Below are 199,031 nucleotides of genomic sequence, written 5' to 3'. Positions count from 1 at the left end.
GGTGTCCTTACGGCGCCCTCCCCGACCGCGCCCCCCCCCCCCCCCGCGCGGGGGGGGGGGGGGGGGGCCCTTCTCGATGAGCCGTACAACCGATCCCGCCGTCCACAGGTCTCACGGAGGTACCGCCTGTTGTCGACGGAAGGACGAGAATGCCGGCTCTTCGCACGGTCCGGAGCGTGGTGGTCGTGACCGCGCTGCTGCTGGGCGGCGCGGGGCCCGCGAGTGCTTCGCCGGCCACCGACCAGCCCGCCTACGACGTGGTGCTGGCGCAGGAGGAGTACGTCACCGCCGATGTGGGCGCCACCCTGACGATACGGCCCGAGGTCTACCCGGAACGGCCGGACGGTTCCCGTGGCCACCTGGCGGAGGGAGACCCGGTCGGCCGACGGATGACACTCGACTATGCCCTGCCGCGGAGTGCCACGCCGGTGACGGTCGGCAAGGGCTGCCGGAAGAAGGTCACCGCGTGGGGGCGGTTCGTCAGCTGCCCGACGGTGCGCCCGGTGACCGTCCGGATCGGCGGTGCCCTCGTCGCCGAAGACGTACAAGTGACCGTCAACCGGGCGGGGAGGGAGGCGCCGGTCGGCAGGGCCGGTTTCCTGCTGACCGCTCCCGTCCCGCGGGAGGAGGGCGAGACCCCGGGCAGCCTGGAGGGCCGGCAGAAGGCCGGGGCGGACCTGCTCGGCGCGGCCGGCGGCCTCGTGCTGCTCGCGTTCTTCCTGGGGCGTACCCGGTCACGCCGGATCGTGTGGGTGTCGTGCGCCGTGCTGGGTCTGCTGTGCGCCGGGCCGGGTGTGTGGAGCCTGGTGCGGGGGCCGCTGATCGGGGCGCGGAGCTACGTGCGGTACGCGTCCGGCCCGCCCGTCCTCACGATCCCCGACACGCTCTGGGACGACGGCTGGATCCGCAGGGAGAGCCACCCGGACGGCGTTCCCCGCGTCGCCACGGCACCGGATCCCGGCCATGAACGCGTGACCGAGGTCTCCGGCTTCTTCGCGCCGTACGACGACGGGCCGACGGGAACCCCCGGCCAGTGGCTCACCGTCGACGGCGCCCACGGCCGGATCGAGGACCCCCGGCGGGCCCGCGACCACATGCTGCGCACGGCCGCCGAGGCACCCGGTGTGACGGTGGCCGAGAAGCCCCGGCTGTTCCTCCTGAAGCCGGAGGAGGGCGTGCGGCGGGACCCGGTGCTGTTCAAGTGCCAGGTGCTCGTCGTCCGGGACCAGCACGTCCAGCAGTGCGCCTGGGCCGACAAGGGGGTCCGCGCTCTGCTGTCCACGTCCGGTGGTCCCGCGTTCCGCAACTCCGCCGACCCGCTGCTGGGAACGGCCTACGACGCCCTGAGCCTGCGGCAGTACGTACAGCTGGGCGGCGGCTTCTGACCGCCGCCCGGCTCGCGGCCTAGAACGGGTCGAAGTCGTCGAACTCCCGGTCGGCCTCGTCCCGTTCGGCCTGGCGGTCGCGGCGGCGCTGGGCCGCGGGGCGCGGGGCGTCGAAGCGGTGGTCCTCGCCACGCCGGCCGAGCATCTCGGCGCCCGCCATGGCGGTCGGCTCCCAGTCGAAGACGACCGCGTTGTCCTCGGGGCCGATGGCGACGCCGTCGCCGGTGCGGGCGCCCGCCTTCATCAACTCCTCTTCGACACCGAGGCGGTTGAGGCGGTCCGCGAGGTAGCCGACGGCCTCGTCGTTGTTGAAGTCGGTCTGCCGCACCCAGCGTTCGGGCTTCTCGCCGCGCACCCGGAACAGCGGCTCGCCGCCGGCGTCCTCACGGGTCACGGTGAACCCGGCGTCGTCGACGGCCTTGGGCCGGATGACGATACGGGTCGCCTCCTCCTTGGGCTTGGCGGCCCGCGCCTTCGCCACCAGGTCGGCCAGCGCGAACGACAGCTCCTTCAGCCCCATGTGGGCGACCGCGGACACCTCGAAGACGCGGTAGCCGCGCGCCTCGAGGTCCGGGCGGACCATCTCGGCGAGGTCCTTGCCGTCGGGCACGTCGATCTTGTTCAGGACGACGATGCGCGGACGGTTGCCGAGACCGCCGTACTGGCGCAGTTCCTCCTCGATGATGTCGAGGTCGGAGACGGGGTCGCGGTCGGACTCCAGGGTCGCGGTGTCCAGCACGTGCACGAGCACGCTGCACCGCTCCACGTGGCGCAGGAACTCCAGGCCCAGGCCCTTGCCCTGGCTCGCGCCGGGGATGAGGCCCGGCACGTCGGCGATGGTGTAGACGGTCGAGCCGGCGGTGACGACACCGAGGTTCGGCACGAGCGTGGTGAACGGGTAGTCCGCGATCTTCGGCTTGGCCGCGGACAGCACCGAGATCAGCGACGACTTGCCCGCGCTCGGGTAGCCGACCAGCGCCACGTCGGCGACGGTCTTCAGCTCCAGCACGATGTCGCTCAGGTCGCCGGGCTCGCCCAGCAGCGCGAAGCCGGGCGCCTTGCGGCGGGCGGAGGCCAGCGCCGCGTTGCCGAGGCCGCCGCGGCCGCCCTGGGCGGCGACGAAGGAGGTGCCGTGGCCGACGAGGTCGGCGAGGACGTTGCCGGCCTTGTCCAGCACGACGGTGCCGTCCGGGACCGGCAGGATCAGGTCCTGGCCGTCCTTGCCGGAGCGGTTGCCGCCCTCACCGGGCTTGCCGTTGGTGGCCTTGCGGTGCGGGGAGTGGTGGTATTCCAGCAGCGTGGTCACGGACTGGTCGACGGTGAGGATGACGTCGCCGCCGCGCCCGCCGTTGCCGCCGTCCGGGCCGCCGAGCGGCTTGAACTTCTCACGGTGGACGGAGGCACAGCCGTGACCTCCGCTACCCGCGGCGACATGCAGTTCGACGCGGTCCACGAAGGTGGTCATGGTGGGGTGCCTCCAGAAACGTACGAGAGATTCTCTTGGTACGAGATGTCTTCGGTGTAACACGCGAAAGGCGGACCCGCCTTCCCGACCGGGAAGTGAGGTCCGCCTCGCGAAAGCTTCCGATCAGCGCGACTCAGGCGACCGGAACGATGTTCACGACCTTGCGGCCACGGAAGGTGCCGAACTGCACCGAGCCGGCCTGCAGCGCGAACAGCGTGTCGTCGCCGCCACGGCCGACGCCCGCACCCGGGTGGAAGTGGGTGCCGCGCTGGCGGACCAGGATCTCACCCGCGCTGACGACCTGACCGCCGAAGCGCTTCACGCCGAGCCGCTGGGCATTGGAGTCGCGACCGTTCCGAGTGGACGATGCGCCCTTCTTGTGTGCCATTTCTCCTCAGTCCCTTACTTCGCGGCCGTGGGGATCGACGTGACCTTGATCGCCGTGTACTGCTGGCGGTGGCCCTGACGACGGCGGTAGCCGGTCTTGTTCTTGTAGCGCAGAATGTCGATCTTCTGGCCCTTGTGGTGGTCCACGACCTCGGCCTGGACCTTGATGCCGGCCAGCACCCACGGGTCGCTGGTCACGGCGTCGCCGTCGACAACGAGCAGGGTCGAGAGCTCGACCGTGTCGCCAACCTTGGCAGTGGAAATCTTGTCAACCTCAACGATGTCGCCGACAGCAACCTTGTGCTGGCGACCACCGCTGCGCACGATGGCGTACACGCGGATCTCACTCTCTCGCTCGGGGAACGGCACCCCCGCAGGCCAGCCACCCGGCAGACGCGGACGACCTCTCCCGGCCAGCCGTGTGCCCGGGAGGAAGAGGTTTACGGGGATGTGGCATGCACATTGGACACGCCGACGGTCTAGGTTACGGGGCCCGGCCCGGAAGGGTCAAACCGGGCCCCGTGTGACCTGATCGGTCAGGACTCGTCCGCGGAGGCCGAGACGGACGGGGCCGTCTGCTGCGCCGCCGAGGTCTTCTTGGCGGCCGTCTTCTTGGCCGCCGCCTTCTTGGTCGTCGTCTTCTTGGCCGCCGTCTTCTTCGCGGCCGTCTTCTTGGCCGTCGTCTTCGTGGTGGCGGCCTTCTTCGCCGTGGCCTTCTTGGCCGCCTTGCGGGCGGTCTTCTTGGCCGGTGCGGCCTCGGACTCCTCCGCGGCCTCGGTCGCCTCCGTCGCCTCGGCCGGGGCCTGAGCCGCGCTCTCCGCGGCCGGCACGACCACGACGGCCGCCTCCATCGGTGCGGTCGGCGCGGTGGCCTTGCGCACGGCCCGGCGCCGCGGACGGGCCGGAGCGGCCGGCTCGGCGGGAGCCTCGGCGGCCTCGGCAGCCGGGGCCGGGGCCTCGACGCGAGCCTCGGCCTGCGGGGCCGCGGCGGGCGCGGTCTCCGGGACCGTCACCACGGCCGCCTCCGCCCCGGCGGGCGAACCGGCCGGCGCGGACACCCGGCGGGTGGCCCGGCGGCGGGTACGGCCCTGGGGCGCGGCCGGCTCGGCGGCGGGGGCCTCGGTCGCCGCGACGACGGCGTCCTCGACGGCCGCGGGCTCGGCCAGCGCCTCGGCGGCCGGCTCCGGCTGCACGGGACGCTCGGCCTCCTCCTCGGCGGTCACCGTCTGCGCGGTGGGCGCCAGGGCCTCGGCGGCCTCGGCCTGCGCGGGCTTGCGCCGCCTGCCCTTGGGCTGCTCCGGCTTCGTGGCCTCCGCCTCGGTGGCCTCGGCCTCGGGGGCCTCCGCCTTCGCCGGCTCGGCCTTGGGGGCGCCCGCCGGGGCGGATGCCCGCCGGCTCGCCCGGCGCCGGCCGCGGCCACCGCGGGACGCGGCCGCCTCGGCCTCGGCGATGCTGCTGTACAGCTCCTCGTCGGGGGCGAAGACCGGCTCGGGCAGCGCGAGCGGCTCGGCGGCCTCGGCGGCCACCTCGGCCTCGCTCTCGGCCTCCTCCTCGGCGGTCTGCGCGGTCCGCACCACCGCCTCGGCGACGGCCTCGTGCTCGTGCTCGTGCTCGTGCGGCTGCTCGGCCGCACCGGCCCGCGCCCGCTTCTTGCGCTTGCCGCCACCGCCGGTGGAGCCCGGCTGGTCGATGTGGACGATGACACCGCGCCCGTTGCAGTGCACGCAGGTCTCGGAGAAGGACTCCAGCAGACCCTGGCCGACCCGCTTGCGGGTCATCTGCACCAGGCCCAGCGAGGTCACCTCGGCCACCTGGTGCTTGGTGCGGTCGCGGCCCAGGCACTCCAGCAGGCGGCGCAGCACCAGGTCCCGGTTCTGCTCCAGCACCATGTCGATGAAGTCGATGACGATGATGCCGCCGAGGTCGCGCAGCCGCAGCTGGCGCACGATCTCCTCGGCCGCCTCCAGGTTGTTCCTGGTGACCGTCTCCTCGAGGTTGCCGCCCTGACCGGTGAACTTGCCGGTGTTGACGTCGACGACGACCATCGCCTCGGTCCGGTCGATGACCAGCGAACCGCCACTGGGCAGCCAGACCTTGCGGTCCAGGGCCTTGGCGAGCTGCTCGTCGATCCGGTAGGTGGCGAAGACGTCGACCTCGCTGGTCCACCGCTGCAGCCGGTCCGCGAGGTCCGGGGCGACGTGCGCGACGTACCCGTGGATGGTCTGCCACGCCTCGTCGCCGCTGACGATGACCTTGGAGAAGTCCTCGTTGAAGATGTCGCGCACGACCCGGACGGTCATGTCCGGCTCGCCGTACAGCAGCGTCGGAGCGTTGCCGCCGTTCTTGGACTTCTTCTGGATCTCCTCCCACTGCGCCTGCAGCCGCTCGACGTCCCGGCGCAGCTCGTCCTCGCTCGCGCCCTCGGCGGCCGTGCGCACGATGACGCCCGCGTCCTCGGGGACGATCTTCTTGAGGATGGTCTTCAGCCGGGCCCGCTCGGTGTCGGGCAGCTTGCGGCTGATGCCGGTCATCGAGCCCTCGGGCACATACACGAGGTAGCGGCCGGGCAGGGAGACCTGGCTGGTCAGGCGGGCGCCCTTGTGGCCGATCGGGTCCTTGGTGACCTGGACCAGGACCGACTGGCCGGACTTGAGCGCGGACTCGATACGGCGCGGCCCGTTGGCCATGCCGAGCGCCTCGAAGTTGACCTCGCCGGCGTACAGCACGGCGTTGCGGCCCTTGCCGATGTCGATGAAGGCGGCCTCCATCGACGGCAGGACGTTCTGCACCTTGCCGAGGTAGACGTTGCCGACGTACGAGACCGCCTGCTCCTTGTTGACGTAGTGCTCGACGAGCACGCCGTCCTCCAGGACGCCGATCTGCGTACGGTCGCCGTTCTGACGGACGACCATGACGCGCTCGACGGCCTCGCGGCGGGCCAGGAACTCCGCCTCGGTGATGATCGGCACGCGGCGGCGGCCCTGCTCGCGGCCCTCGCGGCGGCGCTGCTTCTTGGCCTCCAGACGCGTGGAGCCCTTGATGGACTGCACCTCGTCGGACGGCTCGCTCTTCTCGCGCGCCGGGCGCGGCTCGCGCACCTTGACGACGGTGCGCTCCGGGTCGTCGGTGGACGGCTCGTTCTCCCCCGAGGCGTCACCGGCGCGACGGCGGCGGCGACGGCGGCGACGGCTGCCCGCGGTGGACCCGCCGGCCTGGTCGTCGGCGTCGTCCTCGGCCGACGTGGCGTCCCTGTCGTCCGCGGCTTCCTCGTCGTCCTCCTCGACCTGCTCGGCAGTGTCCTCGGCGTCCTGCGCGGCCTGCTCGGCGGCGAGCTCCTCGCTGTCGCCCTCGGCGCCCTCGGCGTCACCGGACTCACCGCGGCGACGGCGGCGGCCGCCACGACGGCGGCGGCGACGGGAACCCGTCTCCTCGTTCTCCTCGCCCTCGGCGGCGTCCTCGGCCTGGTCGTCGTCCTCCGCCTCCTCGGCGGTGGCGGCGGGGCTCTCGGCCTCGACGGCGCTGTCGGCGAACCGCTCCGGCTCCTCGGCCGCGCCACGGCGTCGGCGGCGGCGCCGCGAACCGGCCTGCTCCTCCACCGGCTCCTCGGCCTCCACGGCCTGGGCGGGGCGGTCCTCGGCGGGGTGGTCCTCGGCGGCAGCCTCGGCGGCGGCGCGCTCCGGGGTCTGGAACTTCGGCTCGGTGAACACGGGCGCCTGGAAGACGGCGACCGCGGGGCGCGCGGGCCGGCGCGGCGACTCGGACTCGTCGTCGGCGGCGGACTGTGCGGGCGCGGCGAAGCCGGTCGCCGCACGCCGCTCCGCGCGGCGGCGGCCACGGCGCGGGGCGCCGTCCTCGGCCTGCTCGGAGGTCTTCCCGGCGGGGGCCTGCTCAACGGCCGCCGCCTGCGCCGCGGCGGTGGGCTCGCCCACACCGGCCACGGCGGCGGTCTCGGTGTCGACACCGGCGGCCACGGGGGTCTCGGCGGTCACGGGCGTCTCCGCGGCGGCCGGCGCCCCGGCGGGCGCGGAGGCACGGCGGGCGACCCGGCGGCGGCCACGGCCCTTGGGGGCGGCGTCCTCGGCGGGGGCCTCGGCAGCGGGCGTCTCGACGGCCGTTTCGGTGACCTCGGCCTCGGCAGCCTCAGCGGCGCCGGCGGCCACGACGGTCTCAGGGGCCTCGGGGGACGCGGCAGCACCTGCGGTGACGCGGCGGGTCACTCGGCGCCGCGTGCGGCGGGCGGGCGCGGCCTCTTCCTCGACGGCCTGGGCGGCGGGCGCTCCGGCGGTCTCGGCGGACTCGCTCTCGCCACTGTCGGCGGCGGCAGCGGGCGTCCCGGCGGGCACGACGGTCTCCGCGGCCTCGGCGGAGGCCGGGGATCCGGCGGGCGCGGAGGCGCGGCGCGTGGCGCGACGGCGGCCACGGCCCTTGGGCGCGGGCTCCTCGTCGGAGGCCTCTACGGCAGGGGTCTGGGCGGCCACGGTCTCGGCGGCCTTGGCCCCGGCAGCCTCACCGGCACCGGAAGCCAGGACCGTCTCAGCATCCTCGGCGGACGCGGGAGCACCGGCGGGCGCGGAAGCCCGGCGGGTCGCACGGCGCCGCGTGCGGCGGGCCGGCGCGGCCTCCTCCTCGTCGGCCTGGGCGGCCGGCGCGTCGGCGACGGCGGCCTCCTCCTCGGTCTCGGTGTTCACCGCGGCGGCGATGGCCTCGGCGGCCTCATCGTCCGCTTCGGCGGTCGCGGCGGCCGGTATGGCCGGCTCGACCGTCTCGGCAGGAGCGTCGGAGGTGGTGTGGGCCGGCGGACCGGCCGGGCGGGAAGCGGCACGGCGCCGACGACGCGGCGGCAGTGTGTCGCTGGGAGTGTTCTGATCTTCGGAACCCTGAGTGGGTTCGGTCGGCTCGAGCATGCGGGCGTATCTCCCGTCAGGCTCCCGGGCGCCGCGCCTGGTCCGGGGGCCGATCACGAAGATCGGCCACCGTTGACGTCCGCGGCTCGCGCTGTGCGCGGTGCCGCCGTCCGGGGCGCGGGCGCCACACGGGAGCTTTCTGTGTCCTGTCTCGCCGGTTCCGTACACCTTGTCGCGTACGGCCTGGCGAAAGTCTTCTGGTCGGGTGCGCTGCCCGACCCAGGTGGCTCCCGAGTACGAGGGCGGCGCTTACGACGTCCGTCCCTACGCGGAACCTTCCGGCACCGGCGCCGTCGCGGCGGCAGCCGGAGCGGCCGTTTCGAGGGCCACCGCTGCCTCGCGGTCGGGCGCGAGCGGGTCGGTCACCGTGCCGGTCTCTTCATCGAACAGCCCCTGCGCCAGCCTGGTCACCGCTGCGGGGACCGGCGGCGCCAGGTCGGCCACGGCGCGGAGACCGGACAGGACGTCGTCGGGTCGTACGGCAGGCGTCACGTGCCGAACAACCAGCCGCAGTATCGCACAGGGCTGGTCGCTCGGCCTATCAGCCGGCGAACTGTGCGTTTGAGTTGTCTCCAGGCTCACGACGGCCGGACGGGCGTCGAAGGTGCGCATGCCGTTCTTGGTCAGGCGCTGAACCTCCACCGCCTCGGCCGTGTTGAAGGCCTGCACCGCGCGCCGCGCGTCGGCCGGGTCGACGCCGTCCAGTCGCAGTTCCCAGACGGAAGCCGTGAGCCGGTCGGCGAGCCCGGACGTGTGCGCCTCGACCGCCTCGATCACGTCGAGCCCGGTGGGCAGCGACTCGTCGAGGAGGACGCGCAGCTGCTCCGGGTCCCGTCGCGCGGTGAGCGCGATCTCCAGGTACTCCGCCTCGCTGCCCGTGCCGGTGGGTGCGGCATTGGCGTACGACACCTTCGGGTGCGGCGTGAACCCCGCCGAGTACGCCATGGGTACGTCGGCGCGGCGCAGCGCGCGCTCGAAGGCGCGCTGGAAGTCGCGGTGGCTGGTGAACCTCAGGCGGCCGCGCTTGGTGTAGCGCAGTCGGATGCGCTGCACCGCGGGTGCGGGCGGCGGGCCTTCGGGCTGTCGCTTGCCCAGTGTCCTAGTCCTTTGTGAGAGCGGTCGTACTCCTCTCAAGAGTACGTGTGTCGTGGCCGTCAGGTTCCCGCCGGGCCACCGCCTCACTCTTCCCGGGGTCGCCGAACAGCATCCGCCGGAAGTCCGCCCGCGCCTGCCGCGCCGACTCCCGCGCCGAGGCGAGCGCCTCCCGTACGGCCCGCCCGGCCCCGCGTGCGGCCTTGGCGGCGGGCCTGAGGACGGCGTCGCGCACGAGGTGCCCGACCGGGGTGAGCACACCGCGGTATACCCACCGCAGCGGCTCGACGACGATCCACCGCAGGACGGTGGCGAGGAACCGCCCCACCGCGAGGGAGATCCGCCCGGCGATCCGCCAGGCGTGCCCGAGCGCGGCCCCCACCTCCCGGGCGACGACGGCGAGGAAGCGTCCGACGGGCACCAGCACCCATCGCCACAGGGCGAGCGCGGGCAGCACGAACAGCACCCGGGCGATCCAGTACAGGACGAGACCGATGCCGGTGACGGCCATCCCGAGCACCCGCACCACACCCCGGACGCACCAGGCGACGGCCCGGCCCACCGGTGCGAGCACCCAGGTCCACAGCCATACGGCCGGTACCACGACCAGGTGGCGCACGAGCCAGGCGACCACCGCGTACACCCCGGCGCCCAGCGCCCCGAGGACCATGGCGACGCCGCGCAGCACCCACACCAGGCCGTGTCCGATCGGCGTCAGCACGCGCGTGTACAGCAACGCGAGGCCCGCGCCGATACCCAGCACCAGCCAGGCGATCCCGGCGCCGATCCCCCGCGCCGCCCACGCCAGCGCGTGCCCGACGGGGGTCAGCACCCACCGGTACAGCCACACCGCCGGCACGACGAGCAGGACCCGGCCGAGCAGGCCGAGCGCCGTGCCGAGGGGGACGAGGAGGTACCGCCACAGCGCCACGAGCGGCCACACGAACAGGGCCCGCCCCAGCCACAGCAGTGCCCGCCCGACGGGCCGCAGCACCGTGTCCCGCAGCACCCGCCCGGCGACCACCCCGGCGTCCCACAGCATCCGAACCGGCACGACGAGGACCAGCACGACGATCCGCACGGGCAGGCGAACGGCGACGACGAGGCAGCCTTCCGGCTGCCGGGGCCGGGGCGGAGGCTTCTGCGGTTCCATGTCTGACAGGACGCGGCAGCCGTCGCCGCGGATTCACCGTACGGATTGCGATGCCGTCACGGCTGCCGGCGGTCCCCTCCGGCCGGCCGTTCCTCCCCGCTGCGGGGGCGGGTCCCGCGGCCGCGGGCGACCAGGCACGCCGCCACCGCCACGGCGGCGCCGATGTACAGCAGCCCCTGGTAGTCCAGGGCGTGCACGCCGGGCCCGCCGACCGCAACCGCCGTGTCCATCACCGGCTCGCCGTGGGGCGGGTGCATGATCCGACGCTGGATGCCTGTGCCGGGGTGCGGGAGACGGGGACAGCGACGAGCCCCCTGCCACGGGGGATGCCCGTGGCAGGGGGCTCGACACAGCTCGGCAGGCCGTCGGTCAGTGCGTGTGTCCGCTCGCCGCGGGCGCCGGAGCGGCGTTCTTGACCGTCAGCGGCAGCAGCTTCTTGCCCGTCGGACCGATCTGGATCTGGGTGTCCATGGCGGGGCACACGCCGCAGTCGAAGCACGGGGTCCAGCGGCAGTCCTCGACCTCCGTCTCGTCGAGGGCGTCCTGCCAGTCCTCCCACAGCCAGTCCTTGTCGAGGCCCGAGTCGAGGTGGTCCCAGGGCAGGACCTCCTCGTACGTCCGCTCACGGGTGGTGTACCAGTCGACGTCGACGCCGAAGGGGGCCAGCGCCTTGTCCGCGCAGGCCATCCAGCGGTCGTAGGAGAAGTGCTCGCGCCAGCCGTCGAAGCGGCCGCCGTCCTCGTAGACCGCGCGGATGACTGCGCCGATACGGCGGTCGCCGCGGGAGAGCAGGCCCTCGACGATGCCGGGCTTGCCGTCGTGGTAGCGGAAACCGATCGAGCGGCCGTACTTCTTGTCACCGCGGATCTTGTCGCGCAGCTTCTCCAGGCGGGCGTCGGTCTCCTCGGCGGAGAGCTGCGGCGCCCACTGGAAGGGGGTGTGGGGCTTGGGGACGAAGCCGCCGATGGACACGGTGCAACGGATGTCGTTGGAGCGCGACACCTCGCGGCCCTTGGCGATGACACGCGTCGCCATGTCGGCGATCTGCAGGACGTCCTCGTCGGTCTCCGTGGGCAGGCCGCACATGAAGTACAGCTTCACCTGACGCCAGCCGTTGCCGTAGGCGGTGGCGACCGTGCGGATCAGGTCCTCCTCCGAGACCATCTTGTTGATGACCTTGCGCATGCGCTCGGAGCCGCCCTCGGGGGCGAAGGTCAGACCGGAGCGGCGGCCGTTGCGGGTGAGCTCGTTGGCCAGGTCGACGTTGAAGGCGTCGACCCGGGTGGACGGCAGCGACAGACCGATCTTGTCGTCCTCGTAGCGGTCCGCGAGGCCCTTGGCGATGTCGCCGATCTCGCTGTGGTCGGCGGAGGACAGGGACAGCAGACCGACCTCTTCGAAGCCGGTCGCCTTCAGGCCCTTCTCGACCATGTCGCCGATGCCGGTGATGGAACGCTCGCGCACCGGGCGGGTGATCATGCCGGCCTGGCAGAAGCGGCAGCCGCGGGTGCAGCCGCGGAAGATCTCCACCGACATCCGCTCGTGGACCGTCTCGGCCAGCGGCACCAGCGGCTGCTTCGGATACGGCCACTCGTCCAGGTCCATGACGGTGTGCTTGGAGACCCGCCACGGCACGCCGGAGCGGTTCGGCACGACACGGGCGATCCGGCCGTCCGGCAGGTACTCGACGTCGTAGAACTGCGGGATGTACACCCCGCCCGTCTTCGCCAGGCGCAGCAGCAGTTCCTCGCGGCCGCCGGGGCGGCCCTGCGCCTTCCACTCCTTGACGATCCTCGTGATGTCGAGGACGGCCTGCTCGCCGTCGCCGATGACGGCCGCGTCGATGAAGTCGGCGATCGGCTCCGGGTTGAAGGCGGCGTGTCCGCCGGCCACGACGACCGGGTCGTCCAGGCCGCGGTCCTTCGCCTCCAGCGGGATGCCGGCGAGGTCCAGCGCGGTGAGCATGTTGGTGTAGCCCAGCTCCGTGGAGAAGCTGAGGCCGAACACGTCGAACGCCTTCACCGGGCGGTGGCTGTCCACCGTGAACTGCGGGACGCCGCGCTCACGCATCAGCGCCTCCAGGTCCGGCCACACGCTGTAGGTGCGCTCGGCGAGGACGCCTTCCTGCTCGTTGAGGACCTCGTAGAGAATCATGACGCCCTGGTTGGGCAGACCGACCTCGTACGCGTCCGGGTACATCAAGGCCCAGCGGACGTCGCAGCTGTCCCAGGGCTTGACGGTGGAGTTCAGTTCGCCGCCCACGTACTGGATCGGCTTCTGCACATGCGGGAGCAGGGCTTCGAGCTGCGGGAACACCGACTCGACGGACATCGGGGGAACCTTTGTGAGCTGACAGGGGTGACCATTCAGCGTAACCCGGTCGGCGGCCCTCCCCGAACGCTCACAGGCGCGCCCCCTCTTCGGTCTCCTTCCACAGGCGGGGAAGCTCCCTCTCCAGGGCCGCGGCGCGTGCCTCCTCCCGGCCGTGGAGCAGCCCGTAGGTGAAGGCGCTCTCCCCCGCCGCGTGGGCCACCGCGGACAGTTCGCGCAGGGTGTGGCGGGCCATCACGCTGTCCTGGTGGTCGCCGAGCAGGCTGGTGAGGGACTTCATCGACTTGGCCAGCGAGCCGGCGGGGCGGCCCAGGGCGGGCGTTGCGGCCTCGGCGGCGTACCGGGTGCGCTTGGCCTTCTTGCGGGCCTCGTGCAGGGCGACGTCGCGGTCGTGGCCCGGGGGCGTCTCGAGCGCCCGCGCGACCAGGCGGGAGACCTTGGCGAGGTCCTTGTGCACGGCGGCGGCGAGCACCGCGTCCGGTTTCTTCGCGGCCTTCTTGCGCAGCGGCGGGTCGGCGAGCACGGCGTCGAGGCTGTCGAGCAGGGCGAGCGCGCGGGCGGAGTCCAGTACGGCGACCAGGTGGCCGCGGGTGTGGCCGTGCCGGGCGCTCGCCCACGCGGTGAGCCGCTCGCCGACGGGGCCGTGGACCAGGGCCGGAGGAACGTCGTCGAGGGCGGCCGTCAGGCGGGCGGCCAGGACCTCCTGGTCGCGGTCGGCGCCCAGCTCGCCGGCCAGCCACTTCAGCTCGGCGGCGACCGGGTCGGTGACGGCGCGGTCCAGGACGCTGCCGAAGACGCGGAAGGTGCTGCGCATACGGCGGGTCGCCACCCGCATCTGGTGGACGGAGTCCGGGAGGTCCAGACGCACGGCCGGGTCGCCCGCCACGATGGCGTCGCGCTGCGCGCGCAGGTAGGCGAGGAGGTGATCGCCCGCGGTCACGGGCTTGGCGGAGGCGGCCGTCCGGGTCCGGGTGCCGCCGGTCTCCTCCAGTGCGCGGGCCAGCTTCGAGGGGGACGCCGACGGCCGGACGCCCGCCTTGCGCAGGTGCTTGTCGACCTTGGCGAGGAAGGCGGGGTCGGCGCCGTCGGCCAGTTCCACCTCGATCTCGGTCCACCGGGCGGTTCCGCCCGCCCGGTTGAGCCGTTCGGCGCGCACCTCGTCCACGCTCGCCTCGGCCAGCAGCGTGCCGTCGGCGTCGAGAAGGTGACACACGTCCCGGGAGCTGCGCAGCCGCACCACGGGCACCAGCTCGGCGTGCCGGATGCGGGAGCGGACCAGTGCGGCGATCTCGTCGGGCACGGTGTCGGACAGCGGCGCACGGATCTCGTCGCGCACCCCCGCCTCGACGGGGAGCTTGAGGTGCCAGCCGGCGTCCGAGCCGCCGGTGCGGCGGCGCAGGGTGACGGCGGACGCGGCGAGACGTTCGTCGGCGGTGTCGTAGTAGGTGGCGTCCAGCTCGGCCACGCCCTGGTCGAGGACCGTCGCGACCTCGGCGACGCCGGTCAGGTCCGGCAACCCGCTGTCGTCGGATTCGTACTTGCGCTCGATCTCGCGTTTCGTCTCCGCCATGATCTGAATCTAGTCGCAGTCGGGGCGGGAGGGCAGTGCGCTTTTGCCCGCGTCCCGCGTCGACGGCCGGCTCGCGCCCGGTGCGGGCGGCCGTCTCACGCCCGGCCGCCGAAGAAGACCTGCACCTCCCGGATGAGCCCGTCCCGCACGGTGATCGCCTCCGTGTTGCGGTATCGCTCGCCGGTGGTCAGCTCGTACTCGTAGAGCACGAGGACGAGTTCCTCGTCGGCGGGGGTCACCCACAGAAGCCGGTGCTGAGTGAAGCGATCGGCGGTCGGGAAGCACCGCTCGAAGAAGGCCGCCTTGTCGATGTGGTCGTCGTGCGGGCTGGTGAAGGTGAAGTCGTCGGCGTAGAGCGCCACGGCCGCGTCCCGGTCCTGGGCCCGGTAGAGCCGGAACGCCGCCTCGACGACCTCGGTCGCTGTGCCGCTCATCGCATCTCCGCCCTCATGCCGACAGCGGTCGTTGGACCTTGATCGACTGCAGTAGCCCGACGGCCAGCCAGACCGCGAACATCGACGAGCCGCCGTAGGAGACGAACGGCAGGGGCAGGCCGGTGACCGGCATGATGCCGAGGGTCATGCCGATGTTCTCGAACGCCTGGAAGGCGAACCAGGCGACGATCCCGGCGGCGACGATCGTGCTGTACAGCTCCGTGGTCTCGCGGGCGATGCGGCAGGCCCGCCACAGCACCACGCCGAGCAGGACGATGATGAGCCCGGCGCCGACGAAGCCCAGTTCCTCACCGGCGACGGTGAAGACGAAGTCGGTCTGCTGCTCGGGCACGAACTGCCCGGTGGTCTGCGAGCCGTGGAAGAGGCCGGCGCCCATCAGACCGCCGGAACCGATCGCGATGCGGGCCTGGTTGGTGTTGTAGCCGACGCCCGCGGGGTCCAGGTCGGGGTTCGCGAACGCCGCGAAGCGGTTGATCTGGTACTCGTCCAGGATGTGCAGCTGCCAGATGGCGATGCAGCCGATCGCCCCGGCGATGAGCAGGCCGAAGACCCAGCGGTTGGAGGCGCCGGAGGCGAGCAGTACCCCGAGGATGATGGCCACCATCGCCAGCATCGAGCCGAGGTCGGGCATCAGCAGCAGGATCAGGCACGGTACCGCCGCCAGCCCCAGGGCCTGGGCCACGGTCCGGTGGTCGGGGTGGAGCTTGTCGCCCGCGTCCACCCGCGCGGCCAGCAGCATCGCCATGCCCAGGATGATCGTGACCTTGAGGAATTCGGCGGGCTGGATCGAGAAGCCGCCGATGACGAGCCAGTTGCGCTGGCCGTTGATCGTCGCGCCGAGCGGGGTGAGGACCACCAGGGCCAGCAGCACGGACAGGCCGTACAGGACCGGCACGACGTTGCGCAGGGCGCGGTGGCCGAGCCAGAGCGTGCCGATCATCAGGGCGAGCCCGATGCCGAGGTTCATCAGGTGCCGCAGGAGGAAGAAGTACGGGTCGCCCTGGTTCAGCTCGGTGCGGTTGCGGGTCGCCGAGTACACCAGCAGCGAGCCCATCAGGGACAGCGCCAGGGCGGCGAGCAGGATCGGCCAGTCGAGCCTTCGGGTGAGCGAGTCGCGGGCGAAGACCCTGGTCCAGCCGGCCCGCTCGGGGCCGTACCCGGAGACGGAGAAGCTGTTCACGCCGGTCATCGGGGCATCCTCCGGCTTCCCCGCCTGCGCGGCCGTCTGCGGGTGTTGCGGTTGCCGCTGGTGGCCGGTGAGGCCGTGGCGGCGGGCTGCTGGTCGTCGCCGTTGGTCGGGTTGTTCTTCTGGGCGTTCTCGGCGTCCTTGGCCGGGTCGCCGCTGACCTTCGGGGCGGTGATCGTGCCGTCCGTGCGGACCTTGGGCAGGCCCTTCTGCGGCTCGGGCAGCAGCGCCTTCTTCTGGTCCACGGAGCCGTCGCCCTGGACGCCGTAGAGCGCGCTGTAGATGTTGCGCACGGCCTCACCGGAGGCGCCCGAACCCGTACCGGCCTGGGCGATCGTCATGATCACCGTGTAGTCCTTGGAGTAGGTGGCCAGCCAGGACGTGGTCTGCTTGCCGTAGACCTCCGCGGTACCGGTCTTGCCGTGCAGCGCGATCTTGTCCTGCGGCCAGCCGCCGAACTTCCAGGCGGCCGTACCGCGGGTGATGACGCCCGCGAAGGCGTCGTTCATGCCCTTGATGGTGGCCTGGCTGACCGGCAGGCGGCCGCGCACCGTCGGCTTGATCTCCCGCACGCTCTTGCCGTCCGGGCTGATGATCGCCTTGCCGATGGTGGGCTGGTACATGGTGCCGCCGTTGGCGACGGCGCCGTAGATCACGGCCTCCTGGATCGGCGTGACGAGTGTGTCGCCCTGGCCGATGGAGTAGTTGATCTCGTCGCCCTCGCGCATCTTGTTGCCTTCGAGGCAGTTCTCGTACGAGATCCTCTGGACGTAGTCGCCGTCCTTCTTGCCGGTCCGGCACCAGGCGTCCTTGTTGGCCTTCCAGTAGTCCAGCTTCCACTGGCGGTCCGGGACGCGGCCGGTGACCTCGTTGGGAAGGTCGACGCCGGTCTCCTTGCCGAGGCCGAACTGGTGGGCGGTCTTGAAGAACCAGTCCTTCGGCTGCCCCTTCTTGGGGTTGATGCCGCCGTCCTTCTTCCACTCCCGGTCCGCCAGGCCGTAGAAGACGGTGTCGCAGGAGACCTCCAGTGCGCGGCCGAGGGAGATGGGGCCGAAGCTCTCACCCTCGAAGTTCTTGAAGACCTGGCCGCCCACCGAGTACGCGCTGGTGCAGGGATAGCCGCCGTCCCACTCGTAACCGGCCTGCACGGCGGCCGCGGTGGAGACCACCTTGAACGTGGAGCCGGGCGCCGCCTGACCCTGTATGGCGCGGTTCAGCAGCGGATAGTCGGAGTTCTTGCCGGTGAGGGCCTTGTAGTCCTTGCCGGAGATGCCGCCCACCCACACATTGGGGTCGTAGGTCGGCGCGGAGGCCATGGCGACGATCCGGCCGGTCTTGGCCTCCATCACCACCACGGCACCGGAGTCGGCCTTGTAGTTCTCACCGGTGATCTTGTCGAACTGCTGGCGGGCGGTCTTCATCGCCTTGTCCAGCTCGTACTCGGCGACGCGCTGGACCCGGGAGTCGATGCTGGTGACGAGGTTGGCGCCGGGCTCGGCGTTGTCGGACTCGGCCTTGCCGATGACCCGGCCGAGGTTGTCCACCTCGTAGCGGGTGACGCCGGCCTTGCCGCGCAGCGCCTTGTCGTACTGCCGCTCCAGGCCGGAGCGGCCGACCTGGTCGGAGCGCAGGAAGGGCGAGTCGGTGTCCTTGGCCTTCTGGATCTCCTCGTCGGTGACCGGGGAGAGGTAGCCGAGGACCTGGGCGGTGTTGGCCTTGCCGGGGGCCGGGTAGCGGCGCATGGCCTCGGGCTCGGCGCTGATGCCGGGGAAGTCCTCGGCGCGCTCGCGGATCTGCAGCGCCTGCTTGGGGGTGGCCTCGTCGGTGATGGGGATCGGCTGGTACGGCGAGCCGTTCCAGCACGGCTGGGGCGTCTTGGCGTCGCACAGCCGGACCTTCAGCATGACCTCCTTGGGGTCCATGCCGAGGACACCGGCGAGCTTGGTGAGCACCGCCTTGCCGTCGTCCTTCTGCTTCAGCAGGTCCGTACGGGACGCGGAGACGACCAGCCGGGTCTCGTTGTCGGCGAGGGGCACCCCGCGCGCGTCCAGGATCGAGCCGCGCACGGCGGGCTCGACGACCTGCTGGACGTGGTTGCCGGACGCCTCCTTCTGGTACTCCGCGCCCTCGCGGATCTGCAGGTACCACAGGCGGCCGCCGAGCGTGCCGAGGAGGGAGAGGACGAGGATCTGGATGACGACGAGACGGATCTGGACGCGGGGCGTCCGGCCGGTCTCCGGGATGTTGGTCACTGCGGCTGTCTCCCCCTCTCAGGACGCCTGCGGCGGGGCGTGTACGGGCGGTGGCTGGGTGCGTACGTCTGGTGAACGATCGGCCCTCGAACGCCGGTTCCGCTGACGTTCACCCGTACCGGTGAACTTGAACTCCGCGCCGTTCACAGCCGCTTGACCCCCTTGATGCGTCCCGCGCGGGCCACCCGGGCCCTCGCCGCCTTCGCCCGCAGCCCGCCCCGCTGTCCGCCGATCTTCAGTCCGGTGCCGCCCGCGACCCAGCCGGAGGAGATGTCGGTGGCCTTCGCGGCGGAGCCGGTCTCGGCGAGCGGGTCGTTGTCCGCGCGGCGGGCCAGCGCCATCACACCGGGGACGACGAACGGCGCCAGCAGCAGGTCGTACAGGGCCGCCGTGAACAGCAGGCTCGGCAGGCCGACATGGCGGGCGGCGGTGTCGCCGACGAGGGCGCCCACGCCTGCGTACAGCAGGGTCGAGCCGATCGCGGCCGCGACCACCGTGACCATCGGGCCGGTCGCCGACTTCAGGCGGCCGCTCTCGGGTTTCATCAGCCCGGCGGCGTAGCCGGTCACGCACAGCACCAACGCGTAGCGGCCGGCCGCGTGGTCGGCGGGCGGGGCGAGGTCGGCTAGGAGGCCGGCGCCGAAGCCGATGAGGGCGCCGCCGACATGGCCGTAGACCAGGGCGAGGCCGAGGACGGTCAGCAGCAGCAGGTCGGGGACGGCGCCCGGCAGGTGCAGCCGGGCGAGGACGCTCACCTGGACGACCAGGGCGACGACGATCAGCGCCGTGGAGAGCAGGATCCGGTTGACGCGCATGGAATGTCAGCTCCTACTGCAGCTCTTGCTGGCCGTCTTGGGTCTGTCCGCCGTCCGACGGTGGTCCGGTCTGGACGTCGGTGGCCGGCTGCTCACTCAGCTGCGGCTGCGGCTGCTGCCCGTTCTGCTGCTGCCCGTCGCCCGGCGCGGTCGCGCCCGGGGTGACCGTGACGGTGACCGTCGGCGTGGGGACCGGCTTCGGCTTGGCCGGCAGCACGGTGTCGCGCGGGTCCTTCTTCGGCGCCTCGACGACCACGCCCACGATGTCGAGCTTGGTGAAGCCGACGAACGGCGTCACGTACAGCGTCCGGGTCAGGCCGCCGCCGGAGGGGTCGACGCGGGAGACGACGCCGACCGGCACGCCGGGCACGAACGGCTTGTCGGCCTGCGAGCCGAAGGTGACCAGCCGGTCGCCCTTCTTCACCTCGGCCTTGCCGTTCAGCAGCTCCACGCGCAGCGGCCGGTCGCCCTGGCCGGAGGCGAAGCCCAGTTCGTCGCTGCCCTCCATCCGGGTGCCGACGGTGAAGTCGGGGTCGTTGGCCAGCAGCACGGTGGAGGTGTTCGGGCCGACCGTGGTGACCCGGCCGACCAGGCCCTCGCCGTTGAGCACGGTCATGTCGCGCCGGATGCCGTCGTTGGCGCCGACGTCGATGGTGATGGTCCAGGAGAAGCCCTGCGCCGCCCCTATGGCGATGACCTCGGCGCCCTTGATGCCGTACTGCCCGGCGCCGGCGACCTTCAGCATCTTGTCCAGCTGTCCCAGCCGGCTGCGGTTGCGGTCATCGCTGCCCAGCTTGGCCTTGAGGGCGGCGTTCTCCTTCTCCAGCGCGGCGAGCCGGTCGTGCCGCTCCCCGGAGTCGCGGACCGCCTCGACGGCGTTGCCGACCGGGTTCACCGCCGACGCCACGCCGTTCTCGATCGGACCGAAGGCCGCGGCCGCGGCCTGCCGGGCACCGTCGACCGGGGAGTCCTCCCCGCCGCGGATGTCCACCGTGATCAGTGCGAACGCGATGGCGATCAGCAGCACCAGGAGAAGCCGGCTCTCTCGTGTGTCCCTCACGTGCGGCGGCCGTGCCCTTCCTCATCGGAATGTGTGCAGGGGTCGGAAGCGGGTGTTCAGCTGTGTGGAGGCGTAGGGCGGAGCCTATGCCTCCATATCAACGATCCGCCGTACGAGAGGAGATCATCTCGTACGGCGGGATCGAAGCGTTACGTCATCGGCGCGGCGCGGCGTCCAGGACCTGCTGGAGCGCCTCGAACTCCTCGACGCACTTGCCGGAGCCCAGCGCGACGCTGTCCAGCGGGTCCTCGGCGATGTGGATCGGCATGCCGGTCTCCCGGCGCAGCCGCTCGTCCAGGCCGCGCAGCAGGGCGCCGCCACCGGTCAGCACGATGCCGCGGTCCATGATGTCGCCGCTCAGCTCCGGCGGGCACTTGTCCAGGGTCGTCTTGACCGCGTCGACGATCGCGTTGACGGGCTCCTCGATCGCCTTGCGCACTTCGGCGGCGGAGATGACGACGGTCTTGGGCAGCCCGGAGACGAGGTCCCGGCCGCGGATTTCGGTGTGCTCGTCGGTGTCGAGGTCGTACGCCGAACCGATCGTGATCTTGATCTGCTCGGCCGTCCGCTCACCCAGCAGAAGGCTGTACTCCTTCTTCACGTGCTGGATGATCGCGTTGTCCAGCTCGTCGCCCGCGACGCGGATGGACTGTGCGGTGACGATGCCGCCGAGCGAGATGACCGCGACCTCCGTGGTGCCGCCGCCGATGTCCACCACCATGTTGCCCGTGGCCTCGTGGACCGGCAGGCCGGAGCCGATGGCCGCGGCCATGGGCTCCTCGATGATGTGCACCTGGCGGGCGCCCGCCTGGGTCGACGCCTCGATGACCGCGCGGCGCTCGACGCCGGTGATGCCCGAGGGCACACAGACGACGACCCGCGGCCGAGCCAGATACCGCCGCTTGTGGATCTTCAGAATGAAGTAGCGGAGCATCCGCTCGGTGATCTCGAAGTCGGCGATCACGCCGTCCTTGAGCGGACGGACGGCAACGATGTTGCCGGGCGTGCGTCCGATCATCTTCTTCGCTTCGGCGCCGACCGCGAGGATGCCACCGGTGTTGGTGTTGATCGCGACGACGGACGGCTCGTTGAGTACGATCCCACGACCCCTGACGTACACCAGCGTGTTGGCGGTCCCGAGGTCGACAGCCATGTCACGGCCGATGAACGACATTGAGTTCCCCATGAGGATTCGTCTGGCCTTCCCACGAGCTTGTGAGGGCTTTTCAGGTAGGCGAGGTGGGTGCTGTGACGTGAAGGCTTCCATCGTAAACGCGCCTGCACGAACACGGCGTGAGGGTCTTCGCCATTGTCATCAGAAGCGACGGCGCCCCGCTTGGTGAGACGTGCCATCGGGGGCATCCGTTCCCCCGATCGGCGCGGCATATGCCAAAGGACGGCCGAAATCGTCCGGCCGCCCCAGGTCGGCTACGAGGAGTGAACTGACGGCGTGTCAGAAAAATCCCCGGAACATTCTCGCGGGCGTCTCAGGCACGGCCCGGGAAGAAGATCTTCACCTCGCGCTCGGCGGACTCCTCGGAGTCGGACGCGTGGATCAGGTTCTCACGCACGATCACGCCGAAGTCACCCCGGATGGAGCCCGGCGCGGCCGCGATCGGGTCGGTCGGACCCGCCAGCTGCCGCACGCCCTCGATCACCCGCTCACCCTCGACGATCATCGCCACGACCGGACCGGACGACATGAACTGAACCAGCGGCTCGTAGAACGGCTTGCCCTTGTGCTCGCCGTAGTGCTGCTCCAGCGTCTCGCTGTCCAGCGTGCGCAGCTCCAGCGCGGTGATCTGCCAGCCGGCCTTGCGCTCGATACGGCTGATGATCTCGCCGGTCAGGCCGCGACGGACGGCGTCGGGCTTGAGGAGGACGAGGGTGCGCTGGGTCACGGGGGGACTCCTTCTTCCTGCCAGGTGTGCGGTGGGACGAGATTACAGGGCGTGTCGTGGCGCCCGTCACGCAGCGTCAGCTGTGGAGGAACCGCCCTGCGCACCCTGCGCCGCGAATCTCGCCTTCGCCTCGTCCACCTTGCGACCGAAGTGCACCGACGCCCACCACAGCGCCGCGAACACCGCGCCCATGAAGAACATCAGCGGCACCACGAAACCGGCCGCGACCAGCGCGATCTGCAGCGCCCACCCGAGGGCGACGCCCCCGGGCCGGGTCACCATGCCGCACAGCAGCACGCAGAGCAGCATCGCGATGCCGCACACCGTCCACACCGTGCCCGTGGTGAGGTCCGGGTCCTTCATCGCGACCAGACCGGCGAACCCGATGATGAAGAACTCACCGATCAGCGTCGAGGAACACAGCGTCCGCATGACTCACGCACTCTTCCCGAGAAGCAGCCGGGCCTCGCCGACCGTGATGACGGAACCCGTCACGAGCACGCCGCCGCCCGCGAACTCGCCCTCCTCCTCGGCGAGCGTGATCGCGGCCTCCAGCGCGTCCGGCAGCCGCGGCTCGACCTGCACCCGCTCCTCGCCGAACACCTCCACCGCGATTCCCGCCAGCTCGTCGGCGTCCATCGCCCGGTGGCTGGAGTTCTGCGTGACCACGACCTCCGCGAAGACCGGCTCGAACGCCTCCAGCAGCCCGCGCACGTTCTTGTCGCCGCTCGCGCCGACGACCCCGATCAGCCGGCTGAACTGGAACGCCTCCCCGATCGCCTCGGCCGTCACCCGCGCGCCCGCCGGGTTGTGCGCGGCGTCCAGCACCACGGTCGGCGAGCGGCGCACGACCTCCATGCGGCCCGGCGAGGCCACGGCCGCGAACGCCTTGCGCACGGTGTCGGCGTCCAGCTGCTCCTGGCGCTGCGCGCCCACGCCGAAGAACGCCTCCACGGCGGCCAGCGCCACCGCGGCATTGTGCGCCTGGTGCGCGCCGTGCAGCGGGAGGTAGATCTCCGTGTACTCGCCGCCCAGGCCGCGCAGCGTCATCAGCTGCCCGCCGACGGCCACCTGCCGGGCGACGACGCCGAACTCCAGGCCCTCGCGGGCCACGGTCGCGTCGGCCTCCACGGACTTCTTCAGCAGCACCTGCGCCGCGTCCACCGGCTGCTGCGCCAGGATCACGGTCGCGCCCTGCTTGATGATCCCGGACTTCTCACCCGCGATCGCGCCCGGTGTCTCGCCCAGCCGGTCGGTGTGGTCCAGGTCGATCGGGGTGACGACGGCGACGTCACCGTCGATCACGTTCGTCGCGTCCCAGGAGCCGCCCATGCCGACCTCGACGACCGCCACGTCCACGGGCGCGTCGGCGAAGGCGGCGTACGCCATGCCGGTGAGCACCTCGAAGAAGGACAGCCGGTACTCCTGCTGCCCGTCCACCATCTCGATGTACGGCTTGATGTCCTCGTACGTCTCGACGAAGCGCTCGGCGGAGATCGGTGCGCCGTCCAGGCTGATGCGCTCGGTGATCGACTGCACGTGCGGGCTGGTGTAGCGGCCGGTGCGCAGCTCGAAGGCGCCGAGCAGGGCCTCGATCATGCGGGCGGTGGAGGTCTTGCCGTTGGTCCCCGTGATGTGGATCGAGGGGTACGAGCGCTGGGGCTCGCCCAGGACGTCCATCAGGGCGGAGATGCGGGCGACCGACGGCTCCAGCTTGGTCTCGCCCCAGCGCGTGGCCAGCTCGGCCTCGACCTCGCGCAGCGCCTTGTCGACCTCGGGGTCCTCGGGGCGGGCCGGGACGTCGGCCTCCGGCGTGCCTCCCTGGGTGCGCAGGGTGCGGCTGCCGGCCTCGATGACGGCGAGATCCGGGTCGCGGGTCGTTTCGGCTTCGATGATCTCGTCGAAGCCGTCGAGGGGGTCGGGCTGGTCGTTGCCGGGGATTTCGCTCACGGGGTCAGTTTACGGAGCGGTGGTGACAAAGCGTGCGGTGGCTTGGTGCACCTGTCGAGGGGGCGGCTGGTCTTTGCGTGCGGGTGCGGGTGCGTCGTGGTTGATCGCGCAGTTCCCCGCGCCCCCTGGGGTCGGCGAAGGCCCCGGTGCTGTTCAGCACCGGGGCCTTCGCCGCCGTAGAAGCCGCTACGCCTGCGGCAGGCGGTCCAGCTGGGCCGCGATGCGGGTGATGTCCTCCTCCGCCTTGGCCAGGCGGGTGCGGATCTTGTCCACCACGTTGTCCGGGGCCTTCGCCAGGAACGCCTCGTTGCCGAGCTTGGCCGTGGCCTGGGCCTTCTCCTTCTCCGCGGCGGCGAGGTCCTTCGCCAGGCGCTTGCGCTCGGCCGCCACGTCGATCGTGCCGGAGAGGTCGAGGGCGACCTCGGCGCCCGCGACCGGCAGCGTGGCCGTGGCCGCGAAGGACTCACCCTCCAGCTGCAGACGCAGCAGCTGGCGGATGGCGGGCTCGTGCGGCGCGAGGGCCGTACCGTCCAGGGTCAGGCGGGCCGGGACGCGCTGGCCGGGCTGCAGGCCCTGGTCGGCGCGGAAGCGGCGGACCTCGGTGATGACCTGCTGGAGGGTCTCGATCTCCCGCTCGGCGGCGGCGTCGTGGAAGCCACCCGGCGCGTCAGCACCAGGAACGGACACAGCCTTGGGCCACTCGGCGATCACGACCGACTCACCGCCGGTCAGCGTGGTCCACAGGGTCTCCGTGACGAACGGGACCACCGGGTGCAGCAGCTTCAGGGTGACGTCGAGGACCTCGCCCAGGACGCGCTTGCTGACCTCGGCCGCCTCGCCGCCGGCCTGGAACGTCGTCTTGGACAGCTCGACGTACCAGTCGAAGACCTCGTCCCACGCGAAGTGGAACAGGGCGTCGGACAGCTTCGCGAACTGGTAGTCGTCGTAGTAGGCGTCCACCTCGGCGACGACCGAGTTCAGGCGGGAGAGGATCCAGCGGTCGGTCGGCGACATCTTCGACGCGTCGGGCAGCGGCCCGTCCACCGTCGCGCCGTTCATCAGCGCGAAGCGGGTCGCGTTCCAGATCTTGTTGGCGAAGTTGCGCGAGCCCTGGACCCAGTCCTCGCCGATCGGCACGTCGACGCCGGGGTTGGCGCCGCGCGCGAGGGTGAAGCGCAGGGCGTCGGAGCCGTACTTGTCCATCCAGTCCAGCGGGTTGACCGCGTTGCCGAAGGACTTCGACATCTTCTTGCCGAACTGGTCGCGGACCATGCCGTGCAGGGCGATGGTGTGGAACGGCGGGGTGCCGTCCATCGCGTACAGGCCGAACATCATCATCCGGGCGACCCAGAAGAAGAGGATGTCGTAGCCGGTGACCAGGACGGAGTTCGGGTAGAACTTCGCGAGCGACTCGGTCTGCTCGGGCCAGCCGAGCGTGGAGAACGGCCACAGGCCGGAGGAGAACCAGGTGTCGAGGACATCGGTCTCCTGGTGCCAGCCCTCACCGGACGGCGGCTGCTCGTCGGGGCCGACGCAGACGACCTCGCCGTCGGGGCCGTACCAGACCGGGATGCGGTGGCCCCACCACAGCTGGCGGGAGATGCACCAGTCGTGGAGGTTGTCGACCCAGTCGAAGTACCGCTTCTCCATCTCCTGCGGGTGGATCGTGACCTTGCCCTCGCGGACCACGTCACCGGCGGCCTTGGCGAGCGGGCCGACCTTGACCCACCACTGCATGGACAGGCGCGGCTCGATGGTGGTCTTGCAGCGCGAGCAGTGGCCGACGGAGTGGACGTAGGGGCGCTTCTCGGCGACGATCCGGCCCTCGGCGCGCAGCGCGGCGACGATCGCGGAACGGGCCTCGAGGCGGTCCAGGCCCTGGAAGGGGCCATGGGCGGTGATCACGGCGTGCTCGTCCATGATCGCGATCGCCGGGAGGTCGTGGCGCTGGCCGATCTCGAAGTCGTTCGGGTCGTGCGCCGGGGTGACCTTGACGGCGCCGGTGCCGAACTCCGGGTCGACGTGCTCGTCGGCGACGACCGGGATGGAGCGGCCGGTGAGCGGCAGCTTGACGAGCGTGCCGACCAGGTGCTTGTAGCGCTCGTCGTCGGGGTGGACGGCGACGGCGGTGTCGCCGAGCATCGTCTCGGCGCGGGTGGTGGCGACCACGAGGGAGTTCTCACCCTCGCCGTAGCGGATGGAGACCAGCTCGCCGTCGTCGTCCTGGTACTCGACCTCGATGTCGGAGATCGCGGTCAGGCAGCGCGGGCACCAGTTGATGATGCGCTCGGCGCGGTAGATCAGCTCGTCGTCGTAGAGCTTCTTGAAGATCGTCTGGACGGCCTGGGAAAGACCCTCGTCCATGGTGAAGCGCTCGCGGGACCAGGCGACGCCGTCGCCGAGGCGGCGCATCTGGCCGCTGATCTGGCCGCCGGACTCGCCCTTCCACTGCCAGACGCGCTCGACGAAGGCCTCACGGCCCAGGTCGTGGCGCGACTTGCCCTCCTTGGCGAGCTCGCGCTCGACGACGTTCTGGGTGGCGATGCCCGCGTGGTCCATGCCGGGCTGCCACAGCGTCTCGTAGCCCTGCATCCGCTTGCGGCGGGTGAGGGCGTCGATGAGCGTGTGCTCGAAGGCGTGGCCCAGGTGCAGGCTGCCGGTGACGTTGGGCGGCGGGATGACGATCGTGTACGGCGGCTTGTCGCTCGCCGCGTCCGCCTCGAAGTAACCGCGCTCTACCCAGCGCTCGTACAGCGGCCCCTCTACATCGGCCGGCGCATACTGGGTCGGCAGTTCGGTGGTGGGCGCTGGTGGCTGCTGCTGAGCGTTGTCGGTCACGGCGCTCAGTTTAGAGGCGTCACGGCCCTGTCCCGAAACGCGATTCTTCTGTAACGGTCCGTACCCCGGTGGGCTGCCGTGCGGGGGGCTCGGCCAGGATGTCGGAGACGCATAAGCATCTGGAGGGGAACCCCGTCATGAGCTACAACCAGCCGGGCCCGTACGGCGGGCAGCCGCAGCAGCCCGGGCCGTACGGTCAGCCGGGGCCCTACGGCCAGAGCGGCCCCTACGGCCAGCAGCCGCAGGCACCCCAGCCCGGCTACGGCTACCCCCAGCAGCCGCCCGCCCCGCAGCCGGGCTACGGCTACCCGCAGCAGGGGGTGCCGCCCCAGCCGGCCCAGTACGGCCAGCCCAACCCCTACGGCCAGCAGGCGCCTTACGGCCAGCAGCCGTACGGCAGCATGCCGCAGCCCCCGGCGGCCGGCGGCGGCAAGAAGAAGACGGGCCTGATCATCGGCGCGGTGGCGGTCGTCGCGGCACTCGCGGTCGGCGGCTACTTCGTCCTCGCGGGCGGCGGAGGCGGCGGCCTGAGCGACGACGGCCCGCACAAGCTGACCACGCCGGCGACCACGCTCACCGAGTACAAGCGGGTCGGCAAGGGCGGCGAGAGCACCGACTCCAAGACCGTGGAATACCTCCAGTCCAGCGGTGTCACCAACGGCAAGGCCGTCATCGGGCAGTGGTCGACGGCCGACTTCGGCGACTACGACCCCCAGCACCCCGACGCGAGCGAGCTGCCCAGCACGGCCGAGCTGCTGACCGCCCGCGGCTTCACGATGGTGGGCGGCTACGGCGAGATCAAGGACCCCGAGGCGACGCTGGACAAGTACTTCGCCGCCATCCAGCAGCAGTTCACGAAGAACGCGGCGTCCAGCTCCGGCACCGCGTCGGACGCGAAGCTGATCGGCCAGCCGGAGAAGGCCGACATCGACGGCGCGGTCATGAAGTGCCAGTCGACCACGAGCACCAACTCGCTCACCAAGAAGCAGTCCACGGACTGGTTCTGCGTGTGGGCCGACTACAGCACGGTCGCCATGGTCTCCCCCGGTGACAACACCAAGGGCATCACCAAGGACGCCGCGGTCGACATCACCACGAAGCTGCGCGACGAGGTGCGTATCGCGGCCTGACGCCCGCGAGGCGTCGCATACGGCGAAGGGGCCCCGGTCGGTCGACCGGGGCCCCTTCGCCTGTGCTCACGCCGACTTCTGCTCGCCCGGGCCGCGGCCGCGGGCGTCCCTCGGGATGAGGGTCGGGTTGACGTTGGAGCGGACGACGTCGGCGGTGATGACGACGCGGGCCACGTCCTTGCGGGACGGGACCTCGTACATCACCGACATCAGGACCTCTTCCATGATGGCGCGCAGGCCGCGGGCGCCGGTCTGGCGGAGGATGGCCTGGTCGGCGATGGCCTCCAGGGCCTCGCGCTCGAAGTCCAGCTCCACGCCGTCGAGTTCGAAGAGGCGCTCGTACTGCTTCACCAGCGCGTTGCGCGGCTCGACCAGGATCTTCAGCAGCGCTTCGCGGTCGAGGTTGTGGACCGAGGTGATCACCGGCAGCCGGCCGATGAACTCCGGGATCATGCCGAACTTGACCAGGTCCTCCGGCATGACGTCCTCGAACTGGTCCTTGGACTCCAGCTCCCGCTTGGAGCGGATCGTCGCGCCGAAGCCGATGCCCTTGGCGCCGGCCCGGGACTCGATGATCTTCTCCAGGCCCGAGAAGGCGCCGCCCACGATGAACAGGACGTTCGTCGTGTCGATCTGGATGAACTCCTGGTGGGGGTGCTTGCGGCCGCCCTGCGGCGGGACCGAGGCCGTGGTGCCTTCGAGGATCTTGAGCAGGGCCTGCTGCACGCCCTCACCGGAGACGTCCCGCGTGATCGACGGGTTTTCGCTCTTCCGGGCGACCTTGTCGATCTCGTCGATGTAGATGATCCCGGTCTCGGCCTTCTTGACGTCGTAGTCGGCCGCCTGGATCAGCTTGAGCAGGATGTTCTCGACGTCCTCGCCGACATAGCCCGCCTCCGTCAGCGCGGTCGCGTCTGCGATCGCGAACGGGACGTTCAGCATGCGGGCCAGGGTCTGCGCCAGCAGCGTCTTGCCCGAGCCCGTGGGGCCCAGCAGCAGGATGTTGGACTTGGCCAGCTCGATCGCGTCCTCACGGCTGCTGCCGCCGCCGTTCTCGCCGGCCTGGACCCGCTTGTAGTGGTTGTAGACCGCGACGGAGAGGGCCTTCTTCGCCGCCTCCTGGCCGACCACGTACCCCTCGAGGAACTCGTAGATCTCGCGGGGCTTCGGGAGCTCCTCCCAGCGCACCTCGCTGGTCTCGGCGAGCTCCTCCTCGATGATCTCGTTGCAGAGATCGATGCACTCGTCGCAGATGTACACACCGGGGCCTGCGATGAGCTTCTTGACCTGCTTCTGGCTCTTGCCGCAGAACGAGCACTTGAGCAGATCGCCGCCGTCACCGATGCGTGCCACGGTGTGCTTCCCCTTCGCCTGGGAGTCGCCTGGACGTCACCGTCCAGTGGCTCCTGGTGCTGCCTTATGTCCGACGGTACCTTGCCCGGACCCCCGTTCGGGCCCCCCTTGGCACGGTTCACTTCCACGGGAACCGTGTGCGTGCCATGCCAAGGGGCGGCAGACGATACAGGTCCGGTGACCCGTGCGGGTCAGCGGACCGCCGCGTTGTTCATCTTCCGGGTGGAGATGATCTGGTCGATCAGGCCGTACGACAGCGCGTCCTCGGCCGTGAGGATCTTGTCGCGCTCGATGTCCTCGCGGATCTTCTCGATCGGCGTGGTGGAGTGCTTGGCCAGCATCTCCTCCAGTTGCGAACGCATCCGCAGGATCTCGTTCGCGGCGATCTCCAGGTCGGAGACCTGGCCGCGGCCGGTCTCGCTGTAGGGCTGGTGGATCAGCACGCGCGCGTTCGGCAGCGCCATGCGCTTGCCCGGCGTACCGGCGGCCAGCAGGATGGCCGCGGCGGAGGCCGCCTGGCCCATGCAGACCGTCTGGATGTCGGGCTTCACGAACTGCATCGTGTCGTAGATCGCGGTGAGCGCCGTGAAGGAGCCGCCGGGGCTGTTGATGTAGACCGAGATGTCCCGGTCGGGGTCCATCGACTCCAGGCACAGCAACTGCGCCATGACGTCGTTGGCGGAGGCGTCGTCGATCTGGACGCCCAGGAAGATCACGCGCTCCTCGAAGAGCTTCGCGTAAGGGTCGTACTCGCGGATGCCCTGGGAGGTGCGCTCGACGAAGCGCGGGATGACATAACGGGACTCGGCCGTGGGGCCGGTGTACTCGGCGCGCGCACGGTCGTGGATGCCGCTGCCGGGGAAGTCGTTCACGGTGTCTCCTGAAAAGGGCTGGGGCGGTGGCTGAGGCGAACGTGGGGGCCGGTGGGCCCTGGGGGGCCACCCGGCGCCGTACGGGCGTTGTGCGGGCCCGTGGGGCCCGTTACGCCGCCCCGGTACCGCCGCCGCCCGGCATGCCGGCGGCCGTGGGGATCACGTCGTCGATGAGGCCGTACTCCTTGGCCTCGTAGGCGTCGAACCAGCGGTCACGGTCCGAGTCACGGGTGATCTGCTCGACCGACTGACCGGTGTGCAGCGAGGTGAGCTCGGCCATCCGCTTCTTGGTGTGCAGCAGCCGCTCGGCGTGGATCTTGATGTCCGAGGCGGAGCCGGCCAGGCCCGCCGAGGGCTGGTGGATCAGGATCTCGGCGTTCGGCAGCGCGAAGCGCTTGCCGGGCGTACCGGCGCTGAGCAGGAACTGGCCCATCGAGGCCGCGAGGCCCATGGCGATGGTCACCACGTCGTTCTTGATGAACTGCATGGTGTCGTAGATCGCCATGCCGGCCGTGATCGAACCGCCGGGGCTGTTGATGTACAGGTAGATGTCCTTGTCCGGGTCGGCGGCAAGGAGCAGCAGCTGTGCGGTGATCTTGTTCGCGATGTCGTCGTCGACCGGCTGGCCGAGGAAGATGATCCGCTCGTTGAGCAGCCGGTTGTAGACCTGGTCGCCGAGGCCACCACCGATGGAAGGCTCGCCGGCGGCTGAGGGCATCAGATTCGTCACGTATCCACCTGCTCGTCTTACGACGGCGCCGGGCCGTCTCACGTTTCCCTGCGGGGCTTGGAGCCGTTCGGGGACTCCACTGCCCTCGTATTCATGGACCCTAACGCGCGGGTCCCTTCGGGGAATCCCGGGAATGGGGGTGTTCGCCGGGGGCGTAGCGCTCCGCCGATCACCGGGTCCGGATTCGTGGTGGGTGGCTGGGGTCGTCGCCGGGCCGCGGGTGGTGTGCGGCCGGTCGCGCGGTTCCCCGCGCCCCGTGGCGTGGCCACCGCGCCCGGGATGCGGAACGGGCCCCTGGGAAAGTCCCCAGGGGCCCGTTCTACGTGCGTCAGAGGTGCCGCGGGGCTACTCAGCCCTCGGTCTTCTCCTCGGCGGCGGACTCGGCGGTCTCGGCCTCCGTGGCCTCGTCCTCCTCGTCGTCCAGGTCGATGACCTCGCCGTTGGTGTCCTTCACCGTGGCCGCCTCGACGACCAGGGCCAGGGCCTTGCCGCGGGCGACCTCGCCGACCAGCAGCGGAACCTGGCCGCCCTCGACGACGGCCTGGGCGAACTGGTCGGGCGACATGCCGGAGGAGGCGGCGCGGCGCATGAGGTGCTCGGTGAGCTCCTCCTGGTTGACGTTGAGCTTCTCCCGCTTGACGAGCTCGTCCAGCACGAACTGGGTCTTGATGCCCTTGACCGCGGCCTCGCGGGTCTCGGTCTCGAACTCCTCGGCGGTCTTGCCCTGGATCTCCAGGTACTTGTCGAGGTTCAGGCCCATCTGGCCGAGCTGGTGGTGCTCGAGGTTGTGCTTACGGGTGTTGACCTCGTCCTCGAGGAGCTTCTCGGGGACCGGCACCTCGACGAGCTCCAGCAGCTTGTCCAGGACGCGCTCCTGGGCCTGCGTGGCCTGGTCGAACTGCTTCATGTCGGCGAGGCGCTTGCGGCTGTCCGCCTTCAGCTCCTCCAGGGTGTCGAACTCGGAGGCGAGCTGCGCGAAGTCGTCGTCCAGCTCGGGCAGTTCGCGCTTGGCGACCTGAGTGACCTTGACGGTGACCTCGGCCTCCTTGCCGGCCGCGGAGCCGCCCTTCAGCTCGGAGGTGAAGGTGGCCTCCTCGCCCGCGGACAGGCCCTTGACGGCGTCGTCGATGCCGTCGAGCAGCTCGCCGGAGCCGATCGTGTAGGACACGCCGTTCGCGACGCCGTCCTCGAGGACCTCGCCCTCGACCTTGGCCTCCAGGTCGACGGTCACGACGTCGCCGTCCTCGGCGGCGCGCTCCACCGGGGTGGTGGAGGCGAAGCGCTCACGCAGCTGCTCCACGGACTTCTCGACGTCCTCGTCGGTCACCTCGACGGCGTCGACCTCGACCTCGATGGACGAGAAGTCCTCGGGGAGCTCCAGGGCGGGACGGATGTCGACCTCGGCGGTGAAGTTCAGCGTCTCGCCGTCCTTCAGCTCCGTGATGTCGACCTCCGGCTGGCCCAGCACGGAGAGCTCGGCCTCGTTGACCGCCTCCGTGTAGAACTTGGGAAGCGCGTCGTTGACGGCTTCCTCCAGCACGGCGCCGCGACCGAACCGCTGGTCGATGACCCGGGCCGGGATCTTGCCCTTACGGAAGCCCTTCACCGTGACCTGCTGGTTGATCTTCTTGTACGCCGCGTCGAGGCTGTCCTTGAGCTCCTCGAAGGGCACCTCGACAGTGAGCCGAACCCGAGTCGGGTTCAGGGTCTCCACGGCGCTCTTCACGGTTCGGTCTCCTTGTGGCTGACTTCTCGGTTTCTGCCGGGGCCAGAACGGCTCCGGCGGATTTCGCCGCCCGGAGGACTGCAGTGTGAGACACACGGGCGACCAGCTTGCATAGTAACCGCAGCCGCTGAACGGCCCAAAAGGCGATCACCCGCTCGTCCCCCGGGTGATCGGCAGATTCCCGGGCGGCCGATCGGAACGGATGATCGTCCCGGGGTCCTGCTGGTGGTCGGGGTGGCGGGATTTGAACCCACGGCCTTCCGCTCCCAAAGCGGACGCGCTACCAAGCTGCGCCACACCCCGTCTGGTGCGACACGTAGGGTACATGCCCGCAGGCGGTACGGCCGCCGCAATGACGGGGGCGGGCGGGGGCGCCGGGAGCGCTTCGGCGCGCCGGGAGGCCCACGCGCCGCAGGGAGTGTGCGACGAGGGGGGCCGACCCGCTACGATGCCTTGCAGTGCCGCGGCCCGACCGGTCTGCGGCGCGCGTGTGCGGGCGTAGCTCAATGGTAGAGCCCCAGTCTTCCAAACTGGCTACGCGGGTTCGATTCCCGTCGCCCGCTCTTGTACGGCTCAGGCCCAGGTGAGGCGGGGTTTCCCGCTCCCTGGGCCTGCGTCGTCCGCGCAGATCAGTCCTCGTAGCCGTGCTCGGCGAGGATCTTGTCGATGCGGGTGCGGTGGGCCTCCTGCCAGGCGTCGAGGGACTGGGCGGCCTCCTCGGCCAGCCGGGTCCGGGCGGCCCGCAGCACCTCCTCCCGGCGTGCGCCGGGGACGACCACGACGCCCTCCTCGTCGGCGACCACGATGTCACCGGGGTGCACCTCGACACCGCCGCAGCGCACCGGCACGTTCAGCGGCTCGACGGCCTTCTTGGTGCCGGGGATGGGGATGACCCCGCGGGCGAAGACGGGGAAGCCCAGCTGCCGCGCCTCGGCGACGTCGCGGATGACGCCGTCGAGGACGAAGCCGGCGATGCCCCGGCGCCGGGCGACGGCGCAGACGTTGCCGCCGGCCAGGGCGTGGTCGACGTCGCCGGACTCGACGACGACGACCGATCCGGGCGCGGCGCGGTGGATCGCGGCGTGCAGCATGAGGTTGTCGCCGGGGCGGCACCGCACGGTGAACGCCGGGCCGGCCAGGCGCGGCATCGGGTCCCACAGGGGCCGTACGCCGATGTCCATGACCTGTTCCCGTCCGACGAGGTCGGCGAGGGTGGTCGCGGGGATGTCCGGGAAGCCGGTGGCGGTGTCGGTCATCCGGTCAGGCTGCCCAGAAGTATCTCGATGTCAAGACAGTTTCCCGGGCTCCGGCACACCGGCCCCTCAGAAGCTGATCGAGTTGATCGTTTCCGCTATCGAGTTCAGGAAGCGGTTGATCGAGGGGGCCATCCCGGTGGAGGCCAGGAAGAACCCGAAGAGGATGGCGACGATGGCGGGCCCGGCCTTGATCGAGCCTCCACGGATCAGCACCACCAGGATCACCGCCAACAGCAGCACCACAGACAGTGAAATGGCCACAACAGATCACACCCTCGGTCGGTCCGCTCTCCCGGCCCGGGGGTGCTACCCCGTAGACCCCCGTCGGGAACCATCGTGCCACCAACCGCACGGTCCGGTGCGGTGCGTGACACACCGTCGGCCGGACCGGCGAGTGGGCGAACAGCCGTGCGCAGCCTGCCCATATGGGGCAGTTTGAGAGTAATTATCCAGGACATTTCTGGCTGTTGGTGTGGCGCTGCAACCCGGTTAGGGTGCCTCGAATGGTCAAGCAGCGCGACTCCTTCTTCGACAACGCCAAATACCTGGCCATCGTGCTCGTCGCGATCGGGCACACCTGGGCGCAGATGATGGACGACAGCCGCGCGGTGGAGAGCGCGTACCGGGTCGTGTACACGTTCCACATGCCGGCGTTCGTCGTCATCTCCGGCTACTTCTCGCGGAGTTTCGACCTGCGCCCGGACCGGCTGCGGCGGCTGGTCACCGGTGTCCTCGTGCCGTATGTCGTCTTCGAGACCGGGTACGAACTGTTCAAGGACGTCGCCGACCGCCCGGACCCCGAGATCAGCCTGCTGGACCCCAGCTATCTGATGTGGTTCCTCGCCGCCCTGTTCATCTGGCGGCTCACCACCCCCCTGTGGAAGGTGCTGCGCAGTCCGCTGCCGGCGGCCGTCGCCGTCGCCATGCTGGCGAGCGTCAGCCCCAGCATCGGCACGGACTTCGACCTCCAGCGCGTTCTGCAGTTCCTGCCGTACTTCGTGCTCGGCCTGTGTCTGAGGCCCGAGCACTTCCTCGCGGTGCGCCGCCGCTCGGTGCGGATCGCGGCGGTGCCGGTCGGCGCGGCGGCGTTCGCCGTCGCCTGGTGGTCGGTGCCGCGGATGAACGGCGGCTGGTTCTACCGCCAGTCGGCCGCGCAGGACCTCGGGGCCCCCTGGTGGTGCGGGCCGGTGATGACGCTGGCGTCGATCGGCTGCGCCCTGGCGCTGACGGCCTGCTTCTTCGCCTGGGTGCCGGGCCGCCGGCTGTGGTGCACGGCCCTCGGCGCGGGCACCATCACCGGCTATCTGCTGCACGGCTTCCTGGTGAAGTTCGCCGAGTACCGCGGCTGGTTCGGCGCGCCCTGGGTGCACAGCCCGCTCGGCGCGGTCGCGGTGACCGTCCTCGCGGCCGCCGCCGTCACCCTGCTGTGCACCCCGCCGGTGCGGCGGGCCCTGCGGTGCGTGACCGAGCCGAGGATGGCGTGGGCGTTCCGGCCGGACCCCGCCGCCGAGGCCCGGGCGCGCGAGCAGGCGCCCGCAGCGCGCGAGCCGGTGCCCGCCCGAGTGAACGCCTAGGCCGGCTCCGGCAGTCCGAGCAGGGCGCGCATGCGGGCGTACTTCTCCCTCAGGCGGCCCCGGGTCGCCGGGTCCAGGGCGGCGAGGCGCGCCGGGGCGGCGTTGTGCGCCAGGTCCGCCTCCTTCACCAGCAGCGCGCCGTCGGTGGCGAGGATGCGCCCGGCGTACTCCTGCGGGGACTCCCCCGGCCGTTTGGTCAGGGCGCGCACGATGTCCTTCGTACGGTCGCTCAGCGCGGCCCCGGCCAGCCACCGCGCGGAGAGCGCGTCGTCCTCGACGGCGTCGTGCAGCCAGGCCGCCGCGATCTGCTCCGGGTCACCGCCACGCGCCCGCACGCCCTCGGCGACGGCGTGCAGGTGCTCGGCGTAGGGCCGGCCCGCCTTGTCTCGCTGACCGGCGTGGGCGGCGCGGGCGAGGGCTTCGACTTCCGAGAGGGTCAGCAACGAATCCTCCGGTGCGGTGGGTGACGTCAGGGCGCAGCGGGCATCGACGACGCCGTCGGCCCCTCGCGGCAGATCAGCAGCAGGGCCCGGTCGTCGTTGACGTCCTTGGCGACCGCCTCGATCAGATGCCAGGCGGCGCCCTGGAAGCCGGCGGCGACATAGCGGTCGGCCTCGCCGGTGAGCCGGTCGATGCCCTCGACGATGTCCCGGTCGGAGGTCTCCACCAGGCCGTCGGTGAACAGCATCAGCACGTCACCGGGGCGCAGCGAACCCTTCACCGGGTCGAACTGGGCGCCGTCGTACACGCCCAGCAGCGGGCCCTCGGCGGCCTTCTCCTCCCAGCGGCCGCTGCCCGCGCTCAGCTGGAGGCCCGGCGGGTGGCCCGCGGAGTACAGCTCGTAGTCGCCGGAGTCCAGGTCGAGGACGAGGTGGATGGAGGTGGCGAAGCCCTCGTCCCAGTCCTGGCGCAGCAGATAGCCGTTGGCGGCCGGGAGGAAGGCGTGCGGGGGCAGGGAGCCCAGCAGCCCGCCGAACGCGCCCGACAGCAGCAGGGCGCGCGAGCCGGCGTCCATGCCCTTGCCGGAGACGTCGGTGAGCACGACTTCCAGGGTGCGGCCGCCGTTGGTGCGGGCCGCGACCACGAAGTCGCCGGAGAAGGACTGGCCGCCGGCCGGACGCAGCGCCATCTCCTGGTGCCAGCCGCGGGGCAGGGAGGGCAACTTGCTCTGCACCCGGATGCGTTCGCGCAGGTCGAACAGCATGGTGCCGCCGCGCCGCCAGGGCACGCCGACCCGACTGCGGAACTGGGCGATCAGCAGCCCGACGAACCCGCACGCGGCGACCACCAGCACCACACCGGGGGTGACCCGGCTCGGGCCCTCGGTGTACGGGCCGAGCCACACGGATTCCACGATCAGGGCGGTGGCCGCGGCCGCGTACAGGCCGAGCAGGCTCGCCGGGCGCAGCAGCAGGCCACCCACGACGATCGGCAGGACCAGCGCGGCCGGCGAGAACCAGACGGAGTTGGCGAGGGTGAGTGCGGCGATGAGCGGGATGGTGAGGAAGAGGCCGGCCAGCGCGACCCAGTCCGAGCCGTCCCCGCGGAAGTAGTCGACGGCGGCCCGGCGCACGCCGACACGGACCCGGTGCCACTGCATCTTCCACCGGGCCGTGAACGTCTCGGCCGCCGTGCGCCGCTGTCGTCGTACTGCCATTGGTTGGGGACCCTATCCATCGGGCCGGACGCTTGGCACGGGAGGTCCCACTTGTCCCCCGTCCGAGGCCCCTTTTCTCAAGGGGTTCTCAGTGAACGGCACACGGGCGGCGCGTGTGACGCAGAGGGAGAAATTCCCTCGCTGGTCCTGCTGTGGCCCTGATAGGCATGGTTCATGGTGACTGTGGCGAGCGAGACGACGGGCTCCGCGAGCGAGCTGCGGGTGCTGCGCCCTGGCGAGTGGGAGCAGTGGTACGACACCCTGCTGCGCGCCTTCGGCGGGATGCCGGAGCCGGACGAGGAGCGGGCGCTGTGGCAGGAGCTCACCGAGTACGACCGCTTCCTCGGCGCCTGGGAGGGGGACGCGGTGGTGGGGACGGCGGGGGCGTTCTCCTTCCGGCTGACCGTGCCGGGCGGTACGGCGGTGCCCGCGGCCGGCGTCACGGCGGTCGGCGTGGCCGCCACGCACCGGCGGCGCGGGGTGCTGACGTCGATGATGCGGCGGCAGCTGGACGACGTACGGCGGTGGGGGGAGCCGCTGGCGGTGCTCACCGCGTCCGAGCCCGGGATCTACGGCCGGTTCGGGTACGGCGCCGCGAGCTACCAGCTGGCCGCCGATATCGACACCGCGCGGGTGTCGCTGTCCGTGCCGGACGGCACGGACGACGTGCGGCTGCGGTATGCCGAGCCGGGTGACGTGGTGCGCGAGTGCGAGGCGGTGTACGCCCGGCTGGTGCCCGAGCGGCCCGGGATGCTGGCGCGGCACCGGCCGGCCTGGGAGCGGGTCGGACTGCTGGACCCGGAGAGCGGGCGGGACGGGGCGTCACCGCTGCAGTGCGTGCTCGCCGAACGCGGCGGTGAGGTCGTGGGGTTCGCGCGCTACCGGGTCAAGCTGGGCTGGGGGCCGAGCGGGCACGACGGCACGGTGATCCTGAAGGAGCTGTACGGACTGGATCCGGCGGCGCAGGCCGCGCTGTGGCGGTTCCTGTACGGCATCGACCTGACGTCGACGCTGGTGGTGCGGGGGCGGCCGGTGGACGAGGCGTGGCTGTACCAGGTGTCGGACATCCGGCGCTGTCTGCTGAGCAAGCGGGACCAGTACTACGTGCGGCTGGTGGACGTCGGGGCGGCGCTGGCCGCGCGGACGTATCAGGCGCCGGTCGACGTCGTGCTGGAGGTGTCGGACGGCTTCTGCCCCTGGAACGCCGGGCGTTGGCGGCTGAGCGGGGACGCCAAGGGCGCGTCCTGCGAGCGGACCACGGACCCGGCCGACCTCGCCCTGTCGGTGCGGGAGCTGGGAGCGGCGTACCTCGGGGGCGTGCCGCTCACGGCGCTGGCGGCGGCCGGCCGGGTGCGGGAGCTGCGGGGCGGGGCGCTGACGGAGGCGTCGGTGGCGTTCGGGTCGGCGGTGGCGCCGTGGCTGCCGCACGGGTTCTAGGACAGAACACCTGGGGCGCCTCAGGGCTTTTGGCAGGTGGGGCACCAGAAGAGGTTGCGGGCGGCGAGGTCGGCGGTGCGGATCTGCGTGCCGCAGAGGTGGCAGGGCTGCGGCGCGCGGCGGTAGACGTAGACCTCGCCGCCGTGGTCGTCCACGCGGGGCGGGCGGCCCATCGCCTCCGGGGTGTGCTCGGGGCGGACCGTGTCGATGCGGTTGTGGCGGACGCCCTCGCGCATCAGCGCGACGAGGTCGGTCCAGATCGCCTGCCACTGGGCGGGGGTGATGTCCCGGCCCGGCCGGTACGGGTCGATGCCGTGCCGGAAGAGGACCTCGGCGCGGTAGACGTTGCCGACGCCCGCGATGACCTTCTGGTCCATGAGCAGCGCGGCGACGGTGGTGCGGCTGCGGGAGATCTTCCGGTACGCCGCGTCCGGGTCGGCGTCGTCGCGCAGCGGGTCGGGGCCGAGGCGGGCGTGTACGGCCTGCTTCTCGGTGTCCGTGATCAGGGCGCAGGTGGTGGGGCCGCGCAGGTCGACGTACGCGGTGTCGTTCGTCAGGCGCAGGCGGACGGTGTCGGTCGGCGGGGGCGCGAGGGCGTCACCGAAGGTCACCTTGCCGAAGAGGCCGAGGTGGATGTGCACGTGGTCGCTGTCGCGGAAGCGCAGGAAGAGGTGCTTGCCGTGGGCCTCGGTGGCGGTGAGGACGGAGCCGGTCAGGAGGTCGGCGGCGTCGGAGAACTTGCCCTGGGGGCTGGTGACGCGCGGCGCCGTGCCCAGGAAGCGGGCGGCGTAGTCCTGCGCCAGCCGGTGGATCGTGTGCCCCTCTGGCACGACTGCCGTCTCCTCTCGTGACCGTCCCGGGGCTCCGCCCAGGACCCCGTGGGTCCGGGGCGGGGCCCCCTCGGCCCGGCTACTGCTGCGGGTGGTGGGCCGGAATCGGCGGCAGGTCGCCCGTCGTCTCGTAGGACGACAGCATGTCGATGCGGCGGATGTGGCGCTCGTCGCCGGAGAACGGGGTGTTCAGGAAGATCTCGACGAACTTCGTCGCCTCCTCCTGCGTGTGCATGCGGGCGCCGACCGCGACGACGTTGGCGTCGTTGTGCTGACGGCCGAGCGCCGCCGTCTCCTCGCTCCAGGCGAGGGCCGCACGCACGCCCTCGACCTTGTTCGCGGCGATCTGCTCGCCGTTGCCGGAGCCGCCGATCACGATGCCGAGGGAGCCGGTGTCCGCCGCGGTGCGCTCGGCGGCGCGCAGGCAGAAGGGCGGGTAGTCGTCCTGGGCGTCGTAGATGTGCGGGCCGCAGTCGACGGGGTCGTGACCCGCCGCCTTCAGCCATTCGACGAGGTGGTTCTTGAGTTCGAAGCCGGCATGGTCCGAGCCGAGATACACGCGCATGGGACGAGTGTGACATGCGCGGGCGCGGGCGGCAGGGCGGGGTGGAGGCCCGGAAGGGGTGCACCGAGCGTAGGGACGAGACTACGGAACCTCAGGAAAACCTCAAGTAACAATCCGGATTCAAAGGTTCCCGAATTCCGTCACCTCGGATTCACTGGTCCGGCTCGTACACCGCTCCGTACGGGAGATGGATCACAACAAGATCACGCGGCGCAAAGGAATTCCGTCCCAATGACCTCGCAGCCGTCCATGACGCAGGCCGGACACGGCCAGAAAAGCCCCGGTGCCCCCGGCGATCCCGGATCGGGGCTCCAGGCAGGACTCAAGAACCGTCATCTTTCGATGATCGCCATCGGCGGTGTCATCGGCGCCGGGCTCTTCGTGGGCTCCAGCACCGGTATCGCCACCGCCGGACCCGGCATCCTCCTCTCCTACGCGCTCGTCGGCACGCTCGTGGTGCTGGTGATGCGCATGCTGGGTGAGATGTCGGCCGCCAACCCGACCTCCGGGTCGTTCTCGGCCCACGCCGACCGCGCGCTCGGCCCCTGGGCCGGGTTCTCCATCGGCTGGCTCTACTGGTTCTTCTGGGTCGTGGTGCTCGCGGTCGAGGCGACCGCCGGTGCCAAGATCCTCGAAGGCTGGATCCCGGCCGTGCCCCAGTGGGGCTGGGCCCTGATCGTGATGGTGGTGCTCACCGCCACCAACCTCGTCTCCGTCGGCTCCTACGGCGAGTTCGAGTTCTGGTTCGCCGGCATCAAGGTCGTCGCGATCGGCGCGTTCATCGTGATCGGCGGACTCGCCGTCTTCGGTGTGCTGCCCGGCGCGCACAGCGACCAGGCGGGCCTGTCCAATCTGACCGCGCACGGCGGCTTCCTGCCCAACGGGCCCGGCGCGATCCTCACCGGTGTGCTGCTCGTCGTCTTCTCCTTCATGGGCAGCGAGATCGCCACCCTCGCGGCCGGTGAGTCGGAGGACCCGCAGCGGGCCGTCACCAAGTCGACGAACAGCATCATCTGGCGCATCGGCGTCTTCTACCTCGGGTCGATCCTCGTCGTCGTCTGTCTGCTGCCCTGGGACAGCAAGGCGATCGCCGAGAAGGGCTCGTACGTCGCCGCGCTGGACTCGCTCGGCATCGCGCACGCCGGTCAGATCATGAACTTCATCGTGCTGACCTCGGTGCTGTCCTGTCTCAACTCCGGCCTGTACACCGCCTCCCGCATGGCCTTCTCGCTCGGTCAGCGCGGCGACGCCCCGAAGGCCTTCGCCCGGACCACCCCGCGGGGCGTGCCGCAGACGGCGATCCTGGTGTCGGTGGCGTTCGGCTTCGTCGCGGTGTTCTTCAACTACAAGTTCCCGGACACCGTCTTCCTCTTCCTGCTGAACTCCTCCGGTGCGGTCGCGCTGTTCGTGTGGCTCGCCATCTGCTTCTCGCAGCTGCGCATGCGGAAGATCATTCAGGCGGAGGCGCCGGAGAAGCTCGTCGTGAAGATGTGGCTGTACCCGTATCTGACCTGGGCGTCGGCCGCGCTGATCGTCTTCGTGCTGGGCTACATGCTCACCGACACCGAGCACGACGGTCGCGAGACCGTGCTGCTGTCGCTGGGCGTCGCGGCGGTCGTACTCGTCCTCGCCTTCGTCAAGCAGAAGGTGGCGGGCGACCGGCGGGCCGCCGTGGCCGCGCAGGCCACGTCCGGGGCCGCCGAGCCGGTCTCCTCCGACACGCGCGGATAATCTGACGGCAGCTGTCAGGTTATGCGGCCAGCATCGGCCGTATGGACTTCACGGACCTCGGCGCCGATCCGGCGCAGCTGCCCTTCCTCAGGCCCGGCGACCCCGCCTATGACGCGGAGGTCGCCGGGTTCCAGACCGGATTCACCCAACGGCCGGACCTGATCGTCGCCGCCTCGAGCGCCGACGACGTGGTCGCGGCCGTTCGGCTTGCCGCCGCCCGGGATCTTCCGGTGCGGGTGCAGGCCACCGGGCACGGGCTGCCCGGAGCCGTGGAGGGCGGGGTGCTCGTCACCACCTCGCGCATGGACCGGGTCGAGGTCGACACGGCGGCCCGCAGCGTGCGGGTGCAGGCCGGGGCGCGGTGGGGGCAGGTCGTGGCGGCCGCCGCCCCGTACGGGCTGGCGCCGCTCAACGGCTCGGCACCGTCCGTCGGTGTCGTCGGGTACATCCTGGGCGGCGGACTGGGCATCCTGGCCCGGCAGTTCGGATACGCCGCCGACCACGTGCGCTCCCTCGACGTCGTCACCGGCGACGGCGCCCTGCGCCATGTCACGCCCGGGGACGAGCTGTACTGGGGTCTGCTCGGCGGGGGGCACGGCCTGGGCGTCGTCACCGGGCTGGAGATCGGCCTCGTGCCCGTGCGCACCCTGTACGGCGGCGCACTCGCCTTCGACGGGCGCCAGGTGGACCCGGCGGCGGCACTGCGCGCGTACGAGGCGTGGACGCGGACCGTGCCGCCCACGCTGACCTCGTCCTTCGCCGCCGTACCGTATCCGGATCTGCCGGCGCTGCCGCCGCGGTTGCGGGGGCGGTACGTGGTGTCGGTGCGGGTGGCGTACACCGGGGAGGAGGGCGAACGGCTCGTCGCGCCGCTGCGGGAGATCGGGCCGGCGCTGTCCGACTCGCTGCGCGTGATGCCGTACGCCGACAGTCACACCATCCACAGCGACCCGGATTTTCCGCACGCCTACTACGGGGACAGCGCGGTGCTGCGCGAGCTGGACGTGGCCGCGGCCGCGGAGGTGCTGGCGCGTACCGGTCCGGACACCGGCGGGCCCATGTGTGTCGTGCAGATCAACCAGCTCGGCGGCGCGCTCGCCGCGCCCGCGCCGAACGCCGTCCCGTGGCGCGAAGGGCGCTTCCTGGTACGGCTGTTGTCCGTCGGCGAGCGTCAGGCCGCCCGCGCGGTGCTCGACCCGGCCTTCGCTCTGCTCGCACCGCACACCCTCGGCCGCTCGGCGAGCTTCGCCTTCGGCGCCGGCGACCGCACACAGGGCCTGCACGACGCCGGGACGACGAAGAGGCTCGCCGTGCTGCGGTCGGCCTACGACCCGGCGAGCCTCTTGCGGAACTGATCGGCGGAGCGGTCAGTCCCGGTTGGCGAACTTCCAGGCCGTGGGCAGGACGCCCATCGCCAGGGCCGCCTTCAGGGCGTCGCCGAGCAGGAACGGAGTGAGACCCGCCGCGATCGCCTGGGACAGGGACAGGTGGGCGGCCAGGGCCAGGTAGGGCACGCCGACGGCGTAGATGACCGCCTCGCCCAGCAGCATCGCGCCGGCCGTGCGCCACACGCCCCGGTCGGCACCGCGGCGGGCCAGCGCGCCGACCACGGTGGAGGCGAGCAGCATGCCGAGGACGTACCCGAAGGACGGCATGCTCGCGCCCGACGCGCCCTGGGCGAACCACGGCACGCCCGCCATGCCGGCCAGCGCGTACAGCGCGAGCGCGAGGAAGCCGCGGCCGGCGCCGAGGGAGGTGCCGACGAGCAGGGCGGCGAAGGTCTGGCCGGTGACCGGGACCGGGGAGCCGGGCACCGGGACGGAGATCTGGGCCGCGAGGCCGGTGAGCGCGGCGCCGCCGAGCACGAGGGCCGCGTCGCGGACGCGGGAGGCCGGCAGCAGGTCGGCGAGGACCTGCCCGGTACGGGCGGGAGTGGCGGCAGCGGTGCTCATGTGGACTCCGCGGAGGTCGGGGCGGCTTGGGACACCGTGACGCTATCCCAGCGTGCTCGAGCCGATCACCATCAGCGCTCGACAAAGGCCGGGACGGCCTCTTGGTGGGCTTCGGACAACACGCGGTGACGACACGCCTGCTGACGTGACACCGGTCACGCAGGCCGTGGCGTCTTCCTCACCCAGACCCGGCCGGGCGGTCCTGTGGGATCCCGCCAAACGCCTTCGGGTGCCCTGGCCCGATCGCGCGGTCAGGGCCTGCCCTTCCAGCCATGGTTGCCCAGACCCGGTACTTCTCGTCGCGCCGCCATGCCGACCTGCGGCGCGTGGGCGCGGCCATGTGTCACCGCGCGGTGTGAGGCGGCGGGAGCGGCGGCTCCGGGCGCGCCTCCTGACGAGGACACCCGACGGCACCGACGGCCCCCTCCCCCGAGGAAGCGCATCGCCATGCCCCGTACCGCGGCACCTCGGCATTCCTCCGCCACTTCGGCGACCTGAGCACCGCCCACCCGACGGTCGGCGCCGTCGAGGACGCCCCGAACGTGCTGCCCGTGGACAGCGAGCGGGGCCGCGCCGACCACTGGCACACGGACGTCACCTTCGTGCTGAACCCGCCGCAGATCACCGGCCTGCGCTCGCTCGCCGTCCGCCGTACGGCGGGGAGACGCTGATCGCCGACGCGGCCGCCGCCTACCGCGACCTGCCCGAGCCGCCGCGCCGCCTCGCCGACGGCCTGTGGGCCGAGCACACCAACGACTACGACTACGCCGTACCGCGGGCAAGGAGAGCTCGTCGATCGAGGGCGGCGCCGCGCACTGCACACCCCCGTGGCGGCGTAACCGGGGTATCACCCTCCGCACTGACGGTGTCCGGATACTGGGCGGTCCCTTCGCGTGAGCGGACGGGCCGCCCAGACTGGCGGGGTTTTTGCCCGCCCCTTGCCTCGTGGAGAGCCGCGCCCCATGCCCAGCCGCACGACCACGGACACCCCGCCGCAGCAACAGGACGGACCCTCCCTCTCCCACGGCCTCAAGCAGCGCCATCTGTCGATGATCGCCCTCGGTGGCGTGATCGGCGCCGGGCTGTTCGTCGGCTCCGGCGCGGGCATCGCCGCCGCCGGTCCGTCGATCGTGATCGCCTACACGGTCTCCGGCCTGCTGGTGATGCTGGTGATGCGGATGCTCGGTGAGATGTCCGCCGCCTACCCCTCGTCCGGCTCCTTCTCGGCGCACGCCGAGCGGGCGATCGGCCCCTGGGCCGGCTTCACGGCCGGCTGGTCGTTCTGGGTGCTGCTGTGCACGGCGGTCGGGCTGGAGGGCATGGGTGCCGCGAACATCGCCCAGGGCTGGTTCCCCGGCACCCCGCAGTGGATGTGGGTCGCCCTGTTCATGGTGGTGTTCTGCGGGGCGAACCTGCTCGCCGTGAAGAACTTCGGCGAGTTCGAGTTCTGGTTCGCCACACTGAAGGTCGTCGCCATCGGCCTCTTCCTGATCCTCGGCGTGCTGGCCATCGCGGGCGTCCTGCCGAACACGGACGCGCCCGGCACCTCCAACCTGACCGACTTCATGCCCCACGGCAGCGAGGGCCTGCTGGTCGGCCTGCTCGCCTCGGTGTTCGCCTACGGCGGCCTGGAGACGGTCACCATCGCGGCGGCCGAGTCCCAGGACCCGGTCCGGGGTGTCGCGTCCGCCGTCCGCACGGCGATGTGGCGCATCGCCCTGTTCTACATCGGCTCGATGGCCATCGCCGTCACCCTGGTCCCGTGGGACTCCAAGGAGGTCGTCGACAAGGGCCCGTACGTCGCCACGCTCGACCACCTTGGCATCCCCGGCGCGGGCCAGGTGATGAACGTCGTGGTCTTCGTGGCCCTGCTGTCCGCGATGAACGCCAACATCTACGGCTCCTCGCGCATCGCCTACTCGCTGGTCCAGCGCGGTCAGGGCCCCAAGGCGCTGGCCCGGCTGTCCGGCGGGGTCCCCCGGGTCGCGGTCCTCACCTCGTGCGTCATCGGCTTCGTCTGCGTGCTGCTCAACTACTGGCGCCCGGACGACATCTTCAAGTGGCTGCTGAACATGATCGGCGCGGTCATCCTGGTCGTCTGGATCTTCATCGCGGTCTCCCAGCTGATGCTGCGCCGCCGGATCGAGCGCGAGGCTCCGGAGAAGCTGGTCGTGCGCATGTGGGCCTTCCCCTGGCTGACCTGGATCGCGCTGGCCGGCATGGCCACGATCTTCGTACTGATGGCCCGTGACCCGGCCAACCGCGTGCAGTTGTACTCGACCGGCGCGATGACCCTGGTCCTGGCCGCCCTCGGATACGCCTGGCAGAGGGCGCGGGCCGCCCGCGGCTGACGGCACGCCCGGGCCCGACCGCTCCCCGCCCGCAGACAGCCCCCGCGTGATCCACACGGGGGCTTTTTGCTGTTAACTTGTTATTGCGACTTACTTGCAATAAGAGCTCGGAGGGGACCTGAGCATGCCCGTCTACACGCTGCCTGACCTGCCGTACGACTACTCCGCACTCGCCCCCGTGATCAGCCCGGAGATCATCGAGCTGCACCACGACAAGCACCACGCTGCCTATGTGAAGGGCGCCAACGACACGCTGGAGCAGCTGGCCGAGGCGCGCGACAAGGCGATCTGGGGCTCGGTCAACGGCCTGGAGAAGAACCTGGCCTTCCATCTGTCCGGGCACATCCTGCACTCGATCTACTGGCAGAACATGACCGGCCCGAAGGAGGGCGGCGGCGAGCCGCTGGCCGCCGACGGAGTGGGCGAGCCGGCGGAGGCGATCAAGGAGTCCTTCGGATCCTTCGCCGGCTTCAAGACGCAGCTGTCCAAGGCCGCCGCGACCACCCAGGGCTCCGGCTGGGGCGTACTGGCCTACGAGCCGCTCAGCGGCCGGCTGATCGTCGAGCAGGTCTACGACCACCAGGGCAACGTCGGCCAGGGCGCGACGCCGATCCTGGTCTTCGACGCCTGGGAGCACGCCTTCTACCTGCAGTACCGCAACCAGAAGGTGGACTTCATCGAGGCGATGTGGCAGGTGGTCAACTGGCAGGACGTGGCCCGCCGGTACGCCGCCGCCAAGGCCCGCACGGACGTGCTGCTGCTCGCGCCGTGACGTGAGCCCGCAAGCTCCTGCCTCGTGATCGTCTTCTCACCCTTCACGTGGCAGGCGGAAGAAGGGAGGCCCTTGCGAGGACAGGACTCGCAAGGGCCTCCTTCATGCCCGCCGCAGGGCCGTGCGCCGCGCCCGCCCCGGTGGGTCGTATGCGCATGGTGCTGCGGATGTGGCGGGGACAGGGCACATTGGGAGACTGCGGCGGACGCGTCCGCCTGTCTTGAGGAGACGCTCATGGCGAACGTGCGATGCCCCAGCCCCACCTGCAAGGACCGGATCCAGCACTTCCGCGACCTGCGCGGGGAGGAGGTCGCGGCGGCCGGGCCGGCACTGGCCGCGAAGCTGGACGGGGAGATGTTCGTCGCCCGGGCCTTCCACCGCTGCACGGCCGCGGGCTGCCGACGGGTGCAGGCCAAGACGCGGTGGTGGGTGGGCGGCTATCTGCCGGAGGAGTTCCAGCACCCGTCCGGCAGCAGCCCGGCCGGGACTACAGGTTGCTGAAGTCCGGGCCCTTGGTACGGGTGCGCTTGATCTCGTAGAAGCCGGGCACCGAGGCCACGGCGAGGGTGCCGTCCCACAGCTTGGCGGCATCCTCGCCCTTCGGGGCGGGGGTGACGACCGGGCCGAAGAAGGCGATCTGCTCGCCGTCGGCGCCCGGCACGGCGATCACGGGGGTGCCGACCTCCTGGCCGACCTTGCCGATGCCCTCCTTGTGGGAGGCGCGCAGCTCGGCGTCGAACTCGAAGTCATCCTGCTCGGCGTACTCGATCAGGTCGGCCGGCAGCCCGGCGTCGGCCAGGGCGCCGGCGATCGCCTCGAGGGTCGCGCCCTCGCCCTTGTTGTGAAAGCGGGTGCCGAGCGCGGTGTAGAGCGGGCCGAGGACCTGCTGCCCGTGCTTCTGCCAAGCGGCGGTCACCACGCGCACCGGCTGCCACGCCTTGGTGGCGAGCATGTCGCGGTAGCCCTCGGGCAGCTCGTCCAGCTTGTCCTCGTTGAGGACGGCGAGGCTCATCACATGCCAGCGGACCTCGATGTCCCGGAGCTTCTCCACCTCCAGCACCCAGCGCGAGGTCATCCACGCCCAGGGGCACAGCGGGTCGAACCAGAAGTCGACGGGGGTCTTCTGCGACATGTCTCTCCTCAAGCGGACGTCTTTCCCGGGACAACGCCGTCGCGCGCCCCGGCCATTCCCGGCGGCGGCGCGTCAGGGGCGCATGGCAGGATCGGTCCTGTCCTGCCGTAGTCACGACACACGAGGGAGTGCCGCCCGTGCCCGGTGAGAATCTGTCCCGCGACGAGGCCCGGGAGCGGGCCGCGCTGCTGTCCGTCGACGGGTACGAGGTGTCCCTCGACGTCCGCTCGGCGGTCGGTGAGCAGACGGGCGAGGGTGCGCGCACCTTCCGCTCGGTCACCACGATCCGCTTCCGCTGCAACGAGCCCGGCGCCTCCAGCTTCGCCGACCTGATCGCGCCGAGCGTGACGGCTCTCTCCCTCAACGGCCGCGACCTCGACCCGAGCGAGGTCTTCGACGGCTCCCGCATCCTGCTGGAGGACCTGGCGGAGGAGAACGAGCTGGTCGTGGACGCGCAGTGCGCCTACTCCCGCACGGGTGAGGGCCTGCACCGCTTCGTCGACCCCGAGGACGGCGAGGTCTACCTCTACACGCAGTACGAACCGGCCGATTCCCGCCGCGTCTTCGCCAACTTCGAGCAGCCCGACCTCAAGGCGCCGTTCCGCTTCGAGGTGCGGGCGCCCGAGGGGTGGACGGTGTGGAGCAACGGCGCCGGTGAGCGGGCCGAAGGCGTGTGGCGGTTCGCGGAGACCAGGCCGATCTCGACGTACATCACCTGCGTCGTGGCCGGCCCGTACCACTACGTCACCGACTCCTACGAGCGCACCCTCGCCGACGGCAGCACTCTGCGCATCCCGCTGGGCGCGCTGTGCCGCAAGGGGCTGGCGAAGCACTTCGACGCCGACGACGTGTTCCTGGTGACCAAGCAGGGCCTGGACTTCTTCCACGAGCACTTCGACTACCCGTACCCGTTCGGCAAGTACGACCAGGCGTTCGTGCCGGAGTACAACCTCGGCGCGATGGAGAACCCGGGGCTGGTGACCTTCCGCGAGGAGTACATCTTCCGCGGCAAGGTGACGCAGGCGTCGTACGAGGCGCGGGCCAACGTCATCCTGCACGAGATGGCGCACATGTGGTTCGGCGACCTGGTCACCATGGTGTGGTGGGACGACCTGTGGCTGAAGGAGTCCTTCGCGGACTTCATGGGCACCTTCGCGAACGTGGGCGCGACCCGCTTCCAGAACGCCTGGATCACCTTCGCCAACCGCCGCAAGGCATGGGCCTACCGCGCGGACCAGCTGCCCTCCACGCACCCGATCACCGCGGACATCCGCGACCTGCAGGACGCCAAGCTCAACTTCGACGGCATCACCTACGCCAAGGGCGCCTCGGTGCTCAAGCAGCTGGTGGCTTACGTCGGCCAGGACGCGTTCCTGGAGGGCGCGCGGCGCTACTTCAAGCGCCACGCGTACGGCAACACGCGCCTCGGCGACCTGCTGTCGGTACTGGAGGAGACCTCCGGCCGGGACATGACCGCGTGGGCACGCTCCTGGCTGCAGACCGCCGGCGTGAACGCGCTGACCCCGCAGGTCCTGCTGGACGCCGAGGGGCGCGTCCAGGAGCTCGCGGTACTCCAGGAGGCCGCCGAGTCGCACCCCGAGCTGCGGCCGCACCGGGTCGCGGTGGGCCTGTACCGACGCCAGGGCGACGCTCTCGTCCGCTACGCCCGCGCCGAGACGGACGTCGAGGGCGCGCGCACGATCGTCGCGGAGCTGGCCGGCGCCGAGGCGCCGGAGCTGGTATTGGTCAACGACGACGACCTGACGTACTGCAAGATCCGCTTCGACACCACCTCGCTGGAGACCCTCAAGGGCCACCTCGGCGCGATCACCGACCCCCTCGCACGCGCCCTGTGCTGGTCGGCTCTGTGGAACATGACCCGGGACGCACTGCTGCCGGCACGGGAGTTCACGGACCTGGTGCTGCGGTTCGCGGGCAGCGAGTCGGAGATCGGCGTGGTGCAGATGCTGCACGCCTGGACCGGCTCGGCGCTGGTGCACTACGCGGCGCCCGCCTGGCGCGAGACCGGGGCCGCGCTGCTCGCCGACGGCGCCCTGCGCGAGCTGCGCGCGGCCGGGCCGGGCAGCGAGCACCAGCTGGCGTGGGCGCGGTTCTTCGCGACGGTCGCCTCCCGGGACGCCGACCTCCAACTGCTGAAGGCGCTGCTGGACGGCACCGAGAAGATCGACGGGCTGGAGGTGGACCAGGAGCTGCGCTGGGCGTTCCTCGAGCCGCTGGCCGCGCACGGGGTGGCCGGCGAGGACATGCTGGCCGCCGAACTGGCCCGGGACGACACCGCCTCCGGCAAGCGGCACCAGGTGCGCTGCCTCGCCTCCCGGCCGTCGGCCGCGGTCAAGGCGCAGGCATGGGCGCAGGTCGTGGAGTCGGACGCGCTGTCCAACGCGCTGACCGAGGCGACCATCGCGGGCTTCGGCCGGCCGTCGCACCGGGAGCTGCTCGCGCCGTACGCGGACAAGTACTTCGCGGCGATCGAGCGGGTGTGGGCCGAGCGGTCGATCCAGATCGGGATGCACGTGGTGTCGGGCCTGTTCCCGATGCTCCAGGACTCCGAGCAGACCCTGCACGCGGCCGACGCGTGGCTGACCGCCCACGAGCAGGCCGCACCGGCGCTGCGCCGCCTGGTCCAGGAGGCCCGCGACGACCTGGCCCGGTCCCTGCGCGCCCAGACCTGCGACGCGGCCGCCGCAAGCTGAGAGGGCCCCCGCTCCGCCGTCGAAGGCGCGCCACGGCGTTGGTGCAGTCGCCGACGGCGGAATGAGGGCGGGTGGGGGGATGTCCGCCCGCAGCGTCCGGCCCCGAGAGACTGAGCGCTCGTCGGAAACGGCGGGCCGGACCGAGGACGGACACCCCCACCCCCGCAGACAAACGGAGACCCCACCCAACCTTTGGCCAGCGCCCAGCGCCCCGTAGCCGTTACGGAATTCAGGCAATCGGAACCGTAACCTCTTACCCCGACCTGGCCGGACCAGGGGTTTTCCGCCCCTACTCGGCATCCGAACACCCGTCCTTTAGTGCAGAGTTGTCCGGCTTTGTCGACAGGTGTGTAACAGCGGTTAAGGGATGGATCAGGCGCGGCAATCTCCGGGACATGAACCACAACACCCCGCTCCCGCCGGCCGCCCCCCGCCCCCTGCGTCACCTGCGCCACCTGCCCGACACCCACCGCCGGGTGCTGACGGTCGCCCAGCTGCGCGCCCACGGCGTGACCACCGCCGACCTGAACGAGCAGTGCCGCTCCGGCGGTTCCTGGCAGCAACTGCTGCCCGGCGTGATCCTGCTGCACCCCGGCCCGCCGACCTCCGACGAGCGGCTGCACGCGGTGCTGATGTACGCGGCCCGGGAGTCGGGGCCGGCCACCTCCGGCGTGCCGGTGCAGCCCGGCGCCGGGGACGCGCACCGTCCGCCGGCCTACCGGGAGGCGATGATCACCGGTCTCGCGGCCCTCACCCTGCACGGCTTCGCCACCACTTCCCCGCTGCCGTCCCTGGACAAGATCGACGTGCTGGTCCCGCGGCTGCGCCGGCTGCGCTCCACCGGCTGCGCCCGGATCGTGCGCACCGCCGTCCTGCCCGACCCGGAGCAGGTCACCGGGGTTCCGGTCGCCCCGGTGCCGCGCGCCCTGGCCGACGCGGTGGCCGGGCTGTCGGACGCGGGGGTGGTGCGCCGGCTGCTCACCGACGCGGTGCGCGCAGGACACTGCGATCCGGCCCCCCTGGTGCGCGAGCTGCACGACGCCCGGCTGCTGACCCGCCCGCACGTGGTGGACGCCCTCGACCTGCTGCTGGCCGAGGGCCGCGCCATCGCTGAGGACCGCCTCTACACGATGGTCCGCGACCACGCCCTGCCCGACCCGGTCTGGAACGTCGACCTCCGGCTGCCGGGCGGCCCGCACCTCGGCGGTGTGGACGCCTACTGGCCCGAGCAGGCGGTGGCGGTGGAGCTTGACACCCGGGCGCCCCGGCAGAACGACGACGCGCTGTGGTCGGAATACGCCCGAAAGCGCGAGACGCTGGAGCGGCTCGGCATCACGGTCGTCCATGTGACGCCGAAGAAGCTGCGGGATTCCGCGGAACAGCAGGCCACGGTGATCCGTACGGCGCTGATGGCCTCCGCGGACCGTGATCCGGCCGCCTATGTGGTGGTGCTGCCGCGGTAGTTGGGAACCCGGACAGTGCGTCAGGAGGGGACGGGAGGGGCCGCCGGCGGGGAATCGGCCGCCCCTCCCGCTGGGTTGCGTCAGCCGCAGAACTCGGCCTCGACCACCGCGTCGGTGTCGCCGGTCCAGTCTCCGTTGAGGTTGAGCGCCAGCGAGTGGCGGCCGTCGGCGGTGGTGACGGCCACCGAGGAGGAACCGTGGATGCCGCCGTCGTGACCCCAGACATGGACGCCGCAGCTCAGCTTGCGGTCGATCAGGCCGAGGCCGTAGCCCGCGTCGGGGATGTCCCCCGCCTTCACCGTCGTCTTCATCTCCTTCAGCTGCTGCGGCGGGAGCAGGGCGCCGCCGAGCAGGGCCCGGTAGAAGCGGTTCAGGTCGGCGGAGTCGGAGACCATCTCGCCCGAGCCGTAGGCCAGTGCCGGGTTCAGCTCGGTGACGTCGTACGTCGGACCGGTGGTCTCCCGGGCGAGCTTGCCGTAGGCGCGGCTGCTGGGCTGCGGCAGGGCGGGGCGGGTGCCGGGCACCGAGGTGCCGGTCAGGTGCAGCGGGGCGATGACACGGCGCCGGATCTCCTCGCCGTAGGGGCGGCCGGTGACCTTCTCGACGATCTGCGCGGCCAGCAGGTAGTTGGTGTTGGAGTAGTTCCAGGACGTGCCCGGCGCGAAGTCCGGCCGGTGGGCCAGGGCGATCGCGAGGAGCCGGCCGGGGGTCATGCGGTCGAAGCGGTGCGCGTAGAAGCCGTCCTTGGTGAAGTACGTCCGGATGACGGCGTCGTCCGTGGTGTAGTTGAAGACGCCGCTGGTGTGGTTGAGCAGCATCCGCACGGTGATCTTCGAACCGTCGTAGCCGTTCGTGTCGAGCACGCCCGGCAGCCACTTCTCCACGCTGTCGTCGAGTGACAGCCGGCCCTCCGCCTCCAGTTGCAGCAGCACGGTGGCGACGAACGTCTTGGTGATGCTGCCGACGCGGTAGCGGTCGGCCGTCGAGCGCGGCGCGCCGGTGCGCAGATCACCGACGCCCGCCGTGTCCTTCCAGGTGTGCCGTCCGTCCTGGGCCGTGACGGTGACGCCCGGGACGCCTGCCGCCACCTGGGCCCGGACGGCCGCGCGAGTGGCGTCGTGCCGGTGGTCGCCGCCGGTGGGCGCCGCCATCGCGGGCGCGGCGAGCGCCAGGGACAGCAGGGTTGCGGCGGTACCCGCCAGCGCGGAACGTGCTCTCATGTCTTCCCCTTCGTGGTGGCCGGGTCACCCCCGTGATGACCCGGTCGGGGGGAGAGACCGGCCGCCGCGCCGCCGGGTTGAGCGGCCCTGGGACGGTGGACGCTTTTCAGCCGTTGTCGTCGGCGGGCACGAACACCCTCCCCGTGGCGGGCCGTTCACGCCACAGCCGCAGACCGACCTCGACCATCCGGGCCCGGGGCAGGCCGGGTACCGCCTCGAGGTCGTGCCAGGCGGCCATGTCGGTGGAACCGTTCACCTCGAACCGCAGCTCGCCACCGGTCACCCGGGCCTCGTAGACCAGGCGCAGCCCGTGGTGGTCGACGGGGCCGCGCAGGCCGCGGCGGGGAAAGAGGCGGTGGGAGGAGTGCACGCCGAGCAGGGCACTCACCTCGACGTCGTAACCGGTCTCCTCGGCGAGTTCGCGCACCACGGCGTCCGCCGGGTCCTCGCCGTGCTCCACCCCGCCGCCGGGCAGCACCCACTCGGGGCTGCCGTCCAGGCCGGGTGAACGGGCCAGCAGCAGCTGTCCGTCTCGCACGCACACGGCGTACGCCGCCACCCTCGATTTCCGTCGCACGTCTGCCCCTCCATAGCGGGTTTTCCCCATACATCCATTTCGATTGGGTCAACTCTCCCCAAACAAACGGACCTTGCGTAAAGCTGTCCGCTCATCCGGGATCGCTCTCCGGACACTCCCCGACCTGGACCGATCGGTCCCGGTCGGTCCTCGCACGCTCCTTTACCGACAAGGGATGCCGATGACCCTCATCCCCCAGCGCGACCCCATACCGGGCGCCAGACGCGTGGCGCGCATCGCCGTGGCCGCCGGTGTGGTGGCCGCCCTCTGCGCCGCCGGGCCGATACCCCTGGCGCTCGCCGCGGACGGCGCCGCCACCAGCGTCCCCACCGCCGACCCGGGCGTGAAGCCCGCGCACGACAAGCTCGGCGCCGACGACGCCGACCGGCTCGCCGAGGCCAAGGCCGACGGCGACAAGACGGTCACGATGATGATCGCGACCGCGCCGGGCCAGACCGAGCAGGTCGCCGAGAAGCTGGACGACCAGGGCGGTCTCGTCGGCCGTACCTACGACAAGCTGGGCTACGTCCGCGCCACCGTCCCGACCGGCAAGGCGGACGCGGCCATCGCCGCCGCCGCGAAGCTGTCGTCGGTGCACGCGATCGACCTGAAGCAGGAGATCCCGCTCGACGACCCGGCGCCGAACGCACAGGCCGCCAAGTCCTCCGCGGGCACGGCGAAGTACCCGGGACCCGGCAAGGACACTCCCGCCGAGAACCCGTACAACCCGTCCTTCGAGACCGGTGCCGTCGACTTCGTCGAGGACCACCCGAAGGCGGACGGCCGCGGCGTCACCATCGGCATCCTCGACTCCGGCGTGGACCTCGGTCACCCGGCGCTGCAGAAGACCACCACCGGTGAGCGCAAGATCGTCGACTGGGTCACCGCGACCGACCCGGTCGCGGACGGCGACGCCACCTGGCGGCGGATGAGCACCCAGGTCGGCGGCCCCACCTTCACGGCGGCCGGCCAGACCTGGACCGCGCCCGCCGGCACCTACGGCTTCAACCTGTTCAGCGAGGCCGCCACCACCGGCGGCGACGCCAAGGGCGACGCCAACCGCGACGGCGACACCACCGACACGTGGGGTCTGCTGTACGACGCGGCGGCCGGCACGGTCCGCGTCGACCTGAACAACAACCACGACTTCACCGACGACACCCCGATGAAGCCGTACAAGGACGGCTTCCAGATCGGGTACTTCGGCACCGACGACCCGGCGACGGACGTCGTCGAGCGGCAGCCGTTCGTCGTCGAGGTCCGCAAGGACGTCGTCTACAACTCCTCCGGCGCCAAGGCCGACTACGTCAACATCGGCGTCATCGAGTCCGAGCACGGCACCCACGTGGCCGGCATCACCGCCGCCAACGGGCTGTTCGGCGGGAAGATGAACGGCGCCGCCCCCGGCGCCAAGATCGTCTCCTCGCGCGCCTGCACCTGGAGCGGCGGCTGCACCAACGTCGCGCTCACCGAGGGCATGATCGACCTCGTCACCAACCGCGGCGTCGACATCGTCAACATGTCGATCGGCGGTCTGCCCGCGCTCAACGACGGCAACAACGCGCGCGCCGAGCTGTACACCCGCCTCATCGACACCTACGGCGTGCAGCTGGTGATCTCCGCCGGCAACTCCGGCCCCGGCGCGAACACCATCGGTGACCCGGGTCTGGCCGACAAGGTCATCTCGGTCGGCGCGGCCATCTCCAAGGAGACCTGGGCCGCCAACTACGGCTCGGTCGTGGAGAAGAAGTACGCGATGATGCCGTTCTCCTCGCGCGGCCCGCGTGAGGACGGCGGGTTCACGCCGACGCTGACCGCGCCCGGCGCGGCCATCAACACCACCCAGACCTGGCTGCCGGGCTCCCCGGTCGCCGAGTCGGGCTACTCGCTGCCGGCCGGCTACTCCATGCTGCAGGGCACCTCGATGGCCTCCCCGCAGGCCACGGGCGCGAGCGCGCTGCTGCTGAGCGCCGCCAAGCAGAAGGGCATCGACCTCACCCCGGCGAACCTGCGTACGGCGCTCGCCTCGACCGCCGACCACATCAAGGGCACGCAGGCGTACGAGGAGGGCGCGGGCCTGATCAACATCGTGGACGCCTGGGACGCCATCAAGGACGGCGCCACCGCCCACGACTACACGGTGAAGGCCCCGGTCGACACCGCGCTCGACTCCGCCCTGAAGACCCCGGGCTTCGGCACCGGCCTGTACGACCGCGAGGGCGGTCTGAAGGCCGGCCAGAAGAAGACGTACGACATCACCATCACCCGTACGTCCGGCCCGGACAAGGCGCTCCGGCACGAGCTGCACTTCGAGAACAACGCCGGCGGGACCTTCCGCATCGTCGGCGACGACGAGGTCAAGCTGCCGCTGAACCAGCCGGTGACCGTGCGGGTGCAGGCCGCCCCGAAGTCGGCCGGCATCAAGAGCGCGATCCTGGAGGTCGACGACCCGAGGACGGAGGGCGTCGACAAGCAGATCCTGTCGACGGTCGTCGTCTCCACGCCGGTCGCCTACACCGTCACCAAGTCCTCCTCGGTGCAGCGCAACAGCACCCGGTCGTACTTCGTGACCGTGCCCGAGGGCGCCAAGTCGCTGGAGGTGGCGATCGGCGGCCTGAAGGACAAGAGCCAGACCCGCTTCATCGCCATCCACCCCTACGGCACGCCGGTGGACAACACCTCCACGCCGTACTGCTACAACAACTACCTCGACGGCAACGGCTGCAAGCCGGACGTGCGTTCCTACGCCGACCCGCAGCCGGGCGTGTGGGAGATCGAGGTCGAGGCGCGCCGCACCTCGCCGCTGCTCGACAACCCCTACACCCTGGACGTCGCCGTCCTCGGTGCCGCCTTCGACCCGGAGACGGTGACGGTTCCCGAGGCCAAGGTCGGCACGCCGGTCGCCGCGTCCTGGACGGTGACCAACAAGTTCGCCGCGCTGGAGGGCAAGCTCGCCGGCGGTCCGCTCGGCTCCGCCAAGAACGCCCGCCCGTCGATCAAGCAGGGCGAGACGCAGACCTCCACGGTCGTGGTCCCCGAGGGCGCCAAGTCCCTGGACGTCGCCATCGGCTCGGTCTCCGACGCGTCGGCCGACCTGGACCTGACGGTCAAGGACGCCTCCGGCAAGGTCGTCGGCCAGTCCGCCGACGGCGACTCGGAGGAGGCGGTCTCCCTCGCCTCGCCGGCCGCCGGTACCTACACGATCGAGGTCGCGGGCTACTCGGTGCCGTCCGGCACCACCGCCTACGACTACCGTGACGTGTTCTTCGCCGCCTCCCTCGGCACCGTCTCGGTGGACGGGGCGGCGCCGGTCAAGCTCGGCACGGGCCAGAGCGCGGCGGTGACCGCCACGGTCACCGCCGCGGCGGCCGCGCCGGAGGGCCGCGAGTTCTTCGGCCAGGTCCAGCTGGTCGACGCGCGCGGCACGGCCGCGGGCACCGGCAGCGTGAAGATCGAGAAGGTCACGTCGTAGTCGTTCGTACGACGGTGGGGCGGGCGTCCGGCAACGGGCGCCCGCCCTTCGTCGTACCGTCCGCAGTGGCGTCACGGGCAGGCCGTGGCGGTGGCCGCGGGCCGTCCTCCGCCGAGCCAGTCCCGCTCCTGGACCAGTTCCTGCGTGTCGACGACCCAGGTGTCGGGCACGTCGGCGTTGCGCGGGATGCCGACGAGCGCGTGCCGGCCCTTGACGGGCCGTGGGTCGAGGAACTCCTCCCAGGTGAAGGTGACGTCGGCGGGCGCCTTGGCGGGCTTGTAGGAGCGGGTGACGTGCAGCGTGACCCGCTGCTGCCCGGCCCGGGGGCCCGGCCGTACGGCGGTGACCGTGCCCTCGACGACCAGCCGGGCGCAGGCCAGGTAGGCGGCGGCACTCTGCCCGGCCGCCCCCGCATCGGCGTCCGCCTTGGACGAGGCCCCGTCCGCGGTGGCGTTCCCGCCCGGCGAGTGGGTGACCAGCCAGCCCGTGCCGAGAGCTCCCGTGACGACGATGGCCGTGACCAGCGTGCCGAGGGAGAGGGCACGCACACGGGACCGCCGGCGCGAACGCCCGGGACCGCCGGGGCCCGAGTGAGCGGCGGGGCGGGTGGGGCCTGCGGCGCGTGGCGCGGGTTCGGGGGCCGGGGGCGGGGGCGGGAACGGCGCGGCGTCGGCCAGTGTGTCGCCGAGCAGGGTCAGCTGGTCGCGCAGCAGGGTCACGTCGGCCTCGGCGGCGCGGTACGCGGCCAGGCGGGCGGGATCGGCTCGGGCCTCCTCGGGCAGCGGTTCGCCGGTGAGCACCGCCATCAGGGGGTCCGGGCCGTCGTGTCCGGCCGGCATGTGTTCGGCGGGCATCTCACACCACCTCGTCCTCGTGCAGACGCTCTCGCAGCGCCCGTACCGCCGTGTGCAGGCGGCTCTTGACGGTGCCCTCCGGGATGCCGAGCTGTTCGGCGATGGTGCGCACCGGCAGGTCGCCGTAGAAGCGCAGGACGAGGATCTGCCGTTGGGCGTCGGGCAGCTCGTCCAGGCCCCGGGCGACGGCGAGGGAGAGCACACGGGACTCCTCGCCGCTCGCGGCGGGCTCCCGCAGCGCGGCCAGGCGCTCGCCGAGGCGTTCCTGGCGGCGGCGGGCGCGGTGCCAGTCCATGGCCAGGTTCGAGGCGACGACCGCCGCCCACGCGGAGACGTCCCGCGGGCTCTCCTCGCCCTTGGCGGCGCGTTCCAGCAGCCGCAGGCGTACCTGCTGTACCCCGTCCGGCAGGTCCGCCTGCGGCACTCCCCCGAGCGCGAGCACCGCCCGCACCCGGCGTTCCTGAGCCGCGTCCAGCGGGTCGTCCTCGGCGTACGTCCCCCGGCCGCGCCGGGCCCTTCTGCGCAGCACCAGCCACCCCCTCACCCTGTCGCTCCTACGACGCCGCGGCGGCCCGGAACGTTCGGCCCGCCCGCCGGGACGTCGGCGAGGCGTACGTCACACTCCGTGTGGGCGAGAGCGCGATGGGCAGGGGAGCTTGCGGTGCGGGAAGCCCGCGGAATGAATTTCTCCAGCTCAGCCGGGGTGGACGCCGAATGTCCAGAACCGCTTGCGGGCCCGGGGCGTCCCATTCCGCGGGCACACCGCGCAATAAATTGGACAGGCGGACCGGGGTCGGCCGCATGATGGAAAGGCCTCGGCCACATGAGCCTCGGCCAAGTGTGAGAGACAGGGAGTCGCCGTGAGGGTCGGAATCGTCGGAGCCACCGGACAGGTCGGCACGGTCATGCGCAGGATCCTCAAGGAGCGGAACTTCCCCACGGACGAGCTGCGCCTGTTCGCCTCGGCCCGCTCGGCCGGGTCGGTCGTCGACGGCATCACGGTCGAGGACGCCTCCACCGCCGACTACTCCGGCCTGGACATCGTGCTGTTCTCGGCGGGCGGCGCGACCTCCAAGGCGCTGGCCGAGAAGGTCGCCTCCCAGGGCGCCGTCGTGATCGACAACTCCTCCGCCTGGCGCAAGGACCCCGAGGTCCCGCTGGTCGTGTCCGAGGTGAACCCGCACGCGATCGCGAACCGCCCCAAGGGCATCATCGCCAACCCGAACTGCACCACCATGGCCGCCATGCCGGTGCTGCGTCCGCTGCACGCGGAGGCCGGTCTCGAGGCGCTGGTCGTCGCCACCTACCAGGCGGTGTCCGGCTCCGGCCTCGCGGGCGTGGCCGAGCTGCACGGCCAGGCACAGAAGGTGATCGCCGACGCCGACCAGCTCACCCACGACGGCGAGGCCGTCGACTTCCCCGAGCCGGGTGTCTACAAGCGCCCCATCGCCTTCAACGTGCTGCCCTTCGCCGGCAACCTCGTCGACGACGGTCTGAACGAGACCGACGAGGAGCAGAAGCTGCGCAACGAGTCCCGCAAGATCCTGGAGATCCCCGGGCTGAAGGTCTCCGGCACCTGCGTGCGCGTCCCCGTCTTCTCCGGCCACTCCCTGCAGGTCAACGCCCGCTTCTCCCGGCCGATCAGCCCGCAGCGCGCGGTCGAGCTGCTCAAGGACGCTCCCGGCGTGGAGCTGTCCGACATCCCCACCCCGCTCCAGGCGGCCGGCAAGGACCCCTCCTACGTGGGCCGCATCCGCCAGGACGAGACCGTCGACAACGGCCTCGCCCTGTTCATCTCCAACGACAACCTGCGCAAGGGCGCCGCGCTGAACGCGGTCCAGATCGCGGAGCTGGTGGCCGAGGAGCTGCGCGGCTAGGCCCTGCGGACCTCGTAGTAGAAGCAGCCGTACTCGACGGCCCGGACGTGGACGAGCGCCACGGACGGGTCGTCGAACGCTTTCCGGAGGTCCTCGTCGCCGAAGCCCTCCTCGACCAGCCGCCCACCGAGGATGTGGCCCTCGGCGGAGTAGCGGCGCAGGACACGGTGGGCGTTCGTGAACGCCAGGCCGTCGCCCTGCGGGCCCGCGCACTCCTCGGCGTGGATGAACACCGGGCCCTGCTCGTCGTACGGTCCCGGCTCCGCGCCGGTCTCGGACGCCCAGCGGCGCAGGGGCGCGTACGAGACCAGGGCGATCCGCTCCCCCGGCTCGCTGTGACGCAGGCAGCAGCGCAGCGGGGCCCCGCCCTCGTCGTCGGTGATCGCGGACGGGGCGCGGCCCGCGTCGTCGGTGGTGCGCAGGTCCTTCAGGACCTCGGCTGCGATGGGTCGTGCGGTGTACATGGTCATGTCCTCAGCCTCGCGCGCGCGGGCACGCGGCACCGGCGGAATTCGGACCTCGTGCCGCCCGCGCCGGATCAGCGCCGAAGCCGGAGCTGACGTGGAAGGATGGCGCAACCGACACATCACGAGGAGATGACCGCGTGCCTGGCACAAACCTGACTCGCGAAGAGGCGCAGCAGCGGGCAGAGCTGCTCACCGTTGACTCGTACGAGATCGATCTCGACCTCTCCGGCGCGCAGGAGGGCGGCACCTACCGGTCCGTGACCACGGTGCGCTTCGACGTCGCAGCGAGCGGCGCCACGTCCTTCATCGACCTGGTGGCGCCCACCGTCCACGAGGTGACCCTCAACGGGGACGCGCTGGACCCGGCGGAGGTCTTCGAGGACTCCCGGATCGCGCTGCCCGGGCTGCTCGAGGGCCGCAACATCCTGCGCATCGTCGCCGACTGCGCCTACACCAACACCGGCGAGGGCCTGCACCGGTTCGTCGACCCGGTCGACCAGCAGGCCTACCTGTACACGCAGTTCGAGGTGCCGGACGCGCGGCGCGTGTTCGCGTCCTTCGAGCAGCCGGACCTGAAGGCGACCTTCCAGTTCACCGTGAAGGCGCCCGAGGGCTGGACCGTCGTGTCGAACTCACCGACGCCGGAGCCCAAGGACAACGTCTGGGCCTTCGAGCCGACCCCGCGTATCTCCAGCTACATCACCGCGCTGATCGTCGGCCCGTACCACGCGGTGCACAGCGTGTACGAGAAGGACGGGCAGTCCGTGCCGCTCGGCATCTACTGCCGGCCCTCGCTCGCCGAGTACCTCGACGCTGACGCGATCTTCGAGGTCACCCGGCAGGGCTTCGACTGGTTCCAGGAGAAGTTCGACTACGCCTACCCGTTCGCCAAGTACGACCAGCTCTTCGTGCCCGAGTTCAACGCGGGCGCGATGGAGAACGCCGGTGCGGTCACCATCCGCGACCAGTACGTCTTCCGATCCAAGGTGACCGACGCGGCGTACGAGGTGCGTGCGGAGACGATCCTGCACGAGCTGGCCCACATGTGGTTCGGCGACCTGGTCACCATGGAGTGGTGGAACGACCTGTGGCTGAACGAGTCGTTCGCCACGTACACGTCGATCGCCTGCCAGGCGGCCGCGCCGGGCTCGCGGTGGCCGCACTCGTGGACCACGTTCGCCAACTCCATGAAGACCTGGGCCTACCGGCAGGACCAGCTGCCGTCCACCCACCCGATCATGGCGGACATCCGCGACCTGGACGACGTGCTCGTCAACTTCGACGGCATCACCTACGCCAAGGGCGCGTCGGTGCTGAAGCAGCTCGTCGCGTACGTCGGTGAGGACGAGTTCTTCCGGGGCGTGCAGGCGTACTTCAAGCAGCACGCGTTCGCCAACACGCGGCTGTCGGACCTGCTGGGCGCGCTGGAGGAGACCTCCGGGCGGGACCTGAAGACCTGGTCGCAGAAGTGGCTGCAGACGGCCGGCATCAATGTGCTGCGGCCCGAGATCGAGACGGACGGCGAGGGTGTCGTCACGTCGTTCGCCATCCGGCAGGAGGCGCCCGCGCTGCCCGCCGGCGCCAAGGGCGAGCCCGTGCTGCGGCCGCACCGGATCGCCGTCGGGTTCTACGACCTCGACGAGGCGGGCAAGCTGGTGCGGGTGGAGCGCGTCGAGCTGGACGTCGACGGGGAACTGACCGCCGTACCGCAGCTGGTCGGCAAGCGGCGTCCGGCGGTCGTGCTGCTGAACGACGACGACCTGTCGTACGCGAAGGTCCGGCTGGACGAGCAGTCGCTGGCGTTCGTCACCGAGCACCTCGGGGACTTCACGGAGTCCCTGCCGCGTGCGCTGTGCTGGGCGTCCGCGTGGGACATGACGCGGGACGCGGAGCTGGCGACCCGGGACTATCTGGAGCTGGTGCTGTCCGGCATCGGCAAGGAGTCCGACATCGGTGTGGTGCAGTCGCTGCACCGTCAGGTGAAGCTCGCGATCGACCTGTACGCCGACCCGGCCGCGCGGGACGCGCTGCTGAGCCGCTGGACCGACGCCACGCTGGCCCACCTGCGGTCCGCCGCGCCGGGCAGCGACCACCAGCTGGCCTGGGCGCGGGCGTTCGCGGCGACGGCCCGTACGCCGGAGCAGCTGGACCTGCTGGAGGCACTGCTGGACGGCTCGCAGTCGGTCGAGGGGCTCGTGGTGGACACCGAGCTGCGGTGGGCGTTCGTGGAGCGGCTCGCCGCGGTGGGGCGCTTCGACGAGGCGGAGATCGCGGGCGAGTACGAGCGGGACAGGACCGCGGCCGGTGAGCGGCACGCGGCGACCGCGCGGGCGGCGCGGCCCACGCCGGAGGCGAAGGCGGAGGCCTGGGCGTCGGTCGTGGAGTCCGACAAGCTGCCGAACGCCGTGCAGGAGGCGGTGATCGCGGGGTTCGTGCAGACGGATCAGCGGGAGCTTCTCGCGCCGTACACCGAGAAGTACTTCGCGGCGGTCAAGGGCGTGTGGGAGTCTCGGTCGCACGAGATGGCGCAGCAGATCGCGGTGGGGCTGTATCCGTCGGTCCAGGTGTCGCAGGAGACGCTGCGGGCCACGGACGAGTGGCTGTCTTCCGCGTCGCCGAACGCGGCTCTGCGGCGGTTGGTGTCGGAGTCGCGGTCGGGGGTTGAGCGGGCGCTGCGGGCTCGGGCGGCGGACGCGGGGCGCTGACGCGGTCTGAGCGGTCGGGGCCGTCGTTCGGCTGCGGGTGTGTGGGGGCTGGTCGCACAGTTCCCCGCACCCCTTTTGTGCCTGCGGCGGCCCCTTGCTGTCCGGTGGGGGGCTGGTGTCTCGCCTGCCGTGCGTGGTGGGCCGGGGCCGGAGCGGGTCACCGGTATCCCGCAGCCTGCCCCGCTCGGGCTCCCGAAGTGACCGGTACAGGGGGCCACTTGGGCGGGGAAAACGCAACTTCGACATGGCCCGCGGAGACCGCTACCTTCACCTGGTCTTCGGCGATCGCCCACGGTCGCACGGGAGTTCCTTCCGGCTGAGCCACCCAGTTGGTCACGCCCCACGAATCCTCGCCCCCAGGCGTAGGCCACCGAACCGGGTCCGCACCAGTCCACCCTCGACCAGGGAGAGACGCATGCCCCATCTTGCGCTTTACACATTCGGCGTCCTGAAGTCACCTCTCGCCGATCCCGCACCTCTCACGCGCGAGTTCTACGACATCGGTGAGGTCGTCTACCGGGAGATCAGTCAGCACCCCGGGTATCTCGCGCGTGCTGAAGCGGCAGGCGGTGACCAGGGCGTGCTCTTCGAGGCGGACTGGGGTGCATGGGGAGAGTTCGCCGTACCGGCTTGGTACGGCAAGGGCCGTACGGCGGAAACCACCGCCCTGGCCGCGACCCTCTCGCTCTGGACCGGCCTGCGCCCCGCCTTCGACGCCGTCTACACCGGTCTGCACCGTGAGGCGCTGAACAGGCGTTACGACTGGTTCGAGAGGGCAGGGCACCCGAATTACGTGATCTGGTGGGTCCCCGACGGCGTGATACCCACCTGGCAGGACGGGGTTTCCAGGCTGGAACACCTCCACGGCCACGGCTCCGCGCCGCACGCCTTCACCTTCCACCACTCGTTCACCCCGGACGGAACTCCGACCAGGAACAAAGGCATCGGGCCGAAGAGCGAGCAGGTTCGCTGACAGCCGACGCCGGGGACGCTACCCGTTGGACGCCTCGCGTAGGGCCTGCAGCACTCGGGCCACCGCCGGCGCTTCCGTTGTTCCTCGGCGGGTCGCCGCCAGGACGTGGCGGACCGGGCTGTCCTCGGAGAGGTGGCGCATGGCCACGCCCGTTCGCGGGACCGCCGCCATGCGGGGGACCAGCGCCACCCCCATGCCCGCCTCCACCATCGCCAGGATCGCCGTCCAGCCGGACGCCGCGTGGCCCTGGGCGGGGCTGAAGCCGGCCGCCTCGCAGGCGGCGCGGGTGATGTCCGACCAGGGACCGCTGCCGCCGAAGATCCACGGCTCGGCCGCCAGGTCGGCCAGGCGGAGCGCCGGAGAGGAAGCCAGCGGGTGGTCCCGGGGCAGGGCCACGTCCAGGGGGTCGGCCAGCAGCGGCACCAGGTGGAAGCGGGTGTCGCGCGCGGTGGGCGCGTGGGCCGCCAGGGAGAGGGCCAGGTCGACGTCGCCGGCCGCGAGGAGGTCGTACGCCTCCGCCGCCTCCGCCTCGCGCACGCGGACGGTCACCCCCGGCGCCGACGTCCTCAGGCTGCGGACGGCCGGTACGACCAGCGCCGGTACGGCCGTGGAGAACGCGCCCACTCTCACCTCACCGGCCTCACCCTGGACGTAGGCCGTCAGTTCGCTCTCGGCGCGCCGGAGTTGTTCGAAGACGGCTTCCGTGTGCCGCAGTACCAGCCGGGCCGCCGCCGTCAGCCGCACCCGGCGCCCGTGGGCCTCCAGCAGGGGCACGCCGAGCTGCCGGGCGAGGTTGGTGAGCTGCTGGGAGACGGCCGACGGGGTCATCCGCAGGGCCTCGGCGGTCGCGGTGACCGTGCCCTCCTCCCTCAGGGTGCGCAGGATCTGCAGTTTCCGGATGTCCCAGTCGGCCATGGACGGCAACCTATCCGGCCGGGTGAGGGGGGCCGCGGTCAGCGGCGGGACGCGGCGCCCAGCATGACGCCGCCGAGGATCAGTGCCATGCACAGCACCTGGCAGGGGCCGATCGCCTCGCCGAGCAGCGCCCAGGACAGCAGGGCCACGCACACCGGCTGAAGGTAGTAGACGACTCCGGCGCGGCTCGCGCCGACCAGCGAAACCGCCTTGTTCCAGGCGAAGAAGGCGACGGCGGAGGACGCCACGCCGACGTAGAGGAGCGGCAGGACGGTGCCGGGGGTCAGGGGGAAGCCGCCCTGCACAGCCACGCTGGCCGCCTGTGCGGGGAGCAGCATCACCGTGCCGAGGAGGAAGGTGGTGAACAGGAAGGCCGTACCGTCGATGCCGGCGGGGCGGCGGCGCAGCAGGGCGCTGTAGGAGCCGAAGCAGCAGGCGGCGGCGATCATCCACAGGTCGCCGGTGGAGAAGGAGGCCGTGCCGCCGCGGCCGACGAGCAGCAGGACGCCCGCGCAGGCCAGGAGCAGTCCGGCGATGCGGCGCCCTCCGAGCCGTACGCCGCCCGCCCGTTCGTAGACCGCCATCAGGACCGGTGATGCGGCCATGATCATGCCCATGTTGGCGGCCGGGGTGGTCACGCCGGCCTGGTTGACGAGGGTGTTGTAGACGGTGATGCCGAGCAGCGAGGCGAGCAGGATGAAACCGAGGTGACGGCGGATCAGGTGCCGTTGCCGCCAGGCGCCGCGGGCGCCGAAGGGGGCGACCGCCCCAAGAGCGATCACCCAGCGCCAGAACGCGTGCTGCACGGGCGGCACGGTCTCGCCCAGGGCGCGTGAGGCGACGAAGCTGCCGGACCAGATGAGGGTGGCGACGACGGCGAAGGCGATCCCCAGGGTGGCGGCCCTGGGGATCGTGGTGGTGCGGGGTGAGGCGGTGCGGGTGACAGCGACGGTCACGAAGCTCCCTTCCTGGGATGGTGCCTCTACCGTCGCAGGGTGGCGCTTGTCAGGTCCATCGAAAGTTTCTGAGCGTTTTGTTCAGGTGAGCTGAACGGTCGGGGAGCGCGGTGTCCCAGCTGGCCCGCGAGGGTCGCGGTGAACGCCAGGGCCATGCCCGCCAGTTGCAGGGGCGTGAGGCTCTGGCCGAGCGCGGCCCATCCGACGATCGCCGCGGTCAGTGGGGAGAGCGGGCCGAGGAAGGTGACCTGGGTGGCGCTGAGGCGGCCGATGCCGCGGAACCACAGCCAGTAGCCGACGGCCGTGTTGGCGAGCGCCAGGTAGAGGTAGCCGCCGACCGCCGGGGCGTCCAGGGCGGGCGGGGCGCCCTCGACGAGGAAGGCGAGCGGGGCGATCAGCAGTCCGCCGGCCGTCAGCTGCCAGCCGGTCAGCGCCAGCGGTCCTACGCCTTCGGGGCGGCCCCACTTCTTCGTCAGGACGGTGCCGGCCGACATCGACGCGGTGGAGGCGAGCGCGGCGAGCACGCCGACCGTGTCGAGCGCGCCGGCCGCCTTCAGGACGACCAGGCTCACCCCGAACGCGGCGGCGGCCCCCGTGACCACGGACCGGACCGTGGGCCGCTGCCCGAGCAGCAGCGCGGACAGGCCGACCACGAACAGCGGGCCGATCGAGCCGACGACCGCGGCCATGCCGCCGGGCAGCCGGTAGGCGGACAGGAACAGCAGCGGGAAGAAGGCGCCGATGTTCAGCGCGCCGAGCACGGCCGCCTTGCCCCACCAGGTGCCGCGCGGCAGCACCCGGGTGAGGGCGAGCAGCAGCAGACCGGCGGGCAGGGCCCGCATCAGGCCGGTGAACAGCGGACGGTCGGGCGGCAGGAACTCGCTGGTGACGGCGTAGGTGGTGCCCCAGGACACCGGGGCGAGAGCGGTGAGCAGGACGGTGGTGGCGCGGGACATGGCTGTGTCTCCCGGGGGTTACGCCGCGGCCGGCGCGGTGGCGGTGGCGGTGCCGTGGACGACGGTTGCCGGGCGGGGCCGTACGGCCTCGGCGGGCAGGTGGCGCTCCACGCGGATCAGCAGGGCGGCGGCGACGGCCGAGGTGGCGATCAGGACCGCCCAGGGCAGCCGGCCGTCCGCCGCGAACAGGGTGGTGAACACGGAGGGCGCGACGGCCTTCGCCAGCGACCAGGAGATCTGGTAGGCGGCCATGTAGCGGCCGCGCGCCTCCTCGGGCGCCGCCGACACCGCGAGCACCTCGGCGGCGGGACTGTGGATCAGCTCGCCGAGCGTGTAGAGGACGATCACGGCGGTGAGGGCGGTGCCGAGCACCGGGCCGGAGGCGGGCCGCAGGGTGCCGAGCACGATCTGCGCGGCGAAGGCCGCCGAGAACAGGGTGCCGCCGAGGGCCGCGGCCCGGGTGCGCCGGGCACCGGCCCGCCGTACACGGCTGCCGACGTACACGCCGGCCAGCGCGCACAGCACGGTGTTGACCGTGAACGCGGAGCCGGTGAGCGCGGCGGGCGCGTGCAGCCACTCCAGCAGGAACAGCGGGAAGAGGATGGACAGGGCCGAGTAGCTGAGCGCATTGAGGAAGTTGGCGCCGGTCACGACGAGGAACGGCCGGTCGGCGAAGACCATCCGGTACCCGGCGCGACGCCGGGTGGTGGCGGACCGTAGCGGCTTCAGCGGGCGCAGCAGCAGCGCGGCCAGCGCGAAGGACAGAGCGTTGCCCCAGGCGGTGTAGGTGTAGCCGGTGGGACCCGCGAAGGCGATGACCAGCGAGGCGAGGAGCGCGCCGGCGCCGTTGCCGCCGTTCTGCAGGGCGCGGGTGGCCGCCTGCAGCCGGTCTCGGTCCGCGCCGCGGGCCACCTCGCCGACCAGGGCCTGCTGTGCTGCGGGGAAGGCGCGGTCGGCCGCCGCCGTGACCAGGGCGACGGCGGCGAACGCGGGCAGGGCGTGGGCGAAGGGGTACAGCGCGAACCCGGCGACCCGCACGCCGTACAGCACGTACTGCACGCGCTTGGCGCCGTACCGGTCGACGGCCGCCCCGGCGAGCGGGAGCGCTCCGAGGCCGATGAGCCCGGTGGCGGTGAGGACGGCGCCGACGACGGTGAAGGACAGTCCGGTCACGCTGTGGAAGAACACCAGCGTGAAGGGCACGTACAGACCGGTACCGACACCGTTGACGGCGGCGGCGACGGGCAGGGCCCACTGGCCCGGTTGACGATCCGGCTTCTTCACGGCGGTACCCCCTCGTGGCTTGCTTGGCAGGAAATAGCTTAGTCATAAGCTACTTATAGTCAAGCTACTTAGAGCAGAGCTACTTTCTTGCAACCCATCGGTGTGATGCGGATACTTCGGCCCATGACTGCGAAGCCTCAGCCGGGCTCTCTGCCACCGGCCCCCCGGGACCCGGTCGACACGATCATCGAGCAGTGGGCCGCCGTGCGGCCCGACCTCGACACCCGCGCGATGGAGGTCTTCGGCCGCATCTACCGGCTCGCGCGGACCATGGGCGACCGCATGGAGAAGGCGTACACCCCGTTCGGGATCTCCCGTGGCGAGTTCGACGTGCTGGCCACGCTGCGCCGCGCGGGCGAGCCGTACACCCTCTCACCGCGCCAGCTCTCGGCGACGCTGATGCTCACCACCGGCGGCATGACCGGCCGCCTCGACAAGCTGGAGCGCGCCGGCCTGCTGCGCCGCTCCCCCGACCCGCACGACCGCCGCGGGCTGCAGGTGACACTGACCGACGAGGGCCTGCGCCTGATCGACGAAGCCGTCGGCGCGGGCCTCGCCGTCCAGACGGAGGCCGTGTCGGCGGCCCTCGACGAGGAACAGGCCGGCCACCTGGCCGACCTGTTGCGGGAGTTGCTGGCGGGGACGCAGCGATCGGGGAGCTGACCGGCGCGCTCAGCCCACGTGGGCCGCGAGCGCGGCTTCGATCCCCGTCGGGGACGGCTCGTCCGAGGCCCAGGCCGCATAGCCGTCGGGGCGGACCAGGAGGGCGGTGCGGCGGGCGCTCGCCCAGTGGGTGACCGTCAGGCGGTCCTTGCGGGTGGCGCCGGGGTCGTGGGCGTCCGGGGTGATCAGGACGAAGCGGCCGTCGCGCAGGGCCTCGTTCAGGCGGCCGCCGCCGGCGAGGGCGACATCGGGTACGCGCGTGCCGGTCAGGGGGTGGGCGCCGCGCGGCGCGGGGTAGCGGTAACCGATGCCGGTGATCTGGCCGACGGCGCGGCGACGGGCGGGCGCGGTGTGGTCGAGCAGGACGGTCAGCGCGGCGCGCAGGGCGAGGGTCCAGGGGCGCTTGGCCATCGCCAGGCGGACGATGCCGCCGCTGCTGCGCAGCACGGACCTGCCGACGGGGTGGCGTTCGCTCTGGTAGGTGTCCAGCAGGGCGTCCGGGGCGTGGCCGTGCAGCACCTGGGCGAGCTTCCAGCCGAGGTTGGCCGCGTCCTGCAGTCCGGTGTTCATGCCCTGGCCGCCGGCCGGGGTGTGCACGTGCGCGGCGTCCCCGGCGAGGAAGACCCGGCCCACGCGGTAGGCGGGCGCCTGGCGTTCGTCGCTGTGGAAGCGCGACATCCAGCGTGCGTCGTGCATCCCGTAGTCCCGGCCGAGGGCGAGCCGGGTGATCTCCTTGACCTCCGCCAGGTCGAGGGGCGTGTCGTCGGGGACGTTGCGGCCCCGGTGCCAGCCGATGACCCGGTGGTAGCCGTCGCCGAACGGCGCGAGGAAGGCGAACGCGTCGCCGACGGCGTTGACCGTCAGCACGTTCGCCGGCTCCTCGGCCAGCCGTACGTCGGCCAGCACGACCGAGCGGATCGCACTGCGGCCGGGGAAGGACAGGCCGAGGGCCGCGCGTACGGCACTGCGCATACCGTCGGTGCCGACGACGTACGCCGCCCGGAGTTCCTCGCCGGCGCCGGTCGCGGTGCGGACCTCGGCCGTCACACCGTCCGCGTCCTGGGTGAGGCCGGTCAGCTCCGTCTCGTACCGGAAGTCCACGCCCGCCGCGACGGCCCGCTCCTGAAGGGCCTTCTCCACCTCGTACTGCGGGATGACCAGCAGGTGGTTGAAGCGGGAGGGGAGACCGGCGAGGTCGACGGTGAGGCGGCCGAAGAGGCGGAGACGGTCCAGGGGGCGGCCGACGGCTTCCAGGCCGTCGGCGAGTCCACGGGCGTCGAGCTGCTCCAGGGTGCGGGCATGCAGGACGAAGGCGCGGGAGAGGTTGCTGATCTTGCGCGGGCGCTTCTCGACGAGGGTGACGGGGACTTTGGCGGCGGCCAGGTCACCGGCCAGGAGCAGGCCGGTGGGGCCGGAGCCGACGACGACGATCTTTCCCGTGGTGCCGTTCATGGGGGCCTCCTGGGCGCCTGCGCTCACTCACCAACGCTTGTTGGCCAACGCTTGTTGACCAACGCTCGTTGACCAACGTAGAGCCGAGCCTCTGGGCTGTCAACGCTTGTTGGCCAACGGGTGTTGGCCTACGCTCGTTGACATGCAAGCAAGCACCTCCGGCACGCCCCGCCCCGGCACCCCGCGCTCCGACGCCACCCGGGCCGCCATCCTCGCCGCCGCCCGCGAGCGGTTCGCCGCCGACGGATACGAGCGGGCCACCATCCGGGCCATCGCCAAGGACGCCCGCATCGATCCGTCGATGGTGATGCGCTACTTCGGCAGCAAGGACGGCCTGTTCGCGGCGGCCGTGGCGATCGATCTGCGGCTGCCGGACGTGTCCCGGCTGCCGCGCGGTGAGGTCGGGCAGGCGCTGGTGCGCCACTTCCTCGGCCTGTGGGAGGAGAACGAGGAGCTGACCGCCATGCTGCGGGTGGGCGTCACCAACCCCGCCGGCGCCGAGCGGATGCAGGGCATCTTCCGCGACCAGTTCCTCCCGGTCGCCCGCCAAATCTGCCCCGATCCCGAGCAGACCCCGGCCCGTGCGGCGCTGGTCGCCAGCCAGATGCTCGGCCTCGCGCTCACCCGCTTCGTCCTGCGGCTGGAGCCGGCCGTCGCACTGGCCCGCGAGGAGGTCGTGGCCTGGCTGGCGCCGACCGTGCAGCGGTACCTGACCGCGCCGCACCCGTGACCCGCCGCGGACCCGCCGCGACCCGTGCGATGCCGGCAAGGGGCGCATTGACTCGTATGCCCGGGTCTGTGGCGTATACATAGGCGTAGGCATGGGCGGGGAAACCGTCGATCTCGGCGTCCTTCGTACCGGGGACGTCTGCCGTCGCGCCCGCTGGGTAGGGCTGCGGTAACCCGTTCCGACGCCGCACCCGGCGCACGCGACAAGGAGACCCCTGTGGCCGCATCGGCACACCTTCTGCTCTCGGCCCTGTCCAAACCCGGGCCGGAGGCCGCACTGCCCCGCCAGGCTCCGCCCCCGGACATCGAGTACGACACCGCTCTGGCCTGCGTCTTCAGTGCCGAGAGCGCCTGCGTCGAGGCCCCGCTGACCAGCGAACCTCCCCTGCCCGACGCCGAACCCCTGACCAGTGAGCCGCCCCTGTCCGACGCGGCGCCGCTCACCAGCGAGTCCGACGCGTCCCTGGACCCCGGCACCACGAGGCCGTAGATGACCGCACCCGCGCCGCACGCCGCCGCCCCGGACCCCGACCTGGCGCGCCTCGCCGAACTGCACGGCGTGGCGCCCTCCTACCAGCCCTCCCCGGACCGCACGGTGGCCGCGTCGCCGGCCGCGCTCGTCCGCGTGCTCGGCGCCCTCGGGGTGGACGCGAGCAGCCCCGCGGCCGTGGCCGCCGCGCTCGCCGCGCGGGAGCGGGAGCTGGCCGAACAGCTGCTGCCGCCGACGCTGGTGAGCTGGGACGGCGCCGTCCCCGAGACCCTGGCCGCACTGCCGCCGGGCACTCAGGTCGAGCTGTTCACCGAGCAGGGCGAGACGCGTCCCGACCTGCACGTGCTGCCGCACGGTGTGCACCGGCTGACCGCCACCGCGCCCGACGGCCGCCGGGCGAGCGCGCACCTCGTCGTGGCCCCGCCCCGGCTGCCCACGCCCACCGCCCGCTCGTACGGACTGCTGGTGCAGCTGTACTCGCTGCTGTCCCGGCGCTCGTGGGGCATGGGCGACCTCGGTGACCTCGGCGAACTGGCGGCCTGGGCGGGGCGGGCGCTGGGCGCCGGGTTCGTGCAGGTCAACCCGTTGCATGCGGCCGTACCGGGCGCGCCGACCGACCCCTCGCCGTACCGGCCGTCGTCCCGCCGCTTCCCCGACCCGGTGCATCTGCGGGTGGAGGACGTCCCGGAGTACGCCTACGCCGACGACCACGGCGCTCTGCACGGTCTGCTCCAGCGGGCGGCGGGGCTGCGCGAGGCGGTGCTGGACAAGGGCGCGCTGATCGACCGGGACGCGGTGTGGGAGCTGAAGCGCGCCGCTCTGGAGACGGTGCGGCAGGTGCCGCTCGGTCCGGGCCGGCGGGCCGCCTACGCCGACTTCCTCGCCGAGCAGGGGCAGGCCCTGGAGGACCACGCGACGTGGTGCGCGCTGGCGGAGGTGCACGGCTCGGACTGGAGCCACTGGCCTGAGGAGCTGCGCGATCCCCGGTCGGCCGAGACGGCACACGCGCGTGCGGAGCTGAGGGACCGGGTGGACTTCCACAGCAATCTCGCCTGGCTGACCGACGCCCAGCTGCGGGCCGCGCAGCGGGCGGCGCGGGACGCCGGGATGGACGTGGGCGTGGTGCACGACCTGGCGGTCGGGGTGCATCCGCAGGGCGCGGACGCGTGGGCGCAGCAGGAGTTCTTCGCCGCGGGGATGTCGGTGGGGGCGCCGCCGGACGCGTTCAACGCGCGCGGGCAGGACTGGGGGCTGCCGCCGTGGCGGCCGGACCGGCTGGCCGCGTCGGGGTACGCGCCTTACCGGGATCTGCTGCGGTCGCTGTTCCGGTACGCGGGGGCGCTGCGCATCGACCATGTGATGGGGCTGTTCCGGCTGTGGTGGGTGCCGCAGGGCGAGGCGCCGACGGAAGGCGCGTACGTCCGCTACGACGCCGAGGCGATGCTGGCGGTGCTGGTGCTGGAGGCGTCCCGGGCCGGCGCGGTGGTGGTCGGCGAGGACCTCGGCACGGTGGAGCCCGGGGTGCGCGAGGCGCTGCGTCAGCGCGGGGTGCTGGGCACGTCGGTGCTGTGGTTCGAGCGGGACTGGACGGGCGACGGGCGTCCGCTGCCGCCGGAGCGCTGGCGCGCGGACTGTCTGGCGACGGCGACGACGCACGATCTGCCGCCGACTGCGGCCCGGCTCACAGGTGAGCACGTGGACCTGCGGGAGCGGCTGGGCCTGCTGACGCGTCCGCTGGAGGTGGAGCGGGAGGAGGCGGCGGCGGACACCGGCGAGTGGCTGGCGGTGCTGGCCCGGCTGGGGATGCTGCGCGGGGCAGGCGGTACCGACGTGTCGTCGGAGGAGGCGGAGATCCAGGCGGTGCACCGGTTCCTGCGGCGCACACCGGCCCGGCTGGTCGGGGTGTGGCTGCCGGACGGCGTCGGGGACCGGCGCCCGCAGAACCTGCCGGGAACCTGGGACCAGTACCCCAACTGGCGGCTGCCGGTCGCGGACGCGACGGGCCGGCCGGTGACACTGGAGGAACTGGCCGCCTCGCCGCGGCTGCGCGCGCTGATCGAGGCGGTGCGGGCCGAGCCGTGAGCCCCGTACGGCACCCCGGCCGCGCGGCCCTCGGAGGCGTTCGCTACTTTGGCACCGTGGACAAGAAGAACGCCCTGCGCGCCGGCGCCCTGGCCGCCGGTACGACGCTGATGATGCTGCTCATGTCGTCTCCCGCGCTCGCGCTGACGCGCGACGACGGTGACGACCCCGGCAAGGGCCTCAGTGTCGGTGAGACGCTGGGCCTGTACGTGTTCACCCCGCTGGTGATCTTCGCGGTGATCACGGGCCTGGTGATGGTCCTGGACCGCTCCAAGATCCGCGTGTCGAAGCCGAAGGCGCGCGTCTGACGAACGCCCCGTGAAAAACCCGGCCGCACTCCGCGGCCGGGTTTTCGCATGGCCTTTTTTCGGGCCACTATTCACTCAGTACATGTAGCGAGTACATACTGATCTGCATGAGCACCCGCCACGTCCTGCTGGGGCTGCTCGCTTCCGGGCCGGGCCATGGCTACGACCTCAAGCGACGCCACGACGAGCGCTTCCCGCAGGGCCGCCCCCTCGCCTACGGGCAGGTCTACACGACCCTGCAACGCCTGGTCCGCGACGGTCTCGCGGCCGTGGAGGGCACCGACTCCGACGGCGGTCCCGAGCGCACGACGTACCGGGCGACCCCGGACGGCGAGGCCGAGCTGGCCCGCTGGGCGGCCGAGGTCGCGCCGCCGGCGCCGTTCGTCGCGAACGAGATCTTCGCCAAGGTGGTCGTGGCGATCCTGTCCGGCGGCGACCCGGCGGCCTATCTGCGGGCGCAGCGCGCCGCGCACATGGCCCGGATGCGGGAGCTGACGGCCGTGAAGACCGCGCCGGGCGCCGACCTGGCGAGCGTGCTATCGGCGGACTACGCCCTCAACCACCTCGACGCCGACCTCCGCTGGATGACCACCACCGCGGACCGGCTCACCCATCTGACCGCGGAGGTCGACACGGCATGAACGCCAAGGGGGAAGACACGGCGGCGCTGCTGGCGGCCCGTGACCTGGTCAAGACGTACGGCAGGACACCGGCCCTGCGTGGCGCCGGTCTCGAGCTGCACGCCGGGGAGATCCTCGCGGTGACCGGGGCGAGTGGCAGCGGCAAGTCCACGCTGCTGCACTGTCTGGCCGGGATCGTCCGGCCCGACGCGGGGTCGGTGGTCTACGACGGCCGGCGTCTGGAGCAACAGCCGGAGCGACGGCTCGGTGAGCTGCGGCGGACGGAGTTCGGGGTGGTGTTCCAGTTCGCGCAGCTGATCCCGGAGCTGACCGTGCTGGACAACGTGGCGCTGCCCCTGCTGCTGGGGGGCCTCGCGCGGACGGCGGCCCGGGAGCGAGCGGGCGCGTGGCTGGAGCGGTTCGGGGTGTGCGGGCAGGGCGAGCTGCGCCCCGGTGAGCTGAGTGGCGGTCAGGCGCAGCGGGCGGCGCTGGCGCGGGCGCTGGTGACGGGGCCGCGGATCGTGTTCGCGGACGAGCCGACGGGGGCGCTGGACTCGCTGGCGAGTGAGCAGGTGATGACGGCGCTGGTGCACACCGCGCGGGAGACGGGCGCGGCGGTGCTGCTGATCACGCACGACGCGCAGACGGCAGCCTACGCGGACCGTGAGGTGCGGCTGAGCGACGGCGCCGTCTCGGGCCTGGGGGTGAGCGCGTGAGCGACCACGGGGCCATGGCGGGGCTGGGCACGGATCCGCGGCGGGATCGCGGGGGCGCGCCCGGGTTCGGGACCGATCTGCGGTTGGCCTGGGCGCTGACGCGGGGGTCGGACCGGCGGGAGTGGTGGCGGTGGGGCCTGACCGCGTTGGGGGCGGTGCCGGCGACGGCGTTCGCGCTGGCGGCGGCCGTCCTCGGCGGACTGCGCGGCGGGCATGACGTGCCCATGGGCGGGGGTCTGCTGAACCAGCCGGGCACCCGCTCGGGGGTGATCGTCGCTCTGCTCCTGCTGCTGGTGCCGGTGCTGGGATTCCTCGGACAGTGCGCCCGGATCGGCGCCGTGCACCGCGACCGGCGGCTGGCGGGGCTGCGGCTGGCCGGGGCGACTGCGGGGCAGGTGCGCCGGATCGCGGCGCTGGAGACGGGTCTGGCCTGTCTGCTGGGCTCGGTGCTCGTGACGGCCGTCGCCGTGCCGGTGCTGGCGGCGGGCTGGACGGACGCGCCCGCCCGGGTCTGGGCCGCGGTCGTCGTGGTGGCGGTCGGGGTGCCGGTGCTGGGAGCGGGGGCGGGAGCCCTGGCGCTGCGCCGGGTGGTGGCCTCGCCGCTGGGCTGGGTGCGGCGGGTGCGGCAGCGCACCGGGCGCGGTCCGGCCCTGGCGTTCCTGGCCGGGCCGGCGCTGGTGGCGCTGATGGCCGTCGCGGCCGTGACGGGCACGGGCGGCACATCGCCGTGGCGGGCGTACGCCGAGGGGCCGCTGCTGGTGTCCGGGCTGCTTCTCGCGGTGGGTGCGGGAGCGGTGTGGCTGAGCGGTGCCACGGCCCGGCTGACGGGACGGCTGCTCGCCCCGCGTGCGCGGTCGGCGGCGGCGCTGATCGCGGCGGAGCGGCTGCGGGACGACCCGTGGGCGGCGGCGCGGACCCATGCCGCGGTGCTGCTGGTGACGGTGGCCGGCACCGGCTTCGTCGGCGTGCGGCAGGCGCTGCTGGCCGAGCTGCGCCGGATGAGCCGGGAGGGCAGCCTCGGATCGGGCGTCGGGTACTACACCGGCGGCCTGAACCTCACCGCCGCCGCACTCGCCGTCGCCCTGGTGATCACCCTGTCCGGCCTGGCCGTCGGCACCGCCGAGTCGGTGGCCACCCGGCGCCGGGGCCTGGCCGCGCAGACGGCGGCCGGTGTGCCGCGCGCGGTGCTCGGACGCGCGTTGTTGCTGGAGACGGCGCTGCCGCTCGCTCCGGCGGTGCTCCTGGCGGGCGCGGGCGGCATGACGGTCGGCACCTGGTACGCCGCGCTCACCACCGGCCCGGGTGCCCCCACGGTGCCGTACGCGGCGCTGCTGGTGCCGGTGGCCGTCTACGCCGTGTGCCTGCTGGCGGCGGCCACGGCTCTACCGCTGCTGCGACGCACGGCCGACCCGGCCCAGCTGCGCTACGTGTGACGGCCGGGCAGCGCGCGGTCGGCCGGTACGCGTGATCGCGAGGGCAGGGCACGGCCCGGCGGCACGCCGGGCCGCCGCCGTGCGGATGGGCCGCCCGAGCGGCCGTCCCGGGGGCGCAGGGGACTCCCGGGGCGGCGGCCCGGCCCGGATGCCGGCCGCCCCGGCGGCGTCCGACCCCGCCGGGGCGGCCGGCACCGCCAGGACGGCCGGTACCGCCAGGACGGTCGGTGCCGTCGGGTGGCGGCTTGCGGCCGGTGGACGGGCGAGGCCCGGATCGGGGTCAGGCGGAGATGCCGTCGATCCGGGCCAGGGCGTCGTCCGCGCCGAACGGCTGCAGGTAGGGCAGCCAGCGTGGATCCCTGTGGCCCGTGCCGATGATGCGCCAGGCCAGCCCGGTCGGCGGCGCCGGTTTGTGGCGCAGCCGCCAGCCCAGTTCGATCAGGTGGCGGTCGGCCTTGACGTGGTTGCAGCGGCGGCAGGAGGCCACCACGTTGTCCCAGACGTGCTTGCCACCGCGCGAGCGCGGGATGACGTGGTCGACGCTGGTTGCGACGCCACCGCAGTACATGCACCGGCCCCCGTCCCGGGCGAACAGCGCCCGACGGGTCAGAGGAACGGGCCCCCGGTAGGGAACCCGCACGAATCGCTTGAGCCGGACCACGCTGGGTGCGGGGACGGTGACGGTTGCGCTGTGCAGAAAGGCGCCGGACTCCTCGAGGCAGACTGCCTTGTTCTCGAGGACGAGGACGAGCGCGCGGCGGAGCGGTACGACGCCGAGCGGCTCGTACGACGCGTTGAGGACCAGGACATGCGGCACGGATGCCTCCTTGTACGCCGGCGGCGCGTGGCTCGCGCCGGGACGATCCGTAGTCAGTCTCCCCTCATGCCTGGTGGCGGCGCCACCATGTCCCGGTAACGGGCTGGGAGTGTTTTCGACCACATCTGGTTCATCCCCCGGGCCGCGACCGGTTCAAGCCCAGGTGAGCACGGTCTCTCCTTGCGGCATCCGGCGGATGCACACACCATGCCCCGTTAGTGTGGTGCTCCTGCCCTCCGGTGACCTTTCCGTGACCTTGACGACCGGGACCACCGTCCCGTGCCCGGGGGCAGACCGCTGCACCTGGAGGTATCCGCCGTGTCCTTGCCCGCCGTCCTACTGGCCGCCGGTCCCTCGCCGTCGCCGTCCGGTTCCCAGACGCCGTCGGTGACCGTTCCCACGCTCCAGGACGCGCAGGAGAGCGCGACGAACGCGGCGAGCTGGATCGAGCAGAACTGGTCGACGTGGCTCGCGATCGGCCTGCGCGTGCTGCTGATCCTGGTGATCGCGACGGTGCTGCGGGTGGCGGTGCGGCGGGCGATCACCAAGCTCATCGACCGGATGACCCGTACGGTCCAGGCGGTGGACGGCACCGCGCTCGGCGGCCTGCTGGTGAACGCCGAGCGCCGCCGCCAGCGCTCGCAGGCGATCGGCTCGGTGCTGAGGTCGGTGGCGTCGTTCCTGATCCTCGGCACCGCCGCGCTGATGGTGCTGGCCACCTTCGACATCAATCTCGCCCCGCTGCTGGCCTCCGCCGGTGTCGCGGGCGTGGCGATCGGTTTCGGCGCGCGCAACCTGGTCACGGACTTCCTGTCCGGCGTGTTCATGATCCTGGAGGACCAGTACGGGGTCGGCGACACGATCGACGCGGGTGTCGCGTCGGGCGAGGTGATCGAGGTCGGCCTGCGCGTGACGAAGCTGCGCGGCGACAACGGCGAGATCTGGTACGTCCGCAACGGCGAGGTCAAGCGCATCGGCAACCTCTCGCAGGGCTGGGCGACGGCCGGGGTGGACGTCACCGTCAAGACGTCGGAGGACCTGGACCGGGTGAAGGCCACCCTCGACGCGGTCGCCGAGACGATGGGCAAGGAAGAACCCTGGAACGAGCTGCTGTGGAGCCCGATCCAGGTGCTCGGCCTGGACAGCCTGCTGATCGACTCCATGGTCGTCCGGGTCTCCGCCCGGACCATGCCGGGCAAGTCCCTCACGGTGGAGCGGGAGCTGCGCTGGCGCATCAAGCGCGCCTTCGACGCCGCCGACATCCGCATCGTCGGCGGTGCGACGGCTCCCGCGGAGGATGAGGTTCCGGACCCGTCGGCCTCGGTCGCCGCCCCGTCCGCGTTCGCCAACTCCACCTCCGCGCAGGCCCAGGCGGCCACGCCGCTCGTCCCGCCGCCGAGCAGTTCGAAGTAACCGCCCACGGCTCGTCGCCGACGCCGCGCAACGCGTCGCCGACGCCCCACTCGGCTCTTCCCCGGCGCGCCCGCGCCTCTTCCCCGACGCCCCCGCAGGTAACGACTCCGTTGCCGCGGGGGTGCCGTGTCTTGACGGCCCCTTGACGGCGGGCTTACGTTCCTGACGGACGATAGGAAACTTTCCTAACAGTGCCGTAGCCGGGTGGACAGCCCTCCCCGCGCACTGGAAGGCTGTCCCGCTGGAAAGGCAGGTGCGCACCCCATGGCAGGAACCGCCGGTACGCCGGGCACCCCGCGCGTGCTGCGCGCCATGAACGACCGTGCCGCCCTGGACCTGCTGCTGGAGCACGGCCCGCTCTCCCGTACCCGCATCGGCAAGCTCACCGGCCTGTCGAAGCCGACCGCCTCCCAGCTTCTGGCCCGTCTGGAGGCAGCCGGGCTGGTGCTGGCCACCGGCAGGGCCGAGGGCCGCCCGGGCCCCAACGCCCAGCTGTACGAGGTCAACCCCCGCGCCGCCCACGCCGCCGGCCTCGACGTCACCCCGGGCCGCATCCGGGCCGCCGTCGCCGACATCACCGGGCGCGCTGTCGGGCGCTACGAGCTCGCCACGCCCGGCCGGCGCCCCGCGCAGCCCGTCGCCCAGCAGGTCACCGACGCCCTCGACGGCGCCGTCAAGGCCGCCGGGCTGGCCCGCTCCGACGTCCACCGGCTCGTCATCGGCACCCCCGGCGCCTTCGACCCGGGCACCGGCCGGCTGCGCTACGCCTCCCACCTGCCGGGCTGGCACTCCCCCACCCTGCTCGACGAACTCGCGGCCGCGCTGCCGATGCCGGTGGAGTACGAGAACGACGTCAACCTCGTCGCGCTCGCCGAGCAGCGTCTGGGCGCCGCCCGCGGGCACGAGGACTTCGTGCTGCTGTGGAACCAGGAGGGCCTGGGCGCCGCACTGGTCCTCGGCGGCCGGCTGCACCGCGGCTTCACCGGCGGCGCGGGAGAGGTGGGTTTCCTTCCGGTGCCCGGCACCCCGCTGGTGCGTGGGGTGAGGAAAGCCAACAGCGGTGGCTACCAGGAGCTGGCCGGCTCCCAGGCCGTCCCCCAGCTCGCCCGCGAACTCGGCATGAGCGACGTCCCGTCCGGGCCGAACGAGGAGGCCGCGGCGGCGCTGGTGGCCCGGGCCGCCGCCGAGGAGACCGTGCTGGGCCGGCTGCTGCTGCAGACGTACGCCACCCGGCTGGCCACCGGTCTCGCCTCGCTGGTCTCCGTGCTCGACCCCGAGCTGGTCGTGCTCTCCGGCGCCTCGCTCACCAGCGGCGGCGAGGTGCTGCGTGCCCTGATCGAGGACGAGCTGCAGGAGCTGGCCGCCTCCCGGCCCCGGCTCGTGGTCGGTGAGGTCACCGACCAGCCCGTCCTGCGCGGCGCGCTGGAGCGCGCGCTGACCGTCACCCGCGACGAGGTCTTCGACACCTCGCGCTAGCCCCTCAGAGCACCTCTCCCCTTCCCGACCCCGCCCCCTCAGAGCACCTCCTCCTTTCCCGACCCCGCCCCCTGGGAGGCCTCGCCATGCCCGAAGTCATACCGTCACTCACCCGAAAGACGGCTTTTGCCCTGACCGCGTCGCTGGCCCTGCTCGCCACCGCCTGCACCGGCCAGTCCGGCGCCGGCGCGAGCGACGACCCGTCGAAGGACACGACGATCACCTTCTGGCACGCCTGGAGCGCGCCGAACGAGGTCAGGGCCGTCAAGGAGCTGGTCGCCGGCTTCGAGAAGGCGCACCCGAACATCCACGTCGACGTCGTCGGCAACATGACCGACGACAAGATCAACCAGGCGCTGCGCGCGGGCGGCACCAAGGCGCCCGACGTGATCTCCTCCTTCACCACGAACAACGTGGGCAAGTTCTGCTCCTCCGGCGCGCTGGTCGATCTGAACCCCTTCTTCAGGAAGGCGAAGATCGACCCGCAGCAGACCTTCCCGAAGGCGATGAACGAGTACACACGGTTCGAGGGCAACCGCTGCGCGGTCCCGCTGCTCGGCGACGCCTACGGCCTGTACTACAACAAGACGGCGTTCGCGAAGGCAGGCATCACCTCCCCGCCGAAGACCTGGTCGCAGTTCGAGGCCGACGCCAAGAAGCTGACCGTCCCTCAGGGCGACTCCTTCCAGCAGCTCGGATTCATGCCCGACTACCACGGCTGGGAGTCGACCACCGAGCACTACCTCGGCCAGTTCTCCCCGACGTACTTCGACCGGGACGGCAGGTCCAACATCGCCGGGGACCCGGCGTTCGAGAAGGGCTTCACGCTGCAGAAGCGGCTCGTCGACGCACTCGGCGGCTTCTCGAAGCTGGAGCGCTACCGGGCGAAGCTGGGCGACGAGTGGGGCCCCAAGCACCCCTTCCACACCGGCCAGGTCGCCATGCAGCTCGACGGCGAGTGGCGGCTCGGCATGGCCCTGGACGCCAGGCCCGCCTTCGACATCGGCGTGGCCCCGCTGCCGGTCCCCGACGACCAGGCCGACCAGTACGGCAAGGGCTACATCACCGGCACCATCGCCGGAATCGCCGCCACCAGCACGAAGCAGAACGCCGCGTGGGAACTGGTGAAGTACATGACCACCGACACCGACGCGGTGGTGGGCTTCTCCAACGCGATCCACAACGTTCCCTCCACCCTGGCCGCCCTGAAGTCGCCGAAGCTCCACTACGACCCGCGCTTCAAAACGTTCCTGGACATCGCCGCGAACCCGCACTCCACGAGCACGCCCGCATCCGTCAACGGCGGCCAGTACCTGGTGACGATCCAGCAGCTCGGCTACGACTACGAGAGCGGCAAGGTCACCGATATCAAGGCCGGCCTGAAGAAGGCGGCCGCGCAGATCGACACGGACATCGCGCAGGCGAAGTAGCGATGAGCGCGATCACCCTGGAGTCCAAGCGCCGCCGCGCGGCGCTGCGCAACCTCGCCTTCCTGTCGCCCTGGCTGATCGGGTTCGCGGTCTTCTTCGCCTACCCGCTCCTGTCCACGGTCTACTTCTCGTTCATGCACTACGACGGCTTCCGGCCGCCGGCGTGGAGCGGGACGAAGAACTGGTCCTACGTCTTCGCGCACTACCCGCTGTTCTGGCCCGCCCTGCGCAACACGCTGTGGCTGGTGCTCGTCATGGTGACCCTGCGGGTGGCCTTCGGACTGGGCGTCGGCCTGCTCATCACGAAGATCAAGACCGGTACGGGCGTCTTCCGCACGCTCTTCTACCTGCCCTACCTGGCCCCGCCCGTGGCCGCCACCATGGCCTTCGCGTTCCTGCTCAACCCCGGCACCGGGCCGGTGAACTCGATCCTGGAGAAGGTGGGCGTGCCGACGCCCGGCTGGTTCAACGACCCCTCCTGGTCCAAGCCGGCGCTCACCCTGCTCGCGCTGTGGGGCATCGGCGACCTGATGGTGATCTTCATGGCGGCGCTGCTCGACGTGCCCGCCGAGCAGTACGAGGCGGCGGAGCTGGACGGGGCGTCGGCCTGGCAGCGGTTCCGGTACGTCACGCTTCCGAACATCTCCCCCATCGTGATGTTCGCCGTGGTCACCGGCGTGATCCAGACGATGCAGTACTACACACAGCCGCTGATCGCCGGGAAGGTCGCCTCCGGTGTGATCCAGGGCGCGGGCACCCAGTTCGAGCCCGGCTACCCGGACAAGTCCACGCTCACCCTCCCGCAACTCGTCTACAACCTCGGCTTCCAGCGCTTCGACTACGGCTCCGCCTGTGTCGTCGCCCTGGTGCTGTTCGCCCTGTCGATGGTGTTCACCGCGTTCCTGATGCGGCGCCGCGGCGGTCTGATCCAGGCAGGTGACTGACCCATGACCCAGGTTCTGGACCAGCCGGTGCAGGTCCCCGTGCGACCCGCGGCCGAGCGCACCGCCCGCCGCCGGGCCCTGCTGGAGTGGATCGCGGTGCACTGCCTCGGTGTCGCCGCCGCGCTGTTCTTCGTCCTGCCGTTCGTGTTCGTGTTCCTCACCTCCCTGATGAGCGACAGCCAGGCCCTCAGCCGGGACCTCGTCCCGCACACCTGGGAATGGGGCAACTACCGGAAGGTCTTCGACACCCCCGGTTTCCTCACTTGGTGGAAGAACACCCTGCTCTACGCGGGACTGGGAACCGTCCTTACGGTCGTCTCCTCGATCCCCGTGGCCTACGCGCTCGCCAAGTTCCGCTTCCGCGGCCGCAATCTGGCGCTGATGCTGGTGATCTCGATGATGATGCTGCCGCCGCAGGTCGTCGTCATCCCGATGTACCTGTTCTGGGCCAGGCAGCTGGACCTGTCCGGCTCGCTGTGGCCGCTGATCGTCCCCATGGCGTTCGGCGACGCGTTCTCCATCTTCCTGCTGCGGCAGTTCCTGACGACCATCCCGAACGAGTACCTGGACGCGGCGAGGGTCGACGGCTGCGGCGACCTGAGAACCCTGCTGCGGATCGTCCTGCCGATGGCGAAGCCCGGCATCGCCGCCGTCGCCCTGTTCCAGTTCTTCTACGCCTGGAACGACTACTTCGGCCCGCAGATCTACGCCTCCGAGAACCCCGGCGCCTGGACGCTGAGTTACGGCCTGGAGTCCTTCAAGGGCGCGCACCACACCGACTGGAACCTCACCATGGCCGCCACCGTGCTGGTCATGGCCCCCGTGATCCTCGTGTTCTTCTTCGCGCAGAAGGCGTTCGTCGAGGGCGTCACGCTCACCGGAGTGAAGGGTTAACCGCATATGAAACTCACCGTGGTAGGGGGCGGCTCGACCTACACCCCCGAACTCGTCGACGGCTTCGCACGCCTGCGGGACACCCTCCCCGTCGAGGAACTGGTCCTCGTCGACCCGGCCGCCGAGCGGCTGGAACTGGTGGGCGGCCTGGCCCGCCGCATCCTCGCCAAGCAGGGCCACCCGGGCCGCGTCGTCACCACCGCCGACCTCGACGCCGCAGTGGACGGCGCGGACGCGGTGCTGCTGCAGCTGCGCGTGGGCGGGCAGGCGGCCCGCGAGCAGGACGAGACATGGCCGCTGGAATGCGGCTGCGTCGGCCAGGAGACCACCGGCGCGGGCGGCCTCGCCAAGGCGCTGCGCACCGTGCCCGTCGTCCTCGACATCGCCGAGCGGGTCCGCCGCGCCAACCCGCACGCCTGGATCATCGACTTCACCAACCCGGTCGGCATCGTCACCCGCGCCCTGCTCCAGGCCGGCCACAAGGCGGTCGGGCTGTGCAACGTGGCGATCGGGCTGCAGCGCAAGTTCGCCGCCCACCTCGGCGTCTCCCCCGCCGAGGTGCATCTGGACCACGTCGGCCTGAACCACCTCACCTGGGAGACCGGGGTGCGCCTGGGCGGCCCCGAGGGCGAGGACGTGCTGCCCCGCCTGCTGTCCGAGCACGGCGACGCCATCGCCGCCGACCTGCGCCTGCCCCGCCCGCTGCTGGACCGCCTCGGCGTCGTCCCGTCGTACTACCTGCGCTACTACTACGCCCACGACGAGGTCGTCGGCGAACTGCGCACCAAGCCGTCGCGGGCGGCCGAGGTCGCCGCGATGGAGAAACAACTGCTCGAGATGTACGGCGATCCGGCGCTGGACGAGAAGCCGGAGCTGCTGGCCAAGCGGGGCGGGGCCTACTACTCGGAGGCCGCCGTCGACCTCGCGGCGGCGCTGCTGGGCGGCGCGGGCAGCCCGTACCAGGTGGTGAACACCCTCAACAACGGCACGCTGCCCTTCCTGCCCGACGACGCGGTGGTCGAGGTGCAGGCCGCGGTCGGCGCCAAGGGCGCCGCCCCGCTGCCCGTGCCGCGCCTGGACCCCCTGTACGCGGGCCTGATCGCGAACGTCACCGCGTACGAGGACCTGGCCCTGCAGGCGGTGAAGGGCGGCCGCGACCGCGTCTTCCGCGCGCTGCTCGCCCACCCGCTGATCGGCCGGTACGCCTACGCCGACACCCTCACCGACCGGCTGATCGCGCACAACCGGGAGCACCTTCCGTGGGCCTGACGGGGAGCGTCCTCGCCATCGACGCCGGCAACAGCAAGACCGACGTGGCGGTCGTGGCCGCGGACGGCACCGTCCTCGCCACGGCCCGCGGCGGCGAGTTCCGGCCACCCACGGTCGGCGTTCGGGCGGCGGTGGACACGCTCGCGCAGGCGGTCGCGGAGGCGTACGCGCGTGCCGGGGTGACCGCCGTCGGGCATGTCTGCGCCTGTCTGGCCAACGCCGACCTGCCGGTGGAGGAGGAGCAGTTGGCGGCGGCCCTGCACGCGCGCGCGTGGGGCTCGTCCGTCGAGGTGCGCAACGACACCTTCGCGATCCTGCGGGCCGGTGTCGCCGAACCGCGCGGGGTGGCCGTGGTGTGCGGCGCCGGGATCAACTGCGTCGGCATGCGCCCCGACGGCCGTACCGCCCGTTTCCCGGCGATCGGCCGCATCTCCGGGGACTGGGGCGGCGGCTGGTTCCTGGCCGAGGAGGCGATGTGGCACGCGGCGCGCGCGGAGGACGGGCGCGGCGGCCCCACCGAGCTGGCCCGCACCCTGCCCGCGCACTTCGGCCTGGACTCCGTGTACGCGCTGATCGAGGCCCTGCACCTGGGACACGTGGAGCACGCCCGCCGGCACGAGCTGACGCCGGTGCTGTTCGCCACCGCGGCCGCCGGCGACCCGGTGGCCCGCCGGATCGTCGACCGGCTCGGCGAGGAGATCACCACCATGGCGGTGGTCGCGCTGACCCGCCTGGACCTGCTGGCGGAGGAGACCCCGGTGCTGCTCGGCGGCGGGGTGCTCGCCGCCGGCCACGCCCAGCTCGACGACGCGGTACGGCGACTGCTGGCCGAACGCGCGCCCAAGGCCGTACCGCGGGTGGTGCGGGAGCGGCCCGTGCTGGGGGCGGCGCTGCTGGGCCTGGACCGGCTGGGAGCGGCTGCCGCCGCGCAGGAACGGCTGCGGGCGCACTTCGCCCACGACGCGAGCTGAGCGGTACCGGAACACACGCGGTGGGGTGACCGTCCGTCACCCGTGAGTGACGTCGGGGGAACCGATCCGGTTCCCCCGACGTATTCATGGGCAGGGCGGTTTCAGGACGGGCAGGCACGGGACATCCGGCGCCGGGCCGCGCATCACGCTGCGATCGGATCAAGATCGGGTGACGGCCGGTGCGGATACGGGCCCCGGCAGCGATACTTGCGGCGACGGATGACCATGGGGGAGGTCAGCAGTGACACACCCGCAGCGAAGCAGCGCGGCGCCACCGCCGGGCCCCGGCACGCCCACGATGCCGGCGATCCCCCCGCAGCCCGCCGTCCGTCCCCCCGCGCCCGCGGCGACCACGGGCCCCGGCTCCCCCGCACCGGGCCGCCCCGCGCGCCGTACGGCGTTCGCCGAGGGCGTGGAGCGGCTGCGCACCGCCGCCGTCACGGAACCGGGCCGGCTGCGCACCATCGGAGCCGTCCTCGCGCTGCTCGTCGTCGCGTTCGGCGCGGTCACCGCCTGGCAGGTCACCGAGCGGGCGGCCGCCGCCGACGACGTCCTGCACAAGAGCCGGCCGCTGAGCGCCGCCGCGGCCGACATCTACCGCTCGCTCGCCGACGCCAACACCGCTGCCTCCAGCGGCTTCCTGGCCGGCGGCCAGGAGACCAAGGCCTCCCGCGACCGCTACGAGCGGGACATCCGCACGGCCGCCACCGGCCTGGTCACCGCCGCCGGCAGTTCCGACCCCGGCTCCCCGGCCGCCGCCACCATCACGAAGCTCAACCGGCTGCTGCCCGAGTACAAGGGCCTGGTGGAGCGCGCCCGCACCTACAACCGGCAGGGGTTCCCGGTCGGCGGCGCCTACCTGCGGTACGCCAACGAGAAGATGCAGCAGCAGATGCTCCCGGCGGCCGAGGACCTGTACACCAAGGAGAACGAGCGCCTTAACGCCGATTACGCGGACGCCACGCCCTACCCTTGGGCGGCGATCGCGCTCGGCGTGCTGGCGCTGGCCGCGTTGGGCTGGGCCCAGCACCGGCACTACCGACGCACCCACCGCGTCCTCAACCAGGGCCTGGTCACCGCCACCACGGCGGCCGCGGTGGTGCTGTTGTGGCTGGTCGTCGGCCACAGCGTCGCCCGCGCGGACCTGAACGACTCCCGCGAGAGGGGCGTGCGCTCCCTCAACGTCCTGCAGGACGCGCGTATCGCCTCCCTGAAGGCCCGCAGCAACGAGAACCTCACCCTGGTGGCGCGCGGCGCGGAGACGACCAAGGACGGCAAGGACCGGTACGACACCTCCTTCCGGACGGACATGGCCGCCCTGGACAAGGCCCTGGCCGCGGCCCGCCGGCTCGCCGACGACACCGCCGGCGCCAAGCCGGTCACCGCGGCCGTCGGCAACATGGCGGAGTGGAACCGGCGCCATGACGCGGCCCGCGGCCAGGACGAGTCCGGCGAGTACGAGAAGGCGCTGAACGGCGTGATCGGCGCCAAGGGCGCCACCGGCGAGTGCTTCGACAGCGTCGACGCCAACCTGGCCGCGGCGCTGGCGCACGAGGAGACGGAGTTCCGGCAGGCGGCCGGCGACGGCCTGGACGCGATGGCCGGCCTGGCGTGGGGCGCCGCCGCCCTCGCCGTGCTGGGCGCGGCCGGCGCGGTCCTCGGCATCGGCCGCAGGCTGTCGGAGTACCGATGAGGGACGCACGGGTGGAAGGGGGCGTGACGATGAGGCTGCGACACCTGCGGGCCGGACTCAGGGGCTGGGGCGGGGTCGGCGCGATGGCGGTCGTGTGCGCCCTGGCGCTGGCGTGCGCCCTGCTGCTGCCCCTGACCCAGCGCGGCGGCGGGAGCGCTCCGGCGAGGGACGACGCCTCCCGGGTCGCCGTCGGCACCCAAGCGCGCGCCGAGACGTGCACGGCCCCCGAGAAGCAGACGCCGGCGCCCTCGGCGGCCGACGGGCCCACCATCGCCCGGATCAAGGCCAAGGGGAAGCTGGTCGTCGGCGTCGACCAGAACAGCTACCGCTGGGGCTACCGCGACCCGAACAAGAAGGGCGCGCAGCTGGAGGGCTTCGACATCGACCTGGTGCACGCCATCGCCCGGGACCTGCTCGGCGACCCCGACGCGGTGCAGTTCAAGGCCATCCCGACCAACCAGCGCATCCAGGCGGTCCAGAGCGGCGTCGTCGACATGGTCGTCCGCACGATGACGATCACCTGCAAGCGCCTGCAGGACGTCGCCTTCTCCGCCCCGTACTTCCGCACCGGCCAGCAGGTCCTCGCGCCCAAGGACTCGCCGGTCACGGGCTACGACGACACGCTCGCCGGCAAGAAGATCTGCACGGCGGCCGGTTCGACGGCGTACACGAAGCTCGCGGACGACCGGAAGGCGGGCCGGCTGCCCGCCTCCGCGGACATCTCCACCACCGTCCCCAACCAGCTGGACTGCCTGGTCCGCCTCCAGCTCGGCGAGGTCGACGCGGTGGTCACCGACGGCGCGCTCGCCGCGAGCCAGGCCGCCCAGGACCCGACGGTCGAACTGAAGGGAAGTGCCTTCACCACCGAGTACTACGGCGTGGCGATGAAGAAGGACGCGGACGATCTGGTACGCCGGGTCAATCGCATCCTGGTCGCCTACAGCGCGAGCGGCTGGCAGACGTCATACGGCACCTGGCTGTCGGCGACACTGGGGAGCAACGCGGCCACGTCCAGACCGCCCGCGCCGCAGTACCTGCGCACGAGCTGAGCGAAGCGCGGACACGAGCACCGCAACGACCCACACAGCAGCGAGAGGTGATCGATGGGCGTCACGGACCCCGCCGGGCCGGTGATGGACCGGGACGAGGTGGACCGTGCGCTGGCGCGGCTCGGCCAGGAGCACGAGGCGATCGAGACGTCGCTGCTGGCCCTGCAGGACCACGCGGGCCGCAGGCTGCTGGAGGGCGCCGAACTGACCGGCGTCACCCGTGAGCGCTGGATCGCCACGGAGGCGTCGATCACGCTGCTGTGGACGTACTTCGACGCCTACACGGCCGCGCTGCGCACCGCCCGCGAGATCCGCTCGCGGCGCCGCTGGTCCAGCCGCGAGGACCTGGTGGAGCTGACCGAGCTGCTGCGCGGCGACTGTGTGACCGTCGCCGACGCCCCCGCCGGGCAGGGCGGTTCGGGCAAGCTGAGCGAGCGGTACTCGCTGGCGGAGCTGGTCGACCGGATGAACGAGCTGTACGCCGCCGGCCTGGACATGGTCGTCGCCGCCGACGCCGTGTGGTCGGCGCTGCCCGCCCGTATCGATTTACTCGCCGCCGAACTCCAGCGCACCCGGCAGCTCGCCCACTCCGTCGGAGTGCGACCCGGCGAGCATCCGGCCGGTGACGACCTGGAGCGCATCACGCGCACGCTGACGAAGCTGCGCGAGGAGGTGGTCAGTGACCCGCTGGCGTACTGGCTGCCCGCGCAGGGCAGTTCCGCGCCCGGCGGCGGCCGCCCGGACACCGCGGTCTACGACCGTGAGGCGCGGGCCCTTGACGAGGTGCGCCGGGAGATCGAGGCCGTGCTCACCGTCCGGCGGGACGCCGAGAAGCGGTTGGTGCGGCTGCGGGACGTGCTCTCCCGCGCCGACCGCACCCTCGCCGAGGCCCGCACCGCGCGCGGCGAGGTGCTGGCGAAGATCGCGGCGACCGAGGTGCCGGTGGTCAGCGGCCCGCCGACCGCGCTGCACGAGCAGCTTGCCACGGCCGCCGAGTACCGCCGGCAGGCCCAGTGGCACCGGCTGTCGCCGCTGCTGGAGTCGCTGGAGCAGCGGGCGGAGGACGAACTGCTGCGCGCCCGCGAGTCGTTGACCGCGGTCACCGCGCCGCTCGCGGTCCGCGCCGAGCTGCGCGGCCGCCTGGACGCCTACAAGGCGAAGGTGGCACGGCACGGGCTGGCGGAGGACCCGCTGCTGATCGAGCGGTACGAGAAGGCGCGCCGCATGCTGTGGAGCGCGCCGTGCGATCTGCGCGTCGCCGGACAGGCCGTGCTGCGCTACCAGCAGGCGGCCGCCGAGGCGCTCGCCGCGCCGCGGGTGCCGGAGCAGCAGAGCCGGTCGGAGGACGTCAGGGGGGAGTCGTCATGAGCCGTGCGGGGCAGAGTTGTCAGCGGCCGGGCTGCGACGGGGCGTACGAGGACGTCGGCGGCGGCGAACTGTACTGCGACACCTGCGGGCTCGCGCCGGTCGTCTCCCCGACCGGCATGGTCGGCTCGGTGCCGACCGGCCTCACCGCGGGCGGCCGGGGCTCCAAGGGCTCCTCCGGCACGAGCGCGCGCAGCTCCCGTACGTCCTCGCAGTCGTCGAAGTCGCGGCGCTCGGTGTCCGGGCGGCTGTCGCGCTCGCTGTCGGGGAAGTCGACGGGCCGCTCGGTGTCGGTGCGCAGCTCGGGCTCGGGCGCGGCGTCCTCGGGCCGTTCCCGGCTCGGCGCGGGCCTGGTGCAGGTGCCGCCGATCCCGCGGCCCGACCCGCGGGCCATGGTGCTGAACGACGCGGAGGTGCCCGAGCGCAAGCGGTTCTGCTCCCGCTCGGACTGCGGGGCGCCGGTCGGTCGCGCGCGGGGGGACCGGCCGGGCCGCACCGAGGGGTTCTGCACCAAGTGCGGGCACCCGTACTCGTTCGTGCCGAAGCTGAAGGCCGGGGACGTGGTGCGCGGCCAGTACGAGGTCGTGGGCTGCCTGGCGCACGGCGGCCTCGGCTGGATCTACCTCGCCGTGGACCGGGCCGTCGCGGACCGGTGGGTGGTGCTCAAGGGCCTGCTGGACACCGGCGACCAGGACGCGATGGCCGCCGCGATCTCCGAGCGGCGCTTCCTCGCGGAGATCGAGCACGCCAACATCGTGCGGATCTACAACTTCGTCGAGCACCTCGACCAGCGCACCGGCTCGCTCGACGGTTACATCGTCATGGAGTACGTCGGCGGCAAGTCCCTCAAGGAGATCGCCAACGCCCGCCGCACACCCGCCGGCCACCGCGACCCGCTGCCCGTGGAGCAGGCCTGCGCGTACGGCATCGAGGCGCTGGAGGCCCTCGGCCATCTGCACAGCCGCAACCTGCTGTACTGCGACTTCAAGGTCGACAACGCCATCCAGACCGAGGACGAGCTGAAGCTGATCGACATGGGCGCCGTGCGCCGCATGGACGACGACGAGTCCGCGATCTACGGCACGGTCGGCTACCAGGCGCCCGAGGTCGCCGACGTCGGCCCGTCGGTGGCGAGCGACCTGTACACGGTCGGCCGGACGCTGGCCGTCCTCACCTTCGACTTCCAGGGCTACACCACCGTCTACGCCGACTCGCTGCCCGACCCCGACACCATCGAGGTCTTCCGCCGGTACGAGTCCTTCTACCGCCTGCTGGTGCGCGCCACCGACCCGGACCCGGCCCGCCGGTTCGCCTCCGCGCAGGAGATGGCCGAGCAGCTCACCGGGGTGCTGCGCGAGGTGGTGTCGCTGCAGTCGGGGCGGGCGCGGCCGGCGCTGTCGACGCTGTTCGGACCCGAAGTGAAGGTCACGGACACGGAGTTGTTCCCGCGGCTGGAGGGCGAGGTGTCCCGGCTGGGGGCGCGGGCGGTGCGCGGGCGGCGGGGTGCGGGCGGCGCAGCGGCGGCGGGTGCTGCTGGAACGAACGGTGCCGGTGCTTCCGGTGTTTCCGGGATCCCCGCCTCGCTGGTGCGGCCGGTGGACATCCGAGCGGCCGCGCTCGCCCTGCCCGTGCCGCACGTCGACTCCGGGGACCCCAACGCCGGTTTCCTGATGGGCCTGATGACCTCCGCGCCCGCCGAGCTGCTCAACGCGCTCGCCGCAGCGCCGGCGCCGTCGGTGGAGACCCGGCTGCGGCAGGCGCGCGCCTGGCTGGAGCACGGCGACTTCGACGCGGCGCGCATGTCGCTGGCCAAGCTGGACGACGAGCGTCCGGACGACTGGCGGGTGGTCTGGTACCGCGGCGTGGCCGCGCTGGTGACGGGCGACCACGAGGACGCCGCGCTCGCCTTCGACGCGGTCTACGACGCCTTCCCCGGCGAGATCGCGCCCAAGCTGGCGCTCGGTCTGTGCGCGGAGGTGCTGGGCCAGCTGGACAACGCCGCCGAGTACTACCGGCTGGTGTGGGCGAGCGACCCGAGCCATGTCAGCGCCGCGTTCGGCCTGGCCCGGGTGCGGCTCGCCTCGGGTGACCGCGCGGGTGCCGTCCACACGCTGGAGTCGGTGCCGGAGGCGTCGATCCACTACACGGCCGCCCGCGTGGCGGCGGTGCGGGCCCGGCTGCGCCGGCGTACGGCGGCCGCCGCGGACGGTGCGTTCCTGGACGATCTGACGGCCGCCGCCGCACAGGTCGAGGCGCTTCAGGCGTACGGTCTGGACCCGGGGCGGCGCGAGCAGTTGGCCACGGAAGTGCTCGGGTGCGCCCTGGACTGGATACTCTCCGGGGGCCAGGGCGGCACGCCGGCCGCCCGGCGAGTGCTGCTCGGCAGCGAACTGGACGAACGCGGGCTGCGCTTCGGACTCGAGCGCTCGTACCGCACGCTGGCCCGGCTCGCGCCCGGCGGCGAGGAAAGGATCGACCTGGTGGAACGTGCCAACCGTTACCGCCCCCGGACGTGGGTGTAGTTGATGTCGCAGATGCCCCAGCAGGCAGCCCTGTCGAACTGCCCGAGCTGTGCGGAGCCGCTCGAGTCGGGTGACCGTTTCTGCGGCGCGTGCGGATACGACCTGTCCGCCGTGCCGGCACCGCCGCGGGAACACCCGACGGTCGCGAGGAACGGCTCGGCGTCACAGCCGGACCCGGGCGCGGCAGCGCAGCCCGGCCCCGGCACGGCGGGCCCGTGGCCGCAGGCGGCCGAGCCGGGCGGCTCGCACACCCCGCCCTCGGTGCATCTGCCGACGGACCTGCCGGGCACCGACTCGGGCGGCGGCGCACTCCCGGGCCCGGCGCCGCAGATGCCGCCCACGGCTGCGCCCGCTCCCCCGGTGGTGCCCCCGCAGGCCCCGCCCGCGGCGGGCCCCGCCGTACCGCCGCAGGCACCGGCCGCCGTACCCCCGCAGGCTCCCGCCGCTCCCGCCGCCGGCGTCTGCTTCGACCGGCCGGACGAGCCCGACGAGTACGCGTTGCAGGCGCCCGACCCGCGCGCGGCAGCGGAGGCCGCCGCGGCCGCGCCGGAGACCTCGGTGTGCGTGGCGTGCCGGGCGGGCCGGGTGGACAGCGACGGCTACTGCGAGAACTGCGGGCACGCCCAGCCCCGCGAACGCGACCACATGGAGCAGGAGTCCGGTCCGGTGGCCGCCGTCAGCGACCGCGGGCTGCGCCACCACCGCAACGAGGACGCGTTCGCCCTGGCCACCACCGCGCTGCCCGACGGCTCCCCGGTGTCCGTGGCGATCGTCTGCGACGGGGTGTCGTCCGCGACCCGCCCCGACGACGCCTCCCTGGCCGCGTCCCGCGCGGCCGGCGACGCGCTGCTGAGCGCCCTGCCGCGCGGCACGCACCCGCAGCAGGCGATGCACGACGCGATCGTCGCCGCCTCGCAGGCCGTCAACGCCCTGGCCGACGAGCCGGAGACGGCCCGCGAGCACGCCCCGCACCAGAACGCACCGGCGTGCACCCTGGTCGGCGCGGTGGTGACGAACGGCCTGCTGGTCGTCGGCTGGGTCGGCGACAGCCGCGCCTACTGGGTGCCGGCCGACCGCAGCGCGCCCCCGGCCCGGCTCACCGAGGACGACTCCTGGGCCGCGCAGATGGTCGCCGCCGGGCTGATGAGCGAGGCGGAGGCGTACGCCGACGAGCGAGCCCACGCGATCACCGGCTGGCTCGGCGCGGACGCCTACGAACTGGAACCGCACACCGCCAGCTACAAGCCGGACCGGCCCGGCGTGATCGTCGTCTGCACCGACGGGCTGTGGAACTACGCGGAGGGGGCGGAGGAGATGGCCGAGGTGGTTCCCCTGGACGCCGCCGTGCGTCCGCTGCACAGCGCGCGGGTCCTGGTCGGGCACGCCCTGGACGGCGGGGGCCACGACAACGTAACAGTGGCGGTCGTGCCGTTCCCCGGGCCGCCGCAGGGGGCAGGATCGGCCTGAGGCCCGTGCACGGGACCACCCGGGCCGGCCTCGCTCGGGGAAGCTCACGGGCCGGAGGGGACCGGTCCGCGTCGGGTCACACCCATGCGGGTGGTTGAGGGGGATGCGAAAAGGCATGGCCAATTTCTCGAAATCCACGGTGCCGCAGTTCTCGGTGGACGTGTACCAGAACGAGTACCTGCCGGAGGGCGGCCGCGAGGTCAACGCCATCGTCACGGTCACGGCGACCGGCGGTGGCACGATCGGCAGCGCGGTGAGCGCGCCGCGCCTGTTCGCCGCCGGGCAGGGTCCGTCGGCGGCGGTGGCGATCATGGTGGACTGCTCCGGGTCGATGGACTACCCGCCGACCAAGATGCGCAACGCCCGGGACGCGACGGCCGCCGCGATCGACACCCTGCGCGATGGGGTCCATTTCGCGGTGGTCGGCGGCACACACGTCGCCACCGAGGTCTACCCGGGCGGCGGGCGGCTCGCGGTCGCCGACGCCACCACCCGCGAGCAGGCCAAGCAGGCGCTGCGCCGGCTGAGCGCCGGCGGCGGCACGGCGATCGGCACGTGGCTGCGGCTCGCCGAGACGCTGCTGTCCTCGGCGGACGTCGCCATCCGGCACGGCATCCTGCTCACCGACGGCCGCAACGAGCACGAGTCGCCCGCCGATCTGAAGGCCGCCCTCGATCACTGCGCGGGCCGGTTCACCTGTGACGCGCGGGGCGTGGGCACCGACTGGGAAGTGAAAGAAGTCACAGGGATCGCCTCCGCCCTGCTCGGCACGGCCGACATCGTCGCCGATCCGGCGGGTCTGGCCGCCGACTTCACGCGGATGATGGAGACGGCGATGGGCAAGGAGGTCGCCGACGTCGCCCTGCGGGTGTGGACGCCGGTGGGCACGACCATCAAGTTCGTCAAGCAAGTCGCGCCGACGGTCGAGGAGTTGACCGGTCGCCGCAGCGAGGCGGGGCCGCGCGCCGGGGACTATCCGACGGGTTCCTGGGGCGACGAGTCCCGCGACTACCACCTGTGCGTCGAGGTCCCGGTCGCGCACGTCGGCCAGGAGATGCTGGCCGCCCGCGTCTCGCTGGTCGTGCCGCAAGGGGACGGCGGTGCGCAGAACCTGGGCGTGCAGGGTCTGGTACGGGCCGTGTGGACCGACGACATGGTCGCCTCCACCTCCCTCAACCCGCAGGTCGCCCACTACACCGGGCAGGCCGAACTGGCACAGGCCATCCAACAGGGGATGGATCTGCGCAAAGCGGGTGATATGGATGGAGCAACGGCCAAACTGGGCCGGGCCGTTCAGCTCGCGAGTGCCTCCGGCAACGCGGATACTGCGAAACTGCTCGCGAAGGTGGTGGACGTGGTCGACGCGGCGACCGGTACTGTGCGACTGAAGGCGAAGGTCACGGAGGCCGACGAGATGACGCTCGAAACCCGGTCGACAAAGACTGTTCGTGTAAAGAAGTGACGTGCTGAAGACCACTGAAGCCCACCGACGACCACTGAAGAAGTGACCTAGCAGGAACGAAGGGACGCACCGACATGCCGACCTGCCCGAACGGACACCAGTCGGGTTCCGACGACTGGTGCGAGGTCTGCGGTCACCGCATGGCCGGTGCCGTACCTCCGCCGCCTCCCCCGCCGCCGCCCGGCGGTGGCTACGGCTTCCCGCCGCCCCCGCCGGGCGGGCAGCCCGGTGGCCAGCCGGGCGGACGTCATCTGTCCGCCGTGCCGGAGCCCGAGCCGGAGCTGTGCCCGCAGTGCCGTACGCCGCGCGAGGGCGGGGCGCCGTTCTGCGAGGAGTGCCGGTGGAACTTCCTGACCAACACGGCGACCACGTACACCCCGGCCGCGCCGCCGCGCCCCTCGGCGCCGGGCCCCTCGGCGCCGGGCGCGCCGCGCTTTCCGCAGGGTCCGGGGCCGTCCTTCGGCGGCAGTGACTCCTTCGACTACCAGAGCTCCCGTCCCTCCCAGGTGAACCGGCCCGCCGAGCCGATCCCGCCGAGCCCGTTCGGCGGGGAGCCGTCGGGTCCGGGCGGGGCGGGTGCCTCCGGCGGTCCGGGCGGTCCGTATGGCGGCGGTGGGCCTGCGGGCCCGGGTGGTTCCGGCGGTCCGTTCGGCGCCGGTGGGCCCGGTGGGCCTTCGCGTCCGGGTGGCCAGGGCGGTCCGTTCGGCGCGGGTGGTCCCGGTGACCAGGGTGGCCCCGGAGGTCACGGTGCCCCTTCGGGTCCCGGTGGCCAGGGCGGGCCCGGTGCTCCCGATGGCCGCGGCGGTCCCTTCGGCACGGGTGGCCCCGGCGCTCCGGCAGGTCCCGGCGGCCCGGTGACGCACGGCGGTCCCGGTGGCCCGAACGGCCCCGGCGGTCCGGGTGCGCCAGGCGGTCCGAACGGCCCCGGCGTCCCCTTCCCCTTCGGCAGCGACCCGTCGCGTCCGGTGCCCCCGCCCCCCGGCCCCACGCCGCCCGCCGGTCCCGGCGCGGCACCGGGCGGCCCGGGTGGCCCCGGTGCTCCCGGTGGCCCGCAGGGCTTCCAGCCCCCCGCGTTCCCGCAGGGCCGGGGCCCCTCGGCGCCGCCGGCTCCCCCGGCCCCGTCCGGGCCGTCGTTCGGCGGCGGTGGCGGTGGCGACGACTGGGTGATCTCCCCGCCGTCGGGCCCCGCCACCGGCCCCGGCGGCCCCACCCCCTCCGGCCCGAACGGTCCGAACGGTCCCGGCGGCCACGGCGGCCACGGCGGTTACGGCTACCCACAGGCAGGCGCCACCCAGGCACCCCCCGCGCAGACGGGCCCGAACGGCCCGGCCGGTGGCTACGGCTACCCGCAGCCCGGCGCCACCCAGGCACCCCCGGCCCCCGGGTTCCCGCAGCAGCCGCAGGGGCCGGCCACCTGGACGGCGACCATCGGCCCGGACCGCGAGTACTTCATGGCGATGATGCAGCGTTCCGGCCCGGAGGCCGCGGGGCTCAACCTGCCCGCGTACTCGCCGGAGCAGCAGCGCACCCTCACCGGCAACCAGGTCAGCATCGGCCGTCGCCGCCACTCCACCGGCGAGACGCCCGACATCGACCTGTCCGTGCCGCCGGAGGACCCGGGCGTCTCGCATCAGCACGCGGTGCTGGTGCAGCAGCCCGACGGCAGCTGGGCCGTCGTCGACCAGAACTCGACGAACGGCACGACGGTCAACGGCTCGGACGAGCCGATCCAGCCGTTCGTGCCGGTCCCGCTCCAGGACGGCGACCGGGTGCACGTGGGCGCCTGGACGACGATCACGGTCCGCCGGGGCTAACCCGGCTCCGGGAGGGGCCACACGTACGGCCCCTCCGGATCGTCCAGCCACGCCCACTCGCGCTCGCCGCGGACCGTGAGGCCGTAGCGCTCCCGGGTCGGCATGCCCTCGCGCTCCCACAGGGCGTAGGCCTCCTCCGCCTCGAGGCTGCCGCGGGTGAGGGCGAGCAGGAAGCGGAACAGGTCGCTCTCGCGGGCCCGGCGCGGCAGTCCCGTCGGCAGCGGCGGCTGGGCGGCGGGCCGGGCCGTACCGCGCAGGGGCACGAAATAGGCGGGCGTCGCCAGGAACCGGCCCTCGGCGTGCCCGGCGTCCCGCACGTCCAGCGCGGCCACCCCGGTGGCGAACGGCGTGACGACCCGGCCGCCTGGGCGGCACTGGGCGAGCCAGGCGCGCGGGATCACCGGCAGCCCGCAGGTGGCGATGATCCGGTCGTACGGCGCGTGCCCGGGCACCCCGCGGGCGCCGTCGCCGGTGACGACGAGCGGGTGGTACCCGGCGGCGTCGAGGTGCCGGCGCGCGGACTCGGTGATGTCCGGGTCGAGGTCGATCGTGACGACGTTCTCCTCACCCAGCCGGTACGACAGCAGCGCAGCGTTGTAGCCGCTGCCGGCGCCGATCTCCAGCACCCGGTCGCCGTCCGCCGGGCGCAGCGCCACCAGCATCGTCGCCATGAGGGACGGCTGGCTGCTGGAGGAGAGCAGTTCCCCGTCGCGCAGGCGGGTGGCGAGGGGGGTGTCGTCGTAGGCGCCGCGCAGCCAGCGTTCCCGGGCGGCGGGGTCGGGGTGCTCGCCCCAGCGGCGCTCGTAGCCCCCGGGCACGCCGACGTAGTAGGAGGGCACGAAGAGGTGGCGCGGCACCGCCGCGAACGCCTCCCGCCAGCCGCGGTCCCCGGCGAAGGCCCCGCTCGCCGCGATCTCCCGCACGAGTGCGCTCCGCGCCACGTCGGCGACCTCCTGCGACCCCCGCGCACGGGCATGGACAGCCATACCTCCACTGTGCTGCGCGCCACGCCCCCGGGCGAGCGGCGCGCCCGTGTCCGCGGGGGCCGGTCCTACGTCTTCCGGCCTCGGTCGGCGCGTCTGAGAGCATGGGAGGCGTGACAGAGATTCGGCGCGGCACGCTTCAGGAGCAGACGTTCTACGAGCAGGTCGGCGGGGAGGAGACCTTCCGCCGGCTGGTGCACCGTTTCTACCAGGGGGTGGCGGAGGACCCGCTGCTGCGGCCGATGTACCCGGAGGAGGACCTCGGTCCGGCCGAGGAGCGGCTGGCGCTGTTCCTCATGCAGTACTGGGGCGGCCCCACCACGTACAGCGAGAACCGCGGCCACCCGCGGCTGCGGATGCGGCACGTCCCGTTCACCGTGGACAAGGCGGCGCACGACGCGTGGCTGAAGCACATGCGGGTCGCCGTCGAGGAGCTCGCCCTGTCCGAGGAGCACGAGCGCACGCTGTGGAACTACCTCACGTACGCCGCCGCCTCGATGATCAACAGCCCCGGCTGAGCCGAGCCGTCCAGCGATCGCACCCCGAGTCCATCCCGCCCCTCCCGGTCCGATGAACTCCGTATTCCGGTCGTAGTACGCCGGATTCCGGTCACAATCCGGTCAAGCTGCGTTCACAACCGCTTACCCGTGCCCGCCTCCTCTGACAACATCGCCGACAGGTCTGGACAAGACGAACGGCGGGGGGCCGGGGGTGGCGGGGTTCGGGGGGCTTGCCGGTTTCGTGCTGCTGCGCGCCCGGGCGCACCGGCTCCTGCTCGCCGCCGCGCTGCTCACCGTCCTGCTCACCACCTCCGTCCTGGCCGGCCTGACCGCCTACGCCGGAGCGATCGGCGACGCCGCCCTGCGTCACGCCCTGGCCCGGCCCGCCGACGCCGCCGACGCCGCCCTGGTCGTCAAGGCCGACGTACCCGCCGACCGCCGTGGCGCCGCCGACGCCGCCGTACGCCGGGCGGGGCGCACCGCGTTCGACGGGTTGCCCGTGACCGTGCGGACCCTGGTGCGGTCCGGCCCGTACGCGCTGCCCCGCTCCGTGCAGCCGCCGGCCGAACGCTCCGGGGATCCCGATCTGACGCACTTCGCGGTCCTGGACCCCTCCCAGGTACGGCTCACCGAGGGCCGTACGCCCCGCGCGGGCACCGGCGACGTCGAGGCCGCGCTGCCGCAGGCGGCCGCGCGGCGCCTGGGCCTGAAGCCCGGCGCCCGGCTCACCCTCACCGACCGCTTCGGCGGCAAGGCGGTGACCGTGCGGATCACCGGGGTGTACCGGCCCGCCGACGCCGCCGCGCCGTACTGGCGGCTGGACGACGTCGGCGGGCGCGGCGTGAAGAAGACCGACTTCACCACCTACGGCCCCCTGCTCGCCGACCCGCGCGTGCTGACCGGCGCCACCGTGAGCGCGGGGCCGTCGGCGTGGGTGGTGAGCGCCGACTTCTCCACGCTGACGACCACCCGTATCGACGCGCTGCGTTCCTCGGCGGCCCGTGCCGGCGCCGCCGTGCGCTCCGCCCCGGCCCTCGCCGGGTCGACGACCGCGGTCACCTCCCTGCCCGGCGTCCTGGACGGCATCGAGCGTTCGCTGCTGGTCTCCCGCTCCACGCTGCTGATCGTCGCCCTCCTGCTCGCCCTCCTCGCGGCCTGCGCGCTGCTGCTGGTGGCCCGGCTGCTGAGCGCCGAACGCGCGGCCGAGACCCGGCTGCTGCTGGCCCGCGGCGCCTCCCGCGCCCGCCTGGCGGTCCTGGCCGCGCTGGAGGCACTGCTGCCTGCCGTGCCGGCGGCGCTGTGCGCGCCGCTGCTCGCCGGACCGCTGACCCGGCTGCTGGCCGCGCAGGGGCCGCTGGCCCGGATCGGACTGCGCCTGGACGTGCCCGCCGCCGGCCGGCCGCAGGTGTGGCTGGTGGCGGCGGGCGTCGCCCTCGGCTGCGCGCTCGCCGTCACCGTGCCCGCGCTGTCCGCGACCGGTGCGCGCGCGGGCCGGGCGCGGGCGCTGCCCGGCGCGCTGCGGGCCGGCGCCGACCTGGGGCTGCTGGCGATCGCGGGGCTCGCGTACTGGCAGCTCGCCACCCGCGCCGCCGTCAGCGGCGACCGCACCGGCGCCCTCGGCATCGACCCGCTGCTGGTCGCCGCGCCCGCGCTGGCCCTGCTCGCCGGGACCGTGCTCACCCTGCGGCTGCTGCCGCCGGTGGCCCGGCTCGCCGAGCGCCGCGCGACCGGCGGACGGGGGCTCACGGCCGCGCTGGCCGGCTGGCAGTTCAGCCGCCGCCCCATGCGCGGCGCCGGGCCGATGCTGCTGCTGGTGCTCGCCGTCGCGCTCGGCATGCTGGCCATCGGCCAGGGCGCCTCCTGGGACCGCTCGCAGCAGGACCAGGCCGACTTCCGGGCGGGTGCGCCGGTACGCCTGACGGCCGCCGGTGACGCCGGCCCCGCCCGCACCGAACAGCTCGCAGCACTGCACGACGTCACCTCGGCCGCCCCCGCCGTGCGCACCGCGCTGCCGCTGTCGGACAACCGCACCGCGACCGTCCTCGCCCTGGACACCGCGCACGCCGCCGACACCCTGCTGCTCCGCCACGACCTGGCCGGCCGGCCCGTACGACCGCTGCTCGCCGGCCTCGCCCCGGCCCAGCCGTCGGCGGGCGTGGCCGTCCCCGCAGGCACCGCCCGGCTGCGGCTGACCGCGACCCTGAACAGCTCCGACCCCGAAGGGGGCGCCGACGTGACGCTCACCCTTCAGGACCGCTGGGGCGTGCCGTACCAGCTGCCGTCCGGGCGGCTGCCCGCCGACGGCCGCCCGCACCCGCTCACCCCGGACCTCGGCGGCGCCCGCGGCCCGCTCGCCCTGACCGGCGTGCAGCTCGTCATCGCCCAGCCCACCGGCCGCGCCGAACAGCACCGGCTGACGCTGGACGCGCTGACCGCCACAGCCGCCGACGGCACCGGCCGGCGGCTGCCGCTGCCCAGCGCGTGGACGGCCGTCTCCCGCGCCGACGGCACCGTCGCAGGACCCGACGACAGCTCCATCCCGTCCCGGCCGCGCCTGACGTCCACCGCGCCGCCCACCCTCGTCTACTCCACCGGCCACCTGCCGGCCGGCGACCGCTGGCTGTCCGCCGCGGTCACGGTGCGGCTGCGGATCGCGCAGCCGCCCGCGCCCGAGGTCACGGGCGTGGCCACCGACCGCTTCCTCGCCGCCACCGGCGCGCGGACCGGGCAGCGGGTGGACGCCGTCTTCGGCGGTCAGAGCGTGCCGGTGCGGATCGTGCGCACGGTACGGGAGCTGCCGACGACCGGTGACACCGAGGGCGGCGGCGCCCTCCTGGTGGACCTGCGCACCGTCGACCGGGTGCTGCAGGCCCGCTACGGCGCGAGCGTCACGCCCACCGAGTGGTGGCTGGCCACGAACGCCCCGGCCGAGGTGGCCGCCGCCGTCCGCGCCTGGCCCGACATCGATCCTTCGCAGGTCATGGTGCGCGCGGAGATCGCCGAGGAGCTGCGGGACGACCCGTTCGGCGCCGGGCCCGAGGCCGCGTTCGCCGCGGCGGCCGCGGTCGCCGCCGCGCTGGCCGCGGTCGGTTTCGCGGTCAGCGCGGCCGGGGCGCTCAGGGAACGGGACGCGGAGTTCGCGGTGCTGCGCGCACTGGGCACCCCGCGCCGCCGCCTGGCCCGCATGATCGCCGCCGAGCACGGCGTGCTGGTGGTGCTGGCGCTGGCCGTCGGCGCGGCGCTCGGCGCGGTGCTGACCCGCGCGGTGATCCCGCTGATCCTGCTCACCGCCCAGGCCACCCGCCCGCTGCCCGAGGTCCTCGTCCAGCTGCCGGCCGGGCAGGTCGCCGTCCTGCTCGCGGCCGTCGCCGTCGTCCCGCTGGCCGTCTCCCTGCTCCTGTCGCTGCGCCGCGCGGACCCCGCGTCGGCGCTGCGGGAACAGGGAGGTGAGTGAGATGCCGGCGCTGCGTTCGACGCCTCGCGTGCCCGCCGTACCCGCGCCCTGGATCCGCACCCGGTTGCGGGCCGCACCGGCGGCCGCCTGCGCGCTGGCGCTGCTGGTGGCGCTGACGGCCGCTCTGGCCGCCGCGTTCCCGCGCGCCGTCGACCGTTACGAGGACGCCGGTCTCGCCCACGCCGTCGAACGGGCCACCCCCGGCCGCACCACCCTGTGGGTGGCCGCCCCGGCGCCCGACGGCGCGTCCTCCGTGCAGGAACTCGAACAATCCCTGCGTCCGGGCGCGTTGAACGCCCGGAACCGCAAGATCCAGGCCGCGGTCCACGCGCCCCTGTACCTCGACCCCGCCCAGTCGACGTACGGGGTGCGCACGTTCGAGGAACTGGAGGTGCCGGACGCCTGGCTGCCGCGCCCCTACGGTCTGCCCGCGCGCGTGTTCCTCGCCACCCAGACCGGCCTCGGCGAGCACAGCCGGCTGCACGCCGGCCGGCTGCCCCGCGCCACCGGCCGGGTGACCGCCACGACCGCCGCGGTCGAGGGCGCCGTCACCACGGAGACGGCGAAGGCCCTGCACGTGCAGGTGGGCCGCGTCCTGCACGTCCCGGCCGCCGGACGCCCCCCGCTCACCGTCCGCATCACCGGAATCGTCGCGCCGCGCACCCCCGACGGCGCCTACTGGTCGGCCGACAGCCTGCTGCGCAGCCCCACCCTAAAACCCGTGCCCGGCGGCGGCACGGACCCGCTGCGCTACTGGCTCGGCACCGTCCTGCTCCCTCCCGACGCGGCCCCCGCCCTGCTCGGCACCCGTGGCTCCCCGCAGCGCTACTGGCGGTTCGCGCCCGACGCCGCCGCCCTGCACGGCCGGGACATCGCCGCGCTGAAGTCCTCGGTCGCCTCCCTGGAGTCCGGGCCCGCCCTGCGCGAGGTGCGCTCAGCCGTCGACCCGAACGCCGACGCCGACACCGACCTCGACACCGTCCTCACCACCTACGACGGCCTGCGCTCCGGTGTCTCCCCGCTCATCGCGGTCGCCGCGTTCGGCGCCGGCACGGTCGCCGCCGTCATCCTGGCCATGGCCGGTGGCCTCGCCGCCGACCGCCGCCGTAGCGAACTGGCCCTGCTGCGCGCCCGCGGCGCCTCGCTGCGCGGGATGTCGGGACGCCTGCTCGCCGAGACGGCGGTCGTGGCGCTGCCGGCCGGAGCGCTCGGTCTGTTCGCCGCCGTCCTCGCGGTGCCCGGCGGCCGCCTGCTGCCCGCTCTGGCCGCCGCTCTCGTCGTCACGCTCGTCGCCTGCGCCGTGCTGCCGGCGCGCGCGGCGGCCGCGCACCGCGTGGTCCGCGTCCACTCCGGCCGCCAGGACGTGACGGCCCGGCGCCCCTCCCGGCGGCGTACCGTCGCCGAACTCACCGTGCTGGCGGGCGCGGCCGCCGCCGTGGAGACCCTGCGCCGGCAGGGCGGCGACGGCGGGCAGCTGGTGTCCGCGGCCCCCGTGCTGGTCGCGGTGATCGCGGCGCTGGTCCTGGTGCGGCTGTATCCGTGGCCGCTGCGCGGGCTGGCCCGCCCCGCCGGGCGGCTGCGCGGGGTGGTCGGCCCACTGTCCCTGGCCCGCGCCGGCCGCTCCTCCGCCTCCGCCGTGCTGCCCCTGCTGGCGCTGCTCACCGCACTGACCACGGCCGCGTTCGGCGGCTCGGTGCTGGCCGGGGTGCGCGAGACCCGCGACCACGCGGCCCTGCTCGCCGTCGGCGCCGACGCCCGCGTGGAGGCGCAGACCACGACCGTGCTGCCGGCCGGCCTGGCCGACCGGGTCCGCCGTGTGCCAGGGGTCCGCTCGCTGGCCGAGGTCAGCATCTCCTACCAGGCGACGCCCGCCGACAGCCCGGCCTCGGTACCGGTCGCGGGCGTGGGCCCGGCCGACTACGCCGCGCTGACCGCCCGCACCGGCCTCGGCGCCCTCCCCGCGAGCGCCCTGCGCGCCCCCGCGGCCTCCGGTGCCGTCCTGCCCGCCCTCGCCTCCCCCGCCGTCGCCCGCACCTACGGCACCCGGCCCTTCCCGGTGCGCCTGGACGACGGCAGCACCGTCACCGTGCGCATCGCGCTCGTCCGGGAGCGCACCCCGGCCGTGCCCGGCGACCGCTTCCTCGTCGTGGACCGGGGCGCGCTCACCCCCGAGGCCGCCCGCCCGGCGGCGCTGCTGCTCACCGGCGACCACATCGACAGCGCGGCCCTGCGCCGGACGGCCGGCGGCACGGCGGGCGTACAGCTGCGCTCGGAGGTGCGCGCCGGGTACGTCGACTCACCGCTGCAGTCCGGCGCGGAAGACGTCTATACGGCGGCGGTCCTGGCCGGCGCCGGATACGCCGTGCTCGCCCTGCTGCTGTCCCTGGTGCGCGCCGCGCCCGAGCGCACGGCGCTGCTCGCCCGGCTGCGCACGATGGGCCTGACCCGGGCCCAGTCCCGCCGTCTGCTGATCCTGGAGTCCCTGCCGCAGGCCGTCCTCGCCACGGCGGGCGGCGCCCTGACCGCCTGGGCGGCCGTCCGCCTGCTCGCCCCCGGCATCGACCTCACATCGATCGCCCTGGCCGCGAACCCGTCCGCGGGCCCGCCCGCAGCCCTGCACACCGACACCCTGTCCCTGGTGATCCCGGCGCTGGCGGTACTGGCGGTTGCGGTCGGCGTCGCGGCGGCCCAGGCGTGGTGGACGGGCCGCCGGGGCGCGGTACGGGAGTTGCGGGTGGGGGACGCGCGATGAGGGACCTTGCGCGCACGGTGAGGGACCTTGCCGTGAACCGGGGCCGCGCCGGGGAGCGGGTCGTGAACCGGGGCCGTGCTCAGGACCGGGTCGCGAACCGAGGCCGCGACGAGGAGCGTTCCGTGAACCGAGGCCGCGCTGAGGAACCGTGTGGTGAACCGACACCGCCGTATGCCGAAGATCGTCATGCGGGGGAGGCCCTGATGGTGAACGTCCCGCGCCGGAGGTCACGATGACAACCAACCCCACCCTCGCCGACCTGGCGACCAGGGCGGCGGCCGCCCGCGACACCCCCGCCTACGGCCACGACGCCCTGATCACCTGCGACCGCCTGGTGCGGATCTTCACCGCCGACGGCGTGGAGGTGCAGGCCCTTCAGGGCCTCGACCTCCTGGTCCGCCAGGGCGAGCTGATGGCCCTCGTCGGCGCGTCCGGCAGCGGCAAGTCCACCCTCATGAACATCCTCGCCGGCCTGGACACCCCCACCGCCGGCGCCGCCCGCGTCGCCGGCCACGACCTGCTGGCCATGACCGCCAAGGACCGCCTGGCCTACCGCCGCGAGGTCGTGGGCTTCGTCTGGCAGCAGACGTCCCGCAACCTGCTGCCGTACCTCACCGCGGCGCAGAACGTCGCCCTCCCCCTCCAGCTGAGCGGCAACCGCACGTACGCCCGCCGCCGTGCCCGCGCCCGACGTGCTCTGGACCTGCTGGAGTTGCTGGGTGTCGCCGACTGCCGCGACCGGCACCCGCACCAGATGTCCGGCGGGCAGCAGCAGCGCGTCGCCATCGCCGTGGCTCTGGCGGGCGACCCGGCGGTCCTGCTCGCCGACGAACCCACCGGCGAGCTGGACTCGCACACCGGGGAGCAGATCTTCGCCGCGTTCCGCACGGCGAACGAACACCTGGGCACGACCATCGTGATCGTCACCCACGACCAGGCGGTCGCGAGCGAGGTCCGCCGCACGGTCGCCATCCGGGACGGCCGTACGTCCACGGAGGTGCTGCGCCGCAGCGAGGTCGACGCGACGACGGGCCACGAGACGGTGGTGGCACGCGAGTACGCCATGCTGGACCGCGCCGGCCGCCTTCAGCTCCCCGCGGAGTACACGCGCACGCTGGGCATGCGCGACCGGGTGGCGCTGGAACTGGAGAGCGACCACATCAGCGTGTGGCCGGATCAGGAGGAAAGCTGAACGAGAGCCTCAGCGCACGCTGACGCCGAGCGCGCCCAGCGTCCCGAGCCCCGCCGTGCGCACGGCGACCGAACCGTAGGGCGTCCGCAGCCGCAGCCACGCGCCCGACGAGAAGAGCGTCGGCTCCTCCGCGCTCTCACCGGACCGCAGAAAGCCCAGAGCCTGCGCGGCGTGCACGACGCGCACCGGAAGCCGGGTCTCCCCCACGGTCCGGGACCAGATGTCCCGCCCGATGAGGTCGAGTTCGGCCCGCGTGCGCCGGTCGGCGGCCAGCTCCTCGGTGCGGGTGCGGAACTCGGCGACGACCGCGCCGACCAGAGCGCGCAACTCGCTCGCGGACGGCAGCCCCGGCTCGCGCCGCCAGCCGCCGCGCGGAGGCAGAACGCCCGCCCACGGCGGACCGGTCACCGCGGCCGGGACGACGGCTGTGGCCCCCGCCTCGTCGACGGACTCCAGCAGCTCACCGGCGGAGACGGTGACGTCCAGGGTGACGTCGAGCCCCTTCTCGTACGGCTTGGCCAGCCGTACCGCGCGGATGGCGAGCACCTCGAACGACGGCGGCCGCCCGAACACGGCCAGCGCGGTGCCCGCCGCCTGCAGGCGCACCGCGGCCGACCGGTCGTAGTGCAGCAGCCGGGAGAGGAAGGCGGCGAGGTCCGCCGCCTCCGTCTCGTCGGCGAGGTGCAGCACGGTCATACGGCGCCGGCCCCCCGCTCGGACGCGTCGTCCATGTACTCCTTGAGGAACGCGCGCTCCTCCTCGGTGATCCGGCGCGGCCGCTGCGCCTCGAAGTCGAACGGCACGATGACCGTCGACGCGCGGACGTAGACCAGGTCGTCGTCCTTCACCTCGTAGGTGAGGGTGAAGGACGCGGCCCGGATCTCGGTGACCCACAGCTCGATGTCCACGGGGTGGTGCCGGTGGACGAGCTGCCGCTTGTAGTCGATCTCATGCCGCGCCACCACGGACCCCTGCTGGAAGTCCTTGTCCGGGCGGAACAGGAAGTCGATACGGGCCTCCTCCAGGTAGCGGAGGAACACCACGTTGTTGACGTGGCCGTACGCGTCCATGTCCGCCCAGCGCAGCGGGCAGCGGTAGAGATGCCGCAAGATCAGCCCCGGGTCAGCTTCTTGTAGGTGGCGCGGTGCGGACGCGCGGCGTCGGCACCGAGTCGCTCGATCTTGTTCTTCTCGTACGACTCGAAGTTGCCCTCGAACCAGAACCACTTGGAGTCACCCTCGTAGGCGAGGATGTGCGTGGCGACGCGGTCCAGGAACCACCGGTCGTGGGAGACGACGACGGCGCAGCCGGGGAACTCGAGCAGCGCGTTCTCCAGGCTGGACAGGGTCTCGACGTCCAGGTCGTTGGTGGGCTCGTCGAGGAGCAGCAGGTTGCCGCCCTGCTTGAGGGTGAGCGCGAGGTTCAGGCGGTTGCGCTCACCGCCGGAGAGCACACCGGCCGGCTTCTGCTGGTCCGGGCCCTTGAAGCCGAACGCGGACACGTACGCCCGGCTCGGCATCTCGACCTGGCCGACGTTGATGTAGTCCAGGCCGTCGGAGACGACCTCCCACAGCGTCTTCTTCGGGTCGATGTTCTCGCGGCTCTGGTCGACGTAGGAGATCTGGACGGTCTCGCCGACCTTGATGGTGCCGGAGTCCGGCTCCTCCAAGCCCTGGATCATCTTGAACAGCGTGGTCTTGCCGGCGCCGTTCGGGCCGATCACGCCGACGATGCCGTTGCGCGGCAGCGTGAACGACAGGTTGTCGACGAGGACCTTCTCACCGAAGGCCTTGTTGAGCTGGTCGACCTCGACGACGACGTTGCCCAGGCGGGGGCCCGGCGGGATCTGGATCTCCTCGAAGTCCAGCTTCCGCATCTTCTCCGCCTCGGCGGCCATCTCCTCGTACCGCGCGAGACGGGCCTTGGACTTGGCCTGCCGCCCCTTGGCGTTGGAACGGACCCACTCGAGCTCTTCCTTGAGGCGCTTGGCGCGCTTGGCGTCCTTCTGCCCCTCGACTTTGAGACGGGTCTGCTTGGTCTCCAGGTACTTGGAGTAGTTGCCCTCGTAGCCGTGCAGGCGGCCGCGGTCGACCTCGCAGATCCAGCCGGCGACGTTGTCCAGGAAGTACCGGTCGTGGGTGACGGCCACGACGGTGCCCGGGTACTTGGCGAGGTGCTGCTCCAGCCAGTTCACCGACTCGGCGTCGAGGTGGTTGGTGGGCTCGTCGAGCAGCAGCAGGTCGGGCTGCTGCAGCAGCAGCTTGCACAGCGCGACGCGGCGGCGCTCACCACCGGAGAGGTTGGTCACGGGCCAGTCGCCGGGCGGGCAGCCCAGGGCGTCCATGGCCTGCTCGAGCTGGGCGTCCAGGTCCCAGGCCTCGGCGTGGTCCAGCTCCTCCTGGAGCTTGCCCATCTCCTCCAGCAGCGCGTCCGAGTAGTCGGTCGCCATCAGCTCGGCGATCTCGTTGAACCGGTCGAGCTTGCCCTTGATCTCGGCGACACCCTCCTGGACGTTCTCCATGACGGTCTTGTCTTCCGTCAGCGGGGGCTCCTGCAGCAGGATGCCGACGGTGAAGCCGGGCGCGAGGAAGGCGTCGCCGTTCGACGGCTGTTCCAGCCCCGCCATGATCTTCAGGATCGTCGACTTACCGGCGCCGTTCGGGCCGACAACACCGATCTTTGCGCCAGGCAGGAAGTTCAGGGAGACGTCGTCAAGGATCACCTTGTCGCCGTGCGCCTTGCGCGCCTTGCGCATGGTGTAGATGTACTCAGCCAAGAGAAACCGTCCGGCAGCTTGAATCTGGCAGTGGGCAGATACACCCCATCTTGCCTGACCGCCACCCTTGGGGGGAAACGCGTATGGTTCCGACCCCCTGACCTGGGGGTTCGCCCTTGGCGGCCGGGGCTCGCCTGTCACTGCCGGTCGCTGTTGCTCGGCCTCGGGCACCCTCGCACGGCCCAGAGACGGCCCAGGAAGTGAAGTCCCGGCCGGCACCGCGCCGGGCTATCGTGCCGCTGTGACCAGCGCAGCGGGGCGCCCCATCCTCTTCCTCGACGTCGACGGTCCACTCATCCCGTTCGGGGCGTCGTACGGCTCCTCGACATCTGTCGGTCAGGGGAACCCGCTGCTTGATCGACTAGATCCCGGCATCGGATCGCGCCTCCTTGTCCTGGGCTGCCACCTCGTGTGGGCCACGACGTGGATGGAGAATGCGAACGAGGCCGTCGCTCCGCGCCTGGGGCTGCCGAAGCTGCCCGTGGTGGAGTGGCCGGATGCCGGCGCCGACGGCGGACCCCGCGGCCTGCACTGGAAGACTCGCCCCTTAGTCGAGTGGGCCGACGGCCGACCGTTCATCTGGGTCGACGACGAAATCAGCGCCATGGATCGCCTGTGGGTCGATGCCCAACATCCTGGGCCGTCGCTGCTTCATCGCGTCGATCCGGCTCACGGACTCGTAGACGCCGACTTCTCGGCGCTCGGCGATTGGCTCGCTGCTGAGGGCGCCGGCTAACGGTTGATCGGGAAATCGCGCGGGTAGTACGTGCCGGGAAGGTGCGTCACCTGCTGCAGGCAGCGACGATGCCCAGAATCACCAAGGCCACGAAGAACATCGCTACGCAACCGCCTATGGCGCTCTCGGCCTCCGCGACGATCCCCTTGGGCTTCGGGCGGGACTTCTCGTAGTCCTGCATCCCTCGCGCTACCGCGCGACTGATTTCGTCCTCGTCCACGGAGTCCCCCAAGCCAGCCACTGGTTTCTGAACGGCCACGGCCAACCTACCTGCTGCACCACCGCTGCTCGATTCATCAGCGGCGCACCGTGGTCGAAACTGACCTCTTCGTTCCGAAGCAACTTGGGATGCGCGCCCCCCTTGCCCTGCGGCGCCTGTCACCTGCGCTGACGGTCCGCTGACGTCCACGGTTATTCGCGGCTGTGCGTTGCGGCTGCCATGCATTTAGACACTGAGCATTTCCAGCGTTGCCTCTCCAGGGTGAAGACGGCCTTGGCGACCGACGTCATGCGGTTCGGGCTGATCCGGGATCTTCGGAAGATCCGCCAGGACTTCAGCAGCGCCCTACCCCGTTCGACGGGTGCCCGGGACGCGGCCAGCGCCCGGTTGACCGTCTGCTGTGTGGGGGACAACTGCCCGCCGGGCGGCCTTCTGCGCCCGGCGGTGACCCAGGGGCCGGCGCCCTGGTAAGCGCGGTCGGCCAGGACGGGGACACCCTGGCGTTCGCAGATCCGGATGATCCGGTGAGCGCGGGCCGCGGTCAGGTCGTGGCACCGGCCCGGCAAGGCCGGGGAGATCCACAGCACCTGCCCGATCGGATCGGTCACGACCTGCACGTTCACGCCGTGGCGACGATGCTTGTGCGAGTAGTCGGCCCGGCCGTCGTCCACACGGTCGCACTCGGCGAGCGTCCCGTCGAGCAGTACGTACTCCGGTTCGGCCGGGTGCCCGGGCGGCCAGGAGGTCGATCACCGCGGTGGTATGGGCGTGGGCGGTGCCGACCGAGATGCCGAAGCCGGCGGCTATCTGGGCCGCGTGAGCCTTGGCGTGTGCCTTGGCGTGTGCCTTGGCCAGTTGAGGGGAATCGCCGCGGCGAGCGTGCCGGCATGCCGCTCGAACCGCTCGATCGCCCAGACCGATGGCGGCGCGACCGGACCGCCTGCCCCCGACAAGGACGTGCAACCCCCTCCGCCCGATCACCCGGACTTTCAACTATGTGACACGTACACAAACGGGACGCAAGGGATCGATCCGGCCAGGCAATGACCGCAAAGGGCTTCTTATGCGCTGTCCGTCCCGGCCCTTCTGCCACTCCCTTGATCGACGTGCGCCAGACGCAATTCCGTGCTCTCCTGGAAATACGTCGCATATCCGTCATACGTCTCGCGGGCACTCGCTCACCGCATGCGACGGCTACCGCCTCGGAGCGGCAAAAGCAGCGGCGGCGTTCCTGAGCGCAATGCGCTTTGTCCAGATCTACGACCCCGCCGTGATCAGCTGGACGTGACGCCATATCGCCCACTTGGGATGTGGTCGCAATGAACATCCGAAGGGCTTTGGCCATGAGCAGCCCGGTGATGATGTCCGCAGCGATCGGCCTGAGCGCGACGCCCGCAGGGCCGGCATCGGCGGCTACCACGACCGACTCATTTCCTGAAGCAGGCGCCTACGCAACTCAAGGCAATAGCAACGTCATCTCGGACAACGGAGAGCTGCAAGTCTCCTGGATAGCCAGCCAGGTTTTCCCATGGGAGGGAGGGATACCGACGCGGTGGCAGGTGAACGTCATCTACAACAACACATCAGACCATATCGTTTATTTGACATGCAAGGGTTGGGACACCGGAAAGGTACGAGAGGAAATATCCGGACCAGGCAAGAACACCGGGTATGTAAAAGCCGAGTACGACCTGTGCACAGAGCACCCGGAGTGGAACGCAAATCTTAGCCCCAACCACAGGATTTTGATGTCCTGGGCCGTATTTCATAACGTTCCCAGGATCGGCGACCGGGTCTCACTGCACTGGGGTGACTACGGAACATCCGAGAAACTCGACCCCTTCGGCCATTGATCCTGCGTAAGCGGCCTCTGCACCGCCGGCGACGCGACAGTAACTGGAGACGGCAATGACCAAGAACGCTGATGAGCGCCGAGAGGCCGAGGTGCGACATCAGATCGGCACCCAGCCTCGGCAATGGGAGCAGCGGCCCCGAGCTACCGGACCGACTCCACCCCCATTCACACCCCAACCGACACCACCGGCAACAACGACTGGATTGGCATCACCGAGCAATTGCCCCTCATGCGGCAAAGCGGTCGGCGGTGAACTGTCTTGCCAATTCTGCAGTCAAGTACTGTTCCTGCCGCAGGGAATAGTGCTCTCCACTGCTGGACGTCGCTTCGGCGGATACGTCCTGGAATGCGTGCTCGTGATCTGCACTTTGCTGATCGGCTGGGCCATCTGGGCTGCCATAGTGTTCCAGTACGGCCAAACACCCGCCAAACAGCTGCTTCACATGAGAGTCGTCTACATTCCGCAGGCTCGAACCGCCAGATGGTGGAGAATGTTCTTCCGCGAAGTGATTGCGAAGACGCTCATCGGGATCCTTGCCAGCTTCACCCTCCTGATCCCATACTTCTGGCTCCTTTGGGATCAGAATCGACAGGAGTTGTGGGACAAGATGGCCACCACCCTGGTCGTGAACGACCCGGGAGATCGACTTCATCCACAGCCTTCGAATCAGTAGCGCTGGTACAACACCACACGCCCGATCCGAGAAACGACGACGTCCCCAGGTCGGGTATCCCAGTGCTCTCACTCCGCCTCGACGAAGCCCAGCGTGCGGTTCATGGCGATGGCCGTGGTGTTCTCGGGGTGATGGAAGGTGCGGACCCGCGTGACGCCGCAGCGCCTGGCGAAGCCCATGCCGAACGTCTTCATGGCGATCGAGATGCCGCGGCCCCGGTAGCCGGCTCTGACGCCGGTCATCTCGTTGAAGACGAAGTCGTCGTGGCGGGACGTCGCCGCCATGCCGACCCAGGTGTCGCCGTCCAGTGCGATCACCACGCCCCGCGGGTCGTACTCCGGGACGGCGAGGCGCTGTTCCACGTACTCGTCGTAGCTGCAGAACGCGCCCCGGCCGGGGATGTCGGCCGAGCACTCCTTGTTCAGCTCGTACAGCGCGCGCCGGTGTTCCGGGGTGTCCCCCAGCTCGGCGAGCGTGGTGAGGCGGATGCCCCGGGCCGCGCACCGGTCGAGGTACGGCTCGAAGCGGCCGGCGTCGAACGCGGTGACGTCCAGTTCCAGCCTCACCCAGTGATCAGCCACGTTCGGCTTCCCGGCGTCGGAGCAGCACCAGGACCCCGCCGCCGATCACCACCAGGCCGATGGCCGAGCCTGCGATCAGCGGGGTGAGGGCGCTGCCGCCGGTGTCGGCGAGGTTGGTGGGCACCGTGGCACCGGCGGAACCGCCGACCGTGGCCGGGCTCGGTTCCGCGACGGTCTGCGTCGTCAGGGCCGGAGCGTTGCCGCGGGTCCTGCAGTCCAGTACGCCGGTGAAGCGCTGTCTGAGGCCTGCGGGACCGGTGATGGTGATGTCGTAGGGCTGGTCCTCCTGCAGCGGCATCGTCACCGTGCGCGGAGCCCCGGCCGGGACGGTGTACGTGGTGCCCATCAGCTGGAAGGTGAACGGCTGGTCGCCACGGTTGACGGCGGTGATGTCCACCCCGCCCTTGACGCAGTCCTCCTTCGCCGACAGCGCCGGTATCGGCCCCTGCGCGGCCCAGGTGGCGCTCGCGCTCGCCGAGACGGTGGACTCGCTGGACCCGGCGAGGATCTGCGTCTGGCTGCGACTGTCGGAGGTGAAGGCCCGGCCCACCGGCACGGTGGTGGAGGCCTGCACGGTCAGCTGGGCGGTGCCGGCCTCGGCGTCCTCCGGTACCGCGAAGAAGAGCTTCGCGCCGTCGGGCGCGGCGGTCACCGGCTTGCCGTCCTTGCCGACGATCCGCACCCCGCTCAGCGCCGCGTCGGCCGGCGGTGACACGACCGCACCGGTGGCGTCGGTGTGCACGGTCACCGGGCCGAGCAGCTCACCCGGGTGGCCGGAGACCGCCGGCGGGTCCAGGATCAGCGAAGCCGCCGGTTCGGGCAGGTCGCGGGCGCTCTTGAAGAGGTGGTCGGCGAGCTGCTCGGCCTGCGGGTCCACCGCGTCGACCCGCGCGCCGTCGGAGTAGCGCCAGATGGCCACCTGGGTGCCGGCCGCCGCGTCCTGCTCGGTCAGGCCGCCGTGGATGCCGGCCTTCTCGGCCAGCGCCGCCAGGTCGTTCACCTGCGGGTAGGAGTGCTGCAGGATCCAGCGGATGCGGCCCGCGTTCTTGTTCGCGCCGAGGGAGGTGCCGCTCCACGGGGTCTCGTGGTACTTGGCGTCCCTCTGGGTGGGGTTGTACAGGTCGACGCAGTACGTCTGCAGGGTGCCGCCGCCGTCGACGGACATCTCGAACAGGCCCGCCGACACCTGCTGGTCGGTGCCGCCGTCGTGGACGACCGCTCCGCCGAAAGTCTTCAGGCCGCCCATGGTCGCGCTCGCCCCGGCCTGGCTCTGCGGGGTCTCGGCGGCCGAGGCCGGTGCGGCCCCGGTCAGCGCACCCGCCGTAAAAAGCCCGGACACCAGTGCGGCGGCGGCGCGCCGGCTCGTCCCTCGCCCGCGCACGGACCGCGCCGTGAGCGCGGCGAACGAACAAAACACAGCAATTCCCCTTCGCGCAGGACCCGTTGATGTGGGGGGTATGCGGTCCCACCAGCAGAATCGGGAGCCCCGAGAGCTCTCCCGCATCCTAGGGAGGCTGCCGCACCGGCTTTCGCCGTCATCTTGCCGGACCGATGATCCGACTCGTAATCGTTATCGCGGACACCGCCCTCGAGCTGGGCTTATCGACAAATCCACCGGATGCTTCGGCATGCATGTGCCGATAAGCCGCAGTCGTACCGCCTCGGGCGCTTCCCGACATCAGGAACCTGACGTCACGTCACCGAAGCTGCTACGGCCTGCCGTTGAGGCTGTTCCTGGCTCGGCGTCTCCCACTCGGGCTCGGCGGGGTCCGGCGGGGCTGCGGCCCCTTCCGGTCGGCTCGCCCGCTTGAACGCCGTGGTGCCCCGCGCCAGATCGTGGCCGATCGCCACCGCGTCGACGTCGGCGGATGTCCAGCTGGGCTGGCCTTCCCTCACCTCCGTACGGACCTTCAGCCGGCCCTGCACGATGACCGGATCGCCCACGTTCAGCGACGCCGCCACGTTCACGGCGAGCTGCCGGTTGGCCCACACAGTGAAGAAGTTGGTGTGCCCGTCGATCCAGGTGTTCTTCTCCCGGTCCAGATAGCGCGCGGTCACCGCCAGCCGGAAGCGCGCCGACGCTCCGGACGCCACTTCCCGGAACACCGGCTGCGTCGCCACGTTCCCGACCGCGCAGATCATCGTCTCGTTCATCTCGGTAACCCCTCCCGGATACGCCGACGGGCCCGTCCCGACGGCGGCGTCTGGCCACGGCGGCCGGGTCATCCCCTCTGCCGCCGTGCACGGCAACCGTGTTCGTAGCGATCGCCGCACAGCCAGACTGCCTCCGTCGGGCCGGGCCCGCTGAGCGCTGTGGATCAACCCCGCGCTGTGGAAAACTCCGCCACCCGCACGGGTGAACCGCCTTCCGGCAGCACCGCACCCACGCCCTTCACCGGCTCACCGAACCAGCCCCCCAACGGCCCACCGAACCGGCTGCCCCGCTCACCGAACCAGTCCCCACCACGGCAACCCGCATCACGGCCTCACCGCCCCGCTCACACACCCACCCCCGAGACCCGGGCGTACTGCTCCCGCACCTCCCGGTACCGCAGCAACTCCGCCGCGAGCGGATCGAGCACCCGGGCCCGGCCGCACGCTCCGGCCGCCTCTCTGAGCCGCCGTTCCGCCTCCTGCCCGTAGCGCCGGGCCGGACCGCGCGCCGCCATACGGCATCCCCACTCGATGAAGGGGCCGCCGACGATCCCGCACACCATCAGCAGCACCGGCACGCCCAGGTTCGGCGCCATCACCCCGACGATCTGCCCCACCAACCACACACCGCCCAGGACCTGAAGCAGCGTCATGGACGCCTGCGCCAGCACCGCCACCGGCCACCAGCCGGGACGCGGCGGCCGCCCCGGAGGCAGCCCGGCCCGCGGCGCCAGCTCGTCCAGCGCCTCCGGCAGCCCCTGCGCGCCGCGCACCGCCGCCTCCCGCACCGCCTGCGCCCAAGGCGCGGGCAGCCCGGCCGAGGCCCGGTCGGCCACGGTGCGCACCGCGTGCTCGACGCGCTGCCGCGCCGTGGCCTCCTCGTCGGGCTGGGAGCGCAGCGGCAGCCGGCCCGTCGGGGGTTCGCGGCGGTCCTGATACCAGCGCCACAGCCGCAGCCACGGCGTCCCGCAGGCCCGGTTGGCGTTGCGCAGCCAGGCCCGCTCGGCCGCCTCACCGGCCGCTGTGGCACCCACCGCATCCGCGAGCCGCGCGGAGAACTCCTCGCGCGCCTCCTCGGTCAGCCCGGGCCGCCGTCGCGTGGCGTACACCGGCCGCAGCCCGGCCGCGGCCGCGTCGACATCGGCGGCGATACGGCGGGTCGGGGCCCCACGCTCGGCCACGAACTGCCCGAGCGCCTCCCGCAGATCGCCGACGCCCTCACCTGTGAGCGCGGACAACGCCAGTACGTTCGCGCCGGGTTCGCCGAACTCGCCGAGAGCGATGCCGTCCTCGTCGAGCAACCGCCGCAGATCGTCCAGGACCAGGTCGGTGGCCTCGCCGGGCAACCGGTCGATCTGGTTGAGGACGACGAACATCACCTCCGCGTGCCCCGCCATGGGCCGCAGGTAGCGCTCGTGCAGCATCGCGTCGGCGTACTTCTCCGGGTCGACGACCCAGATGACGGCGTCGACCAGCTTCAGGATGCGGTCCACCTGCTCGCGGTGCTGCACCGCCGCCGAGTCGTGGTCGGGCAGATCGACCAGGATGAGCCCGCGCAGCTGCTGCTCGGAGTCGGCGTTCTGCAGCGGGCGGCGGCGCAGCCGGGGCGGGATGCCCAGCCGTTCGATCAGACCGACGGCGCCGTCGCTCCAGCTGCACGCGATGGGCGCGGCGGTGGTGGGCCGCCGTACCCCGGTCTCCGAGATGGGCACTCCGGCGAGCGCGTTGAACAACTGCGATTTGCCGCTTCCCGTCGCGCCCGCGAGCGCTACGACGGTGTGCTGCCCGGACAGCCGGCGCCGGGCGGACGCCTCGTCCAGGACGCGGCCGGCCTCGGCGAGGGTGCGGTTGTCCAGGCGGGCGCGGGAGAGCCCGATGAGTTCGCGCAGCGCGTCCAGCCGGGAACGCAACGGCCCGTCGTACGCCAGAGGCGCGACGCTCAGCGGCCCGGGGGCCCGTGGCTCCAAGGGCGCCGCCGACTCGGCGGCGGTGGCCTCGGTGACCCGCCGGGCGATGAGCCCGTCGTCCCAGAACCCGGCGGCGTCTTCGCCGGCGGCGGCGTCGGCCTGGCCGCGGTCGTCGGGGGCGGGTTCGGCCCTCGTACGGTCTTCGGCGGGGCGCTCAGGCTGTGCGCGGTCGCCGGGGACGCGGTCGGGCTTCGAGCGGTCACCGGGCGTGCGGTCGGCTGTCGTACGGCCGCCGGGTGCGCGCTCGGGCTCGGTACGTCCCCCGGGCACGCGCGCGTAGCCGCCGGCACCGGCGGAGGCTTGAACGGCCTCATCGTCGGTGGCGGGTGAGGGGGTGTCCCCCGCGTCACCCTGCGCCACCTCGGCACCAGCGGCCTCCGGGCCGGCTTCCTCCGGAGAGGCGGCCTGCGGAGAGGCGGCCTCCGCCCCTTCCCCCACCTGCTCGCCCCGCGCGGGGTCCGGCATGGCATCCGTGACGGCTGCCCCGTCCTCCCCACGGCGTTCGTCGTCGTCCACGGCGCTCTCCACTGAGTGATCCGGTCGCTCCGGTTGATTCAGCTGGTCCAGATCATCGACGTGATCAACCCGATCAACGTGAACGACATGGTCGCTGTCATCGATGTGATCCATGTGGTGCGGACGACCGAGGTGATCGGTGTGCTCGGTGTGGTCCTGGTCAGTGACGGCGGTCACCGGTCACCTCTCCTTCTGCAGCAGGGACAGCGCTGCGATGAGTTCGGCCTGTGGCTCGGCGTGGACGTCGAGAACGTCCAGAGGCGCCAGCCTGCGTTCGCGTTCGGCTTGCATCACCCGGTCCACGTGCTCGGTGAGCAGCCGCCCGCCCCGGTCACGCAGCCGCAGCGCGCCGTGGGCACCGATCCGCTCGGCCAGGCTTTCACCGGCAGAGCGCGCCCGGCGGCCACCGAGCAGCGCGGTGGCGACGAGCACGGCGAGCGCCTCCGGATCGGGCGCGGAGCCACGTTCCAGCTCGCGCACCTCCTCCTCGGCGTACTCCTCCAGTTCGCGCCGCCAGCGCCGTACCGCGAGTCCGATGCGGTGCTCGGCGCTCTCCAGACCGGAGTCGCGGTCGGCGAGGCCGGGGGCCTCCGCGCCCGGTTCCCGGCGCCAGGCCTCGTCGATGCGCTCGTCGGCGGCGGTCACGGCGCACAGCAACAGCGTGGTGAGGCTCTCCATGAGCGCGTCGAACAGTTCCCCGGCGGTGCAGTCGAGCGGGAAGGCCCGCCAGCGCTTGAGGGCGTCACCGGCGAGGACGGCACCGGCCTGCAGCCGGCTCCGTACGCGCGCGTGTTCGCTGTCGTAGGCCCCGTCGACGGCGGCGGTCAGCCGCAGGGCGGCGGCGTACTGCTGGGCGGCGGCGCTGGCCAGCTCGGGCATCCGGGACTTGAGGGAGTCGAGGACGCCGTGGACGGTGCGGGCCATGACGTGCCGGCGGGCGCCGGGGTCCTGCGTCTGGTGCACCAGCCAGGTGCGCAGCGACGCGACGGCGCTGGCCGGGAGCAGCCCCGCGCCCCAGGCGGACTCGGGGAGTTCGGGCACGGTGAAGCGGGGTACGTCGCCGAGGCCGGCCTTGGTGAGGAGGGCGCCGTACTGCCGGGAGACCTCGGAGACGACCTGGTGGGGCACCCGGTCCAGAACGGTCACCAAGGTGGCGTCGTACTCCTTGGCGGTGCGCAGCAGATGCCAGGGCACGGCGTCGGCGTAGCGGGCTGCGGTGGTCACCATGATCCAGATGTCGGCGGCGCACATCAGCTCGGCGGCCAGGACACGGTTGTCGGCCACGAGGGAGTCGACGTCGGGGGCGTCGAGGAGGGCGAGGCCGGGCGGCAGGGTGTCGGCGGTCTCGATGCGCAGCGCGCGCGTGGGGCTGTCCCCGGTCAGGAGAAGTTCGTCGTCGCCGGGATCGTGAGGGGGCACCCACACCCGGGTGAGGGCCGGCAGGATCCGTGGCCCGCTGAACCAGTGATGGTCCTCCGGGTGACAGACCAGCACCGGTGTCCGGGTCGTCGGCCGCAGTACGCCCGCCTCACTGACGCGTCTGCCCACCAGTGAGTTGACGAGCGTCGACTTGCCCGCGCCGGTGGATCCGCCCACGACGACCAGCAGCGGGGCGTCGGGCTGCCGCAGGCGGGGCACCAGGTAGTCGTCGAGCTGCGCGAGCAGTTCGTCCCGGTTGGCACGCGCGCGTGGGGCTCCCGCCAGAGGCAGCGGAAAGCGTGCGGCGGCGACACGGTCGCGCAGGGCGGAGAGTGCGTCGAGCAGCTGAGGCCGTACGTCCAAGGTCACCACATGCGAAGAATGCCCAATTTTGAGGGAATTCTGAAGCATATAGGCATGTCTGCGCGCCGATAGAACACAAGGGACGGAAGGGATGACCGGGACATGAGCACAGCGCAGGCATAACGAGTGCACAACACCCGGCCCGCCAGACGCCAAAAGCGCTGCACGATTCGCACCTGCCTGCGATTATCGGGACCGCTTCACCGAACCTCCACACCGAGCCACGGAGGCGAAGCGACGGGGTCAAGGAACCGGGAGCCCTATCCTTGTCCCCGGCAACGTCAGGGTGCGGCCCGCCCGCCCCCACGACCGAGGCCACACCAGGCCCCCGTAGCTCAGTGGATAGAGCAGGCGCCTTCTAAGCGCTTGGCCGCAGGTTCGAGTCCTGCCGGGGGCGCATGTCTCCGCCCTCCCTCACGGGAGGGCTTTTTGCTGGTCAGGGTGGGTGTGGGGCGGCACGGCGAAGCCCCGGGCGACCTCTCGATGATCAAGGGCGGGATCCGGGGCTGTCCAGCTGTCACCGGGTTTTCGCGGGTGGCTGTGTCGGATACGTGTCGAAGTTTTCGGCTGGGGATCAGCGGGCGCCGAGCAGCTCCTCAGGTCGCCCGCGGCTTCGAGCCGCCGCTTGAGGCCCGGCGTCCAGCTGCCCGTCGCCGCATCGGGCGTACGTGGCGAGGAGCACGGCGACGCTGTTCCCGGCCCACTCAGCCACCTCGGCGAGTGGGATGCCGTCGTTGAGCCACTTCGTCACTCGCGCGTTGCAGTTGTCGCACACGGGCCGCACAGCAGGCAGGCGGCACGCCTCGCACCGGGCGGCCTCGCCCTGCGCACAACCTTTCAGGCCGCAATGCTCATGGATCTCCCCGCGCCCCGGGGCGCCGGGTTCGGGAAGGGGCACGGGCTTCCAGCGGACATGCGGGGCCCGCCCGGGCCGAACCCAGCCCGGCCGGGCCGTTCATCCCCTGCGATCAGCTCGACATGTGGGCGAACATGCCGGGCTCGTACGAGCCCCCCGGGTTCTGCACGATCACGTTCATCCGGGTGGCCGCGTTGATCAGGGCGACCAGGCAGACCAGCGCCCCTACTTGGTCGTCGTCGTAGTGCTTGCGCACTTCGGCCCAGGTGTCGTCGGACACGCCCTGCTCGCCGAGCCGGGTGCCCTCTTCGGCGAGCGCCAGTGCGGCTCGCTCGGCCTCGGTGAACACGGTCGAGTGGCGCCAGGCGGCGACCAGAGCGAGCCTGAGCGCGGTTTCACCGGCGGCCGCTGCCTCCTTGGTGTGGATATCGACGCAGAAACCACAGCCATTGATCTGGCCCACCCGCAACTCCACCAGTTCCCTCAGGGTCTTCGGCAGCGTCGACTCTTCCAGAGGCAACGAGGCGTTGTAGAACCGCTTGGCGATCTTCGCGGCGGTCGGGCTGTCGAACAGGTCGAAACGAGCGGCCATGAGGTCGTCCTCACTGTGGAGTTACGTGCGGCGCGGATCGTCCGCGGCGTCCTGACGAACACCAGATGCCGGCCGCCCGATCCTTGTGACAGCACGGTGATGTGACGTAGAACACCGATCTTGCATGTCACATCGCGGCTGAGGCCGGCGTCTTGTGCGTGACACGGTCGAGACCGAACAGCGGGAGCCGGCTATGAGCGAGCGCAGCGAGTGGACAGGGAACACATCCGAGCCGCCCGCCCGTGACGGCCGCATGGACTCCGCCACCGAGGTGTTCGTCGCGCATCGCAACCTGCTGTTCACCGTCGCCTACGAGATGCTCGGCTCTGCCGCCGACGCCGAGGACGTCCTGCAGGAGACGTGGCTGCGCTGGGCGGGCGTGGACCTCCTCACCGTGCGGGATCAGCGTGCCTATTTGGTCCGGATGACCACCCGGCAGGCGCTGAGCCGACTACGTACGCTCCGACGGCGCAAGGAGTCGTACGTCGGCCCCTGGTTGCCCGAACCACTGCTGACCGCGCCCGACGTGGCCGAGGATGTACAGCTGGCCGACAGCATCTCGATGGCGATGCTGCTGGTGCTGGAGACGCTCACCCCGACCGAGCGGGCGGTGTTCGTGCTGCGCGAAGTGTTCGACCTGGAATACGCCGAGATCGCGCAAGCCGTCGATAAGAGTCCCACCGCGGTTCGTCAGATCGCGCACCGGGCACGAGCACACGTCGCTGCGCGCCGGCCACGCGAAGTCGTCTCTCCGGCCGAGACCCGCAGCGCACTCGAGGCGTTCCAACGGGCAATCGAAACCGGCGACCTGCAGCGACTGCTCGACATGATCGCACCGGATGTCGTCTTGCTGGCTGACGGAGGCGGAAGAGTACAGGCCGCGCCGGTGCCCGTCATGGGTGCCGACAAGGTGGCCCACGTACTGGGCAGGATCGGTGCGGAAGTGTCGCTGCAGCCGGCCCAGGTCAATGGCCACCCAGCGCTCACCCTCCGGCGGGACGGCAAGGTCGACACCGTCCTGGCGGTGCGCATCGACGACGGCCTCATCACTGGGCTCTACGCCGTGCGCAATCCCGAGAAGCTGTCACGCATCGACCGCGAGACTCCTGTGAGCCGCTGAGTGCTTCCCCTTCCCTCGGCGAACACGCAGGCAGAAGACCACTGGCAGAACGAACTGATACGTCTGGAGGTTGTGTTGAGCCTCACTGCCTCGCGGCTGCGCACCGCCACGGGTGTGACGGCCCGCTTGCCCAATGAAGTTCGTCAGCTGGGTCCGCCGTTGCAACCCGGTGCCGCTCGGTCCGTCCGAGACCGAGGTCACGCTCACCTACAACCGGTCGGCTGTGCAGCAGTTCGTCCGGGAGCGGGGCACCCGGCTCGTGCCGTTCGGCCCTGCCCATCTCACCGACTCAGCCACCTGACCGAGTCTGCCGCCCCGATCTCACGGACTCGGACGCCCGCCAACCCCTGGATCCGCCGCCCGCCGAATGTGTGCCGAAGAACGGTCGACGAGACGCCAAGCACGGGAAGAGGTGGAGGTCAGCAGACGCGGTACTCTCCGGCCTCCGTCACGGGAGGGCTCGCTGCAGGCCGTCCGGCGGCGCCGAGCGCACGTCGATCGAGTCGACAGCCGTCGAGTGGCTCACCCACGACGAAATCAGCGAACGCATGGCCGAGGTCTACGCGATCAGGCTCCTGGACGCCCTGGACGGCATCGGCCCCCACGCACGGAGCCACGACGGGAAGCGCCTTGTCCCTGTCGGATCCGCAGCGCCGGCTTCTTGAAGGTCCACTGGGCGGGCAACCGCACCAGAGGGCCCTCCCGGAAGAAGGTGCTCACCATCGCCGCACCTGGTCGGCCGTGCGGGCCGCACCGCTCGGCCAGTTGGGGCAGGAAGCCGTAGGAGACGGCGAGCGGTCACTGCGACCCCGCCGGTCACAGTTGCCCCGCTCGCGCAGCCTGACCAGGGCCGCGCGGTGACCTTACCCGGAAGCCCTGCTGCCTCGGCGACCCGCCAGGGGCTGTCCGCGACCAGGGCCACCGCGGCCGGCGCACGCGGACTGCCTGGACGACCCGCCGGGGCTGTCCACGCCCAGGGCGACCTCGGCGAAGGCACGCGGTCGTCGCTCGTCGGCGAGGAGTCCGAGCAATGGCCGGTCCCTCCGCCGGTGCCTGTGCCGGTGTCCATGGCCGGCGGCGAGGGGAGCGCCGCCGCCGGACGGCTGCGCATGCCACCGGACGCCTCGGGTCCGCCTCATCCGTACCGGTAGATCCGGCTCAGGTCCTCCAGCTGGTCCGGGGTCTCCTTCCACGGGGGGAGCTGCTCGTGGCGGGCCACGACCCGCCGGTGCTGCTTGTCGGCGGCACCGGGCGGGTCGGCGGGCAGGTAGCGGTGAGCGCGGTGGGCGCGCTGCCAGCGGTCCCACAGCAGGTCCACGAAGGCGTGATGCAGCCAGAACACCGGGTCGTTGACGGACGCGCTGCCGACCATGGCGCCGCCCACCCAGCGATGCACCCGGTTGTGGTTGCGCCAGGAGGCACTGCCTCTGCCGGCTCCCCAGCCTTCCAGCTTGTTGCGGAAGCCCTTGGTGACGGTCGAGTCCCAGGGCCACACGTCGTAGACGGGGTCGTCCAGCGCACCCTTGACGTCGCCACTGGTGGGCAGCTCGATGGGGGCGGCGGAACGGCCCAGGTCCCTGGTGAGGAAGTTGGCGTTGGTGGTGTTCTCCTTGATGGTCCAGTGGCCCGCCGAGTAGGCGAAGGGCCCGGTCATCACCTGGTGGTCGGGCTTGCGTCCGGTGCCGCCGAGCAGGTCCGCCGTCCATGGCACGGCGGTCTTCGAACGGTTCCGGGTCCAGTCCCAGTACGGCACGGTCACCGACGAGTCCACGCGGCGCAGCGCCCGCTCCAGCTCCAGCAGGAACCGGCGGTGCCAGGGCAGGAAGGACGGCGCCATGTGGGCGGTACGCAGGCCGTTCCCGCCATCAGGCGCATAGAACTCGATGTGCATGCGCACGAACTCGTCGTACTCACCGCGGCGTTTGAGCTCCAGCAGCGCGTTCACGAATCGCCGCCGCTCGCTCGCGGTGAGCGTGCTGACGTTCTTACGCACGTACGGCATGGTGTCCTCCCATGTGTGCATGTCCCCCGGCCGGTTCCCCGCCGGGCGAGACGGGGACCGGGTCGCTCAGCTTCAGGCGGGGCCCCAGCTCGTCCACGGCCGCGCGGGTGGCCTCCAGTGGCGTCCGGTACGACGTGTAGTGGTCGACCATGCTCAGCCATGTGCCATCGGCCCGCCGCATCAGGTGCAACGGGCGGCCGTCGACGGTGATCCGCCAGTCACCCTCGGCCGTTTCACCGCCCGCGACCGGTACCGGGGCGCCCTGGATGCGGCGGCCTCGGTAGGTCTCCTCGAAGGAGTCGCGGTCGGGGTGCTGGGCCGGCAGCGCCGAACGCGAGGCGGCGACGAGCGGTACCGGTGCCACGGCGGCGGTACAGGCCAGCAGCCACCGCGCCACCTCTCTGCGCGACAGTCCGCCCGCACCCACTGTGATCCGCCGCTCCGCGCTCACCGTCATCCCGTCAGCACCGACAACCATCGCGCACTCCTCGTCCGGGTCCCGTCATGTCCGTACCGTTAACCGAGGAACGGCGCGCCGGGTCACTCCCCGCAAGGGCCTTGGCCGCTGACGCGCGGTACGCGGGCGCCGGCGTGCGCTCACGCCCGGCCCACCCCCCACCCCGCCGCAACGCCCGGCCCCGGCCCCGCCGCTGCGGCCCGCCGCGGCCCCGCCACACGCTCGAGGGGCACCGTGCGCGGGCGCACCGCGGGCCGGTCCCGCAGGTGCGGTACCGGCCCGGGGAAAGGAGCCGTCAGTGGCGGACGGGGAGACCGCCGAGCAGGCCACCGCGCTCGGAGACGGAGGTCGCGGCGCCCTTGAGGGTGCCGAGCACGGAGTCCTTCTTCTCGGTGTCGAGGACGACCGAGTGACCCTTGACCGGCAGCACGTTCTGAGTGGTGACGGGACCGCCGGCGAGCTTGTTGAGCGTGCCGTTGAGGTTCGAGGGCGCCAGGTCGGCGCCGCTGACGGCGAACGCGGGCGCGGCGGCACCGGCGAGGGCCAGGGAACCGGCGACGACGGCGGCAGCCTTGAGGGACTTCATCTTGTTCCTTTCTTCGGTGACTCACGTCACCCAGGTGATGTCCGGCGCCGTGCCTAACGAGGGTCGGACGGGACGGAAACCCTCGTCCGCACAAGACATATGAGATCCCCGAGGCGTCACCCGGTCGGCAGCGACGGCAGGGGCAGGGTGGACGGGGAGGACCTGGGCCGGAGGCCACCGAGGATCGTGCCGAATCAGGCCGCCGAGGTCGTTCACCGGATCGGTGGCCGGGGGGAGCACCTGGCCGAAGTCGGTGGTGACGGCGCTGACCAGGTTGTCGTCCCCTGAATCACCGTGGAGAGCAGGTCGCCGACGAGTCACCGACCGCGGGCTGCTTGCCGTCGTCACCGGCCGCCGTGAGGGCCGGGGGCGCGGAGAGGGGAGAGCTGGACGCCACGACGGGTCGGCGAGCGCGCCGGGCGTGGCGGGTGCTGCCGGTGCGGCGGGGCCACCGGACAGCGCGGGGACCGCGGGCCGCGTGGGTGTGGCCGCCGTGTTGGGCGCGGGTGCTGCCGTCGGCGTCGACAGTGCGGCTGGGTGCCCCGCGGCCTCGGCGACGGCCTTCCTCGCCGCGCCGCCGAGCCGCGTGGCCCGGTCGGCGGGCAGCGTGCCCTTCTTCGGTGCCTGCTCGAGCAGACGACAGGGCTGAGGGTCTCGGCGCCGCCAACCCGGCCCTCCTGCCTGGGCGAGCGGCTTCTCGCTGCGGGGGTGGCACCCCGCGACCGCTCGGCGGCCCGGGGTGACCCGTCCGGATGCGCAAAGCCGCCCGCTCCGCGGACCGGTGGGGTGGCCCGGGACGTCCACGGTGTACACGGCAGGCGCCCGAAGAAGCGGGCACGACGGGACCATTTCCACGATTTCGACACACTTGTTACGTTTCGCCGGAATAGTCCGACATGCTACTAGAGTTGCGGATCTCGCCCGCATATGCGAAAGGCTCCGCCAGTCATGCGCAAGTTCCTGGGTCCCCTGCTGCGTACGACGGCGAGCGCCGTCGCCCTCGCCGCCCTCCCGGCCACGGCAGCCGCCAGGCCGGTCGCGCCGCCCTCCCCCGATGCCCCGCGCCTGTCCTTCGAACGGCGCCACCACGCGGTTCAGCACGGCGGGTTCGTCCGCGCGGCCAACGCCACCATCAGTTGCCGCGTCCCCAAATCGGCCGCCTGCCGGGCGGTCCGCGAGGGACGGACCGCGGTGAACGGCGACTTCGACATGTTCTACGTCGACGTCGACAAGGACCCCAACACCTACAACTCCTCCCGCGCCGAGGTCCGCATCCCCGCCGGTGGCCGGGTGACCTACGCGCGGCTGTACTGGGGCGGCAACCTGCGCGTCGGCGAGCAGAAACCGCCGAAGGACAACGGGCGCGTGCTGATCGCCGAGCCCGGCGGCAAGTACAAGGAACTCCTCGCCGACACGGTCGTGGGGCACCGGGTGGCGCAGGGCGCCGACGCCTACCAGGCCTCGGCCGACGTCACCAAGCTGGTCCGCAACAGCGGTTCCGGCCTGTACACCGTGGCCCAGGTCAACACCGCCATGGGGCGGTCGGCGGCCGGGGCGTGGGGTGGCTGGACGTTGGTGGTGGCGTACGAGAACCCGGCGGAGCCGCTGCGGGACCTGTCCCTCTGGGACGGCTTCGATTCGCTCCGCTCCCCCATGGTCATCCGGCTGCGCGGCGCGCGCGTGGCGGCCGGGGCGGGCGGACGCGTCGGCCTGGTGGCCTACGACGGCGACCGGGGCATCACGGGCGACTCGCTCACTGTCTCGACCGGGGGCAAACGCAAGCCCGTCGCACTGCGCGACGCGGCCGACCCCGCGCGCGACGTACTGAACTCCACGATCAGCGAACCGGGTAACTCACCGGCCCGGCGGGTTCCGGCCTTCGCCAACACGCTCGGCTACGACTCGGATGTGTTCGATTTCCGCTCGGCCCTGCGCCGCGATGGTGACCAGCTGGGCTTCCGGCTCGTTTCCCACCGGGACGCGGCATGGGCCGGTGCGCTCTTCGTCGCAGTGGACGCCCGGCGTTGAGGCGCGTTCCCGACCGCAGTCCCGAGCGCCCCCCGTGAGCGAGGTATCCCGCGCATGCACCAGCCAGCACCCGACTTCCGGCCGCGGGTCCTGCACCTTGTGCAGCCCGCCGACGGCGGTGTCGCCCGGGTCGTACGGGACCTGGTCGCGGCTCAGCTGGCGGCGGGTCTGCAGGTCACGGCGGCCTGCCCCGGCGGCGAACTGGCCGCGGAGCTGCGCCGTCTGGGCGCCGACGTGCGGGACTGGCAGGCCGGCCGGGGCCCGGGGCCTGGGCTGCCGGGCGAGGTACGGCGGCTCGTACGCCTGATCGGCGAGGTACGGCCGGAACTGGTGCACGCCCACAGCGCCAAGGCGGGCCTGGCCGGCCGCCTCGCCGTCCGCGGTCGCGTTCCCACCGTTTTCCAGCCGCACGCCTGGTCGTTCGAAGCGGTCGGGGGACTGACCGCCGCACTCGCGGTGCGCTGGGAGCGGTGGGGGGCGCGCTGGGCCGAACGGGTGGTGTGCGTCAGCGAGGCGGAGCGCATGACCGGCCTGCGCGCCGGGGTACGCGCCCACTACGCCGTCATCCGGAACGGCATCGACGTAGACCGTTTCACACCGGCTCCGTCCACCGGCTCGTCCCCGGTCGCCGCCCACGCGGCGCGAATCGCCGACGGCGGGAACACCCCACCGGGGCCACCCGCGCGCGGCCACGAGAGCCGCACAGGTCACGCAGACGAAGGCGCCGGAGGTGAACAGGCGCCAGCTCCTGTGGTGGTCTGCGTCGGCCGGCTGTGCCGGCAGAAGGGGCAGGACGTACTGCTGCGAGCCTGGCACGACGTACTGGACGCAGTGCCGGACGCGCAGCTCGTGCTCGTCGGTGACGGGCCCGACCGGGATGCCTTGCGCCGACGCGCCCATCCCTCAGTGCGGTTCACCGGTGCGGTCGCCGATCCCGTGCCCTTTTACCGGGCCGCCGACCTGGTGGTGCTGCCCTCACGCTGGGAGGGCATGGCACTCGCCCCGCTGGAGGCCCTGGCGTGCGGTCGGCCCGTCGTCCTCACCGATGTCGACGGCGCCCGCGAGAGCCTGCCGGCCGCCCTGGCCGCGCACTGCCTGGTCCCGCCGGAGGACCCCGCGGTGCTGGCCGGCACGATCGCCGGACTGCTGTCCGACCCGCCGCTGCGCGCGGCGCTCGGCGACCTGGGCCGCCGGCACGTCCTGTCCACGCACGACGTGCGGCACACCGCCGAACAGGTCGCGGCCCTTTACCGCGAAGTCCTCGGCGCCCGACCGCCCGTGCCCTGCGAGTCCTGGGAGTCCAGCCAGTCGTGACTGCGGAAAACACCATCCCCTCCCCCGGCACGCCGCCATGGGAGAGCGGATTCTCGCCCGTCTCGGTCCTGCCACCCCGCGCCGGCAGCGGCTTCCGGTTCCCGCTGCGGCGCCCGCCCGCGCGGCCGGCCTCGCCGCTGCCGCTGCTCGCGGCGGACCTGCTCGCCGCGCTGGCGGGCGCGGGCGCGCTCGTCCCAGCCGCCCGCAGCCCGCTGCCGGCGGCCCTGCTGGTGTCCGGCGCGCTGCTGCTGTCCGGCGCGCTGCTGCTGCGACCGCACTCCGCGCGGCCGGTGCCGGGAGTCCTCGACGAACTGCCCGCGGTGTGCGGGTGGATCGCGGTGACCTGGCTGGGTCTGGCCACCCTGCTGGCCGCCCACGACCGCGAGCGCGCCCTCGCCGCCCCCGCCCTGCTCCTCGGCTGGACGTTGCACGCGGCGGCGGCCTGCGCGTGCCGGGGCGTGGTGCACTGGCGGCGCCGGCTCGCGCTGCGGCGGTGCCCGCGCGCGGCCCTGGTGGTCGGGCCCGCCGCGACCGCGCAGCGGGTGGCCGCGGCGCTGCTGCGTCACCCGGGCTGCGGGGTGCGGCCGGTGGGCGTCGTCGCCGACGACCCCGACGGCAGTACGGGCCTGCCCGTGCTCACCATCGACGAGGAGGTGCAGCGGGCGCTCATCCAGAACGGGGTGCGGGTCGTGCTCAGCGTCGGCCCGGCCGTGCGCACCGAGAAGGGACCGCTGCTGTGGGCGCTCGCGGAGTCCGGCTGCACGGTGTGGGAGGTGGACGCCGACTGCCCCGCGTACGAGATGCCCGACCAGCTCGCCGGGTTCGCCGTCAGGCGGCTGAACCTGGGCCCGCGCAGGCGCACGAACGCCGGCAAGCGGCTGCTGGACGTGACAGTGTCCGGGGCGATGCTGGTGCTGGTCAGCCCGGTGCTGTTGATGTGCGCGGTCGTGCTCCGGCTCACCGACGGGCCCGGTGTGGTTTTCCGGCAGGAGCGCATCGGCAAGGACGGCCGCCCCTTCACTCTGCTGAAGTTCCGTACCCACCGCCCGGTCGACGAGCACGAGTCGGCGACCCGCTGGAGTGTCGCCGGCGAGCGGCAGATGGGCCGCTTCTGCCGCTTCCTGCGCAAGACCTCGCTGGACGAGCTGCTGCAGCTGTGGAACGTCTTCCGGGGTGACATGAGCCTGGTCGGCCCACGTCCCGAACGGCCTTACTTCGTCACCCAGTTCAGCCAGGCCTACCCCGGCTACGCGGCACGGCACCGCATGCAGACCGGCATCACAGGGCTCGCCCAGATCAACGGGCTGCGCGGGGACACCTCCATCGAGGACCGGGCCCGCTTCGACAACGTCTACATCGACAACTGGTCGCTGTGGCAGGACGTCTGCATCCTGTTGCGCACCGCCGTCGCGCTCGTACGCCCGACGGGGAGCTGACCGATGTCCCTCGCCCCGCCGCTCCGCCTCCCCGCGCGGTTCTCCCCGGTGCTGCCCGTGGTGGCCGTGGTCGCACTGCTCGCACTGCCGGTCCACCCCGGCGGCGAGGGCGGCGCCGGCCCCGCCGACGCGCTGTCCGCGCTGGTCGTGGGCCACTGCGCCGTACGCCTGCTGCGGACACGGCGCCGCCCGCTGTCCCGTGCCGCCGCGGTGGTGCTCGGCCTGCCGGTGGCCGGTCTCGCGTTCGCCGCGATGAACGCGGTCTCGCCGGGCGCCGGCATCACGGGCCTCGGCCGCTATCTGCAGATCTTCGTCCTGGTCCCCGCCGCGGTCCTGCTGCTGATCGCAGACCGGCGGGACTTCCGGCTGCTGGCCTGGTCGCTCGTGGGCCTGGCGCTGTGGCAGGGAGCGGTGGGGGTGCACCAGTACCTCACCCGTACCGGCGCCTCCTACCAGGGCGAGGACATCCGCGCGGTCGGCACCTTCGGGCCGACGGACGTGATGGGTATGGCAACGGTGGTGTCCCTGGGGCTGGTGTGCGCCGTGGGCCTCGTCCTCGGCCGCTCCTCGTTCAGGGTGCGCGCGGCGGCTGCGGGGTGTGCCCTCGCCCTTCTCCTGCCCCTCGCCCTGTCTTTCAGCCGCGGCGCCTGGATCGCCACCGCTCTCACGCTCACCGCCCAGCTGGTGCTGGCCGGGGCGCGCCGGGCACTCATGGTCGGTGCCGCCACGGTGGCCGCCGGCGTGGTCCTGGTGGGCGGGTTCGGGCTGGGTACGGCGATGCTGCAGGAGCGGATCGGCAGCATCGCCCAGGTCACCGACGCACCCGACCAGTCGGTCACCGACCGGTACACGATGTGGGCGGCGGCCGCCGGCATGTGGCAGGCACGCCCGCTGACCGGGGTGGGGCTGAAGGGCTTCCCCGAGTACCGCGACGGACACGCCTCACTGGCGCTGTCGTCCGGCGGCGACACCGAGGGCGCGGGCGCCGCCTACCGCCGCCAGCCGCTGCTCTCTCCGCACAACATGTACCTGCTGGCGCTCGGTGAGCAGGGCCTGATCGGGTTGCTCGGCCTCGTCGGCGGCTGGCTGGCCCTGCTGGTGTGCGGCCTGCGCGGGCTGCGACAGGTCCGCGCCGTCGGCGGGCCGGGCCTGGATTGCGCGCTGGTCGGCTGCGGGCTGCTGATCTGGCAGCTCGTGGACTTCCTCTACGCCGACATCGGCGGCCGGTCCACCGTGCTGACGGCGCTGTGTCTCGGTCTGGCCGCCTGGTGGTCACTGCTGGGGGCCCCCGGGGCCGCCACCGCCGAGAGCGCCACCGTACCGACCGCGCGGGGAACGGTGCCGGGGAAGGCCACGCTGCGATGACGGTGACGACGCCCCCCGACCGGCAGCTCCTGACCGACCTGCCGCTACGGTGCACGGCCCGCCCGGCACCGTGCGGCCCGGTGCACCGGACGGCTCCGGGCCGGCTCCCTCGGCCGGTCCGTGGTGACGTGAGCCTGCCCGGACCGAGAGCGGGCCGCAGGCCGGCCCGGGGACCGGTAGTGAGCCGGATGCGGGGCCGGAGGCCGGTGCGATGACGAGTCCCAGGGCCGGCGAGGTACCGGGCCCGGAAGCCGGCACGGCGCAGGGCCACGCAGTGAGTCCGGCGCCGGGCGGGGAGGCATGCCTCGACGGGGTCGTCCTGCCAGAGGTGCGGTCGGCCGTACGGGCAACTGCGGCCGGGTCACGCGCCTCGGCCGAGCCTCCCGCTTCGGCCGTACCTCCCGCTTCGGCCGGGGTGGACACCTCACCGGCACAGCGCATTTCAGCGAAGCCCGGCACCACACCGGCACCCACCACGTCAGCCGATTCCACCGCGGCGGCACACATCACCGCGGTCAGCCCCGGCACCTGCTGGCCCTCGACGCTCACCCCGGCCTCACTCCCCGCCCCGTGCGAGAGCGCTGCAGCGGTGTCCCGCGTCACCGAGCAGCGGCACGCCACTGCTCGGTTCCTCGCCAGGACCACGTTGGTCACCGCTTCCCTCGCCGTCGCGGCGGCGCTGCTGGGGCTGGTGCGTGACCAGTCGCTGGCGCGGTTGTTCGGGGCCGGCCGGGACACCGACGCCTTTCTGGTCGCCTGGACGGTGCCCGAGTTCGCGGCCACGCTGCTCATCGAGGACGGGCTGGCCTTCGCGTTGGTCCCGGCGTTCAGCAGGGCGTTGGCCCGCCGCGCCCAGGGCGCCCCCGGGGACCCGGTCCGCTCGCTGGTCGCCGGGACGCTGCCGAGGCTCACGCTGGCGTTCGCGGCGGTCGGCACACTGCTCGCGCTGACCGCCCCGGAGTTCGTCGCGGTCCTCGCGCCGGGTCTGCCCGACCCGGCCCTCGCCGTGGACTGCACCCGGCTCACCGCAACCTGCGTGCTGAGCTTCGGCCTCACCGGGTACTGCAGCGCGGCCCTGCGGGCCCACCGCCGGTTTCTGGCCCCGGCGGCGATCTACATCGCGTACAACGTCGGCATCATCACGGCGATGTACGTCCTCGGCGGCCGCTGGGGCGTGCGGTCGGCCGCGTTCGGTGTCGCGGCCGGCGGCTGCCTGATGGTGCTCGTCCAACTGCCTTCACTGCTCCGGCACGTGCGGGACCGCCGCACGCCGGTCGCCGCCCCGAGGGCCGTTGCCGGGGAGCAGGCGATGGACGTGCCGCTGATGGCCACCGTGCTGCTGTTCGCGCTGTGCCGGCAGTCGCAGGTGCTGATCGAGCGGTTCCTCGCCTCGGGACTGCCCGCTGGAGCGATCTCGCACCTGAACTACGCGCAGAAGGTGGCGCAGATCCCGATGACGCTGTCGATGATGCTGTGCACCGTCACCTTCCCGATGGTGGCGCGGGCGCTGGCCGACGGCCACACCGAGCGGGCCCGGGACCGGGTGGAGCGGGACATGGCCCTGGCAGCCCATGTGGTGCTGTTCGGCGCCGCGGCGGTCGTCGCCTGCGCCCCGCAGTTGATCGCCCTGCTGTTCCAGCGGGGTGCGTTCACCGCCGAGGACACCTCGGCGACCGCCGACGTGATGCGGGTCTACGCGCTCGGCCTGCTCGCCCAGACGCTGACGGGCGTCCTGATCCGCTCCTACTTCTCCGCAGGACGCGCCACCTGGTACCCGGTCGGAGCGATGGCCGTCGGCATCCTGGTGACCTCCTGCCTCGGCGCCTGGACGGTCGGAACCCGTCACGTGACCGGTATCGCCGCCGCCAACGCCATCGGTATCACCGTCACCGCCGTCCTGCTGCTGGCCGGGACGGGGCACCGCAGCGTGCCCATCCGGACCCGGCATGTGCTGCGCAGGCTGAGCCGGCCGCTGGGGGCGGCGGTGGTCGCCGCGCCGGCCGGCGCCTTCACGGCGGGCCTGCCCGCGACACCGCTCGTCCAGCTGGGCGCCGGGGGCGCCACCGTGACCGTCGTCTTCCTTCTGCTCGTCTCCTCCCTGCGCGTCCAGGGCTTCACGCCCGCACTCCGTCCCATCCGCACTCTCGCCCGAAGGCTCGCCCATGTCCTCTTGCGTTGAGTCCCATACCCGCACGGGGTCCCCGGCCGGCCCCGGATCCGGCCCGGTCCCGTGGATCGCCATGTACCACTCGGTCGGCGACTGCTCCCACGATCCCTACCGCGTCACGGTCAGCCCGGCCCGGCTCGACCGGCAGCTGCGCTGGCTGCGCGGACGGGGACTCAAGGGCGTGTCGGTGGCCGAGCTGCTCGCCGCGCGGGCACGCGGGGCGGGGCGCTACCTGGTCGGTCTCACCTTCGACGACGGGTACGCCGACTTCGTGGACAACGCCCTGCCGGTGCTGGCGCGTTGGCAGTGCACGGCGACCCTGTTCGTACTGCCCGGCCGGCTCGGCGGCGTCAACGCCTGGGATCCGCTGGGCCCGCGCAAGCCGCTGCTGACCGCCGACGGCGTCCGGTGCGCCGCCGAGGCGGGCGTGGAGATCGGCTCCCACGGTCTCACCCACATCGACCTGACCCGGGCCGACGACATCACGCTCAAGGCCGAGACCGCCGACAGCCGCGCCCTGCTGGAGGAGCTGACCGGCAGACCGGTGACCGGCTTCTGCTATCCGTACGGCAGCGCCGACCAGCGGGCGGTGAACGCCGTCCGGGAGGCCGGGTACGGCTATGCCTGCGCCGTCGACCCGGGCAGTCTCAACGGGCCGCACGCCCTGCCGCGCGTGCACATCGGGCAGAACGACGTGTCCGTACGGCTGCATCTGAAGTACCGGCTGCACCGGCTGCGCCGCCGTCCCGTCGGGGGGCTGCGATGAAGGCACTGCACGTCATTACGGGCCTCGGCGTCGGCGGCGCCGAGCAGCAACTGCGGCTCATGCTGCGGCACTTGCCAGTGCAGTGCGAGGTGGTGACGCTGACCGGCCCCGGCCCGGTCGCCGACGGGCTGCGGGCGGACGGCGTGCGGGTGGTGCACCTCGGCATGGCCGGCAACCGCGACCTGTCCATGCTGCCCCGGCTGGCCCGGATCATCCGGCGCGGCCGCTACGACCTCGTCCACACCCACCTGTACCGGGCCTGCCTGTACGGACGGATCGCCGCCCGGATGGCCGGGGTCCGCGCGGTCGTCGCGACCGAGCACTCCCTCGGAGACACGCAGATGGAAGGCCGGCCGCTGACGGCGGGTGTGCGTGGGTTGTACCTGCTCGGCGAGCGACTGGGCCGGTCCACGGTGGCCGTCTCCGCCACGGTCGCCGACCGGCTCGTCCGCTGGGGCGTGGCCGCGCCGCGTATCGCGGTCGTACCCAACGGCATCGACCTGGCGCGGCTCCGCTTCGACCCGGTGGCCCGACTGCGCACCCGTGCCGGCCTGGGACTGCCCGACGACGCGTTCGTCATCGGCGGCATCGGCCGGCTCGCCCCCGCAAAGCGCTTCGACGTCCTGATCCACGCCCTCGCCCGGCTCCCCGGCGACTGCCGGCTGCTGCTGGTCGGCGGTGGCGCCGAGGAGTGCGCCCTGCGTCGCACCGCGCGCGAGGCAGGGGTCGCCGACCGGGTGCTGTTCACCGGCGAGCGGCCGTACCTCCCGGACGGCTCGCCCGGCCCCGACCTGCCCGCGCTGGCCGCGGCGATGGACGTGCTCGCCGCACCGTCCCCCGAGGAGGCGTTCGGCCTGGCGGTCGTGGAGGCGCTCGCGGCGGGGCTGCCGGTCCGGTACGCCTCCTGCCCCGCCCTGGAGGACCTGCCGCCCGCGGCCGCCCCGGGCGCGCTGCGCGTCCCGTGCGACGCCGGTGCCTTCGCCCGCGCGCTCGCCGAGGTCCGCAAGGCCGGCCCCGGCCCTCGCACCGCCTGCGCGGCGGCCCGGCACTACGACATCACCTCCAGCGCCGCCCGGCTCATGGACGTCTACACCGCGGCGCTGGGCCCCCAAGTCCCGACCCGACAGAGAGTCAGTCCGTCATGACCGAGAACCACCCCCGGCAGCACCGCATCTCCCGCCTCTTCCGGGCCCGGCCGCTCCCGGCCTGGTCGCTGATGGCGACCGGCATCCTCACGGGCGGGCTGCTCGGCGGCGCGTACGGCGTGCTGAAGGCCCCGACGTACACGGCGACCAGTTACGTCATCGCCGTACCGACCGAGAAGTCCGACACCGGCTCCACCCTGGGCTTCGCGCAGGCCTACGGCCGGATCGCCACCCAGCTCGCGGTGCTCGGCGACGCGCAGGTGTCGGCGGGGGTGTCGGTGCGCACTCTGCGCGACCACGTGCGCACCGCGACCTCGCCGGATGCACCGATGATCGCCATCTCGGCCAGCTCCGGCCGACCGGGGCAGGCCGTCGGCATGGCCAACGCGGTCGCCCGCGCGCTCACCCGGCAGGCCGACCGCACCAAGGGCGACACGCACGTCCAACTGCTGCAGTTCTCCCAGGCGGTGAAGCCGACCACGCCGACCTCACCCCCTGCGGAGGTGACCGGCCTGGTCGGGGCGAGCGCGGGCGGGCTGCTCGGCGGCCTGGCCCTGCTGGTGCGGCCCAAGCGCCGGAGCGAGGACGGGCCCGTGCACGCGCCCTCGGTGCCCGGCCCGGCCGCCGCCGCCGACGCGCACGGCCACCTGTGACGGCGACGTACACGGCGCACCCGGCCTGCACCGCCGAACTCGTCACCGATGAGGAGGCCTTCGCCGCTCTGGGCGCGGCCTGGGAGCAGCTGTACAGGCGGTGCGCCGCCGCGACCCCGTTCCAGAGCCATGCCTGGCTCCACTCCTGGTGGCTCTCGTACGGCCGACCCGGGCGGCTCCGGCTGCTGCTGGTCCGCGCCGGTGGCGAACTGGTGGCCGCGGCACCGCTGATGCTGGCCCGCCGGCCGCTGCCCACGCTGGTCCCGCTCGGCGGGACGATCTCCGACTACGCGGACGTGCTGCTGGACGACGCCGACGACGGGCGCGCGGCCGGCGCGCTCACCTGCCTGCTGGCGGATCTGGCACGCGGGACATTGATCGACTTCCGCGAGGTGCGGCCGGGCGCTGCGATCGAGCGGGTCTACGACCGCTGGCGCGGGCCGCGCCGCACGGTCCGTGACTCGCTGTGCCTGGAGCTGCCCGCCGCGCCCATGGACGGGCTGGTGGCCCGCTTGCCGTCGCACAAGGCCCAGCGGGTGCGGGCCAAGCTGCGCAAGCTGGACGCGATGGGCGTGCGGCGGCGGGTGGTCGGGCCGGAGGAGGTGGACGCGGCGCTGGGCAGGCTGCTGGAGCTGCACCGGCTGCAATGGCAGGGGCGAAGGGTGACGTCCGAGCACCTGCGTCCGCGGTTCCGCGAGCACTTGGTGCGCGCAGTGGGTCCGATGGTGCGCTCAGGGAACGCCGTGGTCACCGAGTTCCGGATCGACGGCGAGGTGATGGCCGTCGACCTGACGCTGCTCTCGCACGCCCTGGTCGGCTGCTATCTGTACGGCGCCCATCCGCGGCTGCGTGAGCGCAAGGCGGACGTGGCGGTGATGCTGCTGGAAGCCTGCGCCGAGAACGCCCTCCCCGCCGGCACCGGCGGGCAGGGCACGCTGAGTCTGCTGCGCGGCGACGAGCCGTACAAGCACCGCTGGCGTCCCGAGCGGGTCGCCAATCAGCGGCTGCTGCTGGCCAGGCGGCGCACCGCCCCGCTGTTGACAGCCGCGCTGTGCGACGCGGCCACCCGGCGGCGCGGCCAGGAGATGCTGGACCGATGGAGGGAGCGCCGCCGGGGCTAGCCGGTGCGCGACTGCCAGGGGAGGCGGACGCAGATCTTTCTGCCGAGCCAGTATTCGACCCAGTCGCCCAGGTTCAGCGGCGAGCACTTGACCTGATGCTTCACGGGGGGCGTGGTCACCGGCTCGTCCGTCGGGGGCGTGACGGGGGTGGGGTCCGTGAGCACCGGGGGCGGCTGGTCACCAAGGCCGTACAGGGCCGCCCGGTAGACCTCCGACGAGCTGGGGTTGTCCGTGCACTGCCACACGCCGTGCGGGCAGTAGTCGGTCAGCGTGTTGTACAGCGGTTTGTGCTCGGCGATCCAGGCGAGCATGCGCCGCATGTACTCGACGTTGTCACCGTTGCGGAACAGCCCCCATTCCGGATAGGAAATGGGCTTACCGCGGGTTTTCGCGAAAGCCACGTGCTGCGCAAGACCGTAGGGTTCCTTCACCTGCTCGTCGAAGGACATACCCGTCGGCTGGTCATAGGAATCCATTCCGATGATGTCGACCGTGTCGTCCCCCGGATAACACTCGGTCCAGGGAACGGCGTCCCGGCCACGGCTCGGCGCGAAGTCGAACCGGAATTTCTGGCCGGGTACCGAACGCATGATCCTGACAATTCTGTTCCAGTACGCCTTCCAGGCCTTAGGGTCCGGACCGCAGCGATGGGTGTAGGTGGTGCCGTTCATCTCCCAGCCGAGCACGATCACCGTGTCCGGCGCCTGCAGCTTCATCAGCCGCTGGGCCAGGACCAGGAAGTGCCGGTCGAACGCGCCGACCGCGGCCAGCCGCAGCAGCGGGCGCACCTGGGCGTCCGTCAGGTGATCCTCGTTGTGTTCCTGCATGGGCACGTTGAGGACCAGGACGCGGTCGGCCTTCTCGCGCCGCCACTGCGCCCATGGCTCCAGGAAACCGGGCGGGCCCTCGATGTCCCGCCAGCTGTTGCCGGGCAGGTAGGTGTGGGCGACCTTCAACTCGGTCCCGCCGAGCCACTGGCTCAGCTCTGCCATGCGAGCCACCCCACGGGGGTCGGAGCCGAGAAAGGCGCCGAAGGGCGGGATGCCGGCCCCGGTGGCCGACGCAGTGGCCCCAGGCGCGGGCGTCGACGCAATCGGTGCGGGCAGGACGGACGGCATGCCGACCGGTGTGGTTGGTGGGAGATCCGTGACCGGCGTCGCCGGTGCGGCCGGGATGGTCGTGGCCGGAGCGGTCGGCGCGGGGGTGGGAGGGTCGGCGATCCGCCCCGCCCCTGCCGCGATTCCGGGACCGGCCGCCAGGGCGATCGACCCGACGACCGTCGCCGCGACCACGGTCAACCGCCCGCAGCGGACCCGTCGCTGCTGTGGAGCCATGCCTGCACCTTTCTCCGCCGGACTTCTTTCTCGCCCGCAACTTCCTCTTACGGACACACAGTCATGTCGCTATGAATTCCGCCAGTGCGGTTAGGCTTTCAGGCGGGCCGGGACCACCGCACGGGTGAAGAACTCCCCACGACCGACCCCGAGGAGAAAACTCCGTGTCGCTGCTGGACTTCCGGGTTCCCGCCGTGTTGTTGCGGATCGACCGAAACCCTTTTCACCACGGAACGCTGGGGGCCGTGCGCTCGCTCGGCAGAGCGGGAGTCGAGGTGCATCTGGTGGCCGATTCCGCGGAAAGTCCGGTATCCCGCTCGCGTTTCGTCCGTCACCTGCATTCGCCGCCGCCGCCCGGGGCCGGTCCCCGCGACATCGCCGACACACTGCGCAAGGTGGCCGAGCACATCGCGCGCCCCGCCGTCCTGGTTCCGCTGGACGACGCCTGCGCGATCGCCGTCGGCCGCATGCGCGGCGAACTCGCGTCCTCCTACCTGCTGCCCGCCATGCCGGGCGTGCTGCCCGAAAACGTCGCCGACAAGGCCGACCTGGCCACTGTGTGCGCCTCCGTGGGCATCCCGCATCCGCAGACACTGATCCCGGACAGCCCGGCACAGGCCGCCGCAGCCGCCCGGCGGCTGGGCCTGCCGATGGTGGCGAAGTGGAGCCGGCCCTGGCTGCTGCCGCCCGGCAGCGGACTGCGCAGCACGGTATTGGTGGGCTCCGCCCGGGAGGCCAGGGAGCTGTACCTGCGCACCGGCCAAGCCGGCAGCGCGCTGCTGCTGCAGAGGTATCTTCTGCCGGGCCCCGACCGCGACTGGTTCTTTCACGGGTACACCGATCAGTACGGCACCATGCGGGCGAGCGGCTCCGGCCGCAAGCGACGGGCCTGGCCACGCGCTGCCGGGCTGACGGCGGTCGGTTGCTGGACGCCCAACGCCCAGGTGCGGGCGCTCGCCGAGCGACTCACCGGTGAACTCGGCTACCGGGGCGTGTTCGACCTCGACTTCCGGCACTGCGGCGCTACGGGCCGTTACCACCTGCTCGACTTCAACCCACGCCCCGGAGCCCAGTTCCGGCTCTTCTCCGACACCGCCGGGCTGGACGTCGTACGCGCTCTGCACCTGGACGTGACATGCCGTCCACTGCCGCAGGGGGCACCGCGGGCGGGGCGGGAGTTCGTGGTGGAGAACTACGCCCCGCTCGATGCGGTGCGGCCGGCCCCGCAGGGTCGCGAACTGGCCTGGTACGACCCGGACGACCCGGCACCCGTCCGGGCGATGTGGGCCCTGTGGTGCCGCCATGTGTCCCGCCGGCTGCGGAAGCGGCTGCGCGCCGCTGTGACCGCTCCCGCACCACCGCCCGCGATGCGCCTGACGGCCGATCCCTCCCTGACCGATGACGAGAAAGCGAGCAGCCGTTGATGTACGACCTTCTGGTAGTGGGCGCCGGCCCGTACGGTCTGTCGATCGCGTCGCATGCCGCGGCCGCCGGACTGAACCTGCGCATTCTCGGGCGTCCCATGGCAGCCTGGCGGGACAACATGCCACGCGGGATGTTCCTGAAGTCGGAGCCATGGGCCTCCAACCTCGCAGACCCCGAAGGGCGCTGGCGTCTGGACGCCTACTGCGCGACGCAGGGGGTGACGGCACGCCATGCCGAGCCGATCCCGGTGGCGATGTTCGCCGCGTACGGCCTGTGGTTCGCGTCCAACGCCGTGCCCCCGGTGGACGAACGGACAGTGAGCCGCCTGACGGCTCGTCAGGACGGGTTCGAGGCGGTCACCGAGGACGGGGAGGTGCTGCGTGCCCGGACCGCGGCGCTGGCGGTCGGCCTCATGCCGTTCGTGGAGATGCCGTCCGCGCTGCGCGGACTGGATCCCGCGCTCGTCTCGCACAGCAGCCACCACAGTGACCTCGGCCGCTTCCGCGGCAAGGACGTCACGGTGGTCGGCGGCGGCCAGGCAGCCCTGGAGACCGCGGCGCTCCTCGCCGAACAGGGTACGCGGGTACGGGTACTGGCCCGCGCCGAACAGCTGCGCTGGAACGACGTGCCGCCGCCGTTGCGACGTCCCTGGCGGGAGTCGGCGCGCGCCCCGCACAGCGGTCTGGGCTGCGGCTGGCGCAACTGGTTCTACGCCGAGTGTCCGGACCTGTTCCACCGTCTCCCGACAGCGACCCGAGCGCGCATCGCGGCCACCGCGCTCGGCCCTGCGGGCGCCTGGTGGCTGCGGAACCGGGTCGAAACCACCGTCGAGGTACTGCTCGACCGCGAAGTCGCCTCGGCCCGAGCGGTTCCGGGCGGGCTGCGGCTCGAAACGGTAAGCCGGTGCGGGGGGTCTGTGTCCCTGGAGACGGAACACGTGATCGCCGCCACGGGGTTCCGGGCGGCCGTGGATCGCCTGGGTCTGCTCGACGCCGAACTCCGCGGGAGCCTGGCGACGACGCCGGAGGGCTTCCCGGTGGTCGGGCGCTCCTTCGAGTCCTCGCACCCCGGGCTGTTCCTGGCGGGCCTGCTGACAGCCTCCGCATTCGGTCCGGCCATGCGCTTCGTCCACGGCGCGACCTATACGGCGTCGACGCTGGTGCAAGGGGTGCGCCGGCGACTGGGCACCCCCGCACCCGCCGGAACGATTCCGGTACCGGCGGCCGGGGAGCGTATCGACGTCCCCTCGGTGGCGCGCCCCTGACGGAGGCTCCGGGTGCCGGGCGTGGTCCGGCACCCGGAGCGGCGCACTACCGACGGGCTCCGGTCCGGCCTCGCCGGTACAGGATGACGCCACCGGTCATCAGCAGCGCGGCCGCGCCCGAGGCCATGAACGTCAGGTCCCCGGCACCCGTGTTGGGCAGGGAGGGGGGCTGCGCGGGCGTCGACGCCGGCGGGGTGGTCGGCGGCACCGTCGCAGGCGGGGTCTTCGTAGGCGGAGTACCGACGGGCGGTGACGCGGGCGGCGTGGTGGCAGGGGGCGTGGAGGGGGTGTCTCCGTAACCCTCGTCGCCACCGTGCACGTTGACGCCGCTCGCGGCGTTGGCGTGACCGTGACCCTGACCGAGGAGACCGCCGTCCAGCCCCCCACCGTGACCCTGACCGAGGAGACCGCCGTCCAGCCCCCCACCGTGACCCTGACCGAGGAGACCGCCGTCCAGCCCCCCACCGTGACCGTGACCGAGGAGACCGCCGTCCGGCCCGCCGCTGCGGCTGGGCACCGGGACGCTGCCGGCCGTGCTGCTGCCGTCAGCGGCCACCGGGACGTCATCAGCCGTGTCGCCGTCGCCGTAACCGGCAGCGCCGGAGTGACCGTTGCGGCTGCTGCCGACGCCCTGCCGACGGCTGTCACTGTGGTCTGCGCCGTGCGCCGCGGGGGCACTCGTGCCGGTGTTGCAGGATTTGTCCGTGGACAGGTCCGGCGCGACGCTCAGCTGAAGGGACTCGGCGCAGTTGGCCTCGGCGTCGGCCACCGGTACATCGGGGAGGGCATGGCCGTAAGCGCCCCCGAGGGGTCCCACCGGGGCCGCCTCGGTGTGCGAACTCGCGAACGCCGGGATGGCGTACAGCGACAGGATGCTCGTCGCGGCGCTGGCCACGACCATTCCCCTGCTCAGGTTCTGTCGCATTCTGGTCGTCTTTCTGATCGAGGAATGGGGAAAGTCGGCCCGGACTTCAGGTCGGGCCTGACATGCCGCCGCTGACTGGGTCCTGAAGGGAGGCGGGTACGGCGGCGACTTACAAGATCCTGCTGCTGAAGAATGCTCAGCGCCTGCCCTTCTTCCTGCCCTTGCGCTGGGAAGCGGCCTCACGTCTGCCGTAGTTGCGTCGCCACTTGATCTGCCGACTGGTCCAGTAATGTGACCCGGTGAAGTGCCAATACCGACAGTCCGAACATCGGTAAATACGGTCGGGAATTCTCTCCAGCAGTGGCTGCTTGACCAGCCAGGCCCGCGCCTCGACCTCAGTGCGAAACGAGGCTTTTCCCGTTTCCGGACAACGCGGCAGGATGATCACATCAACCACATTCCCTCCGAGGCATGACGCGGGCAGCTCCTCTTCAGCCTGAGGACGGGACCGATAGTGCAGCACCGGAGAATTCCCGCTCAAGCAGCCGACACCCTTTCAGGTGAGCGCCGGAGGGATTTCATCCACATGGCCCAAGAAGCGCAGCTGATGTGAATTACACACCGAGACGACCTGTATGGGGAAAGAATTGATGACGAACGTGGGTGAGCGCGCCCGGTCATCCCCGAGAAACAACTCAGCGACCATCACGGTGATGGTCGCTCACATTCACGACAGAAAAGGTGGTCACCCTTGGGCGCCGGGCGCGGTGCCGGCCTGACGCCCAAGGGGCGAGCCCGCACCGCAGGACCCACCCCCTGGGCCAGTCACCAGATCACTGACCGTGGCCGACCTGAGTGCAGAAATTGCCGATGTTCGTGTTCGTGACGCTCTCACCGAGGACGGTGACCGGTGCGTTGACCGTCACCAGCGAAGCCGTGAACTCCTGCTCGCAGTCCAGAGACTGCGCGTTCTCGACGGCGGGGCGGGGCGCCTGATCATCACAGGCCACAGCCTGGGCGGCACCGGCCGCCGTCAGACCGATACCACTGATGACGCTGGTCGCCAGCATGACCTTCTTCAGCCTGCGCATCCTTACCTCCATGTGTTGACTTGTGGCGACGACTGACGTGCCGCCGCCTGACATAGCAAGAAAAGAGAGGGACATCGGGCTCCTACCGCCGGGACATCCCGCCTTCTGCAATGAATCGGACCTCATCCGCGTCCCGAGCTGACGGGCCGGTCGGTGCGCCGCGCGGAAGGACGAGGAGCGGGTCCTGCACCCGAAAGGGCGGGACCCGCTCGGTCCGGCGTTCTGAGGTCAGCCCTCGATGGATCCGATGACCGTGCAGAAGTTGCCGATGTTCTGGGTGTTGTCACCAGTGGTCAGGGCGGGCGTGTTGGTGAAGAGGGGGCCGCCGTCGAAGGACTGGTCGCAGTCCACCGCCTGCAGGTTGTTGACGTGCGGGCCGTCGTAGTCGCTGCCCCCGTGGGCGCTGGCGACTCCACCGCCGACGAGGCCAATGCCGCCGACCATGAGCGCTACGGCCGCGGCCTTCTTGAGCTTCTGCATCGTCTCTCCGATGTCCTTACGCACACGGCCCTCCTTACGGACCGTGTGCAACTGGTCACCGACGATAACACGCGCCTCCACTTAATTCCCCATTCCAGATACACCCGAAAGAGTGGCACCAATGGCGGCATTTGGTCGTGATACCCAGTCGGACAAGGCACCCGGCATCGGACGCCACCACGTCCGAGTGCGACCCGAGGAACCGCGGATACGACACACCCCCCAAGACCCACAACAAAATGCCCCCGACAGGTAACGGCACAAGGAGTTCACATTCCTTGCGCGTACCCATCGGAGGCGCTTTCCGCTCTCGGTCCGGAATTCGATACCGTCCCGAGGAGCGGGACCCACTTGGTACAGCCTTCTGAAATCAGTCCTCGATGGATCCGATGACCGTGCAGAAGTTGCCGATGTTCTGGTTGTTGTCGTCGCCGGCAATAGGAAGGTTGGCGAAGGCGGCGCCGGCGTCGAAGGACTGCTCGCACTTGACGAGCTGCAGGTTGTCGACCGAGTACGGGCCGTCGTCGGCGCTGGCGACACCGCCACCGACCAGGCCCATGCCGCCGACCATGACCGCTACCGCGGCGACCTTCTTGAGCTTCTGCATCATCTCTCCAGTTTCCTCACGCACTCGACCGTCCTTACCGACCGTGTGCGGCTCGTCACAGACGATAACACGGATCTCACGTAAGCCCCCATTTCCGACACGTCCGACCGGGTGATTACAAACCGCTTATTCACGTATTTATGACAATCGCAGAATGTCAATCCATCTGGTCCCCTTCTCACCCCCGGACAAGCGTGATCGCCCGGTCGGCCCCTGTCGGAGCCGGCCGGGCGATCATGAAGGCCGATCGAGCGGTGTCACCTCGCGCAAACGACTGTCGCCGCCGCCCGACCATGCGTTGCGGATCCATGGACGGGCGGCGGCGACCACGCGCATCAGACGGGTGTGGGCGAGTGCATCACCAGAGGATGCGGACCATGGCCCTCTCGCCGCAGAACCCCCTGCGATCAGGCGTCGACGGAACCGATCACCGTGCAGAAGTTGCCGATGTTCTGGGTGCTGTCACCAGTGGTCACGGCGGGCGTGTTGGCGAAGGCGGTGCCGCCGTCGAAGTCCTGGTCGCAGTCGACAACCTGCAGGTTGTGGACGTACGGAAGCGAGCCGTCGTAGTCCTGGCCGCCGTGGGCGCTGGCGACACCGCCACCGACCAGGCCGATGCCGCCGACCATGACTGCTACCGCCGCGACCTTCTTGAGCTTCTGCATCGTCTCTCCGTTTTCCTCACGCACACGACCCTCCTTACGGACCGTGTCCGACTCGTCACAGACGATAACAGTCACTGAGCGTGCCCCTGATTTCCGACACACCCGACGAGCGCCACCGATCGAGTGATGCACGGGTTGCCCCGTCAGGGGGTGCAGAGCGTGGTGCTCTCGCCACCCGCCTGCACCGTCGCGCAGACCCGCGGAACTCGGGGCACGGTGACGCTGACGGCCTGGCTCACCTTGGCCTGGACCGTTTCCCGCGCGCTCAGCAACTCGGTGCCGCCCGCGGTGATGCTCACGTCGACCGTCTGCGCCTCGGCACAGTAGAGGCTGACGGTGACCGTGCTGGTCACCGTGGTGTCGAATTTCTGGATGCCGACGGCGCAGGGGAGGTCCTGCCGAGCCGCAGCCTGCGCGGGCACGGCAGCGACGAGCGGCGCGGAAGCCAGCAGCGCGATGACCATCGAACGAAGCATGCGGTGCGACAAGGGTCCTCCCAGGGTCACTGGGGCAACCGGCCATGGGCGATCACCCTGGATCACGGCGCCCGATTGTGTCGTGTGTACCTTTTCTGAGAGATGTGATCATGGGGGTGCGCACCACGCCATGGGCCGCCCGGCCGATCACTCGAAAGGACGGCGCGTCCTCCGCCGACCGGCCCAGTAGACCGCGTCCTGCCCGCGAATCCGCGGAAGGCGAGGGCCCAAGGGGACCAGCACGTATGTCAGGGAGAGCGCGGCGCCCTGGACAGTCCTGGTCGACAGCCGGAACAGTCCCGCGGTGGCCCGTTGGGAAACGAAGATGTACGCCACCACGACCACAACGCGCTGTGCCGCGGCGTCGGACTGATCGAGGCTGAACACGGAGTCCGTCCGGCCCTGCGTCAGCAGGGTGGGCGCCTTGATGCGGTCGCTGACGGCGGACGGTGAGCGTTCTTCCGGGAGCCGTCGGCGGCGTCCGGGGTGCCGGACTCGTCGACGCGGTGGTCGTGTCCGGCGGGCCGGCGCATGTCGTCCTCGCTGCCGTCGAAGCCGTGCCCCAGCAGGACGGCGGGGTGGCGTGCCGGTGGCGCCGCCGTCCGAAGTACGAGGTGTCGACACGCGTCCCGGCCGTCGCCCGCGAGCACCGCATGGCGGCCATCAGCCGGCGCGGGCCCCTTCAGCAGCCCTCGCAGCGGGGCTCGCCCTGCCCCTTCGGCGGCCGGTGAAGATCCATGCACGACGGCACGGGGCTCGGGGGGGCCGGCCCGGCCCCGCGTACTTGGCCCGTGGCACGCCGGGCCGGCGGCATCAGGCCGCCGGCGACTACGTCCCTGCTGTGTATTCCATGCGGGCGAGGGGGACGGCGGATCGTGCGCGGTGTGGCGACGTGGGGATTCGCGGGACCGTCAGGCCTGCGCCGCCTCCAGGACGCGGTCGTCCTCCGGGATCGACACCAGCCAGCGGGTCTCGCGGCGCGGGCGGAGATAGAAGGCCCAGTAGAGGGTGGCGGCGGCTGCGATGCCGCCGGTCCACAGCAGGTAGCTCGCCTCCTGCTGGGTGAGGATGTACGCGAGAACCGCTATCAGCAGGACCGGCATCGCGGGCCACAGCGGCATCCGCCAGGCGGCCGTGTGCTGGTGGGAGCCGCGGCGGGAGAGCAGGGCGGCGATGGCGACCAGCAGGTACATGCCGGTCACGGACACGCCGGTCACGCCGTAGAGGGTGTCGAGGTTGACGAAGCACAGGATCGCGCCGGGGACGCCGACCGCGAGCGTGGCGACCCAGGGGGAGCCGAAGCGGCCGAGCTTGGAGAAGGCGTTGTTGACCGGCTCGGGCCAGGCCTTGTCGCGGGCGGAGGCGAAGAGCACGCGGGAGTTCTGGATGACCATGACGATGCCCGCGTTGATGATCGCGAGGGCCACGCAGAGGCTGACGAAGGTGCCCACGGCGGAGTTGGACCAGGCGGTGACCATCGAGCTTATGTCGCCGCCGGTGAGCTCCTCGAGGTCGCCGGCGCCCATGGTGATGGCGACGACCGGGACCAGGATGACCACCGTGGAGATGGCGAGGGTGGCCAGGACCGTGCGGGCGACGTTGCGGCGCGGGTTCTCCAGCTCCTCGGAGAGGTAGATGGCGGTGGAGAAGCCCTGGGTGACGAAGAGGGCGATGGCGAGGCCGGAGACGACCAGCATGGCGGTCACGGTGTCGGTGTGGCCGCCCGTGCCGGCCACCTGCATGGACAGCAGGCTGCCGGCCCCGCGGTGCCCGTGGGTGAAGCCGAGCAGCGCCACCACACCGGCGGCGATGACCTCCAGGACCAGGAAGATGCCGGTGATCCAGGCGTTGGCGCGCAGGTCGAGCAGACCGGCGAGAGTGGCGAGCAGCATCACGCCGGCGCCGGTCAGGGACGGGTCGAGGTGCACGATCGGGGCGAGGTAGTCCGCCGTGCCCATCGCGATCACCGGCGGCACGATCATCACGACCAGCAGTGACAGCACGAAGACCAGCCAGCCCGCCAACCGCCCGGCCAGCGTGGACACGATGGCGTACTCGCCGCCCGCGCTGGGGATGAGGGTGCCCAGCTCGGAGTAACAGAACGCCACCGCGATACAGAGGAGGGAGCCGATGGCGATCGTCAGGGCTGTGGCGGTACCGAGCGAGCCGAACAGGTCGGGGACCACCACGAAGAGCGTGGACGCGGGAGTGACGCAGGACAGTGTCAGCAGCGTGCCGCCGACCACTCCGATCGAGCGCTTGAGCTTTTGGGGTGCCTCTGAGGCGGCCTCTAGGACGGCGTTCTCGACTGAGCGGAGCGTGTCGGTCATGCGGCGGTTCCGATCGACTCGTGTGACTGCGGTGGGGTCGGGAGCGCTATCGCCTCCGGCGGATCGTCGTACGTCTCTGTCATCCGCTCCCGGCGCTGAATGGAACCCCGACGAAAACCGTCACGTCAATGGCCGATTACCTTCGGATTTCGCACTTGCGGAAGGGTGGCTTTGACATCACTTTCCTAGGCCGCGACGTCCTATTGGCGGTACCAACAAGACTGTCCGCCGTATGACCTTGCTTTCCAAGATCATCTAGGCTTTACCCCTTCGCCACCCGTTTCGTCCGGGGTAAACGGGAACCGCAGCCAAGGTGTCAAAAAAATGTCAGCGTGTCCGGTATCCGGACGGCCACGGAGGGCCTCTGGACCCCGGCCGGTGTTGTCAGAGGGGGCCGATAGAGTCGGCGACACAGTTGAATCACAGCTACGGGTGGGGACTCATGAAGCTGAAGCACACAGCCGTCTGGGTGGGGTTCACGGCGGCGGCGCTGCTGACCGTGTCCGCGTGCGGCGCGCAGACGACGAAGAAGGCGGCCGATGTCGCCGAGACCGCGCAGAGCCGGATCATGGCGGCGCTGAGCCGGGCGACGGACCAGACGCAGAACCTCGGCTCGGCCGAAGTGCGCATGAGCACCGACCTCGGCAACGGCCACCCGCCGGTCACCGCGGAGGGCACCTACTCCTGGGGCAAGGGTTTCGCCTTCGACGTCGAGATGGACACCAAGGCCGCCCAGATGCAGCAGGTGCACGCGGCCCCGAAGACCCGCATGATCTTCCTGGGCGGCGCCTACTACTACGACATCGACCCGCAGCCCTCCGGCCCGCTCAAGGGCAAGGAGTGGATGAAGGTCGACGCGTCGGCGCTCTTCGGCGACAAGGGCGCCCAGGCGATGAACGGCAGCAGCGGCGCCGGCAGCCCCTCGGCTTCCATGAGGGGCCTGAAGTACGCGAACGACGTCGACGACCTGGGCACCGAGACCGTCGACGGGCAGCGGGCCCACCACTACAAGGCCGTCATCGACCGGGCGCACATGGGCCGGCTCAAGGAGGCCTACGGTGACGACGACAACCTCTTCAGCTCCATGACCGGCGGCGTCGACTCGATCACCATGGACGTCTGGGTCAACGGCAAAGACCTGCCGGTGCGCATGAAGCAGCAGCTCGGCAGGGCGACGGTCACCATGGACTTCGAGAAGTTCGGCGCCACGGCGACCGTCACGGCGCCGCCCGCCGCGCAGACCGGGGACCTCACCGACGCGATCAAGGCGCGGCAACAGCAGCAGGGCTGACCACACGCCGGTGCCCCGCCCTCCCCTCGGAGGCGCGGGGCACCGGTGTCACGCGGACGCGTCAGTGGTTGCGCGGGAAGCCCAGGTCCACGCCCGCCGGGGCGTCGGCCGGGTCGGGCCAGCGGGTGGTGACGACCTTGCCGCGGGTGTAGAAGTGCGTGCCGTCGTTGCCGTAGATGTGGTGGTCGCCGAAGAGGGAGTCCTTCCAGCCGCCGAAGGAGTGGTAGCCCACCGGCACCGGGATCGGGACGTTCACGCCGACCATGCCGGCCTCGATCTCCAGCTGGAAGCGGCGCGCGGCGCCGCCGTCCCGGGTGAAGATCGCGGTGCCGTTGCCGAACGGCGAGGCGTTGATGAGGGCCACGCCCTCCTCGTAGGTGTCCGCGCGCAGCACGCACAGCACCGGGCCGAAGATCTCGTCCTGGTACGCCTTGGCGCCGGCCGGCACCTTGTCCAGCAGGGACAGACCGATCCAGTGGCCGTCCTCGAAGCCCTCGACGGTGTAACCGGTGCCGTCCAGGACGACCTCGCAGCCCTCGGCGGCGGCGCCCTCGACGTAGGAGGCGACCTTGTCCCGGTGGGCCTTGGTGATCAGCGGGCCCATCTCGGACGCCGGGTCGTTGCCCGGACCGATCTTGATCTTCTCGGCGCGCTCACGGATCTTCTCCACCAGCGTGTCGCCGATCGCGCCCACCGCGACGACCGCGGAGATCGCCATGCAGCGCTCACCGGCGGAGCCGTAGGCGGCGGAGACGGCCGCATCGGCGGCGGCGTCGAGGTCGGCGTCGGGCAGGACCAGCATGTGGTTCTTGGCGCCGCCGAGGGCCTGCACCCGCTTGCCGTTGGCGGAGGCCGTGGTGTGGATGTAGCGGGCGATCGGGGTGGAGCCGACGAAGGACACCGCCTTGACGTCCGGGTGCTCCAGCAGCCGGTCCACGGCCACCTTGTCGCCGTGCACGACGTTGAACACGCCGTCCGGCAGCCCGGCCTCCGCGAGCAGCTCGGCGATGCGGATCGAGGCCGACGGGTCCTTCTCGCTCGGCTTGAGCACGAAGGTGTTGCCGCACGCGATGGCCATCGGGAACATCCACATCGGCACCATCGCCGGGAAGTTGAACGGTGTGATGCCCGCGACCACGCCCAGCGGCTGGCGGATCGAGGAGACGTCGACCCGGCTGGCGACCTGGGTGGACAGCTCCCCCTTGAGCTGGACGTTGATCCCGCACGCCAGGTCGACGATCTCCAGGCCGCGGGCCACCTCACCGAGCGCGTCGGAGTGCACCTTGCCGTGCTCGGCGGTGATCAGCGCGGCGATCTCGTCGCGGTGCGCGTCCAGCAGCGCCCGGAAGCGGAACATGATCGTCGTGCGCTGGGCCAGCGACGACTGGCCCCAGGTGGCGAAGGCGTCCTGGGCCGCCGCGACGGCCGCGTCCACCTCCTCCACCGACGCGAAGGCGACCTTCGTGGTGACCTCGCCGGTCGCCGGGTCGGTGACCGGACCGTAGGTGCCCGACGTGCCCTCGGCGGTCTTGCCGCCGATCCAGTGGTTGACGATCTTCGTCATGCCCAGTTACTCCTTCGCAGATGGCGGCGTCGGGTCAAGACGTTGCCGTGGGTAGTGCTCGTGTGCCGGGAGGGCCGACGGGTGGGTCGCGCTCGCGGCACGTATACATCCCAGCAGGCCGGGGCGGGCGGCGCGCCCGACACTCTGTCTGCCGTTTGGGCGTCGGCATAGACACCGGGGCGGATGAGGAGGGATGGGGAGGGAGGGGGAACGGTCGGAGGGGACCTCCGGCGCGGGGCCGTAGCGGGCGGGGAGTCGTCGCTCGCACTTCGCTCCTGCCAGGGCGAAGCGGCCTCCCGCGCCGGAGGCGTTCGGTGGGATTCCCTCACCCGCGGTACCGGGCGCTGACTGCACCGTACAAGCAGCGTGGGGCGCGAGGTAGGGGATCGTGTTCACGGTGTCCGTCCCGGTCGCCCGGGCAGCAGGGCGACGGCCGCGTCGACGGCGGCGGCCACGTCGCCGTCCGGCGGGTAGAGCAGGGAACGGCCGACCATCAGGCCGCGCACGGTGGGCAGCCGCAGCGCGCCGCGCCACTTCTCGAACGCGGCGGCCCGGTCGTCGTCGCCGTCACCGACGTCACCGCCGAGCAGCACGGCGGGCAGCGTGGAGGCGGCCATCACCGCGGGCATGTCGTCGGGGTCGTCGGTGACCGGCACCTTCAGCCAGGTGTAGGCCGAACTGCCGCCCAGGCCCGAGGCGATCGTGATCGAACGGATCACGGCCTCGGCCGACAGGTCGTTGCGCAGCCGGCCGTCGGCGCCGCGGCGGCTGATGAACGGCTCGACGAAGACCGGCAGCCGGCGTGCGGCCATCGCGTCGACGGCGCGGGCGGCGGCCTCCAGCGTGGCGAGCGAGCCGGGATCGTCGTAGTCGATACGCAGCAGCAGCTTGCCCGCGTCGAAGCCGAGCCGCTCGATGTCCTCGGGCCGGTGGCCGGTGAAGCGGTCGTCCAGCTCGAAGCGGGCGCCGGCCAGTCCCCCGCGGTTCATCGAGCCCATGGCGACCTTGCCGTCCAGGGCGCCGAGCAGCAGCAGGTCCTCCAGGATGTCGGCGGTGGCGAGGACGCCGTCGACGCCGGGGCGGGCGAGCGCGACGCACAGCCGGCGCAGCAGGTCGGCCCGGTCGGCCATCGCCAGGTGCCGGCCGCCGACGCCGAGGGCGCCGCGCGCCGGGTGGTCGGCGGCGACGATCATCAGCCGCCCGGCCTCGGCGAGCAGCGGCCGGCGCGCACGGCGGGCGGCGGCCTCGGCGATCGCCTCGGGGTGATGGCTGCGGATGCGGACGAGTTCGGCGACATCGACCACGACGGTGGGTCCGCCGTGGCCCGGGTGCCCGGATCCGCCGCCGTCCTCGTACGGCAGGTGGTGGTCGGCCCCGCCGACCCTCCCCGCTCTCACCGGACCGCCCCCGCGTCCAGGGCGGCCTTCACCTCGGCGGACGTCGGCATCGCGGAGGAGCACTCCAGACGGGAGGCGACGATGGCGCCGGCGGCGTTGGCGTGGCGCATGGTGGTCTCCAGGTCCCAGCCGGCGAGCAACCCGTGGCACAGGGAGCCGCCGAAGGCGTCGCCGGCGCCCAGGCCGTTCAGCACGTTCACCGGTAGCGGTGGGACCTCGGCGGTGTCCCCGTCGCGGTGGACGGCGAGGACGCCCTTGGGTCCCTGTTTGACGACGGCCAGCTCGACCCCGTCGGCCAGCAGCGCGCGGGCGGCGGCGTGCGGATCGCGGTGGCCCGTGGCGACCTCCACCTCGTCGAGGTTGCCGACGGCGACGGTGGAGTGGCGCAGGGCCTCGGCGTAGAAGGGACGGGCGGCGTCCGGGTCGGCCCAGAACATCGGGCGCCAGTCCAGGTCGAAGACCGTATGGCCGGCCTTGGCGCGGTGGGCGAGGGCGCTCAGGGTCGCCGTGCGGCTGGGCTCCTCGCTCAGGCCGGTGCCCGTGACCCAGAAGACGCGTGCCGCGCGGATCGCGTCCAGATCGAGCTGGTGGGGGTCGATCTCCAGGTCGGGGGCCTTGGGCCGGCGGTAGAAGTACAGCGGGAAGTCGTCCGGCGGGAACACCTCGCAGAAGGTGACGGGGGTGGGCAGTCCCGGTACGGGGGTCACCCAGCGGTCGTCGACGCCGAAGCCGCGCAGCGCCTCGTGCAGGTAGGTGCCGAACGGGTCGTCGCCGGTGCGGGTGATGACGGCCGTACGGCGGCCGAGGCGGGCGGCGGCGACGGCGACGTTGGTGGCGGAGCCGCCGAGGAACTTCCCGAAGGTGGTCACCTCGGACAGCGGGACCCCGGTCTGCAACGGGTACAGGTCCACGCCGATCCGCCCCATGGTGATCAGGTCGTACGCCATCGGCTTCCCTTCGTCACCCGGGAGGTCCCGGCGCGCTGCCGTCTCTCCCGGCCGTCCCGGCTCTCCCCGGTTTTCTAGTCCCGTACGCGAATCCCTGTCAATGCTTTGTCCGGACATTCGGACGAGATTCTGTCAGCGCAGGTGTGCCCGGCGAGCGCCGGCACCCCTCTCCCCGTTCACCTTCCGTGCGCGGCCGGGTCGTAACGCCATGAGTTCCCTCCAGCGTTACGTGGGAGGGGGGCGGATGACGTGGCGCAGGAGGCCGGCCGGAGCGTGCGGCAGCTGGAGAGCCGGTTCCACCGGCAGACAGGGCTGAGCCCGAAGGCCGCTGGGCCGGTTCGCGGCGGCGCGACGACTCACGCCGGGCGGGTCCCCGATGGCCGACCGGATCAGCGGCGAGGCGATGCGCCTGCTGCCGGCGGCGGGCGGTGTCACGACGGCCCGTTCGGGGGGTGCGGATTTCTCCAAGACCCGCACGCGGCACTGACGGCAGGCTGTGCGGCGAGCCGGTCGCGTATCCGCGGGGGGGGACGGCGGGGAAGCCGGCGGGCCGGGCCTGTCGCAGCGGGCCCGGCCCGCCTCGCTGCATGGGTACGGAGAGAGACGGGCCGGGCGTGTCAGTCCTGCCTGCGGCCCCGGTTGCGCGGGCGGGATGCCACCCAGGCCCGGACGGTGTCGGCGTACCAGTAGGGCTTGCCGCTCTCCACCTGGTCGGGCGGCGGCAGCAGTCCGTGCTTGCGGTAGGAACGGACGGTGTCCGGCTGCACATTGATGTGTGCCGCGATCTCCTTGTACGACCAGAGCCTGCGGTCGGTCATGTCGTGCACCTCCCTGCGTGCGCCACAGCGGCGGCCGTCGGGCGGCCGTCGAGGGAGCCGGGCGCTGCGCCGGCGATCACCAAGCGTCTGCTCGGTGAACGACGCGGACGGCGGGTGGGCAGGGGCTGTCGAACGCGCGTGACGCAACGCCCGCGTATGCGCGACATATGCGACAGGAGCGGGACGTTCGTGACACGAGTGCAACAAACGCGTACACCGGCGCCGGCGCGCGACGCGTTGCGCTCGCGCCGCCGGGCGGCGAGGTGGACCACCGCCGGGGCTCAGTGCCGCCGGGCGGCGAGGTCGGTCACCGTCAGGGTTCGATGACCGTCACGCCCGCGCCCGCCGCCGCGCCCATCGCCGCCAGCGCGGCCGGGGCGTCCGCCAGCGGGATGGTGGAGGTGACCAGCAGGTCGGGGCGCAGGGCGCCGGCCCCGACCAGCTCCAGCATCGCCGGGTAGGTGTGCGCGGCCATGCCGTGGCTGCCGAGCAGTTCCAGCTCCAGGGCGATGGCGCGGGCCATGGGCACGGGCGTGGTGCCGTCGGCGGAGGGAAGCAGTCCGACCTGGACGTGACGGCCGCGGCGGCGCAGGGAGTTCACGGAGGCCGCGCAGGTGAAGGGTGCGCCGAGGGCGTCCAGGGAGAGGTGGGCGCCGCCGCCGGTGACGTCCCGTACAGCGGCGGCAGTGTCCGTGACGCGACCCGCGTCCACGCACTCCACCGCGCCGAAGCCGCGCGCCAGTTCCAGGGCCCGGGGCGAGACGTCGACCGCGACCACCCGGGCGCCCGATGCGGCCGCGATCATCACCGCGGACAGGCCCACGCCCCCGCAACCGTGCACCGCGACCCACTCCCCCGCCGCGACCCTGCCCTGCTGCACCACCGCGCGGAACGCCGTGGCGAACCGGCAGCCGAGCGAGGCGGCCGTCGCGAAGGTCATCTCCTCGGGCACGGCGACGAGGTTCACGTCCGCGTGGTCGAGGGCCACGTACTCGGCGAACGACCCCCAGTGGGTGAAGCCGGGCTGGGTCTGCCGCTCGCACACCTGCTGGTCGCCGGCCGCGCAGGCGGCGCAGCCGCCGCAAGCGCAGACGAAGGGCACGGTGACCCGGTCGCCGGGCCGCCAGCGGGTCACCCGGGCGCCCACGGCCTCCACCACCCCGGCCAGCTCGTGCCCGGGGACATGCGGAAGGCTGATGTCGGGGTCGTGGCCCTGCCAGCCGTGCCAGTCGCTGCGGCACAGCCCTGTGGCCGCCACCCGCACGACGACGCCGTGCTCGGCGGGCGCCGGGTCCGGCACCTGCCGTACCTCGGCCCGCTCACCGAACCGCTCGAACACCACAGCGCGCATAGGTCTCTCCCTCACCCCCGGCCGTCTTCCGCACGGTATCCGGCGGCTGCCGACGCGCCGACGGGTGGCCCGGCGATGGCGCCATACCCCCTAGGGGTATAATCTGAGAGTGTGGCGGCCCGCGCGGGCCCCCACCGACCCCACATGCTTCGATGAGGAGTAATGACATGACCGCCCACACCGACACCCCTGGTTCCGTCACCACCGTCTACAAGGTGAGCGGCATGAGCTGCGGACACTGCGAGGGCTCCGTCTCCGCCGAGATCTCCCAGATTCCCGGCGTCACCTCCGTGCAGGCCGTCGCCGCCGCCGGCGAGGTCACCGTCGTCTCCGCCGCCCCGCTGGACGAGGAGGCCGTGCGCGCCGCCGTCGACGAGGCCGGCTACGAGCTCGTCGGCAAGGCCTGAGCCGCGCCGCCGCGCACCCTCGCGCAACCGTCCCGACCCGGGCCGTACCGACCGGCTGATACTGGATCCGTACGGCCCCGGTCCGTTCCCAGGAGTACGCGCATGACCAGCACCGCACCGGCACCCATGACCGCCTCCGCCGAGACCTCCCAAGTCGAGCTGCTCATCGGCGGGATGACCTGTGCGTCCTGCGCCGCGCGCGTGGAGAAGAAGCTCAACCGGATGGACGGCGTCACCGCCACGGTGAACTTCGCGACGGAGAAGGCGAAGGTGGTCTACCCCGCCGGCCTGGAGGTCGCCGACCTGATCGCCACGGTGGAGAAGACGGGATACACCGCCGAGGAGCCGGCGCCGCCGCCCGAGGAGCCGCAGGACACCGCGGTCCAGCCGGACCCCGAACTGGCCGCGTTGCGTCAGCGGCTGATCGTCTCCGCCGTGCTCGCCGCGCCGGTCGTCCTGCTGTCGATGGTGCCGTCCCTGCAGTTCGACAACTGGCAGTGGCTGTCGCTGACCCTCGCCGCACCCGTCGTCGTCTGGGGCGCGTGGCCCTTCCACAAGGCCACGTGGACCAATCTGCGGCACGGCGCGGCCACCATGGACACCCTCGTCTCGGTCGGTACGGCCGCCGCGTTCGGCTGGTCGCTGTGGGCGCTGTTCCTCGGTGACGCCGGCATGCCCGGCATGCGGCACGGCTTCGACCTCACGCCCGCGCGCGGCGATGCCTCCTCCACGCTGTATCTGGAGGTCGCCGCGGGCGTCACCGCGTTCATCCTGCTCGGCCGGTACCTGGAGGCCCGCTCCAAGCGCCGCGCCGGTGCCGCGCTGCGGGCGCTGATGGAGCTGGGTGCGAAGGACGTGGCCGTGCTGCGCGCCGGCCGCGAGGTGCGCATTCCGGTGTCCCGGCTCGCCGTCGGCGACCGGTTCGTGGTCCGGCCGGGCGAGAAGATCGCCACCGACGGCACGGTGGTCGAGGGCGTCTCCGCCGTCGACGCGTCGATGCTGACCGGTGAGTCGGTGCCGGTCGACGTGGGCACCGGGGACGCGGTGACGGGGGCGACCGTCAACGCCGGGGGCCGGCTGGTCGTCGAGGCCACCCGTGTCGGTGCGGACACGCAGCTCGCCCGCATGGCCAAGCTGGTCGAGGACGCCCAGAGCGGCAAGGCCCAGGTGCAGCGGCTCGCCGACCGCATCTCCGGGATCTTCGTGCCCGTCGTCCTGCTGATCGCGGCCACCACCTGCGGCGGCTGGCTGGGCGCGACCGGCGACGCGAACGCCGCGTTCACGGCCGCCGTCGCCGTACTGATCATCGCCTGCCCGTGCGCGCTGGGCCTGGCCACGCCGACCGCGCTGATGGTGGGCACCGGGCGCGGCGCGCAGCTCGGCATCCTCATCAAGGGCCCCGAGGTGCTGGAGTCCACCCGCCGCGTCGACACCGTCGTCCTGGACAAGACGGGCACGGTCACCACCGGCCGCATGACCCTTCAGGAGGTGTACGTGGCCGACGGCGCCGACGAGAAGGAGGTGCTGCGGTTCGCGGGCGCCCTGGAGCACGCCTCCGAGCATCCGATCGCCCGCGCGATCGCGGCCGGCGCGGAGGAGCGGGCCGGTGCGCTGCCCGGCGTGGAGGACTTCACGAACGTGCCCGGTCGGGGCGTACGCGGGCGTGTGGACGGGCGCGAGGTGTTCGCGGGGCGCCTCTTCGACGCGCTGCCGCCGGAGCTGGCCCGGGTGCGGGAAGAAGCCGAACGGGGCGGTCGTACGGCGGTCGTCGTCGGCTGGGACGGCGAAGCGCGCGGGGTGCTCGCGGTGGCGGACGCCGTGAAGGAGACCAGCGCGGAAGCCGTCGCGCGGCTGCGCGGGCTCGGTCTGACGCCGGTGCTGCTGACCGGGGACAACCGGACGGTCGCCGAGGCGGTGGCGCGAAGCGTCGGCATCGACGCCGGGCACGTGTACGCCGAGGTGCTGCCCGAGGACAAGGTGGACGTCGTACGGCGGCTGCAGGGCGAGGGGCGGACGGTCGCCATGGTCGGTGACGGCGTCAACGACGCGGCGGCGCTCGCCACGGCCGATCTGGGGCTCGCGATGGGCACGGGCACGGACGCGGCGATCGAGGCCGGCGATCTGACGCTGGTGCGCGGGGATCTGCGGGTGGCCGCGGACGCGATCCGGCTGTCCCGGCGGACGCTGTCCACGATCAAGGGCAATCTGGTGTGGGCCTTCGGCTACAACGTGGCCGCGCTGCCGCTGGCGGCGGCGGGGCTGCTGAACCCGATGATCGCGGGGGCGGCGATGGCGTTCTCCTCGGTGTTCGTGGTGACGAACAGCCTGCGGCTGCGGGCGTTCCGATGAACTGTGTGTGATGTGTTCGTCACAGCCCAAGGACCGAACTCCTCTGGAGTCCGGCGCGGACCTCACATAAGCTCTTCACAAGCCTCGCGCATCTTCCTTACGCGGGGGTCCCGATCGTCATATCGGGGCTCTTGCGCATCTAAAGGACATATGCAAGAGACACAGATCACAGTGATGTGAAGGTAACCATCGAAGGGGTTCGAAGGTCTAAGTTGGCGATGTCGGGAAGCGTCTTGGGGGGCGCCGACCGACATCTGGAGTCGTCTTGGGGGACTTCTCCAGAGCTGCGTTGCCGGGACGCGTACACCGGGAAGCTTTGAGCGGCCCTCCCAGCGTGCGCCGTCCCGGCACACATCACTGGCGTACGGCGGGCTCGCTCGCCGTGCTCATCACAGCGATTCAGGCGCTGTTTTCTCACAAGCGCCCGGCCGGATCCCGTGGGGGGAATCCGCACCGGGACACGGGAAGGCGCCCTGGTCGTCAGCCCGTGGGGGGACTGACGCACCGGGGCGCCTTCCGCTTACCTCCGCCATGTACCTACGGGTGTGCCCCGCACCCGCGTCAGCGGATACGGGGCACACCACGAGCGTTCGTCACGGCTCTGTGCGGACCGCGAGGTACGGCTCTGTGCGGACCCGAGGTAGGGCTCAGCGCTCCTCGACGGGAACGAAGTCGCGCTCGACGACGCCGGTGTAGATCTGGCGCGGGCGGCCGATGCGGGAGCCGGGCTCCTTGATCATCTCGTGCCACTGGGCGATCCAGCCCGGGAGGCGGCCGAGGGCGAAGAGGACCGTGAACATCTCGGTCGGGAAGCCCATGGCCCGGTAGATCAGGCCGGTGTAGAAGTCGACGTTCGGGTAGAGCTTGCGCTCGGTGAAGTAGTCGTCGGAGAGCGCGTGCTCCTCGAGCTTGAGCGCGATGTCCAGCAGCTCGTCGCTCTTGCCGAGCGCGGAGAGCACGTCGTGCGCGGCGGCCTTGATGATCTTGGCGCGCGGGTCGAAGTTCTTGTAGACCCGGTGGCCGAAGCCCATCAGGCGGACGCCGTCCTCCTTGTTCTTCACCTTGCGGATGAAGGTGTCGACGTCGCCGCCGGAGTCGCGGATGCCCTCGAGCATCTCCAGCACGGACTGGTTGGCGCCACCGTGCAGCGGGCCCCACAGGGCGTTGATGCCGGCGGAGATCGAGGCGAACATGTTCGCCTGCGAGGAGCCCACCAGGCGGACCGTGGAGGTCGAACAGTTCTGCTCGTGGTCCGCGTGCAGGATCAGCAGCTTGTCCAGCGCGGAGACGACGACCGGGTCCAGGTCGTACTCCTGGGCCGGGACCGAGAAGGTCATGCGCAGGAAGTTCTCGACGTACCCGAGGTCGTTGCGCGGGTAGACGAAGGGGTGACCGATCGACTTCTTGTACGCGTAGGCAGCGATCGTCGGCAGCTTCGCGAGCAGGCGGATGGTGGAGAGGTCGCGCTGCTTCTCGTCGAACGGGTTGTGGCTGTCCTGGTAGAACGTGGACAGCGCGGAGACGACCGACGACAGCATGGCCATCGGGTGGGCGTCGCGGGGGAAGCCCTTGTAGAAGTTCTTGACGTCCTCGTGCAGCAGGGTGTGCCGCGTGATCTCGTCCTTGAACGCGGTGAGCTGGTCGACGGTCGGCAGCTCGCCGTTGATCAGCAGGTAGGCGACCTCCAGGAAGGTGGATCGCTCGGCCAGCTGCTCGATGGGGTAACCGCGGTACCGGAGGATGCCGGCCTCACCGTCGAGGTAGGTGATGGCCGATTTATAGGCGGCGGTGTTGCCGTACCCGCTGTCCAGGGTCACCAGACCGGTCTGGGCGCGCAGCTTCCCGATGTCGAAGCCCTTGTCGCCGACGGTGCTGTCGACCACCGGGTAGGTGTACTCATTGCCGTCGTACCGCAGTACTACAGAGTTGTCGCTCACGTCTTCCCTCACCGACGTTGTGCCTCATCTTCGAGGTTGCCCTGACTGTCTCTACCATCCCCCATTTGGCTCAGGAGAGTGCACTCGGGGTCGACCATTGGGCTTATCGACGGCACTCAGTGCCGCCAACTTGCACATCCTGCCCCCTTCCCTGCCCATCTGGAAGTGCTCTGTGACCTTCACGACTCATTTGATCGATCATTTTCTTCCGACGGCCCCCGTGAGCCGGAAGTCCAGGGCCGTGCACCGCCGCCCCGCGGACACCGTCCTCACCGCCTGACCGATCGCCTTGCGTGAACCGACGAGCACGACCAGCTTCTTGGCCCGGGTCACCGCGGTGTACAGCAGGTTCCGCTGCAGCATCATCCAGGCGCCGGTGGTGACCGGGATCACCACGGCGGGATACTCGCTGCCCTGCGAGCGATGGATGGTCACCGCATAGGCGTGCGCCAGCTCGTCCAGTTCGTCGAAGTCGTACGGCACCTCCTCGTCCTCGTCGGTCAGCACCGTCAGGCGCTGGTCGACCGGGTCGAGCGAGGTGACCACGCCGACGGTGCCGTTGAAGACACCGTTCTCCCCCTTGTCATAATTGTTGCGGATCTGGGTGACCTTGTCGCCGACACGGAACACCCGCCCGCCGAAGCGCTTCTCCGGCAGATCGGGCCGGCCGGGCGTGATGGCCTGTTGAAGCAGCCCGTTGAGCGCGCCGGCGCCCGCGGGCCCACGGTGCATCGGCGCGAGCACCTGCACGTCCCGTCGCGGGTCGAGGCCGAACTTGGCCGGAATCCGCCGGGCCGCCACATCGACGGTGAGCCGCCCGGCCTCCTCTGTGTCGTCCTCGACGAAGAGGAAGAAGTCCTTCAGACCGTCGGTGAGCGGGTGCTGCCCGGCGTTGATGCGGTGCGCGTTGGTGACGACACCGGACTGCTGGGCCTGGCGGAAGACCCGGGTGAGACGGACGGTGGGGACGGGGCTGCCGTCGGCGAGCAGATCCCGCAGCACCTCGCCCGCGCCGACGCTCGGCAGCTGGTCGACGTCCCCGACGAAGAGCAGGTGGGCGCCCGGGGGTACGGCCTTGGCCAGCTTGTTGGCGAGAAGCAGGTCGAGCATGGAGGCCTCGTCGACGACCACGAGGTCGGCGTCCAGGGGCCGGTCCCGGTCGTAGGCGGCGTCCCCGCCGGGCTTCAGTTCCAGCAGCCGGTGCACGGTGGAGGCCTCGGCGCCGGTCAGCTCGGCCAGCCGCTTGGCGGCCCGCCCGGTGGGCGCGGCGAGCAGCACCTTGGCCCGCTTGGCGCGGGCCAGCTCCACGATCGAGCGGACCGTGAAGGACTTGCCGCAGCCGGGGCCGCCGGTGAGGACGGCGACCTTCTCGGTCAGCGCCAGTCTGACGGCGGCCTCCTGCTCGGGCGCGAGGTCGGCGCCGGTGCGGGTTTTCAGCCAGCCCAGCGCCTTGTCCCACTCGACGCTGCGGAAGGCGGGCATCCGGTCCTCGTCGGTGCGCAGGAGCCGCAGCAGCTGGGAGGAGAGGGAGAGTTCGGCGCGGTGGAAGGGGACGAGGTAGACGGCGGTGACGGGCTCGTCCGTGTCCACCCCAGGCACCTTCTCCCGGACCACCCCGGGCTCCTCGCCGTCCTCGCCCGGCTGGGCCAGCTCGGCCAGGCACTCGATGACGAGCCCGGTGTCGACGCCGAGCAGCTTGACGGCGTCGGAGATGAGCTTCTCCTCCGGCAGATAGCAGTGCCCCTGGTCGGCGGACTGCGACAGGGCGTACTGCAGACCGGCCTTGACGCGCTCGGGGCTGTCGTGCGGGATGCCCACGGACTGGGCGATCTTGTCTGCGGTGAGGAAGCCGATGCCCCAGACGTCGGCGGCGAGCCGGTAGGGCTGCTCCTTGACCACCTGGATCGACGCGTCCCCGTACTTCTTGTAGATGCGCACGGCGATGGAGGTGGAGACCTCGACGGTCTGGAGGAAGAGCATGACCTCCTTGATCGCCTTCTGCTCCTCCCAGGCCTCGGCGATCTTCTTGGTCCGCTTCGGCCCGAGTCCGGGCACCTCGACGAGCCGCTTGGGCTCCTCCTCGATGATCCGGAGGGTGTCCGTCCCGAAATGCTGCGTGATGCGGTCGGCGAAGACGGGTCCGATGCCCTTGACCAGCCCGGACCCCAGATAACGCCGGATGCCCTGGACGGTGGCCGGCAGGACGGTCGTGTAGTTCTCGACGTGGAACTGCTTGCCGTACTGCGGATGCGAGCCCCAGCGGCCCTCCATCCGCAGGGACTCCCCCACCTGGGCACCGAGCAGCGCGCCGACGACCGTGAGCAGATCGCCGGCGCCTCTGCCGGTGTCCACCCGGGCCACGGTGTAGCCGTTGTCCTCGTTGGCGTACGTGATGCGCTCGAGCACGCCTTCGAGCGTGGCGAGCCGCCGCGCCTCCGTGCCGCCGTTCGGGGTCCCCTCCTGCTGAGCCATGATCCGACGGTACCGGTGGGGTGTGACAGCGGGATCGGCTCAGGGGTGGGGGTTCGACTCCTTCAGTGCGCCGAGGAAGGCGTCGAAGGCGGGGGTCGGGAAGGTGAGGGTGGCTCGGGCGGGGTCCTTGGAGTCGCGGACGGATGCGTGGGTGGGGGTGGCGGCTATCTCGACGCATTCGTTGCCGTCACCCTCGCCCGAGTAGGAAGACTTCCGCCAGGTATTCATGGAGGGCCTCACAGCTCTTGTGCCAGCCGGTGGATGAAGTCACGGGACGCGTCCGGTTCCAGTGATACAGCCTCCACCATACGGAAGCGCGTTCGATAGATGCTGAGCTGGGCCTCGGAGTCGACCAGCACGGTGCCATGAGGAGCATCCCGCATCACGGTGTCCAGTTTGGGCACGCGACCACCCGCGTACGTCATCGCGCTCGAGGGCACGAAACCGTCCCGGTCGAACGGGATGACGCGCACCGTCGCGTGGTCCGTCTCGGAGCGTTCGAGGAGCCGGGCGAGTTGAGCCTTCGAGGTGGCACGGTCGCCGACCCTGATCCGAAGCGCCGCCTCATGGATCAGGGCCACGTAGGGAACCGTGGTCTTCTGGCGCTCCTGGCGATGCCGGATGCGCAACTCCAGTTCTTCCTCGGTCAGTTCAGGGAGCCTGGAGGAAAAGACGGCACGGGCGTAGTCCACCGTCTGCAAAAGACCCGGCACGTACAGGATGGCCACGTGGTGCAGGAACCGGGCGTGATGCTCCAGCTCGGACAAGTCCAGGAAAGATGTCGGCAGCAACCCCCGGTACTCCTCCCACCAACCGCGCTTCCGGTCGGTGGCCATCGTCACCAAGGCGTCGACGAAATCCTCGTCCGTGCAGGCGTAGTGAGAGGCGAGCCGGCGCAGACGCTGCTCACTCACACCCTTGACACCGGCTTCGATCTGGCTGATCTGCACTCGATTCACCCCGAGCAGCGCAGCCGCCTCGATGGCGGTGAGACCCGCCGCCTCGCGGAGCCGGCGCAGCTCAGCCCCCAGGCGCAGCTCACGTGCGGTCGGTTCACGCCTCGGGCCCATCAATTGCTCCTTGCTCCAACACATGGTGCGACGCCGCCCGTTGGGGCCAGATTACGCGATCAGCTTGCCCCAAGTTACATGTAACCTCTACGGTCTGTAACGAAGCGCACACGCACCGGAAGTGCACCGCACCGTCCTGCCACGACGCCCGCGGCGATGCCACCGCGCGTGAAATCCCCTTCCACCGAACGGAGTTGCTTCCGCATGCCCGAGAACGAGACCTGGGACTACACGCTCTACATCCCCAACGACGTCAGAGCCGTGACCGTGTGCCGCCGCACCCTGCGCCTGATTCTGACCCTGCACGGTCTCATCGGCCTCGTCGACACCGCGGAGCTGCTCGCGGCCGAGCTGGTGTCGAACGCCGTGCGGCACACCAAGGGGCCGGCCGCACTCCGGGTCCGCCGTACCCCCGAGGGCCTGGTGTGGATCGGGGCGTGGGACACGGACCCCGCGCCGCCCGAGCCGCCACGGGCGTGGGACCAGGTCGCGGAGTCGGAGGAGGGCCGGGGTCTGGGACTGGTCACGGCCTGCGCCGACCTGTGGGGCTGGCAGCCGTCGGCCCGGTTCGGGGATCGGGGGAAGTACGTCTGGTGCCAGCTGGTGGCCGCGTAGCGGTCGCCGGGCGTCACGGCCGATCCGGTTCGGTTTCCCGGGCAGGCTCCGCCGGCGGTCGTCGCCCGGCGCGCCGTACACGCCGCCCGCGTCGCGGAGTTGTCCGCGGGAGAGGGAGCCGAGGGGTGGCGCCCTGCCGGGGACGGAGGGCGGGCGCCGCACCGCTCACAGCAGCGCCGTCAGCCGCGACGCGTTGCGGGCACCCTCGCGGCGCACGCCCACCGGGATCAGGGCCGCGCGGGCCGGTACGCGGACTCCGCCCGTGAAGGCCACCCTCGTGCCCGTGCCCTCCGGGGTCGCCGCCACTCCGATCAGCAGGAAGCGGCTCTGCAGCCAGCACCAGCCCGGGCGTTGCACTCCGCGCAGCCGGGCCCGCAGGCCGAACCTGCTGCGGGCCAGCGCCTCGACACGCTCGCCCCGCCGGTGGACGACGCGCAGCCGTTCCATGTCGGTCACCACCTGTCCGAAGCCGCCCTCCAGGTCACCGAGCAGGGACCAGACCCGCTCGAAGGGCGCGTCGACGTACACCTCGGTCACGTGCGCGCCGCGCACGCCGGCGGCCAGGGCGTTCAGGCGGCGCACGGGGTCGACGTCGGTGGTGGGCCAGAACTCGTTCATGACGTCCACGCCTTCCGGAAGGTGTCGCGCGCCCGGTGGAGCCGCGATTTGACGGTGCCCGTGCGCACGCCGAGCAGAGCGGCGGCGGTGCGCTCGTCCAGACCCTCCACGTCACGCAGCATCAGCACCGCGCGGTGTTCGGGGGAGAGCCGCTCCAGTACGTCCCTGATGTCGGCGGACAGCTGCGGGTCGCCCCGGGCCGGGAGCGTGCTCAGGTCGGCCGGTACGGTCCGGGCGGCGCGTTGCGCGGTGCGGACCGCCTCGCGCACCGCGATGGCACGCACCCAGCCGTGCAGGGCGGCCGGATCCTTCAGGGTGGGCAGTGACCTGAAGACCGCCACCAGGGCTTCCTGCGCCGCGTCCGCCTTCTGGTCCAGCGCGATGGGCGCGCAGATCCGCCCCACGTACGGGGCCAGGAGGTCCAGGAGTTCGGCCATGGCGAGGGTGTCGCCGCGCTGGGCCGCGCGCACCAACCGGGTCGTCCGGTCACCGGGTCGCTCAACGGGCACGGACCTCATCCTTCCACCGCGCAACGCGCAGCGCGGCCACGGCCAGCACGGCGCAGAGGGGGGTGTAGAGCGCGAGGTTGAGCCAGTAGAAGGCCGTGCCGGTGTCCTTGGCGAACAGCCAGTAGATCCCGGCGAGGGCGCGCAGCGAGAGACCCGCCGTCACGGCCAGGGTGGCGAGCCGCAGGACCGGGTGGCGGGGTCGGAGGGAGTGGGCGAACACGCAGGCGGCGCCGGTCAGGAGGACCGCTACGAGAGGCAGCAGGATCGGCGGCGTGAAGGGCACGTCCGTGCCGAGGACCGCCTCGGACAGGCTGCTGCCGTCGGCCGCCGGCCAGGTGGCGCCGGTCGTCCAGTACAGGTGGAGCAGGGCGTCCGCGGTGAGCACCGCGGTGACGAGCAGGGCGGCGCGGGCCGGGGCGGCGGTGCCGGGGTGGTGCGGCATGGGGTCCTCCTGGGGCGGCTTCGGTAATCCGTCGCCCACCAGAGGAGCCGCTCACGCGAAACGTTCCCTCGGCCACCGGACTTGTTACACGGAGCCGTCACCCACACGGCCGGGAGCAGCCCGGATCCCCTCGCCGCGGGTGCGGGGCTGGCACGCTGTACGGGTTCACGGCGCACCGGCCGGCCCGGCCGGCGGATCGCCGGGGGCGAGATGACAGTGCCGGTGAAGTTCGTCGTGCGCGACGGCGGGGCCGGCTTCGGTGGCTGACGGTGGGGAGTCAAGTGATGTATGACTACGACCTGTTGGTCGTGGGCTCGGCCAACGCCGATCTGGTGGTCGGCGTGGAGCGGCGCCCGGCGGCCGGGGAGACCGTCCTCGGCTCCGACCTGGTCGTCCACCCGGGCGGCAAGGGCGCCAACCAGGCGGTCGCGGCGGCCCGGCTCGGGGCGCGTACGGCGCTGCTGGCGCGGGTCGGTGACGACGCGTACGGCCGGCTGCTGCTGGACTCGCAGCGGGCGGCCGGGGTGGACACCGTGGGGGTGCTGGTCGGCGGGGCGCCGACGGGCGTCGCGCTGATCACGGTCGATCCGTCCGGGGACAACAGCATCGTGGTGTCCCCAGGCGCCAACGGCCGGCTCACCCCGGCGGACGTCCGGGCCGCGGGCAGCCTGTTCCAGGCGTCCACGGTGGTGTCGGCGCAGCTGGAGATCCCGCTGGAGTCGGTCGTGGAGGTCGTCCGGTCGCTGGCGGAGGGCAGCCGGTTCGTGCTGAACCCGTCGCCGCCGCGGCCGCTGCCGCGGGAGGTGCTGGACGCCTGCGATCCGCTGATCGTCAACGAGCACGAGGCGAAGGTGATCCTCGGGGACGCCGCGGTCGGGGACACGCCCGAGGACTGGGCGCGCATCCTGCTGGCGAAGGGCCCACGCTCGGTGGTGATCACTCTGGGCGGAGAGGGCGCGCTGGTCGCCTCCGCGGAGGGCGTGACCCGGGTGCCGTCGGTCAACGTGACCGCCGTGGACACCACCGGCGCCGGGGACGCGTTCACGGCGGCGCTGGCGTGGAAGCTGGGAACGGGCGCGTCCTTGGCGGACGCGGCGGCGTACGCGGCGCGGGTCGGGGCGGCGGCCGTGACCCGGCGGGGCGCGCAGGAGTCGTATCCGACGGCGGACGAGGTGGCCGCGCTGTGAGGCACGGCCGCCCCATGCCGGCCTGAATGTCTTCGAGGGGCCCGGTCCACGACCGGGCCCCTCGGCTTTCCCCCCGCCGAAGCCCCTTGAATCCCCCCCGGGTTCCCTCCCCCAGAAGCTCCGACGCCCAGTACGACCGGCCAGGTGCGGAAACGGTTGTACCGCTTCCGCGATTATTTTTTCCGGCCCCGTCATTCGATCACGTGTGCGAGAAACCGTTCCGCGGTCTCGGCCAGCACCTCCCGTCCGTCCCGCGCCCACAACTCCTCGTTGAACAGCTCGACCTCGATGGGGCCGGTGTAACCGGCCGCGTCCACGTACGCCGTCCACTCGCGCATGTCGACCGCGCCGTCGCCGATCTGGCCGCGGCCGTTGAGGACGCCCGCGGGGAGCGGGGTGGTCCAGTCGGCGAGCTGGAAGGTGTGGATACGGCCGCTCGCCCCGGCCCGGGCGATCTGCGCGGGCGCCCGGTCGTCCCACCAGACGTGGTACGTGTCCACGGTCACGCCCACCTGGTGGGCGGGGAAGCGTTCGGCGAGGTCCAGGGCCTGCGCGAGGGTGGAGACGACACAGCGGTCCGAGGCGAACATGGGGTGCAGCGGTTCGATCGCCAGCTTCACGCCGTGCCGCTCGGCGTAGGGGCCCAGCTCGGCGAGCGCGTCGGCGATGCGTTCGCGGGCGCCGCGCAGATCCTTGGAGCCGGCCGGGAGGCCGCCGGAGACCAGGACCAGGACGTCCGTGCCGAGGGTGGCCGCCTCCTCGACCGCGCGCCGGTTGTCCTCGAGGGCACGGGCGCGCTCGGCCGGGTCGGTCGCCGTCAGGAAGCCGCCGCGGCACAGGGTCGTGACACTGAGACCCGCGTCGCGGACCAGCTTGGCGGTCGCCTCCAGGCCGTACGCCTGGACCGGTTCCCGCCACAGGCCCACGTTGCCGATGCCGAAGTGACCGCACGCGTCGGCGAGTTCCGGCAGGGACAGCTGCTTGACCGTCATCTGGTTGATGGAGAAGCGGGACAGGTCGCCGGTCACTGGTTCACTCCGTACAGGCTCAGCAGGGTCTTCATCCGCTCCTCGGCCAGCTTGGGGTCGGGGAACAGGCCGAGGGCGTCGGCGAGTTCGTAGGCGCGGGCGAAGTGCGGCAGGGAGCGGGCCGACTGCAGGCCGCCGACCATCGTGAAGTGCGTCTGGTGGCCGGCCAGCCAGGCGAGGAAGACCACGCCGGTCTTGTAGTAGCGGGTCGGGGTCTGGAAGAGATGGCGGGAGAGTTCCACCGTCGGGTCGAGCAGGGCGCGGAAGCCGGCCGTGTCACCGGTGTCCAGGACGCGGACCGCCTCGGCCGCCAGCGGGCCCAGCGGGTCGAAGATGCCGAGCAGTGCGTGGCTGAAGCCCTGCTCGTCACCCGCGATCAGCTCCGGGTAGTTGAAGTCGTCGCCGGTGTAGCAGCGCACGCCGTGCGGCAGGCGGCGGCGCAGGTCGATCTCGCGCCGGGCGTCCAGCAGCGACACCTTGATGCCGTCGACCTTGTCCGGGTGGGCGGCGATGACGTCCAGGAACACATCGGTCGCCGCGTCCAGGTCCGCCGATCCCCAGTAGCCCTCCAGCCCTGGGTCGAACATGGGGCCGAGCCAGTGCAGGATCACCGGTTCGGCGGACTGGCGCAGCAGGTGGCCGTACACCTCGAGGTAGTCCTCGGGGCTCTTCGCGGTCGCGGCGAGCGCGCGGGAGGCCATGAGGATGGCCTGCGCGCCCGCCTCCTCGACGACGGCGAGCTGCTCCTCGTAGGCGGCGCGGATCTCGGCGAGCGAACCGCCGGTGATCTGGTCGGTGCCCACCCCGCAGGCGATACGGCCGCCCACGGCACGCGCCTCGGCGGCGGAGCGGCGGATCAGTTCGGCCGCGCCCGACCAGTGCAGGCCCATACCGCGCTGGGCGGTGTCCATGGCCTCGGCGACACCGAGCCCGTGGGACCACAGGTGGCGGCGGAAGGCGAGGGTGGCGTCCCAGTCGACGGCGGCCGGGGAGTCGGGGCCGACGTCGGCGAACGGGTCGGCGACGACGTGCGCCGCGGAGAAGACCGTGCGGGAGGTGAAGGGGGCGGCGGGGGTGAGCGCGAGCGGGTCGGTGCGCGGCTCGTACACCCGCAGGCCGCCCTGGGCGTCGGGAAGGCGGATGGTCACAGCGCGATCTCCGGAACCTCGATACGGCGGCCCTCGGCCGAGGACTTCAGGCCCAGCTCGGCGAGCTGCACGCCGCGGGCGCCGGCGAGCAGGTCCCAGTGGTAGTCGGCACCGGCGTGGACATGCTTGAGGAACAGCTCCCACTGGGCCTTGAAACCGTTGTCGAACTCCTGGTTGTCCGGGACCTCCTGCCACTGGTCGCGGAAGACCTCGGTGGCGGGGATGTCCGGGTTCCACACCGGCTTGGGGGTGGCGGAGCGGTGCTGGGCGCGGCAGCTGCGCAGGCCCGCGACGGCGGAGCCCTCGGTGCCGTCGACCTGGAACTCGACCAGTTCGTCGCGGTTGACGCGGACCGCCCAGGAGGAGTTGATCTGGGCGATCGCGCCGCCTTCCAGTTCGAAGATGCCGTAGGCGGCGTCGTCGGCGGTGGCGTCGTAGGGCTTGCCGTCCTCGTCCCAGCGCTGCGGGATGTGGGTGGCGGTGAGGGCCTGGACGGAGGTCACGCGGCCGAACAGCTCGTGCAGGACGTACTCCCAGTGCGGGAACATGTCGACGACGATGCCGCCGCCGTCCTCGGCACGGTAATTCCACGACGGGCGCTGGGCCTCCTGCCAGTCGCCCTCGAAGACCCAGTAGCCGAACTCGCCGCGCACGGACAGGATCCGGCCGAAGAAGCCGCCGTCGATCAGCCGCTTCAGCTTCAGCAGGCCCGGCAGGAAGATCTTGTCCTGGACGACGCCGTGCTTGATGCCCCTCTCCCGGGCGAGGCGGGCCAGTTCCAGGGCGCCGTCCAGGCCGGTCGCGGTGGGCTTCTCGGTGTAGATGTGCTTGCCGGCCGCGATGGCCTTCCTGATGGCCTCCTCGCGGGCGGAGGTGACCTGGGCGTCGAAATAGATGTCCACGCTCTCGTCGGCGAGGACCGCGTCGACGTCGGTCGAGAAGTGCTCCAGGCCGTGCCGGTCGGCAAGCGTCTTCAGCGCGTGTTCGCGGCGGCCGAGCAGGATCGGCTCGGGCCACAGCACGGTGCCGTCGCCGAGGTCGAGCCCGCCCTGGTCGCGGATGGCCAGGATCGAGCGGACCAGGTGCTGGCGGTAACCCATGCGCCCGGTCACGCCGTTCATGGCGATGCGCACCGTCTTGCGTGTCACGTCAGTCCCTTCGTGGGCGCGGGCGCGCCCGGTAGATCGGCCGGATCGGGCCCGGCGGCCGGATCGGCGGGTGAGCCGTGTGGCAAAGATGTACAGCAAGCGCTTTCTATCGTGAAAAGCTAGCCTCTCGGCAGTGGTCTGTACAAGGCTGCGGACCGGGCGAGTTGTTCGAGGGGGCGAACACCCGCGCCGGGTGGCCTTAAGGTCTGCTCGGAACCGTGGCCGTGGGCCCGGGTGTGTACGAGGGCGTACAACGAGATGCGCGACCGGAGGACGAGATGACGGTGACCCTGGCGGACGTGGCGGCCCGCGCGCAGGTCTCCCCCGCGACGGTGTCGCGCGTACTGAACGGCAACTACCCGGTGGCGGCCTCCACCCGGGAGCGGGTGCTCAAGGCCGTGGACGAGCTGGACTACGTCCTGAACGGCCCGGCCAGCTCACTGGCCGCGGCCACCTCCGACCTGGTCGGCATCCTGGTGAACGACATCGCCGACCCCTTCTTCGGGATCATGGCGAGCGCCATACAGGGTGAGATCGGCGGGCCGGGCGGGCGCGCGGGCGGCGAGAGACTCGCGGTCGTGTGCAACACGGGCGGCTCACCGGAGCGCGAGCTGACCTACCTCACGCTGCTGCAACGTCAGCGGGCGGCGGCCGTGGTGCTGACCGGCGGGGCCATCGAGGACGCGGCGCACCAGGCGGCCATGACGACGAAGCTGCGCAAGCTGGGCGAGGCCGGCACGAAGGTGGTGCTGTGCGGGCGGCCGCCGGCGCCGGACGCCGGCGTGATCGCGCTGACATTCGACAACCGCGGCGGCGCACGCCGGCTCACCGAGCACCTCATCGGCCTCGGGCACCGGCGGCTCGGCTACATCGCCGGACCCGAGGAGCGCACCACCACCCGGCACCGGCTGGAGGGGCACCGCGAGGCGCTGGCCGCGGCCGGCGTCGAGGAGCAGCCCGGCTGGACCGTGCACGGGCGCTACGACCGGCAGTCCGGCTACGAGGCCACACTGGAGCTGCTGCGGCGGGACCCGTCGCTGACGGCTGTCGTGGCCGCGAACGACTCCGTGGCGCTCGGTGCGTGTGCCGCGCTGCGGGAGTCGGGGCGGCGCATCCCCGAGGACGCGTCCGTCGCCGGCTTCGACGACCTGCCGTTCAGCATCGACGCGGTGCCGTCGCTGACGACCGTGCGGTTGCCTCTGGCGGAGGCGGGGGCGCGTGCGGGGCGCATCGCGATGGGCCGCGAGGAGGCTCCGCCTGGGGGGATCGCTACGGTGCGGGGGGAGCTGATGGTGCGGGGGTCCACGGGGGGGCCTCGGGTGGGGTGACAGTGCCTGCGGCGCCGGGTCGGGTGCCGGCGGTGGCCTGTGCCGGTTTCGTGGTGGCTGGTCGCCGGTGCCTGTGGCGGCCCGTGCCGGTTTCGTTGTGGCTGCTCGCGCCGTTCCCCGCGCCCCTTCGATGCCTGCGGCGGCCCGTTGCTGTCCGGTGGCCGGTTGCGGTAGCGCCTGCGGTGCGTTGTGGGTCGGGGACGGGGTGGGGGGTGTCCGTCCTCGGTCCGGCCGGCCGTTTCCGACGGGGGTGCCGTTGGTCGGTGCCGGCCGCTGCGCCCCCTCCCCTTCCCTCGTACGCGGGTGCGGCGGTCAGTTTTCGGTGTCGTACTGGGCCTCGCCGTGGCCGAAGGACCAGTCCGGTGAGGCGTTCTCGTACAGCGTGATCACTACGTTGCGCGGCTCGACGCCGGCGCGCGCCTCGGCCAGCTCGGCTATGCGGCGGTACAGGGCCCGCTTCTGTGACGGGCTGCGGCCGGCGCGCAGGGTGACGGCGACGAGGACGGCACCGTCGTCGTGGGGGATGCCGAGGTGGTCGCCGTAGCGCAGGGTGCTGGTCGTGCCGTCGTGGGTGGTCAGGATCTGGAAGCGGTCCTCGGGCGGGATGCCCAGGGTCTCCATGAGCGCCTGGTGCACCACGTCACCGAGCGTGTGCAGGCGGACGGTGTCCGGGCCCAGGGTGTCTATGCGGACCAGTGGCATGCGGGCTCCAGGGGTCGGGCGAGTAGCCGTACATACTAGTAGGTACAGCAGTCGCTGGGCGAAGTCCGTGTTTCGCGGCGTGCAAATGGGCCACCTGCGGGCATAGCAGCGCGATACTGGGCGGGCCCGCACAAGGCAGGAATGAGTCCCATGCGTACCGTGGCCAGCGAGTTCATCAGTCTCGACGGTGTCGTACAGGCGCCCGGCGAGCCGGAGGAGGACGCCGACGGCGACTTCGCGCACGGCGGCTGGTCGCTTCCGTATGTCGATCCGGAGGTCGTCGGCGGCGCGTTCGAGGGGGCGCTCGCCAAGGCGGACGTGCTGCTGTGCGGGGAGCGGACCTGGCAGGCCATGGCCACGCTGTGGCCGGAGCGGGCCGGGGAGATCTTCGCCGACCGGATGAACACGGTCGGCACGTACCTCGTCTCCGGCACTCTGGACGAGTCCGACCTGCCCTGGGACAACATGCGGCTGATCCGGGCCGGTGAGGTGATGGAGCGGATCGAGGACCTGCGGGCCACGCCGGGGGGCGATCTGCTGATCGCGGGCAGCCCGCGTCTGGTGCGCTCGCTGCTGGCCGAGGGGATGCTCGACGAGCTGATGCTGATCCGGATGCCGGTGCTGCTCGGCGGCGGGATGTCGATCTTCCCGCCGGACGGGGTGCGGCGGCCGTTCCAGCTGGTCTCGACGGTGACCGCGAAGACGGGCGCCGAGGTGTGCGTCTACCGGGCGGTGGCGCAGGAGTAGCCGCGGGGCGCAGGTTTGAAGCGGCGGGCTGCGAGTAGGGTCCTGGACATGAAGCTGGCGTTCTCCACTCTCGGCGTTCCCGGTCTGCCCCTGCCCGACGTGCTGAGCCTGGCCACCGCGCACGGCTATCACGGCGTGGAGCTGCGCGCCCATCCAGAGGAGCCGGTGCACCCGGGGCTCTCCCCGGCCGAACGGGCCGATACGGCCGGCGCGTTCAAGGCGGCCGGTGTGGAACTGCTCGGTGTCGCCGGGTACGCGCGCGTGGCCGCGCCGGGCGACGACGGGCCCGTACTGGACGAGATCCGCGCCCTGCTCCAACTGGCCCACGACCTCGGCGCGCCCTTCGTCCGCGTCTTCCCCGGCGGCCGCCCGGAGCAGTCGCGCGAGGAGGCCGACGCGACGGCCGCGCGGCGGCTCGGCACGGCCGCGGAGGACGCCTCCGCGCTGGGCGTGCGCGTCCTGCTGGAGACCCACGACTCGCACCGCACCGGCGCCGACGCGATCCGCGTTCTCGGCCCCGTCGGGCACCGCAGCGTGGGCGCGCTGTGGGACGTGATGCACACCTGGCTGGGCGGCGAGCAGCCGTCGCAGACGTACGCCGCGCTCGCCCCGCACCTGGGCTACGTCCAGGTCAAGGACATCGCCTCGGCCGACGACACGACCCCGGTGGCGCTGGGCGCCGGGGTGCTGCCGCTGGCGGAGGTCGTGGAGGAACTCTCCCGGCACGGCTGGGACGGCTGGCTGTGCTGGGAGTACGAGAAGCGGTGGTACGAGTCGGCGGCGCCGCTGCCGGGGCTGCTGGACGCCGGGCGGGAGCATCTGGCGCGGCTGCTCAACGAGTCGGCCTGACCCCCGTTCACCTGGCCGTGTAGCGCGCGACCCGGCCCTCCAGCCGCTTGCGGCACTCGGGCCACTCGGACGCCGTGATCGAGAAGATCGCCGAGTCGCGCAGGTCGTCCTCCTCGCCCGGCACCCAGGAGCGGGACCAGTTGCGCAGGATGCCCTCGAAACGGGCGCCGACCGACTCGATGGCGGCGCGGGAGCGGGCGTTGCGGGCGTCGGTCTTGAGGTCCACGCGGGCCACGCCCCACTCCTCGAAGGCGTGGCGGAGCAGCAGCAGCTTGGCCTCGGCGTTGACGCCGGTGCCCTGCGCGGAGGCCGCGAGCCAGGTGAAGCCGATCTCGATCGCGTCGAGCCGGTCCTCAGACCGCCAGCTGCGCGGGTCCCAGTACGACGTGGTGCCCACGACCCGTCCCGTCGCCCGGGACACCTGGGCGTAGGGGGCCAGGGTTCCGGCCGCCGCGCGGGCCAACTGGGCGTCGACGTACGCCGGGACCTCGTGGGTGCGCGGCACCCAGGTGAAGGCGTAGGTGTCCCGGTTCTCCTCGGCCGCCTCCGCAAGCCCGGCGGCGTGCCGGTGCTCCAGCGGCTCCAGGCGCACGAGTGCGCCCTCCAGAACCGGGCCCTTCAGCGTGAAGCCCACCCCGTGCCACCTCTCCCTCGCGTGCACCGCTGCCGACGAGCGGAGAGTTTTCCGCAGCCGGGCCCCGGTCGTCGACCGAAATAACACCCGCGTGCGTCAGCTGCTCGTCGTCGGACGGCTCGCCATCAGGGGCATGGAGCACGCCGGTTGACTCGATCCGCACCGGCTGCGTCACCCTGCGCACCGTCTTGACTGGCAGAAACTTTCCGGATATTGGTGACCTCTCGGAAGTTTCCTTCAGCGGTTCCCCCTCCGGAAGGAGCGCACGTGCACCACGCCAGCACGGACAGCACGGGAAACACCGCACGACCCGCCAGACGCACCGTCCTCGCCGCGACGGCCGGCCTGACCGCCGCCCTCGCCGTCGGGCCCGCCACGACGGCCACCGCCGCCCCGCACGACGAACGCACACTGCGCGACCTCATCTCCCGGATGTCCCTGGAGGAAAAGGTCGGCCAGCTCTTCGTCATGCGGGTCTTCGGCCACTCGGCGACCGCCCCCGACCAGGCCGACATCGACGCCAACCTCGCCGAGATCGGGGTCCGCACGGCCGCCGAACTGGTCGAGAAGTACCGCGTCGGCGGCATCATCTACTTCGTGTGGGCGCACAACACCCGCGACCCGCAGCAGATCGCCGACCTGTCCAACGGCATCCAGCAGGCGTCCCTGAAGCTGCCGCGCGGACTGCCCCTGCTCCTCTCCACCGACCAGGAGCACGGCATCGTGTGCCGCGTCGGCAGGCCCGCCACGCTCTTCCCCGGCGCGATGGCGATAGGTGCCGGCGGCTCCCGCTCCGACGCGCGCACCCTCGGCCGCATCTCCGGCGCCGAACTGCGCGCGATCGGCATCCGGCAGGACTACTCCCCCGTCGCCGACGTGAACGTCAACCCGGCCAACCCGGTCATCGGCGTGCGTTCCTTCGGCGCGGACGCCGACGCGGTCGCCGCACTGGTCGCCGCCGAGGTCGGCGGGTACCGGCAAGCGGGGGTCGCGGCGACCGCCAAGCACTTCCCCGGGCACGGTGACACCGCCGTCGACAGCCACTACGGCTTCCCGGTCATCACGCACAGCCGCGAGCAGTGGGAGACGCTGGACGCGGTGCCGTTCCGGGCGGCCATCAGGGCCGGCATCGACTCGATCATGACGGCGCACATCCAGTTCCCGGCGCTGGACCCCTCCGGCGACCCGGCGACCCTCTCCCGACCGATCCTCACCGGCATCCTGCGCGAGGAGCTGGGCTACGACGGGGTCGTGGTCACCGACTCGCTCGGCATGGAGGGAGTGCGCAGCAAGTACGGCGACGACCGGGTGCCGGTGCTCGCGCTGAAGGCGGGCGTGGACCAGCTGCTCAACCCGCCCGACCTGGACGTGGCGTGGAACGCCGTCCTCACCGCCGTACGCACCGGGGAACTCGCCGAGGAGCGGCTCGATCAGTCGATCCTGCGCATCCTGCGGCTCAAGGCGCGCCTCGGACTCTTCGACAAGCCGTACGTCAGCCACGCGGGCGTGGAGCGCACGGTGGGGACGCCCGCGCATCTCGCGGCGGCCGACCGGATCGCCGAGCGGACGACGACGCTGCTGGTCAACGAGGGCGGACTGCTGCCGCTGAACCGGCGCGAGCACAAGAAGCTGCTCGTGGTGGGCGCCGACCCGGCCTCCCCGTCGGGCACCACCGGCCCGCCCACCGGGGTCCTCGCCGCCGCCCTGACCGAGCTGGGCTTCACCGCGACCGCCCTGTCCACCGGTACGGCGCCCTCCGCGGCGACGATCGACCGGGCCGTCGCCGCCGCGGCGGACGCGGACGCGGTCGTGGTCGGGACGTACAACGTCACCGCGGGCAGCAACCAGCGCACGCTGGTGCGGCGGCTCCTCGCGACGGGCAGGCCGGTGGTGGCCGTCGCCGTGCGCAACCCCTACGACGTGGCCCAACTGCCCGACGTACGCGCCTGCCTGGCGTCCTATTCGTGGACCGACGTCGAACTGCGCGCCGCCGCCCGGGTGATCGCCGGGCAGGTGGATCCGCGCGGGAAGCTGCCGGTGCCGGTGATGCGGGCGGACGATCCGGCTCAGGTGCTGTACCCCATCGGGCACGGCCTGGCGTACTGACGCCACGGCCCGCGCCGGGCGCACCACCCGGACCGGCCGAAGCACCTCGCGCGTCTGGCGTGCCCCCGCGGCCACGGGCCACGCCGGTCGCGGAGAGTGCGAGGGGGGCGGGGATGCGTGGGAGCCGGTGGGTGTGCGTGCTGCCGGCGGCGGTGCCGGCCGGGTGGGTGGGAGCGGCGGCGGGGGCGGGCCGCGCCCTCGTCGGCGACTGCGTCCACGGCTCGGGGGACGGCGAGGCCGCCAGACGGCTTGCGACGGCAGCGGCCCGCCGCGGTACCGGGTGGTGCGGGCCGTGGCCGGCCGGTCGTTCTGCCCGGCGGCCACGGCCCTGTACGTGCGGCTCGGCGGGGCGCAGCCGGCCGGCTGCCCCCGCCGGATGTGACCTAGGGGCGCAGGGCGGGCTCGCGCTCGATGTCGCGCACGTCCAGCCGGCTGTCGAACTTCGCCAGCGGCTTGGCCTGCGCGGTGTCCTGCTGGACGCCGGCCCACTGCAGGATGCGGGCGGTGGCCAGGTCCTTCTGCGCGGGCAGCAGACCGGCCACGTTGGCGCCGTGGTTCAGGCCGGGCGCGGTGAAGACGTAGGAGTCCTTGGCGCCCTTGTCGACGCGGAAGCGCTCGCTGCCCCACGGGTCGTTCTGGCCGTACACGAAGAGCATGTGGCGGGCGTTGTGCCGCACCCAGGTGTCGACGTCGCGCATCGCCCACGGCTGGAAGCGCATCGGGATCTCGCGCGGGACGAAGTTGCGCGGCGGCTGGTAGCCGTAGCGGATGTACTGCTTCTCGATGTGCGGGAAGTGGATGGTGGGCGCGCCGAGCTGGGTGCCCGCCTGGTAGTAGTACGGCGTGTAGGTCTCCAGGCCCTGGTCGGCGTAGGCGGAGAAGCCGGAGATCTCGTCGATCGAGTTCCAGATCTGGTCGTCGCTCGCCGTGGCGGCGTTCGCGGGGATCTTGTCGCAGTCGGCGAGCAGGCTGTACTGCCAGAAGCCCCACACGTAGTCGAGGACGACGGCCTCGTAGGCGCGGTCCAGGGAGCCGATGGTGGTGAAGGTGTAGCCGTTCTCGGCGGCGTACGCCGCGTACTTCTGCTCCAGCGGTTCGCGGCGCACCAGCGCCTCGCGCTGCACCGCGTTCAGCTTGTCGCGGCACTCCCGGGTGCCGACGGAGGCGAAGAAGCGGTCGTAGGCCGAGTCCTCGTTGTTCACCACGTCGTTGGGGGCGACGTAGGCGACGACGCCGTCCATGTCCCGCGGATAGAAGCGCTCGTAGTAGGTGGCGGTCATGCCTCCCTTGGAGCCGCCGGTGGCAAGCCAGTTCTTCGAGTAGAGCGGCTTCAGCGCCTCGAAGACGCGGTGCTGGTCGCTGGCGGCCTGCCAGATGTCGAGCTTGGACCAGTCGGCCGGGGCGGGGCGGGACGGGGTGAAGTAGCGGTACTCCAGGGAGACCTGGTTGCCGTCGACGATCTGGGTGGGCTCGCGGCGGGACGGGGTCGTGGAGACGTTGTAGCCGCTGGTGTAGAAGACCGTCGGGCGGCTGACGTCCTTGTGCAGCACGGTGATGCGCTGCTGGAACGTGCCGGCCGAGGGGTGGCGGTGGTCGACCGGCTGCGTGAAGTTCAGGACGAAGTAGCGGTAGCCGGGATACGGCTTCTCCTGTATCAGGCTCATGCCCGGTATGGAGAGAAGCCGGTCCTTGATGTCCTGGCCGCCGGAGGCGTCGGCGGCGGTGGCCGCGCCCGCCGCGCTCAGCGTGCCTATGAGCACGGTGAACGCCAGCAGCCATCTGAGTGCCTTGCGCATGCACCCTCCTTGTGAGACAGATGTGCGCCGGAAGCTATCGGAGCAACATCGTTTCCACCAGGGGGAGTTAAAGAAAGGCAAAACGCTTCAGCACAGAATCCAACCGGAGTTGACCGATCCGCCGCCCACCGTGCCGAGGACGCGTACGCAGCGGTGCCCGGCGTGCACGGTGACCGGTCCGGCCCGCTGGATGAACCGGCCCTGGTCCACCACCGGACGCCCGCCGCGCGCCTGCACGCTGACCGACATGGTCTGGCGGGGGCCGGGACGCCGGGGCACGGTGATCGCGCAGACGTAGCCGTCACTCCGGTAGACCTGCACGCTGCCGGTGGTAAAGGGCAGCGTCGCCACCCTGTGACCGCCGCACCGCGTGGGCGCCTCGGCGGCCTCGGCACTGCCCGGCGCGGCCAGCGCGAACAGCCCGGCCGCGGTCAGCACACCCAGCCCGACCGCCGTCCGCCGCCGTATCCCACCCCAGTCCACAGTCGTCCCTCCTACGTCCGCGATTGTGCGTCCGCGCGTGCGGGTTCGCCCGTGCGGGTTCGCGATTGTGCGTCCACGCGTCAAGAAGCGTACGGGTGTACGGACGCAGTACGTGTGTCGGATGGTTGCACGACCGTCAGGGAATCGGTGCGGGGGGGCGGGCTGATTGCGTTCGGCCGCGGGTGGGTTGTGGCTGGGCGCGCGGTTCCCCGCGCCCCTTTCGGGGCGCGGGGGTCAGCGGGACGCGCCGACCGGTTCCTCCGGCTCGGCCTCGCCGACGAACGTGCGCCACAGACGGGCGTAGTGGCCGTCGCGGGCGAGGAGTTCCTCGTGGGTGCCGTCCTCGGCGACACGGCCGTGGTCCATGACCACCACCCGGTCAGCGCGGGCGGCGGTGGTCAGCCGGTGCGCCACGACCAGGGTGGTGCGACGGCCCGCCAGGCGGTCCGTGGCCTGGTTGACCTGGGCCTCGGTCGCCAGGTCCAGCGCGGCCGTCGCCTCGTCGAGCAGCAGGATGTCCGGGTCGACCAGCTCGGCGCGGGCCAGCGCGATCAACTGCCGTTGCCCCGCGGACAGGTTGCGGCCGCGCTCGGCGACCTGGTGCAGATAGCCGCCCTCCAGCGTGGCGATCATGTCGTGCGCGCCGACCGCGCGGGCCGCCGCCTCCACCTCCGCGTCGGTAGCGTCGGGCCGGCCGTAGGCGATGGCGTCGCGGATCGTGCCGGGGAAGAGGTAGGCCTCCTGCGGCACCACACCCAGACGGTGGCGGTACGACGTGATGTCCAGGTCGCGCAGATCCGTGCCGTCGACCGTCACCCGGCCACCGGTCGGGTCGTAGAAGCGGGCCACCAGCTTGACGAGGGTCGACTTGCCGGCGCCGGTCTCGCCGACGAAGGCGACCGTCTGCCCGGCGGGGATGCGCAGGTCGATGCCGCCCAGGGCTTCCTCGTCGGCGCCGTAGGCGAAGTGCACGTCGTCGAAGGCGATCTCGCCGCGCAGGGACAGCACCTCCAGCGGCTCCCGCGCGGCCTTCGTGGACGTCGGCTCGCGCAGCAGCTCCTGGATGCGGCCCAGCGACACCGTGGCCTGCTGGTAGCCGTCGAAGACCTGGGAGAGCTGCTGCACCGGCGCGAAGAACAGGTCGATGTACAGCAGATACGCCACCAGCCCGCCGGCGGTGAGCGTGGCCGCCTCCACCCGGCCCGCGCCGACGATCAGCACCGCGGCCGCGGCGGCCGACGACAGGAACTGCACGAAGGGGAAGTAGATGGAGATCAGCCACTGGCCGCGGATGCGTGCCTGCCGGTAGCTGTCGCTGCGCTCGGCGAACCGCCGTTCGCCGTCGCGCTCACGCCGGAACGCCTGCACGATCATGAGGCCCGACACGGACTCCTGCAGGTCGGCGTTGACCGCCGACACCCGCTCCCGGGCCAGCTCGTACGCCTTCACGCTGGCCCTGCGGAAGAAGTACGTGCCGACGATCAGCGGCGGCAGCGTCGCGAAGACGACGAGCGCGAGCTGGAGGTCGATCACCAGCAGGGCGGCCATGATGCCGAAGAACGTGACGACCGAGACGAAGGCGGTGACCAGGCCGGTCTGGAGGAAGGTGGAGAGGGCGTCGACGTCCGTCGTCATCCTCGTCATGATCCGGCCGGTCAGCTCCCGCTCGTAGTAGTCGAGGCCGAGCCGCTGGAGCTGGGAGAAGATCTTCAGGCGCAGCGAGTACAGGACCCGCTCGCCGGTACGGCCGGTCATCCGGGTCTCGCCGACCTGGGCCGCCCACTGCGCGGCCACCGCGAGCAGCGCCAGCAGCGACGCCGACCAGACGGCACCCAGTGCCATCCGGGTCACGCCGCTGTCGATGCCGTGCCGGATCAGCACCGGCAGCAGCAGGCCCACCCCGGCGTCCACGGCGACCAGGGCGAGGCTGACCAGCAGGGGCAGGCCGAAGCCGCGCAGGAGGCGGCGCAGGCCGTAGGAGTCCTCCGCGCGGACCGCGGCCGCCTCGTCGACGCCGGGGGTGTCGGTGGCCGGGGGCAGCGCCTCGACCTGGGCCAGCAGCTCCGGCGTGGCCGGGGTGCCGTGCAGCGCCGCGTCCCGGGGCTCGCGCTCGCCCGCCCACAGCCGGGGCGTGATGCCGCGCTCGGCGTCGAACTCGGCGTCCAGTTCCGCACGCAGCGAGGTGTCCTCGGCGGGCGCGGCAGGCTGGGTGTGGCCCGGGGAGACACCGCCGAGCTCGTCGGGGTCGGTGAGCAGCCGCCGGTACAGGGCGCAGCGTTCCTGCAGCTCGTCGTGGGTGCCGAGGTCGGCGAGCCGGCCGTCGTCGAGGACGGCGATGCGGTCGGCGAGGTTGAGGGTGGAGCGGCGGTGCGCGATCAGCAGGGTGGTGCGGCCCCGCATGACCTCCTTGAGCGCCTCGTGGATCTCGTGCTCCACGCGGGCGTCGACGGCGGAGGTCGCGTCGTCCAGGACGAGAAGGCGGGGGTCGGTGAGGAGGGCGCGGGCGAGCGCGATGCGCTGGCGCTGGCCGCCGGAGAGGGTCAGGCCGTGCTCGCCGACCGTGGTGGCGTAGCCGTTGGGGAGATCCCGGATGAAACGGTCCGCCTGGGCGGCGCGCGCGGCGGCCTCGATCTCCTCGTCACTCGCGTCGGGGCGGCCGTAGGCGATGTTGTTGCGGACGGTGTCGGAGAAGAGGAAGGAGTCCTCGGGGACCAGGCCGATCGCGGCGCGCAGCGACTGAAGGGTCAGCTCGCGCACGTCGTGGCCGCCGACCAGGACGGCGCCGTGGGAGACGTCGTAGAAGCGCGGCAGGAGCAGGGAGAGGGTGGACTTGCCGGAGCCGGAGGAGCCGACGACGGCGAGGGTCTCGCCCGGCCGGATCTCGAAGCTGAGCCCCTGCAGCACCGGGCGCTGGTGGTCGTATCCGAAGGACACGTCGTCGAACTCGACCGTCGCCGGTGCGTCGGCGGGCAGCGTCTTGGTGCCGTCCTTCAGGGTCGGCTCGGTGTCGATCAGCTCCAGGACGCGTTCGGTGCCGGCGCGGGCCTGCTGGCCGACGGTGAGGACCATGGCGAGCATGCGGACCGGGCCGACGAGCTGGGCGAGGTAGGTGGAGAAGGCGACGAAGGTGCCGAGCGTGATGTGCCCGCGCACGGCGAGCCAGCCGCCGAGCGCCAGCATCGCGACCTGGCCGAGCGCCGGGACGGCCTGCAGGGCGGGGGTGTACCTGCTGTTCAGGCGGATCGTGCGCAGGCGTCCCGCGTACAGCCTGCGGCCGACCTCGCGCAGCTTGCCGGTCTCCTGCTCCTCCTGCCCGAAGCCCTTCACCACGCGTACGCCGCTGACCGCGCCGTCGACCACGCCCGCGACGGCGGCCGCCTGGGCTTGCGCGTACCAGGTGGCCGGGTGCAGCTTGGTGCGGCTGCGCCGGGCGATGTACCAGAGCGCGGGCGCCACGGCCAGCGCGACCAGGGTCAGCGGCAGGGAGAGCGAGGCCATGATCCCCAGAGAGATCAGGAACAGCAGGATGTTGCCGATGGTCATCGGCAGCATGAACAGCAGGCCCTGGATCAGCTGGAGGTCACTGGTCGCCCGCCCGACGACCTGCCCGGTGGACAGCTCGTCCTGCCGCCGGCCGTCCAGCCGGGTGATCGTGCCGAACATCTCCGTCCGCAGGTCGTGCTGGACGTCGAGGGCGAGCCGGCCGCCGTAGTAGCGGCGGATGTAGGTGAGGACGTACACGAGCAGGGCGGCGACGATCAGCGCGCCGGCCCACGGGGCCATGCGGCGGCTGTGGTCGCCGATCACGTCGTCGATGATCACCTTGGTGACCAGCGGGACGACGGCCATGACGGCCATGCCGCCGAGGGAGGAGCCGAGGGCGAGGAGGACGTCCTTCGGATACCGCCAGGCATAACCCCACAGTCGCCGAGCCCATCCCCGTTGCGGTGTCACTCCGTGCCTCCCAGTGGTCCTGCTCTACCGGAAGGCTCCAACGCCGACGGGGTGCGATTTCATCCCGCCGCAACAAACGTTCGGCGTTCACCCGCGGGGGGTATGCAGCGGACGTACGCAAGGTCCGGTGGGGAAGGGGAGGCCGTGGCGGACAGTGAGGCGTATCGGTGGGGGCAGGTGTATGCGGGGCTGCACACGTTGTGGCGGCTCGCCGGTGAGCGGGAGCGGCTCGACGAGGTCCGCTTCGACGCGGCGAAGAAGCCACGCGCCGTGGTCGGCGCCCGGCTCCAGGACGTCTTCGCGACGCTGGCCAAGGCCAAGAGCCGCAAGGAGACGTACGCCAAGGCCGCCGCCGAGGTGCTCGGCACGCTCGCCGAGGCGCACCCGCCCCGTTCCGCCCCGCCGGTCTCCCTGGGCGAGGCGGAGCAGAACGACTTCCTGAAGGGTTTCGGCTGCCAGCAGGGCCGGTATGACGGCCTCTACCGCGAGCTGCTCACCTGACCGCCGCGCCGCGCGTCGCGCCGGTGGGAGCGGTCGGCGCGCACGGGCTCGAGGCGTAGGCCGGTCACCGCGGGCGGGTGCGGTGACCGGCGGGAGGCCGCGTGGTGGGATCTCAGCCCTGCGGCGGGACCGCGACGAACGCCTCGCTCGGCCGGCCGGTCGGCGTGTAGCGGGCGGTGGCGGCCGGCACCAGGTCCCGGTGGATGACCTTGGCGACGTTCTGGATGGTGGTGACGCCGTAGCTCATGGTGCTGTTGTCCTGTGTCAGCACCGTGATCGTGTAGTCGTGGCCGGCGCCGTTGAAGGTGCCCAGGCTGTGCACCCGCCAGCCGTGCGTGGCCCGCTGCAGCCAGCCGTTCTTGACGTGCACGGCGACGGAGGAGGGCGCACCGGCGGGCGTGCCCCAGCGCTGCGAGGAGACGACCTGGCCCATGAGCTCCAGGATGTAGGCGCGGGAGTTGTCGCTGAGCACGCTGTTCTTCGCGGTGACGAGCTTGAGGAGGTTCTGCTCGTCGGTGACGTTGACCTGCGTCAGGCCCCAGTAGCCGTCCGCGCCGGGTGTCGTCTTCGTCATCCCGGCGGCGGCGAGGAAGCCCTTGATCTTCGTCAGGCCGAGCTGCTTCCACAGCGCGCTGGTGGCGTCGTTGTCCGACTGGGTGATCATGGCCTTGGTGAGGGTGGCCTCACGGTCGGTCAGATACCGGTTGTGCTTCTTGGCGTCCCACAGCAGTGTGGCGAGCACGGTGACCTTGACGGTGCTCGCCGAGTCGAAGCTGCTGGTGGCGCGGAGCGTGCAGGTCGTGTTGGTCGTACGGTCGTAGACGCCGAGCGCGACGGTACCCGTGCGGCCGGCGAGCGCCTCCGTGATGTCCTTCTGCAGTTTGGCGGCGAGGCCGGCCTTGGCCGACGTGCAGCTTACGGTCGGTGGCGCGGCGGCGGCGGGCGTGGCGGCGACCACGACCGGAACGAGAACGCCCGCACCGACGGCGGCGGCCAGCAGACGGGCGCGCCTGGATATCCCCTGAGTCATGCCCCTGTTGACGCACGAATTCGACCGAATGGTTGTACGGATCGCCAGGGTGGTGACTCAAAAGCGGGCGAATGACCTCAGTTGAGGTGCGTCGGCGCGAACATGCGCAGCACGGCGGGGAGTACGACCACCGACGGGCCCGGCGTCGCGAGCGCCTTCGCCAGGTCGGCCTCCAGGGCTTCGGGGGTGGTGCGCACGCCCGGCACCCCGAAGGATTCCGCCAGGGCCACGTAGTCCGGGCGGGTCAGCTCGGTCGCCGTGGCCTGGCCGAAGGCGTCCGTCATGTACTCGCGCAGGATGCCGTAGCCGCCGTCGTCGACGATCAGCCAGGTGACGTTCAGGCCGTACTGGCGGGCCGTGGCCAGCTCGGCGACGGAGTACAGGGCGCCGCCGTCGCCGGAGACCGCCAGGACCGGGCGGGTCGGATCGGCCGCCGCGGCGCCGAGGGCGGCCGGGAAGCCGTAGCCGAGGCCGCCGGCGCCCTGCGCGGAGTGCATGGCGTTGGGGGCCTTGGCGTCGAACGCGGACCACGCCCAGTAGGCGAGGATCGTCATGTCCCAGAAGGAGGGCGCGTCGGCCGGCAGCGCGCGGCGCACCGACGCGAGCACCTGCTGCTCCTGCGCGAGGTCCTGGGCGTCGATCCGCTCGCGGACCTTGGCGAGCAGGTCCCGGACGCGCTCGGCGGCAAGGACGTCGGTCCGCTCGGTGACCGTCTCCAGCAGCGCCTGCAACGCGAGCCGGGCGTCGGCGTGGATGCCGAGGGCCGGATGGTTCGACTCCAGTTTGCCGAGGTCGGCCTCGATCTGGATCACGCGGCCCCGGGGGGTGAACGTGTGGTAGTTCGAGGAGAGTTCACCGAGCCCCGAGCCCACGACCAGCAGGACGTCGGCGTCCTCCAGGAAGTCGGTGGTGTGCCGGTCCTCCAGCCAGGACTGGAGGGACAGCGGGTGCTCCCAGGGGAAGGCGCCCTTGCCGCCGAAGGTGGTGACCACCGGCGCGTTCAGCTTCTCGGCGAGCGCGCGCAGCTTGCCGGAGGCGTCCGCGCGGACCACACCCCCGCCCGCGATGATCGCGGGCCGCTCGGCGTGCGACAGCAAGTCGGCCGCCACCGCCGTCAGTTCGGGGCGCGGGACCAGCTCGTCCGGGGTGGCGTCCAGCGCCGTCACCACCGGCAGGCGGGTCTCGGCGAGCAGCACGTCCTGCGGGATCTCCACCCACACCGGGCCGTGCGGGGCGCTCAGCGCCGACTTCCAGGCCGCCGCGATCGCGGACGGGATCTGGGACTGGGTGCGGACCGTGTGCACGGACTTGACGACCCCGCGGAAGGAGGCGGCCTGGTCGGGCAGTTCGTGCAGATAGCCGTGGCGGCCGCCGCCGAGGCCGGCCGTCGGGATCTGGCTGCTGATCGCCAGGACGGGGGCCGAGGCGGCCGCCGCCTCCTGCAGCGCGGCCAGCGAGGTGAGGGCTCCGGGGCCGGTCGACAGCAGCAGCGGGGCCGCCTCACCGGTGATCCGGCCGTAGGCGTCGGCGGCGAAGCCCGCGTTGTTCTCCACGCGCAGGCCCACATAGCGCAGGTCGGAGCGGCGCAGGGCGTCGAACATGCCGAGGGCGTGCTGGCCGGGCAGGCCGAAGACGGTCGTCGCGCCGAGCCCGGCCAGGGTCTCCACGACCAGGTCTCCGCCGTTGCGCCCGGGGGGAGGATTCAGCGCGGCCTCCGTCTGGGCGGCACTCGGACGGAGCTCCAGGTCGTGGTCGTGGGTCACTTGCCCTCGTTCTCCTTGCGGGCGGCCGCGATCTGGCGGCTCATGATGGTGGTCAGTTCGTACGCCGTGTGGGAGGCGGCCACCGAGGTGATCTCGGCGTGGTCGTAGGCGGGGGCCACCTCGACGACGTCCGCGGAGACCAGGTTGCAGGAGGCCAGGCCGCGCAGGATCTCCAGCAGCTCGCGGGAGGTCATGCCACCCGCCTCGGGGGTGCCGGTGCCGGGGGCGTGGGCCGGGTCGAGGCAGTCGATGTCGATGGAGATGTACAGCGGGCGGTCGCCGATGCGCTGGCGCAGCTGGTCGGCGATCTCGTCGGCGCCGCGGCGGTAGACGTCCGCGGAGGTGACGATGCCGAAGCCCATCTTCTCGTCGTCGGTGAGGTCCTGCTTGCCGTACAGCGGGCCGCGGGTGCCGACGTGGGAGAGCGCCTCGGTGTCGAGGATGCCCTCCTCCACCGCGCGGCGGAACGGGGTGCCGTGGGTGTACTCGGCGCCGAAGTAGGTGTCCCAGGTGTCCAGGTGGGCGTCGAAGTGGAGCAGGGCGACCGGGCCGTGCTTCTTCGCCACCGAGCGCAGCAGCGGCAGCGCGATGGTGTGGTCGCCGCCGAGGGTCATCAGGCGGGCGCCGGTGCCGAGGAGGTCGTCGGCGGCGGCCTCGATCGTGTCGACGGCCTCGTTGATGTTGAAGGGGTTCACCGCGATGTCGCCGCCGTCGGCCACCTGCGCGAGGGCGAACGGGGAGGCGTCCTGCGCCGGGTTGTAGGGGCGCAGCAGCCGGGACGCCTCACGGATGGCGTTGCCGCCGAAGCGGGCGCCCGGCCGGTACGAGACGCCGGAGTCGAACGGCACGCCCACGACGGCGACATCGGCGCGGCCGACCTCGTCGAGGCGGGGCAGCCGGGCGAAGGTCGCGGGGCCGGCGTACCGCGGGATGCGGGACGAGTCGACGGGGCCGCGGGGCGTCTCGTTGCTGCTCATGGGAACTGCCTTCTTTCTTACGCTTCGTCGCGTATGTACTGCTTGGTCCCTATGACTTTACTGGGGAGCCGGGACCGGTTCGGACAGGGGTTCGGCGGTCCGGCCGGCCAGGCGCTCGCGCCAGGCGGTCAGGACGGCCGCGTCGGTGGGCTTCGTCGCGAGGGAGACGACGACGTAGGCGGCGAGGGAGGCCAGCAGGCCGTAGTAGACGGGCTCGTTGGCGAGGATGCCGTAGCCGGCCATCAGGCCGATGACGGCGAGACCGCCGACGATCACGGCGGCGAGGGCGCCCTGCACGGTGCCGCGCTTCCACAGCAGACCGCCGAGGATCGGCACCAGCAGCCCGCCGACGAGCAGGTTGTACGCCACGGTCAGCGCCTCGACGACGTTGTTGAGGGCGATGGCCGTGCAGATCACGGCGATGCCCATGATGAGGATGAAGGCGCGGTTGCCCCTGACCTCGTCGTGCTCCTCACCGGAGTTTTTGACCATGCCGCGCAGCCGGGACCAGATGTCGTTGTTGGCGACGGTGGCGCAGGCGATCAGAGCGCCGGAGGAGGTCGACATCACCGCGGCGAGGGCGGCGGCGAGCACCAGGCCGCGCACGCCGATGGGCAGTTCGTCCTTGACGATGGTGGCGAAGGCGTCGTCCGGGCTGCCCAGCTTGGGGTACAGGACCTTGGCGGCGGTGCCGATGACGGCGCCGGCGAGGGCGTAGACCAGGCAGTAGGTGCCGGCGACGGTGCCGCCGTACCGGGCCGTCCTGTCGCTGCGGGCGGTGAACACGCGCTGCCAGATGTCCTGGCCGATCAGCATGCCGAAGGTGTAGATCAGCACATAGGTGAAGATCGTCTCGCCGCCGATGCCCAGCGGGTCGAAGTACGAGGTCGGCAGCTTGGCCTTCATCTCCGAGAAGCCGCCCGCCTTGACCACGGCGATGGGCAGCAGCAGGAGCAGCACGCCGATGGTCTTCACGACGAACTGCACCATGTCCGTCAGCGTGATGGACCACATGCCGCCGAGCGTGGAGTAGGCGACGACGATCGCGCCGCCCAGGATGATCGCGACCGTGCGGTTCATGTCGAACAGGACGTCGAAGATCGTGGCGTAGGCGATGGTGGAGGTCACCGCGAGCATGAGGGTGTACGCCCACATGACCACGCCGGAGATGACGCCGGCCCTGCCGCCGTAGCGCAGGTCGAGCATCTCGGAGACGGTGTAGACCTTCAGCCGGGCGATGCGCGCGGAGAAGAAGACCGACAGGGCGAGCAGGCCGAGGCCGATGGTGAAGACCATCCAGGCGCCGGAGAGGCCGTACTGGTAGCCGAGGCCCACGCCGCCGATGGTGGAGGCGCCGCCGAGGACGATGGCCGCCATGGTGCCGGAGTACATCGCGGGCCCCAGGCGGCGGCCCGCCACCAGGAAGTCGCTCTTCGACTTGGCGCGGCGCATGCCCCACCAGCCCATGGCCAGCATGCCGGCCAAGTACAGGACGATGACTGTGTAGTCGACGGCCATGGGGCCTCCTTCCACCGTTCTCGGTGGCGTGTCGTGAAAGTGAGGAAAGAGTCGGCAGCGGTTCGCGGGGACATCCGCCCGTACCCGCGGCTGCCGGTTCCCACCTGACACTAGGTGGCCGAAAAGCGACTGCGAAGTGTACGTTTCCTCCATTCGTACGACCGGAGGGTGGAGGGAGTGCACACCATGCCGGAGCAGGCCGTACCCCCCACGCCACCCGTTCCCCTCACCTCGCTCCTGGCCCGTGAGGACCTGGCCCTGCGCCAGATCGCCGGGCCCCGCGACGCGGGTGTCGCCATCCGCTGGGCGCACACCTCCGAGATGTCCGACCCCTACCCGTATCTGCTCGGCGGCGAGCTGCTGCTGACCGCGGGCGTGCACATCCCCGAGGCGGCCGGCTCGGGCACCTACTTCGACGACTACGTCTCCCGGATCGTCGCCGCGGGCGGCGCCGCCCTCGGCTTCGGCCTGGCGCCGGTGCACGACACCGTGCCGCGCGCCCTGGTCCAGGCGTGCGAGGCGCACGGGCTGCCGCTGCTGGAGGTCCCTCCGCAGACCACGTTCTCCGGGGTCGCCCGGGCGGTGTGGCAGCTGATGGCGCAGGCCCGCCTCGCCGAGCTGCGCCGGGTCACCGAGGCCCAGCAGTCCCTGGCGGCCGCCGCGGCCCGCCCCGACCCGGTGCCCTCGGTGCTGCGCCAGCTCGCCCAGCGGGTGACCGGCCGGGCGGTGCTGTACGGCCCGGAGGGCGCCCGGATCGCCGAGGCGGGCCGGGAGCAGCCCGAGGAGGCCTTGGGCGCGCTCGCCGAACTGGCCGCCGTGGTCACCCGCCGCTCCACCACCACCGCCACGGACACCGCCGCCGGCGTGCATCTCGCCGCCTACGCCCTCGGCGCCGGTCAGGGCTTCGCGCTCGGCGTCGCCGCCCCGCAGCGCGACCCCGCCGACCACACCATCGCCTCGGTCGCCGCCGTCCTGCTCACCCTGCTCACCGGCGAGCACCAGAGCGGCACGGGCGCCGCCCGCTCCTCCGCGCTGGTCCGGCTGCTGCTGGGCGCGGCACCCGAGGAGGTGGCCGCGCTGCTCGGCGCGGACAGCCGGGTCGTCGTACACGCCGTCCCCGACGGGCAGGCCCCGGACCCGATGGCAGCCTCCGCGCTCGGCGCGGCCCTCGGCACCCCGCTGGTGGACCTGGCCGACGACGCCGTACGTCTGCTGGTGCCCGCCGACCACGACGTGCCGGAGCAGTCCGGCTGGACGCTCGGCGTGAGCGCGCCCGCCGGCCCGGCCGACTGGGCGGCAGCCGACCGCCAGGCCGCCCGCGCCCTGGCCCGCGCCCGCGCCGGCCACACCCCGCTCGTCCGGCACGACGCCCGTCCCGCGCTGGCCGACCTGCTGCCCGCCGAGGAGGCCGCCGCGCACGCCCGCGCCCTGCTCGCCCCGCTCACCCCCGCGCTCACCGACACCCTGCGCACCTGGCTGTCCCTGCACGGCAGCTGGGACCGCACCGCCGTCGCCCTGTCCGTGCACCGCAACACCGTCCGCCAGCGCATCGCCCGCTGCGCGACCCTGCTGAACTCCGACCTGGACGACACGGACGTACGGACGGAGTTGTGGCTGGCGCTGAAGCAGAGGTGAGGCGGCACGTGACGCGCGTCCCAGCGGCCGGTACGCCGTCGGCTCGCACAGCGATCTGCCTCACAATGGTGACCATGCCGATACCCGGGACGCCCAGCCGCGCCGAACTCGTCGCCCACCTCGTCCGCACCCGTATCGCGGGCGACGTCGCCACCCCCCGCGAGAACAACCTCTCCCACTACCGGCAGCTGGCGAACGGCAACCGTCACTACTGGCTCGGCCTGGAGCTCGGGGACCGCTGGAGCGACGAGCAGGACGTCCTCGCGGTGATGGCGGAGCGGGCCGGCGTCAGCGACGATCCCGAGTACCGCCACGGCCAGGACACCATCGACCCGGAGCTGACCGTCGACGCCCTGGAGCGCATGGCGGGGCGGCTGCGCAAGGCGGCCGACGGCGCACAGCGGGTGCTGTTCGCCACCGGGCACCCCGGCGGCCTGCTCGACGTGCACCGCGCCACGGCCGCCGCGCTGCGTGCGGCGGGCTGCGAGATCGTCGTCATCCCCGAGGGGCTGAGCACCGAGGAGGGGTACGTCATGCAGTTCGCGGACGTGGCGGTGCTGGAGCACGGGGCGTCGCTGTGGCACACCCACTCCGGTGAGCCGATGCGGGCCATCCTCACCGGCCTGGAGCGCGAAGGCCGCCCACTGCCCGACCTGGTCGTCGCCGACCACGGCTGGGCCGGGTACGCCGGGCAGCACGGCGTGGACTCCGTCGGGTACGCCGACTGCAACGACCCGGCGCTCTTCCTCGCCGAGGCCGAGGGGACCCTGCAGGTCGCGGTGCCGCTCGACGACCACGTGGTCAGCCCGCGCCACTACGACCCGATGACGGCGTATCTGCTGGGCCAGGCGGGTCTGGCCTGATCCGGGAACTCCGGCTCCACCGGACCGGCCGGCCATGTGCACGCGGCCTCCTTCGACGCCGGGCGCGCCCACGTCGGCTGACGCGAGGTCACGGCGAGGCGGGTGAGTTCCGCGGCGGGGACTCGCCTGCCTCCTCGTGCGGCGTGAGGCCGGGGGCCTTTGCCGCGATCTGAGCCGCCCGCCCCGGCGTGGGGTCCAGATAGACCCGTCCGATCGCGGGGAGCAGCTCCCGCAGCCGCCGTTCGGCCTGCTCGCAGGCCCGCTCGATCTGCGCGGCCGTGGACACGTCCCGGAAGTCGACCTTGGCCGCCACCAGGGCTTCCTGCGGCCCCTGCACGAGGGTGGTCAGCTCCAGTACGGCCTCGATCTCGTCCACGGCCAGCAGCTCCCGCCTGATCCGCTCCCGCATCGTCTTCGGCAGCGGACGCCCGATCAGCAGCTCGGCGTTGGAGCGGCCCAGCACCCAGGCGACGTAGAGCAGGAGCACGCCGATGCACAGGGACGCGAGCGCGTCCCACACGCCCGACCCGCTGAGCTGCCCGCCGAGCAGCCCGCCCGCGGCCAGCACCAGGCCGACCAGTGCGGCGGAGTCCTCCAGCACGACCGCCTTCACGGCGGTGTCCGGGGTGCGCCGCAGGTAGTGCCGGAACGGCACGTCGAGCCGGGCCGCCTCCCCGCGCGCCTGCCGCACGCCCGTCCGCAGCGAGAAGCCCTCCAGCAGGAAGGCCACGGCGAGGACGAGGTACGACAGGAGGGGGTCGCCGAGTTCCTCGCCCGCGACGAGGGTGTGGACGCCGTCGTAGAGGGAGAAGACGGCGCCGCCGACGAAGGTGGCGACGGCGGCGAGCAGCGCCCAGATGTACCGCTCGGGCCCGTAGCCGAGGGGATGGTCCTCGTCGGCGGGTTTCTCGCTGCGTTTGAGGGCGGTGAGCAGCAGGACCTCGGTGACCGTGTCCGCGACCGAGTGCGCGGCCTCGGACAGCATCGCGCTGGAGCCGCTGATCACCCCGGCGACCGCCTTCGCCAGGGCGATCCCGAGATTGGCGAGGGCGGCGACGATCACGGTGACCGTGGACTCGCCGCCGCCCTGCGGTGCGCTCTGCTGCGCCTGCTGTTGCGCCTGCTGTGCTGGGGCCATGCCCCTCAGTGTTCCCGGGGAACGCGGACCACGCCCTCCTGGATCACCGAGATGGCCAGTCGCCCGTCCTGCGTGTAGATCCGCGCCTGGCCCAGACCCCGGCCGCCGGAGGCCGACGGGGACTCCTGGTCGTACAGCAGCCACTCGTCGGCGCGGAAGGGCCGGTGGAACCACATGGCGTGGTCCAGCGAGGCGCCGACCACGTCGCCGACGGCCCATCCGCCGCGCCCGTGCGCGAGCAGCACGGAGTCCAGGAGGGTCATGTCGGAGACGTAGGTGGCGAGGACGACGTGCAGCAGGGGGTCGTCGTCGAGCTTGCCGTTGGTGCGGAACCACACCTGGGAGTGCGGCTCGCGCGGTGCGCCGAAGCGGCCGTACGGCGGCTCGTCCACGTATCTGAGGTCGATCGCCTCACGCGCTTCGAGGAACCGCTCGACGACGTCCGGAGCGAGGTGGTCGTAGCCGCGCAGCCGTTCCTGCGAGGTGGGCAGGGCGGCGGGGTCCGGCGCGGGCGGCATGGGGGCCTGGTGGTCGAGGCCCTCCTCGTACGCCTGGAAGGAGGCGGACAGCGAGAAGATCGGCCGGCCGTGCTGGATCGCGACCACGCGCCGGGTGGTGAAGGAGCGGCCGTCCCGGATGCGCTCGACGTCGTAGACGATGGGCGCGCCGGGGTCGCCCATGCGCAGGAAGTACGCGTGCAGCGAGTGGGGGAGCCGGTCCGGGGGGACCGTCCGCCCGGCGGCGACCAGCGCCTGGGCCGCGACCTGCCCGCCGAAGACGCGGGGGACGACGGCCGAGCGGGACCGGCCGCGGAAGATGTTCTCCTCGATCTGCTCGAGGTCGAGCAGATCGAGGAGATCCTGGAGTGCCTGGCTCATGGCAGTAGTTGTACCGGCCAGCGATTCCCGGTGTCCTACAGACCCATGTCCTTCGCGATGATCGTCTTCATGATCTCGCTGGTGCCGCCGTAGATGCGGTTGACGCGGTTGTCCGCGTACAGGCGGGCGATCGGGTACTCGTTCATGTAGCCGTAGCCGCCGTGCAGCTGGAGGCAGCGGTCGATGACGCGGTGGGCGACCTCGGTGCAGAACAGCTTGGCGGAGGCGGCCTCGGCGGGGGTCAGCTCACCGGCGTCCAGCGCCTCGGTCGCGCGGTCGGCGACGGCCTCGGCGGCGTCGACCTCGGCCTGGCAGGCGGCCAGCTCGAACTTGGTGTTCTGGAAGTGGGCGACCGGCTTGCCGAAGACGGTGCGCTCCTGCACGTACTGCTTGGCGAACCGGACGGCGGCCTTGGCCTGCGCGTAGGCGCCGAAGGCGATGCCCCAGCGCTCGGAGGCCAGGTTGTGGCCGAGGTAGTAGAAGCCCTTGTTCTCCTCGCCGAGCAGGTCCTCGACGGGGACCTTGACGTCGACGAACGCCAGCTCGGCGGTGTCGGAGGTCTTCAGGCCCAGCTTGTCCAGCTTGCGGCCGACGGAGTAGCCCTCGGACTTGGTGTCGACGGCGAAGAGGGAGATGCCGTGGCGGCGGTCCTCGGCGGTCGGCGCGGCGGTACGGGCGCACACGATCACGCGGTCGGCGTGCACACCACCGGTGATGAAGGTCTTGGCGCCGTTGAGGACGTAGTGCGTGCCGTCCTCGGAGAGCTTGGCGGTGGACTTCATGCCCGCGAGGTCCGAACCGGTGCCCGGCTCGGTCATCGCGATGGCCCACATCTCCTCGCCGGTGACGAACTTCGGCAGGAACCGCTTCTTCTGCTCGTCGGTGGCGAGCATCTTGATGTACGGCAGGGCGAGCAGGACGTGCACGCCGGAGCCGCCGAACTGCACGCCCGCGCGGGACGTCTCCTCGTACAGGACGGCCTCGAACTTGTGGCTGTCCAGGCCGGCGCCGCCGAACTCCTCGGGCACGTTGATGCCGAAGATGCCCAGCTCACCCAGCTTGTAGTAGAACTCGCGGGGGGCCTGACCGGCGGCGAACCACTCGTCGTAGACGGGGACGACCTCGGCCTCGATGAAGGCGCGGAGGGTCTCCCGGAACGCCTCGTGATCCTCGTTGAACACCGTACGGCGCACGGCCGCCACCTCCACGTACGTCGACTGTCTAAGCGCTTGCTCAGACTAACGGTACCGGCGAGTAGGGACTCCGTCCAGAGAAGGCGGGGGGTAACGCTGGTCACGCCAGGCACCCGCGGCAACCGGCCCGCCCCTCCCCGCGTCGCACAGGGCATGCACCCCGTATGGCTCTTCTCGCTCATCCCGCTGACGGTCGGCGCGGGTTTCCTCGCCTTCGGCGTCTCCGGCCTGCGCCGCGCGGAAGTCCTGCGCCGCACCGGTGTCACCGCGCGGGGCCGGATCGTCCGCCACGACACCTCGCGCAGCGACGAAGGCACCAGGTTCCACCACCCGGTCGCGGCCTGGACGACCCAGGACGGCCGCGAGTGCACACACGCGTCCCGCTTCGGCCGCGACAAGGTCGGCCCACGCTTCGGCGTGGGCGCGTCGGTCGTGGTCCTCTACGACCCGGCCAAGCCCACCCGGTTCATCATCCAGGGCTGGGACACCCCGGCGGTCGACAAGCTGTTCACGGCAGTAGGGGCAGTGCTCACGGCCGGCACGGTGGTGGGGGTACTCGTGCTGGCCGTCACCCTCTGACGGCGGCGACGTAGGTCATTCTTCCTCCGGCCTGAGCCGCAGGCCGGCTTCCCGATCGAAGTCCTGCCGGTAGACGACCGCGCCCTGGCGGCACCAGACCCGTATGCCTTCACGACCGTCCTGCGCAACCCCGGTCACCTTCACGCGGGCCAGCAGGCAGGCGTCGGCACGGCCGGGAGCAGGCACGCGGACCGGAGGCTCGCCGTGCACCCCGGCACCGGGCGCCCCCTGCGGTAACGACGCGTCGTCCATGAGACCCAGAATGCAGACGCCGTCGCCGTCGACAGCCGACACGCCGTAGCGCAGCACCCGAAGCCCCTGCGGCACGTGCACCCACTGAGCCCGCACCACGGTGAGCGGTTCCGCGGTGACATTGCCCGCCAGGGGCATGCTCACCCAGTACTCACCACCGACCCCGACGTGCTCGGAGCCGATCTCGCCGCCCCTCTTGCGTCGAGCCCCCGCCCCTGCGCCCAGTCCCGGGCCCGGTCACCGCCGGCGGTTCCCGTCCGCTACGCCGCCTCCGCCGCCGAGAACGCCCCCCGAGCCATCCGGTGCAGCAGCTCCGCCGTCACCCCCCGGCCGGGCAGCGTGCCGCCGCGGCCCAGGTGTGGGGTGGAGTTCAGCAGACCGAAGACCGAGTGCACGGCGGAGCGCGCCGCCGCCTCCCCCAGCCCCGGGTACACCTCCCGTACGACCTCCACCCACAGCTCGACGTACTGCCGCTGCAGCTGGCGCACCAGCTTGCGGTCGCTGTCGCGCAGGCGGTCCAGTTCGCGGTCGTGGAGGGTGATCAGCGGGCGGTCGTCCAGGGCGAAGTCGATGTGGCCCTCGATCAGGGAGTCCAGCACGGTGCTCGCCGGTACCCCGTCCGCCTCCGCCACCCGCAGTTTCGCCCCGGTCAGCAGCCGTCCGCTGATCCCGACGAGCAGCTCGGCGAGCATCGCGTCCTTGCCCGGGAAGTGCCGGTACAGACCGGGTCCGCTGATTCCCACGGCCGCGCCTATCTCGTCGACGCCGACGCCGTGGAAACCGCGTTCGGCGAACAGCCGGGCAGCCGCCTTGAGGATCTGGTCGCGGCGGGTCGGGGCGTCGGTTCTGGTGGCCATGCCGTCAATTCTAGACAGGCAGGTTAGCGGTCGTTAACCTGAAGGAAATGGTTAACGCTCATTAACAGTGATCGCTGGGTGAGGGGACCGCAAGGATGCAAGAGGCACCGGAGCTGACGAGCGCGGCCGACCCCGCGTCGGAGGCCTGGCAGGCCAACGAGGAGGCGCACCGCGCTCTCGTCGATGAGCTGCGCGGCAAGCTGGCCGCCGCCCGCCTGGGCGGGGGTGAGAAGGCGCGGGCACGGCATACCGCGCGCGGCAAGCTGCTGCCGCGGGACAGGGTGGACACGCTGCTCGACCCGGGCTCGCCCTTCCTGGAGCTGGCGCCGCTGGCCGCCGACGGGATGTACGACGGGCAGGCCCCGGCGGCCGGCGTGATCGCCGGGATCGGCCGGGTCAGCGGCCGTGAGTGCGTGATCGTCGCCAACGACGCCACCGTCAAGGGCGGCACGTACTACCCGATGACCGTGAAGAAGCACCTGCGCGCCCAAGAGGTGGCGCTCGACAACCGGCTTCCCTGCCTGTACCTCGTCGACTCCGGTGGTGCCTTCCTGCCGATGCAGGACGAGGTCTTCCCGGACCGTGACCACTTCGGGCGGATCTTCTACAACCAGGCCCGGATGTCCGGCGCCGGGATTCCGCAGATCGCCGCCGTCCTCGGGTCGTGCACGGCGGGTGGCGCGTACGTCCCCGCCATGAGCGACGAGGCCGTCATCGTCCGTAACCAGGGCACGATCTTCCTCGGCGGTCCGCCCCTGGTGAAGGCCGCCACCGGCGAGGTCGTCACGGCCGAGGAACTGGGCGGCGGCGAGGTCCACTCCCGCGTCTCGGGCGTCACCGACCACCTCGCGGAGGACGACGCGCACGCCCTGCGGATCGTGCGGAACATCGTCGCCACCCTCCCGGCGCGTTCCTCCCTGCCCTGGCAGGTCGCATCCATCACAGAGCCCAAGGTCGACCCCTACGGCCTCTACGGCGCCGTGCCCGTCGACTCCCGCACCCCCTACGACGTCCGCGAGGTCATCGCCCGTGTCGCCGACGGCTCGCGGTTCGCGGAGTTCAAGAGCGAGTTCGGGCAGACCCTGGTCACCGGCTTCGCCCGGATCATGGGGCACCCGGTGGGGATCGTCGCCAACAACGGCATCCTGTTCGCCGAGTCGGCCCAGAAGGGCGCGCACTTCATCGAGCTGTGCGACCAGCGCGGCATCCCGCTGGTGTTCCTGCAGAACATCTCCGGCTTCATGGTCGGCAAGGACTACGAGGCCGGCGGCATCGCCAAGCACGGCGCGAAGATGGTCACCGCTGTCGCCTGCACACGCGTGCCGAAGCTGACCGTCGTCGTCGGCGGGTCGTACGGCGCGGGCAACTACTCCATGTGCGGCCGGGCCTACTCGCCCCGCTTCCTGTGGATGTGGCCCAACGCCAAGATCTCCGTGATGGGCGGCGAGCAGGCCGCCTCCGTGCTCGCCACCGTCAAGCGGGACCAGATGGAAGCGCGGGGTGAGGACTGGGCCGCCGAGGAGGAGGAGAGCTTCAAGGCGCCGATCCGCGCGCAGTACGAGCGGCAGGGCAACGCCTACTACGCCACCGCCCGCCTGTGGGACGACGGCGTCATCGACCCGCTGGACACCCGTCAGGTTCTCGGGCTCGCCCTGACGGCCTGCGCCAACACGCCCCTGGGTGACCCCCAGTTCGGCGTCTTCCGGATGTGAGGAGGGGACTCGTGTTCGACACCGTACTCGTGGCCAACCGGGGCGAGATCGCCGTCCGCGTCATCCGCACCCTGCGGTCGATGGGCGTGCGCTCGGTGGCCGTCTTCTCCGACGCCGACGCGGACGCCCGGCACGTCCGGGAGGCCGACACGGCGGTCCGGATCGGCCCGGCGCCGGCCGCCGAGAGCTATCTGTCCATCGAACGGCTGCTGGAGGCCGCCCGGAGCACCGGCGCACAGGCCGTCCACCCGGGCTACGGCTTCCTCGCCGAGAACGCGGCCTTCGCCCGTGCCTGCGAGGAGGCGGGGATCGTCTTCATCGGTCCCCCGGCCGACGCCATCGCGCTGATGGGCGACAAGATCCGCGCCAAGGAGACCGTGCAGGCGGCCGGCGTACCGGTCGTGCCGGGCTCCAGCGGCAGCGGGCTCAGCGACGGCCAGCTCGCCGACGCGGCCCGCAGGATCGGCATGCCCGTGCTGCTCAAGCCGTCGGCCGGCGGTGGCGGCAAGGGCATGCGGCTGGTGCGGGACGCCGACCAACTGGCCGACGAGATCGCCGCCGCCCGCCGCGAGGCCCGCGCCTCCTTCGGCGATGACACGCTGCTGGTGGAACGGTGGGTCGACCGGCCCCGGCACATCGAGATCCAGGTACTGGCCGACGGCCACGGGAACGTCGTCCACCTCGGCGAGCGCGAGTGCTCGCTGCAGCGGCGCCACCAGAAGATCATCGAGGAGGCGCCGAGCGTGCTCCTCGACGAGGCCACGCGCGCGTCGATGGGCGAGGCGGCCGCGCAGGCGGCCCGCTCCTGCGGCTACCGCGGCGCGGGCACGGTGGAGTTCATCGTCCCCGGCGGCGACCCCTCGCAGTACTACTTCATGGAGATGAACACCCGTCTCCAGGTCGAGCACCCGGTCACCGAACTCATCACCGGCCTGGACCTGGTGGAGTGGCAGCTGCGGGTGGCGGCCGGTGAGCCGCTCGGCTTCGGGCAGGACGACGTCCGCCTCACCGGGCACGCGATCGAGGCCCGTATCTGCGCAGAGGACCCGGCGCGCGGCTTCCTCCCCTCGGGCGGCACGGTGCTCAAACTGCGCGAACCCGAGGGCGACGGGGTGCGCACCGACTCCGGGCTCAGCGAGGGCACCGAGGTCGGCAGCCTGTACGACCCGATGCTGTCCAAGGTCATCGCATACGGCCCCGACCGGGCGACCGCTCTGCGCAGACTCCGCGCGGCCCTCGCGGAGACGGTGACGCTCGGCGTGCAGACGAACGCGGGCTTCCTGCGACGGCTGCTCGCCCACCCGGCGGTCGTCTCCGGCGACCTGGACACCGGGCTGGTGGAGCGGGTGGTGGACGACCTGGTCCCCACCGGCGTACCGGAGGAGGTGTACGAGGCGGCGGCGGCCGTACGCCTGCACGCGCTGAAGCCGGAAGGGGACGGCTGGGTCGATCCCTTCTCCGTGCCGAGCGGCTGGCGGATGGGCGGCACGCCCAAGCCCGTCTCCTTCCCGCTGCGGGTCACCGAGCCCGTGGACCGCACCCCGCGCGGCACCCACACCGTCACCGGCGACACGGTCACCGTCACCCTCGACGGCGTCCGGCACACCTTCCACCACGCCGCCGACTG

Annotated in this window: 168 protein-coding genes, 3 tRNA genes and 4 pseudogenes (1 of these 175 cut by a window edge); 77 read left to right on the top strand and 98 right to left on the bottom strand. The window is 72.0% G+C overall.

The genetic code is table 11. The features are described from left to right. The first annotated feature begins 176 nt into the window (after positions 1-176). On the top strand, positions 177-1,385 hold the full coding sequence (locus ACF1GV_RS01900; RefSeq protein WP_391676935.1) for a hypothetical protein: 1,209 nt from the start codon (positions 177-179) through the stop codon (positions 1,383-1,385). Between the two features lie 19 nt (positions 1,386-1,404). Here ACF1GV_RS01900 and obgE read toward each other — a convergent pair whose 3' ends face one another. From obgE to ACF1GV_RS01805, 19 genes are all read right to left on the bottom strand, one after another. Continuing rightward, positions 1,405-2,850 (bottom strand): GTPase ObgE, encoded by a 1,446-nt coding sequence (gene obgE, locus ACF1GV_RS01895; protein ID WP_391676933.1) that lies wholly within the window; start codon positions 2,848-2,850, stop codon positions 1,405-1,407. A gap of 133 nt (positions 2,851-2,983) precedes the next feature. Further along, positions 2,984-3,238, bottom strand: a complete 255-nt coding sequence (gene rpmA / locus ACF1GV_RS01890) for a 50S ribosomal protein L27 (RefSeq protein ID WP_103784733.1) — start codon at positions 3,236-3,238, stop codon at positions 2,984-2,986. A 14-nt stretch (positions 3,239-3,252) separates the two neighbouring features. Continuing rightward, positions 3,253-3,573: a 50S ribosomal protein L21 gene (gene rplU / locus ACF1GV_RS01885; protein ID WP_009188585.1), complete on the bottom strand. Its 321-nt coding sequence runs from the start codon at positions 3,571-3,573 to the stop codon at positions 3,253-3,255. Positions 3,574-3,773: 200 nt separating this feature from the next. Continuing rightward, complete coding sequence (locus ACF1GV_RS01880) at positions 3,774-8,141, bottom strand: ribonuclease E/G (RefSeq protein WP_391676931.1); 4,368 nt, start codon at positions 8,139-8,141, stop codon at positions 3,774-3,776. 264 nt (positions 8,142-8,405) lie between these two features. Next, positions 8,406-9,194, bottom strand: coding sequence for a TIGR03936 family radical SAM-associated protein (locus tag ACF1GV_RS01875; protein WP_363264734.1), 789 nt, complete (start codon positions 9,192-9,194; stop codon positions 8,406-8,408). 46 nt (positions 9,195-9,240) lie between these two features. After that, positions 9,241-10,386, bottom strand: coding sequence for a hypothetical protein (locus tag ACF1GV_RS01870; protein ID WP_391676929.1), 1,146 nt, complete (start codon positions 10,384-10,386; stop codon positions 9,241-9,243). 56 nt (positions 10,387-10,442) lie between these two features. Next, positions 10,443-10,643 carry a hypothetical protein gene (locus ACF1GV_RS01865; RefSeq protein WP_391676928.1) on the bottom strand — a complete coding sequence of 67 codons (201 nt, stop codon included), beginning with the start codon at positions 10,641-10,643 and terminating at the stop codon, positions 10,443-10,445. 112 nt (positions 10,644-10,755) lie between these two features. Continuing rightward, a complete protein-coding gene (locus ACF1GV_RS01860; RefSeq protein WP_391676927.1) occupies positions 10,756-12,717 on the bottom strand; it encodes a TIGR03960 family B12-binding radical SAM protein in 1,962 nt (653 codons plus the stop codon). 70 nt (positions 12,718-12,787) lie between these two features. Continuing rightward, entirely contained in the window at positions 12,788-14,287 is a 1,500-nt protein-coding gene (locus ACF1GV_RS01855; protein WP_391676925.1) for a CHAD domain-containing protein, read from the bottom strand. A 95-nt stretch (positions 14,288-14,382) separates the two neighbouring features. After that, entirely contained in the window at positions 14,383-14,721 is a 339-nt protein-coding gene (locus ACF1GV_RS01850) for a nuclear transport factor 2 family protein (RefSeq protein ID WP_391676923.1), read from the bottom strand. 13 nt (positions 14,722-14,734) lie between these two features. Further along, positions 14,735-15,931: a rod shape-determining protein RodA gene (gene rodA / locus ACF1GV_RS01845; protein WP_391676922.1), complete on the bottom strand. Its 1,197-nt coding sequence runs from the start codon at positions 15,929-15,931 to the stop codon at positions 14,735-14,737. Beyond that, entirely contained in the window at positions 15,928-18,180 is a 2,253-nt protein-coding gene (gene mrdA, locus ACF1GV_RS01840) for a penicillin-binding protein 2 (protein WP_391676920.1), read from the bottom strand. The genes rodA and mrdA overlap by 4 nt, the downstream gene beginning before the upstream one ends. A gap of 143 nt (positions 18,181-18,323) precedes the next feature. Next, complete coding sequence (mreD, locus tag ACF1GV_RS01835) at positions 18,324-18,995, bottom strand: rod shape-determining protein MreD (RefSeq protein WP_391676918.1); 672 nt, start codon at positions 18,993-18,995, stop codon at positions 18,324-18,326. A 13-nt stretch (positions 18,996-19,008) separates the two neighbouring features. Continuing rightward, positions 19,009-20,055, bottom strand: coding sequence for a rod shape-determining protein MreC (mreC, locus tag ACF1GV_RS01830; RefSeq protein ID WP_391676917.1), 1,047 nt, complete (start codon positions 20,053-20,055; stop codon positions 19,009-19,011). Between the two features lie 154 nt (positions 20,056-20,209). Next, positions 20,210-21,229 (bottom strand): rod shape-determining protein, encoded by a 1,020-nt coding sequence (locus ACF1GV_RS01825; RefSeq protein ID WP_103782377.1) that lies wholly within the window; start codon positions 21,227-21,229, stop codon positions 20,210-20,212. 313 nt (positions 21,230-21,542) lie between these two features. Continuing rightward, positions 21,543-21,956 (bottom strand): nucleoside-diphosphate kinase, encoded by a 414-nt coding sequence (gene ndk / locus ACF1GV_RS01820; protein WP_391676916.1) that lies wholly within the window; start codon positions 21,954-21,956, stop codon positions 21,543-21,545. 66 nt (positions 21,957-22,022) lie between these two features. Continuing rightward, the gene (locus ACF1GV_RS01815) at positions 22,023-22,388 is read right to left on the bottom strand and encodes a DUF4233 domain-containing protein (RefSeq protein WP_391676915.1); all 366 of its coding nucleotides are present in this window, start codon (positions 22,386-22,388) and stop codon (positions 22,023-22,025) included. A gap of 3 nt (positions 22,389-22,391) precedes the next feature. Then, positions 22,392-23,906 carry a bifunctional folylpolyglutamate synthase/dihydrofolate synthase gene (locus tag ACF1GV_RS01810; RefSeq protein WP_391676914.1) on the bottom strand — a complete coding sequence of 505 codons (1,515 nt, stop codon included), beginning with the start codon at positions 23,904-23,906 and terminating at the stop codon, positions 22,392-22,394. Positions 23,907-24,092: 186 nt separating this feature from the next. After that, positions 24,093-26,744 (bottom strand): valine--tRNA ligase, encoded by a 2,652-nt coding sequence (locus ACF1GV_RS01805; RefSeq protein WP_391676913.1) that lies wholly within the window; start codon positions 26,742-26,744, stop codon positions 24,093-24,095. A gap of 137 nt (positions 26,745-26,881) precedes the next feature. Between ACF1GV_RS01805 and ACF1GV_RS01800 the strand changes: the two genes are divergently transcribed. Then, positions 26,882-27,874, top strand: coding sequence for a hypothetical protein (locus tag ACF1GV_RS01800; protein ID WP_391676911.1), 993 nt, complete (start codon positions 26,882-26,884; stop codon positions 27,872-27,874). 66 nt (positions 27,875-27,940) lie between these two features. Here the strand turns inward: ACF1GV_RS01800 and clpX are convergent, their stop codons facing one another. The 5 genes from clpX to ACF1GV_RS01775 all read right to left on the bottom strand — a co-directional run bounded on the left by clpX (position 27,941) and on the right by ACF1GV_RS01775 (position 32,858). Beyond that, positions 27,941-29,227, bottom strand: coding sequence for an ATP-dependent Clp protease ATP-binding subunit ClpX (gene clpX, locus ACF1GV_RS01795; protein ID WP_363264750.1), 1,287 nt, complete (start codon positions 29,225-29,227; stop codon positions 27,941-27,943). A 191-nt stretch (positions 29,228-29,418) separates the two neighbouring features. Further along, entirely contained in the window at positions 29,419-30,099 is a 681-nt protein-coding gene (locus ACF1GV_RS01790; protein ID WP_363264751.1) for an ATP-dependent Clp protease proteolytic subunit, read from the bottom strand. A 109-nt stretch (positions 30,100-30,208) separates the two neighbouring features. Next, positions 30,209-30,817 (bottom strand): ATP-dependent Clp protease proteolytic subunit, encoded by a 609-nt coding sequence (locus ACF1GV_RS01785; protein ID WP_361623415.1) that lies wholly within the window; start codon positions 30,815-30,817, stop codon positions 30,209-30,211. A gap of 361 nt (positions 30,818-31,178) precedes the next feature. Next, entirely contained in the window at positions 31,179-32,555 is a 1,377-nt protein-coding gene (tig, locus tag ACF1GV_RS01780) for a trigger factor (protein ID WP_391676909.1), read from the bottom strand. A gap of 226 nt (positions 32,556-32,781) precedes the next feature. Continuing rightward, positions 32,782-32,858 (bottom strand) — tRNA-Pro (locus tag ACF1GV_RS01775). 189 nt (positions 32,859-33,047) lie between these two features. Between ACF1GV_RS01775 and ACF1GV_RS01770 the strand changes: the two genes are divergently transcribed. Then, positions 33,048-33,118, top strand: a tRNA-Gly gene (locus tag ACF1GV_RS01770). 66 nt (positions 33,119-33,184) lie between these two features. Here the strand turns inward: ACF1GV_RS01770 and ACF1GV_RS01765 are convergent. Both ACF1GV_RS01765 and ACF1GV_RS01760 read right to left on the bottom strand, forming a co-directional pair. Continuing rightward, entirely contained in the window at positions 33,185-33,811 is a 627-nt protein-coding gene (locus ACF1GV_RS01765) for an RraA family protein (RefSeq protein ID WP_391676908.1), read from the bottom strand. A 66-nt stretch (positions 33,812-33,877) separates the two neighbouring features. Continuing rightward, positions 33,878-34,072: a hypothetical protein gene (locus ACF1GV_RS01760; protein WP_363264753.1), complete on the bottom strand. Its 195-nt coding sequence runs from the start codon at positions 34,070-34,072 to the stop codon at positions 33,878-33,880. A 242-nt stretch (positions 34,073-34,314) separates the two neighbouring features. Here ACF1GV_RS01760 and ACF1GV_RS01755 point away from each other — a divergent pair, with 242 nt between their 5' ends. Next, entirely contained in the window at positions 34,315-35,385 is a 1,071-nt protein-coding gene (locus tag ACF1GV_RS01755; RefSeq protein ID WP_391676906.1) for an acyltransferase family protein, read from the top strand. Here the strand turns inward: ACF1GV_RS01755 and ACF1GV_RS01750 are convergent. Continuing rightward, a complete protein-coding gene (locus tag ACF1GV_RS01750; RefSeq protein ID WP_391676904.1) occupies positions 35,382-35,828 on the bottom strand; it encodes an HD domain-containing protein in 447 nt (148 codons plus the stop codon). The genes ACF1GV_RS01755 and ACF1GV_RS01750 overlap by 4 nt on opposite strands. Positions 35,829-35,854: 26 nt before the next feature. Further along, positions 35,855-37,042, bottom strand: a complete 1,188-nt coding sequence (locus ACF1GV_RS01745; RefSeq protein WP_363264756.1) for a PP2C family protein-serine/threonine phosphatase — start codon at positions 37,040-37,042, stop codon at positions 35,855-35,857. A 174-nt stretch (positions 37,043-37,216) separates the two neighbouring features. On the opposite strand from ACF1GV_RS01745, the gene ACF1GV_RS01740 reads away from it, so the two are divergent. Continuing rightward, on the top strand, positions 37,217-38,479 hold the full coding sequence (locus tag ACF1GV_RS01740) for a GNAT family N-acetyltransferase (RefSeq protein WP_391676903.1): 1,263 nt from the start codon (positions 37,217-37,219) through the stop codon (positions 38,477-38,479). Between the two features lie 20 nt (positions 38,480-38,499). On the opposite strand, the gene ACF1GV_RS01735 is transcribed toward ACF1GV_RS01740, so the two are convergent. Both ACF1GV_RS01735 and ACF1GV_RS01730 read right to left on the bottom strand, forming a co-directional pair. Then, positions 38,500-39,309, bottom strand: a complete 810-nt coding sequence (locus ACF1GV_RS01735) for an Fpg/Nei family DNA glycosylase (protein ID WP_391676902.1) — start codon at positions 39,307-39,309, stop codon at positions 38,500-38,502. A gap of 79 nt (positions 39,310-39,388) precedes the next feature. Continuing rightward, the gene (locus ACF1GV_RS01730) at positions 39,389-39,874 is read right to left on the bottom strand and encodes a ribose-5-phosphate isomerase (protein WP_391676900.1); all 486 of its coding nucleotides are present in this window, start codon (positions 39,872-39,874) and stop codon (positions 39,389-39,391) included. Between the two features lie 231 nt (positions 39,875-40,105). Between ACF1GV_RS01730 and ACF1GV_RS01725 the strand changes: the two genes are divergently transcribed. Together ACF1GV_RS01725 and ACF1GV_RS01720 are read left to right on the top strand one after the other, a co-directional pair. Further along, complete coding sequence (locus ACF1GV_RS01725; protein ID WP_391676899.1) at positions 40,106-41,605, top strand: amino acid permease; 1,500 nt, start codon at positions 40,106-40,108, stop codon at positions 41,603-41,605. 41 nt (positions 41,606-41,646) lie between these two features. After that, the gene (locus tag ACF1GV_RS01720; RefSeq protein ID WP_391676897.1) at positions 41,647-42,960 is read left to right on the top strand and encodes an FAD-binding oxidoreductase; all 1,314 of its coding nucleotides are present in this window, start codon (positions 41,647-41,649) and stop codon (positions 42,958-42,960) included. Positions 42,961-42,972: 12 nt separating this feature from the next. Here ACF1GV_RS01720 and ACF1GV_RS01715 read toward each other — a convergent pair whose 3' ends face one another. Next, positions 42,973-43,557, bottom strand: a complete 585-nt coding sequence (locus ACF1GV_RS01715) for a biotin transporter BioY (RefSeq protein WP_391676895.1) — start codon at positions 43,555-43,557, stop codon at positions 42,973-42,975. A 461-nt stretch (positions 43,558-44,018) separates the two neighbouring features. On the opposite strand from ACF1GV_RS01715, the pseudogene ACF1GV_RS01710 reads away from it, so the two are divergent. The 4 genes and pseudogenes from ACF1GV_RS01710 to ACF1GV_RS01695 all read left to right on the top strand — a co-directional run. After that, positions 44,019-44,383, top strand: a pseudogene (locus tag ACF1GV_RS01710) (TauD/TfdA dioxygenase family protein); the annotation flags it as partial. A gap of 136 nt (positions 44,384-44,519) precedes the next feature. After that, positions 44,520-45,908 carry an amino acid permease gene (locus ACF1GV_RS01705; RefSeq protein WP_391676893.1) on the top strand — a complete coding sequence of 463 codons (1,389 nt, stop codon included), beginning with the start codon at positions 44,520-44,522 and terminating at the stop codon, positions 45,906-45,908. Between the two features lie 124 nt (positions 45,909-46,032). Then, positions 46,033-46,680: a superoxide dismutase gene (locus ACF1GV_RS01700; RefSeq protein WP_391676891.1), complete on the top strand. Its 648-nt coding sequence runs from the start codon at positions 46,033-46,035 to the stop codon at positions 46,678-46,680. Between the two features lie 234 nt (positions 46,681-46,914). Further along, on the top strand, positions 46,915-47,181 hold the full coding sequence (locus ACF1GV_RS01695) for a hypothetical protein (protein WP_391676890.1): 267 nt from the start codon (positions 46,915-46,917) through the stop codon (positions 47,179-47,181). Here ACF1GV_RS01695 and ACF1GV_RS01690 read toward each other — a convergent pair. After that, positions 47,168-47,812 carry a DsbA family protein gene (locus tag ACF1GV_RS01690; RefSeq protein ID WP_391676889.1) on the bottom strand — a complete coding sequence of 215 codons (645 nt, stop codon included), beginning with the start codon at positions 47,810-47,812 and terminating at the stop codon, positions 47,168-47,170. The genes ACF1GV_RS01695 and ACF1GV_RS01690 overlap by 14 nt on opposite strands. A 137-nt stretch (positions 47,813-47,949) precedes the next feature. Here ACF1GV_RS01690 and pepN (ACF1GV_RS01685) point away from each other — a divergent pair, with 137 nt between their 5' ends. Then, positions 47,950-50,526 (top strand): aminopeptidase N, encoded by a 2,577-nt coding sequence (gene pepN, locus ACF1GV_RS01685; protein ID WP_391676888.1) that lies wholly within the window; start codon positions 47,950-47,952, stop codon positions 50,524-50,526. A 395-nt stretch (positions 50,527-50,921) separates the two neighbouring features. Continuing rightward, complete coding sequence (locus ACF1GV_RS01680) at positions 50,922-51,989, top strand: hypothetical protein (RefSeq protein WP_391676886.1); 1,068 nt, start codon at positions 50,922-50,924, stop codon at positions 51,987-51,989. An 80-nt stretch (positions 51,990-52,069) separates the two neighbouring features. Here ACF1GV_RS01680 and ACF1GV_RS01675 read toward each other — a convergent pair whose 3' ends face one another. Both ACF1GV_RS01675 and ACF1GV_RS01670 read right to left on the bottom strand, forming a co-directional pair. Continuing rightward, positions 52,070-53,209, bottom strand: coding sequence for a serine hydrolase domain-containing protein (locus ACF1GV_RS01675; protein WP_391676884.1), 1,140 nt, complete (start codon positions 53,207-53,209; stop codon positions 52,070-52,072). 106 nt (positions 53,210-53,315) lie between these two features. Beyond that, positions 53,316-53,786 carry an NUDIX hydrolase gene (locus ACF1GV_RS01670; protein WP_391676883.1) on the bottom strand — a complete coding sequence of 157 codons (471 nt, stop codon included), beginning with the start codon at positions 53,784-53,786 and terminating at the stop codon, positions 53,316-53,318. A gap of 181 nt (positions 53,787-53,967) precedes the next feature. Between ACF1GV_RS01670 and ACF1GV_RS01665 the strand changes: the two genes are divergently transcribed. Continuing rightward, positions 53,968-57,258 carry a S8 family serine peptidase gene (locus tag ACF1GV_RS01665; RefSeq protein WP_391676881.1) on the top strand — a complete coding sequence of 1,097 codons (3,291 nt, stop codon included), beginning with the start codon at positions 53,968-53,970 and terminating at the stop codon, positions 57,256-57,258. A 71-nt stretch (positions 57,259-57,329) separates the two neighbouring features. On the opposite strand, the gene ACF1GV_RS01660 is transcribed toward ACF1GV_RS01665, so the two are convergent. Together ACF1GV_RS01660 and ACF1GV_RS01655 are read right to left on the bottom strand one after the other, a co-directional pair. Next, a complete protein-coding gene (locus ACF1GV_RS01660; RefSeq protein WP_391676880.1) occupies positions 57,330-58,112 on the bottom strand; it encodes a hypothetical protein in 783 nt (260 codons plus the stop codon). 1 nt (position 58,113) lies between these two features. Further along, complete coding sequence (locus ACF1GV_RS01655) at positions 58,114-58,641, bottom strand: RNA polymerase sigma factor (protein ID WP_391678444.1); 528 nt, start codon at positions 58,639-58,641, stop codon at positions 58,114-58,116. Positions 58,642-58,972: 331 nt separating this feature from the next. Between ACF1GV_RS01655 and ACF1GV_RS01650 the strand changes: the two genes are divergently transcribed. After that, a complete protein-coding gene (locus ACF1GV_RS01650; protein ID WP_391676879.1) occupies positions 58,973-59,989 on the top strand; it encodes an aspartate-semialdehyde dehydrogenase in 1,017 nt (338 codons plus the stop codon). Here the strand turns inward: ACF1GV_RS01650 and ACF1GV_RS01645 are convergent. Next, on the bottom strand, positions 59,986-60,459 hold the full coding sequence (locus tag ACF1GV_RS01645; protein ID WP_391676877.1) for a DUF1203 domain-containing protein: 474 nt from the start codon (positions 60,457-60,459) through the stop codon (positions 59,986-59,988). The genes ACF1GV_RS01650 and ACF1GV_RS01645 overlap by 4 nt on opposite strands. Positions 60,460-60,593: 134 nt before the next feature. On the opposite strand from ACF1GV_RS01645, the gene pepN (ACF1GV_RS01640) reads away from it, so the two are divergent. Beyond that, the gene (gene pepN, locus ACF1GV_RS01640) at positions 60,594-63,161 is read left to right on the top strand and encodes an aminopeptidase N (RefSeq protein WP_391676875.1); all 2,568 of its coding nucleotides are present in this window, start codon (positions 60,594-60,596) and stop codon (positions 63,159-63,161) included. 415 nt (positions 63,162-63,576) lie between these two features. Further along, the gene (locus ACF1GV_RS01635) at positions 63,577-64,134 is read left to right on the top strand and encodes a DUF3291 domain-containing protein (protein ID WP_391676874.1); all 558 of its coding nucleotides are present in this window, start codon (positions 63,577-63,579) and stop codon (positions 64,132-64,134) included. Positions 64,135-64,152: 18 nt separating this feature from the next. Here the strand turns inward: ACF1GV_RS01635 and ACF1GV_RS01630 are convergent, their stop codons facing one another. From ACF1GV_RS01630 to ACF1GV_RS01615, 4 genes are read right to left on the bottom strand one after another with little or no spacing between them, the layout of a single operon-like run. Beyond that, positions 64,153-65,049: a LysR family transcriptional regulator gene (locus ACF1GV_RS01630; protein ID WP_391676873.1), complete on the bottom strand. Its 897-nt coding sequence runs from the start codon at positions 65,047-65,049 to the stop codon at positions 64,153-64,155. Positions 65,050-65,087: 38 nt separating this feature from the next. Further along, the gene (locus ACF1GV_RS01625) at positions 65,088-66,005 is read right to left on the bottom strand and encodes a DMT family transporter (RefSeq protein ID WP_391676871.1); all 918 of its coding nucleotides are present in this window, start codon (positions 66,003-66,005) and stop codon (positions 65,088-65,090) included. Between the two features lie 26 nt (positions 66,006-66,031). Beyond that, entirely contained in the window at positions 66,032-66,961 is a 930-nt protein-coding gene (locus tag ACF1GV_RS01620; protein ID WP_391676869.1) for an EamA family transporter, read from the bottom strand. Between the two features lie 18 nt (positions 66,962-66,979). Next, a complete protein-coding gene (locus tag ACF1GV_RS01615; protein WP_391676868.1) occupies positions 66,980-68,245 on the bottom strand; it encodes an MFS transporter in 1,266 nt (421 codons plus the stop codon). 123 nt (positions 68,246-68,368) lie between these two features. Here ACF1GV_RS01615 and ACF1GV_RS01610 point away from each other — a divergent pair, with 123 nt between their 5' ends. Beyond that, complete coding sequence (locus tag ACF1GV_RS01610; protein ID WP_391676867.1) at positions 68,369-68,908, top strand: MarR family winged helix-turn-helix transcriptional regulator; 540 nt, start codon at positions 68,369-68,371, stop codon at positions 68,906-68,908. 9 nt (positions 68,909-68,917) lie between these two features. Here the strand turns inward: ACF1GV_RS01610 and ACF1GV_RS01605 are convergent, their stop codons facing one another. Beyond that, a complete protein-coding gene (locus ACF1GV_RS01605) occupies positions 68,918-70,360 on the bottom strand; it encodes an FAD-dependent monooxygenase (protein ID WP_391676865.1) in 1,443 nt (480 codons plus the stop codon). Positions 70,361-70,502: 142 nt separating this feature from the next. On the opposite strand from ACF1GV_RS01605, the gene ACF1GV_RS01600 reads away from it, so the two are divergent. The 7 genes from ACF1GV_RS01600 (at position 70,503) to ACF1GV_RS01570 (ending at position 76,738) form a co-directional block, all read left to right on the top strand. Next, entirely contained in the window at positions 70,503-71,090 is a 588-nt protein-coding gene (locus ACF1GV_RS01600) for a TetR family transcriptional regulator (protein WP_391676863.1), read from the top strand. A 216-nt stretch (positions 71,091-71,306) separates the two neighbouring features. Beyond that, complete coding sequence (locus ACF1GV_RS01595) at positions 71,307-71,579, top strand: hypothetical protein (RefSeq protein WP_363264789.1); 273 nt, start codon at positions 71,307-71,309, stop codon at positions 71,577-71,579. Then, positions 71,580-73,661, top strand: a complete 2,082-nt coding sequence (gene malQ, locus ACF1GV_RS01590; RefSeq protein ID WP_391676861.1) for a 4-alpha-glucanotransferase — start codon at positions 71,580-71,582, stop codon at positions 73,659-73,661. Between the two features lie 56 nt (positions 73,662-73,717). Next, a complete protein-coding gene (locus tag ACF1GV_RS01585) occupies positions 73,718-73,969 on the top strand; it encodes a hypothetical protein (protein WP_363264791.1) in 252 nt (83 codons plus the stop codon). A 107-nt stretch (positions 73,970-74,076) separates the two neighbouring features. Continuing rightward, on the top strand, positions 74,077-74,610 hold the full coding sequence (locus tag ACF1GV_RS01580) for a PadR family transcriptional regulator (protein WP_391676859.1): 534 nt from the start codon (positions 74,077-74,079) through the stop codon (positions 74,608-74,610). Then, positions 74,607-75,305: an ABC transporter ATP-binding protein gene (locus ACF1GV_RS01575; RefSeq protein ID WP_391676858.1), complete on the top strand. Its 699-nt coding sequence runs from the start codon at positions 74,607-74,609 to the stop codon at positions 75,303-75,305. Before ACF1GV_RS01580 ends, ACF1GV_RS01575 begins: the two co-directional genes overlap by 4 nt. Before the next feature lie 14 nt (positions 75,306-75,319). After that, positions 75,320-76,738, top strand: coding sequence for an ABC transporter permease (locus ACF1GV_RS01570; protein WP_391678441.1), 1,419 nt, complete (start codon positions 75,320-75,322; stop codon positions 76,736-76,738). 280 nt (positions 76,739-77,018) lie between these two features. Here ACF1GV_RS01570 and ACF1GV_RS01565 read toward each other — a convergent pair whose 3' ends face one another. Further along, a complete protein-coding gene (locus tag ACF1GV_RS01565; protein ID WP_363264795.1) occupies positions 77,019-77,555 on the bottom strand; it encodes an HNH endonuclease in 537 nt (178 codons plus the stop codon). A gap of 318 nt (positions 77,556-77,873) precedes the next feature. On the opposite strand from ACF1GV_RS01565, the gene ACF1GV_RS01560 reads away from it, so the two are divergent. From ACF1GV_RS01560 to ACF1GV_RS01495, 14 genes are all read left to right on the top strand, one after another. Continuing rightward, on the top strand, positions 77,874-78,968 hold the full coding sequence (locus tag ACF1GV_RS01560) for a mechanosensitive ion channel family protein (RefSeq protein ID WP_391676857.1): 1,095 nt from the start codon (positions 77,874-77,876) through the stop codon (positions 78,966-78,968). Positions 78,969-79,232: 264 nt separating this feature from the next. Then, positions 79,233-80,444 (top strand): ROK family protein, encoded by a 1,212-nt coding sequence (locus ACF1GV_RS01555; protein WP_391676856.1) that lies wholly within the window; start codon positions 79,233-79,235, stop codon positions 80,442-80,444. Between the two features lie 86 nt (positions 80,445-80,530). Beyond that, positions 80,531-81,874, top strand: a complete 1,344-nt coding sequence (locus tag ACF1GV_RS01550; protein WP_391676855.1) for an ABC transporter substrate-binding protein — start codon at positions 80,531-80,533, stop codon at positions 81,872-81,874. 2 nt (positions 81,875-81,876) lie between these two features. Continuing rightward, a complete protein-coding gene (locus ACF1GV_RS01545; protein ID WP_391676854.1) occupies positions 81,877-82,818 on the top strand; it encodes a carbohydrate ABC transporter permease in 942 nt (313 codons plus the stop codon). Positions 82,819-82,821: 3 nt separating this feature from the next. Beyond that, entirely contained in the window at positions 82,822-83,712 is an 891-nt protein-coding gene (locus ACF1GV_RS01540) for a carbohydrate ABC transporter permease (RefSeq protein WP_391676853.1), read from the top strand. A gap of 6 nt (positions 83,713-83,718) precedes the next feature. After that, complete coding sequence (locus tag ACF1GV_RS01535; protein ID WP_391676851.1) at positions 83,719-84,981, top strand: 6-phospho-beta-glucosidase; 1,263 nt, start codon at positions 83,719-83,721, stop codon at positions 84,979-84,981. Further along, entirely contained in the window at positions 84,972-85,952 is a 981-nt protein-coding gene (locus ACF1GV_RS01530) for an N-acetylglucosamine kinase (RefSeq protein ID WP_391676849.1), read from the top strand. The genes ACF1GV_RS01535 and ACF1GV_RS01530 overlap by 10 nt, the downstream gene beginning before the upstream one ends. Before the next feature lie 298 nt (positions 85,953-86,250). After that, positions 86,251-87,645 (top strand): hypothetical protein, encoded by a 1,395-nt coding sequence (locus ACF1GV_RS01525; RefSeq protein WP_391676847.1) that lies wholly within the window; start codon positions 86,251-86,253, stop codon positions 87,643-87,645. A 29-nt stretch (positions 87,646-87,674) separates the two neighbouring features. Further along, the gene (locus ACF1GV_RS01520; protein ID WP_391676845.1) at positions 87,675-88,694 is read left to right on the top strand and encodes a glutamate ABC transporter substrate-binding protein; all 1,020 of its coding nucleotides are present in this window, start codon (positions 87,675-87,677) and stop codon (positions 88,692-88,694) included. 54 nt (positions 88,695-88,748) lie between these two features. Then, positions 88,749-90,062: a hypothetical protein gene (locus tag ACF1GV_RS01515; RefSeq protein WP_391676844.1), complete on the top strand. Its 1,314-nt coding sequence runs from the start codon at positions 88,749-88,751 to the stop codon at positions 90,060-90,062. Beyond that, positions 90,059-92,581: a tetratricopeptide repeat protein gene (locus ACF1GV_RS01510; RefSeq protein WP_391676842.1), complete on the top strand. Its 2,523-nt coding sequence runs from the start codon at positions 90,059-90,061 to the stop codon at positions 92,579-92,581. Before ACF1GV_RS01515 ends, ACF1GV_RS01510 begins: the two co-directional genes overlap by 4 nt. A 3-nt stretch (positions 92,582-92,584) precedes the next feature. Next, the gene (locus tag ACF1GV_RS01505) at positions 92,585-94,048 is read left to right on the top strand and encodes a PP2C family serine/threonine-protein phosphatase (RefSeq protein ID WP_391676840.1); all 1,464 of its coding nucleotides are present in this window, start codon (positions 92,585-92,587) and stop codon (positions 94,046-94,048) included. A gap of 115 nt (positions 94,049-94,163) precedes the next feature. Continuing rightward, on the top strand, positions 94,164-95,510 hold the full coding sequence (locus ACF1GV_RS01500) for a VWA domain-containing protein (protein WP_391676838.1): 1,347 nt from the start codon (positions 94,164-94,166) through the stop codon (positions 95,508-95,510). Positions 95,511-95,584: 74 nt separating this feature from the next. Beyond that, a complete protein-coding gene (locus ACF1GV_RS01495; protein ID WP_391676837.1) occupies positions 95,585-97,324 on the top strand; it encodes an FHA domain-containing protein in 1,740 nt (579 codons plus the stop codon). On the opposite strand, the gene ACF1GV_RS01490 is transcribed toward ACF1GV_RS01495, so the two are convergent. After that, positions 97,321-98,310: a methyltransferase domain-containing protein gene (locus ACF1GV_RS01490; RefSeq protein ID WP_391676835.1), complete on the bottom strand. Its 990-nt coding sequence runs from the start codon at positions 98,308-98,310 to the stop codon at positions 97,321-97,323. The genes ACF1GV_RS01495 and ACF1GV_RS01490 overlap by 4 nt on opposite strands. Positions 98,311-98,411: 101 nt before the next feature. Between ACF1GV_RS01490 and ACF1GV_RS01485 the strand changes: the two genes are divergently transcribed. The 4 genes from ACF1GV_RS01485 to ACF1GV_RS01470 all read left to right on the top strand — a co-directional run bounded on the left by ACF1GV_RS01485 (position 98,412) and on the right by ACF1GV_RS01470 (position 106,205). After that, positions 98,412-98,825 carry a globin gene (locus tag ACF1GV_RS01485; RefSeq protein ID WP_391676834.1) on the top strand — a complete coding sequence of 138 codons (414 nt, stop codon included), beginning with the start codon at positions 98,412-98,414 and terminating at the stop codon, positions 98,823-98,825. 193 nt (positions 98,826-99,018) lie between these two features. After that, positions 99,019-102,261 (top strand): FtsX-like permease family protein, encoded by a 3,243-nt coding sequence (locus ACF1GV_RS01480; RefSeq protein WP_391676833.1) that lies wholly within the window; start codon positions 99,019-99,021, stop codon positions 102,259-102,261. Between the two features lies 1 nt (position 102,262). Continuing rightward, the gene (locus tag ACF1GV_RS01475) at positions 102,263-105,013 is read left to right on the top strand and encodes an FtsX-like permease family protein (protein WP_391678439.1); all 2,751 of its coding nucleotides are present in this window, start codon (positions 102,263-102,265) and stop codon (positions 105,011-105,013) included. Between the two features lie 232 nt (positions 105,014-105,245). Further along, positions 105,246-106,205: an ABC transporter ATP-binding protein gene (locus tag ACF1GV_RS01470; protein WP_391676832.1), complete on the top strand. Its 960-nt coding sequence runs from the start codon at positions 105,246-105,248 to the stop codon at positions 106,203-106,205. Between the two features lie 9 nt (positions 106,206-106,214). Here ACF1GV_RS01470 and ACF1GV_RS01465 read toward each other — a convergent pair whose 3' ends face one another. From ACF1GV_RS01465 to ettA, 3 genes are read right to left on the bottom strand one after another with little or no spacing between them, the layout of a single operon-like run. Beyond that, positions 106,215-106,901, bottom strand: a complete 687-nt coding sequence (locus tag ACF1GV_RS01465; protein ID WP_391676831.1) for a hypothetical protein — start codon at positions 106,899-106,901, stop codon at positions 106,215-106,217. Then, positions 106,898-107,314, bottom strand: coding sequence for a thioesterase family protein (locus ACF1GV_RS01460; protein WP_363264815.1), 417 nt, complete (start codon positions 107,312-107,314; stop codon positions 106,898-106,900). Before ACF1GV_RS01460 ends, ACF1GV_RS01465 begins: the two co-directional genes overlap by 4 nt. A gap of 2 nt (positions 107,315-107,316) precedes the next feature. Continuing rightward, positions 107,317-108,981 (bottom strand): energy-dependent translational throttle protein EttA, encoded by a 1,665-nt coding sequence (gene ettA / locus ACF1GV_RS01455; protein WP_363264816.1) that lies wholly within the window; start codon positions 108,979-108,981, stop codon positions 107,317-107,319. Between the two features lie 241 nt (positions 108,982-109,222). Here ettA and ACF1GV_RS01450 point away from each other — a divergent pair, with 241 nt between their 5' ends. Next, positions 109,223-109,717 (top strand): HAD domain-containing protein, encoded by a 495-nt coding sequence (locus ACF1GV_RS01450; protein WP_391676830.1) that lies wholly within the window; start codon positions 109,223-109,225, stop codon positions 109,715-109,717. Positions 109,718-109,763: 46 nt separating this feature from the next. Here the strand turns inward: ACF1GV_RS01450 and ACF1GV_RS01445 are convergent, their stop codons facing one another. Both ACF1GV_RS01445 and ACF1GV_RS01440 read right to left on the bottom strand, forming a co-directional pair. Then, positions 109,764-109,937, bottom strand: coding sequence for a hypothetical protein (locus ACF1GV_RS01445; protein WP_391676829.1), 174 nt, complete (start codon positions 109,935-109,937; stop codon positions 109,764-109,766). A gap of 191 nt (positions 109,938-110,128) precedes the next feature. Further along, a pseudogene (locus ACF1GV_RS01440) lies at positions 110,129-110,900 on the bottom strand (transposase family protein). Between the two features lie 380 nt (positions 110,901-111,280). Between ACF1GV_RS01440 and ACF1GV_RS01435 the strand changes: the two are divergent. Continuing rightward, on the top strand, positions 111,281-111,790 hold the full coding sequence (locus ACF1GV_RS01435) for a hypothetical protein (protein WP_391676827.1): 510 nt from the start codon (positions 111,281-111,283) through the stop codon (positions 111,788-111,790). A gap of 55 nt (positions 111,791-111,845) precedes the next feature. After that, positions 111,846-112,466 carry an RDD family protein gene (locus ACF1GV_RS01430; protein ID WP_391676825.1) on the top strand — a complete coding sequence of 207 codons (621 nt, stop codon included), beginning with the start codon at positions 111,846-111,848 and terminating at the stop codon, positions 112,464-112,466. A 68-nt stretch (positions 112,467-112,534) separates the two neighbouring features. Here ACF1GV_RS01430 and ACF1GV_RS01425 read toward each other — a convergent pair whose 3' ends face one another. The 5 genes from ACF1GV_RS01425 to ACF1GV_RS01405 form a co-directional block, all read right to left on the bottom strand. Beyond that, positions 112,535-113,047: a GNAT family N-acetyltransferase gene (locus ACF1GV_RS01425; RefSeq protein WP_391676824.1), complete on the bottom strand. Its 513-nt coding sequence runs from the start codon at positions 113,045-113,047 to the stop codon at positions 112,535-112,537. Further along, on the bottom strand, positions 113,040-114,428 hold the full coding sequence (locus ACF1GV_RS01420) for a TQXA domain-containing protein (protein ID WP_391676822.1): 1,389 nt from the start codon (positions 114,426-114,428) through the stop codon (positions 113,040-113,042). Before ACF1GV_RS01420 ends, ACF1GV_RS01425 begins: the two co-directional genes overlap by 8 nt. 311 nt (positions 114,429-114,739) lie before the next feature. After that, on the bottom strand, positions 114,740-115,201 hold the full coding sequence (locus tag ACF1GV_RS01415; protein WP_391676821.1) for a single-stranded DNA-binding protein: 462 nt from the start codon (positions 115,199-115,201) through the stop codon (positions 114,740-114,742). A 344-nt stretch (positions 115,202-115,545) separates the two neighbouring features. After that, complete coding sequence (locus ACF1GV_RS01410) at positions 115,546-117,684, bottom strand: GTPase (RefSeq protein ID WP_391676820.1); 2,139 nt, start codon at positions 117,682-117,684, stop codon at positions 115,546-115,548. Positions 117,685-117,864: 180 nt separating this feature from the next. Beyond that, positions 117,865-119,475 (bottom strand): dynamin family protein, encoded by a 1,611-nt coding sequence (locus tag ACF1GV_RS01405; protein ID WP_391676819.1) that lies wholly within the window; start codon positions 119,473-119,475, stop codon positions 117,865-117,867. A gap of 315 nt (positions 119,476-119,790) precedes the next feature. Here ACF1GV_RS01405 and ACF1GV_RS01400 point away from each other — a divergent pair. Continuing rightward, positions 119,791-119,863 (top strand) — tRNA-Arg (locus ACF1GV_RS01400). 177 nt (positions 119,864-120,040) lie between these two features. On the opposite strand, the gene ACF1GV_RS01395 is transcribed toward ACF1GV_RS01400, so the two are convergent. Further along, complete coding sequence (locus ACF1GV_RS01395; RefSeq protein WP_391676818.1) at positions 120,041-120,217, bottom strand: hypothetical protein; 177 nt, start codon at positions 120,215-120,217, stop codon at positions 120,041-120,043. A 217-nt stretch (positions 120,218-120,434) separates the two neighbouring features. Then, on the bottom strand, positions 120,435-120,914 hold the full coding sequence (locus tag ACF1GV_RS01390) for a carboxymuconolactone decarboxylase family protein (protein WP_391676817.1): 480 nt from the start codon (positions 120,912-120,914) through the stop codon (positions 120,435-120,437). Positions 120,915-121,107: 193 nt separating this feature from the next. Between ACF1GV_RS01390 and ACF1GV_RS01385 the strand changes: the two genes are divergently transcribed. From ACF1GV_RS01385 to ACF1GV_RS01375, 3 genes and pseudogenes are all read left to right on the top strand, one after another. Continuing rightward, entirely contained in the window at positions 121,108-122,034 is a 927-nt protein-coding gene (locus tag ACF1GV_RS01385) for an RNA polymerase sigma-70 factor (protein ID WP_391676815.1), read from the top strand. Between the two features lie 133 nt (positions 122,035-122,167). Then, the gene (locus ACF1GV_RS01380) at positions 122,168-122,335 is read left to right on the top strand and encodes a hypothetical protein (protein ID WP_391676814.1); all 168 of its coding nucleotides are present in this window, start codon (positions 122,168-122,170) and stop codon (positions 122,333-122,335) included. Positions 122,336-122,495: 160 nt separating this feature from the next. Further along, positions 122,496-122,699: pseudogene (locus ACF1GV_RS01375) on the top strand (NUDIX hydrolase); the annotation flags it as partial. Positions 122,700-123,169: 470 nt separating this feature from the next. On the opposite strand, the gene ACF1GV_RS01370 reads toward ACF1GV_RS01375, so the two are convergent. The 3 genes from ACF1GV_RS01370 to ACF1GV_RS01360 form a co-directional block, all read right to left on the bottom strand. Then, positions 123,170-124,036 (bottom strand): tyrosinase family protein, encoded by an 867-nt coding sequence (locus tag ACF1GV_RS01370; protein WP_391676812.1) that lies wholly within the window; start codon positions 124,034-124,036, stop codon positions 123,170-123,172. Next, entirely contained in the window at positions 124,020-124,514 is a 495-nt protein-coding gene (locus ACF1GV_RS01365; protein WP_391676811.1) for a tyrosinase cofactor, read from the bottom strand. Before ACF1GV_RS01365 ends, ACF1GV_RS01370 begins: the two co-directional genes overlap by 17 nt. 274 nt (positions 124,515-124,788) lie before the next feature. Next, positions 124,789-125,079 (bottom strand): hypothetical protein, encoded by a 291-nt coding sequence (locus ACF1GV_RS01360; protein ID WP_391676809.1) that lies wholly within the window; start codon positions 125,077-125,079, stop codon positions 124,789-124,791. A gap of 948 nt (positions 125,080-126,027) precedes the next feature. On the opposite strand from ACF1GV_RS01360, the gene ACF1GV_RS01355 reads away from it, so the two are divergent. The 9 genes from ACF1GV_RS01355 (at position 126,028) to ACF1GV_RS01315 (ending at position 137,074) form a co-directional block, all read left to right on the top strand. Then, positions 126,028-127,107, top strand: coding sequence for a DUF3344 domain-containing protein (locus ACF1GV_RS01355; protein ID WP_391676808.1), 1,080 nt, complete (start codon positions 126,028-126,030; stop codon positions 127,105-127,107). Between the two features lie 54 nt (positions 127,108-127,161). Continuing rightward, a complete protein-coding gene (locus tag ACF1GV_RS01350; protein WP_391676807.1) occupies positions 127,162-128,421 on the top strand; it encodes a glycosyltransferase in 1,260 nt (419 codons plus the stop codon). Beyond that, a complete protein-coding gene (locus ACF1GV_RS01345; protein ID WP_391676806.1) occupies positions 128,418-129,857 on the top strand; it encodes a sugar transferase in 1,440 nt (479 codons plus the stop codon). The genes ACF1GV_RS01350 and ACF1GV_RS01345 overlap by 4 nt, the downstream gene beginning before the upstream one ends. 3 nt (positions 129,858-129,860) lie before the next feature. After that, positions 129,861-131,222, top strand: coding sequence for an O-antigen ligase family protein (locus ACF1GV_RS01340; RefSeq protein ID WP_391676804.1), 1,362 nt, complete (start codon positions 129,861-129,863; stop codon positions 131,220-131,222). A gap of 589 nt (positions 131,223-131,811) precedes the next feature. After that, a complete protein-coding gene (gene murJ, locus ACF1GV_RS01335; protein WP_391676803.1) occupies positions 131,812-133,401 on the top strand; it encodes a murein biosynthesis integral membrane protein MurJ in 1,590 nt (529 codons plus the stop codon). Between the two features lie 61 nt (positions 133,402-133,462). Then, on the top strand, positions 133,463-134,155 hold the full coding sequence (locus ACF1GV_RS01330) for a polysaccharide deacetylase family protein (RefSeq protein WP_391676802.1): 693 nt from the start codon (positions 133,463-133,465) through the stop codon (positions 134,153-134,155). Beyond that, entirely contained in the window at positions 134,152-135,300 is a 1,149-nt protein-coding gene (locus ACF1GV_RS01325) for a glycosyltransferase (protein ID WP_391676801.1), read from the top strand. Before ACF1GV_RS01330 ends, ACF1GV_RS01325 begins: the two co-directional genes overlap by 4 nt. Continuing rightward, positions 135,297-135,953: a lipopolysaccharide biosynthesis protein gene (locus ACF1GV_RS01320; protein WP_391676800.1), complete on the top strand. Its 657-nt coding sequence runs from the start codon at positions 135,297-135,299 to the stop codon at positions 135,951-135,953. Before ACF1GV_RS01325 ends, ACF1GV_RS01320 begins: the two co-directional genes overlap by 4 nt. Beyond that, on the top strand, positions 135,950-137,074 hold the full coding sequence (locus ACF1GV_RS01315; protein ID WP_391676799.1) for a GNAT family N-acetyltransferase: 1,125 nt from the start codon (positions 135,950-135,952) through the stop codon (positions 137,072-137,074). Before ACF1GV_RS01320 ends, ACF1GV_RS01315 begins: the two co-directional genes overlap by 4 nt. On the opposite strand, the gene ACF1GV_RS01310 is transcribed toward ACF1GV_RS01315, so the two are convergent. Next, positions 137,071-138,408: a glycoside hydrolase family 26 protein gene (locus tag ACF1GV_RS01310; RefSeq protein WP_391676798.1), complete on the bottom strand. Its 1,338-nt coding sequence runs from the start codon at positions 138,406-138,408 to the stop codon at positions 137,071-137,073. The genes ACF1GV_RS01315 and ACF1GV_RS01310 overlap by 4 nt on opposite strands. A 164-nt stretch (positions 138,409-138,572) precedes the next feature. Here ACF1GV_RS01310 and ACF1GV_RS01305 point away from each other — a divergent pair, with 164 nt between their 5' ends. Then, the gene (locus ACF1GV_RS01305) at positions 138,573-139,832 is read left to right on the top strand and encodes an ATP-grasp domain-containing protein (protein ID WP_391676797.1); all 1,260 of its coding nucleotides are present in this window, start codon (positions 138,573-138,575) and stop codon (positions 139,830-139,832) included. Beyond that, a complete protein-coding gene (locus ACF1GV_RS01300; protein ID WP_391676796.1) occupies positions 139,832-141,097 on the top strand; it encodes an NAD(P)-binding domain-containing protein in 1,266 nt (421 codons plus the stop codon). Before ACF1GV_RS01305 ends, ACF1GV_RS01300 begins: the two co-directional genes overlap by 1 nt. Positions 141,098-141,143: 46 nt before the next feature. Here ACF1GV_RS01300 and ACF1GV_RS01295 read toward each other — a convergent pair whose 3' ends face one another. The 7 genes from ACF1GV_RS01295 to ACF1GV_RS01265 form a co-directional block, all read right to left on the bottom strand. Beyond that, positions 141,144-142,022: an LPXTG cell wall anchor domain-containing protein gene (locus ACF1GV_RS01295; RefSeq protein WP_391676794.1), complete on the bottom strand. Its 879-nt coding sequence runs from the start codon at positions 142,020-142,022 to the stop codon at positions 141,144-141,146. Between the two features lie 136 nt (positions 142,023-142,158). Beyond that, on the bottom strand, positions 142,159-142,419 hold the full coding sequence (locus ACF1GV_RS01290; RefSeq protein ID WP_391676793.1) for a hypothetical protein: 261 nt from the start codon (positions 142,417-142,419) through the stop codon (positions 142,159-142,161). A gap of 376 nt (positions 142,420-142,795) precedes the next feature. After that, on the bottom strand, positions 142,796-143,053 hold the full coding sequence (locus ACF1GV_RS01285) for a hypothetical protein (protein ID WP_391676792.1): 258 nt from the start codon (positions 143,051-143,053) through the stop codon (positions 142,796-142,798). 228 nt (positions 143,054-143,281) lie between these two features. Further along, positions 143,282-143,557 (bottom strand): hypothetical protein, encoded by a 276-nt coding sequence (locus ACF1GV_RS01280; RefSeq protein WP_391676791.1) that lies wholly within the window; start codon positions 143,555-143,557, stop codon positions 143,282-143,284. Between the two features lie 346 nt (positions 143,558-143,903). Then, positions 143,904-144,164 (bottom strand): hypothetical protein, encoded by a 261-nt coding sequence (locus ACF1GV_RS01275; protein WP_391676789.1) that lies wholly within the window; start codon positions 144,162-144,164, stop codon positions 143,904-143,906. A gap of 383 nt (positions 144,165-144,547) precedes the next feature. Then, positions 144,548-144,829, bottom strand: a complete 282-nt coding sequence (locus tag ACF1GV_RS01270) for a hypothetical protein (protein ID WP_391676788.1) — start codon at positions 144,827-144,829, stop codon at positions 144,548-144,550. Between the two features lie 119 nt (positions 144,830-144,948). After that, entirely contained in the window at positions 144,949-145,269 is a 321-nt protein-coding gene (locus ACF1GV_RS01265; RefSeq protein ID WP_391676786.1) for a hypothetical protein, read from the bottom strand. A 461-nt stretch (positions 145,270-145,730) separates the two neighbouring features. Here ACF1GV_RS01265 and ACF1GV_RS01260 point away from each other — a divergent pair, with 461 nt between their 5' ends. After that, positions 145,731-146,012 carry a hypothetical protein gene (locus ACF1GV_RS01260; protein ID WP_391676784.1) on the top strand — a complete coding sequence of 94 codons (282 nt, stop codon included), beginning with the start codon at positions 145,731-145,733 and terminating at the stop codon, positions 146,010-146,012. Positions 146,013-146,192: 180 nt separating this feature from the next. Here the strand turns inward: ACF1GV_RS01260 and ACF1GV_RS01255 are convergent, their stop codons facing one another. Beyond that, the gene (locus ACF1GV_RS01255; protein WP_391676782.1) at positions 146,193-147,611 is read right to left on the bottom strand and encodes an APC family permease; all 1,419 of its coding nucleotides are present in this window, start codon (positions 147,609-147,611) and stop codon (positions 146,193-146,195) included. 442 nt (positions 147,612-148,053) lie between these two features. Between ACF1GV_RS01255 and ACF1GV_RS01250 the strand changes: the two genes are divergently transcribed. Then, positions 148,054-148,902, top strand: a complete 849-nt coding sequence (locus ACF1GV_RS01250) for a hypothetical protein (RefSeq protein ID WP_391676780.1) — start codon at positions 148,054-148,056, stop codon at positions 148,900-148,902. 61 nt (positions 148,903-148,963) lie between these two features. Here ACF1GV_RS01250 and mmsA read toward each other — a convergent pair whose 3' ends face one another. From mmsA to ACF1GV_RS01220, 6 genes and pseudogenes are all read right to left on the bottom strand, one after another. Then, complete coding sequence (gene mmsA, locus ACF1GV_RS01245) at positions 148,964-150,466, bottom strand: CoA-acylating methylmalonate-semialdehyde dehydrogenase (protein WP_391676778.1); 1,503 nt, start codon at positions 150,464-150,466, stop codon at positions 148,964-148,966. A gap of 219 nt (positions 150,467-150,685) precedes the next feature. Then, positions 150,686-150,775: pseudogene (locus ACF1GV_RS01240) on the bottom strand (5-deoxy-glucuronate isomerase); the annotation flags it as partial. Positions 150,776-150,858: 83 nt separating this feature from the next. Next, positions 150,859-151,863, bottom strand: a complete 1,005-nt coding sequence (locus ACF1GV_RS01235) for a deoxyribose-phosphate aldolase (protein ID WP_391676776.1) — start codon at positions 151,861-151,863, stop codon at positions 150,859-150,861. Continuing rightward, positions 151,860-152,810, bottom strand: a complete 951-nt coding sequence (gene iolC, locus ACF1GV_RS01230; protein WP_391676774.1) for a 5-dehydro-2-deoxygluconokinase — start codon at positions 152,808-152,810, stop codon at positions 151,860-151,862. Before iolC ends, ACF1GV_RS01235 begins: the two co-directional genes overlap by 4 nt. Before the next feature lie 617 nt (positions 152,811-153,427). Next, on the bottom strand, positions 153,428-153,628 hold the full coding sequence (locus ACF1GV_RS01225; RefSeq protein WP_391676773.1) for a helix-turn-helix transcriptional regulator: 201 nt from the start codon (positions 153,626-153,628) through the stop codon (positions 153,428-153,430). A 313-nt stretch (positions 153,629-153,941) separates the two neighbouring features. Then, complete coding sequence (locus ACF1GV_RS01220; protein ID WP_391676771.1) at positions 153,942-154,979, bottom strand: zinc-dependent alcohol dehydrogenase family protein; 1,038 nt, start codon at positions 154,977-154,979, stop codon at positions 153,942-153,944. A gap of 167 nt (positions 154,980-155,146) precedes the next feature. On the opposite strand from ACF1GV_RS01220, the gene ACF1GV_RS01215 reads away from it, so the two are divergent. After that, the gene (locus tag ACF1GV_RS01215; protein ID WP_391676770.1) at positions 155,147-155,386 is read left to right on the top strand and encodes a heavy-metal-associated domain-containing protein; all 240 of its coding nucleotides are present in this window, start codon (positions 155,147-155,149) and stop codon (positions 155,384-155,386) included. Between the two features lie 102 nt (positions 155,387-155,488). Then, a complete protein-coding gene (locus tag ACF1GV_RS01210) occupies positions 155,489-157,735 on the top strand; it encodes a heavy metal translocating P-type ATPase (RefSeq protein ID WP_391676769.1) in 2,247 nt (748 codons plus the stop codon). 647 nt (positions 157,736-158,382) lie between these two features. Here the strand turns inward: ACF1GV_RS01210 and ACF1GV_RS01205 are convergent. The 4 genes from ACF1GV_RS01205 to ACF1GV_RS01190 form a co-directional block, all read right to left on the bottom strand. Further along, positions 158,383-159,672, bottom strand: coding sequence for a citrate synthase (locus tag ACF1GV_RS01205; protein WP_363264858.1), 1,290 nt, complete (start codon positions 159,670-159,672; stop codon positions 158,383-158,385). Between the two features lie 198 nt (positions 159,673-159,870). Next, on the bottom strand, positions 159,871-162,144 hold the full coding sequence (locus tag ACF1GV_RS01200) for an ATP-dependent RecD-like DNA helicase (protein WP_391676768.1): 2,274 nt from the start codon (positions 162,142-162,144) through the stop codon (positions 159,871-159,873). A gap of 39 nt (positions 162,145-162,183) precedes the next feature. Further along, positions 162,184-162,372 (bottom strand): DUF397 domain-containing protein, encoded by a 189-nt coding sequence (locus ACF1GV_RS01195; protein WP_391676766.1) that lies wholly within the window; start codon positions 162,370-162,372, stop codon positions 162,184-162,186. An 8-nt stretch (positions 162,373-162,380) separates the two neighbouring features. Beyond that, positions 162,381-163,214, bottom strand: a complete 834-nt coding sequence (locus ACF1GV_RS01190; RefSeq protein WP_391676764.1) for a helix-turn-helix domain-containing protein — start codon at positions 163,212-163,214, stop codon at positions 162,381-162,383. Positions 163,215-163,418: 204 nt separating this feature from the next. On the opposite strand from ACF1GV_RS01190, the gene ACF1GV_RS01185 reads away from it, so the two are divergent. Next, positions 163,419-163,829: an ATP-binding protein gene (locus ACF1GV_RS01185; RefSeq protein WP_391676763.1), complete on the top strand. Its 411-nt coding sequence runs from the start codon at positions 163,419-163,421 to the stop codon at positions 163,827-163,829. A gap of 165 nt (positions 163,830-163,994) precedes the next feature. Here ACF1GV_RS01185 and ACF1GV_RS01180 read toward each other — a convergent pair whose 3' ends face one another. The 3 genes from ACF1GV_RS01180 to ACF1GV_RS01170 are packed head-to-tail and all read right to left on the bottom strand — an operon-like array spanning position 163,995 to position 165,398. Next, complete coding sequence (locus ACF1GV_RS01180; RefSeq protein WP_391676762.1) at positions 163,995-164,447, bottom strand: hypothetical protein; 453 nt, start codon at positions 164,445-164,447, stop codon at positions 163,995-163,997. Continuing rightward, on the bottom strand, positions 164,444-164,965 hold the full coding sequence (locus ACF1GV_RS01175; RefSeq protein WP_391676760.1) for an RNA polymerase sigma factor: 522 nt from the start codon (positions 164,963-164,965) through the stop codon (positions 164,444-164,446). Before ACF1GV_RS01175 ends, ACF1GV_RS01180 begins: the two co-directional genes overlap by 4 nt. Then, positions 164,946-165,398 (bottom strand): DUF3995 domain-containing protein, encoded by a 453-nt coding sequence (locus tag ACF1GV_RS01170; protein WP_391676759.1) that lies wholly within the window; start codon positions 165,396-165,398, stop codon positions 164,946-164,948. The genes ACF1GV_RS01175 and ACF1GV_RS01170 overlap by 20 nt, the downstream gene beginning before the upstream one ends. Before the next feature lie 284 nt (positions 165,399-165,682). Here ACF1GV_RS01170 and ACF1GV_RS01165 point away from each other — a divergent pair, with 284 nt between their 5' ends. After that, the gene (locus ACF1GV_RS01165) at positions 165,683-166,585 is read left to right on the top strand and encodes a ribokinase (protein ID WP_391676758.1); all 903 of its coding nucleotides are present in this window, start codon (positions 165,683-165,685) and stop codon (positions 166,583-166,585) included. Between the two features lie 191 nt (positions 166,586-166,776). Here ACF1GV_RS01165 and ACF1GV_RS01160 read toward each other — a convergent pair whose 3' ends face one another. The 3 genes from ACF1GV_RS01160 to ACF1GV_RS01150 are packed head-to-tail and all read right to left on the bottom strand — an operon-like array spanning position 166,777 to position 169,909. Continuing rightward, entirely contained in the window at positions 166,777-167,577 is an 801-nt protein-coding gene (locus tag ACF1GV_RS01160) for a sugar phosphate isomerase/epimerase family protein (RefSeq protein WP_391678437.1), read from the bottom strand. A 32-nt stretch (positions 167,578-167,609) separates the two neighbouring features. Next, a complete protein-coding gene (locus tag ACF1GV_RS01155; RefSeq protein WP_391676757.1) occupies positions 167,610-168,761 on the bottom strand; it encodes a dihydrodipicolinate synthase family protein in 1,152 nt (383 codons plus the stop codon). Next, a complete protein-coding gene (locus ACF1GV_RS01150; RefSeq protein ID WP_391676755.1) occupies positions 168,758-169,909 on the bottom strand; it encodes a Gfo/Idh/MocA family protein in 1,152 nt (383 codons plus the stop codon). Before ACF1GV_RS01150 ends, ACF1GV_RS01155 begins: the two co-directional genes overlap by 4 nt. A gap of 278 nt (positions 169,910-170,187) precedes the next feature. Here ACF1GV_RS01150 and ACF1GV_RS01145 point away from each other — a divergent pair, with 278 nt between their 5' ends. Next, positions 170,188-171,237, top strand: a complete 1,050-nt coding sequence (locus tag ACF1GV_RS01145) for a LacI family DNA-binding transcriptional regulator (protein ID WP_391676754.1) — start codon at positions 170,188-170,190, stop codon at positions 171,235-171,237. A 312-nt stretch (positions 171,238-171,549) separates the two neighbouring features. Here the strand turns inward: ACF1GV_RS01145 and ACF1GV_RS01140 are convergent, their stop codons facing one another. Continuing rightward, entirely contained in the window at positions 171,550-171,939 is a 390-nt protein-coding gene (locus ACF1GV_RS01140; RefSeq protein ID WP_391676753.1) for a tautomerase family protein, read from the bottom strand. Positions 171,940-172,089: 150 nt separating this feature from the next. Between ACF1GV_RS01140 and ACF1GV_RS01135 the strand changes: the two genes are divergently transcribed. After that, positions 172,090-172,686 (top strand): dihydrofolate reductase family protein, encoded by a 597-nt coding sequence (locus tag ACF1GV_RS01135; RefSeq protein WP_391676751.1) that lies wholly within the window; start codon positions 172,090-172,092, stop codon positions 172,684-172,686. A gap of 48 nt (positions 172,687-172,734) precedes the next feature. After that, on the top strand, positions 172,735-173,535 hold the full coding sequence (locus tag ACF1GV_RS01130) for a sugar phosphate isomerase/epimerase family protein (RefSeq protein ID WP_391676750.1): 801 nt from the start codon (positions 172,735-172,737) through the stop codon (positions 173,533-173,535). Between the two features lie 7 nt (positions 173,536-173,542). On the opposite strand, the gene ACF1GV_RS01125 is transcribed toward ACF1GV_RS01130, so the two are convergent. Further along, a complete protein-coding gene (locus ACF1GV_RS01125) occupies positions 173,543-174,169 on the bottom strand; it encodes a GNAT family N-acetyltransferase (protein ID WP_391676748.1) in 627 nt (208 codons plus the stop codon). 267 nt (positions 174,170-174,436) lie between these two features. On the opposite strand from ACF1GV_RS01125, the gene ACF1GV_RS01120 reads away from it, so the two are divergent. Next, complete coding sequence (locus ACF1GV_RS01120; RefSeq protein WP_391676746.1) at positions 174,437-176,275, top strand: glycoside hydrolase family 3 protein; 1,839 nt, start codon at positions 174,437-174,439, stop codon at positions 176,273-176,275. 383 nt (positions 176,276-176,658) lie between these two features. Here the strand turns inward: ACF1GV_RS01120 and ACF1GV_RS01115 are convergent, their stop codons facing one another. From ACF1GV_RS01115 to ACF1GV_RS01105, 3 genes are all read right to left on the bottom strand, one after another. Then, positions 176,659-178,071: a S28 family serine protease gene (locus tag ACF1GV_RS01115; RefSeq protein WP_391676745.1), complete on the bottom strand. Its 1,413-nt coding sequence runs from the start codon at positions 178,069-178,071 to the stop codon at positions 176,659-176,661. An 87-nt stretch (positions 178,072-178,158) separates the two neighbouring features. After that, positions 178,159-178,554 carry a hypothetical protein gene (locus tag ACF1GV_RS01110; protein ID WP_391676744.1) on the bottom strand — a complete coding sequence of 132 codons (396 nt, stop codon included), beginning with the start codon at positions 178,552-178,554 and terminating at the stop codon, positions 178,159-178,161. 234 nt (positions 178,555-178,788) lie between these two features. Next, positions 178,789-182,508, bottom strand: a complete 3,720-nt coding sequence (locus tag ACF1GV_RS01105; protein ID WP_391676742.1) for an ABC transporter ATP-binding protein — start codon at positions 182,506-182,508, stop codon at positions 178,789-178,791. A 144-nt stretch (positions 182,509-182,652) separates the two neighbouring features. Here ACF1GV_RS01105 and ACF1GV_RS01100 point away from each other — a divergent pair, with 144 nt between their 5' ends. Further along, a complete protein-coding gene (locus ACF1GV_RS01100) occupies positions 182,653-183,009 on the top strand; it encodes a hypothetical protein (RefSeq protein WP_391676740.1) in 357 nt (118 codons plus the stop codon). A 112-nt stretch (positions 183,010-183,121) separates the two neighbouring features. Here ACF1GV_RS01100 and ACF1GV_RS01095 read toward each other — a convergent pair whose 3' ends face one another. From ACF1GV_RS01095 to ACF1GV_RS01080, 4 genes are all read right to left on the bottom strand, one after another. Further along, complete coding sequence (locus tag ACF1GV_RS01095) at positions 183,122-184,039, bottom strand: serine hydrolase (protein WP_391676739.1); 918 nt, start codon at positions 184,037-184,039, stop codon at positions 183,122-183,124. A 77-nt stretch (positions 184,040-184,116) separates the two neighbouring features. After that, on the bottom strand, positions 184,117-185,802 hold the full coding sequence (locus ACF1GV_RS01090; protein ID WP_391676738.1) for a thiamine pyrophosphate-binding protein: 1,686 nt from the start codon (positions 185,800-185,802) through the stop codon (positions 184,117-184,119). Further along, a complete protein-coding gene (speB, locus tag ACF1GV_RS01085) occupies positions 185,799-186,779 on the bottom strand; it encodes an agmatinase (protein ID WP_363268861.1) in 981 nt (326 codons plus the stop codon). Before speB ends, ACF1GV_RS01090 begins: the two co-directional genes overlap by 4 nt. Positions 186,780-186,836: 57 nt before the next feature. Further along, positions 186,837-188,297: a sodium:solute symporter gene (locus ACF1GV_RS01080; protein WP_391676737.1), complete on the bottom strand. Its 1,461-nt coding sequence runs from the start codon at positions 188,295-188,297 to the stop codon at positions 186,837-186,839. A 186-nt stretch (positions 188,298-188,483) separates the two neighbouring features. On the opposite strand from ACF1GV_RS01080, the gene ACF1GV_RS01075 reads away from it, so the two are divergent. Next, positions 188,484-189,932 carry a PucR family transcriptional regulator ligand-binding domain-containing protein gene (locus ACF1GV_RS01075; protein WP_391676736.1) on the top strand — a complete coding sequence of 483 codons (1,449 nt, stop codon included), beginning with the start codon at positions 188,484-188,486 and terminating at the stop codon, positions 189,930-189,932. A gap of 74 nt (positions 189,933-190,006) precedes the next feature. Continuing rightward, the gene (locus ACF1GV_RS01070; protein ID WP_391676735.1) at positions 190,007-190,795 is read left to right on the top strand and encodes a phosphatase; all 789 of its coding nucleotides are present in this window, start codon (positions 190,007-190,009) and stop codon (positions 190,793-190,795) included. Positions 190,796-190,883: 88 nt separating this feature from the next. On the opposite strand, the gene ACF1GV_RS01065 is transcribed toward ACF1GV_RS01070, so the two are convergent. Genes ACF1GV_RS01065 through ACF1GV_RS01055 form a run of 3 tightly spaced genes read right to left on the bottom strand, consistent with a single transcriptional unit; the run spans position 190,884 to position 194,004 of the window. Continuing rightward, the gene (locus ACF1GV_RS01065; protein WP_391676733.1) at positions 190,884-191,933 is read right to left on the bottom strand and encodes a cation diffusion facilitator family transporter; all 1,050 of its coding nucleotides are present in this window, start codon (positions 191,931-191,933) and stop codon (positions 190,884-190,886) included. Positions 191,934-191,938: 5 nt separating this feature from the next. Beyond that, a complete protein-coding gene (gene tesB / locus ACF1GV_RS01060; protein ID WP_391676731.1) occupies positions 191,939-192,811 on the bottom strand; it encodes an acyl-CoA thioesterase II in 873 nt (290 codons plus the stop codon). 35 nt (positions 192,812-192,846) lie between these two features. Next, positions 192,847-194,004 (bottom strand): acyl-CoA dehydrogenase family protein, encoded by a 1,158-nt coding sequence (locus ACF1GV_RS01055; RefSeq protein ID WP_391676729.1) that lies wholly within the window; start codon positions 194,002-194,004, stop codon positions 192,847-192,849. 153 nt (positions 194,005-194,157) lie between these two features. Between ACF1GV_RS01055 and ACF1GV_RS01050 the strand changes: the two genes are divergently transcribed. After that, positions 194,158-194,583 (top strand): DUF3592 domain-containing protein, encoded by a 426-nt coding sequence (locus ACF1GV_RS01050; RefSeq protein ID WP_391676727.1) that lies wholly within the window; start codon positions 194,158-194,160, stop codon positions 194,581-194,583. 15 nt (positions 194,584-194,598) lie between these two features. Here ACF1GV_RS01050 and ACF1GV_RS01045 read toward each other — a convergent pair whose 3' ends face one another. Both ACF1GV_RS01045 and ACF1GV_RS01040 read right to left on the bottom strand, forming a co-directional pair. Next, the gene (locus ACF1GV_RS01045) at positions 194,599-194,979 is read right to left on the bottom strand and encodes a hypothetical protein (protein WP_391676725.1); all 381 of its coding nucleotides are present in this window, start codon (positions 194,977-194,979) and stop codon (positions 194,599-194,601) included. A 116-nt stretch (positions 194,980-195,095) separates the two neighbouring features. Next, positions 195,096-195,692, bottom strand: a complete 597-nt coding sequence (locus ACF1GV_RS01040) for a TetR/AcrR family transcriptional regulator (RefSeq protein ID WP_391676723.1) — start codon at positions 195,690-195,692, stop codon at positions 195,096-195,098. 95 nt (positions 195,693-195,787) lie between these two features. On the opposite strand from ACF1GV_RS01040, the gene ACF1GV_RS01035 reads away from it, so the two are divergent. Further along, positions 195,788-197,404, top strand: coding sequence for a carboxyl transferase domain-containing protein (locus ACF1GV_RS01035; RefSeq protein WP_391676721.1), 1,617 nt, complete (start codon positions 195,788-195,790; stop codon positions 197,402-197,404). A gap of 11 nt (positions 197,405-197,415) precedes the next feature. Beyond that, positions 197,416-199,031 carry the 5' portion of an acetyl/propionyl/methylcrotonyl-CoA carboxylase subunit alpha gene (locus ACF1GV_RS01030; RefSeq protein ID WP_391676719.1) on the top strand. 316 nt of this gene lie beyond the right edge of the window, so the window shows 1,616 of its 1,932 coding nt (coding positions 1-1,616); its start codon is at positions 197,416-197,418; its stop codon lies beyond the right edge, outside the window.

This window comes from Streptomyces sp. NPDC014006 (assembly GCF_043088925.1).
In the GTDB taxonomy this organism is placed as follows: domain Bacteria; phylum Actinomycetota; class Actinomycetes; order Streptomycetales; family Streptomycetaceae; genus Streptomyces.
This window is presented reverse-complemented; position numbering and strand designations above follow the sequence as displayed.

Bases quoted from the DNA above. Each gene is read 5' to 3' on its own strand.
- obgE (WP_391676933.1), bottom strand. From the start codon at position 2,850: ATGACCACCTTCGTGGACCGCGTCGAACTGCATGTCGCCGCGGGTAGC.
- rpmA (WP_103784733.1), bottom strand. From the start codon at position 3,238: ATGGCACACAAGAAGGGCGCATCGTCCACTCGGAACGGTCGCGACTCC.
- ACF1GV_RS01880 (WP_391676931.1), bottom strand. From the start codon at position 8,141: ATGCTCGAGCCGACCGAACCCACTCAGGGTTCCGAAGATCAGAACACT.
- ACF1GV_RS01870 (WP_391676929.1), bottom strand. From the start codon at position 10,386: ATGGAACCGCAGAAGCCTCCGCCCCGGCCCCGGCAGCCGGAAGGCTGC.
- ACF1GV_RS01865 (WP_391676928.1), bottom strand. From the start codon at position 10,643: ATGCACCCGCCCCACGGCGAGCCGGTGATGGACACGGCGGTTGCGGTC.
- ACF1GV_RS01860 (WP_391676927.1), bottom strand. From the start codon at position 12,717: ATGTCCGTCGAGTCGGTGTTCCCGCAGCTCGAAGCCCTGCTCCCGCAT.
- ACF1GV_RS01855 (WP_391676925.1), bottom strand. From the start codon at position 14,287: ATGGCGGAGACGAAACGCGAGATCGAGCGCAAGTACGAATCCGACGAC.
- ACF1GV_RS01850 (WP_391676923.1), bottom strand. From the start codon at position 14,721: ATGAGCGGCACAGCGACCGAGGTCGTCGAGGCGGCGTTCCGGCTCTAC.
- rodA (WP_391676922.1), bottom strand. From the start codon at position 15,931: ATGACCGGCGTGAACAGCTTCTCCGTCTCCGGGTACGGCCCCGAGCGG.
- mreD (WP_391676918.1), bottom strand. From the start codon at position 18,995: ATGCGCGTCAACCGGATCCTGCTCTCCACGGCGCTGATCGTCGTCGCC.
- ACF1GV_RS01825 (WP_103782377.1), bottom strand. From the start codon at position 21,229: ATGTCGTTCATCGGCCGTGACATGGCTGTCGACCTCGGGACCGCCAAC.
- ACF1GV_RS01815 (WP_391676915.1), bottom strand. From the start codon at position 22,388: ATGCGGACGCTGTGTTCCTCGACGCTGATCGGTGAGTTCTTCATCATC.
- ACF1GV_RS01800 (WP_391676911.1), top strand. From the start codon at position 26,882: ATGAGCTACAACCAGCCGGGCCCGTACGGCGGGCAGCCGCAGCAGCCC.
- ACF1GV_RS01785 (WP_361623415.1), bottom strand. From the start codon at position 30,817: ATGCCCTCAGCCGCCGGCGAGCCTTCCATCGGTGGTGGCCTCGGCGAC.
- ACF1GV_RS01765 (WP_391676908.1), bottom strand. From the start codon at position 33,811: ATGACCGACACCGCCACCGGCTTCCCGGACATCCCCGCGACCACCCTC.
- ACF1GV_RS01755 (WP_391676906.1), top strand. From the start codon at position 34,315: ATGGTCAAGCAGCGCGACTCCTTCTTCGACAACGCCAAATACCTGGCC.
- ACF1GV_RS01745 (WP_363264756.1), bottom strand. From the start codon at position 37,042: ATGGCAGTACGACGACAGCGGCGCACGGCGGCCGAGACGTTCACGGCC.
- ACF1GV_RS01740 (WP_391676903.1), top strand. From the start codon at position 37,217: ATGGTGACTGTGGCGAGCGAGACGACGGGCTCCGCGAGCGAGCTGCGG.
- ACF1GV_RS01730 (WP_391676900.1), bottom strand. From the start codon at position 39,874: ATGCGCGTGTATCTCGGCTCGGACCATGCCGGCTTCGAACTCAAGAAC.
- ACF1GV_RS01725 (WP_391676899.1), top strand. From the start codon at position 40,106: ATGACCTCGCAGCCGTCCATGACGCAGGCCGGACACGGCCAGAAAAGC.
- ACF1GV_RS01720 (WP_391676897.1), top strand. From the start codon at position 41,647: ATGGACTTCACGGACCTCGGCGCCGATCCGGCGCAGCTGCCCTTCCTC.
- ACF1GV_RS01715 (WP_391676895.1), bottom strand. From the start codon at position 43,557: ATGAGCACCGCTGCCGCCACTCCCGCCCGTACCGGGCAGGTCCTCGCC.
- ACF1GV_RS01705 (WP_391676893.1), top strand. From the start codon at position 44,520: ATGCCCAGCCGCACGACCACGGACACCCCGCCGCAGCAACAGGACGGA.
- ACF1GV_RS01700 (WP_391676891.1), top strand. From the start codon at position 46,033: ATGCCCGTCTACACGCTGCCTGACCTGCCGTACGACTACTCCGCACTC.
- ACF1GV_RS01695 (WP_391676890.1), top strand. From the start codon at position 46,915: ATGGCGAACGTGCGATGCCCCAGCCCCACCTGCAAGGACCGGATCCAG.
- ACF1GV_RS01690 (WP_391676889.1), bottom strand. From the start codon at position 47,812: ATGTCGCAGAAGACCCCCGTCGACTTCTGGTTCGACCCGCTGTGCCCC.
- ACF1GV_RS01680 (WP_391676886.1), top strand. From the start codon at position 50,922: ATGAACCACAACACCCCGCTCCCGCCGGCCGCCCCCCGCCCCCTGCGT.
- ACF1GV_RS01675 (WP_391676884.1), bottom strand. From the start codon at position 53,209: ATGAGAGCACGTTCCGCGCTGGCGGGTACCGCCGCAACCCTGCTGTCC.
- ACF1GV_RS01665 (WP_391676881.1), top strand. From the start codon at position 53,968: ATGACCCTCATCCCCCAGCGCGACCCCATACCGGGCGCCAGACGCGTG.
- ACF1GV_RS01660 (WP_391676880.1), bottom strand. From the start codon at position 58,112: ATGCCCGCCGAACACATGCCGGCCGGACACGACGGCCCGGACCCCCTG.
- ACF1GV_RS01645 (WP_391676877.1), bottom strand. From the start codon at position 60,459: ATGACCATGTACACCGCACGACCCATCGCAGCCGAGGTCCTGAAGGAC.
- ACF1GV_RS01635 (WP_391676874.1), top strand. From the start codon at position 63,577: ATGCCCCATCTTGCGCTTTACACATTCGGCGTCCTGAAGTCACCTCTC.
- ACF1GV_RS01630 (WP_391676873.1), bottom strand. From the start codon at position 65,049: ATGGCCGACTGGGACATCCGGAAACTGCAGATCCTGCGCACCCTGAGG.
- ACF1GV_RS01620 (WP_391676869.1), bottom strand. From the start codon at position 66,961: ATGTCCCGCGCCACCACCGTCCTGCTCACCGCTCTCGCCCCGGTGTCC.
- ACF1GV_RS01610 (WP_391676867.1), top strand. From the start codon at position 68,369: ATGACTGCGAAGCCTCAGCCGGGCTCTCTGCCACCGGCCCCCCGGGAC.
- ACF1GV_RS01605 (WP_391676865.1), bottom strand. From the start codon at position 70,360: ATGAACGGCACCACGGGAAAGATCGTCGTCGTCGGCTCCGGCCCCACC.
- ACF1GV_RS01600 (WP_391676863.1), top strand. From the start codon at position 70,503: ATGCAAGCAAGCACCTCCGGCACGCCCCGCCCCGGCACCCCGCGCTCC.
- malQ (WP_391676861.1), top strand. From the start codon at position 71,580: ATGACCGCACCCGCGCCGCACGCCGCCGCCCCGGACCCCGACCTGGCG.
- ACF1GV_RS01580 (WP_391676859.1), top strand. From the start codon at position 74,077: ATGAGCACCCGCCACGTCCTGCTGGGGCTGCTCGCTTCCGGGCCGGGC.
- ACF1GV_RS01575 (WP_391676858.1), top strand. From the start codon at position 74,607: ATGAACGCCAAGGGGGAAGACACGGCGGCGCTGCTGGCGGCCCGTGAC.
- ACF1GV_RS01570 (WP_391678441.1), top strand. From the start codon at position 75,320: ATGGCGGGGCTGGGCACGGATCCGCGGCGGGATCGCGGGGGCGCGCCC.
- ACF1GV_RS01555 (WP_391676856.1), top strand. From the start codon at position 79,233: ATGGCAGGAACCGCCGGTACGCCGGGCACCCCGCGCGTGCTGCGCGCC.
- ACF1GV_RS01550 (WP_391676855.1), top strand. From the start codon at position 80,531: ATGCCCGAAGTCATACCGTCACTCACCCGAAAGACGGCTTTTGCCCTG.
- ACF1GV_RS01545 (WP_391676854.1), top strand. From the start codon at position 81,877: ATGAGCGCGATCACCCTGGAGTCCAAGCGCCGCCGCGCGGCGCTGCGC.
- ACF1GV_RS01540 (WP_391676853.1), top strand. From the start codon at position 82,822: ATGACCCAGGTTCTGGACCAGCCGGTGCAGGTCCCCGTGCGACCCGCG.
- ACF1GV_RS01535 (WP_391676851.1), top strand. From the start codon at position 83,719: ATGAAACTCACCGTGGTAGGGGGCGGCTCGACCTACACCCCCGAACTC.
- ACF1GV_RS01525 (WP_391676847.1), top strand. From the start codon at position 86,251: ATGCCGGCGATCCCCCCGCAGCCCGCCGTCCGTCCCCCCGCGCCCGCG.
- ACF1GV_RS01520 (WP_391676845.1), top strand. From the start codon at position 87,675: ATGAGGCTGCGACACCTGCGGGCCGGACTCAGGGGCTGGGGCGGGGTC.
- ACF1GV_RS01515 (WP_391676844.1), top strand. From the start codon at position 88,749: ATGGGCGTCACGGACCCCGCCGGGCCGGTGATGGACCGGGACGAGGTG.
- ACF1GV_RS01510 (WP_391676842.1), top strand. From the start codon at position 90,059: ATGAGCCGTGCGGGGCAGAGTTGTCAGCGGCCGGGCTGCGACGGGGCG.
- ACF1GV_RS01505 (WP_391676840.1), top strand. From the start codon at position 92,585: ATGTCGCAGATGCCCCAGCAGGCAGCCCTGTCGAACTGCCCGAGCTGT.
- ACF1GV_RS01500 (WP_391676838.1), top strand. From the start codon at position 94,164: ATGGCCAATTTCTCGAAATCCACGGTGCCGCAGTTCTCGGTGGACGTG.
- ACF1GV_RS01495 (WP_391676837.1), top strand. From the start codon at position 95,585: ATGCCGACCTGCCCGAACGGACACCAGTCGGGTTCCGACGACTGGTGC.
- ACF1GV_RS01490 (WP_391676835.1), bottom strand. From the start codon at position 98,310: ATGGCTGTCCATGCCCGTGCGCGGGGGTCGCAGGAGGTCGCCGACGTG.
- ACF1GV_RS01485 (WP_391676834.1), top strand. From the start codon at position 98,412: ATGGGAGGCGTGACAGAGATTCGGCGCGGCACGCTTCAGGAGCAGACG.
- ACF1GV_RS01475 (WP_391678439.1), top strand. From the start codon at position 102,263: ATGCCGGCGCTGCGTTCGACGCCTCGCGTGCCCGCCGTACCCGCGCCC.
- ACF1GV_RS01470 (WP_391676832.1), top strand. From the start codon at position 105,246: ATGACAACCAACCCCACCCTCGCCGACCTGGCGACCAGGGCGGCGGCC.
- ACF1GV_RS01465 (WP_391676831.1), bottom strand. From the start codon at position 106,901: ATGACCGTGCTGCACCTCGCCGACGAGACGGAGGCGGCGGACCTCGCC.
- ACF1GV_RS01435 (WP_391676827.1), top strand. From the start codon at position 111,281: ATGAGCAGCCCGGTGATGATGTCCGCAGCGATCGGCCTGAGCGCGACG.
- ACF1GV_RS01430 (WP_391676825.1), top strand. From the start codon at position 111,846: ATGACCAAGAACGCTGATGAGCGCCGAGAGGCCGAGGTGCGACATCAG.
- ACF1GV_RS01415 (WP_391676821.1), bottom strand. From the start codon at position 115,201: ATGAACGAGACGATGATCTGCGCGGTCGGGAACGTGGCGACGCAGCCG.
- ACF1GV_RS01390 (WP_391676817.1), bottom strand. From the start codon at position 120,914: ATGGCCGCTCGTTTCGACCTGTTCGACAGCCCGACCGCCGCGAAGATC.
- ACF1GV_RS01385 (WP_391676815.1), top strand. From the start codon at position 121,108: ATGAGCGAGCGCAGCGAGTGGACAGGGAACACATCCGAGCCGCCCGCC.
- ACF1GV_RS01380 (WP_391676814.1), top strand. From the start codon at position 122,168: ATGAAGTTCGTCAGCTGGGTCCGCCGTTGCAACCCGGTGCCGCTCGGT.
- ACF1GV_RS01370 (WP_391676812.1), bottom strand. From the start codon at position 124,036: ATGCCGTACGTGCGTAAGAACGTCAGCACGCTCACCGCGAGCGAGCGG.
- ACF1GV_RS01365 (WP_391676811.1), bottom strand. From the start codon at position 124,514: ATGGTTGTCGGTGCTGACGGGATGACGGTGAGCGCGGAGCGGCGGATC.
- ACF1GV_RS01360 (WP_391676809.1), bottom strand. From the start codon at position 125,079: ATGAAGTCCCTCAAGGCTGCCGCCGTCGTCGCCGGTTCCCTGGCCCTC.
- ACF1GV_RS01355 (WP_391676808.1), top strand. From the start codon at position 126,028: ATGCGCAAGTTCCTGGGTCCCCTGCTGCGTACGACGGCGAGCGCCGTC.
- ACF1GV_RS01350 (WP_391676807.1), top strand. From the start codon at position 127,162: ATGCACCAGCCAGCACCCGACTTCCGGCCGCGGGTCCTGCACCTTGTG.
- ACF1GV_RS01340 (WP_391676804.1), top strand. From the start codon at position 129,861: ATGTCCCTCGCCCCGCCGCTCCGCCTCCCCGCGCGGTTCTCCCCGGTG.
- ACF1GV_RS01330 (WP_391676802.1), top strand. From the start codon at position 133,463: ATGTACCACTCGGTCGGCGACTGCTCCCACGATCCCTACCGCGTCACG.
- ACF1GV_RS01325 (WP_391676801.1), top strand. From the start codon at position 134,152: ATGAAGGCACTGCACGTCATTACGGGCCTCGGCGTCGGCGGCGCCGAG.
- ACF1GV_RS01320 (WP_391676800.1), top strand. From the start codon at position 135,297: ATGACCGAGAACCACCCCCGGCAGCACCGCATCTCCCGCCTCTTCCGG.
- ACF1GV_RS01310 (WP_391676798.1), bottom strand. From the start codon at position 138,408: ATGGCTCCACAGCAGCGACGGGTCCGCTGCGGGCGGTTGACCGTGGTC.
- ACF1GV_RS01300 (WP_391676796.1), top strand. From the start codon at position 139,832: ATGTACGACCTTCTGGTAGTGGGCGCCGGCCCGTACGGTCTGTCGATC.
- ACF1GV_RS01295 (WP_391676794.1), bottom strand. From the start codon at position 142,022: ATGCGACAGAACCTGAGCAGGGGAATGGTCGTGGCCAGCGCCGCGACG.
- ACF1GV_RS01285 (WP_391676792.1), bottom strand. From the start codon at position 143,053: ATGCGCAGGCTGAAGAAGGTCATGCTGGCGACCAGCGTCATCAGTGGT.
- ACF1GV_RS01265 (WP_391676786.1), bottom strand. From the start codon at position 145,269: ATGGTCATCGCGCTGCTGGCTTCCGCGCCGCTCGTCGCTGCCGTGCCC.
- ACF1GV_RS01255 (WP_391676782.1), bottom strand. From the start codon at position 147,611: ATGACCGACACGCTCCGCTCAGTCGAGAACGCCGTCCTAGAGGCCGCC.
- ACF1GV_RS01250 (WP_391676780.1), top strand. From the start codon at position 148,054: ATGAAGCTGAAGCACACAGCCGTCTGGGTGGGGTTCACGGCGGCGGCG.
- mmsA (WP_391676778.1), bottom strand. From the start codon at position 150,466: ATGACGAAGATCGTCAACCACTGGATCGGCGGCAAGACCGCCGAGGGC.
- iolC (WP_391676774.1), bottom strand. From the start codon at position 152,810: ATGGCGTACGACCTGATCACCATGGGGCGGATCGGCGTGGACCTGTAC.
- ACF1GV_RS01225 (WP_391676773.1), bottom strand. From the start codon at position 153,628: ATGACCGACCGCAGGCTCTGGTCGTACAAGGAGATCGCGGCACACATC.
- ACF1GV_RS01220 (WP_391676771.1), bottom strand. From the start codon at position 154,979: ATGCGCGCTGTGGTGTTCGAGCGGTTCGGTGAGCGGGCCGAGGTACGG.
- ACF1GV_RS01215 (WP_391676770.1), top strand. From the start codon at position 155,147: ATGACCGCCCACACCGACACCCCTGGTTCCGTCACCACCGTCTACAAG.
- ACF1GV_RS01210 (WP_391676769.1), top strand. From the start codon at position 155,489: ATGACCAGCACCGCACCGGCACCCATGACCGCCTCCGCCGAGACCTCC.
- ACF1GV_RS01200 (WP_391676768.1), bottom strand. From the start codon at position 162,144: ATGGCTCAGCAGGAGGGGACCCCGAACGGCGGCACGGAGGCGCGGCGG.
- ACF1GV_RS01195 (WP_391676766.1), bottom strand. From the start codon at position 162,372: ATGAATACCTGGCGGAAGTCTTCCTACTCGGGCGAGGGTGACGGCAAC.
- ACF1GV_RS01190 (WP_391676764.1), bottom strand. From the start codon at position 163,214: ATGGGCCCGAGGCGTGAACCGACCGCACGTGAGCTGCGCCTGGGGGCT.
- ACF1GV_RS01185 (WP_391676763.1), top strand. From the start codon at position 163,419: ATGCCCGAGAACGAGACCTGGGACTACACGCTCTACATCCCCAACGAC.
- ACF1GV_RS01180 (WP_391676762.1), bottom strand. From the start codon at position 164,447: ATGAACGAGTTCTGGCCCACCACCGACGTCGACCCCGTGCGCCGCCTG.
- ACF1GV_RS01175 (WP_391676760.1), bottom strand. From the start codon at position 164,965: ATGAGGTCCGTGCCCGTTGAGCGACCCGGTGACCGGACGACCCGGTTG.
- ACF1GV_RS01170 (WP_391676759.1), bottom strand. From the start codon at position 165,398: ATGCCGCACCACCCCGGCACCGCCGCCCCGGCCCGCGCCGCCCTGCTC.
- ACF1GV_RS01165 (WP_391676758.1), top strand. From the start codon at position 165,683: ATGTATGACTACGACCTGTTGGTCGTGGGCTCGGCCAACGCCGATCTG.
- ACF1GV_RS01160 (WP_391678437.1), bottom strand. From the start codon at position 167,577: ATGACGGTCAAGCAGCTGTCCCTGCCGGAACTCGCCGACGCGTGCGGT.
- ACF1GV_RS01145 (WP_391676754.1), top strand. From the start codon at position 170,188: ATGACGGTGACCCTGGCGGACGTGGCGGCCCGCGCGCAGGTCTCCCCC.
- ACF1GV_RS01140 (WP_391676753.1), bottom strand. From the start codon at position 171,939: ATGCCACTGGTCCGCATAGACACCCTGGGCCCGGACACCGTCCGCCTG.
- ACF1GV_RS01135 (WP_391676751.1), top strand. From the start codon at position 172,090: ATGCGTACCGTGGCCAGCGAGTTCATCAGTCTCGACGGTGTCGTACAG.
- ACF1GV_RS01130 (WP_391676750.1), top strand. From the start codon at position 172,735: ATGAAGCTGGCGTTCTCCACTCTCGGCGTTCCCGGTCTGCCCCTGCCC.
- ACF1GV_RS01115 (WP_391676745.1), bottom strand. From the start codon at position 178,071: ATGCGCAAGGCACTCAGATGGCTGCTGGCGTTCACCGTGCTCATAGGC.
- ACF1GV_RS01095 (WP_391676739.1), bottom strand. From the start codon at position 184,039: ATGACTCAGGGGATATCCAGGCGCGCCCGTCTGCTGGCCGCCGCCGTC.
- speB (WP_363268861.1), bottom strand. From the start codon at position 186,779: ATGAGCAGCAACGAGACGCCCCGCGGCCCCGTCGACTCGTCCCGCATC.
- ACF1GV_RS01080 (WP_391676737.1), bottom strand. From the start codon at position 188,297: ATGGCCGTCGACTACACAGTCATCGTCCTGTACTTGGCCGGCATGCTG.
- ACF1GV_RS01075 (WP_391676736.1), top strand. From the start codon at position 188,484: ATGCCGGAGCAGGCCGTACCCCCCACGCCACCCGTTCCCCTCACCTCG.
- ACF1GV_RS01070 (WP_391676735.1), top strand. From the start codon at position 190,007: ATGCCGATACCCGGGACGCCCAGCCGCGCCGAACTCGTCGCCCACCTC.
- ACF1GV_RS01065 (WP_391676733.1), bottom strand. From the start codon at position 191,933: ATGGCCCCAGCACAGCAGGCGCAACAGCAGGCGCAGCAGAGCGCACCG.
- tesB (WP_391676731.1), bottom strand. From the start codon at position 192,811: ATGAGCCAGGCACTCCAGGATCTCCTCGATCTGCTCGACCTCGAGCAG.
- ACF1GV_RS01050 (WP_391676727.1), top strand. From the start codon at position 194,158: ATGCACCCCGTATGGCTCTTCTCGCTCATCCCGCTGACGGTCGGCGCG.
- ACF1GV_RS01040 (WP_391676723.1), bottom strand. From the start codon at position 195,692: ATGGCCACCAGAACCGACGCCCCGACCCGCCGCGACCAGATCCTCAAG.
- ACF1GV_RS01035 (WP_391676721.1), top strand. From the start codon at position 195,788: ATGCAAGAGGCACCGGAGCTGACGAGCGCGGCCGACCCCGCGTCGGAG.